The sequence below is a fragment of the Sphingomicrobium lutaoense genome (genome assembly GCF_014195685.1).
In the GTDB taxonomy this organism is placed as follows: domain Bacteria; phylum Pseudomonadota; class Alphaproteobacteria; order Sphingomonadales; family Sphingomonadaceae; genus Sphingomicrobium; species Sphingomicrobium lutaoense.
This window is the reverse complement of record NZ_JACICF010000001.1, coordinates 201,400-427,232: the sequence shown is the minus strand read 5'-3', so window position 1 is coordinate 427,232 and position 225,833 is coordinate 201,400. Positions and strand designations below refer to the sequence as shown.

The window sequence follows — 225,833 nt, the reverse complement described above, 5'->3', positions numbered from 1 at the left end:
GCGGCCAGCTGTTCCTGCGTGCCGAGCACTGCGCGGGCGGTGAAGGCGCCTTCGGGATTGATGAGGTTGCGATGTTCCCAGCTTCCCTCGATGCGAAAGCCCTCACCCGTATTGTAGCCGACCGCGCCCGCGATGGTGCGCGGGGGCGCGGGCTGGAGCGTCACGACGAGATCGATGACCTCGCCATCATCGCTCGCCTCGGGTTCAATATTGACCGAGGCGACGAGCCCCGTCGCGACGAGCGCGCGGCGCAGGTCCTGGACCAGCGAGCGGCGATAGGGATCGCCGGGGTCGAAGCGCGCGATGTCGGCGACATGCGAAGCGGGAAAGGGCGGCCTGCCCTCGACCCGGATCTGGCCGAATTGGGAGGCCGGACCCGGAGTTACCGGAAGCACCAGCGTAGCCGTGCGGCGTTCATGGTCGATGACGACCTGCTGTTCGCCGATGCGGGCGCGAGCGAAGCCTTCTTCGCCAAGCGCAAGGTCGAGCGCGGCGCCTGCGTCTATAACTGCCTGGGCATCGACCGGATCGCCGGCCTTGACCGCAAAGGCCTCGCGGAGCCGTGGTGCTGCCTCGCCTGCCGCTTCGAGGCCCGGCAGCTCGACCGACTGGAAGCGGTAGAGCGCGCCGGGTTCGGCATCGAGAGTGACCGCCAGCGGAGCGCCTTCGCGCGGGCGGATGTCGGGCCGCACCTCAGCATCATAATAGCCCACCGAGCGCAGCAATTCCTGGAGCAATTCGCGGTCAGCGCGCGCACGGCGGTCGACCTGCACGGCATTGACTGCCTCGCCGTCGCCGGCTTCCAGCGCCGACTGCGCCTCGAAAGCGGTTTCGATCTCGTCTTTCCTGCCTTCGGGAAGGCCCGTCAGCCGGACTTCGTAACGGATCTCGTCGGCGACATCGGTGAGGGCGGCAGGCGTGTCCGACAAGGGCGGGTCGCTGTCGAGTTCGGGCCATTCGAGATCGAGGCCCGGCAAGGGATCGAGCGGGCTATCGACGTCGACCGGAGGAAGCGGCGCTTCCTGTTCGTTCCCGGGAGTGGCGCCGTCCTGCGCATATGCGGGCGCGGCCACCGCGACGACGCCGCACGCTGCCAACAGCGCGAGGTGCGCCGGGGTATGGCTCACAACCGATCCCATCGACTATCGGCTGTAGCGTCGCTTGGGATATGAGGCCAACATTTCGTGAGGCGGGAGCGGCCGTCCTGATCCGCCTTATGGCCCGACGCGCCTAATGGACGGTGCCGGAGACGTCCTGCCGCGCGAAAGCGGCGATCATCCGCTCGATCTGCCGCCAGTGGCAGAAGCGGTGGATATTGTCGTTGGAGCGGCTTTTCTCGGCGCGAGCGGCCGCTTCGAGCCCGGCATCGTCGCCATAGGTCTCGATTAACTGGGCCGCGTCGGCAACGGCGGCGGGGCCGGAAATGAATAGACTGTCCATGCCGCCGCTATTAGCGGACGCGCCTTTCCAGAAGGGCCACCAAAGGCGGTCAACGGAACGGTAACCATGTTGGATTCAGTTCCCATCGCGTTCTCGCCCATGGAGTGAAGCGCTGGGATTCATCCCCGCCGCGCCGTCGACGCGCGGGAGGCGGTTCCCGAAGCGAAACCGTTCGCCGCCCAAAATTGGCCGGCGAACGTCAAGAACTCTTCTTGCGACCATTGCGGACACGACGCGCGGATTAATCGCGGTGGGCGGGTCGGGGCCACGATCATGCCCGGCGGATCGATCGAACTGAGGGTCGCGGCTTTGACTCTGGAGGAAGCCTAATCGCGCTCCATCCGTGCCCGTCCCATTGCGGCGGCGAGCCGTTCGCTGGCGTCGGGCAGTTCGACCGGAGTGGGGCGCTCGATCCTTTCTTCGGGGCCTTCGAGATGGCGGTCGATCCGCTCCTTCAATTCTCCGGCGGTGGGCACTTCCTCGGGGGCGAAAAGGCGCACGACCCGTGACGAGGGGGCCATTTCCGCGAGAATGTCGTCGAGGACGAGAGGTTCGTCTTCCGCCGGAATGACAGGCGGAGGCGCGGCTTCGTCGCGTGCATCGCCTGCCCAAGCCTCTTCGTCGAAGGGCAGCGGGGCGATCGGGTGGGGTTTGACCCGGCCAAGCACCAACGGCCGCCCCACCAGCCGCATCACGGCGTGGGTCATGGCGAAGACAAGGAGCGCCGCCCCGCCGGTCGCCGCCAGCCCCAGGTCGGGGAAAAGCATGAGCATCGACCATCCGCCCGCCAGCGCCATCACCAGCGCTGCCGCCACGTCGATCATCGAATCAAGTCGGCCTTGCATGTCGTTCATGGACATGGAGCTTAGGCCGAAAGGGTAAAGATCGCTTTATCAGCGGCTCTTTTCGTCGCCGCAAAGAAGGCGCGAAATCGCGTCGCAGAATGCCGGAACATCCTCGGGCTGGCGGCTGGTGACCATGCGTCCGTCGACGCAAGCGGCTTCGTCGACCAATTCCGCCCCGGCATTGCGCATATCGGTACGGATCGAGGGCCAGCTGGTGGCGCGACGACCCCGCAGCACGTCGGCTTCGACCAGCATCCACGGGCCATGGCAGATCGCGGCGACGACCTTTCCGGCGGCGTCGAACCGACGGACCAGCGCGACCGCCTTTTCATCGCGGCGCAGGCTGTCGGGGTTGATCACCCCGCCGGGCAGGATCAGCGCGTCGAAATCGTCGATATCGACCTCGTCGATCGTCATGTCGGGGTCGACCTTGATCGTGGGCTCGTCATGCACGCGGGCCTGGATCGGGTCCATCGACGGGGCAGCGATCTTCACCGTCGCGCCCGCCCGCGAGAGAAGTTCGCGCGGCCCGGTGAGTTCGCTTTCCTCGAAGCCGTGCGTGGCCATGATGAGGATCGCCTTGCCGCCCAGATCAATCATGCAATCTCTCCCGTTCAGTGGAACCGAAGCTGTCGTTCCGGCCTTGTCGCCTGCGAAAGGACCCGCCAGCCGTGCAGTTGCGCCATTCCAACGACAGCGAACCCGGATATTGCCGCGTCCGGCGCGGCAAGGGCTTCAGCTATCAAGACGAGAATGGCAAGCATATCGATGATCCCGAGATCATCGAACGGCTCAATGCGCTGGCCATCCCGCCTGCCTATGACGATGTCTGGTACTGCAAGGACGCCGACGGCCATATCCAGGCGACGGGCGTGGATGACAAGGGGCGTAAGCAATATCGCTATCATGACGATTATCGCGCCGCCGCCGAAGCCGCCAAGTTCGAGCGCTGCGCGGCGTTCGGCCATGCCCTGCCCCGCATCCGCAAGAAGCTCACCCAGCAGCTTCGCCGCCGCAAGCTGACCCGCGAAACCGTGCTCGCGGCAGCGCTGACGCTCATCGACAATTCGCTCATTCGCATCGGCAACCGAACCTATGCCAAGTCGAACAAGAGCTTCGGCGCGACGACCCTCCGGAGAGGCCATGTCAAACGGCTGAAGACGCGGCTCAAGGTCAATTTCAAGGGCAAGCATGGCACCGAGCGAAATGTGACCATCTCCGAGCCCGCGCTCGTGCGCATCCTCGGCGATTGCCACGACCTGCCGGGCCAGCAGCTATTCCAATATCTCGACGATGATGGCGAAACGCGCGCGATCGACAGTTCGGACGTCAATCAATATCTACAGGAATTGAGCGGCGAGGATTTTACAGCCAAGATGTTCCGAACATGGGGCGCGAGCGCGATGGCGATGGAGAAGATCCACGACGTGCTTGCCTCGGACGATCCCCTGACGCTGAAATCGGTGGTCGAGCCGGTGGCCGAAGCACTGGGTAATACGCCCACGGTCGCGCGCTCTAGCTATATCCATCCGAAGCTCATCGAGGCAATCAAGGAACGGCCCGACGATCCGTTCGACGGACAGCGGCTGCCGCGGCGCAAGCGCAAATATCTGAGCCTTTCGGAAACCCGCTTGCTGGCCTTTCTCGACCCCCATGGAAAGCTGCCTCGCCGGTCGATGCGCGACTACCTGCGTCTCCGGCGCGGTTGAAACTTGGCTCGATCAGCGCCACACAGCCCCCCATGACCAGTCCGACCGAGCAACTCGCCAACGAAGCCATCGAATCCATTTCCGAAGATGCGGAGGCAGTCGAACAGACCGTCGCAAGCATGGAACAGCCCGTGCAGGACACGATCGGCTGGTTCGGGGACAATTGGGATGGACTTCTGCTCGGCGGGCTCGTGGCGCTGGGCCTGGTGGGCATCATGCTCATCCTGCGCGCGATCGGTCGCGGCGTCCTCCACCGCGATCCCGAACGCACCAGTTGGAAAGCGATCATCGCGGGCGTGCTCGCCAAGACCACGATTACCTTCATGGTCGTTACCGCCGCGCATATCGTCGCCGCGCACACCGACATTTCCGAGGACGTGGAGGAAATCTTCCATGTCGCCTTCATCATCGTCCTGGCGATCCAAGCCGCGATCTGGGCGCGCGAGCTGATCCTTGGCGTGGTGGTGTCGAAGGTAGTCGACGATGGCGACCGGGAATCGACGCTTGCCAATGCCTTGAGCCTCATTCGCGTATTGGTGAACATCACCGCCTTCGCGATCGCCTTCATCGTCATTCTCGACAATCTCGGCGTCAACGTCACCACGCTGGTCGCGGGTCTCGGTATCGGTGGTATCGCCATCGGTCTTGCCGCGCAGGGCATCTTCTCCGACCTGTTCGCGGCGCTGGCGATCGTGTTCGACCGGCCTTTCCGCAAGGGCGACACGATCCGCTACGGCACCACCACCGGCACGGTCGAGAAGATCGGCCTCAAGACCACGCGCCTTCGCGCGGTCACCGGCGAACAGGTGATCATGGCGAACACCAAGCTGCTCGACCAGGAAGTGAACAATATTGCCGAAGCGCATAGCCGGCGCATCACCATCCCCTTTGGCGTCATCTACCAGACCGATCCCAAGGTGCTGGCCCAGATGAAGGCAATCGTCACCGAGGCGGTCGAGCCCTACGAGGACATCGACATTGTCCGTATCGTCTGCACGGGCTTTGGCGACAGTTCGATCGATTTCGAACTGGTCTACGACCATCATTCGGAGGACTGGAACGAGATCGTCGGCATCAAGAGCCAGATCTGCATCCGCATCCTCGAGATCTTCAACGGCAAGGGCATCGAGTTCGCCTATCCGACGCAGACGACCTTCACCTCTGCGCCTGATGGCACGATGATCATGCCCTATCCCGAGAACGGCTTCCCGGTCGCGCCGCCGCCGACCGAGAAAAGCTAGGACCGGTGATCAAGGCCATGGAATCGGTTGCAGGAGAAAACGGGCTTGCGTTTACGTAAACGGAAAGCCTATTAGGCTCGCATGCCCGTCACCAGCCTCGATGCCATCCAGGCCGCCGTCGGCACCGAAATCGGTGTCTCGGACTGGATCGCGGTCGAGCAGGAGCGGATCGATCGTTTCGCCGAGGCCACCGACGACCACCAATTCATCCACGTTGAACCCGCGCTGGCGGCGCAGACCCCATTCGGGGGAACCGTCGCGCACGGTTTTCTTACGCTCAGCCTGTTGTCGCGCATGGCGGCCGACGTCATGCTGGTGCCAGACACGCTCAAGATGGCGGTCAATTATGGCCTCGACCGGGTGCGCTTCCTTGCGCCGGTGCCATCGGGCGGGCGCGTGCGGGGCCGTTTCACCATGACCGACGTTCGCGAAAAGGCGCCGGGCCAATGGCTCCTGACCCATTCGGTCGTCGTCGAAATCGAGGGCGAGGAAAAGCCCGCTTTGCTGGCCGACTGGCTCGGCCTGATCATCACCTGAGGAGACCATCTATGTCCCGCGATGCCGTTATCGTCTCGACTGCCCGCACCCCCATCGGAAAGGCCTACAAGGGCGCCTTCAATGCCACGCTTGGCCCCACGCTGGGTAGCCATGCGGTCAAGGAAGCGGTGCGCCGCGCCGGGGTCGATGGCGGCGAGGTCGAGGATTGTCTGATGGGCGCCGCGCTCCAGCAGGGTAGCCAGGCCCCCAATATCGCGCGGCTCGTGGCGCTGCGTGCGGGCCTGCCCGTCTCGGTCCCCGGGATGAGCATCGACCGCCAATGTTCGTCGGGCCTCATGACCATCGCGACCGCCGCCAAGCAGATCATCACCGACCGGCAGGACGTGGTCGTGGCCGGGGGCCTCGAAAGCATTTCGACGGTGCAGACGCCAGAGATGCGCGTGACCCCCGACAAGGAACTCATCGGCATGCACAATGCCACCTACATGTCGATGCTCGAGACCGCCGAAGTGGTCGCCAAGCGCTATGGCATCAGCCGCGAGGCGATGGACGAATATGCGCTCCAGTCGCAGCAGCGTACCGCCGCCGCGCAGGAAGCGGGCAAGTTCGATGACGAAATCGTGCCCGTAAAGACCATGATGATGGTCAAGGACAAGGAAAGCGGCGAGACCTCGATGCAGGAAGTCACCATCGAGAAGGACGAAGGCAATCGCCCCTCGACCACGCTCGAGGGCCTGTCTTCGCTCCAGCCGGTGATGGGGCCGGGCGCGACGATCACCGCGGGCAATGCCTCGCAGCTGTCGGACGGATCCTCCGCAAGCGTGCTGATGGAAGCGGGCGTGGCCGCGAAGAAGGGCCTCACGCCGCTCGGCCGCTATGTCGGCATGGCGGTGGCCGGTGCCGAACCCGACGAAATGGGCATCGGCCCCATCTTCGCCATCCCCGCCCTCCTGAAGAAATTCGACCTCAAGATCGACGACATCGGCCTTTGGGAATTGAACGAAGCCTTTGCGGTGCAGGTCATCTACTGCCGCGACAAGCTGGGCATCGATGACAGCATCCTCAACGTCAATGGCGGCTCGATCTCGATCGGCCACCCCTATGGCATGACGGGTGCGCGCTGCACTGGCCACGCGCTGATCGAAGGCAAGCGTCGCGGCGCCAAATATGTCGTTGTCACCATGTGCGTGGGGGGCGGCATGGGGGCCGCCGGACTGTTCGAGGTTCTCTAGGGATCAAGGCAGGGAGGGAAGGCCGAGCTGCCCTTCCCTCCCCTTGTTCCTAGCTCCACTTGCTTTCATCGTCCCGTTCGGGCTCGCCATAAGGCGTCTTTTCCATCGAGAAGAGGCCCGGACCATTGGCGACGATCAAGAGCATGCCACCCGCGATCGCCGTATTCTTCCAGAAATGCGCCATCTGGCCGATCTGCTCGGCGCCGCTCGCTTCCATGGCAGGCACGAGGTGGAAGAGAATACCCGACAGGAGGCTGAAGCCTGCCAGAAGCAGGGCCGCGGTTCGCGCATGCCAGCCCAACACGACCATCAAGCCCCCGCCCACTTCCGTGAGGATGACCAGTGGCAACAGGAGGCCGGGCACGCCCTGGCTTTCCATATAGGCTGCCGTTGCCTCATATTCCCCGATCTTGGCGAAACCTGAAACGATGAACACGGCCGCCAGAAAAACCCGGGCCAGGGGCGATAGATAATCGCGAATTCCGTTCATAGTGCACCACTCCCTTTTACGTCCGCCAATGCGATCCGAACGGGATTTTTAGCAGAAATGTCGGGAAGGCGCCATTAGCCGCAAGGTCAATTCGCTGCCCGGCCCCGCGCCATCACCCAGTCGACCTCTTCCAGCACCGTCACATCGGCATAAGGGTCGCCGTCGAAGGCGATGATATCGGCGCTGTAGCCAGGTGCTATCCGGCCGATCTCGTTTTCCATTCCCAAGGCCTCGGCAGCGACCAGCGTGGCGCTGGACAGGGCCTGTTGGGGCGTCATGCCGGCATTGACGAGCAAGCGGAACTCCATGGCATTCTCGCCATGGGGAAAGACTCCGGCATCGGTGCCGAAGGCAACCTTGACGCCCATGTCGAGCGCGGGGCGGATCGGCTCTCCGACCTGGTCCATGACCTCGCGGATCTTGGCGTTGACGACGGGAGTGTAGCGGCCTTCCGCCATCCCCTGTCGCACGCCTTCGAAGGCCGCGAGCGTGGGCACGAAATAGGAGCCATTGGCCTTCATCGCGCGCAGCGCACGCTCGTCGGCATAAGTGCCATGGTCGATGGTATCGATGCCTGCCCGCGCCGCGGCCTCGATTCCGCGCGCGCCATGGGCATGGGCGGCGACCTTGAGGCCAAGCGAATGGGCGGTGTCGGCGATCGATTTCATCTCCGCATCGGTGAAATGCGCTTCGAGGCCGCGCCCCTGCTGCGAGAGCACGCCGCCGGTGGCGGTAATCTTGATGACGTCCGAGCCATTCTGGCTGGCCAGCCGCACCTTCTCGGCGCATTCGACTGCGCCGGTGCAGTTGAAGCCATCGTCGAGCAATTCGTTGACGTCGGGGCGGAAGCCGTTGACGTCGCCATGCCCGCCGACGATCGAGATGCTGGGACCCGACGCGATGATGCGCGGTCCCTGCACATAGCCTTCGGCGATGCCGCGCCGGAGGACGAAGGCGCTGTCGCTGCCGCGCGGCCCCAGGTCGCGGACAGTTGTGAAGCCCGCCTTCAGCGTCTTTTCGGCATTCTTCACCCCGACGATCACGCCCCAGCTGTCGGGGGTGGTGGCGGCTTTCCAATAATCGCCCGACGGGTCGCCGGTGATATGGACGTGCATGTCGATGAGGCCCGGCATCACGGTCTTGTCCGACAGGTCATGGACGATGCCATCGGCGGGGCGGTTGATCCCTTTCACGACGCTGACGATGCGACCGTCGTCGACGGTAATCGTCGCGGGGCCGATCGGGCCTTCAGAGGTGTCGGCGATCAGATTTCCGGCTAGAATGGTTTCGGCGGCGATGGCCGGGGATGCCGTGCCCAACAGCGCGGCAAGAATGGCAAGTTTCTTCATCGAGGCTCCCTTTCGGCGGCGATGCTGGCGAGCGTCCATCGCTTTTGCAAGCCTTGCCAAGCGCGAGGCCCGCTGCCAGCTTCGCGACGATGGAAACCACCGAGCTTATCGCGCTTGCCACCTCGACCAGCCTGCTCGCGGGATGGCGGCTTTATCTGGTGACCTTCATCACCGGGGTCGCGATGAAATTCGGCTGGGTGCCCCTGCCCGAAAATCTCCAGATGCTCGACGTTCTGGCGAACAATTGGGTGCTCGCGATCGCGGGCATCGGCACTTTTGCGGAGTTTTTCGCCGACAAGATCGCTTGGGTCGACAGCGCCTGGGATTCGATCCATTCGCTCTTGCGTCCGCTCGGCGGTGCGCTTCTCAGCCTTGCGATTGTCGATGCGGGCGATTCTGCGTTCCAGATTGCCGCCTTCCTCCTGGGTGGGGGCGCGGCCTTCGCTTCGCATGCCGGAAAGGCGAGCGCGCGCGCCGCGGTCAATGTGAGCCCCGAGCCGGTATCGAACGTCATCGTGTCGACCGCCGAGGACGTGACGACGGCGGGGCTGCTCGCGCTCGCCATCCTCAATCCGGTGCTTGCCGCCGTCATCGCGCTTATCCTCGTCGCACTGACGATCTGGCTGATCTTCGCAGCGCGACGATTGGTACGGCGCCTGATGGAAAAGGTCCGGCCCGCCGCACGCGGATAACGGCGGGCGCGGTGCCGCGCGGTCAGGCGTGGGCGGCAATGAAATCCTCGACCACGGGCGCGATCTTCTCACGCCATTTGCCGCCGTTGAAAATGCCGTAATGGCCGACGCCTTCGGCCATGTAATAGCGCTTCCTTCCGGCATCGAGCCGCTCGGCGAGGTCGAGCGCAGCCCTGGTCTGGCCGAGGCCCGAAATGTCGTCGCGTTCGCCCTCGATGGCAAGCAGCGCGGTATCGGTGATCGCCTTGGGGTCGACGATCTCGCCCTTATGCTCATATTCGCCCTTGGGCAGCAGGTGGCGTTGGAACACCACGTCCACCGTCTGGAGGTAGAAGGCGGCGTCCATGTCGGCGACCGAGCGATATTCGTCATAAAATTCGCGGGTGCGGTCAGCGCTTTCCTCGTCGCCCTCGACGAGATGCTTGAACATTTCCCAATGGCTCATGAGGTGCGAGCCGAGGTTCATCGTCATGAAGCCCGCGAGCTGCATGAAGCCCGGATAGACCTTCCGGCCCGCGCCCGGGTAGATATAAGGCACCGTCGCAATCACATTCTGCTGAAACCAGCTGTGCGGCCTCTCGGTCGCCAGCGTGTTGACCGCGGTGGGCGCTTCGCGCGTGTCGATCGGCCCGCCCATCATGGTGAGCGTCTTGGGACGCGCCGGATGATCGTTCTTGTTCATCAGCGCGGTCGCCGCGAAGGCCGGCACCGACGGCTGGCATACCGCGAGCATGTGCGGTCGCTCGCCGCCCGCTTCCTTCGAAATCGCCTCGAGGAACTCGATCAGATAATCGACATAATCGTCGAGATCGAAGCTGCCTTCGGACAGAGGAACGCATTTCGCGTCGCGCCAGTCGGTGATGTACACATCGTGGCGCGGCAGCATCCGTTCGACCGTGCCGCGAAGCAGCGTCGCGAAATGGCCGCTCATCGGAGCGACGATCAGCAGTTTTTCCTGCTTTTCGCCGCCTTTCTTGCGGAAATGCTTGAGCTGGCCGAAGGGTTTGCGGACCAGCACGTCCTCGTCGACCGCGACACTCTTGCCGTCCACGACGGTCTCGTGGATGCCGAATTCGGGCTTGCCGCGCGGGGCCGAGGCATGGGCGAAGACATCGAGGCCCGCGGCCACCACCGGCCCCATCGAGGAATAGGACAAGGGGTTGGCCGGATTGGACATCCAGCCCGCGCCGAGGCCGGCCATCCTGCTTGCCCCTGCCAGCAAGGATTTCTGCACCTCATAGGCGTCGTAAAGCATTCAAATCTCCGGAAGGAATAGGGTTTGTTCACCAACGAAGGTGGCGGTCGTTCGCTCCGCCCGCAACCCCTTATGCACTGCAAAAGCTGCAACGCAGCAATTGAGGCATCGGCGACACACTGCTAGGCGCAAGGCAAGATGAAAGCCGATCCCCCTCCCAAGCGCAGCCTTTCCAACCTCAAGATGGTCTGGCAGCGGCTGATTGCCTATCCCGGACACCTTGTCGGAGCGGGGATCGCGCTGCTGATCGCGGCGGCAGCAACATCGGGCATTCCCTATGCCTTCAAGCTCATCGTCGATCGGGGATTTTCCGATAGCGGCGACATCGACCGCTGGTTCCAATATCTGATGGTCCTGGTGATCGTGCTCGCGTTGGCGACCGCGCTGCGTTTCTATTTCGTGAGCTGGCTGGGCGAGCGGGTGGTCGCCGACATCCGCAAGGACGTCCATCGCAACCTCCTCCGCCTGTCGCCCGGCTATTTCGAGGAAAACCGCCCCGCCGAGATCACCAGCCGCATCACGGTCGATACCACGGTGATCCAGCAGGTCGTCGGCACCTCCATTTCGGTCGCGCTGCGCAATATCGTCGTCGCGGTGGCCTGCACGATCATGCTTTTCCTGCTGGCTCCCAACCTTGCAGTGATGATCCTCATCGGCATTCCTTTCGTGGTCCTGCCGATGACCCTGCTCGGGCGGCGGATCCGTGCGGTTTCGGTATCGAGCCAGGACCGGATTGCCGATGTCGGCACGATCACCGGCGAAGTGTTGGGCGCGATGAAAATCGTGCTGTCCTTCGGCCAGCAGGCGCGCGAAGCCGACCGCTTCGCCGATGCCACCGAGACCGTCTTTACCGTCGCCAAGCGGCGTATCCGCCTGCGCGCCCTGATGACCGCCTTTGCCATCGCGATGATGTTCATCGCGATCACCGGTATCATCTGGTCAGGCGCGCATGATGTCTCGTCGGGCACGATGACGCCTGGCTCGCTCGCCGCTTTCGTGATCTACGGAATGCTCGTCGCAGGTGCATTCGGCGCCTTGAGCGAGACTTATGGCGACCTGTTGCGCGCCGCGGGGGCGTCCGAGCGCCTCGCCCAGCTGATGGCCGAGAAGCCCGCGATCGAAGCACCGGCGCGTCCCCTTCCCCTCCCCGATCCCGGCGAAGGGCGGCTGGCGTTCGAGAATGTCACTTTCCGCTATCCCACGCGGCAGGGTGAAAAGGCGCTGGCCGATTTCAATCTCGAGGTGCGGCCCAACGAGATGCTCGCGGTGGTCGGCCCTTCGGGCGCGGGCAAGACGACCCTGTTCCAGCTCGCCCAGCGTTTCTACGATCCGCAGGAAGGCCGCGTCCTTCTCGACGGTGTCGATGTGCGCGACGCCGATCCCGACGATCTGCGCCGTCATATCGCCATGGTGCCGCAGGAAGTGATGATCTTCGCCGCCTCGGCGCGCGACAATCTGCGCTACGGCCGTTGGGATGCTTCCGAGGAGGAAATCTGGGAAGCCGCTCGCGCCGCCAATGCCGAGGAATTCCTGCGCGCGCTTCCCGAGGGGCTCGACACTTTCCTTGGCGAAGGCGGAGCGCGCCTGTCGGGCGGACAGCGCCAGCGCCTAGCCATCGCCCGTGCGCTCTTGCGGAAGGATGCCCCGCTCCTGCTGCTCGACGAAGCGACCAGCGCGCTCGACGCTGAAAGCGAAGCCAAGGTTCAGTCGGCGCTCGACAATCTGATGGGCCAGCGCACCACCATCGTCATTGCCCACCGCCTTGCCACGGTGCGCGCGGCCGACCGGATTATCGTGCTCGATGACGGGCGGATCGTCGAACAGGGCAGCCATGACGAACTGACTGCGGCGGGCGGGCTTTACGGTCGGCTGGCAGCGCTGCAATTCGACGGCGTGGCCGCCTGACTACCGCCTAAAGGGGGTAGGTTTTCGCGGGAACCCGCGGGGCTTGCGGGGGGTTGACCCTGCATGGCATTCACCCAACTCGACCCGCCGATCCCGATGCATGTCGCCGACCGTGGCAGCGGCTATGCCTTTGCGGTGATCGACTATGGGCAGGAGTTCGATCTGCTCTGGGTCATCGCGCTCGACGATGGCGGCGAGGTTTGGTGCGTGCCCAATCCCAAGGTCCGGGTGCAGGCCAATTGGTCGATGGGCCGGACCAAGGATGTCCCCGAAATGAAGGTCGCTGCGTTGCACGGCCAAGCGAAATGATCGCGACGAACAGGGAAGAGAAGGTCATGTTGCGTAACGACCCCGAGCCCGATCGGCCTATCGTCGATCGGTTCATCGACTTCATCACCGATACGCAGTTCCCCTGCGTCGGTGCCAAGGCCGCCTATAATCGCGGCGGGATGCATTTCATCGTCGCCCGCGACTTTTCCTCGGCCTGGGATGATCTGCGGATCATTCCGGAACTGATCGCGCTGGCGCAGCGCTATCGCGAGGACCCGCAGCTCTTCCAGTCGCTCGTCGTGCTGTTCCGTGAAGGGGCGCCCGAGGATGAGGCCGAATATGAGAAGCTTTTGTGGAAGCGTCTCGAATCCCTGTCGCAGAAGGACGACTGGCTGGGCCAGCGACCCGATCCGCGCGTCGCGCATGATCCCGATGATCCCCATTTCGCCCTGAGTTTCGGCGGCGAGGCTTTTTTCGTGGTAGGCCTGCATCCCAAGGCGAGCCGCCCGGCAAGGCGGTTCGACCATCCGGCGATCGTCTTCAATCTGCACGACCAGTTCGAGAAGCTTCGCGAAGCGGGCAAATATCAGTCGATGCGCGAGACCATCCTCAAGCGCGACGCGAAGATCGCGGGCTCGATCAACCCGATGCTTGCCGAGCATGGGTCGATTTCGGCGGCACGCCAATATAGCGGCCGCGCGGTGAGCGAGGAATGGAAATGCCCCTTCAGCGGGAGGAAAGCCGATGTCCCGGCGTAACGAGATCCCGCCTCGCAGTGGGACGGCCTTTCGATTGAACGAGGGGCAGACCCTCATCGTGACCGATCCCAAGGGCGAGCAGGTGGCCGATCTCCTGGCCTTCAATGCCGGGGACGTGCGCGAAGTGATCTCGGGCGGGCGTTCGCTCGACTATGCTTCGAAGTTGTTCCTCACCACCGGCGACCCCCTTTATTCCAACCGTTCGAACATCATGCTCGACATCATTTCGGATGATTGCGGGCGGCATGATTTCCTTCTCACGCCCTGTTCGAAGGACACTTTCCGGATCATTTATGGCGACGAGGATCCGCACCGCGGTTGTTTCGGCAATCTGGCCGCCGCTCTCGAGCCTTATGGAATCGAAGAGGATATGATCCCGACCGCGTTCAATGTCTTCATGAACGTGCAGGTCAATGGCGATACCGGCGAGTTGCGCGTCGATCCTCCCCTGTCGAAAGCGGGAGACAGCATTGCGCTGAAGGCGCGCATGGACCTCATCATCGGATTGACCGCCTGCTCGGCGCTTCAATCCAATGGCGGCAGCTTCAAGCCGATTGAATGGGAGATCGTCGGGTGAGCCTCGCGGTCACCCCGATGAACGCGGAGATTTGCGACAATGGCGAGACTTGTCCCGCCCGCAACGTCGAAATCCGCGATCTCGCACGTGGTTTATCGGGCGCGCTTTTCGTTTCGTTGCCGCTGCTTTTCACGATGGAAATGTGGGAGATCGCGCGCACTATTCCCGCGCCGGTCCTGCTTGTTTTCCTCGGCGTCTCGCTGTGCTTCAACCGACTGTTCATCGAATTCGCGGGCTATCGTTGCACCGACTGGCAACGGTCCAAATGGTGGGACGCGCTGGTCACAATGGGAATCGGGCTGGTGGCGAGCGTGCTTACTCTCGCGGTCGCGGGTCTCATCTATCCCAATCTTGCCTTCAACAGCATCGTCCGCCTGGTCGCGCTCGAGACCATTCCGACGAGCATGGGCGCCGCGGTGGCAATCAACCAGCTGGGTGGCGGCGATAGCGGCAAGGACAGCGGCGACCTCCCCTTCAGTACCGACATGACGGTCATCCTCGGCACGCTGCTCGGTGGCTTCCTGTTCGCCTTCAACGTCGCGCCGACGATCGAGACCAAGGTCATCACGCTCCAACAGGACTGGTGGCTGATCAGCGCGACCTTCCTTCTCTCGGTGGCGGTCGCCTATGTGACGGTCCATCTCGCGCAATTTGCCGAGCGGGACATGTCCAAGCGCAAGATCATCACCTCGGAACTGCTCGAGACCGCCATTTCCTACATTGCCGCATTCCTGATCAGCATGCTTCTGTTGTGGACGTTCGGCTATGGAACGCCGCTCGATCCCCTCGAAGTATGGCTGCCGCAAACCATTGTGCTTGCCTATGCAACCGCGCTGGGCGGAGCCGCCGGAAGGATCGTCCTATGAGTGATGGTGAAGACCAAGAAAAGCAGCAGTCCTCCGAGAAGGAAGAGCAGAATCGTCCGCCGACGGTCATCGGCTGGGCGGCCCGAATATTCAGCGTGCTGGCCTTTGCCGCGCTGATCGGCGTGCTCATCTACGAGATCCTCCAGCCGACCCGCGAGGTCGCTCTCGAGGTCAAGCCGCGCTTCGAGGAAGTGCGTGCTTCGAACGGCTACCAGCTTCTCCCCCTCGACATCACCAACGTGTCGACCAAGACGATCCGCGAGCTCAAGGTTGAGCTGGACGTAGGGAGGGAAGAACCCGTCGAGGTCGAGATCATGCTGTTCGGGCAGGGCGAGACGATCCAATATGTCGCTTCGGTCGACGAGGTCCCCGACCAGGTCTCGCACCGCATCGTCAGCTACGAAGCGCCCTAGGGGTATTTCCTGCATCAATCGTGACATGGCGGGCCGCCTTAGCCGCGGCCCCGTGAATATGCTGAGCATTCGCTGAGTGCTGCGGGCGGGTCTTGGACGAGGTCATTGCCCTCGAAGCGCTGACAGCCCCCCCTGCCCTGCTTCCGGCGGGCTTGCGTGCAAAGAAAAAGGGCGGCCCGTGAAGGCCGCCCTTGATCTTGTGCTTGAAGCCGGTTCGATCGCTTAGAAAGCGTCGAGATAGGCCTCATTGCCGACGAAACCCATCTTTTCCACGCTCGCGCGCTTGGTGATGGCCAGCACTTCGTCCACCAGCGCATAGCGCGCTTCGGGTTCAGGCTGGAGGTGCAGTTCGGGCACCGGGTTCATCTGCTGCGAAACATCCAGATACTGGCGCAGCTGGAGCTGGTTCACCGGCGTGCCGTTCCACAGGATCGTATTGCCCTGGGTGATCACAATCTTGTTCTTGATCGGATCGACAGGCGGGTTGGACTGATCGCCGCTATCCTGCGGGAGATCCAGTTTCACCGCGTGGCTCTGCACCGGAATGGTGATGATGAACATGATGAGGAGCACGAGCATGACGTCGATCAACGGCGTCGTGTTCATATCCATCATCGGCTCGTCGCCACCGCTACCTACTGATACTGCCATAGGTCGCTATCCTTTCGGTTAGAGGCGCTGCACCGCGGTTCCGGGAGGCGGTTCGGAGATGAAGCCGACCCGCGCGAAACCGGCGCGTTGCATGGTGAAAATCGTGCCCCCGATGCACTTGTACGGCGTATCGACGTCCCCGCGGATATGCGCTTCAGGCATATTTTCCGGAGTGATGTTGTCGACGCCGCCGAGGCGTTCGATTTCGTCTTCCAGCTTGGTCACCGCCATGTTGAGAAGATCTTCGGAATTCACCTTGGTGAGGTTCCAATAGACTTCGCAGGTACCACCCGGACCACCTCTCACGGAGAGGTTGACGTTTTCGGGCTTGGTGTCGGTCGGTTCGAAAGCCACGTCAGGCAGCTTCACGGGGACCGATTCGAGCACGACGGGGATCGCGATGAGGAAGATGATCAGGAGGACCAACATGACGTCCACGAGGGGCGTCGTGTTGATGTCGGACATCGGGATGTCCTCTTCCTCCATTCCTACATTCATAGCCATAAGGCAGTCATTCCTTCGCTTGGGGAAAGGTCCCGGGCGGGCCGGATGCCCGACCCGGGTCGAACCCTTCGCTTAGCTCTTGACGGTCGGCTTGACCGGCGCGCCACCCGTGGTGGTCGCGGCGGGCTTCGCCGTGGCAGCCTTGGTGGCCGGCGCGGTCGCGAGCTGCGGCTTCACCTTGCCGTCGCTCATCAGATAGCCGTGAACGTCGGTGGTGAAGGCGGCCAGATCTTCCATGATCGCCTTGTTGCGACGCTGCAGCCAGTTGAAGGCCATGACGGCCGGAACCGCGACGACGAGACCGAGAGCGGTCATGATCAGCGCTTCACCGACGGGACCGGCGACGGTCGAGATCGAGGCCTGACCGGCAGCACCGATCTTGATCAGCGCGCGGTAGATGCCGACAACGGTACCGAAGAGGCCGATAAACGGCGCGGTCGCACCGGTCGTCGCGAGGAAGGCCAGGCCTTCGCCGAGACGGTTGCCGATGGCGTTCTTCGAACGTTCGAGCGAGCCGTGCATCCAGTCATGCTGGTCGACCGGGTCGGTCAGCTTGCCATGCTGTTCCATCGCGACGACGGCGTCTTCGACGATGGCGCGATAGGCGCTCTTCTTTTCGAGCTTCGAAGCGGCTTCGCGAAGGTTCGCCGAGTTCCAGAAGTTGGCGCGGACCTTGTTGGCCTGGCTCATGATCTTCTGCTGCTGAAGCAGCTTGGTGAAGAAGATGTAGAAGGTGAAGATCGACATGGCGACGAGGATCGAGAAGGTCGCGATGGCGATGATGCCGCCTTCTTCGAGCGCGGCACGGATGCCGTACGGATTTTCGGCAGCGGCTGCCAGGAGATAAGTGACCATGGGTTGTGCTTCCTATTGAGTGTCTTTGAAAGTGCTGTGTTTATTCCGGAATCTGCCAACGGATCGACGGCGTCGTCACCGTACCCACCACCTTGGCGCCCTTATCGTCGGTCGCAGGGGTGAAGCGCGCGCGGCGCTCGAGGATACGGCAAGTCTGGCTGTCGAGAGCCGATGAACCCGACGACCGGGTGATCTGGCAGTCCTGGACGCGGCCATTGGTGCCGACGGTCAGGCGTGCCACCACGGTCCCTTCGTCGCCGTTGCGCAGGGCACGGCTCGGATAGTCGTCGGTGGAGAACAGGCTCCGCAAGTCACCACGCGGCTGCGCCGGTTCGATCCTCGGCGGCGGCGGCGCCGGCGGGGCCGGCGGCGTCACGGGCGCGGTCGGCGTAATAACCGGCGGCGGCGCCACGGGCGTCGAGACGATAGGCGGCGGAGCCACGTTGGTGCGCACGATCGGCGGCGGCGCCACTACGGGCGGCGGCACTTCGACCGGCTGCTGTTCGGGCGGGGGCGGGGGCTCTTCCGGCGGGGGCGGCGGCTCGTCCTCAACGTCAAAGGTCTTCAGATCTTCAACGGTCTTCTTGACCACGTTGTAGGCGAGTCCACTGACCAACGCATAGCCCAGCGTGATCGTAACCAGCGCGACCAAGGCAATAGCCAAGGGCCGGTTACCGCTCATTTGCTTGCGATTGACGTAGGACATTAAGTCGCAACTCTCCTCGTTTTCCGCGGGGCGTTCCGCGGACAGGCTCGGCGGACCGGTTCCGCCATGCCTTGGGGGCTTAAACTGGTGCCGTGCGATAAAGTATCATTCGGCAACAGCGGGTTTCCTTATATCTCCGTAAAGGGCACGGCAAGGTCTTTGTTCCCTAGCCGACAGGCGCACCGTGCCTCGCGCGCGTCCCTTTTCACCGCGCGCGAAGGGCTCAGTCGGAGGAATATTCGATGCCCACTCCGTCGGCATCATCGTAGATATCGGGCTTCATCGAGCGCACGCGCAGCGATTTCACTCCCTTTACCGAGCCGATTCGCTCGAAAATGGAGCGAACCAGCGTTTCCTGCAAGTTGAACCGGCGGCTTTCGACGACGGCCAAGATTTCCTCGCGCACGAAATCATAATTCCAGGCATCTTCCTTCTCGTCGCGCGTGGGGTCGGTGCCTTCGTCGAGCAGGATCTCGACACTGATCAGCAGGCGCTGGGGCGACCCGATCTCGAAATCGTGGAAGCCGATGTCGGCCCGCACCTCGAGATTTTCGAGGAGGATGCGGCGGCGGCGCGGTTCTAGGCGGGGAAGTCCGTCGAGGGTCATTCTTTCTCCAGATATTGGACATCGCGCGGGAGCGCCATGAAGCGCTGCCCCGCATCGAGAATCAGGGTCTGCCCGGTCACGCCGGGAGCGCGGGCGAGATAGAGGACGGCATCAACCAGTTCGTCGGGTTCAACGCCATGGCCGAGCGGATTGAGCGCATGGACGCGCTTGAAATCGTCGGGCCCCTGCCCTGCCGACTGAAGCATCAGCGCGGGCGCGATGCCGTTGACGCGGATGCCCTTCGGGGCCAGCGCGCGCGCCGCGATATCGGCAAGCGCGGCGAGGCCCGACTTGGACAGGGTATAGCTGAGGAAGTCGGGATTGGGTGACGCCAGCTTGGCATCGAGGATGTTGATGATCGCCGCGCGGTGCCCCTCGGGATGGCGCTTCGCCATGGCCTGGGTGAGGAGAGCCGGCGCCTGCAGATTGACCGCCATGTGCGCGGCAAATTCATCCGTCGAGAAAGCATCGAGGCTGTCGGGCGCGAAGCGGGCCGCATTGTTGACGAGGAGGTCAAGCGGCGCGCCCGCGGCATCGAGAAGCTTCTCCCCGATGGCCGGATCGGCGAGATCGCCCGCCACCGCTCTTGCGCCCTCGGCAACCTCGTCGTCCGGGCGGCGGACATGAGCGATCACGTCCCAGCCCTCGGCAATCAGTCTCTCCGACAGGCGGCGCCCGACGCGGCAGCGCGCACCGGTGACCAGGGCTAAGGGCTTGGCATCCGTCGACATCGGCGCCCTGATGCCCCCCGTTGCCGAAAAGCGCAACTGGCACCCGGGCGGCTTCGTCCCTAGATAGGCCAGATGCCCGAGACCAATTGTCCCCCGCTATCGCTTGCCGGCCAGTCGCTCGCCGAGATCGCTGCGGCCATCGAGGAGCGCGGCGCACCACCCGTTGACCAATGGAACCCCGAGCATTGCGGGGACAGCGACATGCGCATCGCGCGCGATGGGACCTGGTATCATCAGGGAAGCCCCATCCGCCGCAAGGCGATGACGCGGCTTTTCTCGACCGTTCTCAGGCGCGAGGAGGACGGCAGCCATGTGCTGGTCACCCCGGTCGAGAAACTCTCGATCGAGGTCGAGCGAACGGCCTTTCGAGCGATCGCGATGACCAGCGAAGGCGAAGGCGAGGAACGCACGCTCGCCTTCGAACTGGATTCGGGCGACCTGGTGATCGCGGGCCCCGATCATCCGCTGTCGATCCGGCAATGCGAGGATGGCCCTTCTCCGCGCCTGGCAGTGCGTCACGGGCTCGAGGCCGAGCTTGACCGACCCGTCTATTACGAACTTGCCGAACTGGCGCTGGAGCATAATCCGCCGGGCGTCTGGTCGAACGGCCAATTCTTCACTTTCGCCTCGTGACCCTCGAAGAACGGTTGCGCGCCGCGATTGCCGCGCCCACGCCAAGCGAACCTTCGCGCGATGACGTGGATCCGCACGAAGAGGGAAACACCACGCCGGCGGCCGTGCTGGTGGGGATCATCGCACGCCGCGAGCCGATGCTCCTTCTCACCGTGCGCGCGGGCGACATGCGCACCCATGCCGGGCAGGTCGCCTTTCCCGGCGGAAAAATCGATGCGGGCGAAACCGCCGAGGAAGCCGCGGTGCGCGAAGCGCAGGAGGAATTGGGTATCTCGGCCGATGCCTTGCGGGTGTTGGGCGCAATCGACGCCTATCGGACCGGGACCGATTTTCATGTCACGCCCGTCGTCGCACTGGTCGATCCGGATATCGAACTGTTTCCCGAACCCGCCGAAGTGGCCGAATGGTTCGAAGCCTCTCTGGCACAACTGATCGATCCCGCGCGCCATCGTCGCGAAAGCGTTGAATGGCGGGGCCGGAGCCGCCATTACTGGAAAATCGACTATGAGGACCGCGAGATTTGGGGGGCCACCGCTGGCATGATCGTCAACCTGTCACACCGGCTGCGCCATGCGCTTTGACCCCGGCCCCTTGAGGGAGCGGCCCGGAATGAAGAAGCTGCTCGCCGCTCTGGGCGAGGAGAAAGGCCATGTCCGCTTCGTCGGCGGGGCAGTGCGCGACATCCTCCTGGGACTGGAAGTCGCCGATGTGGACTGCGCGGTCGTCCATTCGCCCGACACGGTCATCGAGCGTCTCGAACAGGCCGGTATCAAGGCGGTGCCGACGGGCATCGACCATGGGACGGTGACGGCTGTAAGCAATGGGACGGTGGTCGAGGTGACGACGCTCCGCTCGGACGTGTCCACTGACGGGCGCCGCGCCACCGTCGCTTACACGAGCGACTGGAAGGAGGATGCGGCGCGGCGCGACTTCACCTTCAATGCGCTCTATGCCGATCCGCGAACGGGCGAGCTGTTCGACTATTTCGGGGGGCAGGAGGATCTCGAAGCGCGACGCGTGCGCTTCATCGGCGATGCGTGGCGCCGCATCGCGGAAGACCATCTGCGCATCCTGCGTTTCTTCCGTTTCCATGCGCGCTTCGGAGAAGGGCTTCCCGATGCCGAGGGGCTGGATGCCTGCACCAAGCGGGCCAATGACCTGATGGCGCTGTCGCGCGAACGGGTGGCGGACGAGCTTCTCAAGCTGCTCGGGCTGCCCGCGCCCGGCGATACGGTCGAACTGATGGTCGAACGGGGGATTTTCCGTCCCGTCCTGCCCGAAGTGGCGAATGTCACGGCGCTGCGGGAACTGCTCGAATTCGAACGGCGCGCTTCTCTCGCCCCTTCCCCGCTGCGGCGGCTGGCCGCGCTGCTTCCCGCCGATCCGGAGGTCGGGCGCGACATTGCCGCACGCCTCAAATTTTCCCGCCAGCAGCGCCATCATCTTGCGTCGATCCTCGATCCCGCATCGGGCGATGCACGCGCGATGGCCTATCGGGACGGAAAGGAGATCGCGATCGACCGGATTGCGCTCACCCCCGCCTGGTCGGGCGACCGCGAGAAGAGCATAGCGCAAATCAGGGACTGGGATATGCCGCAGCTTCCCATCAAGGGTGGCCAACTGATCGAGCGGGGCGTGCCGAAAGGCCCCGAGGTGGCGACGATCTTGCGCGCTATCGAAAAGGATTGGATCGAAGCCGATTTTCCGGATGGCCCTGCGTTCGAGGCCATCGTCGAAAAGCGGGTCGGTTAATCAGTCGAGCGTTTCGACCGGGCCCGTGAACACCAGCCCGGCTTCGTTGCCGAGCGCCCAGCGCACCTGGCAGGGATAGTCTCCCATACGGCCCACGCGCAGGCGGACATGTTCGCCGATCATCGGCGACCCGTCGGTCTGCACACGGCAGCCTTCGCTGGAAATGTCGATCACGGTGACCTCGCTTTCCACGCCTTCGCTGTCCACCAGCCTGCCCGTGTGGCGAACTGCCACCCGTGGTCCTCTTTTGATCTGTCCCGGTTCACGCATGACTTTTCTCTACTCCGCAAACGGTTAAGGTCTGCTTACCCTGTTTCCCCTTAGCTTGATACAAGTTAAAAAAGTCGTCATGCTTCCTCTATCAGCCTGGGGGACAGCGTGGCCGACGTCTTTTTATCCTACGCCCGCGAGGACCAGCCCGATGCCGAGCGCCTTGCCGGGGCGATCGAGGTCTCGGGCCGGACGGTGTGGTGGGACCGGCATATCGTCGGTGGCTCCGAATTTTCCTCCGAGATCGAAAACCAGCTGAAAGCCGCCCGCAAGATCATCGTTCTCTGGTCGGCGCATTCGGTACGCTCGCGCTGGGTGCGCGACGAGGCCAGCGTGGCGGCCGACAGCGGTCGGCTGGTCTCAGTCAGTCTCGATGGCACCCCGCCCCCGCTCGGCTTTCGCCAGTTCCACTATATCGACCTGGCATCCCGGCCGATTGGCGAAGGCGGGCTGCCGCCCGAAGTGGCGGCGGCGCTCGGCGTCGTTTCCGCAGCGCCGCAGGATGCCGATCCCTCGCTTCCAAGGGGGAGGAAAGGTTTGCCACTTCTCCTCCTGGCGATGATCAGCCTTCTCCTAGTGGCGGGGACGCTCTCGCTATGGCGATCGGATGGGTTGCGCGGCTTCTTCGAGGGCCCTGCCGAACAGAAAGCCACGCTGGCCATCCTGCCTTTCTCGGTGGGCGGCGATGATGAACTTGCGCATCTTGGCAAGGGGCTGGCCATCGCGCTTTCGAACGGCCTCTCGGTACTGCATGGACTGACACTGATTTCGACGACTTCTACACAGGCGGTCGTTGATCGCGAGTTGCCGACCAACGAGATTGGCGATGCGTTGGGTGCGACCCATTTCGTCGAAGGCGATATCCGTATCGACGGGGAGCGAGTGAATGCGACGCTCCGCTTGATCGACGCGCGCACCGAAAGGCAGCTGTGGAGCGAAGCCTTTGCGGGCGAGCGCGGCAATCTGCCCGACCTGGAACGGCGCATCGGGAACCAGCTGGCAGCGGCGGTGAAGGCCCGCCTGGGCCTCAGCGGCGGCGATTTCCGCGGCCATGAGAATATCGACCCCCGCGCCTATGACGCCTATCTTCGGGGCATGGAGCATCTGTCGGTGCGCTTCGACCGGGAAAAGCGAGCCGAATCGCTACGGCAGTTCCGGATTGCCGCCGATATCGAACCCGAATTCGCGGCCGCGCACGCGGGGATTGCCTACGTCCTCTCGCTATCGACTTCGTATCACTTTCCGTTGAGCCTCGATACGATCATGGCGCAGCAGAAAGCTGCAAATGATCGCGCGCTCGAACTCGATCCCGACAATGTCATGGCGATACTTGCCCGGGCCAATGCCGCGCACAATTACCATGGCGATATCGACGCCAGCTTCAAGTTTACCCGACGAGCGCTCGAGCTCGATCCCAATAGCGGTCTCGCACATTATTCGATGGGCTCCTCGCTGTTGATGGCCGGGCGTCCCCAAGAAGCGCTTCTCCATTATGACCGCGCGATTGCTGCGGACCCCTTCAATCTCGTGCAGAAGATTTTCCGAATACTCGCCTATCACGAGCTGCAAGACTATCAGGCGATCAAGGCCGAAGCGTCTCAATGTGTACGGCCCTGCCCTGGGGCAGCGTGGGAATGGTTCGATGCGCTTGCCGGGTATGGAACCCCTTTTGATCTAAAACAGGATCTCGACACCATCATCACTCTGGGGGGAGACGAATTTGATGACAAGATCAGGTCTGAAATGCGTACAGTTGCTAGGTATTTCGTTCTGGGCGAAAAAGGTCATATCTCTGGCGACGATGGCTCGGGGCGTGGCTTTCCCTATGCCATCCTCCTCGCTCACTTTGGCCACATCGACGATGCTTTCAAAGTAATCGATCGCAGCATCGATGACATGCAGGCCGACGAGATTTTGTTACTGACCCGGCCCGGGCGGCTGGTCTTTCCCGAACATGTGCGTTCGGACCCGCGTTATCATGCGATCTTCGAGGTGCCGCGCTTCAAGGCAGTGATCGAATACCGGCGCAAGGCGGGGATAACCAACGGGCTTCCGATCCACCCCGTCCAGGCAGCCCGCTAGCCCGCGAGCCCCTTGCCGCGCCGATTGTCCCAATAGGCCAGCGCATCGTCGGGCGAGAGCGCGCGGGCAAAGTGGAAGCCCTGCCCGGTCGAGCAGCCCAGCGCTGCCAGCGTGGTCGCCAGTTCGAGGCTTTCGATGCCTTCGGCAGTGGTCTTCATGCCAAGCGCATCGGCGAGGCTGAGAATGGCGCGCACGATGGCGATGCTGTCCGCGTCCTGGTGCATGGCGCGCACGAAACTCTGGTCGATCTTGAGGACGTCGATCGGCAGACGCTGCAGATAGGCGAGGCTCGAATAGCCCGTTCCGAAATCATCCATCGCGACGGTGGCCTCGAGGCCTTTCAATGCCTCGAAGACGCGGGTGGCGCGGCCCGGGTCCTGGACGATCGCGCTTTCGGTCAGTTCGAGGATCATCCGGTCGCCGCCGAGGCCACTGCAGCTCAACGCTTCCTGCACCGTATGGGCGATATTGTCGCGCGCCATCTGGATCGCCGACATGTTGACGCCGACCTGCAGCGGAAGTTTCTGCCCCGCCTGCTTGTCCCAGCGGCTGAGCGTTTCCGCTGCCTTGCAGAGCGCCCAGCGCCCCAGTTCGATGATGAGGCCCGATTCCTCGGCGACCGGAATGAATTCGCACGGGTTAATCGGGCCGCGATCCTCATGGTGCCAGCGCGACAGCGCCTCGAAGCCGGTGACCTCGCCGCTGCGCAGGTCGACGAGCGGCTGGAACGCCAGTTCGAGTTCGTCGCGGTCGAGCGCGCGGCGCAATTCGGTCTCGAGCGAGAAGCGGCGGCGCGCGGCGCTTGCCTCGCGCGGTTCGTAGATGTTGGGCCGGCCCTGCTGCTTGGCTTGCTTCACCGCGAACTGGGCGTTGCGGAACAGCTCTTCGGCGTGGCTGTCGGCATCGACGAGGGCGATGCCGATGCCGCAGTCGACCCGGATTTCCAACTCGCTAAGCTTGAAGGGATCGGCAAGCTGCGCCTGGATCCGTTCGGCCGCGCGGAGGGCATCGCTCGCGCCCTGGCGCGCCTTGATGAGCAAGCCGAATTCATTCCCTCCGGTGCGGGCCAGGAGATCCCCGCTGCGAAGCGTGCTCATCAGCCGCCGCGCGAAGGTGATGAGAAGCTCATCGCCCGCGAGGCTGCCAATGCTTTCGTTGATGCGCGAGAAGCGAAGGATGTCGACGACCATCACCGCATAGTCGGTCTTTTCGCCTTCCGCGAGGTCGGCAATCGATTCCGCGAAGCTCAGCCGGTTGGGCAGGCCCGTGAGGCTGTCGCGCAGCCGTTCGGCGCGCAGGTGACGCTCGGCGCGCTTTTCCATCGTTCGATCGACCAGGCTGACGAGGCAGCGCGGCGATCCGTCGGCGGCGGGATCGAGCGGCGCGAGCTTGAAAGTGAAAAAGCGCTGGTTGAGCCCCTCGCCATCGGTGGCCTGGCTTTCGTCCTGCGCATTCATCGGATCCTGGAGATAGGCGTGAAGAAAGTCCCCGAGCGGACCGGCGGCATGGCGCTTGAAGATCTGGAGCTCGCTCTCCTCCGAATTCATCTCCATCAGCGTCTTGCGGAAATGCTCGTTGATGTCGTGCACCCACAGATTGCCTTCGCGCAGGCCGACGATGGCGGCCGCCAGCGGAAGAGCATGAAGGAGGAGGCCGTCATCCCTTGTTTCAGGAATCTTCGCCTCCCTTGCGGGGACATTCGAGATCGGTCGCGCTAGCTGCATCGCCTGGCGGCCCTACGCCCAAAGGAGTTAATTTCACGTTTTCGCGTCAATTAATGTAGATCAATCATCATCCGATTTGACGACGGGCGGAACGAAGCGGTTGTTTTGCGGGAATCCGGTCGGTGCCATGCGCCCCGCGGCGCCGCGCGCGACCTTCCATGGACGCATGTCGCTTTCGGTGCGGTTGCGATTGCCGCCGCCCATCGCCCAGCTGATCCCCTCTTCGAGCTTGAACGCCATCGCGTCCGACAGGCCACCATCGCGATAGCGCTGGAGCTGCACCCCTGCTCCGCGCGCGAGGACGGGCATTTCCTCGGCCATGAAAACGAGCAGCTTGCGGTTCTCGCCCACCACGGCGATCGCGTCGGCATCGTCGGCGACGGGCTTGAGCAGTTGCACTTTCGCGCCCTTGCGGAGGTTCATCAGCTGCTTGCCCTTGCGCGTTTCGGCGAGCACCGCTTCCCCGCTGGTCAGGAAGCCTCGGCCATCGTCGGCGGCAACGAGCAATTTCGTTTCGGCCGCCACGGGCATCGCCGCGACGATTTCGACTTCGCCATCCAAGTCAATCATCAGGCGCACCGGCTCCCCGAAGCCGCGTCCGCCCGGCAGCTTGTCCCCGCCGATGGTGAAGACGCGTCCGTTGGCCGCCATGATGACGATGCGGTCGGTGGTGTAGGCGTGGAAGTGGATGTCAGCTTCGTCGCCTTCGCGGAATTTCATGTCGGCGACGCCGGCCAGATCGACATGGCCCTTCATCCCGCGGATCCAGCCCTTTTTCGACAGGATGACGGTGATCGGCTCCTTCTCGATCATCGCGGTCCAGTCGAGATCCTTGGCGACCTCGGCGACTTCATGGCCGGTGCGGCGCTTGTCGTCGGCATATTCCTTGGCGAGCGCGGCGAGATCCTTTTTGAGCCGCGTCTTTTGCCGCGCGGGCGAGGCGACCAGCTGTTCGAGGCCTTCCTTCTCCTTGATGAGCGCATCGCGCTCCTCGTTCAAAGCCATTTCCTCGAGCTTGCGCAAGCTGCGCAGCCGCATGTTGAGGATCGCCTCGGCCTGGCGGTCGCTGATCTTGAATTCGGCCATCATCACGGCCTTGGGCTCGTCCTCGGTGCGGATGATCTCGATCACCCGGTCGAGGTTGAGGAAGGCGATAATGAAACCTTCCACAAGTTCGAGCCGCGCATCGATCTTGTTGATGCGATGGTTCGAGCGGTTGACCAGCACGTCAATCTGGAAGTCGATCCAGCTGAGCAACGCTTCTTTGAGGCTCATCACCCCCGGCGTGCGCCCGTCCTCGAGGACGTTGAGGTTGAGCGCGAAGCGGCTTTCGAGATCGGTGAGCTTGAACAGGCTTTCGAGAAGCAGGTCGGGATCGACCGTCCGGCTCTTGGGTTCGAGGACGATGCGGATGTCCTCGGCGCTTTCGTCGCGCACGTCGGCAAGGATCGGCAGCTTCTTGTCGGCGATGAGGCCCGCGATCTGTTCGATCAGCTTGCCCTTGGAGACGCCATAGGGAATTTCGCTCACCACCAGGTGCCAGGCCCCGCCCTTTTCCTTCACCTGCTCGATGCGCGAACGGATGCGGAAGGAGCCCCGCCCCGTGACATAGGCCTTGGCAATGATCGCCTCGTCATCGACGAGCAGGCCGCCGGTCGGGAAGTCGGGGCCTTTGACGAATTGCATCAGTTCGCCATCGTCAGCGCGGCGATTGTCGATGAGGTGGACGGTGGCGTCGCACAGTTCGCCGACATTGTGCGGGGGAATGGAGGTTGCCATGCCCACCGCGATCCCCGCCGCGCCATTGGCGAGCAGGTTGGGGAAGAGGCCCGGAAAGACCTCGGGCTCCTCTTCCTCGCCATTATAAGTGGGGCGGAAGGCGACCGTGCCTTCGTCGAGCCCCGCCATCAGGCGCATCGCGGTCTTGGTCAGCCGCGCTTCGGTATAGCGGTAGGCGGCGGCATTATCGCCGTCGATATTGCCGAAATTGCCCTGCCCTTCGACCAGCGGATAGCGCAGCGAGAAATCCTGTGCGAGCCGCACCATCGCGTCATAGACCGACTGGTCGCCATGCGGATGATATTTGCCGATGACATCGCCCACCACGCGAGCCGATTTCTTGTACGCCCCTGCCGGATCAAGCTTCAAAAGCCGCATCGCCCAGAGCAAGCGGCGATGCACCGGCTTCAACCCATCGCGAACGTCCGGAAGAGAACGCGCGGTGATGGTAGACAGGGCATAGACGAGGTAGCGCTCGGAGAGGGCGCTGGAGAAAGGTTCGTCGATGATGGAATCGAGTTCGGTGGTCATGGGAGTGGGTTAGCAAGCGGTGTGTGGGGCGTCATCCCGAACTTGGACAAGGTCTCATTTTCCTCGGCGTCCTTGCGGCGCTCCCACGCGAGGGAACCCCACAACATATAGGCCCGTGGCGCAATTTTGTCGCGCCCAAGCCGAAACTGAATTGTTGAATGCTGTCGCGCAGATAATGCACGATGCGCGGCAAAGCGGCAGCTTCTACGCGCTCGATGCGAAGGCCTAAAGGCTGCTGCCCTCACCAACGTCCACACCGACCAATTTCCAACTCAAGCCGTCGCGGGCGAACTCCAGCCCCGCTTCCTCGCCTTCGGCTCGGGCGGTGAAGCGGTTCAGGCTTTGGCGGTCGATCTCAAGTTCCTTTTCGCCGCCTAGGGCAGGGAGCGGGGCGCCTTGGGCCTGACGGGTGGCATCAAACATTTCGGCCATGGATTCAGGCGTGATCAAGCGATCGACCATCGGGCTGATGATCGACTGGGCGAAGGCCGTGCCTGCCTCGCCCAGCGGGCCGGGATCGGTCTGGGCCTGGCGCGCGATGAGTAGGGACATTTCCTTCTTCATGTCCTCGCGCAGTGCAGGATAGTCTATATGCGCGGACACGGCCTCTGCATCACCCGCCAACCCCGCATCACGCATCGATTTCAGCGTCATCAGCGGACTGGCGTACCACCAGCCGCCCACTGCAATTGCGATAACCAGCAACAAGGCAATCAATTTGCGCATCGACATTCACCCACAGGGATCGTGAAGAAAGCACCCCACCACAACGCGGCGTACCGAGCAAGCGCCTGTCGCCCCCGGGACGCGCGCGGTGTCGGCAATCCCCTTTCCCGCCAGATTCCGTATGTCCGCTCGGCCCCTCGGCTTGGCGTGACCCGCAATTAACCGCTCGGCACCTCGCCGCTAAACCGAACCGAACCGCCATTAATAGCTGAACGGCACATAAACGGCAGGAAACTGGGCCCCATCGGCAGAGGTTCTGAACCCCGCACGGCCATGATTGCCGGCGAAAAAGATGGAGTTACCATGTTTAAGCATCTACCCATTGCACTCGCTCTTGGTGGGCTCGCGACCCTGCCTGCCGCAGCGCAGGTCGTCTCCGGCGTCCCGCAGGCGAAGGTCAATGTCGGCGTTGGCGCCGGGGCCAAGATCAAGACGCCTCCGGCCAATGCTGATGCCAGGGCGCGGGCCAATGCCGACACGCAAGTGGACACGAAGGTCGAAATGCCCGATCCAATGGTGCAACAGCGGGCGACGAGCCAAGGAAAGGCCCACGCCAATGTATGGGGTCTCGCCAATGCATCGGGTAACAGCGCGCTCGCCGCTCTGGGCGTAGACCTGTCCGCGGTGACCACGGGGTCCGCCGTTGTGGATGGCGACGGTGCCGCGATTGGCTCGGTCTCGGATCTCATTGTCAACGAAAAGACCGGCGCTGTCGTCGGCCTCGAAGTCACGCTCGAAAATGGCGATGTGGTAGAGATTCCCGCGTCGAAGCTCGCCATTTCCGGTGAGGTGATCACCACGACCTATCTCGCTGGCGAGTAACCGCTCGCGACAGATCGTGGTGGCCCCGGCATTCTCTCGTCGAGGATGCCGGGGCATCCTTTTGTGCTTGGCTCAAAGCTACGATTGCTTGGTCCGCCGCCCTGCCGTATAGCCCGCGCTCACTCAAGCGATGAAGGACGGCATGGCACGACGTCGGCAGATTTACGAAGGCAAGGCCAAGATCCTCTACGAAGGACCAGAGCCCGGCACGATCATCCAATATTTCAAGGATGATGCGACTGCCTTCAACGCCCAGAAGAAGGGCCAGATCGCGGGCAAGGGCGTGCTCAACAACCGCATTTCCGAGCATATCTTCTCCTCGCTCGCGACGATCGGCGTGCCGACCCATTTCATCCGTCGCCTCAACATGCGCGAGCAGCTCGTCCGCCAGGCCGAGATCATTCCGATCGAGGTCGTGGTGCGCAATGTCGCGGCGGGCACGCTGTGCAAGCGGCTCGGGCTCGAGGAAGGCGTTCAGCTGCCGCGCACCATCATCGAATATTATTACAAGGACGATGCGCTGGGCGATCCCTTGATCGCCGACGAGCATATCGCCTGCTTCGGCTGGGCTAGCCAGGACGAGATGAACGACATTGCCGACATGGCGATCCGCATCAACGATTTCATGTGCGGTATGTTCGCGGGGATCGGCATTAAGCTCGTTGATTTCAAACTCGAGTTCGGGCGCGTCTGGGACGGCGATTTCTCGCGCGTGATCCTCGCCGACGAGATCAGCCCCGACAGCTGCCGCCTGTGGGACGTCAAGACCAACCGCAAGCTCGACAAGGACCGCTTCCGCCAGGATCTTGGCGAAGTGGGCGAAGCCTATCAGGAAGTGGCGCGGCGCCTGGGGCTTCTCAACCCCGAGGATGGCGAGGAAGCGGGCGCGGTTCTCGATCTCGACGAGCATCGCAAGAAGCGCGACAAATAAGAGCAAAGTCTTGCCTGCCTCTCGTCGCTGCCCCACCTTGGCGCGGGTGAGCGGCTTGTTTCCCATTCTTCCGGCAGGAGCCTCCTGATGGCGCTCCCGCGTGTGCGCGTGGTAACCTTGAATGCCGCGCTCGGCCCGCTCGACTATCGCGTGCCGCAGGGCGTGGTGGCGCAACCGGGCGATATCCTGACGGTGCCGCTTGGTCCGCGACAGCTGATCGGGGTGGCGTGGGAGCCCGAACGGCTTCCGACCGAGGAAGTCGGCGACAACCGCTTGCGCCCATTCCTTGCCAAGGAAGACGTCTCGCCGATCGCCGAGCCGCTTCGCCGCCTCGCCGAGTGGACCGCAGACTATTATCTCTCGCCGCTGGCGAGCGTGCTGCGCATGATCCTTCCGGGCGCGGCCTTCGCTTCGCCTCGCCAGCTGACCGAATATCGGCCGACCGGCAGCCTCCCCGACCGCATGACGCCGCAGCGGCGACAGGCAATGGAGAAAATCGAGGGGCGCCAGGGCAGTGTGCGCGAACTGGCGCGGCTGGCCGACGTGTCGGACGGGGTCATTCGCGGGCTGGTCAACCATGGCGCGCTCGAGGCCGTCGCGGTCGAGGCCGATGCGCCCTTCTCTCTTCCCGATCCCGACCATGCCCCCCCGACATTGAGCGCGGAGCAGGGCGCGGCGGCCGATCGGCTACGCTCGGCGCTTGGCAAGGGGTTCGACCCCATCCTGCTCGACGGCGTGACCGGGTCGGGCAAGACCGAAGTCTATTTCGAAGCGATTGCAGAGGCTCTGCGGCAGGATCGGCAAGTGCTCGTCCTCCTGCCGGAAATCGCGCTGACTGAGCCTTTTCTTTCGCGCTTCGAGAAACGGTTCGGATGCGCGCCCGTATCCTGGCACTCGGATCTTCGCGCGTCCGAGCGGCGGCGGGCGTGGCGAGCGATTGCCGACGGGTCGGCCAAGGTGGTGGTGGGCGCGCGGTCGAGCCTTTTCCTTCCCTATCGCGATCTCGGGCTGATCATCGTCGATGAAGCGCATGAAGCGAGTTTCAAGCAGGAGGAAGGCGTCCAATATCATGCCCGCGACGTTGCCGTGATGCGCGGGCATTTCGAAAAATTTCCGGTGATCCTCGCTTCGGCCACGCCGGCAATCGAGACGCGGCACATGGTCGAAATCGGCCGCTATGACGAGGTCTGTCTGCGCGAAAGACATGCAGGCGCGCAGCTGCCCGATATCGAGGCCGTCGACCTCACGCATGACCCTCCGGCGCGAGGCAATTGGCTGGCGCCCCGCCTGGTGCGCGAACTGGAAGCCAATCTGGAGGCGGGCGAGCAATCGCTCCTCTTTCTCAACCGGCGCGGCTTTGCCCCGCTGACCTTGTGCCGCCATTGCGGGCATCGCTTCAATTGCCCCAATTGCACGGCGTGGATGGTCGAACATCGGCTGATGCACCGCCTTGCCTGCCATCATTGCGGCCATGTCATGCCACCACCGCGTCTGTGCCCCGAGTGCGAGGAGGAAGATAGCCTCGTCGCCTGCGGGCCAGGGGTCGAGCGGATCGCCGACGAAGTGCAGCAGCTGTTCCCCGAGGCGCGCACCGCGATCGTCACCTCCGATACGGTATGGAGTCCTGCGCGCGCCGCCGAATTCGTGCGCGCGATGGAAGCAAGCGAGATCGACATCGTGGTGGGAACGCAATTGGTCACCAAGGGCTATCATTTCCCCAACCTCACGCTGGTCGGCGTGGTCGATGCCGACCTTGGCCTGCAGGGCGGCGACCTTCGTGCAGCCGAGCGCACTTTCCAGCAGATCAGCCAGGTCGCGGGGCGCGCCGGACGTGGTGAGCGGCCGGGCCGCGTGCTGGTGCAGACGCATGATCCCGACGCGCCGGTGATCGCGGCGCTGGTGTCGGGCGACGGTCCTGCCTTTTTCGAGGCCGAGACCGAAGCGCGGAGAAGCGCTGCGATGCCGCCATTCGGCCGGCTCGCGGCCATCATCGTCTCGGCCGAGGACCAGACCGATGCAGAGCGCACCGCTGCCGCGATTGGCCATGCGCGCCCGAAGATCGACGGAGTTGCAATTTACGGCCCGGCCCCGGCCCCGCTCGCGATGCTGCGCGGTCGCCATCGGCAAAGATTGCTCGTCCATGCGGAGCGCAAGCTCGACGTGCAGGCAGTAATCCGTGAGTGGCTGTCCGGCGTCGACTGGCCCGCCAAGGTGCGCGTCGCGGTGGATGTCGATCCTTACAGTTTCGTCTGACCCGTTCGTCGAAAGAGGGTGGACCCAAGACCCCCTTTCCAAATGCTCCCCATCCGTTATCCCTTGGTCATTGAACAACTTTTTGGAGAGCGGGTGTGCGGGGTTTGAAGTTGCATTTTCTGGCGGCGACGGTCGCAGCGACCATGGTGCCGGGGGCGGCCATGGCGGACTGGTACGAAGCCAGGACCGATCAGTTCGTGGTCTATTCCGCCGGTTCCAAGTCGCAGGCCGAGCGCTTCGCGGGACTTCTCGAGCGCTACGACCGCTCGATGCGATCGGTGCAGAATATTCCCTTCAAGCCCGCCGACAGCGATGCCCAGCGCGTCACCGTCTTCCATTGGGGCGACGGGCGGGACATCGCCGCGCTGGCAGGGTCACGCGCTTCGGGGGTGCGCGGCTTCTACATTCCACGCGCGGGCGGTTCGGTGGCATTTTCCCCGCTCAGGGGCGATCGGCGCGTCGGCAGCCGCGAAGCGCACAAGAAGCGGGTGAAGCTCGATGTGAACAGCATCCTGCTCCATGAATATGCGCATCATTTCATGTTCCAGCATTTCGCCGCCACCTATCCCGGCTGGTATCGCGAGGGCTTTGCCGAATTTTACGGCCAGATGACCTTCGACGATGACGGCAGTTTCCACCTCGGCAACCCGCCGCAATATCGCGGGGAATTTCTCAAGTCGGGTCCGCCCTATCCGGTGAAGCGCATTTTCGAGACCGAGCGCAAGCTGACCGGCCTCGACCAGGCAAATTGGTACAGCACGGGCTGGCTACTCGTGCATTATCTCACCTTCGCGCCCGAACGGCAGGGGCAGCTGGGCACTTTCCTCAAGCTCATCAACGAAGGCGTCGCCAGCATGGACGCCGCGAAGCAGGCCTTTGGCGATCTCGACAAATTGAACGGCGACGTGCGTTCCTATCTGGGTGATGACCTGCCCGGCTATGACGTGATACCTGCCAATTACAGCGAGCCCGAGGTCGAGCTGCGCAAGCTGACCGACGAGGAAGAGGATATCATCGAATATCGCATGCGCTCGAAGCGCGGCGTGGATCGCGACGAAGCGCGCAGCATCGCCCGTGCGGTGCGCGACAAGGCAAGCCTCCAGACCAATTCGCCGCTGGTCGCCCTGACGCTGGCCGAGGCCGAGTTCGACGCGCGCGAATATGACCGCGCCGAAGCGGCCGCACGGCGCGTCATCGCGCTCGACGACGACATATCGGAGGGCCATCTCTATCTCGCGCGGATCGCCGTCGAACATGCCGAGGACGGCCAGGGCGACTGGCAAACCGCGCGGCGTCACTTCATCGCCGCCGCCGACCGCGATCGGTCCGATGCCCGGCCTTTCTTCGAATATTACATGACCTACCTCGATGAAGGGGTCGAGCCGCCCGAGGACGCGATCATCGCGCTCGAAACCGCCTATCGCCTGTCGCCTTATGACAGCCAGGTACGTTTCATCCTCGTTCGCCAGCTTGCGCGCGAAGGAAAGGCGGAGATTGCCGCGCGCCTTCTCAACCCGCTCGTCTTCGCGCCGCATGGCAATGACGATGTCGAACAGTTGCGCAAGGCGATGGAATTGCTCGCCGAGGGCAAGGCCGAGGAAGGCACCGCGATCATCGACCAGCAATATGCCAAGGCGAAAGTCGAAGCCGAGGAAGCCGAAGAAGGCTGATCGCGGCAGATCGCATCATGGAAATGGGAGGCGGCGGACCGACGGGTTCGCCGCCTTTTTTATGGGCGCATCCGGAGAAAAGGGGCGCCGCGGGAGGTTCTCCTCCTATGACCACCCTCATCCCCCTCCTAGGCGACCAGCTGAGCCACGACCTATCTTCTCTGCCCGAGGCGCCCGAGGATGGCGACCATGTCGTCCTGATGATGGAGGTGTGGGACGAAGCGCGTTACGTCAAACATCACCCCCAGAAGATCGCGCTTATCTTTTCGGCGATGCGCCATTTCGCCGCCGAGCTGGAGGAGAAGGGCTATCGCGTCGATTATGTCCGGCTCGACGATCCCGCCAATTCAGGCAGCCTGACGGGCGAGGTCCAGCGGGCCTGCGAGCGGCACGAAGCGAATGCCATCCGTATCACCGAGGCGGGCGAATATCGCGTGATGGACGCGATCGGCGAATGGGAGGACCGGTTCGGCCTGCCCGTCACGATCCTGCCGGACACGCGCTTCCTCTGCACTCTCGACGAATTCTTTGCCTGGGCGCAGGGGCGCGACGGGCTGCGGATGGAATATTTCTACCGCGAGATGCGCCGCCGCACGGGGCTTCTGATGGACGGCGAGGAGCCCGTCGAAGGCCGGTGGAATTTCGACAAGGAAAACCGGTCGAGCGCCCCCGACGACGCGACCTTTCCCGAGACGCCACGCTTCGAACCCGATAGCTGCACCAAGGAAGTGCTCGCGTTGGTGGAGGAACGCTTTTCCGATCATTTCGGCTCGCTCGAGAAGTTCGCATGGCCCGTCACCGCGAGCGAAGCCGCAGAAGCACTCGACCATTTCATCGCCTGTCGCCTTCCGGGCTTCGGTGCGACGCAGGACGCGATGCTGATCGGCGAGGATTTCCTCAACCATGCATTGCTTTCGACCTCGATCAATCTCGGCCTGCTTGACCCGATGCATTGCTGCCGCTGCGCGGAGCAGGCCTATCGCGACGGGAAGGCCCCCATCGAGGCAGTGGAGGGCTTCATTCGCCAGATCCTCGGATGGCGCGAATATATCCGCGGGGTCTATTGGTGGGAGGGTCGCGGCTATGGCGAGGAGAATTTCCTTGGCGACGACCGCCCCCTCCCCGCCTTCTATTGGACCGGCGAAACCGACATGCTGTGTCTGTCCGAGGCCGTCCGCTCGACCCGCGACCATGCCTATGCGCATCATATCCAGCGCCTGATGGTGCTCGGCAATTTCGCGATGCTGGCGGGCACGCACCCCAAGGCGGTGCAGGACTGGTTCCTCGTCGTCTATGCCGACGCCTATGAATGGGTCGAGATGCCCAATGTCGTGGGCATGGCGCTGTTCGCCGACGGCGGGAAGATGGCATCCAAGCCCTATGCCGCGAGCGGCAATTACATCAACAAAATGAGCGATTACTGCCCGTCCTGCCCCTACAAGGTGTCGAAAAAGGTCGGCGAGGACGCCTGCCCGTTCAATGCGCTCTACTGGCATTTCCTCGACCGCCACCGCGACAAGCTCGGTAACAATCACCGCCTGTCGCGGGTCTATTCGACATGGGACCGGATGCACGAGGCGCGCCGCGAGGAATATCGGCAAAGCGCCGAGAATTTCCTCGCGACGCTCGAACCCGCCGAGGACGGCTGGGCGCGCTAGAGAAGCGTTTTCTCGCTCGCTCCCTCGGCTGCCAGCAGCTTTTCCTTGCGTTCCACCCCGTAAGCATAGCCGCCCAGCCCGCCATCCGAGCGAATGACGCGGTGGCAGGGAATGAGCACCGCGACATTATTGGCGCCGTTGGCGCTGCCCGCGGCACGCACCGCACCGGGCTTCCCGATCGCGGCGGCGATGTCGGCATAGGTGCGGGTTTCGCCCGGCGGAATCTTGCGCAATTCCTGCCAGACCGCTTCCTGGAAAGCGGTGCCTGCCACGTCGAGCGGAAGGTCGGGCATCGTGAGCGGCGCGCGCACCGCTTCGAGCGCGCCTTCGACCCAGGCGGCGATCCTTCCGTCATCCTCGCGGATATCGGCCTTGGGAAAAGCGCGGCGGAGCGTCTCTGCATCCTCGTCGAAGCTCAAGCGGCAGATACCCTCGTCGGTCGCGGCGACCAGCATGGGCCCAAGCGCGCTTTCGACGATCGAATAGCGGATCGTCACGCCCTCGCCTCCCTTGCGCCAAGCCGAAGGTGCCATCCCCATTCTCCTTCCATCGGCATAGAAGCGGCTCGGCGCTTCATATCCCGCGTCATAGATTGCATCGGTGACCGTGTCGGCGTTCGCCAGTGCCCTTTGCCCTTTTTCGGCGCGCCTTGCGCGGGCGTAGGCCGCGGGCGAGACGCCGAGCGCGCGTTTGAAGATGCGCTGCAGATGGCCGGGCGAATAACCCGTCAGCTGCGCCAATTCGTCCAGCGTGGCGGGCCCTTCATCAAGCCTGCGTACGGCAGACGCCACCGCCTGTTCGTCGGGAGCGACCGCATCGGGATGACAACGGCGACAGGGCCGCAATCCGGCTTCGCGCGCTTCGGTCGGCTCGGCGAAGAAACGCACATTGGTCCGCTTGGGGTGGCGCGCGGGACAGGAGGGGCGACAATAGATGCCAGTCGTCAGCACGCCCGTCACGAAGTGCCCGTCGGCCTGCCGGTCACGGGCAAGGACGCTTTGCCAGCATTGTTCGTCATTCATCCGGTTCATCATGGGGTTAGTGTAGCCGGGGGGCGCGCCCTCCGCTTCCCGAATCTTGCGCTCAAAGCGTATCGAGCCATTCGGCGATCAGCGGCGTGGCCGGGCGTGCGATGTCATTATGTCCGGCCCGCTCGACAAGGCGGAGGCGCGTGTCGGGGCGAAGCTGTGCCAGCCGGAGCGAATGTTCGGCGGGGATCATCCGGTCCTCCTTGCCATGAACAATCAAAAGCGGCGCATCGATCGCGGCAATCCGTTCGACCGTGGGATAACGGTCGCGCATCAGCCAGGACACCGGTGCCCAGGGAAAATGGTGCCGTGCCGCGTCCTGCATCGAAGTGAAGGGCGCAACGAGGAACAGGCCCTTGTAGCCGCCTGACGAAGCGACATGACTGGCCACTCCCGTCCCCAGCGAAAAACCGCCGACCACGATGGCACTGCGGTCGATGCCGCGTTCGGAGAGATAGCCTGCGCCGGCTTCGGCATCGGCATAGAGGCCCGCTTCGTCAGGGCTGCCGGGATTGCCGAGATAGCCGCGATAATTGACCAGCAGGGCACCGCGCCCGTCCTGCATCAGCGGGGCGAGCCAATGCGCCGAGGAAAAGGCGCTGTCGCCATTGCCGTGAAAGAAAAGAAGCGTGGGCTGGCCCACCTCGGGCGGCCGGAAAAGCGCCTTGAGCACCAGCCCGTCACGGGTCGCCAGTTCGACGACGTCAAAACGGGCGGGCGGTTGTTGCCAGGGCGATGCATCGCTGCCCGCTCCCGGATAGATCATCTGGCGTTGCATGGCAGTGAGCATGGCGAGCGAGAGTGCAGCAGCAATCAGCGCGGCGATCAACAGCCGCAAGAGGATTCGCGAGGTCCGGCGCATCACCTTCAGGAAGGTGCCGCGATTCGCGCGCGCGGGCAAGCGCGCCCGAAAACAACGGCAGATGGCGGCTCCCGGGCATGGAAAGCACAGCCTTTTTCATCCAAGCCGTCGCACTGCCTTGCATCCTCTCCCACCCCTTGCTAGGGGCGCGCCAACCCATGGGGGGGCGCACGGTTTTCATGCGAGGACCGCCGCGCCCCGTTCACTGCATGGGTCATGTTCTAGTCTGGAGCTTGAGAGACGCGTGGATAATTCCGGCGGCATCCGGGCCAGCTTGGCGGGGCGTTATGCCTCGGCCCTGTTCGGCCTGGCGCGAGACGAAAATCAGATCGACACGGTGGCGGCGAACCTCGATTCGCTGAACGCCGCGCTCGGCGAATCAGAAGAATTGCGCGCGATCATCGCATCGCCCGCGCTGGGCCGCGACGATGCGGTTCGGGCGGTCAAGGCGATTGCCGACCAGTTCAAGCTGGACCGGCTGACGGCCAACTTCCTCGGCGTGCTTGCCGAGAATGGCCGCCTCGACCAGCTCAGCGCTGCGGCCAAGGCCTTCGCGCTGCTGGTCGCCGACCATCGCGGCGAGGCCCGCGCCGAAGTCGTCAGCGCGCACAAGCTTTCCAAGGCGCAGCTCGACGCCCTCCAGAAGAAACTGTCGGCCCGCGTCGGCCGCGACGTGACCGTGGATGCCACGGTCGACCCCGATATTCTCGGCGGCATCAAGGTCCAGATGGGCAGCCAGCTGATCGATGCTTCCGTTCGCACCAAACTCAATACCCTCGCTCAGGCGATGAAAGGCTAATTTCATGGATATCCGCGCCGCAGAAATTTCCCGCGTCATCCGCGACGAAATCAAGAATTTCGACGCCGACGCCCAGGTCACCGAAATCGGCAGCGTGCTGTCGGTCGGCGACGGCATCGCCCGCGTGCATGGCCTCGACAATGTCCAGGCCGGCGAAATGGTCGAGTTCGATGGCGGGGTGAAGGGCATGGCCCTCAACCTCGAGCATGACAATGTCGGTATCGTGATTTTCGGTTCGGACCGCGACGTGGCCGAAGGTTCGACCGTCAAGCGGACCGGCGAAATCGTCGACGTGCCGATCGGCAAGGGTCTTCTCGGCCGCGTTGTCGACGCTCTCGGCAACCCGATCGATGGCAAGGGCCCGATCGAATATAGCGAACGCCGCCGCGTCGAAGTGAAGGCGCCGGGCATCATCCCGCGCAAGTCGGTGCACGAGCCGGTCCAGACCGGCCTCAAGGCGCTCGACGCCCTCGTGCCCGTCGGCCGTGGTCAGCGCGAACTGATCATCGGCGACCGCCAGACCGGCAAGACCGCCGTGGCGATCGATACCTTCATCAACCAGAAGGGCATCAACGAAAGCGGCGACGAGAGCGAGAAGCTCTACTGCATCTATGTCGCGGTGGGCCAGAAGCGCTCGACCGTCGCGCAGATCGTCCGCCAGCTCGAAGAAAACGGCGCGATGGAATATTCGATCGTCGTCGCCGCGACCGCTTCGGAACCGGCACCGCTGCAGTTCCTCGCGCCTTACACGGGCTGCACCATGGGCGAATATTTCCGCGACAACGGCATGCACGCCTGCATCGTCTATGACGATCTTTCCAAGCAGGCGGTGGCCTATCGCCAGATGTCGCTGCTGCTGCGCCGTCCGCCGGGCCGCGAAGCCTATCCGGGCGACGTCTTCTATCTTCACAGTCGCCTTCTCGAGCGCGCCGCGAAGATGAACGAGGACAATGGCGCCGGTTCGCTCACCGCCCTGCCGATCATCGAAACGCAGGCGGGCGACGTGTCGGCCTATATTCCGACCAACGTGATCTCGATCACCGATGGCCAGATCTTCCTCGAAACCGATCTCTTCTACCAGGGCATCCGCCCCGCCATCTCGGTCGGCCTCTCGGTCAGCCGCGTCGGCTCGGCCGCGCAGACCAAGGCGATGAAGAAGGTGTCGGGCTCGATCAAGCTCGAGCTGGCGCAGTATCGCGAAATGGCGGCCTTCGCCCAGTTCGGTTCGGACCTCGATGCCGCGACCCAGAAGCTGCTGGCTCGCGGTGCGCGCCTCACCGAGCTCCTGAAGCAGCCGCAGTTCCAGCCGATGCCGATGGAAGAGCAGGTCGTCTCGATCTTTGCGGGCACCAACGGGTTCATCGACAGCGTCGAGGTTTCCGACGTGACTCGCTATGAAGCCGCGATGCTGAGTTACATGCGCGCCGAGCATGGCGACATTCTCTCGACCATCCGCGAGACCAAGAAGCTCGAGGATGACACCGCCGCGAAACTCAAGGATGCGCTGACCGCATTCGGCAAGCAGTTCGCCTAATCGTCGCTGACGGGAGATAGACTGGCATGGCCAGCCTCAAGGATCTCAAACTCCGGATCAACTCGGTCAAGTCGACCCAGAAGATCACCAAGGCGATGAAGATGGTCGCCGCGGCCAAGCTGCGCCGCGCGACCGAGCGCGCCGAGGCGGGCCGTCCCTATGCGACGCGCCTGCAGAGCGTGGTGTCCTCGCTTGCCAGCCGGATCACGGTCGGGCCGCAGAGCCCCAAGCTGATCGCCGGCACCGGCAAGGACGAGACGCATCTCATCATCGTCGCGACCGCCGACAAGGGCCTCGCGGGGGCGTTCAGCGGCAACATCGTCAAGGCCGCACGCGCCAAGGCGGAAGAACTGATCGCGGACGGCAGGGAAGTCTATTTCTATGTCGTCGGCCGCAAGTCGCGCCCGATCCTGAACCGTTTCTTCCCGGGCAAGATCATCGGCCAGCACGATACCTCGGCGATCAAGAACCCCGCCTATAGCGATGCGCAGGCGATTGCCGACGATATCATCGACCGCTTCGAAAGCGGCCGTTTCGACGTCGCGCACCTCGCCTATGCCGAGTTCAAGTCGACGCTCAGCCAGGTTCCGCAGGTCGACCAGCTGATCCCGGTCGTCCCGGCCGAGGCCGACGAAGGTAAGGGCGCTTCGGCGGCGGTCGAATATGAACCCGGCGAAGAGGAAATCCTCGCGGATCTCCTGCCCAAGAATGTCGCCATCCAGATCTACCGCGCCATGCTGGAAAACCAGGCCGGTTTCTACGGCAGCCAGATGACCGCGATGGACAATGCCACGCGCAACGCCGGCGACATGATCAACAAATTGTCGATCAGATATAACCGGCAGCGCCAGGCTGCCATCACCACCGAACTCGTTGAAATCATTTCGGGCGCCGAAGCGCTCTAACGGAAGGCAAGGAAAAGACCCATGGCCCCCTCCAAGACCGCCACCAAGACCCAGACCGGGCGCATCGCCCAGGTGATCGGCGCTGTCGTCGACGTCGAATTCGACGGCGAACTGCCGCCGATTCTCGCTGCGCTGGAAACCGACAACAACGGCAACCGCCTCGTTCTCGAAGTCGCCCAGCACCTTGGCGAGAACATCGTCCGCACGATCGCGATGGACTCCACCGAGGGCCTGACCCGCGGCCAGGACGTCAAGGCGACCGGTTCGATGATCGAGGTTCCCGTCGGTCCCAAGACCCTCGGCCGCATCATGAACGTGGTGGGCGAACCCATCGACGAGCGCGGCCCGATCGGTGCCGAGCAGAGCGCCCCCATTCACGCCGAGGCTCCGGCCTTCGTCGACCAGTCGACCGATGCCGACATTCTCGTCACGGGCATCAAGGTCATTGACCTTCTCGCGCCTTACGCGAAAGGCGGCAAGATCGGCCTGTTCGGCGGTGCCGGCGTGGGCAAGACCGTGCTCATCCAGGAACTGATCAACAATATCGCCAAGGGCCATGGCGGCACCTCGGTGTTCGCGGGCGTCGGCGAACGTACCCGCGAAGGCAACGATCTCTATCACGAGTTTCTCGACGCCGGCGTCATCGCGAAGAACGACAAGGGCGAAGCCATCTCGGAAGGCTCCAAGGTGGCGCTGGTCTATGGCCAAATGAACGAACCGCCGGGCGCCCGCGCCCGCGTCGCGCTGTCGGGTCTCACCATCGCCGAATATTTCCGCGATGCCGAAGGCCAGGACGTGCTCTTCTTCGTCGACAACATCTTCCGCTTCACCCAGGCGGGTTCGGAAGTGTCGGCGCTGCTCGGCCGTATTCCCTCGGCCGTGGGCTACCAGCCGACCCTGTCGACCGACATGGGCGCGCTGCAGGAGCGCATCACCTCGACCAACAAGGGCTCGATTACCTCGGTCCAGGCCATCTACGTGCCGGCCGACGACCTTACCGACCCTGCACCGGCCACCTCTTTCGCCCACTTGGACGCGACCACGGTTCTCAGCCGTGCGATCTCTGAGCTCGGCATCTATCCTGCGGTGGACCCGCTGGACTCGACCAGCCGCGTCCTCGAGCCGCGTGTCGTTGGCCAAGAGCATTATGAAACCGCTCGTGCGGTTCAGGAAATCCTGCAGAAGTACAAGTCGCTCCAGGACATCATCGCTATTCTCGGCATGGATGAGCTGTCGGAAGAGGACAAGCTGACCGTGGCCCGCGCCCGCAAGATCCAGCGCTTCCTTTCGCAGCCCTTCCACGTCGCCGAGGTGTTCACCGGCATCAAGGGCCAGTTCGTGCAGCTCGAAGACACGATCAAGTCCTTCAAGGCGGTCGTGAATGGCGAATATGACCACCTGCCCGAAGGCGCCTTCTACATGGTCGGCGGCATCGAGGATGCGGTCGCCAAGGCCGAGAAGATGGCGGCCGACGCCTAAATGGCTGGCGGCGATCTTCGTCTCGAAGATTGCCTCAACCGGGTCTGCCCATGGTCGGGCAGACCCGTCCAGGCCGACAGCCTGACCCGCTACAAGGGAAAGACCGTCGGCTTCTGCAATCCCGGGTGCCGGGAAAAATTTGAGAAAGCCGTGAACGCATTCGACGCGGCGATCGAGGGACAGAAATAATGGCGCTACAGTTCGAACTGGTGACCCCCGAAAAGCTCGTCCGCTCGGACGAAGCCCATATGGTCGTGGTGCCGGGCGTCGAGGGCGATTTCGGCGTGATGGAAGGCCATGCGCCCTTCATGACGACGCTGAAGGACGGTGCCATCGAAATCTATGCGAGCGCCGGCAGCGAACCCGAACGCATCGCGGTCTCGGGCGGCTTCGCCGAAGTGGGCGACAAGGGTCTCACGATCCTGGCCGAAAGCATCGAAGGCTGAGCTTCTACCGAGGAGTCTGCTCCTCGTCTCAACGAAAATCTCTGTGATCCTCGCCAGCGGGCGTGACCTGCTGGCGATTTTGCTTATGCTCCGGGCGACACTCCGGGGGACATCGATGACAAGCCAGCGCTTTCAAGCCTGTCACGCATGGCTGCAGGATGGCCTCCGCGACATTTGCCGCATGAAGGGACAGCATGTCACTCGCACCCCTGCCTGAAGCCGCCTCTTCCCGCCAACCGGGCCTCGTCGACCGACTAGCGATGGCGCTTATTGCCGGGATGACCGCTTTCTATGCCTGGGCGACCTGGGACCATGGCGGGTCGCAGGCGCTTTATCCGATGCGCCAGTTCGCTTTTCCCGTGCTTCTGGTCGAAGCGGCGGTGATGGCGTTGGCGATTTTCCGTTTTCGCAGTCTCGGGCCCAGCGTGGCGCGGCTGTCGCGGCCCGTGGGAGCTGCGCTGATCGTGACGATCGCCCTGGCATTGTTCGGCGCCACGCAAGCGCAGCACGCGCCGCTTTACGCCACGGTGAAGACGCTGATCAATCTGTGGCACCTGCTCTTTGCCTTCGCGCTGTGCAGCCTGCTGAGCCGTGACTGGCACGACCATCGCCTTACGTTCCTACGTTTTCTCCTGGTCGGGCTCGGCGTCTATCTCCTCACGGTTATCGCTTTTATCGCGACCGCGCCCGAAGGCTTCCGCTGGCATTTCTTCGGGATGACCGCGCAGAATATCCGTAACCTCGGCAGCCATCTGATGACGGTCGCGGTGTTCGCGCTCGCTTGCGGGATGGTCTTCCGGGGCCGATGGCGCATCGCTGCGGTCGCGATGTTGGTAATTGCCCTTTCGCTTCTGTTCTGGTCGGGATCGCGCGGACCCTTTCTCGGCTTTCTGGCGGCGACCGCGGTCGGCGCGGCCGCGCTCGGACTACGCAAGGGCGCGAGGCTGGTCGCTCTGGCGATGGGCGCGGCGATCCCCGCGGCATTTCTCTCCTTCATCCATGTCGTCCCCAACAGCATGTTTGGTCTTTGGCGAGCGGTCGGTTTCCAGTCGGTCGCGAGAGCTGTGGATAATGCCGATATTAGCTCCGGGAGGCTTGAGGTGTGGCTTAGAACGCTCGACTATGTTTCAGTCATGCCTCTCTGGGGCTATGGCGACGGTCAGTTCTTCCACATCGCGAAGGATTTGCGCCCGCGGCTCGCGTTTCCTCACAATGTCGAACTTCAGCTTCTTTTCCAATGGGGATGGATCGCAGGCAGCTTGGCCATTCTCCTGCTCTTTCTTCTACTTTGGAAGGCTTTTCGATCCACGCGCGCGGCGCCCGAAACGAAACTAGCGGGCCTGCTGATCCTAGTGAGCCTTTTCACGCTCGGTCATCTTGACGGGCCCTTCTACGATACCCTGCCAATGGCCTTCTTCGCGCTTGGCGGCTCGATTGCGCTTGCTTCGCGCCATGATCCCAGCAGCAGGACCATTGTTAACCACGATTAGCTATTTCTTAGGGGTTAGTCCCTTATTCACCATTCCGAACCTCCTATTGAAGGAACGGGACCAAGAGTATGAACGCTTTCGGTAAGCGCGGTGGCATGGGCGGCGGACGCCCCAGTTTCGGTTCGGCCAAGCCCATGAAGGGCAGCGGCGTGCCCAAACCCAAGGACAGCGACGAGGGCGGGAAGCAATTCCCCCCGGTCGAGGATCTGGGCGAGGAAGAAGTGTCGTCTGCAGACCCGTTGGCAAATCCTAGCTCCCCCTCTCCTGCCGCCAGCTTGACCGCCATGGACAAGCTGAACAAACGCATGAACAACCAGGAATCGGACGAAGGCGACGATGGCGACGGTTTCGAGGCCTCGGTTCATAAGATCAAGGAACAGGTCCTCCCGCGCCTCCTCGAGCGTGTCGATCCCGAGGCCGCGGCCACGCTGGGGAAGGACGAGCTTGCCGAGGAATTCCGGCCGATCATTTCGGAGGTCCTCGCCGAACTCAAGATCACCCTCAACCGCCGCGAACAATTCGCGCTGGAAAAGGTGCTGGTCGACGAATTGCTCGGTCTCGGGCCGCTCGAAGAATTGCTGGCCGACCCGGCGGTCTCGGATATCATGGTCAACGGCCCCGACCAGACCTTCGTCGAGCGCAAGGGCAAATTGTCACTTTCGAAGATCCGCTTCCGCGACGAGGAACATCTTTTCCAGATCGCCCAGCGCATCGTGAACAAGGTCGGTCGCCGCGTCGACCAGACCACGCCGCTGGCCGACGCCCGCTTGCAGGACGGCAGCCGCGTCAACGTGATCATCCCGCCCCTGAGCCTCAAGGGCACCGCCATCTCGATTCGTAAATTCTCCGACAAGCCAATCACCATCGACATGATGCGCGGTTTCGGCTCGATGTCCGAGCAGATGGCAACCGTCCTCAAGATCGCGGGCGCAAGCCGGATGAACATCGTCATCTCGGGGGGTACGGGTTCGGGTAAGACCACCATGCTCAACGCCCTGTCGAAGATGATCGACCCGGGCGAGCGCGTGATCACCATCGAAGACGCCGCCGAACTTCGCTTGCAGCAGCCGCACTGGCTGCCGCTCGAAACCCGGCCTGCCAACCTCGAAGGCCAGGGCGCGATTTCCATTCGCGACCTCGTCATCAACGCGCTGCGTATGCGTCCCGACCGCATCATTCTCGGCGAAATCCGTGGCCAGGAATGTTTCGACCTCCTGGCGGCGATGAACACTGGCCATGACGGTTCGATGGCGACGCTGCACTCCAACAGCCCGCGCGAATGTCTCGCCCGTATGGAAAACATGGTGATGATGGGGGACATCAAGATCCCCAAGGAAGCCATTTCGCGCCAGATCGCCGACTCGGTCGACCTCATCGTGCAGGTGAAACGCCTTCGCGACGGTACGCGCCGGACCACCAACATCACCGAGGTGATCGGGATGGAAGGCGAAGTCATCGTCACGCAGGAACTGTTCAAGTTCGAATATCATGACGAGACGCCCGACGGTAAGATCATCGGCGAATATGCTTCGATGGGCCTTCGTCCCTACACGATCGACAAGGCCAAGCAGTTCGGCTTCGACCAGCCTTATCTCGAGGCCTGCCTCTAGGAAGATCGCGTGCAAGGCGCCTGCCCCGGCGGGTGCCTCGCGCTTGCCAAGCCGCGCCGCGAGCCCCATCTGATATGCCAACGCATATCAACAGGGGAATATATTCATGCGGCCGATCGCTTATACCATCGCCCTTCTCGCACTGGGGGGCGCCGCCTGCGCACCCGCCGAACAGACCAACGCCACCGTCAATACCGCCGCGAGCCAGAAGGACGCGCTTGCCGCCGCGATCGCCTCGCCGCACCGCGATCCCGACAATGTCGCGCGGGACCAGTACCGCCATCCGGCCGAAACGCTCGAATTCTTCGGCGTGAAGCCCGATGACATGGTGGTCGAGATATGGCCGGGCGGCGGCTGGTACACCGAGATCCTCGCGCCCTATCTCGCCGAGGAAGGTAGCCTTGCCCTCGTCGCCAGCGAACGCGGCCTGTCGAGCGTGCGCAAGATGATGGAAAAGGATCCCGAAACCTACCGCTCGGTGATCCTGTCGCCCATGGACAGCCCGTCCTCGCCGACCAGCTTCCCGGCGGAAAGCGCCGATGTGGTGCTCACTTTCCGCAACGTCCATAATTGGGAGATGGGCGACAAGCCCTATGGCGCCGAATTCTTCGCCTCGATGTTCCGCATGCTGCGCCCGGGCGGCACCTTGGGGGTGGTCGACCATCGCCTGCCAGAAAATCGCCCTGACGAGATGATGAGGACGTCGGGCTATATGAAGCAGAGCCGGGTAATCGAACTGGCCGAAGCCGCGGGCTTCGAACTGGTGGACACCAGCGAAATCAACGCCAATTCCAAGGACAATGCGAACTACGAGAAAGGCGTCTGGACCCTTCCCCCACGGCTTGCCGAAGGGGACAAGGATCGCGAGAAATATCAGGCGATCGGGGAATCGGATCGCATGACCCTGAAATTCCGCAAGCCCGAATGAGCGAAGAGGCGCGCGAGCGATTGCTGGCGCGCCGCCGCGCGCTTGAGGAGGAGCAGCGCCTCGACGAGGAAGGGCGCAAGCCCGTGACCCTCGACCAGGAAAGCGTCGGGCGCCTTTCGCGCATGGATGCGCTCCAGGTCCAGGCAATGGCGCAGGCGCTCGATCGTCGCCGCGAGCAGGAAAAGCTGCGGATCGATGCCGCGCTTCGCCGGATCGAGGAAGGCGACTATGGCTTCTGCCTCGAATGCGGTGAAGCCATTGCCGAGAAGCGGCTCGAGCATGATCCGGCCGCCACCCACTGCATCGGGTGCGCCCGGTGAGAGGGAACCTTCGCCTTGCCCGAAGATTCACACTACAGACGCCGCAAAAGACGGCCGACAGGGAACTTTAAGTGAACGATAAACGGAGCCATCGCGGGCGGATCCTCCTGGTCGAGGACAGCCCCGTGATTTCGATGGAAGCCGAGGACCGGCTGAAGGAAGCGGATTATTTCGTGGTGGGGCCCGCCTATGACATGGCCGCCGCAATCGACCTTGCGCGCAACGAGCAGATCGACGCCGCGCTGGTCGATCTCAACATCCGCGGCGAGAAGAGCTTCGATATCCTCCAGATCCTCGATGACCGCGACATCCCCTTCGTGATCATCTCGGGCTATGCCGACTGGTCGATGCCCAAGGAATGGGAACCGCGACCCCGGCTGCAGAAGCCGTTCGACCACAAGACCCTTCTCGAAACGATCGAGATGCTCATTTCCGACGACGATTGAGCGCGGACGGTTCGCGCATCGACGGGCGTGGCCCGCCTCCTTCGCGGGGGCGGCGTCTCTGTGTCATTTTTCTTGGAAAATCAGGAGGAAATGGTGGGCGTGGCAAGGATTGAACTTGCGACCCCTACGATGTCAACATAGTGCTCTACCACTGAGCTACACGCCCACATTTCCTATCGGTCCGCCTTACGCGATCCGAGTGGCTGGAAGGGGCCTTTAAGGCCCGAATCACGGCTTGCCAAGGCCTAAAGTCGGCCGTGCTGGTCTTCGGTCTGGAAGATGCGGTCGACTTCGGCGACCAGGTCCTTGAGATGGAAGGGCTTCGAGAGCAGCTTGGCCTCCGGCGCGGTCTTCCCACCCTGCAGCGCGACGGCGGCGAATCCGGTGATGAACATCACGCGAATCTCGCTGTCGAGCGCGCTTGCCTTCTGCGCCAGTTCGATCCCGTCCATCTCGGGCATCACGATGTCGGTCAGGAGAAGATCGTAGCGATCCTTTTCCAGGAGAGGCATAGCTTCGGTGCCGCACCCCACGGCGACCACCTCATATCCGACGCGTTCGAGCGCCCGCGCAAGATATTCGCGCATGGACTGGTCGTCTTCGGCAAGCAGGATCTTGTACATGCCGCCTATATGCGCCCTTACCCGCGCTTTTACCAGATGGCCTGAGGGCAATCGCGATTGATGTTGCATATTGGCACGGTTAATCTGCACCATCTTGCGCGAACCTCCACTCCTCCCCCCCGCCATCCATCCGCCGGCCGATGCGCTGCCGCTGATCCTCTCGGTGCCGCACAGCGGGCGCGAGATCGATCGTGCGTTCGAACGGACGGCAAATGGTGGCCGCAAAGCGATCATGGCTCTTGCCGATCCGCTGGTTGACCGGCTGGTCGATGGATTGGTCGTGCAGGGGCATGGCGCGGTCATCGCGCGCAATCCGCGCGGCATCATCGATTGCAATCGTGCGCCCGACGATCTCGACCCGGCGGTCGTCGCGCGCGCGCCGCCTCCGCCGTCAGGGGCCCGCGCCGCGCATGGACTGGGCCTCATCCCGGCCCGCACCTCCCGCCCCGGCCTCCTGTGGCCGCCGCTTGACGAAAAATCCCTCGCACAGCGCATCCGAACCGGATGGGCGCCCTATCATGACGCCCTCGCCGCAATGATCGACCGTGTGGCGGCCCGGCATGGGGGCGTCGTCCTGCTCGACTGTCATTCGATGCCCCGCCAACGCGGCATGGATGCGCAACTGGTGATCGGCGACCGCCACGGCAGCAGCGCCGCGCCATGGCTATCCGCCCTCGCCGGAGAGCAGGCGCGCAGCATGAAGATGCCCGTCGCCTTCAACCATCCCTTCGCGGGCGGCCATATCGCCAGGGCCCACGGCAATCCCGCCGCCAATATCCATGTTCTGCAGCTGGAATTCTGCCGCTCGGCCTATCTCGACCCGCTGATGCGCGGGCCCGGCCCCGGATTTGCGCGGACGCGCACGCTTATCGAGCGGATTGCCGGCGCGATCGTGGCGGCTTGGCCGCGCCACGGGCTGGCCGCCGCCGAATAGACACGAAAAAGCCCGGCGCACCCCTGAGGTGCACCGGGCCAATTCATCGGACTTAAGACAATCAGGCTTCGGTCGAAGCAGGCGACTGCTGGGCCGCAGCGATGTCCTTCTCGTCCACCGGACCCTTGCCCTGGCGCACCTGGCGCGCGAACAGGTCGCGGATCATCGAGAGCGAGAAAAGGTGCGCGAAGATCAGGGGCAGGATGCCTTCTTGGTTGAGCTTGCGCAGCTTGTCGCCGGGCAGGTCGCGCAGCTTCTTCTCGTCGACCATCTGGAAGCCGCGATAGACGAACGGCTTCTCGAGGCCGGCGGGCTGGATCGCGACTTCGCCGTCCATGATGAGATCATGTTCCTTGAGCGCGTTCATGAAGGTCTGGGTGCGCTGACCGGCGGTTTCGAACTGCTCGCAGAAGTTGAGGATGTTCTTGGTCGCGGCGCTCGGCTCCTTGCCGTCGAACAGCGGCTCGCCTTCGTCGAACTCGCCGATGCCACCCGAGGTCGGATCGACACAGAGCGACAGTTCGTCGCTGTCCGGGCGCAGCTTGGCCAGCATGAAGGGATAGCGGCGCAGATAGGCCGGAAGATAGGTTTCCTGATCGATGAGACCGCCTTCCTCGTCGAGGTAGCAGTTCACGCCTTCGTTGAGGCCCATCAGCACCAGCGGAACCGGATTGTCGCCTGCCGAGAAGATGATCGGGTAGGTCTTCTGCAGCATCGCGAATTCATCGACGGTGGCAGGCACGGCATGCACGGTGGCCGCGTGCGGGACCTTCATCAGCTGGCGGACATTCCAGTCGGCATGCTTGGACGAATTGATGGGTTCGAGCCCCTGGTACAGCGGGGGCAGTTGCGGATTCGGCGCTTGGCTCGCCATGTCGATCATTCTCCCAAAGGATTGGCCGGGCTTCACGCGCCTACGCGCGGCTCATGTGTCCAGCGTGGATTTCGATGGCGCACCCTCTAAGCCCCTCCCCGCTGGCTTGCAAGCATCGTTGTGACGGAGCGCCCCCGAGACGCGCCGACCCTGCCGGCCTTGCGCCCGCAATTCATTTGCGGTTCAACCGTCCGGTGGCACAATCTTTGTGGCATCGTGGAGCATAATCTTTGATCTTTACGCTGGGATATTTCCCGCTTTTGGCATTGAGCAGCCTTGGCCTTGCCCCGGCTCCGCCGACAGCAGAGGCAGAACCGCCGACGGTCCGGCGCGTGATCATCCGTGGCCAGCTCATCGTCCGTGTTCCCGTCCGCCCCCGCAGCCGCACCGTCAGTCCCCAGGCCTTCTTTCTTCGCGACGGGCCGCGCTGCCTGCCTTCGCGCCGCATCGCGGGTGCCCTCATCAGCGGGCCGCGCTCGGTCGATTTCGTACTGGCCAACCGCCAGCGCCTTCGGGTCGAGATGGACAGCGACTGCCCCACCCTCGATTTCTACGGCGGCTTCTACCTCCAGCCGAGCGACGAGCAGCTATGCGCCGACCGCGATGTCATCCGCACCCGCATGGGCGGAAGCTGCAAGATCGAGAAATTCCATCTTCTCGAGCCACGCCGCGGGGGTTGAGCTTTCCTTGACTTTTTCGCGCCTTGGCGGCAGGGCCGCTAACCGTGTGTGAGCGGGCTTCCCCGCGTTCCTTTTTCCGGATTTTTGAATGACTTTTGCCGATCTCGGCCTTTCCGATGAATTGCTCCGCGCCGTTGGCGACGCGGGCTATGACACGCCGACACCTATCCAGAAGGGGGCGATCACGCCGACGCTGATGGGCAAGGACCTGATCGGCATTGCCCAGACCGGCACCGGCAAGACGGCCAGCTTCGTCCTGCCGATGATCGACATCCTCGCCGAGGGCCGCAGCCGCGCACGCATGCCGCGCTCGCTGATCCTTGAGCCGACGCGTGAACTCGCCGCGCAGGTCGCCGAAAATTTCGAGAAATACGGCAAATATCACCCGGGCCTATCGATGGCGCTGTTGATCGGCGGCGTGCAGATGGGCGACCAGATTAAGCAGCTCGAAAAAGGCGTCGACGTACTGATTGCCACGCCGGGCCGCCTGCTCGACCTTTTCGAACGGGGCAAGATCCTCCTCAACGGCTGCGACCTCCTGGTCATCGACGAGGCCGATCGCATGCTCGACATGGGGTTCATTCCCGACATCGAAAGCATCTGCCAGAAGCTGCCGCGCAATCGCCAGACGCTGCTTTTCTCGGCGACCATGCCGCCGCCGATCAAGAAACTGGCCGACCAGTTCCTCACCGATCCCAAGACGGTCGAGGTCGCGCGCGCCGCCAGCACCAACGAGAATATCGAACAGCGTCTCGTCAAGGTATCGCCGCGCGACAAGCGGTCGGCGCTGCGCGAGATCCTTCGCGACGAAAGCACCGAGACCGCGATCGTTTTCTGCAACAAGAAGGTGACGGTTCGCGAACTGGCCACGAGCCTCAAGCGGTCCAAGTTCCGTATCGGCCAGATCCAGGGCGACATGGACCAGTCCAATCGCATTGCCGAACTCGACCGCTTCAAGTCGGGCGAGATCAACATCCTCGTCGCCAGCGACGTTGCCGCGCGCGGTCTCGACATCAAGGGCGTCTCGACCGTCGTGAATTATGACGTGCCGTGGCAGCCCGACGATTATGTCCATCGCATCGGGCGCACCGGCCGCGCGGGCGCGACGGGTGTAGCCTATACACTCGCCACCCCGTCCGATGCCGAAGCGATCGAAGCGATCGAGAAGCTTATCGGTCAGATGATCGGCAAGACCGGGAAGACTCCGGCCGGCGATGCTGCGGACGCCAAGGACAAGCCGGCCAAGCCGAAGAAGACCGACATGGCCGAGAAAAAGCCTGCGGCGAAGCCGAAGAAGACCCGTGCCCAGTCCGAGGAACGGGACGAAAAGCCCCGCCGCTCGAGAGAGGAACCGCCCAAGAAGAAAGACAGCCCGGCTCGCGCTCGCGAAGCCGTTGACGACGATTGGAACGGTCCGGTGCCGTCCTTTCTTTCGATCGGGGTCTAGTCGCTCTTAGCGTCGCCCTTCGCTCGGTAGCGGGCGAGGAAATCCTTCGCGAATGTTCCGAAGCCGCCTTCGGCGATGGCATCGCGCATGCCTGCCATCAGCCGCTGGTAGAAGCTGAGATTATGCTCGGTCATCAGCATCGCGCCCAAGATTTCACCCGATTTGACGAGATGGTGGAGATAGGCCCGCGAATAGTCGCTGCAGCCCGAGCATGAACATTCGGGATCGAGCGGTCGCTCGTCCTCGGCAAAGCGCGCATTGCGGATATTGATCGGCCCATCGGCAGTGAAGGCCTGTCCCGTTCGTCCCGAGCGGGTAGGCAGCACGCAATCGAACATGTCGATCCCCCGGCGAACCGCTTCGACGAGGTCATCGGGCTTGCCCACGCCCATCAGGTAGCGCGGCTTGTCGGAAGGCAGCATCGGCGCGGCGAAATCGAGCGTCGCCATCATCCGGTCATGCCCCTCGCCTACCGCGAGCCCGCCCACCGCATAGCCGTCGAAACCGATGTCGAGCAGTGCATCGGTGGAACGCTTGCGCAAATCCTCGAACATCGAGCCCTGCTGGATGCCGAACAGCGCCGAGCGCTCGGCATGTTCGCCGCCGCTGTCGAACCCATCGCGGCTGCGCCGCGCCCAGCGCATTGACAATTCCATCGACTGTTTTGCGACTTCGTGGGTGGCGGGATAGGGCGTGCATTCATCGAAGGCCATAACGATATCGCTGCCCAGGAGGCGCTGGATCTCCATCGACCGCTCGGGCGTGATCATGTGGCGCGAACCGTCGATATGGCTTTGGAAGCGCACGCCTTCCTCGCTCATTTTCGTGAGCTCACCGAGGCTCATCACCTGGTAACCGCCACTGTCGGTGAGGATTGGCCGGTCCCAGTTCATGAATTTGTGCAAGCCACCGAGCTTTGCCACCCGCTCCGCACCGGGCCGGAGCATCAGGTGGTAGGTATTGCCAAGAAGGATGTCCGCGCCGGTCGCGCGCACGCTTTCGGGCTTCATCGCCTTGACCGTGGCGGCCGTCCCGACCGGCATGAATGCCGGTGTGCGGATCGTTCCGCGCTGCATCTCGATCGTGCCGGTGCGCGCGGCGCCGTCGGTGGCGGCAATCGCGAATTTGAAAAATGAACTGCTCATGCGCCGCGCTCCTAATGGCTCCGCCGCTTCGTGGCTAGCGGCCCGTTCAAATGGTGCCGGGCGCCGCCGGAGCGGGATGAGCGGAGCAACATTGCTTCTCCCTCGCGCGTTCCGGTCGCACCAATCATCAAGGAGCACGCACCATGGGCATTTTCGACATGTTCAAGAAAGACAAGGGCAAGGAATTGTTCGACGAGCAGACCCCCGCCGAGAAAAAGGCCGAAGCCCTTCGCAAGGAAATCGAGAAAGCCGGGATCGGCGGCGACATCAAGGTCCGCGTCGAAGGCAACCGGGTGAAGATCAGCGGCAAGGTGCCCGACCAGGCAAGCAAGGAAAAGCTGATGGTCATTACCGGCAACACCAAGCATATCGACAGCGTCGACGATGACGATCTCCAAGGCGGCGATGGTTCGCCCGGTCGCTTCCACACCGTCGAAAGCGGCGATACGCTCTCGGCAATCGCCAAGAAATATTATGGCAATGCCAACGATTACATGCGCATTTTCGAGGCCAATCGCCCGATGCTGTCGGACCCCGACAAGATCTATCCGGGCCAGGTGCTGCGCATCCCGACCGAGAAGGCCACGGCCTAGAAGTCGTAGACGATTGTCACGCGTGTCAGCGTGTCGGTCTTGACCGCGCCGGCGGGCGGGTCGGTCTCATGTTCGACGACATAGGCCACCCGCCCGATCAGGCTGCCCCCCAGGTCGGCCTCCAAGCCCGTAACCGACTTGAGCGTCGTGCTGCCGCTTTCCAGATAGGCCTCGACGCTTTCCGTTAGCGCCAGCCGGTCGGTAAGCTGATAATCCAGATCTAGTGCGGCCAGTCCCGCCAGATGGTTCTCGGTACCGCCGCCGATCAGCGAGGTACGACGCCATGCCGGCCCGCCCTTAACCGCGACCTGCAATCGTTCGCTGTCGACCAGCTGATAGCCCAGGCCACCGGACAGGGTCGTCCGGGCGGCAAAGCCCTGGAAACGGTCGCGCTCATATTGGGCAAGGCCGAACGCGAACAGCCCATCCTCGATCTTGTAATGCGGCTCATAGGCCGCGAGAAATTGTTCGCGCGTCGTGCTGCCATCGCTGCGGCGATAATCGACGAGCCCCGACAATTTGTGGCGCCAGTCGATGCCTTCACGCTTGAGCTTCAGGCCTGCGGTGACGCCGAGGTCATTGCTATTGCCCGTCGCGCGAAAGGCGCCCAATTCTCCACGCCCCTTCCAACGTTCGAGCATCCCGGCTTCGCGAATTTCCTCCTGCTTGCGCTTCGCTTCGGCCGCGGCCCTCGCCGCCTGCTGCTCGGCAAAGCGGGCCGCGATCGCGTCCAGCTCGGCCCTCTCCTCGGGATTGGTTTGCCGAGCGAGGTCGAGAATGACGCTGACCTTGGCGGGATCGCCGGTCGCGACCGCGGCATCGATCATCTCGCGCACAGGCTCGGGCAAGGCGGCGCCGGCCGGTGCTGCGCCAAGAAGAATGAGGCCAAGGGCGATCGTCCGCGTCACGAATTGCGCTCCGTTTCAATAGGTGGAAGGATGCCGCGCGGCCTACAGGCCGAAGCGGCAGAGATCAACGCGAGGCCGGGAGTAGCAGCGAGCTGTCGCCATAGCTGTAGAAGCGATAACGATGCTCGATCGCATGGGCATAGGCCGCCTTCATCACATCGAGGCCCATCAGCGCCGAGACCAGCATAAAGAGCGTCGATTTGGGCAGGTGGAAATTGGTCATCAGCCCGTCGACCGCGCGGAAGCGATAGCCCGGGGTGATGAAGATGTCGGTGTCGCCTTCAAAGGGATGGATCCTGCCATCCTCGTCAGCGGCGCTTTCGAGGAGGCGAAGCGCGGTGGTGCCCACCGCGATCAGACGCCCGCCGCTCTGCCTCGCGGCGTTGAGGCGGTCGGCCGTCGCCTGGTCGATGCGACCCCATTCGGAATGCATGCGATGGTCTTCGGTGTCGTCGGCTTTCACCGGCAGGAAAGTACCGGCGCCGACGTGGAGAGTGAGCGTTTCGCGGGCGATGCCTGCGTCGTCGATTGCCTTGACGAGGCGATCGGTGAAATGCAGCGAAGCGGTGGGGGCGGCGACTGCACCGTCTTGCTGGGCGAAGATGGTCTGATAGTCGTCGCGGTCCTTCTCGTCGGTGCCGCGCTTGGAGGCGATGTAGGGGGGAAGCGGCATGGTGCCGGCGCGTTCAAGGAGGATCTCGACGGGTTCCTCGCCTTCGAAATCCAACAGGATCGCACCGGCCTCGTCGCGGCGCTCGGCGATCGCGGTGACGCCTTTGCCGAAGTCGATGCGGTCGCCGTCGCGCACGCGCTTGGCGTTGCGCACGAAGGCCCACCAGGAGCGTAGCCCCTTGCGCTTGTGAAGGGTCGCGCCGATGCGGGCTTCCCCTCTTTTTCCTTCGAGCTGGGCGGGGATCACGCGGGTGTCGTTGAAGACGAGCACGTCGCGCGGATCGAGCAGGTCGGGCAGGTCGAGCACGCCCTTGTCGACCATCTCCTCGCCGCGCACGAGCAGCATGCGCGCGGCATCGCGCGGGCGCGCGGGGCGCAGCGCGATGCGTTCGGGCGGCAGGTCGAAGTCGAACAGGTCGACTTTCATTATTCGGCCGGGGCGCTCTCTTCGGCCACCGCCTCTGCCTGCGCGGCAGGGGCAGCGGGAGCGGCGGGCAACGGGCCGCCGAGCGAAGCGCGGACGATCCGCGTCGGGTTGGCGGGCGGTTCGCCGGGCGCGATGGCATCGACCGCCGACATGCCCGACTTCACCCGGCCCAGAACGGTATATTCATGGTCGAGATTGAAGCGCGGATGGAGGACGATGTAGAATTGGCTGTTGGCGCTGTTGCGGTCTTCGGCGCGCGCCATCGCAAAGACCCCGCGAACGTGCGGAAGGCGATTGAACTCGGCCTCGAGATCGGGAAGCGGGCTGCCGCCCTGGCCGGTGCCGGTCGGATCGCCGCCCTGCGCCATGAAGCCCGGAATGACGCGGTGGAAGATGACGCCGTCATAGAAACCCGAGCTGGCGAGCTGCTGGATGCGATAGACATGGCGGGGCGCGGCGTCGGGGCGAAGCTGGATCACCACCGTGCCGCCATTCGACAGTTCCAAGGTCAGCTGGTTCGCCGGATCCTCGGCGATATGCGCCGGAGCGCGATGGGTGAGAACCTCGGCCGAGGCAGGCAGTGCCATGGTCATGGCAGCCCCGCAAAAAGCCAATCGAACCAACGCCTTGAACATATATCCCCTCCACGGAAAGTCTGGATGGTCCGCCTATCAGAGGCATGGACCGCTTGCCACCCCTTTTAGGGGCGCGAGATAAATGGTCGATGGCCGCTAGCTGCCATTTTCCTCGGCGAGGCGGCGGGCGACATCCTTGACCACCTCTGCCGGAACGAACTTGTCGATGGGGCCGCCGTAGCGCGCGATTTCCTTCACCAGCCGCGAGGCAATCGGCTGGAGCGAAACATCGGCCATCAGGAAGACAGTCTCGATCTCGTCGTTGAGCTGCTGGTTCATGCCCGCCATCTGATATTCATATTCGAAATCGGCGACCGCGCGCAGCCCGCGGATGATCATCGCCGCGCCCTGTTCCTGCGCGAAGTCCATGAGCAGCGAGTTGAAGGCCACCACCTCGATCCCCTTGCCCAGCGACGCGGTTTCTCGGCGGACCATCTCGAGCCGTTCCTCGACCGAGAACATCGGCGCCTTGGCGGGATTGGTGGTCACCCCGATGATGAGCTTGTCGACGAGACCCGAGGCGCGCTGGATGATGTCGAGATGTCCCAGCGTGATGGGATCGAAGGTTCCAGGATAGACGCCGATGCGCATTTAACGGTCCCTTTCCACGGCAAAGCGCGCGATGGCGCGCAGGAGATCGGCTTCCTCGCCATGCCCCTTGAGATGTTCGCCGGCCTGCTCGACCAGCATGTTGGCCTGGGCGCGGGCACGTTCCTCGCCCAGGAGCGAGACGAACGTCGCCTTGCCCGCATCGGCATCCTTGCCGACGCGCTTGCCCGCCCTCTCCTCGTCGCCCGAATGATCAATGAGATCGTCGGCAATCTGGAAGGCCAGCCCGACATTGCGGGCATAGCCGCGATAAGGCGTGCGCCGGTCCTCGGGGAGCCGCGCCATGATGCAGGCGGCCTCGACCGAATATTCGATGAGCGCGCCGGTCTTGAGCTGCTGGAGTCGGGTAATCGCGCCGAGATCGAGTGCCTCGCCTTCGGCGGCAAGGTCCATCATCTGCCCGCCCGCCATTCCCGCCGGCCCCGAGGCCTGCGCAAGCGCGGCGATAAGTTCCAATCGCACCGCCGGCCGTTCGTGGGTCGCGGGATCGGAAAGGATTTCGAAGGCGAGGTCGTGAAGGCTGTCGCCCGCGAGCACCGCGGTCGCTTCGTCGAAACGCTTGTGAGTGGCAGGCTTTCCGCGGCGCAGATCGTCATCGTCCATGCAGGGCAGATCGTCATGGATGAGCGAATAGACATGGATCGCCTCGATCGCGGTGCCGACGCGGATTGCCCTTTTCTCGTCGATCCCGAACAGGCGGGCGGCAGCGACGGTGAGCAGGGGGCGCATGCGCTTGCCTCCGCCGATCGCGGCATGGGCCATCGCCTTGAACAGGCGGTCGCGCCGGTCGCCCGGCGGCGTGAGCAGCTTGTCGAACAGTTCGTCGACCCGGGCGGCGACACGGCCAGCCTCTTCGGAAAGGGTCAGGACGGGCTGGTCCAATGGCTCAGCCGGCATCGAAGGGTTCGGCCCCCGCGGGATTGCCATCGGCGTCGAGAGTGATCTTCTCGATCCGTTCGCGCGCGGACTTCAAACGGGTTTCGCAATGTTTCTTGAGCGTCTCGGCGCGCTGGTAGAGCGCGATCGAGCGGTCAAGCGGTTCATCCCCCTGTTCGAGGGTACGCACGATGGTTTCGAGCTCCGCCAGCGCGGTCTCGAAATCCATCTGTTCGACAGGCTGTTCGTTCATGGGCATGACTGTGGCGCGGGGGCGCGCACTTATCAATGCTTGAACGGGTCCTTGATGCCGGGAACGATCTCGTCGCTCTTGTCCTCACCCGCGGCTTCGGCGGCTTCGGCAGCGAGCGCGGCTTCGGCGTCGCGCGCAGCCTGTTCGCGTTCGGCGCGCAGCTGTTCGATGAGCGCTTCGCGATCATGCTCCATCCCGGTGTCGGCAGGCGCCTCTTCCTTGCCCGCGGCCTTGGCGGCCTTGGCCACCGCGGCATCGAGTTCGCGCTGGGTGGTCAGACCCAGGGTGACCGGATCCTTGGGCTGGATGTTGGCCATGTTCCAATGGGTGCGATCGCGAATCGCGCCGATAGTGGTGCGGGTGGTGCCGATGAGCTTGGAAATCTGGCCGTCGGTCACCTCGGGATGGTTCTTGATGATCCAGGCGATGCCGTCGGGCTTGTCCTGCCGTTTGGAAACGGGTGTGTAGCGCGGCCCCTTGGTGCGGGTGACCGCTTCGGGCGCCTTGATCATCTTGAGGCGGTAATCGGGGTCCTTCTGGCCCTTCTCGATTTCCTCATGAGTCAGTTCGCCCGCGCGCAGCGGGTCGCGGCCCGTGAGCTTGGTCGCCGCGGTATCGTCGGCAATGGCCTGCACCTCGAGGATGTGAAGCCCGCAGAATTCGGCGATCTGTTCGAAGCTGAGTGCCGTGTTCTCGACGAGCCAGGCGGCGGTTGCGTGGGGCATCAGGGGCTGGGCCATGAGCAAACTCCAAAAATAGAAAGGGCCGCCCCTTTCCGGAGCGGCCAATGTTGTGAGAGCCGATGTAGGCCTTTGCGGCCCTGAGGGCAATACCTTGGCGCGGTCCGAACGGGCGTCCGGCGCCGCCGCATCAGCCGGTGAGCAGCACGATCTTGCCGATATGCTCGCCCGCCTGCATGCGCGCATGGGCCTTGGCGGCCTCGGCGAGCGGAAAGGCCTCATCCATCACCGGCTTGAGGCGCCCGCCCTCGACATAGGGCCAGACGGTGCCGCGCAGTTCGTCGGCGACCATCGTCTTGAAGGCATTTTCGCGGGGGCGAAGCGTCGATCCGGTGAGCGTCAGGCGGCGGCGCATCATGTCCATGATGTCGAGGGTCGCATCCTTGCCGCGCTGGAAGGCGATCGAGACATGGCGGCCATCCTCGGCGAGACAGGCCAGATTGCGCGGCAGATAATCGCCGCCGACCATGTCGAGCACGACATCGACACCGCGTCCCTCGGTCCACCGTTCGATCGCGTCGACGAAGTCGCTGTCCTTGTAATTGATCGCCAGCGCCGCGCCCAGGTCGAGCGCGGCGGCGCATTTTTCATCGCTTCCGCAGGTCACCGCGACGTCAAGGCCGAAGAGATTGCCGAGCCGGATTGCCATGGTGCCGATGCCGCTTGTCCCGCCATGGACGAGGACGTGGTCGCCCTCGGCCGCGAAGCCCCGTTCGAAAAGGTTGATCCAGACGGTGAAGAGCGTTTCGGGCATCGCCGCCGCCTCGGCGTCGGTGAGGATCTCGGGAACGACGAGGCAGGTGCCGCGATCGGCGATGCAATAGTCGGCATAGCCGCCGCCCGACACGAGGGCGCAGACCCTCTTGCCCATCATAGACTGGGCGAGCTCGCCCGCCGCGACCACTTCGCCGGCGACCTCTAGGCCCGGGATGTCGCTGGCCCCCGGCGGAGGGGGATAGAGGCCCATGCGCTGGAGGATGTCGGGGCGGTTGACGCCTGCCGCCGCCACCTTGATCAGCACCTCTTCCGGGCCCGGCGAGGGCAGCGGCCTCTGTTCGAGCCTGAGCATTTCCGGCCCGCCCAGCTGGGCGATGGCGACGACACGCATGACATCGGGGAGCGGCATAATTTCCTTCGTCCGGTCTTGGGGCGATTCGACTTATTGACTTGGGGGCGATGAGGGTCAACGCTGAGAAGGATGGAAGAGGATGACGATTTTGCCCCCGGCGACCCGATCGTGGAAATCGGCCGGGAAGACCTTGACCCCCTGTCGCTGGACGAACTCGACCAGCGCATTGCCCGGCTGAAGGCCGAAATCGCCCGGGTCGAAAGCCACAAGGCCGGAAAGTCGAGCCATCTGTCCGCCGCTGACCAGCTGTTCAGGAAGAGTTGAGCCAGTGGTGGCCATCCTGCCCTTGAACCCCTCCCCACCCGTTCCGATGTAGCTGGAACAAGGAGAAAAATTCATGCCCAGTTTTGCCCGCGAACTTGAACAGACGCTTCACAATGCGTTGGGCGAGGCAAGCAAGCGGCGTCATGAATATGCGACGCTGGAACATCTGCTCGTCGCGCTGATCGACGACGAACATGCCGCGCAGGTGATGAATGCCTGCGGGGTCGAGCGCGAGGAACTGCGCACCACCGTCAAGAATTATCTCGACACCGAATTGGGGGCGCTGGTGAGCGATGCCGCGACCGACCCCAATCCCACCAGCGGTTTCCAGCGAGTGGTGCAGCGCGCGATCCTTCACGTCCAGTCGTCGGGGCGCGACGAGGTGACCGGCGCCAATCTGCTGGTCGCGCTCTTTTCGGAGCGCGAGAGCTATGCAGTCTATTTCCTCCAGCAGCAGGACATGAGCCGCCTCGATGCGGTGACCTTCATCTCGCATGGCGTGGGCAAGGGCGGCAGCGCCGAGCCGAGCCCGCCCGAAGGTGCCGAGGCGCCCGACGAAAAGGTCGAGGCGAAAGGCGGCGAGAAGAAGGAAAGCGCTCTTCAGCAATTCACCGTCGATCTCAACCGCAAGGCGCGCGAGGGCAAGATCGATCCGCTGATCGGCCGGAGCGACGAGGTTGATCGCACGGTGCAGATCCTGTGCCGCCGGTCCAAGAACAACCCGCTTTATGTCGGCGATCCGGGCGTCGGGAAGACCGCCATCGCCGAGGGCCTGGCGCGCAAGATCGTCGAGGGCGACGTGCCCGACGTGCTGAACGAAGCGGTAATCTATGCGCTCGACATGGGGGCGCTGCTTGCCGGGACGCGCTATCGCGGGGATTTCGAGGAGCGATTGAAGTCGGTCGTCAACGAGCTCGAGAAGCTGCCGCACGCGATTCTCTTCATCGACGAGATCCACACCGTCATCGGTGCGGGGGCGACGAGCGGCGGTGCGATGGATGCCTCGAACCTTCTGAAGCCTGCTCTGTCGTCGGGGTCGATCCGCTGCATCGGCTCGACCACCTACAAGGAATTCCGCAACCATTTCGAGAAGGACCGGGCGCTGTTGCGGCGGTTCCAGAAGATCGACGTGGTCGAACCCTCGGTGGAGGACACGATCAAGATCCTCACCGGGCTGCGGCCCAATTTCGAAGAGCATCACGGAGTCCGCTATCTGCCCGACGCGATCAAGAGCGCGGTCGAGCTTTCGGATCGCTACATCCATGACCGCAAGCTGCCCGACAAGGCAATCGACGTGATCGACGAGGTGGGCGCGATGCAAATGCTCAAGCCGCCCAGCCGCCGCAAGAAGACCATCAGCGTCGCCGAGATCGAGGCGGTGGTGGCGACCATGGCGCGGATTCCGCCGAAGAGCGTGTCGAGCGATGACAAGCGCGTGCTCGAGACGCTCGAGACCGACCTGAAGCGGGTGGTGTTCGGGCAGGATATCGCGATCGAGAAGCTCGCCAGCGCGATCAAGCTGGCACGGGCGGGGCTGCGCGAGCCGAACAAGCCGATCGGCAACTATCTGTTCAGCGGGCCCACCGGGGTGGGCAAGACCGAGGTGGCGCGCCAACTGGCGTCGATCCTCGGAATCGAGCTCAAGCGGTTCGACATGTCCGAATATATGGAGCGCCACTCGGTCAGCCGCCTCATCGGCGCGCCGCCGGGATATGTGGGCTATGACCAGGGCGGGCTCCTGACCGATGCGGTCGACCAGAACCCCCATTCGGTGGTGCTGCTCGACGAGATCGAGAAGGCGCATCCCGACCTGTTCAACATCCTTCTGCAGGTGATGGATAATGGCCAGCTGACCGACCATCACGGCAAGACGGTCGATTTCCGCAACGTCATCCTCATCATGACGACCAATGCGGGGGCGGCGGACATGGCGCGCGAGAGCATCGGGTTCGGCAATGCCACCCGCGAGGATGCGCAGGAAGATGCGGTCAAGAAGATGTTCACGCCCGAATTCCGCAACCGTCTCGATGCGGTGGTGCCGTTCGGTTACCTGCCGCCTGCCGTCGTGCGCCGCGTGGTCGACAAGTTCATCCTGCAGCTCGAACTGCAGCTGGCGGATCGCGACGTGCATATCGAACTGGACGAGGAAGCGCGCGACTGGCTGGTCACCAAGGGCTATGACAAGCTTTATGGGGCGCGGCCGATGGCGCGGCTCGTGCAGGAGAAGATCAAGCAGCCGCTTGCCGAGGAACTGCTCTTTGGCAAGCTGGTAGATGGCGGCGAGGTGAAGGTGCATCTGAAGAACGGCAAGCCTGCCTTCGAGATCGTCCCGACCCCGCCCAAGCCCAAGCGCAAGCCGCCCAAGAAGAAGGCCAAGAAGCCCGCGGCGAGCAAGAAGAAGGCACCGCCCAAGGAGCCGTCCGCGGGCGACAAGAAATAGATTTTTGCACCCAATGATTGGCGTGGCCTCCTGGAAGGCCGCGCCAATCCCATTTTCGGAGAGTTTGATGACACGTTTGCTGACCGCCGCCAGCCTCATCGCGCTGAGCGCCGCCCCTGCCCCTGCCCATGACCCGGTCTTCGATTCGGACAAGCTGTCGACCCATGTCCGCACCCTGTCGGCCGATGCCTTCGAGGGCCGCGCGCCCGACAGCCTCGGCGAAGCCAAGACCGTTGCCTATCTGGCCGGTGCCTTTGCCGCCGCGGGCCTCCAGCCCGGCGGCGAGCCCGACGAGCATGGTCTCAAGAGCTGGACGCAGGACGTGCCGCTGATGAAGTCGAGCATGGTCGACGAGCCGCTGGTCCACCTCACCATGGGCGATGAGCGGATCCAGCTGACCCAGGGCGAGGAAATCGCGGTGCGCGCGCCGATGAACGGCATGGCGCAGGTCCAGATGGCCGACAAGCCGCTGGTTTTCGTGGGCTATGGCGTGACCGCGCCCGAGCGCGGCTGGGACGATTACAAGGACGTGGACGTCAAGGACAAGATCGTCGTCCTGTTCATCAACGATCCCGATTTCGAGGGCGGCGAAGGCGATTTCGGCGGCAAGGAAATGACCTATTACGGCCGCTGGACATACAAATATGAAGAAGCGGCCAAGCGCGGCGCGGCGGGCGTGATGGTGATCCATGAAACCGAGCCCGCCAGCTATGGCTGGGCCACTGTCCGCAATTCGAACAATACCACCTTCGACATCGTCCGCGACGATCCCGCCAAGGCGCACACGGGCCTCGAAAGCTGGATCCAGCGCGACCTTGCGGCAAAGATCTTTGAGGCGAGCGGAATGAGCTTCGAGGAAGCCAAGAACGCCGCCAAGCGCAAGAATTTCCAGCCGGTCACGCTCAACGCCAAGCTGGATGCCACCGTGCTCACCGAATTGCAGAAGGTCGAGGCCAAGAATGTGGTCGGCATCCTGCCGGGCACCACGCGCGCCGACGAATATGTCATCTACACCGCGCATCATGACCACCTGGGCATGGGCGATCCCGACGAACATGGCGACACCATCTTCAACGGCGCGCTCGACAATGCCACCGGGCTGGCCCACCTCATCGAACAGGCGCGCGCCTTTGCTGAGATGGGGCCGCAGGAACGCAGCGTCATTTTCCTTGCGGTGGGTGCCGAGGAACGTGGCCTCTTGGGCAGCAAATATTATGCCGCCAATCCGCTTTACCCGCTGTCGACCACCGCCGCGGTGATCAATACCGACAGCCTCGGCGTGTTCGGCCCGGCGTCTGATTTCTCGATCAGCGGCACCGCGCGGCTCGACCTTCTCGACCTGTTGATCGCCGACGCCAAGGCGATGGGCAAGAGCTTCTCCCCCGACCCGCGCCCCGAGGCCGGCGGCTTTTTCCGGTCGGACCATTTCCCCTTCGCGCAGGCAGGCGTTCCGGCGGTGAGCTTCCGGTCGGGACAGGCGCTGAGCAAGGGCGGTGCCGAGCGGGCCGCCGAGATCGCGCGCGAATATGTCGCCAACCATTATCACCAGCAGGGCGATGAATGGTCGCGCGAGTGGGATTTCAGCGGCATTGCCGAAAATGCCCTCCTGCTTCACCGCGTCGGCGAGAAGCTCGCCAATTCGAGCGAATGGCCCAATTGGGCCGAGGGCAGCGAATTCCGCGCGGTGCGCGACCAGAGCGCCGACCAGCGCGACTAGGCTTGCCAGCCGGACCCACGAGGTCCAGCCTGCCCCTTTTCCGAGCATGGGAAAGGGGCAGGCCATGGCCATCCAATTCTATACCAATCCGCATTCACGTGGTCAGATCGCGCGCTGGGCTCTGCACGAAGCGGGTGCCGACTATGAACAGAAGATCATCGCCTATGGCCCCGAGATGAAGTCCGAGGCCTATCGGGCGATCAACCCGATGGGCAAGGTGCCCGCCATCGTCGATGACGGCCGCGTAGTCACGGAGGTCGCCGCGATCTGCGCCTACCTGGCCGACCGCTTTCCCGAGGCCGGGCTGGGCCCCGACGACGGCAATCGCGCAGACTATTACCGCTGGCTCTTCTTTGCCGCGGGGCCGCTCGAGAGCGCGATCTCCAACCATGCGATGGGCTTCGAGCCCAAGGAAGAGCAGCGGCGGATGGCGGGCTATGGCAGCTATGACGAAGCCGTCGCGGTCCTAGAGCAGCACCTGGGCGGGACCGATTATGTCGCGGGCGAGCGTTTCACCATGGCCGATGTCTATGTGGGCAGCCATGTCAGCTGGGGCATCCAGTTCGGCACGTTGCCCGACCGGCCGGCATTGCGCGCCTATTCGGAGCGGCTCGTCACGAGGCCCGCCTATCGCGAGGCCAAGGCGATCGACGAGAAATTGGGCAAGCAGCAATGAAAAAGGCCCGGCGGTTTCCCGCCGGGCCTTCTTTCATCGACTTGTCAGCCGTTCCTATTCCTGGCTGCCCATGAAGGTCAGGAGGAACTGGAACATGTTGATGAAGTCGAGATAGAGGTTGAGCGCGCCCATGATGACCACCTTGCCCATCATGTCGGTGCCCGCCACGTGGAAATAGATGCTCTTGATCTTCTGCGTGTCATAGGCGGTGAGGCCCGCGAAGATCAGCACGCCGATCGCCGAGATGGCCATCGACATGGCGCCCGACTGGAAGATGAAGGCGTTGAGCAGCAGCGCCACGATCAGGCCAACCACGCCCATGATGAGGAAGGTGCCCCATCCGGACAGGTCCTTCTTGGTGGTGTAGCCCCACAGGCTGAGGCCCGCGAAGGCCGCCGAAACGGCGAAGAAGGTCTGCGCGATCGAGATACCCGTGTAGCGCAGGAAGATGGTCGACATGGACAGGCCCATGAGGGTCGCGAAACCCCAGAACATCATCTGGAGCGTGCCCGTGGACATGCGGTTCATCCCGAAGCTCATCGCGAAGATGATCGCGAGCGGCGACAGGATGATGAGCCAGGGCAGGAAGCCCCCGCCCATGAATACGGTGGCGGCCATGCCCGAGCTGTAGAAGAGCATCGCGACGATGCCCGTCAGCAGGACGCCCGACGTCATGTAATTATAGACCTTCAGCATGTAGCTGCGCAGGCCCGCATCGCGCGCGGCGCGCGGAACGCTGGCCGTTGCGCCCGGCGTGAAGCCGGTCTGCCGGGTCCGTTCGTCAAACTGGTTCTGCATCGTCTCTCCTTCGTCCGAAGACGTCACTTTTTGCCCTCATTGAACGCCAATATCGGGATATCGTGCCCGACTTTCAAGCGAAACCGGATGCGCCGGGGCGCCCGATTGCGCTAGAGCCTCATCCCATGCACCGCCTGTTCGTCGCATTCGTCCCGCCCGAGCCGATGATCGACCGCCTCGTCACCGTGATGGACGGCGAACCCGAGGGGCTGCGCTGGATCAGCGAGGAGCAGTTGCATTGCACCCTGCGCTTCATCGGAGAAGTGGAAAGGCCGGTGGCCGAGGACCTGGCCCATTTGCTGGCCCACGTGCGCGCACCCGCCCTGCAATGCCGGCTGGACGGCGTGGGGGCGTTCGATCGCGAGCGGCGGGGCGCCTTATGGGCGAGGATGGCGCCGCGCGAACCGATCGAGGCCCTGCACCACAAGATCGACCGCGCGGTCACCGCCTGCGGACTGCCGCCCGAACGGCGCGCCTTTCTGCCGCATGTCACGCTGGCACGATGGAGCGGGCGCGTGGTCGAGCATCGTGGCTGGAGCGAGCGGCACGGCGGGCTGTCGAGCCCCGCGATGAGGATCGATCGCTTCACATTGTTCGAAAGCGAGCTGGGCCATGCCGGGCCGCTATACCGCGCAGTCGCGCAATATCCGCTAGGCGCTTGAACGCTGGCGATGGACCCCCATCTGCCAAGCTCGCGTTAGGTAGATGCGCGCCGCACTTGCGCCGCTAGAACAAATATGGAACAAACTGGCAGGCTATGCTGACCAACATTTCGGTGCGCGGGGCGCGCGAACATAATCTCAAGGGCGTGGACATCGATATCCCGCGCGAAAGCCTGACGGTGATCACGGGGCTTTCGGGGTCGGGAAAGTCGAGCCTGGCCTTCGATACCATCTATGCCGAGGGCCAGCGGCGCTATGTCGAGAGCCTGTCGGCCTATGCCCGCCAGTTTCTCGAGATGATGCAGAAGCCAGATGTCGAGCATATCGACGGCCTCTCGCCCGCCATCTCGATCGAGCAGAAGACGACCAGCCGCAACCCGCGCTCCACCGTGGCGACGGTTACCGAGATCTACGATTATATGCGGCTTCTATGGGCGCGCGTGGGCATTCCCTATTCGCCCGCGACGGGCGAACCCATCCAGGCGCAGCAGGTGAGCCAGATGGTCGATCGGGCCATGACGCTTCCCGAAGGATCGCGGCATTATTTGCTGGCACCGGTGGTGCGCGGGCGCAAGGGCGAGTTCAAGAAGGACATTGCCGAGTGGCAGAAGCAAGGCTTCACCCGGCTGCGCGTGAATGGCGAATTCCATGCCATCGAGGAAGCGCCTGCGCTCGACAAGAAATATAAGCATGACATCGAGATCGTCGTCGACCGGATCGTCATCAAGGAAGGGATCGAAGCGCGCCTTGCCGACAGTTTCGAGACCGCGCTGAAGGTCGCCGACGGCCTTGCCTATCTCGACCCCGCCGACCCGCCTGCCGATGATGCGAAGGCCAAGACCAAGGGGATCAAGACCGACAATGCGCCCGCGGGGCGGATCATCTTTTCGCAGAAGTTCGCCTGTCCGGTGTCGGGTTTCACGATCAGCGAAATCGAGCCGCGACTTTTCTCCTTCAACGCGCCGCAGGGAGCTTGTCCGGCGTGCGACGGGCTGGGCGAGAAGATGGAGTTCGATGCCGATCTTGTCGTGCCGAACCAAGGGCTGAGCCTCAAGAAAGGGGCGGTGGTGCCCTGGGCCAAGAGCCAGCCTCCCTCGCCATATTACATGCAGGTGCTTGGCAGCCTCGCGCATGCCTATGGCTTTTCGCTCGAGGAGCGGTGGGCAGACCTGCCGGCCGAGGTGCAGGACGTCATTCTCTACGGGACCAAGGGGAAACCCGTTGTCCTGCGTTTTGTCGACGGCAAGAAGAGCTATGAGGTGAAGAAACCCTTTGAGGGCGTGATCGGCAATCTCGAGCGGCGCATGCGCACCACCGAAAGTGCCTGGATGCGCGAGGAATTGTCGCGCTATCAGGCGGCGCATCCGTGCGACGTCTGCAATGGCGCGCGGCTCAAGCCCGAAGCGCTGGCGGTGAAGATCGCCGGAGAGGACATCAGCCAGTCGGCGCGCCGCTCGGTCGCCGATGCGGTCGAATGGTTCGGGTCGGTAGAAGAGAAGCTGAGCAAGCAGCAACGCGAGATTGCCGGAGCGATCCTCAAGGAAATCAACGAGCGCCTCGGCTTCCTGCACAATGTCGGGCTCGATTATCTCAATCTCGACCGGACGAGCGGGACGCTCTCGGGAGGCGAGAGCCAGCGCATTCGGCTTGCGAGCCAGATCGGCTCGGGTCTGTCGGGCGTCCTCTATGTGCTCGACGAGCCGTCGATCGGACTGCACCAGAAGGATAACGATCGGCTGCTCGAGACGCTCAAGCGCTTGAAGAGCCTTGGGAATACCGTGCTTGTCGTCGAGCATGACGAGGATGCCATTCGCTCTGCCGATCATATCATCGACATGGGGCCGGGAGCGGGCGTCAAGGGCGGAGAGGTCGTATGCGCCGGGACTCTCGACGAAATTCTCGGGTGCGAGGAAAGCCTGACCGCGGACTATCTGTCAGGAAGGCGCGAAATCGCGGTGCCCGAGAAACGCCGCAAGGGGTCGGGAAAGAAGCTCACCGTTCGAGGAGCGCGTGCCAATAATCTGAAAGATGTTACCGCTTCGATCCCCTTGGGGACGTTTACGTGCGTCACCGGGGTGTCGGGATCGGGCAAGTCGAGCTTCACGATCGACACGCTCTATGCCTCGGCTGCGCGAACGCTCAATGGCGCGCGGATGCTGTCCGGAAAGCATGACCGGATCGATGGGCTCGAGCATCTCGACAAGGTCATCGATATCGACCAGTCGCCCATCGGCCGGACGCCGCGCTCCAATCCGGCAACTTATACGGGTGCCTTCACTCAGATCCGCGACTGGTTTGCGGGCCTCCCTGAAAGCCAGGCTCGCGGCTACAAGCCCGGACGGTTCAGCTTCAACGTGAAGGGCGGACGTTGCGAAGCCTGCAAGGGCGACGGCCTCCTCAAGATCGAGATGCATTTCCTGCCCGACGTCTACGTCACCTGCGACGTATGTCACGGAAAGCGCTACAATCGCGAAACGCTGGAGGTGAAGTTCAAGGGGAAGTCGATCGCGGACGTTCTCGACATGACGGTCGATGACGCGGTCGAATTCTTCAAGGCCGTTCCCGGCATCCGCGACAAGATGGAAATGCTTCGGCGCGTGGGCCTTGGCTATATCAAGGTCGGTCAGCAAGCGACGACGCTTTCGGGCGGCGAAGCGCAGCGCGTCAAGCTTGCCAAAGAACTATCGAAGCGCGCCACGGGACGCACTCTCTACATTCTCGATGAACCGACGACCGGTCTGCACTTCGAGGATGTCCGCAAGCTACTCGAAGTACTGCACGCCCTTGTTGAACAGGGGAATACAGTCGTCGTTATCGAGCACAACCTCGACGTCATCAAGACTGCAGACTTCGTCCTCGATCTGGGGCCCGGTGGCGGCGTAAAGGGCGGCACCCTGGTTGCCGCGGGGACTCCCGAAGAAGTCGCCGCATGCGCCGACAGCTTCACGGGTGCCTATCTGGCACCCTTGCTGGAAGTGAAGCAGCCGACGCGTACCAAGACCTTGGCTTAGGCAGGTCGCGCCAGCACGGCACAAGCTACGCGAGCACCGGCATCGCCGGTAGGATCGGTCGAATAATCGTCCGCTCCCTCATGGATAACCAAGGCAGTGCCGTCCGGGTCTTCCAGCATCGGCGAAGGTCCTCCGATGCTGGCGCCAGCGACAAGGAACTGGCTCTTGCCCGAGCCATCGTCGCTAACGACCATGTTCGACAGGTCGCCGAGGTGATATCCTGCGGGATTATCCCGTCCGTGCTGCTTGTTTTCCGGATTCCAATGTCCACCCGCCTGCTTGAACTCGGGCGCGTCGCAAATTCCCGTCTCGTGGAGGTGGACCGCTTTTACGCCGGGAGCCAATCCGGCGACGGACAGGGTGATATTGAGGCCGCTGCTCTCGGAGCGGACTTCGACCGTCCCGACGAGATTGCCCTTCCCGTCGGACAAGGGAACGCTGAACGGTTCTTCCGCAACATTCGCTTCCCGTCCGGACTGCTGCTCCTCTTCGCCGGAAGAACTGCAACCGGCCACCAAGGCCGAAGCGGCCAGGGCCAAGACAATGACTCGCATGAAATACTCCTTCGATAGGCAAGCGTAACGCCGCATAAGACAAGTGGTTCAGTTTCAGCGCGGCTTGAAATGCACTTCCACGCGCCTGTTCTGCGCCTCACGCACGCCATCTTCGGTATGGATGAGAAGCCGGGTTTCTCCCGCCGCGTCGACATGGATAAGCTCTTCCGGCACACCTTCCTTGACGAGCATGTCCTTCACGACCATCGCCCTGCGGCGCGATATGGCAAGATTGACGTTCGCAGGTCCGGATCGGTCGCTATGACCGATCAGCTGAACTGCAACACCGCCATTCTCCCGGTAAGCCTTGAGAACCTCGTCCAGAATAGCTCGCCCGTCGCGACTGATCGTGCGACCGTCCCATTCGAAGAAGATGAGAAACGGCCCCGCCGGGACCTCGCTTGACGGGTCGCCTGTCTGCCCCGTCGCCGGCGCGAGAGGCGCCGCAAAAAGATACGCAGCGAATGCTACCTTGCCGATCTTACGCCAATCCATGCCCGACCTTTCCCCTTGGAGCCTCACTATCGGCAAGGTCCGCCCCCACATCAAGCCCGGATCAGGTGGCAATCAATCCATGCGATCGGAAAGCGGCAAGTACCTTGGCTGAAAGCCGAGCGCGACTCGACATCCACAAAGCTTCCGGCTGTGGGCTAGCCGATAGCCGACTACCGAGACCAAGAATGTGCCTAAATAGCGCGAATATCCCACGCTCATTTCGCCATTTGGCTATTTTAATTGTTCCTTCGGGAGGCTGACGGTGACGGCAAGCCCTTCTTCAGACCAGTCGCGCCGCACCTTGCCGCGTAACTGGCGCTCGATGCTCATTGCGACAAGATCGCTACCAAATCCCTTGCGTTCAGGGGGTGCAACCACGGCTGGCCCGCCCTTTTCCTCCCAATCCAACCTTACCTGCTCTTCGCTGACCGACACGCCAAGATCGACATGACCACCCTCGATGGAAAGCGCGCCATATTTGACCGCATTGGTCGCCAGCTCATGAAATGCCAGCGCGATCGGCGTAACCGCCCGCTCGCCGACATCGAAATCCTCGCCCTCGACCCGGATCCGCGGTCCTTGCTCGCTCGAATAAGGGGCAAAGATATCGCCTAGCAGTCCCTTGATGGGCAAGGCGTGGTTGGCACCCTTGTCGCCCGGCCGGACATAATTGTGCGCGCGGCCCAGCGCCGCGATCCGGTCGGCCAGAATTTGGGAAACGCCCTGCACCTCGGGATAGGAGCGACTGAAGTAATTGACGAGCCCGGCCACCACCGAGAAGATATTCTTGATGCGGTGCGAAAGCTCGCGGCTCAGAAGCTCCTGGCTTTCGAGGAGCAGGCGCGTGCGATGGATATCGGTGGTCGTGCCGAACCATCGGCTGATCCGGCCATTCTCGCCGCGGATGGGAAGCCCGCGACCCAGCACCCAGCGATACTCGCCCTGCTCGTCGCGCAGCCGGAACTCGACATCGAAAGGCTCGCCCTTGGCGATCAATTCGCTCCATTGCCGGGCCAGCGCTTCCTTCTCGTCGGGATGAACGAGCTCGAGCCAGCCAAGACCATAATGCTCCTGTCCTTCGCCGCCCGTGCGCTCGTACCAGCGAAGGTTGTAATAATCGATCAGACCGTCGGCGCTCGCCGACCAGGCAAGGTGCGGAATGGCATCGGCAAGGGTCCGGAAGCGGCGCTCGCCTTCGCCCAGCACATTCTCGACTTCGGCTTGCCGGCGCTCGCGCAGAATGTCGTGCCGATGCATGTTGAGGCGGTTGATCACCGCATGCGACAGCACCCGCAACCCCTCGCGCTGGAAATCGGTGAGCCCCGCGCGGGTCTCGGGCGAAATCACGCACAGCGCCCCCATCGGCGCGCCTTCCTCCGAGGTCAGCGGCGCCCCCGCATAGAAACGGATGTTGGGATCGCCCATCACCAGTTCGGTATGCGCGAAACGCCCGTCCTTGGTGGCGTCGGACACTTCCATCACGTCGCTCTCGATCATCGCATATTGGCAGAAGCTCGCCGATCGGGCGGTCTCGCCCACTTCGACCCCCTGTCGCGACAGGAACCGCTGCCGCGCTTCCTCGACGAGGCTGACGAGCGCGATCGGCGCGTCGCACAGCTTCGCGGCGAAGGACGTGATCTCGTTGAGGATCGGGTCGTCCTCGATCCGGTGCAATTCATGCTGGTCGAGGATCTGAAGACGATGCAGTTCGTCCCCCGGAGACCAGGGGCGCTGCGGCTCAGCCTGCGCGCTTGCGGGAGTGAAGGGGTTTTTTACGGGAGACGCCATTCTAAGGGCAATGTGCCCCATACATAGGTTTCAGATCAATAACCCATTAGCGCAAGCACTTCCTTGCGGCTACGCTCATCTTCACGGAAGGTCCCCATCATCCGGCTCGTGGTCATCATCACGCCCGGCGTATTCACCCCGCGCGCCGTCATGCAGGCATGGCTCGCTTCGACGACCACCGCCACCCCCTGCGGCGACAGATGCTCCCAGATACAGTCGGCAACCTGCGCGGTCAGCCGTTCCTGCACCTGCAGGCGGCGCGCAAATCCGTGCAGCACCCGCGCCAGCTTGCTGATCCCCACCACTCGGTCGCTAGGCAGATAGGCGATCGAGGCCTTGCCGATGATCGGCGCCATGTGATGCTCGCAATGCGACTGGAAGGGAATGTCGCGAAGAAGCACGATCTCGTCATAGCCCCCCACTTCCTCGAAGGTGCGCGACAGGTGCAGCGAGGGATCTTCCTGATAGCCGCGGGCATATTCCTTCCACGCCCGTGCCACCCGCGCCGGCGTGTCGAGCAGGCCTTCGCGATCGGGATCGTCGCCCGCCCAGCGGATCAGCGTGCGGACCGCGTCCTGCACCTCGTCGGGCACCGGAAGGCGCGGCGGGGGCGAAACCAGGTCGCCGTTGGCGGGGCTGTCATTGCTCATGGAAAATCAGATCTCGTAATCATTGAGGAAGCGCGCGTTGCGATGACGGGTCTTAGCGTGCAAATCGTCGACCAACCGGCTCGTCGTGCGCACGAACAGGCCGGGGATGAGCGCATGGACGAGGCAGGCCAGCCCGCCGAGGATCATCGCCACGCCCATCCGCGCCGCCCCGCGACCATGCTCGCCCCAGCTCATGCCGATGCTGCGGGGATGCTCGGTGAACATTTGGCGCAACATGACAAACCCCTTGATAACCCAAGAAAAATTGGTGGCCCCGGCAGGATTCGAACCTGCGGCCTGCGGTTTAGGAAACCGACGCTCTATCCAACTGAGCTACGGAGCCACATGCCCCCAATATGGTGATCGCGCCTTCCAATCAATCGCTGACCGGCCCGATCGCCCGCCGATGGCTCAATGCCGGCACCCTCGCCCGAACTTCGCCAATCCGCTCGAGCGCGATTTCGGCATAGCCCAATCCCGTCCCCTCGCCCATGTCGAGCAGCACTTCGCCCCACGGGTCGACCACGAGGCTGTGCCCAAAGGTCACGCGCCCGTCCTCATGCTCGCCTGACTGGGCGGCCGCGATCACGAAAAGCCCGGCCTCGATCGCGCGCGCCCGCTGGAGCACATGCCAATGCGCCTTGCCGGTCGGCACGGTGAAGGCCGCGGGAACCGCGATGCAATCCGCGCCCGCTTCGGCCAGTGCGGCGAAGAGTGCCGGAAAGCGCAGATCGTAACAGATCGTCAGCCCCAGACGTCCGACGGGCGTACCCTCGACGATCACCGGCTTGTCGCCGCCCGCATAGACCGCGCTTTCGCGCCAGGATTCACCCGTATCGAGATCGACGTCGAACAAATGCATCTTGTCGTAGCGGGCACAGATGCGGCCGCTGCTGTTGATCACGAAAGCCCGGTTGACCCAGCGCCCGTCCTCGCGGTCGAGTGCCAGAGAACCCAGGTGGACCCAGATGCCATGCTTGGCCGCCGCTTCGCACGCGGCTGCCAGGGTCGGGTCGTCCTTCTCGGTCCGGATCGAGCGGGCGGCCCGGTCGCGATTTCCATCAAGCAGGCCGGACATTTCGGGTGTGAACAGCATGTCCGCCCCGCCATCGGCGGCCTGGCCGATGGCATCCGCAATCTCGCGAGCGTTGGCCTGAGGATCGATGCCGGTCCGGGCCTGGTAAAGCGCGATCCGGGCCATCAGGCAGCTTTCAGACGCTCGTCCAGCTTGCCATCCATTTCGAGCGACATCAGCTCGTCACATCCGCCGATATGTTCGTCGTCAATGAAGATCTGCGGCACCGTGGTTCGCCCACCGGCCCGCTGGACCATTTCGGCTTTCTTCTCGCCGCCACCGCTCACTTCATATTCGACATATTCGACACCCTTCATGTCGAGGAGCCGCATGGCGCGAATGCAAAAAGGGCAGGTGGACTTCGTGTAAATCTCAATCTTCGGCATCGGATCTTCCATCATCTGTCTCGCTTTGTCCTACTAACGCATAACGACCCTCGGTCGCTGCACGCGCGCCCACACGATGGCATCGACCCGCCGGACGCCGGCTTTCTCAAGGGCAATGGCGCAGGCGTCAACCGTGCTTCCGCTGGTATAGACATCGTCGACGAGCATCACGGTCTTTCCGGCGATCTCCTCGGGCCGCACCACCCTGAAGGCACCCCGCACGGCCCGCCGCCTCTGGTTGCCGCTCAAACCGCCCAGCGACGGCGTCGCCCGATCGCGCATCAGGATATCGGGCGACCATCGCCATTCCACCCGGCGCGACAATTCGCTGGCCAGCAGGCTTGCCTGGTTGAAGCCGCGCCGCCAGATCCTCCCGCGATGCAGCGGCACCGGAAGGAGAAGCGGTGCTTCCTCCCATTCGCCTTCTTCGAGCCGCCGCGCCATGGCCTTGGCCATCACCCGCGCATAAGCGACCCGCCGACCATGCTTGAGGCGCAGCGCAAGCGTCTTGCTCGCCGCGCCATATTTCGTCGCCGCATGGAGCTTCGCTACGCGCGGCGGATCGGCCAGGCAGGCAGCGCACGTCTCTTCCTCGGTGCCTTCGAGCGGCAGGGAACAGTGCGTACAGACCCGGTCGGTCAGCCAGTCCATCTCGGTCCAGCAAGGCGGGCAGAAGGTTCCCGTCTCGACTACGATCGCTCCACAACCCGCGCAGCGCGGCGGCAGCGCGAAGTCGACGACCGACCGGCCGAAATTCTCGATGAACCCCATGAGCCCCTTGTTGCCCGCGCGAAGCTGTTTCACAAGCCACATCCCATGGCCGACCTCTTCGATCTTGACCTGCGTGACCTGCGCCGCGCCCGCGCCCTGCGATCGGGGCGGGAGACCTTCCTCCACGACCGCGCCTTCGAGGACATCCTGGATCGCCTCGCTCTCATCGAGCGTCCCGTCGCCAGCATCCTCTTGCTCGGCGCCTTCAATCCGGACTGGGTCGATAAGCTCTCGGCCAGCGGGGCGACGGTTCGCGTGATCGATCCGACCGCGGCCCTTGCCGAAGCCGCAGGCGGCGATGCGCACCGTGAAGAGGCGCTTGCAGTCGATCCGCAGAGCTTCGACTGCATCATCGCGATCGGCACGCTCGACACCGTCAATGCGCTGCCCGACACCCTCTTGCGTCTCCGCTTCGCCTTGACCGACGGAGGCTTTCTCCTTGGAGCCATGGCAGGCGGGGACAGCCTTCCCATGCTTCGATCGGCGATGCGCGCGGCCGATCAGGCGCAAGGCGGCGCAAGCCCCCATGTGCATCCACGCATCGACCCGGCTTCGCTCACCAGCCTTCTCACCAATGCGGGCTTCCAGATGCCGGTCGTGGACGTGGATCGCGTCCGCTTGCGCTATCCCTCGCTCGAAAAGCTCGTGGCCGACCTGAGGGCGATGGGCGGGACCAACATCCTACGCCAGAAAGCGCAAGGATCGCTTACCCGTGCGGGGCTGGCAGCAGCGCAGCAATGGATCGACGACCATCGCGAGCCCGATGGAAAGTTCACCGAGCAAGTCGAAATCCTGCATTTCATGGGATGGGCGCCCGAATAGGGGCAAGGCGGCATTAACCCTCCGCCTTGGGCGGCTTGTTAACCTTTCCCCCCTAAACATGGCACTGTGGACCAGACCAGAAGGAGGGTGGCGTGGACGCTATCCGAACAATGCTGCGCAAGCTTCGCGGCGATCAACGCGGCGCGACCGCGATCGAATATGGGCTTATTGCCGCTCTTATCGTCATCGCGATGATGACGGGGCTGCGCGCCATGGGGGGCGGCGCCGGCGGCATGTGGACAAGCATCAATTCCGACATCGCCAACGTGATGTAAAAAGGCCGGCGCCCCGAAAGGCACCGGCCTCATATTTTGCTGCCGATCGAGGGATCAGCGGCGTCCGTACACCACCAGCTTCACCTTCTGGCCCGCCTGCAACGAGGCGTTGGAGGCCAGACCGTTGAGGCTGAGGAACCGTTCCACCTGGAAATTATTGTAGGCCATCCGGCGTGCCAGCGACTGGACGGTATCGCCCCGCTGCACGGTCACGACATCGATCACGCGCGGCCGGACATTGGCGGCTTCCTGCGCGCTGAGGCGCTGGACCGATCCCACCATCGACTGGAAGGGCCCGATGCCCGCACCGGCCTGGGTGATCATCGCGAAATGATAGGCCCGGTCATTGCTGAACTGGTAGGCAAAGACCGACAGGTCGACCGCACCATTCTGCGTATTCACCCGCGTCGTGGTGTAAGCCGCCGGCAGTCCGTTCACCCGCGTCGAGCGCGGCGAAGGAATGTTCACTTGCTGCGCCTGCTGGCCCAGCACGTCGCGCATCGCGGCGACGACATAGCTGTCGAGATTGCCGTTATAGCCGCGCATCGTGAAGATGGCCTGGCCACCCGAACCCTGGATACCGACCTGGCGCGTGCTGTTCTGCATGGTGAACCCGCTCGGCACGGTGAAGCGCAGGCGAAGGTCGGGATGAATGAAATTACGGCCTTCGATCACGCCCTGCGCGGGATCGTCGTCGAAGATCATGCCATCGACCTGCCCGAGGAAGGTATCGCGGTTCACGCGAGTTCCCGCATTGGGCATGTCACGTGCGATCTGGGCCGCACGGGCAACGCGATTCTCGCTCAGCGGGTGGGTGCGCGCCCATTCGGGCGTGGTCCGGTTGTCCCGGCCCTGGATCCGCGCCTCAAGAGCACTGGCCCTGCCGAGCGCTGCCAGCATACCGGCACCGCCGCGCGGATCGTAACCTGCCTGCGTCATATAGCCCAGACCGAGCGAGTCGGATTCATATTCCTGGTCCCGACTGTAGCTCAGCGTATTGAGCTGCGAATATTGCATCGCTCCGCGCGAAAGCAGGTTGCCAAGACCGCTGTCGCCGCCAACAACGCCGCCGATGACGGCGCCAAGCACGCCGAGAATGGTGTTACGTTGGGCGCGCGACTGGCGCAGCTGGGCATGGTCAGCTGCGATGTGACCGACTTCATGGCCGAGGACGAAAGCCAGTTCGGCTTCATTGTCCATCAGGCCCATGAGTTGGCGCGTAATGTAAATGCGCCCGCCGGGCACCGCGAAGGCGTTTTCCACAGCGGAGTTGAGGATTGTGAAATCATAGGCCGACGCCGCGCCGGGCGTGCCCGAATAGACGGCCACGCTATCGCCGACCCGTTCGACATAGGAACCACGGCTACCGCCGACCTCGCCGCCGAATTCGGCGACCACCGCCTGGTGCTGGTCGTTGGCCTTTTGCGCTTCCTGAGGACTGATCGCGGGGTCCGCCGTCGGCGTCATGCACGACGCCAGCGCCAGCGTTGCACTCGCGACCATAAACCGGTGAATCTTCATCATATTTCTCCCGCGACAGACACTCGCCACAAGGCGATCAGTGTCGTGAACGGAAGATGTGCGCGGCTGGTTCCGCGCCTCAGCTAATCGCCAGATATTTGGCGCGCCTCTGGGCAATCAGTTCGTCGCGCGAAAGGCTCGACAGGCCGTCCAGTTCCTCGACGATCGCACTCTTGAGCGTGTCGATCGCCTTGTCCGGCGCGCGGTGCGCACCCCCCAAAGGCTCCTTCACCACCCGGTCGATGACCTTCAATTCCTCCAGATGCCTGGCGGTGATGCGCATTGCCTCGGCAGCATCAGAGGCCTTGTCGGCGGTCCGCCACAGGATCGAGGCGCAGCCTTCGGGCGAAATCACCGAATAGATGGCATGTTCGAACATCAGCACCTTGTTGGCCGCGGCGATCGCCACCGCACCGCCCGAGCCGCCTTCGCCCACGATGGTCGCGACCATCGGCACGCCGAGTTCGAGGCACTTTTCGGTCGCCCGGGCAATCGCCTCGGCCTGACCACGTTCCTCGGCCTGCACGCCAGGGAAAGCACCGGGCGTATCGACGAGCGAGACCACCGGCAACCCGAAGCGGTCCGCCAATTCCATCAGGCGGATGGCCTTTCGATAACCCTCGGGCTTGGCCATGCCGAAATTATGCTTGAGGCGGCTGGCGGTATCATTGCCCTTCTCATGCCCCATCAGCATCACCTTGCGTCCGTCGATGCGCGCCAGGCCGCCGATGATGGCGTGATCGTCGGCAAAGGCCCGGTCCCCCGCCAAGGGCATGAAATCCTCGGCGATCCCGGCGACATATTCCTTGAAATGCGGCCGCTCGGGATGACGGGCGACCTGCGCTTTCTGCCAGGGCGTCAGCTTCGCATAGGTATCGCGAAGCAGCTTGCGCGCCTTGACCTCGAGCCGGTGGACTTCCTGTCCGACATCGATCTTTCCGCCATTGGCGGTCTCACGCAACTCCGCAACGCGGGCTTCCAGTTCGGCAATCGGCCGTTCGAAATCGAGATAGCTCATCATGTCGGGCTTGGCGGTAGTTTGGGCAGGCCGCTTCGTCAATCAGCCGCGCGCAAGCGGGTGCCGCTGATTGACCAGTTCGACCAGTCTTGCGCTGTCGACATGGGTATAGATCTGCGTGGTCGCGATGTCGCTATGCCCAAGAAGCGCCTGCAATGCGCGCAAATCCGCCCCGCCCGACAATAGGTGCGTGGCGAACGCATGGCGAAGCACGTGCGGACTGACCCGGTCGGGCGCTAATCCCGCGTCGGCGGCCAGCGCCTTGACGATCTGGAACAGCCGGACCCGCGAAAGGTGGCTCTTTCCTCCCGGGAACAGCCAGCGCTGCTCGGGGCAGTGCGGCAACCAGCCATCGACCGCCTGCCTTGCACGCTCGCTGACCGGCACCAGCCTTTCCTTGTCGCCTTTCCCCCTCAGGATGAGGAACGGCTGTTTGCGCCGCGCCATCGCCGCCCGTGGCAGGCTGCATAATTCGCTGGCCCGCAGGCCCGACCCGTAGAGCAGTTCGATGAGGGCGAGGTTGCGCAAGGCGCGGCCGCCATGTTCTTCCGCCAGCTCCTCGGCGCGGCGCAGCAGCCGCTCGACCTCGTCGGGCGAAAGGATTTTCGGCAAGGGACGCCGCTGCTGCGGGCGAGGCAAGGCGCTCGACGGATCGTCGTCGCGAAACCCTTCCTCGCTGAGAAAGGCGTAGAAGCGACGGAGCGCCGCTGCCCTGCGCGCCACGGTGGCCGAGGACAGACCCTGCCATTGAAGGGGCAGGGCCTTAAGCGCCTCGCTGTCCGCCGTGGCAAGCGCGCCGCCAAGGCCTTCGCGCGCCGCCTTGAGGTCGGATCGATAGGCAAGCAGGGTGTTGCGCGAGGCCCCGGCCTCCGCCGCCATCATTTCGAGAAAGCGGTCGACCAGCGCGAGGTCGTCGGCGCTCACGCCCGGCTCAGCGCCTCGGCGGCGATCATTCGGGCAATGAAAGGCTGTCCGGCTTCGCGCATCGCCGTCACGGCAGAGCGAAGGAAATGGGGATTGAGCGCATCGACACTGGGCGCCTGGAGGAGGAGCGCCGACAGGATCGACACGCTTCCCATGTCGTTCAGCCTCGATGCGCGCGCCATCAGCCTCGTCGCACTGCTCTCCTTGACCACGCCCAGCGCGTAGGCCTCCTCCAGTTCGGCGGCGAGCCGCGCGTCGATACGCCCCAGTCCCGCCAATCCGGCGACGAGCAGGCGCGAGCGCTGCTTTGCGCGGCTGTCGTCACGGCGGATGAAATCGCGGATGCGGTCCTCGCTGAGATCGAGGCCCGCGACCGACGGCGCACCCAGCGCAACCAGCCCCCAAGCCAGATCGACCTCGTCTTCGTCCATCTCCTCGACGGCCGGCACCCATTGCATGAGCCGGCGATCATAGCCTGCGGTCAGGATCGAGGCGAGAAGGGGCGCGGCATCGCTTTCGCTCACCGAAGCGGGCGAAATCAGCGCGGCTGCCTTGGACGTCGTCACCCAGCCGCCGACCTGTTCGATCTCGGCGCTGCCGGATCCGCTCCAGAATTGCCGCATGGCCGATACCCGCGCCTGGGGGGTCTCGCCCACGAAGGATTGGCGCAAGCGGAAGGCCGGGCTTTCGCCCAGGGCATCGGGATCGGTGTCCGCATAGGCCAGCCCGAACAGATCCAGCATCGCCTGGCCCGAGAATACCCCCGTTCCGGCAGCAATCCGTGCCGATGGCAGGCGCTCCTCGGGAGCGATCAACGGATTGCGCGCATACCATGCATGCACGCGCGGCCGTGCCGGCTCCATGAGGCGCTCGGGGATCGACATTCCGGACGCGGTGGCAAGGCCGTAACGCCAGCTCGTGATCGTATCGACATTGTCCCATTCGATCGTTGCCGAGCGACCCGTTCCCGAGCCCGCTCCGATCAGCTTGTCGGCGAGCGACAGGTCGATACCCGCAAGGCGGCCCCGCCGCCGTTCGCGGCGAAGCGTTTCGGTCGCCAGTTCGGGTTGACCGAGCATGGCGGAACAGAAGGCCTCGACCAAAGCCGCGACCTTGGGCTCATTGTCATCGAGTGCCGGACCGGTCGGGCACATGCTCCCCATGTCGGAAGAAGCAAGCGCCACCTGAAGCCGCACCTGCGCAAGGCGGGCGTTGGAGCGACGGTCGGGTGCCGAGGCCAGCAACAGCCGCGCCGCATCGGCCTCGCCCATCCTGACGAGCAACCATGCGCGTTCGGCGACCCAGTCCGAGGGGCGAATGCCCTTCGGCGGGACCGCTGCCGACAGGATCGCATTGCGAAGCGCGATATGTCCCCAGCGCGAAGCCAGCGGCAGTTCGAGCTTGCGCATCAGGCTCACCGCCATCCGCGCGGGCGAGCGGGCGAATAGATTTTCCTCGAAGCGAAGCGCGCCGCCCGGCGCGGCAACGAGCGACAGGTCGTCGTCATCCGCGTCGACTTCGCTGTTTTCCAAGCCGTCCCGAGCGGCAAGCCCTTCCTCTTCGTCGCCTCCGTCCTCGTCCGCGACAGGCGAAGCCTCTCCCGTCGATGCGGGGGGCGTCACTCGCGGCTGCGGCGCAGGCGGCGGTGCGGGCTCAGGCGAAGGCGGCGGTGGCGGTGGCGGCGGCTCGTCAAAACCGGGCGGAAGCAGCGATTCGGGCCGGTCCTGGCCAATCGCGACCCCGCCGAACAGCAGCGCTGCGAACGCCGAAGCGCACAGCAGTTTCTTCTTATTCCGCATTGACCATGATCTCGGTCTCGACCGGTTCGAGAGGAACCTCGCTGGCACTGCGCGACAGGAAATAGAGCACGCCTGCAACGAGGAGGACGAAGATCAGGAGGTAGATGGGCCCGCGCGGTCTACGGGGCGGGCGGCTAGGCTGGATTCTCATGAGAAGGCTTTTGCCCTAGCCTGCCGCTTCAGTATAGGCCTTTTGCCATGACCCACCCGCTTACGACCCGTCTTGACCGCCCGATCGTTCTCGTCGGCATGATGGGCGCGGGCAAGTCGACGGTCGGCAGGCGCCTCGCGAAGCGTCTCGGCATTCCCTTCATCGACAGCGATTCGGCGATCGAGGACGCTTCGGGCTTCACTCCCGCCGAGGTGTTCGAACGTTTCGGGGAAAAGGATTTCCGGGACGGCGAGCGGCGGCTGGTGGCGCGACTGGTCCGCGAAGGGAAGGTGCAGGTCATCGCGACGGGCGGCGGCGCCTATATCGACAAGAGAACGCGCGATCTGCTCAACCGCAAGACCATCACCGTGTGGCTCGATGCGGACCTGGATACGCTGGCGCAGAGGACCGCCCGTCCCGACACCCGCCCTCTCCTCAACGGACCGGTTGAAGAGCGGCGCGAAAAATTGCAGAAAATCGCGCAGGAACGCGGCGACAGCTACCGCGAGGCACACCTCCACGTGCGCTCAGGGAGCGGGGCTCATGCCAATGTCGTCGAAGCGATCATCAAGGCCCTTACGAGACATCTAGGCAAGCAATGAGCTTCATTGAATTGGATGACGGGATCGGAGGGACCGGCAGGGCCGCGATCGGCCCGCTTTCCGACCATGCCGATCTCCTGGCCAGCGCGGCCGACGGCGCAGCCCTGCCCTGCATCACCGACGAGCATGTCTGGAAGCTGCACGGCCATCTGTTGAAGGACATCATCGCGGTCGATCCGATCTTCGTGCCGCGCGGCGAGGCCGCCAAACAGTGGAATATCCTCATTTCGCTGATTGCCGCACTGGCGGCACGCAGCCACCCTCGGTCGAGACCCTTTCTCGCCCTTGGAGGCGGCAGTGTCGGAGATGTCGCGGGGCTGGCCGCCGCGCTATATATGCGCGGCACTCCGGTCATCCAGATCCCCACTACTCTCCTCGCACAGGTCGACAGCGCGGTCGGCGGCAAGACAGCGATCGATGCCGAGGGGCAGAAAAACCTCGTGGGCACCTTCCACTCGCCCATGCTGGTCCTTGCCGACCCCGCGCTCCTTGCCACGCTCGACCGGCGACAGATGCGCGCGGGTGCGGCCGAGATCGTCAAATATGGGATGATCGCCGACGAAGGCTTTTTCCGCTGGATGGAGGCGCATGGCGAAACGGTCATCGCCGCCGACGCGCATGCCTGCGCAGAGGCCGCGCAACAGTGCATCCGCATGAAGGCCGATGCCGTCGCAGGCGACCTTCGCGATGAGAAAGGCCGCCGCGCTCTGCTCAACTTCGGTCATACCTTCGGCCATGCCTTCGAAAGCGTCGCGGGTCTTGGCACGCTGCTTCATGGCGAAGCGGTCGCCGCCGGCATGGTGCTCGCTTCGCAATTTGCCGCCGCCACCGAATATTGCGCGCCCGATGTGCCCAAACGCCTCGTGCAACTTCTCGACCGATTGGGCCTTCCCACCAATCTTGGCGCACTGGGCCTCGCCGGCAAGGGCACCACGCTTCTTCCTCATATGCTCCGCGACAAGAAAAGCGATGGTCGAACCGCCACCCTGGTCCTGCCCGAACGCATCGGCGAGGCTCGGCTGCTCAGGGCGGTCGATGAACAGCGCCTCCGCGCCTTTCTCGAACTGGCCTAACCTTCCTCGGGCAGCGCCTGGCTCTGGTCCTGGGTGAACATGCGATCCTTGGCGGCGTGCAGGTCGCCCGTCTCGCTCTGCCGTTCGAGCCGCTCGTCATCGCGCAGGCGATATTCCCGCTCCACGCGGTCGGCCTCTTCCTGCGAAAAGCCCAGTTCCTTGAGTGCTTCCTTGCCCATCGCGACCGCACTCTCGAACAATTCACGCTGGATATAAGCGAGGTCCAGCCCGTCCATCTCGAGGAGATGGCGGCGGTCATAGGCACGCACGAAGATCGCGGCTTGGGGGAAGGCTTCGCTCACCGCTTCGATCGCTTCGGGGGTCAATGATTTCTTGTCATTGCAGAAGATGATCTCGCGGGCATTCTCCGCCCCGGCGGTGCGCAGCAGGTCGACCCGGGTGCCGTCGCCATAATAGACCTTGAACCCGAAATCCCCCGACATCTCGATCTGGTCGGCCTTGGAGTCGACGAGCGTCACTCCGACATTCTTGGCCATCAGCATCTGCGCGACGGTCTGGCCGAAACGGCCGTAACCGACCACGATCACCTGTCCCTTCGGCGCCTTCTCGGGCCCGTCGAGGTCGACCTCCTCGCCCACGCCGCGCTTCTCGAGCCAGTCGATGAGGATCATGAGGAAAGGCGTGGTCGCCATCGTCAGGGTGATGACGGCACCGAACAGCGACATGGCTTCGGGCTCGATCAACAGCGCCTCGGTCGCCTGCGCGTGGAGAACGAAGCCGAATTCGCCTGCCTGGCTGAGCAGCAGGCCCAGCCGCAGCGCCGGTCCCACCGCCATCCCGAACAGGCGCGCCAGCCCGAAGATGAAGGCCCCCTTGATGACGATGATCGCGAGCGCCATCGCGACGATCATCATCGGCCGTTCGGCAATCGCGCCAAGATCGAGAAGCATGCCGACCGAAAGGAAGAAGAAGCCGAGCAGGATCGAACGGAACGGCTCGACATCGCTTTCAAGCTCGTGCCGGTAGGGGCTCTCGGCCAGCATCACCCCGGCAATGAAAGCGCCCAGTGCTGTAGACAGGTGCAGGGCATGCATCAACGACGCCGCGGCCACCACTGTAAAGAGCCCCGCCACGACAAACAGTTCGCGCTCGCCAAAACGGCCGATCAGCCGGAACAGCGGGTTCATGATGAAACGTCCGGCAAGGATAAGGCCGATGATCGCCCCCACCGTGTAAAGCGCCATCACACCCCCCGACGGCGCCGACGGGTCGACCGGCGCGCGCGACATGGCGGCGACGATGGTGATTAGCGGGACGATCGAGATATCCTGGAACAGCAGCACCGAAAAAGCCCGCTCGCCATAAGGCTGGTGCAAATCGCCCGTCGAACGCAGCATGGGAAGAACCTGCGCGGTCGAAGACAGGCCCAGCGGCAAACCAATGGCGATGCTCGCTTCGACCGAGAAACCGATGAAATAGTGGATGAGCGCCGCGATCGCGAGCCCGCAGGTCACTACTTGGATAAGACCCAGCCCGAAGATGTCGCGCCGAAGCCGCCATAACCGGCTCGGATGCAGTTCCAGGCCGACAATGAACAGCAGCAGCGCAATCCCGAACTCCGAGATCGCCATGATCGATTCGGCATTTTCGACCAGCCCGAGAAGCTGGGGGCCGATGATTGCACCGCCGACGATATAGCCAAGCGTCGCGCCGAGACCCATCCGCCGGAAAAGAGTCACGAAAAGAAGCGCCGCCCCCAACATGACCGCCCCGTCGATGAGAAGCAGGCCGGCAGTTTCATGGGGCGTTTCGTTCATCGGCTTTCCTCGAACAGCGAAAGTAGCAGCCGGAATGGCAGCATCATGGCTTCGTGCCGCCCGGCCAGGTGCCGCGCGGGGGACAAGCGCTCAAGCTCCGGCCAGCCCTGTGGTTCCGCCGCTTCGCCCTTGAGCCATGCCTCGAGACCCTTAGCCGCCTGCCGGACCATGGCCACATCGCTGCCCAGCGCATGCCTCGCCATCAGGTTCGCCGCCGCCTGACCGAAGGCGCAGGCCTCCACTTCCAGCCCCAATGCGGCCAGCTTGCCTTCCTCGATGCGATATTGCGCCGCCATCCGTGCGCCACAGGTGCGCGAGCGCATCTCGCGGCGACCCTGCGGGTCGGCAATGGGCTCGAGATGAGGAATCGACGCCGCGAGGCGCAGGATATCGCGCGTATAAGGCGTGGGCTTCAGGCCCGCCGCCATGTCGTTCCGTCAGGGCCGTCTTCAAGCAGAATGCCCTGCCCCTCCAATTCGTCGCGAATGCGGTCGGCTTCAGCGAAATCGCGTGCCGCCTTGGCTTCGGCGCGCCGGTCGATCATCGCCTGCACATCGAGCGAGCCTTCGCCGCCTTCTCCCTGGAACCAGACATCGGCGCTGTCCTGCAAAAGCCCCAGCAAGGCCGCGCTCGCTTTCAAACTGGCCGGATCCTTGATCTGGCCAAGCCGCGACAGCGCCAGCGGGGTATTGAGATCGTCAGAGAGCGCCTCGACCACGCCTGCATCGGCAGTGCCACTTTCCGTGTCCCCGATCCGCCGATAAAGGCCATCGAGCGTGGCCTTGGCCTGGTCGAGCAGATTGTCGGTCCAGGGCAGCGGCTGGCGATAATGCGCCATCAGCATCGCCATCCGGATGGTCTCGCCCCGATGGCCCGCCTTGGTGAGCGAATCCACCGTGATCACATTGCCTTCGCTCTTGGCCATCGTCTTGTCGTCGAGCGACAGGAAGCCGTTGTGCATCCAGTAACGTGCCAGCGGCGCGCCGCCATGCGCGCAGCGGCTCTGCGCGGCCTCATTTTCATGATGCGGGAAAACCAGGTCCTGCCCGCCCCCATGAATGTCGATCGTCTCGCCGAGAAGCGAACGGATCATTGCCGAGCATTCGCTATGCCAGCCGGGACGACCGCGTCCCCAGGGCGAAGGCCAGCCGGGCTGCTCCTCGCTGCTCGGTTTCCACAATACGAAGTCGCGGGCATTCTTCTTGTAGGGAGCGACCTCGACCCGCGCTCCCGCGATCATGTCGTCGAGCGGGCGGCGCGACAGCGAACCATATTCGGGATCGCTTTCGACATCGAACAGCACATGCCCGTCGGCGGCATAGGCATGGCCGCGCTCGATCAGTTCTTCCATCAGCGCGATCATCGTCGGCAGATGTTCGGTCGCCCGCGGCGAGATCGGCAGTTTGCGGATGCCCAGCGTCCGCGCATCCTCTTCATACCATTGCTCGGCCTGCGAGGTGATCGCGTCGATGGGCTGGCCGCTCTCGTCGGCCCGCGCCATGATCTTGTCGTCAATGTCGGTGAAATTGCGCGCATGGACCAGTTCGGCATCGGGAAACTCGTGGCGCAAAAGGCGCGCCAGCACGTCGAACACCACTTCGGGCCGGAAATTGCCGATATGTGCGCGGGCATAGACAGTGGGCCCGCACACATACATCGTCAGGCGCTCGGGATCGGCAGGCACGAACTCGCGCTTCTCGCGGGCCTTGGTGTCGTAAAGGCGGATCGTCACAGGATCGCTCCGTCAGTCATTCTTTGCTCCTCGAACCAGCCGGTAATCGCGTCCTGGCTGGCATTCAGAAGGGAGTAGGTGCGGCTCTTGGTCATCCAGTCCGGGCGCGGCGCATCGGCTCCGTAGATCATGTCGGTCGCCAGGTTGGCGAGCAGGAAGACGAGCGTTGCGGCCAGCAATCCCTTGAGCATGCCGAACCCCCCGCCCAGGAGGCGATCGACCGGCCCGACGATCGACTGGCGCGTGCGCTTGCCCAGCCGCTGGGCGACCAGCTTGAAGGCAATATAGGTGGGAAGGAAGAGGATGGCGAACGCCAGCGTCGCCGCCCCCGCGCTCGTCCCGATCGGCTCGACCAGCGAACTCGCCAGCGGCTCGTGGAACATGCGAAGCGCGATGATTGCCGCCACCCAGGCAAAGAGGGTGAGCACTTCATGCACGAAGCCCCGGATGAAGCCGAGCAGCGTTCCGCCGACGAGAAGCAGGATCACGAAAATATCGAGTGCAGTCATGCCGCACCGGCTAGCGGGAAGGTCTCGGCCTGACCAGCCCTAACGCCCCAAAATCCGGTCGGTCAGTCGCGAGAGCTGCTCGAAACTCGCAACCTCGATCCCGTCGGCAGGCTCGGCATTGCGCGGTGTCCAGGCGCGCTCGAAGCCCAGTTTCGCCGCTTCCTTGAGGCGAAGCGCGGTATGCGCGACCGGCCGGACCTCGCCCGACAGTGCGACTTCCCCGAGAATCACCGTGCCCCCGGGGATCGGCCGCTCCGACAGCGCCGAGACAAGCGCGGCCGCGACGGCGAGATCGGCAGCCGGGTCGGACAGCCGATAGCCCCCCGCCACATTGAGATAGACCTCGGTCGAAGCGAAACTGATTCCGCACCGCGCCTCGAGCACGGCAAGCAGCATCGCCAGCCGCGATGAATCCCACCCCACGGCGGACCGCCTGGGGGTCGCACCGCTGGCCAGCCGTACCGTGAGCGCCTGCAATTCGACCAGCACCGGCCGCGTCCCTTCGAGCGCGGGAAAGACCGTGGTGCCGCTGACTTCTTCGGCGCGGTCGGTCAGGAACAGCGCCGACGGGTTCGGAACCTCCTCCAGCCCCTTCCCTTCCATCGCGAAAACGCCGATCTCGTCGGTGCCGCCAAAGCGGTTCTTGACCGCCCGCAGGATGCGATACTGATGGCTGCGCTCGCCTTCGAAGCCGAGCACGGTATCGACCATATGTTCGAGGACGCGCGGCCCCGCGATATTGCCGTCCTTGGTGACATGGCCGACCAGAATGAGCGCGCACCCCTTCTCCTTGGCAAAGCGCACCAGTTCATGCGCCGAAGCGCGGACCTGGCTCACCGTGCCGGGCGCGCCTTCGATCATGTCCGAATGCATCGTCTGGATCGAATCGATTACCAGCAAGGCAGGCGGCGGGCCTTCGCCCAGCGTGGTCAGGATGTCGCGCACCGATGTCGCCGCCGCGAGACGCACCGGCGCACCGCCGAGGCCAAGGCGCAAGGCACGCAGACGCACCTGGTCGGCCGCCTCCTCGCCCGATACATAGATGGCGCCCTGCCCGCTCTGGGCCAACCGTGCCGCCACCTGCAGGAGTAGGGTCGACTTGCCGATCCCCGGATCGCCGCCGATCAGCGTCGCCGAACCCGGCACCAGTCCACCACCGATCGCGCGGTCGAACTCGGCGATCCCCGTCCGCATCCGTTCGGGCAGAGCGACTTCGCTATCGAGCCCGACCAGTTCGACCGTCCGGCCACCGCTCTGCAGATTGTGCTTCTTGGCGAAAGTCGTGACGACCGCGCCGGCATCCTCCACCAAGGTATTCCACTCGGCGCAGTCCGCGCATTGCCCCTGCCAGCGCGTCGCCACCGATCCGCACGCCTGGCAGACATATCTCTTCTTGGGTTTCGCCATTGCGCCACGCTAGCCAGTGCCGAGGCAGCTTGTCGAGCGATGCTTTGGCCGCACGATGGAATTGGCAACCTGCGCGATCTGCTCTAGGCGCATCCCCGATGAGCTGGCTTCCCGAACCCTTGCGGATCCCCAATTTCCGCGCCTACTGGCTGGCACGGCTGGCGGCGACGCTTGCCCAGCTCGCGATGGTCACCGCGATCGAATATCAGGTCTATGCCATCGCCCGCGAAACGATGAGCCCCGCAGCAGCAGCCTTTCGCCTCGGCCTCGTCGGCTTCGTCCAGTTTGTGCCGCTCTTCTTCCTCAGTCCTTTCGCGGGCTGGGCGGCGGACCGCATCGACCGGCGCATCCTTGCCCGCGCATCGATCCTGATCGAGATCGGCTGCGCCGCCAGCCTCGGCTATTTCACCTTCACCGGAACGATCAGCCTGCCGATCATCTATGCGATCGCGGTCTTCGTGGGCGTGGCGCGTGTCCTGATGGGACCATCGATGAGCGCGCTTGCCTCCAATATCGTGCCGCGCTCGATCCTGCCCAATGCCATCGCCTTGTCCTCGATCGCCTGGCAGGCGGGAACGATCATCGGCCCAGCATTGGGGGGCTACCTCCTCGCAGTCTCGATAGAGACGGCCTATTTCACCGCGACCGGCCTGTTCATCCTTTCGCTCTTTGCCCTGTTCATGATCGGCGAAGTTCGCCAGACCGTTGCCGACCGGATGAAAGGCCCGCTCCGCCAGATTGCCGACGGTCTTCGCTATGTGCGCGCCAACCGGCTGGTGCTCGGCGCGATCAGCCTCGATCTCTTTGCCGTGCTCCTCGGAAGCGCGGTCGCGCTCCTGCCGATCTTCGCGGCCGACATCTTCGGCGGCGGGCCCGACCTTTTCGGTCATCTCCGCGCCGCCCCTGCGGTCGGCGCCACACTCGTCGCCATTCTCTTCGCGATCCGCCCGCTCAAGACCGACGTCGGGTCGAAGATGCTTCTGGCCGTCGGCATCTTCGGCCTCGCAACGATCGGTTTCGGCCTGTCGCGCTCGGTGCCGCTCACTTTCCTCTTCCTCATCATCATCGGCGGCGCGGACATGTTCTCGGTCTATGTCCGCCAGTCGCTGATCCAGCTATATACCCCCGACGAGATGCGGGGCCGGGTCGGCGCGGTATCGACTCTCTCCATCTCGGCGTCCAACGAGCTGGGCGATGCCGAAAGTGGCCTGATCGCCAGTCTCGTCGGGCCGACGATGGCGGCGGTGATCGGCGGCGTGGGAGCGGTGACGGTAGTCGTCATCTGGGCCTGGAAATTCCCCGAACTCCGACGCGCCAAGAGCTTCGACCCGCCGGGCCATGACAAGAAGGAGGCATTGCCATGATCGTCGACAACATCCTCGAAACCATCGGCAATACGCCTCACATCCGTATCAATCATCTGTTCGGCGACGCGTCGGTCTGGATCAAGTCGGAGCGCACCAATCCCGGCGGCTCGATCAAGGACCGCATCGCTCTCTCGATGGTCGAGGATGCCGAGCGCACCGGGCGCCTCCGTCCCGGCGGAACGATCGTCGAACCCACCAGCGGCAACACCGGCATTGGCCTTGCCATGGTCGCCGCGGTCAAGGGCTATCGCATCATCCTCGTCATGCCCGACAGCATGTCGGTCGAGCGCCGCCGGTTGATGCTTGCCTATGGTGCCGAATTCGCCCTCACTCCGCGCGAAAAGGGCATGAGAGGCGCGATCGCCCGTGCAGAGGAAATCGTCGCGAACACCGAGGGCGCCTGGATGCCCCAGCAATTCGACAATCCCGCGAATGTCGAAGTGCACGCCCGCACCACCGCGCAGGAAATCCTCGCCGATTTCGCTGACCAGCCGCTCGACGTGCTGATTACGGGCGTGGGCACCGGCGGGCATATCACCGGCACCGCGCGCGTGCTCAAACAGCATTGGCCCCACCTCAAGGCCTTCGCGGTCGAACCCGAACTCTCGCCGGTGATTTCGGGCGGCGATCCTTCACCCCATCCCATTCAGGGCATCGGCGCGGGCTTCATTCCGTCCAACCTCGACAGAAGCGTGATCGACGGAGTTATCACCATCGATGGCGACGATGCCAAGATCATGGCGGTCCGCGCCGCGCGCGAGGAAGGCATGCTGGTCGGCATCTCCTCGGGCGCGACGCTCGCCGCCATCGCCGCCAAGCTGCCCGAACTCGAAAAAGGCGCGCGAATCCTCGGATTCAACTATGACACGGGCGAACGCTATCTCTCGGTGCCGGGCTTCCTTCCCGAGGAATCCTAACGCTCCGTCAACCATAAGTGATAGGCGAGCAGTTAAACCCCTCTGCTAAATCCCTCCAGGAAGGGAATTGCACGTGGGGTCCATGACTAGGGCACGTTTTTCAACGGTTACCAAAGAACGCCGTCGTCGCGCTTCGCTGCGCGATGCATTGCTGTTCGACCTCCACGCGCCGGAGTCGCGCGATGAAGTCATAATTGCCGAGCAGCGTATCGAGCATCTTAACCACATTCCGATCCTGATCGCGCTCGCGCATGCCTTCGCGGCGCTCGCCTTGCTCGTGAATGTCGGGATGAACTGGACGATCCATGCCACGCTGATGGGTGCCATCATCGTCGATCTCGGCGCCTGGCTCCTCATGAAAAAGCGGACGCAGCTGCATATCTCGCCGCACATCATGATGCGCCTTATCACCGTCTATGTGGCGCTTGTCTGGGCGATCTGGGTCTATCTCGGAGCGACCGTCGATGACGGCACCACCGCCGATTCGCACAACCTCCACATTCTGTTCGGCTGCATCGGCGCGATCATGACCGTGACCGCGATCAGTTCGCCCCCCGTTGCGGTGTTCGGCGGACTCGTCGCCATTACCGGCCTCCATGTCTTCATCGACAATCGCGCCCTGACGGCAGGCGCAGCGGTGCTTGCTCTCGGGGCGAGCGGCTATGCGATCGCCAATGCGCGCACCATGATCGCCATTGCCCGCCGCCGCTTCGTCCTCGACGAAAAGGCGCACCAGGCGCTGCGCTTCGTCACCGAATTCGAAAGCACGGGCCGCGGCTGGTTCTGGGAAACCGACGCCGACGGAACGCTCAACTATGTCTCGGGACAGCTCGCCAACGACTTCGGCTGCTCGACCGAGGACCTCCTCGGCCGCCAGTTCACTGACCTTATCTCGGCCGACGACAATGATGACGAACTGCGCGAGGAACGCACCCTTTCCTTCCACCTCAGCGCCAAATTTCCCTTCAGCGACATGGTCGTCAAATCGGCGCTCGAGAATGAGGCCTATTGGTCGATTTCGGGCAACCCTATCTTCGGCGACCGCGGACGTTTCCTCGGCTTCCGAGGCATCGGCAACGACTTGACCGAGCAGCGCCGTTCCGAGCAGGAAATTTCTCGCCTCGCTCGCTTCGACAGCCTCACCAGCCTGCCCAACCGCGCGATGATGCGCCAGACGCTCGACGAAGCGCTGCGCAACGCCGCCCGCCGCCAGAAGGGCTGCGCGCTGTTCCTGATCGACCTTGATCGCTTCAAAAATGTCAACGACACGCTCGGGCATCCGGTGGGCGACTCGCTCCTCCGCCAGGTTGCCGAACGGCTGACATCGGTGATGGGCAATCATGGCCAGGTCGGCCGTCTCGGCGGCGACGAGTTCAAGGCCGTTCTGCCGGGCATCGTAGAGACTGGTCTCCTCGAATCGCTCGCCAAGACGATGATCGAGCAGGTCTCGCGTCCCTATGACGTGGACGGCCACCATGTGACGATCGGCGCATCGATCGGCATCGCTATCGGCGACCCGGGCCGAAGCTGCGGCGACAGCCTCACGCGCAACGCCGACCTCGCGCTCTATGCCGCCAAGGCCGCGGGCCGCGGACAGCATTGCTTCTTCGAACCCTCGATGCACAGCGAGGCCTCGGATCGCCAGATCCTCGAAAACGAATTGCGCGGAGCGATCGATCGCGAGGAATTGTCGATGGTCTATCAGCCCATCGTCCGCGCCGCCGGCGAAGATGTCTGCGGCTTCGAATCGATGATCCGCTGGGAGCATCCCAGCCGGGGCTTCATCTCGCCCGAAAAATTCATACCCATCGCCGAAGAGTGCGGCCTCATCGGCAAGATCGGCGCTTGGGTTCTCGACCAGGCGATCGCCGAAGCGGCGACATGGCCCGACGAAATCCGCATCGCGATCAACCTTTCACCGATCCAGTTCAACGACCCCAAGATCGTCGAAATCGTCGCAGGAACCCTGCAGAAGCATCGCCTCCGCGCCGAACGTCTCGAACTGGAAATCACCGAAGGCGTGTTCCTCGCCGACAGCTCGGCAACCGATGAAACCTTCGCCCGCCTCAAGGCACTCGGGGTCCGGCTCGCGCTCGACGATTTCGGAACGGGCTATTCCTCGCTCGGCTATTTGAAGAAAGCGCCCTTCGACAAGATCAAGATCGACCAGAGCTTCGTGCGCGGGGCCTCGATCACGGGCAGCCGCAACGGCGCAATCATCAAGGCGATCGTGACGCTCGCCGAAAGCCTTGGCATGGATACCACCGCCGAAGGCGTCGAGACCTTCGACGATCTCGCGCTCATCCGCGATCTCGGCTGCAGCCAGATCCAGGGCTATATCTTCGGAAAACCCGCACCCGCCGAAAAGGCGCGCGAACTGGCCGAAAGCGCGACGGTCGAGCCCGATGGCTACAGCTCGCAGCGCGAACCGCGCCAGCGCCTGATGCGCCGCGCGATCATGTCCTCCGGCGGCCAACCGACCGAAGTGCGCCTTCGCAACATTTCGCTGATGGGCGCGCTGGTCGAAGGCGAAGTCGAGGTGCGCCCGGGCCAGTCGGTCACGCTCGACATCGTCGGCGTCGGACCGGTGGTCGGCGAAGTGCGCTGGGCGACGCAGGAACGTTTCGGAATGAAGTTCGACGGCGTCTTCGACATGGCGCGGCTCGCGCCCAAGAAGCAGCGGAACAAGGACGCCATGTCGGTCGCCCCTTCCTGGCACGCCAATTACCAGGCAGAAGTGGCCGAAGGCGAATAGCCCCCGGCCACCGTCATACCCCCGCTCAAAAAGCGTCCACTGCCAATTCCATCACCGTATCGGCACCCGCCTCGACCTTGCGGCGCAGCGCCGAGGCCTCGGGCAGCCAGCGCTCGGCATAATAGCGGGCCGTCACCAGCTTGGCCTGGTGAAAGTCGACATCCTCGCCCGGCTCGGTCTTGAGACCGTCGCTCACCGCCGCCATCTTCATCCACATCCAGCCCAGCGTGACGAGGCCCATAAGGTCCATATAGGCATAGGCGCCCGCCCCGGCATGGTTGGGGTTCTGCGGCGCGTTCTGCGCCAGCCACATGGTCGCGCCCTGCAAATGACCGACCGCTTTTTCGAGCGGCTCGGCAACACCGCCCGGATCGCCTGCCGCCTTGGCAGCAGCAATATCCTCGGCCAGCACCTCGAAGAAAGCCCGCACGGCGCGCCCGCCATTCTGGCCGAGCTTGCGCCCGACAAGATCCATCGCCTGCACGCCATTGGTGCCTTCGTAGATCTGGGCGATGCGCGCATCGCGGACGAACTGCTCCATCCCCCACTCGCGGATATAGCCATGCCCGCCGAATACCTGCTGTGCCTGCACCGCGGTCTCGAATCCCTTGTCGGTCAGATAGCCCTTGATGACGGGAGTCAGCAGCGAAATGAGGTCGTCCGCCTTCTCGCGCTGCGCCTCGTCCTGGGCCTTGCGCGACAGGTCGACCTGCAAGGCACCCCAGAGGATGAGCGCACGCGCCGCCTGGTTGAAGGCGCGCGCATCCATCAACATCCGGCGCACGTCGGGATGGACGAAGAGGGTGTCGGCCTTGGCATCGGAATCGCGCATCGACGGGTCGAGCGCGCGACCCTGACGGCGATCCTTCGCATAGGCGACGGCGTTCTGATAGGCGACCTCACCCTGCGCGAGCCCCTGAAGCCCGACGCCGAGGCGCGCGGCATTCATCATGATGAACATGGCGGCGAGGCCCTTTTCCTTCTCGCCGATGAGATAGCCCGTCGCCCCGTCATAATTCATGACGCAGGTCGAATTGGCATGGATGCCCATCTTTTCCTCGATCGACCCGCAGCTCACGGCATTGCGTTCGCCCAGCGACCCGTCCTCGTTGACAAGGAATTTGGGCACGATGAACAGCGAGATGCCTTTCACATTGTCGGGGCTGTCGGGCATCTTGGCGAGAACGAGATGGATGATGTTCTCCGACAGGTCATGCTCGCCAGAGGAGATGAAGATCTTGGTCCCGCTGATCTTGTAGGTGCCATCATCCTGCGGCACCGCCTTGGTCTTGAGGAGCCCGAGATCGGTCCCGCAATGCGGCTCGGTCAGGTTCATCGTGCCGGTCCAGGTCCCGGCGATCATCTTGGGCAGATAGGTCTGCTTCTGCTCGTCCGATCCCTTGACGATGATCGAGGCGATCGCGCCTGCGGTAAGGCCATGATACATCTCGAAGCTCTGGTTCGCCGACAGCACATATTCGCTGATCGCGGTGGCGAGAATCTGGGGCAGCCCCTGCCCGCCATATTCGACCGGAGCCGACAACGTGGTCCAGCCCCCGTCGCAGAACTGCTTATAGGCTTCCTTGAAACCCTTGGGCGTGGTCACCGAACCATCCTCGTGCCGCGTGCAGCCCTCCTCGTCGCCCGACCGGTTGAGCGGCGCCAGCACTTCGGCCGCGAACTTGCCGCCTTCGGAAAGGATCGCCTCGACGATGTCGGGAGTCGCATTCTCGAACCCCGGCAGGTTGGAATAATTCTGCAGCCCGACGATATGGTCGAGGACATATTTGGTGTCGGTGACGGGCGCTTCGTAAAGAGGCATGACTATTCCTTGTTTTCCTGCTGGAGCAGGCTGACGAAGCCCTCCAGCTCTTCGATGGTCGCGTCGATGTCTAGCCGTTGGCGGCGAAGCGCATCGATCCGTTCCTGGCACTTCTCGAGCGTGACGAGGCGCTGCGTCTGACGCGCATCGCCCAAGTCATAAAGGTCGAGGAGTTCGCCGATTTCCGAGAGGCTGAAGCCCACGCGCTTACCGCGCAGGATCCACGCCACGCGCGCCCGGTCACGCTCCGAATAGAGCCGCTGGGTGCCATTGCGTCGCGGGGTGATGAGATTCTCGTCTTCGTAGAAACGAAGCGCCCGGGCGGTGATGCCGAATTCCTCGCACATCTGCCCGATGGTGTAGCTTTTCGATTCAGCAAGCATGCGCTCGCCTTACTTTACGTTTCCGTAAAGGTCAATCAGTCGGGGCAGATGGGATCGCCGCCGCCGTCCTTGAGAATGGCCCGATTTTCTCCGGCACTGCGTAGCAGCGGGCTCGGCAGGCTCGCGCTGCCCGCGCAATAATAATCGCACGCATCGGCGCCCGATCCGATCACCAGTCCCTCGCCGTCCATGGAGATGGGGACGGTGCAGTTCGCATCACCGCGCGGCCGGAACGACAGCCCCGTCTCGCCTTGCTCGATGGCGCCCTGCGCCATGCAATTGCTGCCATCGGCGGCATGGATCACGTAAGCGGCCTCCTCGCCCGCTTTGCACAGCCCCGACCGCTCATCGGCCATCCACAAGCCATCGGGCAGGCTGGCCGCCGTTTCGGAAGGCTGGGATTGCTCGGTCGCCGAACAGGCAGACAGAAGCAAGGCGAGCATGGGGGCAGCGACTTTCATGGGGCCAGCCTTGCACGAGGCGGCACCCCTTCTCAATTCCCCTTGCGCTCCTAACCGATTGGGGTGGCGAGAGAAGGCCCACGCCACTATAGGGGCCGGGCGCGCCACCGACCCGACAGGATTCGCCATGCTGACGACCCATCCCTTCGACGACGACAAGCTCAAGGAAGAGTGCGGCGTCTTCGGCGTCTGGGGCGCCGAACAGGCCTCGAGCCTCGTTGCGCTCGGCCTGCACGCCCTCCAGCATCGCGGCCAGGAAGCGGCGGGCGTCGTCAGCTTCGACGGGACCAATTATCACCAGTATCGGGCGATGGGCCATGTCGGCGGCACCTTCGACAAGCCCAAGGTGATCCGCAAGCTCGCCGGACCCGCGGGCATCGGCCATGTGCGCTATTCGACCACCGGCGAAACCGCGCTCCGCAACGTCCAGCCGCTCTACGCCGACTTGGCAATGGGCGGCTTCGCACTCGCTCACAATGGCAACCTCTCCAATGCCATGACGCTGCGTAGCGAACTCAACCGCCGTGGCTCGATCTTCCAATCGACCAGCGACACCGAGGTCATTATCCATCTCGTCGCGACCAGCCAGAAGGAAAAGCCGGTCGACCGGCTCACCGATGCGCTCCGCCACGTCGAGGGCGCCTATTCGCTCGTCTGCCTGATGCCCGAAGGACTGGTGGCCTGCCGCGATCCGCTCGGCATCCGCCCGCTCGTGATGGGCAAGCTGGGCGAAGCCACCATCTTCGCCTCCGAAAGCGTAGCCTTCGACGTCATCGGCGCGACTTTCATCCGCGAAGTCGATCCGGGCGAGATGATCGTCGTCAACGACGAGGGGCTACGCAGCTTCCGCCCGTTCGAACCTGCCCGGCCCCGCCCCTGCATTTTCGAACATGTCTATTTCTCGCGCCCCGACAGCATCATCGAGGGCACCTCGGTCTATGAGACCCGCAAGGCGATCGGTGCCGAACTGGCGCGCGAAGCGCCCTGCAATGCTGACTTCGTCGTGCCCATCCCCGATAGCGGCGTGCCCGCCGCCATCGGTTTCAGCCAGGCCGCGCACATCCCCTTCGAACTGGGCATCATCCGCTCTCATTATGTCGGCCGCACCTTCATCCAACCGACGCAGGACGTCCGCCACCTCGGCGTGAAGCTCAAGCATAATGCCAATTCGGCGCTCATCGCGGGCAAGTCGGTCGTGCTGGTGGATGACAGCGTGGTGCGCGGCACCACTTCGCTCCGCCTCGTCCAGATGATGCGCGATGCCGGCGCACGCGAAGTGCATATGCGCATCGCTTCGCCCCCCACCCGCCATAGCTGCTTCTACGGCGTCGATACGCCCAAGCGGTCCAAGCTCATCGCCGCGCAGATGGGGATCGAGGGCATGCGCGACTATATCAAGGCAGACAGCCTCGCCTTCATCACGCTCGACGGCCTCTATCGCGCGCTCGGCGACGAACGCGACAGCCAGGCCCCGCAGCGCTGCGACGCCTGCTTCTCGGGCGACTATCCCACCCATCTGACCGATTTCGAGAATGAGCCGCCCGAGCAGCTCAGCCTCGTCTCCAACACATAGGATTTTCCATGACGACCGATCGTCCTTTCGAGGGCAAGCTGGCGCTTGTTACCGGGGCTAGCCGCGGAATCGGCGCCGCCACCGCCGAAGCATTGGCCGCACGCGGCGCTCATGTCGTCATGGTGGCGCGCACCGCGGGCGAGATGGAATCCGTCGAGGAACGCATCCATGCCGCAGGCGGAAGCGCCACGCTCGCTCCGCTCGACCTTCTCGCCGATGGCGCGATCGGCAAGCTCGCCCATGCGATTTCGCAGCGTTGGGAGGCGCTCGACATCATGGTGCTCAACGCTGCCACGCTCGGCTCGCTTGGCCCTGTCGAACATATCGACGGGAAGGAATTCGCCCGGCTGATCAGCCTCAACCTCCTCGCCAACCAGGCCCTGATCGCTGCCTTCGATCCGATGATGCGCCGGTCCGAACGCGCCGAACTGGTCGGGCTCACTTCCTCGGTGGGGGCCGAACCGCGCGCCTTCTGGGGAGCCTATGGCGCCTCCAAGGCGGCTCTCGACACGCTGCTCGGCGCCTATGCCGACGAACATGCCAATGCCGGCAAGATCCGCGTGCATATCGTCGATCCGGGTGCCACCCGCACCAAGATGCGCGCCCGCGCCTTTCCGGGCGAGAATCCCGACACTCTCAAGGGACCCGAAACGGTGGCTGACGCGATCTGCGAACGCATCCAGTCCGATTGCCCGACCGGCGAACGGATGCGGGTCGAAGGCTAGGCCTTCACCATCGTGACCTGTGCGACATCGATTCCGCCCCCGCGGAATCCGCCTTCGCAATACATCAGATAATATCGCCACAAATCGTGGAAGGCGCTGCTGAACTCCTCGAGCTCGCCGCGCCCGACCGCCGCGTCATAACGCTCGCGCCAGATCGCCAAGGTCCGGGCATAGTCGAGCCCGAAGCCATCGCGATCTTCCCAACTCAAGCCGCGCTCGCGCGCCAGCGCGGAGAAGCGCGGCTCGTCGAGCAGCATGCCGCCCGGGAAGATATAGGCTTGGATGAAATCCGCGCTCTTGCGATAATCCTCGAACAGTCGGTGATCGATCGAGATATATTGAAGCGCCGCACGCCCGCCGGGCCGCAGGTTGGAAGCGATGGCATCGAGATAGGCCGGCCACCACCTTTCCCCGACCGCTTCGACCATTTCGACCGACGCTACGGCGTCGAATTGCTCGGAAATCTCCCGATAATCCTGAAGTCTGATCTCGACCCGATCAGACAATTGCTCTGCGGCAATCTTTTCTTCCGCATAACTTTTCTGCTCTGTAGACAAGGTCAATCCGGTGACCTCTGCCCCCCGTTTCGCGGCCTCGATCGCCAGCGAACCCCAGCCGCAACCCACTTCCAAGAGCCGCGTGCCTGGCCGGATGTCGAGCCGGTCGAGAAGCAGGCCGACCTTGCGACGCTGCGCCTGCTCCAGATCGTCGCCCTCTGCAAAACGGGCCGCCGAATAGCTCATGCTCGGGTCGAGCCAGGCCGAGTAGAAATCATTGCCGAGGTCATAATGCGCCGCGATATTCTCGCGCGCCTGCAAAAGGCCATTGTCGCGCAACCGGTGTGCCGCCGCGTTGATCCAACGCGTGGGGCCCTTGGCGCGCGCGACATCGCCAAGGCTGACCGCGTTGGCCATGAACAGTTCGAACAGCGACACCGGATCGGGCGAGGCCCATTCGCCCGCCGCCCAGGCCTTGTACCAACCCACCGACCCGGTCAGCGCTAGCCGCACCAGCGCGGTCCAGCTCTTGAGATGCACCACAGCCACCGGTCCCGGCGCATTGAAGCCGACGCGGCGGCGGCTCCCGTCGGGAAGCGTCGCATCGATCCCGCCCCGCGCCAGCCGCTGGTCGAGCTGTTTCACGATCCCCGTGAACATGGGCGCAAGCAGCCGTCCCGCGACCGTGCCGCCGGATGCGAAGTGCCGTCCTGCGCGAACCAGATGATCCCCTCTGCTTGCCATCAGCTACTCGACTTCATTTCCCCATAGACCGCCAGCGCACGCTGCCGCGCTTCCTTATGTCCGATCCGCTTTGCGGGATAGCCCTCGGGACAACATCCCGCCGCATGCGGGTCGTGGATGGCACTGTCCGGCAGGTCGGCCAGTTCGGGCACCCATTGCCGGATATAGTCGGCCGCATCGAATTTTTCGGATTGGCCGAGCGGCGCCATGATGCGCGGAAACATGTTGCTGTCCACGCCCGTCCCCGCGACCCATTGCCAGTTGGTGCTGTTCGATCCGTAATCGGCATCGACCAGCGTATCCCAGAACCATTGCTCACCCTCGCGCCAGTCGATCAGCAGGTGCTTGATGAGAAAGCTCGCGACGATCATCCGCACTCGGTTGTGGATCCAGCCGATCGCCCAAAGCTGCCGCATCCCCGCATCGACGATCGGGTATCCGGTCCGCCCCTCCTTCCACGCCTCGAAATCCTCGCGCGCCGAGGACGAGCGGAAGTCGCGCCATTCTAACTGCGCGAACTGGTCGCGATAACCCTTCTCGCCATAGTCCGGGAACTGGCAGATGATGTTCTGCGCAAAATCGCGCCACCCCAATTCCTTGAGGAAGACCGCGACCGAACCGCCCGCGTTCATCACGCGGTGATAGACGGTGGCAGGCGATATCTCTCCGAAATGCAGGTGCGGCGACAGGCTCGACGTGCCTTCCTCGGAAGGAAGATTGCGCTGCCCGTCATAGGCCGAGGCATTGTCCTCGAACGCCGCCAACCGGCGCCGCGCTCCCTCTTCTCCGGGAACCCAATAGCCTTCCATCTCCTTGGCCCAATTGGGGCTGGTAGGAAGCAGCTCCCAATCCGCCAGCACCTCGCTTTCTGGCCAGCTGTCGGGAGCGTCGATCTTTTGCGGCCTTCGCTGCGGTTCGGCAGGCGGCATCCGTTCGCGCAGCGACCGCCAGAAGGGGGTGAAGATCTTGTAAGGATCGCCGCTTCCCGTCGTCACCGCGCCCGGCGGTTCGAGATAATTGCCGTCATGCAGGCAAAGCTCGACCTGCCCGGCCAGCCTTTCCTCGCACTTTTTCCACCAGGGCTCGTAATGATGCAGCGCATGAACCTTGCGCGCGCCCGTTTCCTCGGCCAGCCGCGCGATCACTTCGTCGGCCCGACCGCGCCGCAGAATGAGCCGCGATCCCTTTTCCTCGAGACTGTCCGCAAGGCTCGTCAGGCTGTGATGCAACCACCAACGCGAGGCAGCGCCCATCTTCCGGTCGCCTGGGCTTTCATCGTCCAGGACGTAAATCGGGATGACCGGCCCCTCGCTCACGGCTTCGCGAAGCGCTGCCTGGTCCGACAATCTTAGATCGCGGCGAAACCAGCAGATGATCGGCCTGTCAGCCAGTGGGTGCGTCCTCCAGGGGAACCATGAAACGATCTCCCACCAATGCCCCATTGAACCGCTGGTCGGCAAGATAGGCCCGCCCTTCGCGCTCGATCACGATCGGCATGCGCGACCAGAAAAGATAGGCGCGCACGTCAGGCCGCTCGCGCGCCGCCGCCAGCCGCGGATCGCCCAGCCCCGTATCCTTGGGCTTGCCGACCAGCCGTGGCCCCTTGAACAAGGCATAGCTTCCGCTGCCATAGACGCCGCCCCCGCGCCACAGCATCTTCCGCTCCCAGAATTTGAACGGAACGGGGCTGGCGACGACAAGGCCCGGTTCGACTGCCCATTGGCGCGAAACGATCTTTTTCGCCTGCTGCTCGGCGCTGCCGGTGATCAGTCCGTTGGCGAAGATATAGCCGCAGATCAGGAAGAATGCGGTCCATGCCGGCGCAGTGGCCAGCCGCCGTCCCCGCTTTTGCCAACGCCAGCTCGTGAACACCCCGAGGGCAAGCAGCCCCCAGACCCACAGGTCGATGATGAACAGGGTATCGCCCGCGAACCAGCGGCTCGAAAAGGGCTCGAGAAAGCGGATGCCATAGCTGTTGAGCCAGTCGAGTGCCGGATGGCTCAGCGTGCCGATATAGGCGCAAAGAAGCAGCCAGCCCGCGCGCACCTCGCCCTTGGCGGGTCGCCAGCGGTTCCAGACAAGCATAATGACCGTCAAGATCGCGGGCAGCACCAACATCGCCAGCGGCCCATGGGTAATGCCGCGCCGCACCGCGAGGCTCTCGATCCCGCTCAAGGTCGCAAAGGCGTCGAGGTCGGGAAGGTTCGCCGCAATGATCAGCGTCGGCATCGCCAGCGGGGTCCGCTTGCGCAGGCCCATATGGCCCAACAGGGCGCCTGCCAGGCTATGCGTGAGATTGTCCATAAGGCGGTAGGACGCCTCAGACTTCGCGCGGTTCCTTGGTGACCTGCCAGCTCTGCCCCTTGGCGACCAGCGCCTGGAGGTCGGCATTTTTGCCTTCGGCCACGCTGCGGTTCTGCTCGACAACTGCGGAATCGAAGGTCGGCGCGGGATCTTCGTAGAGAATCCCCAGCGCCACCGGGAAGATGTCCGCAGGCATTTCGGCCAGCATCAGCGCCATCGACCGGTTCTTCGGATCGTGGACCAGCACTTCCTCGCTGTCCCCGCTCACCACCTTGAGCGCGTTGGTCGACGCGTCATAGGCAATGCCCTTCTCCCCGTCGGCAAAGAGCATCTTTTCCCCGGCCTCGAGCCAGAGCTGCTTTTCCGATGCCACCTTGCGATCGGTGAAGGGAGCGAAAACCTCGTCATTATAGACGATGCAGTTCTGGTAGATCTCGATGAAGGCCGCGCCGCGATGGGCATGGCCCGCCTTCAGGACATCGGTGAGCTTCTTGTTCACGTCGATACCGCGCGCGATGAACCGCGCTCCGGCACCCAGCGCGAAGGCCGCGGGCAACGCAGGCCGGTCGACCGAACCGAAAGGCGTCGACGGGCTGCGGGTGCCGATCCGGCTGGTGGGCGAATATTGCCCCTTGGTGAGGCCGTAGATCTCGTTGTTGAACAAGAGCAGTTGGCAATCGAGGTTACGGCGCAAGAGATGCATCGTGTGATTGCCGCCGATGCTCAAGGCATCGCCGTCGCCCGTGATGATCCAGACATCGAGTTCGGGATTGGCCAGCTTTACGCCCGTCGCGATCGCCGCCGCGCGGCCATGGATGGTGTGGAAGCCGTAGGAAGCCATGTAATAGGGAAAGCGGCTCGAACAGCCGATGCCCGAAATGAACACCGTCTTCTCGAGGCTTTCGGCAAGCTCGGGCATGGTCCGCTGAACGGCCTTGAGCACGGCATAGTCGCCGCAGCCCGGACACCAGCGCACTTCCTGGTCGCTGGCCCAGTCCTTCGCGGTCAATTTGGTCACTTCGTTCATGCCATGCCTCCAGCCAGCCACCATATGAGGAAGAGGACGATCGCCAACAAGGCCAAGAGCGGCCAGATGTTCAACTGTTTCATGACAGCGCCTCCACGATCGCCTTTTCAAGCTCGGCGATGCGGAACGGCTGGCCCGACACCTTGTTGAGCGGCTGGGCATCGACGAGGAACTGGTCGCGCAGCATGGTCTTGAGTTGGCCCATGTTCATCTCGGGCACGATGATGCGATCGTAGGACCGCAGGAGATCGCCGAGATTCTTCGGGAAAGGCCAGATGTGGCGGATATGGATATGCGCCACGTCCATGCCCTGCTTGCGCGCGCGGCGAACGGCCTGGTGAATGGGCCCGAAGGTCGAACCCCAGCCGACGATCGCCAGTTTCCCGCCATTTTCACCGAGACACACGTCCTGGTCGGGGATGCTGTCGGCGACATTGGCGATCTTCTCGGCGCGCTGCGCGGTCATCAGCGAATGGGCCTTGGGCGAATAGTCGATGTCGCCCGTTTCGGGCGCCTTCTCGATGCCCCCGATGCGATGCTCGAGGCCGGGCGTCCCGGGCTTGATCCAGGGGCGCGCGCCATCTTCGTTGCGCGCATAGGGCTTCACCGTGAAATCGCCTTCGGGCGCAGTCGCGAACTCGACGGGGAATTCGGCATATTCACCCATGTCCGGCACCTTCCAGGGCTCGGCGGCATTGGCGATATAGCCATCGGTCAGCAGCATCACCGGCGTCATGTAGCGGGTCGCGATCCGGCACGCCTCGATCGCGCAGTCGAAGGCGTCGGCGGGCGAAGCCGCGGCGATCACCGGCAAGGGGGCATCGCCATTGCGGCCATACACCGCCTGGTAAAGATCGGACTGCTCGGTCTTGGTCGGAAGGCCGGTCGACGGCCCGCCGCGCTGCGAATTGACGATCACCAGCGGCAGTTCGGTCATCACCGCCAACCCGATTGCTTCGGTCTTGAGCGCGATCCCCGGCCCCGACGAAGAGGTCACGCCAAGGCTACCCGCATAGCTGGCACCCAGCGCCGCGCAGATCGCCGCGATCTCGTCCTCGGCCTGGAAGGTGGTGATCCCGAATTCCTTGAGCCGCGACAGGTGATGGAGAAGCGGGCTCGCGGGCGTGATCGGATAGCTGCCGAAGAACATCGGAAGCCCCGCCAGCCGCGCCCCCGCGACCAAGCCGACCGCCAGCGATTCCGCGCCGGTGACGGTGCGGTAAAGCCCGGGCTCCGCCGGAGCGGGCGCGATATGCTGCTGCTTCACATGCCCACCGATTTCGGCGGTCTCGCCATAGGCATGGCCTGCGTTGAGGGCCGCGATATTCGCTTCGGCGATCTCGGGCTTCTTGGCGAACTTGGTCTTGAGCCAGTCGATGATCGGCTGGCGGTCGCGGTCGAACATCCACAGGGCAAGGCCCAGCGTCCACATATTCTTCGACCGGAGCGCTTCCTTGTTGGAAAGCCCGAAATCCTTGACCGCCTCGAGCGTGCGCGCCGAGATGTCGAACGCCAGCAATTGCCAGCGCGCCAGGCTCCCGTCCTCGAGCGGATTGACCTCATACCCCGCCTTGGCGAGGTTGCGCTTCGAAAACTCGCCGCTGTCGGCAATGATGAGGCCGCCTTCGCGCAGCGCCTCGACATTCACCTTGAGCGCCGCCGGGTTCATCGCGACGAGCACGTCGGGCTGGTCGCCTGCGGTCTCGATCGCCGCCGACCCGAAATTGATCTGGAAAGCCGACACGCCGAAGGTCGTCCCCTGCGGCGCACGGATTTCGGCCGGAAAGTCGGGGAAAGTCGCCAGGTCGTTCCCGGCCAGCGCGGTCGACAAAGTGAACTGCCCGCCCGTCAGCTGCATCCCGTCACCGGAGTCGCCGGCAAAGCGCACGACCACCGCTTCGCTCTGGGCGAGATCCTCGTCTCCATGCAATGTGTGGGTGGCTGCAACCATCGCGACCATTTCCTTAACTGCTCAATCTTATCTAGTGGCTGCCCTTAGAGCCGTGAAGGGCGCTTCGCTACCCCCGAAAATTACGCTAGGGCGCAGCCATGAACAGCGACAAGCCATATCGTTTCGGTGCGGGCATCATGCTCCTCAACCGCGACCGCCTCGCCTGGGTGGGCCAGCGCATCGATAATCCGGGCCCCGCATGGCAGATGCCGCAGGGCGGAATCGACCCCGGCGAAGACAGCTGGCAGGGCGCTCTGCGCGAACTGGAAGAGGAAACCGGCATCGCTCCCTCGCTCGTCCAGCGCGTCGAGAAAGCCCCCATGCTCGACCTCGTCTACGACATCCCCGAAGGGCTGCGCGAAAACCTCTGGGGCGGCCGTTATGCCGGACAGAGGCAGCACTGGTTCCTCGCCGGATTCGAAGGCCGCGACAGCGATGTGAACATCGCCACCGACCATCCGGAATTTTCGGCCTGGCAATGGGTTTCGCCGCGCCAGCTTCCCGACCTCATCGTCCCCTTCAAGCGCGACATGTACCGCGCGATCATCGAGGGATTCGCGCGCTGGCTTTAGCCGCATTGCCGCGCTAGGAGGCCGGGCCATGGGCGAGATGAACAAGAGGGAACGCGCCGCGGTCGAACGGGCACAGTCCGGCCAGGCCGAGATGCTGGCCAGCGTCGAACGTTGGGCGGCGATCAATTCGGGTTCGCGCAATCTCGACGGGCTCGCCGCGATGGGCAGCGAACTTGCCGACGCCTTCTCGGCGCTGCCGGGCGATGTGCGCATGGTCGATCCCGCGCCCGTCACCGCGGTCGACGAGCAGGGCCGCGAATATGAACTGCCCCATGGAAGGCATCTCCATCTCTCGGTCCGCCCCGACGCGCCGGTGCAGCTCATCTTCACCGGCCATATGGACACGGTCTTTCCCGTCGATCACCCCTTCCAGCAACTGCACTGGATCGATCAGGACAAGGTCCTCGGAGGTCCCGGCGTCGCCGACATGAAAGGCGGCATCGCGGTGATGCTCGCCGCTCTCCGGGCGATCGAGGCCGATCCCGACTGCGCCGCCAACTTCGGATATGACGTTCTCATCAATAGCGACGAGGAGGTCGGCAGCCTGTCGAGCGCCGCTCTCATCGCTTCGCTCGCCAGCGGCAAGAAAGCGGGCCTCACCTACGAACCTTCGGCCCTGCCCGACGGCACGCTGGCGGGAGCGCGCGGCGGAAGCGGCAATTTCAGCTTCACCATCCATGGCAAGTCGGCTCATGCGGGGCGCAATCCGCGCGACGGCCGCAATGCGCTGGTCGCCGCGGCCGATCTTGCGCTGCGCCTCAAGGCCGGGATGGACGACACGCTGTCGGTCAATCCCGCGAAGATCGACGGCGGCAGTCCTAACAATGTCGTCCCTGACCTCGCGATCCTGCGCGTCAACCTGCGCCCCGTATCGACCGAAGACCAGGCACGGGCCGAACGGCTCCTCGAGGAAAGCGCCGCCGCGGTCGCCCGCGAACATGAGGTGCGGATCGAGCGGCATGGCGGCTTTGCCCGGCCGCCCAAGCCGATGACGCCTCCGATGGAGAAGCTGTTCCATCTGGTGCAGGAGGCAGGCCGCGACCTCGGGCAGGAAATCGGCTGGCGCGCCACGGGCGGCGTCTGCGACGGCAACAACATTGCCGCGAAGAATGTGCCGGTCGTCGACACGATGGGCGTGCGCGGCGGCTCGATCCACTCCCCCGACGAATTCATGATCGTCGACAGCCTCGCCGAACGGGCGGCGCTGTCGGCGCTGACCATTTTGAGGATTGTCCATTCATGACCCACCGGATCCGCGCCGCGAGGCCCGACGATCTCGATGCGCTCTACGACCTTGCCAAGCTGACGGGCGGCGGTTTCACCAACCTGCCTGCCGAGCGCGAAACGCTGGCGAAAAAGCTCGAATCCTCCTCGGCGGGCTTCGCGCGCGACGGCGACGAGCAGTCGGGCGATCTCTACATCTTCATGCTCGAGGAATACGCGACGGGCCGAATCCGCGGCACCTGCCAGGTCTTCGGCGAGGTCGGCACCACCCAGCCCTTCTACAGTTATCGCATCACCACGCTCACCCAGCACAGCAAGGAGCTGGAGCGCACCTTCCGCAACCAGCTCCTCAACCTGGTCACCGATCTCGAAGGGTCGAGCGAAGTGGGCGGGCTTTTCCTCCATCCCCACGAACGGGCGGGCGGGCTCGGCCTTCTCCTCGCGCGCTCGCGCTATCTGTTCATCAAGCAGCATCGCGCACGGTTCGGCGATCGCACGCTGGCCGAATTGCGCGGCGTGATGGACGAAGCGGGGCATTCGCCTTTCTGGGATGCGCTGGCGGGCCGCTTCTTCGGCATGTCCTTCCCCGAAGCCGATGAATTCAATGCCGTTCATGGCACCCAGTTCATCGCCGACCTGATGCCCTCGACGCCGATCTACATCAACATGCTGCCCGAAAGCGCCCGCGCGGTGATCGGACAGCCCCATCCCTCGGGCCGCGCCGCGCTGCGCATGCTCGAAAAGGAAGGCTTTGCCTGGGACGGCTATGTCGACATTTTCGATGGCGGCCCCACCGTTATCGCCAAGACCGACCGCATCAAGTCGGTGCGCGATGCGAATGAAATCGCCTTCGCCGGCACGGGCGAAGAAGAGGGCGACGTGGAAATGCTCGTCGCCACCGGCAAACTCGAGGATTTCCGCTGCTGCTATGCCCATGCGCACAAGGATGCCGACGGCGGCCTCCGCCTCGATCCGCAGGCGGCAAAGATGCTCGAGGTGAAGGAAGGCGACATGCTTCTCGCGGTGAACCGCCGATGACCATCCGTGAAATCAATTTCGACGGGCTGATCGGCCCCAGCCACAATTATGCGGGCCTCAGCCTCGGCAATCTGGCTTCCACCCGGCACGCCGGCAACATCTCGCGCCCCCGCGCTGCCGCGCTGCAGGGCATCGAGAAGATGCGCGCCAACATCGGGCTCGGCCTCGTCCAGGGCGTTTTCATGCCGCTGCCCCGTCCAAATAATGACTGGCTCGCAGCGCTCGGCGCCGATTTCCACCTGTGCAACCATGCGCTCGCCGCCAATGCCATGTCGGCTTCCTCGATGTGGGCGGCCAATGCGGCGACCGTGTCGCCCGCGCCCGATACCGGCGATGGCCGCTGCCATCTCACCGTTGCCAATCTCAAGACCATGGCGCACCGCAGCCATGAATGGCCCGATACGCTTCGTCAGCTCAGGCTCGCTTTCGCCGACGGGTCGGCTTTTGCTGTGCATGACCCGGTGCCGCCCGCTTTCGGCGATGAAGGCGCCGCCAACTTCATGCGCCTCACTGAAGAGCATGGGCAATCGGGACTTGAGATTTTCGTCTATGGCGTCTCGGGCGGACCCTATCCCGCTCGCCAGCATATCGAGGCGAGCCGGGCGATTGCCCGCCTCCACGGCCTGTCGCCGGACCGGACGCTCTATATCCAGCAGTCCGAGGAAGCGATCGCCGCCGGCGCCTTCCACAATGACGTGGTCGCCGTTGCAAACGAACGCGTGCTGTTTGCCCATGAAAAGGCCTTCGCCGACCGCGACGGCTCGGTCGAGGCGATCCGCGAACGCTTCCCCTCGCTCGAATATGTCGAGGTGTCGGGTGCCGACGTTCCGCTCGACGACGCGATCCGTTCCTATCTGTTCAACGCGCAATTGGTCACGCCGCCCGACGGCGAAATGACTCTCGTCGTGCCCGAGGAATGCCGCGAGACCGAAAGCGTCTGGACCTGGCTCCAGGCGCATCTCGCCAGCAACGGGCCGATCCGCCGCGTCGAGGTGGTGGACGTGCGCCAGTCGATGGCCAATGGCGGCGGTCCCGCCTGCCTGCGCTTGCGCGTGGCCTGCGACCCCGCCCGGGTCGATCCGCGCTTTCTGGTGGACCCCGACAAGCTCGATCGCATGGCGGAAGTCGTCAAAGCCTATTGGCCCGAGGAAATCGACGGTCGCGAATTGCAGAGCGAGACGCTCGTCCGCGCCGTCAGGGATGCGCGCAACGCGATTCTCGAATTGATGGAATTGGGCGAACTTTCGTCGAATTAATTAACAGTTTACCATTCGCATAAAGACATTTTTGGCGGAACACCGTGCTTGGCACGGCGTTTGCTTAACCAATGTCGATGGTAAAGAAGCTTGCCCGCCTGTTCGTCATCAAGACGCGCTTCGAGGCCTATGCCGTGACCTATGCGATCGCGCTGGGGGCCATTTCGCGCGGGCAAGTCTATCTCCAGCAATATCCCGGATCGGGCGGGCTTCTGCTCTTTGCCTGCTGTCTGGCCCTGCCCTTCATTGCGGGCGCGAAGCTGCTCGACGCGGTGCGTGCCCGGCCTGAAAAGCCTGCCGTGGCTGCCGGCCCCTATTTGCCGCAGACGAGACTGCGCAAGCGGGCGCATCGTCCGCGCCGCCATCGGCGCATCAGCGATATTCGACGTAAGGCGTCCCAGCTGCCAAGCGCAACGTCACGGCGCTGACTTCGCAGAGATTGACCCCCGACCATGTGAGGGCACTGCCATTGGCGCCCGAGGCGCGAATGTCGAAAGCGCAATCGGGATCATTAAAGGCAATGGCCGAACTCGCCCCGACGGTCGGCGCCGCTCCCAACGGACGCCATTCCTCGCTTCCGGTCCGGCGGATCGAGAGGTTGCCCAGCGCCTGCCCCGTTCCGTTGACCAGCGTGAAATCGCTGGCCTGTGCCAGGGCTGGTGAAGGCATTGGCAGGGTCGCAAGGGCAAGAGCGGCAAGAAGCGTTCGCATGATGCCAATCTAATGGCTGGGCGGGGCGAAACAAGACGGGTCCGATTTCTTTACGGTCTCTCAACCATTTGTCGTCAGTCTCCGTCTGTTTTTACGAATCGACAGGTGAGTGAGGACGAGTATGCGAACCGAATCCGATCATCGCTTCTATCTGCGCCGCGCCGCACAGGAACGGCTCATGGCCATCCGGGCCATTACGCCGCAAGCGCGCTCCCGACATGAGGCATTGGCCGCACGCTTCGCGCGGCGGGCCGAACAGGCCCAGGCCGTCTCCATCTGACCCACCAAGGAAAAAGGGCCGCAGCGAACGGATCGCGCGGCCCTTTCCTATTAGTGGCGCGCCCGGAAGGATTCGAACCTCCGACCACCTGATTCGTAGTCAGGTACTCTATCCAGCTGAGCTACGGGCGCTTGGTCTTGCGGGGCATTAGTGGCCTCTTAGGCGCCTTGCAACCCCATAATGTCCGCGATCCGCAAAGTGATTGCCGCAACATCTTGCTGCACCTAGAAGAGTGGCCGTGAAACGCCCTGCCCTTCCCCTCTTTCTGGCTGCCGGTCTTGCGGCCTGTGGCCCCGCGATCGACGCGCCTTCGCTCGACTATCGTCCGGCCGAAGCGATCGATCCACGGCTTCCGGTCGAATCCGAACCCGCGGGCCCCGGCGAAGTCACCCTCGCCCGCGAAATCGAACAGCTCATTGCCCGCGCCCGCGAAGGCGAAGCCGCGTTCGATGCCTTTGCGCCCCAGGCCCGGTCCCTTGTCGCCTCGGCAGGCGCGCCGGGCAGCGAAAGCTGGACCGCAGCACAAAAAATGCTCTCGCGTCTCGATGCCGCCCGTGCACCGACGATCCGGGCGCTCGCCGACCTCGACCAGCTGGCGACCGGGCGGGTGGCGCGCGAAGCATGGGTGGCACCCGCCAACCGCGCCGCCATCGCCGAAGCCGCTGCGCGCGTTGCCGAGATCGATGCCCGCCAATCCGCGCTGATCGACCGTCTTACCGGGCAGCTGACGCCATGACCCGGGGCCGCTCGGCGGCCCACTCGTCCTTGGTGATCACCCACTGCCGCGCCGGACCGTAAAGCGGGCTGTACTTGAGGTCGTGAAAGGCGAGTTCCTCCCGTTCGCGCATGCCAAGGCGCAGCATCAGCCCCCAGCTGCCCTCGTTGCCGCTGACCGTCACCGCGGTGATTTCGTCATAGCCGAAACGGTCGAAGCCCAGGTCGAGGCAGGCGATCGCCGCTTCCTTGGCATAGCCCTTGCCCCAGGCTTCCTCGCGGAAGCGCCAGCCGATCTCGGGCATCCCCATGTTGGGGGCGCCTTCGTAGTTGATTTTCTTCAACCCGCAGAAGCCGAGCAGCATGCCGTCGCTCTGCCGTTCGACCAGCCAGAAGCAATGGCCATAGTCGCGCTGGTAGGTCTGGAGGCGGGCGAAGCCTTCGTGCCAGCTTTCGAAGGGTTGCGGGCCGCCGAGCCATTTCATCACGGCGGGGGTGTTCATCACTTCCCAGAAGCGGCGGCTGTCTTCTTCGCGCCAGGTCTTGAGGAGGAGGCGGTCGGTTACTGCAACGGTTTGCTGGTCGGTCATGATCGGGGGGTCCGGCGGGCGATGAAATATAGGAAAGTTCCTATTGCCACGAAAGCGGCGAGGGCCTGCCATTGGCCGGCGTTGGTCTGGAAGGTCGCCCAGATGCTGAGCGCCAGCGCGATGGGCGCGGCGAGGAGCGTGAGGGCGTCGAACATTGGGAGGCCCGCGGCCTTGCGGAGGCGCGGAAGCGAGAGGATCGAGGCGATATAGGCGATGAGGCGCGCCAGCGTGGAGATGATCGCGAGCGCGAGGAAGCTGCTGTTCAAGGCGAAGAGGATCGCGCCCGCGCCGAAGAAGGCAATCGAATTGGCGGGGGTTCCCCAGCGCGAGACCTGTCCGAACCATGCGGGGAGGAGACCATCGTCGGCGAGCGCGGGGGGCATGCGGCTGGCCGAGGTATGGCCCGCGGTGAGATTGGCGAGCACCGACAAGACGATGGTCGCGGCGATGAGCCATGCCCCGGCATCGCCGCCCAACAGGCCCGCGAGCGTGGTGAGCGGGGCATCGGGGCCGCTGCCCGCGATGGGCGAATGGCTATAGACCCATTGCAGCCCGAAATAGATCATCGTCACCAGCGCCAGCCCGAGGAGCAAAGCGCGCGGCATGGCGCGGCGCGGATCGCGCGTCTCGCCCGCCGGGATGGTGGCATTTTCAAAGCCCACGAAAGCGTAGAGCGCGGCCAGTGCAATGCCTTCCACGGCGCTGAACTGGGGCAGCGCGACGGGACCGGGCGTGCTTGCCGCGGCCAAGCCGAAGAGGATCAGCAGGATGAGCGGCAGCAGCTTCAAGAAGGTCATCGCGCCGAGGATCGTGACCACGCGGCGGATGCCGAAGATGTTGACGAGCGTGAGCCCGCCCAGCACCGCGACGATGAGCGCGGTGCGCGCGACGCCTTCGCCCAGCACGGGCCAGAGAGCCGCCGCATAGGCAGCAAGCACGAGCACGTTGGCGCCCTGGCTGATGAGGCGCGCCGAAAAGAAGAGCCAGCCGATCTGGAAGCCCGCGAAACGGCCATAGGCATCGGTGACGAAGCGTTGCGGCCCGCCCGACCGGTCAGTGAGGCGAGTCAATTGCGCGAAGCAGAGCACGATCGTCATGACGAGCATGCCGCCCAACAGCAGCAGCCAAGGCGCGAAGGCGCCGACCGCGACATGGAGAATCTCGGGAAGCCCGAAGATGCCCGCGCCGATGAGGCCGTTGACGACAAGGAAAAGGACGCCGAGCGTCCCCATGTCGCGGCGATAATGGCCGGGGCTTTTCGTCATCCGAGGCGGCGCGCCATTTCGAGCGCATGATAGGACAATATGCCCGTCGCGCCCGCGCGCTTGAAGGCAGTGAGCGCCTCCATCAGCATGGCATCGCGATCCCCCGCGCCTGCCGCCGCCGCTTCCTCGATCATCGCATATTCGCCGCTGGTCATATAGGCGAAGACCGGAATGTCGAAGGCATCGACCGTCCGTGCGACGACGTCGAGATAGAGAAGGCCGGGTTTGACCATCACGAAGTCGGCGCCTTCGTCCATGTCGAGTTCGACCTCGGCCAGCGCCTCGCCGCCATTGGCGGGATTCATCTGATAGCCCTTCTTATCGCCTTTGAGCCGGTCGCTCGAGCCGACCGCTTCGCGGAAGGGGCCATAGAGCGAAGAAGCATATTTGGCCGAATAGGCCATGATCGCGACATTGGGATGGCCCGCCTCTTCGAGCGCGTCGCGGATCGCGCCGATGCGCCCGTCCATCATGTCCGAAGGCGCGACGATGTCGGCGCCCGCCTCGGCCTGCACCACCGCCTGCCGTGCGAGCAGTTCGACCGTGCGGTCATTGTCGACGCTGCCATCCTCGGCGAGCACGCCGTCATGGCCGTGCGGCGTATAGGGATCGAGCGCGACATCGGTCATCACCCCGATATCCGGCACCTTGTCCTTCACCGCGCGCACCGCTCGGCAGATGAGATTATCGGGGTCGAGCGCCTCTTCCTCATGGCGCTTGTCCTCGGGGGTGTTGGGGAAGAGCGCGATGCAGGGAATGCCCGCTTCTTTGGCTTGGCGCACCTTCTCGACCAGCCGGTCGATCGAATAGCGATGCACCCCGCGCAACGCAGAAATGGGCTGTTCCTCCCCTTCCCCTTCGCAGACGAACAACGGCCAGATGAAATCGGACGGATGGAGGCGGTGCTCGGTGAGCATGGCGCGCATCCAGGACGCGGAACGGCGACGGCGCATGCGCAGGGCGGGATAATGGCTCATGGACCATGCCTTTAGCGCCATACAGGCGCGGAAAGAAAGGCGGGTAAAGGCGTTGGCAGCAAATGACGGCCAACCCTTCCCGTGACGCGATCCTCGTCGTCAATGCCATGAGCCGCCGCGGCGCCGAGCAATATGAGGAAGCACGCCGCCTGCTCGAGGAGGCGGGCGTCCGGCTGATCGAGAGCCATGCGGTCGAGAATGGCGACGACCTGCGGCCCACCGTTCGCAAGGCGGTCAAGAAGGCCGGCATGGTGATCGTCGGCGGCGGGGACGGCACCATCTCGAGCTTCATCGGCGAATTCGAGGGCGAGGACTGCGTGCTGGCGGTGCTGCCGATGGGTACGGCCAACAGCTTTGCCCGCAGCCTCGGCCTGCCGCTCGAGCTGGAGGACGTCGCCAGGGTCATCGCCAAGGGCGAGAGCCGGGCGATCGATATCGGCAGCATCAATGGCGAGACCTTTGCCAATGTCGCCGCGATCGGCCTGTCGCCGCTGATCGCCGATACCATTCCCGATGCATTGAAGCGCTGGCTGGGCATCTTCGGTTATATCGTCTGGGCGATCCGCATCGCCTTTTCCTTTTCCGCCTTCCGCCTGACGATCGAAAGCGAGGGCAGCCGCACCGTCACCCATGCCAGCGAAGTGCGCATCGCCAATGGCAGCTTCCATGGCGGGGTCGAACTGGTCGAGGAAGCCGAGATGGACGATGCGCGGATCACCGTCGATGCGGTCACGGGAAAGAGCATGTGGCGCCTCGCGCTCAATTGGATCCTCGTTCTCCTCCACCTCAAGTCGCAGAAGCGCACGATGATCGAAGTCGAAGCTCCCGAATTCTGGATCGAGACCGATCCGCCGCGCGACATCTCGATCGACGGCGAAATCCGTGCCTCGACCCCCGCCAAGGTCGAGGTGGTGCCGCAAGCGGTCCGGGTAGTGGTTCCCGCCTAGCCCAGCCGGTCAAGCGCGGCGCGCAGCCGCTCGGCCTCGGCGCTGCGTTCGGCATGGTCGGCACGCGCCTTTTCGACCGCTTCGGGCTTGGCCCGTTCGACGAAATTGGGATTGTTCAAACGCCCCGCGAGGCTTTTGACTTCCTTGTCGGCGGCTTCGACCGCCTTCTTGAGGCGTGCGCGTTCGGCATCGAGGTCGATTGCATCGGCGAGCGGCACGGCAAAACCCTGCCCCGCCGCGACGATCTGCGCCGAGCCGGGCGCGGGAGCGTCCACCGGATCGCCGAACCCGGCCTTGGCCATGCGGTCGAGCGATGCGCCGACATCGGGCGCGCTGCCTTCGAGCGGGTGAAGCGTCAAGCGGCTCGACCAGTGGATGTTGAGTTCGGCGCGGAGCGCGCGGACCTCGGACACCATGGCGATCGCACTCTCGATGCTTTTCTTGGCCTCTGCGTCGACCTTCGCCTCGGGCTGGGGCCATTGGGCGGTAATCAGCGGATAATCGTCGCGGCTGCCCGCGCCCATCGCCTGCCACAATTCCTCGGTGAGGAAGGGCATGAAGGGATGAAGCATCACGAGGATCTGGTCGAAGGTCCAGGCCGCGACCGCGCGGGTTTCCTCGTCCATCTCGCCTTTGATGAGTTCGAGATACCAGTCGCAGAAAGTGCCCCAGGTGAAATGGTAGATGGCGTCGGCCATGCCGTCGAAGCGCAGTTCGTCAAATGCCTTTTCGAGGCGCGCGAGCGTTTCGACCACCTCGCCGATGATCCAGCGGTTGACCGCCTTTTCTGCCTTGGGCGCGGCGATGCTGTCCGATGCGCCGATGCCATTGCCCTGCAGGAAGCGCGCGGCATTCCAGATCTTGGTCGCGAAGTTGCGATAGCCCTCGACCCGTTTTTCATCGAGCTTGATGTCGCGGCCCTGGCTTTCCATCGCGGTGAGCGTGAAGCGCAGCGCATCGGCGCCATATCGGTCGATGAGGCCCAGGGGATCGACGGTATTGCCCTTGGACTTGGACATCTTGGCGCCATGCTTGTCGCGCACCAGCCCGTGGAGATAGAGCTTCTTCCACGGTTTCTCGCCCATGAATTCGAAGCCCTGCATCGCCATGCGGGCATCCCAGAAGAAGATTATGTCGAAGCCCGAGACGAGCACGTCATTGGGGTAATGGCGCTCCAGTTCGCGCGTCTGTTCGGGCCAGCCGAGCGTCGCGAAGGGCCAGAGCGCCGAGGAGAACCAGGTATCGAGCACGTCCTCGTCGCGGCGCAGCGTCAAGCCCTCGCCTGCCTTGGCCTGAGCTTCCTCTTCGGTCTCGGCGACATAGGCATTGCCTTCATCGTCATACCATGCGGGGATGCGATGGCCCCACCAGAGCTGGCGCGAGACGCACCAGGGCTGGATATTTTCGAGCCAGTTGTACCAGGTCTTTTTCCAGGTCTCGGGGACCACCGCGATGTCGCCCGAGCGCACCGCTTCGAGCGCGGGCTTGGCGAGCGTGGCGGCATCGACATACCATTGGTCGGTGAGCCAGGGTTCGATCACCACCCCCGAACGGTCGCCATAGGGCGTGGCGATCTGCCGGTCCTCGACGCGGATCAAGGCGCCTTCGGCTTCGAGCATCTCGACCACGCGCTTGCGCGCTTCGAAGCGGTCGAGGCCGATGAGCGCCTCGGGAACGAGGCCGTCGGCGGTCTGGCAGACCTCGGCGCGGGCATTGAGCATGTTGAGCATGTCGGCGGGGGCGATGCCGGCGCGCTTGCCCACCTCGAAATCGTTGAAGTCGTGGCCGGGGGTAATCTTCACCGCGCCCGAGCCCAATTCGGGATCGGCATGTTCGTCTGTGATGATCGGGACTTCGCGCCCGGTGAGCGGCAAGCGCACCATCTTGCCCACCATGTCGCGATAGCGCTCGTCCTCGGGATGGACCGCGACCGCCATGTCGGCGAGCATGGTTTCGGGGCGCGTGGTGGCGACATGGATCTCGCCCGAGCCGTCGGCGAGCGGATAGCGCAGATGCCAGAAATGGCCGGGCATTTCGGCGGTCTCGACCTCGAGGTCGGAAATCGCGCTCTGGAACTTGGGATCCCAGTTCACCAGCCGCTTGTCGCGGTAGAGAAGGCCGCGGTCGTAGAGATCGACGAACACCTTGCGGACCGCGCGCGAGAAGCCCTCGTCCATCGTAAAGCGTTCATTTTCCCAGTCGCAGCTCGCGCCGAGGCGGCGGAGCTGGCGGGTGATGGTGCCGCCGCTTTCCTCTTTCCACTGCCAGACCTTGTCGAGGAAGGCCTCGCGGCCGAGGTCAGTGCGCTTGACGCCTTGCTGGTCGAGCTGGCGTTCGACGACCATCTGGGTGGCGATGCCCGCATGGTCCATGCCGACCACCCAGAGTGCGTCCTTGCCCTCGAGCCGCGCCTTGCGGATGAGGATGTCCTGCAGCGTATTGTCGAGCGCATGGCCGATGTGCAGCGAGCCCGTCACGTTGGGCGGCGGGATGACGATCGTGAAGGGCTCGGCCTCGGGTCGGTCGGGGCGGAAGAGGCCGCCCTTTTCCCAATGCTGATACCATTTGGCCTCGATGGGGCCGGGTTCGAAAGTCTTCGCTAGCTCGGTCATGGAGCGCGCCTACAGGGGGGAAGCGGAGGCTTCAAGCGCGCTATTCATCCTTCGCCGTCCAACGGTCCATCCAGTCGAACACTTCCTGATGCCAGCGGACCGAGTTGCGGCCGTTGAGCACCCAGTGGTTCTCGTCGGGGAAGACGAGGAGCTTGGACGGGATGCCGCGGCGTTGCAGCGCGGTGAAGGCGCCGAGGCCCTGCGAATAGGGAACGCGATAGTCCTTGAGGCCGAGCACGACCATCATCGGGGTCTGCCACTGGTCGACATGGTTGACCGGGTTCCATTTCTCATAGCTCTCGGGATTGAGGAAATAGGGGCCGCCGAAGTCATGCTCGGGGAACCAGAGCTCCTCGGTCGAATAATAGAAGGAGCGCGTGTCGAAGAGGCCGTTGTGGTTGATGAGGCAGTTGAAGCGCTCGGGCCATTTGCCGGCGATCCAGTTCATCATGTAGCCGCCGTAGCTGGCGCCCAGCGCGCAGATACGGTCGCCGGCGAGCTGATCGTCCATCTCGAGGGCGTGGGCGAGGCCGAGCTTCAGGTCTTCGAGGGGCTTGCCGCCCCAGTCCTGGTTGATGCTGTCGGTGAAGTCCTGGCCGTAGCCGGTCGAGCCGTGGAAATCGATCGAGACCACGCCATAGCCGGGGGCGGAGAGCATGCGGCTGTTCCAGCGGCTCGACCAGAGGTTGCCGAAGCTGCCCTGCGGGCCGCCGTGGACGACGAAGGCGACGGGAAGTTTGCCTTCATGGTCGGCGGGCTTGAGGCGGTAGCCCCAGACGGTGTCGCCGTCGGCGCCCTTGAAGGTGAAGGTCTCGACCTCGATCGGGTCGAGCTCGTCGAGGAGCGCCTTGTTGACATGGGTGCGCTGTTCGATGCGGCCGGCGCTGTAGAGGTAGAGGTCGCTCGGCGCTTCGAGGCTGTTCATCGTGAAGAGGATGCGGCCGTCGGGGAGCGCGACGGGGCTGCTGGCATTGCCCTTGCCGGTGAGGCGGGTGCGCTGTCCGGTCGCGACGTCGATGCGGTAGAGCGGATGTTCGAGCGTTTCGCCGACGCCGACGATGAGGGCGCGGCTGTCGGGGGTCCATTCGAGCGAGCCGACGCTGGCGTCCCAGTCGGCGGTCAGCGCGCGGACATTGCCGCTCTTGAGGTCGCGCAGGTGGACGACGAGGCGATCGCTTTCGTAGCCCGGGCGGGCCATCGCGACATAGGCCAGGGTCTGCCCGTCGGGAGAAACCGCGGGAAGATTGTCATGCGCCTTGTTGGTGGCGGTGAGATTGTAGGGTGCCATCGAGCCGTCGATGGGGGCGTAATAGATGTCGAGATTGGTCGAGGTGGGTTCGGTCCGGCCACCCGCGCGCTGGGCGAAGAAGACCGCTTCGCCGCCGGGCGCGATGTCGATTTCCTCGATCCCGCCGAAGGGACGCGAGGGGGTGTTGCCATCGAGGCCGCGATCGAGCGGCTTACCGCCGACCATCTTCCCATTCTCGATGCGATAGCCGAACAGGCGCGATTTCATGCCCGGTTCGACCCAGCTGTCCCAGTGGCGGACGAAGATCTCGTCATATTCCATCACGCCGTCGCCCTTTTCGGGCGCGGGGACGTTGGCGCATTCGAAGTCGGCGCACTTGATGTCACGGGTGGCGACGAGGACCACGCTGGAGACATTGGGCGCCAGCACGAAATCGTCGATCGAGCCGCCTTCCAGTGCCGAGACCTGCACCGCAGGCTCGCCGGGCATCATGCGATAGACCTGGTCGGTTCCCGAATGGGCGCTGACGAACCAGACCGCGCCATCGCCGCCGAAGCGCGCGCCGCGGGGCTTGTAATGGTCTAGTTCGGAAGCCTCGACGGTCGCGCCGGTTTCGAGGCTGTGGAGGAGATGGCTGGTTTCGCGCCCCGCGAGATCTTCCTTGGCCGAGGAGAGGCTGAACAGTGCGACGGCCCCGTCGGGCGAGACCGAGGGCGCGCCCATGCGCTTCATCTTCACCAGATCCTCGGGCGTCATTTCCCGGGCGGCGGCGGGCGATACGAGAAAGGTCGTGGCGGCGAGCGCGGTGAGCGCGATGAGCTTTTTCATGCCCGCTGACTAGCAGGGAGTAAGGGCGTGGAAAAGATTAGAGCTTGCGCCCCGTGATGCGGCTGATTTCGCGGCGGACATGTTCATCGACAATGCCCGGCAATTTCTCGTCGAGCCAGGCTTTGAGCACCGGGCGAAGCATCTCGCGGATCATGTCCTCGAGCGGATTTCCCGCCGCGGCCTCGGGCCGCTCGGCAGCGATGCCCGCGAGTTGATCAAGCCGGGCGCGGCTGGTGCCCGCGGCTTCCTCGGCAAGGAGAACCTCGTCCTCGTCTCCCGCGGCGGGCGGCGGTGCGGACGAGGCTTCGGCCCCCTCAGCTTCGGCTTCGGGGGGCTGTTCCATGCTGCTGTCGAGTTCGAGCACCTCGTCATCCTCACCGGGGCCCGGCGGGGCGGACTGGCGGAACTCCTTTTCCTCGGCGATCACTTTCTTGATCGAGGCGAGGATGTCTTCCATCGAAGGCTGGCCTGGTGCGCTCATGCGCTTTCTATTGCTTATTGATCGCCTTGTGTCACGCCCTGCGTGATGGCGGGCGGAGGCGGCACGGGCTCTTCCTGGGGCTGCACGGTACGAGTCGAATCGATCGGGTGACGCCCCTCGCCCGCCCAGTCGTTCCAGTCATTGGCGATGCGGCGGTAATTGCCGAGCGGGTCGTAGAGCGCGCCGGCATCGAGATTGAGGTCGGCGGCCTCGGCCTGCCCCATCACGTTCAGAAGGCGGAATCCCGCGACATAGGCGTCGCGCTGCGCGGTGACGAGCGCGACGCGGCTGTTGAGAAATTCCTGTTCGGCGTTGAGCACGTCGAGGATCGAGCGGCTGCCGATGCTGTTTTCGAGCCGGGCGCCTTCCAATGCCAGGGCATTGGCCTGCACCGCGACCTCGTTTGCCTCGATCGCCTGCACCGCGGCCTCATAGGCAGCGAAAGCCGAGCGCGTCTCGGCGACGACGAAACGTTCGGTGGCGATGATCTGTTCGAGTGCCTGCCCTTCCAATGCGCGGGCGCGGCGCACCCGTGCCGAGGGCAAGCCGCCCTGGTAGAAGGGCACCCGCGCCGACAGGCCCGCGCTGGTCGCGGTGGCGCTGCGCGGATTGCTTGCCTGCGTGAAGGGATTGAAGCCGACATCGCCCGCGAGCGTGTTGAGATATTGCCCCGAGGCAAAGGCGCTGAGCGTGGGCCAGCGCGAACCGCGCGTCGAACGCACGTCATAGCCCGCCGCCTCGGCCTGGCGGGTCGCGGCGAGAAGATCGGGATTATCGACGAGCGCGATGCGCACGGCTTCGTCGGCGCTGTCGGGGAGCGGGGGAAGCGGCGGCGGCGGGGCAAGATCGTCCGGCATGTCGCCGATCACGCGGCGGTAATTCTCGACCGAGGCGGCAAGGCGGCTCTGGGCGGCGAGCAGGCTCGATTGGGCAAGCTGGAGGCGCGCTTCGGACTGGGCAACGTCGGTGCGCGTCAAATCGCCGATCTCGAACCGGTCGCTGGTCGCCTGCAGATTGGTCGAGAGTACCTCGACCTGGTTGCGGTTAAGTTCGACCGTCGCGCGGTCGCGGATCACGTCCATATAAGCGGCCACCGCTTCGACGAAGAGGTCGCCTTCGACCGCGCGCAGCGTCGCGCGGCCCGCGCGCACCCGCTCCTTGGCGGCCTTGATGTCGTTGCGCACCGTGCCGCCCTGGAAAAGCGGCAGGTTGAGATCGACGCTGCTGTTGAAGAAGGGTCCGAGGCTCTGGCGCGTAAGCGAGCCCGTCTGGCTGAGCGTGCGCGTGAGGCTGGCACTGCCGGTGACGGTGGGACGGCCGCCCGCGCGGGCGATCGCCACGCCCGCGTCGGTGGCCTGCAGCGCCTCGCGCTGGGCATTGAGGGTGGGATTGGTCGCGTAGGTCTTTGCCAGCGCTTCCTGGAGAGTGTCGGCCGAGGCAGGGGTCGCTGCCGCGGCCAGGAGGGCCAGCGCCATCGTCATTCTCGTGGACATGATTCTCCCTCCCGTCACGCGGACATCAAAACACAAATTGCGGTTTTCGAGCGAATTGTTCGATCAACGGCAGTTGTGCGTCTGCGAAATCGTCAAGCTTGACCCGGCCATCGACCCGCCCCCCGGCAGCGAGCCGAGTGACGCCGCGATCGAAGCGGCCGGTGGCAAGGCGACCACCATCGGCAAGCTGGCCGCAGATGGCATCGGTCAGTTCCTCGACCGCGCCGAGAATGAGGATGCGGTCATAGGGACCGGCATCGGCATGCCCCTCGGCAGGGTTGCCGGTCCGGTAGGTGGCGCCTTCGGGAGTGGGGCCGGAAAGCTTCTTTTCGTCGAGCGCGACGACCTTGAGGCCCATGTGCGCGAGCAGCGCGGCGGCATAGGCAGCGCCCGGTCCGATCGCCAGCGCCGACATGCCCGGGCGGGCATCGAGCGACTGGATGAGGCTGGCGAGAGCCGCGGCGGCCGGCATCGAACGGCCATCGCCGAGCGGGACCGAGCGGTCGCGATAGGCCAGCGCGCGGACATTTTCGGGGAGATATTCCTCGCGCGGGACCGAGAGGAAGGCATCGAGCACTCGCCGGTCGGACACGCCCTGCGGGCGCAGCTGGCTGTCGATCATCGCCTTTCGCAATGCCATGGACATGACAATCATTCCCTTTTCTCGTAGCTGTTGTATGACACTAATACAGTTGGCTTTCAACCGTCTCTATCGGCCCTTGGTGGCAAGGCCAAGCGCGGATCACCGCATTTTGTCGAAACAAGTGCGTTGACAAGCGGGGGCGGGCTAGACCAAACGGCCCCATTCCACCTCCGAGGCCCGATGGCGGAGTGGTTACGCAGAGGACTGCAAAGCCGGGCACATCCCCAGATTTCCGCGATAGTTTGCAGTTTTTGCCGTGAGGCTTGGAAATTTCTCTCCAGAGGAAAGAGCTCCAAACTGCTAACTTTTGTGCGTTCCTATGAGCAACGATTGAGGCGTAAGAACATCAGGGTCGCAAGCCCCGTTGCCGATATTTGTACAACAGATTTGTTACTCATCGATTTGCGGTTTTGGATCGCCAGCGGGCCCAAAGGAGCCCCCCATTTTCGCGACCTCAAGCATTTCGTTTTCTAGGTAGATCGGATCGGAGATCGGTAGCATTGGGCGAGGTTCATCATCCTCGCTATACCATGTGCGGGCTTTTCCCCCCGTCTTTCGAGATTGTTTTTCAAATATGTCACGATAGCGATACGGAGAAATGCCAAGAAATGGCAGAAATGATAGCTTATTTTCGCTTAACTTTTCGATCTCAATTTCATGCGAATGAAGCTCTTTAGCACGGCTCTTTGGATAAGGCTCCATGTACACGACACGTTTTATACCCACCGCGAGAATGTGTTTCGTGCAGCCATGGCAAGGAAATGTAGTCACGTAGAGGATCGACCCCTTCAGCGGCTTCCCGAGACGCGCTGCGTCGCAAATTGCAACCATTTCGGCATGCACGACACGGCCATATTCAGTTAGAGCAGTTATCAGAGAATCTTTAAGGCATCCGATATGCTGAGCGTCTTTCTCTACCCGTCCCAATAACTCGTCGACGAAGTCTTCGGACCAAACTGCGTCTTTAATAGCCGCAGAGAGAAGCCCCCCATCTTCTAGCTTTTCAAGAAGGTCCCGGATTACGTCTTTTTTCAAACTGTCGTTGGGATCAAAGCCTAGACGAACATCGCGATAATCAGGCTCTTCGCCATACCAATATGTTCCGCCAAAGGCTTTCGGAACCTCGTTACATCCTTGGCAAATAAGATCCCCATCTTGTGTGAATGCAGCAGCACCCACTTGCCTAGAAAGATCGGTCGAGCGCAGTGATGCTGCTTTAGCCGCATACATACCATATTCCGATTTTGTCGGCCCAACATCAACGCGCCCAAAAAAGGCGTTAAAAAAGCGCTCAATGCCGGTTTTCATCTGATCGCGATTGATGCCGTCTACAAACACGTCCGCATGGTGAAAAGTATCACGGAGATGCTGAGCGTGCTTGCTTAACCCTTCGTCGTGATCGCGTTCAATCAGTGCAGCGGTTTTTCGTTCTAAATCAGGACGCTTGGTTGACACTGGCAATGTCGATCGGCCCTTCTCAAGAACCCGGGCACGACGGTGTTCTTCGCTTCCGTAACCAGACACCAGTACAAAAAGCTTCCCGTATATTTTCCTAAGCAGCTCTACTTCCTGAGGACGTTTCAACTGACGGATAATGTATGCCGTTGAAGGCAGCACCTGCGGGTCTTCTTCCTCAGTGGGCTCACCTTCACCTTGAGTAGCCGAATTTTGACCTTTCGTGGCATTTTGAGCTCTCCGCACCTGGGCAATTCCTTGGACAGCCACGCGCATGAGAAAAGCGGGGTCGTCTGCCACTTCGCAAAGCTTGTTTGCGTAATCCATTTTGTAATTCATTTGCGAAAAATAGTCTTTTTTCGCCTTCTTCACTCCGGGCGCCTCATATTTCTCCATCAATTGAGTTACACGAATGGGATGAGAGTCATATCCAACCGATTTGAGTGCACGAGTGATCTCGTCGGTCATCGCATCAATGTCGATCCCGATCGGACCCGCTATCCCAATTACTAGCTCGGGATGTGTCTTCGCTTTCGGCTCGTTCGCCATTCGAAACTCCTATTAGTCGGCCCGTTGCAAAAGCGCGCGCTTCATGCTTATCGTGACATATCGAAGCAAAAGGGGGACCGTGCTGTGAACAATCACACTGCTGATTCAAATACTTATGAACGCAGGCTAGCCGAGACCGCTGATCGGATGGCTCGTCGTATGGGCGTGTCTTTCCAGAAAAATGAGCGCTGGACTGAAGTCGTACGGAACTCTGATCCGGAGATGCTAAGACTGAAGTAGCTGGAAAGCCGCAGAGTTGATTCTCGGTGAGAATCACTCAAGACTTCGAGAGGAACGGCTTGCAGATGAGAAGGGCGTTTCAAACGCCTCGAATCACGCACCAAACTTGCACCCTCCGCTTACATTAATCGATGACAGTATAGCCGCGCACTAAAAGGGATCAATAAAACCTTTTGGCGCATACCATCGAAAGGTTCTGCCGGGCACTTTGTTGCGGACTTCTTAAATCGCGCAACCTCTTGCGTCGTGAATTTCGCGTCGCTATCAGCCACTCAAATCACAACGAAATACCACTCAAACTGCAAACTCTTATCGAAGAAGACTGCAAACTCGGGTTATGGCATATGCAATGATCCGCAGTTTCCTGCCGATGAGGCCCGATGGCGGAGTGGTTACGCAGAGGACTGCAAATCCTTGCACGCCGGTTCGATTCCGGCTCGGGCCTCCACTCTCCTATCGACATCTGCTTGACGCCCGCACGTCCGCCTTTCACGGTGGCGCGATGTCGCATGTCGAAATCGTCGCGGTCGGGCCGCAGGATGTGGCCGTCCTGGCCGCCATCGGGAGACGGACGTTCATCGAGACGTTCGAAAGCGGGAACGATCCCGAGGATTTTGCCGACTATCTGGAGAAGGCCTTTGCCGAGGCGCAGCTCCTCGGCGAGATCGGGGCGGTGGGGTCGCATTTCTTCTTCGCCCGCGTCGACGGCGAAGTGGCGGGCTATCTCAAGCTGAACATGGACGAGGCGCAGACCGAGAAGGTGGCGGGCCGGACGCTCGAGATCGAGCGGATCTATGTCGATGGCGCCTTCCAGGGCGCGGGCGTGGGCAAGGCGCTGTTCGATTTTGCGCTCGGCATTGCCCGCGACGAGGGGATTGAGGCGATCTGGCTGGGCGTGTGGGAAGATAATCCCAAGGCGATCCGATTTTACGAGCGGCAGGGATTCGAGCCCTTTGGTGTCCACAGCTTCACCATCGGGAAGGATGTGCAGCGGGACATCATGATGCGGCTGGAGTTGGAGAGGCCGTCAGCGCCGCATTGATGCCTGCGTGTGGCTGCGCTAGGCGCGCGGCCATGTTTCGGCTTGCTTCTCTTTACGGTGCCTGCTTCGCGCTTGCGGCCTGTTCGACTGGCGGGGTTGTCGATTGCGAAGCCGCCCGGCCCGTGGCGAGTGAGGGCTGGGCGCGCGAAAGCCTCACCGCGCAGGCGATGGGCGCGGCCTATTTCCGCCTCTCCAACCAAGGCGACTGTCCGGCGGTGCTGACGGGGGCATCCTCTCCCCTCGCCGCATCGGTGGGCCTGCACGAAAGCCGCGAGGAAAATGGCGTGGCGCGGATGCGGCCTGTCGAGCGGGTCGAGATCGCTCCCGGGCGAAACATCGACTTTGCGCCGGGCGGGCTGCACCTCATGCTGTCCGGCCTCGAGCGGTCTCTTGCGGCAGGAGAGCAGCTGCCGGTCATGCTGTCCTTCGAGGACGGGCCGGACCTTGAACTGACCATATCCATCGAAGAAGCGGGAGCCCGTTGATGAGCCTTTCGACCGTTCGCATGATCCTTTGGGCGCTGGTGGCCGCGGTGGCGGTCGGCGCGGGCCTCATGTGGATCAACCAGCCCGAGCCGACCGAAAGCGCGATGGATTTCCAGTCGAGCATCGGCGGGGAATATGAGCTGGTGGCAAGCGATGGCGAGCCGTTCCGCAGCGCTTCGCTCGAGGGGCGGCCGCACGCGGTATTCTTCGGCTTTACCCATTGTCCCGATGTCTGTCCGACGACGCTGGCGCGGCTGGCGAAGCTGCGGCGCGAAGTGGGCGAGGATGCTTTCGACATCCTTTTCATCACGGTCGATCCCGAGCGCGACGGGCCTTCCGAAGTGGGCGAATATGCGAGGCTGTTCGATACGCCGGTGATCGGGCTGACCGGGAGCGAGGCGCAGATCGGGGCGGTCAAGAAGCAGTTCGCGGTGCATAGCGAGAAAGTACCCGACGGCGAAGGCGGCTATAGCGTCGATCATAGCGCGGCGGTGTTCCTGATGGACAGCGAGGGGCGCTTCATCGGGACGCTGACGAGCGAGGAGGGGCGCGAAGCGGCGCTCGCCAAGCTGGAGCGGTTGGCCAGCAGCTGACCAGGCCGAGGGCAAAAAAATCGTCGCCCGGGTGTGGACAAGCGGGAGGGGGATTCCTACCTGCCCCGCCGCTGGCGCATTCCCGCGCCCGATTATCGTAGAGTAAAGGGAATTTTTCCGTGAAAATGATTGTTAGTGCGGCCGCGCTTGCCGCAGCATTTGTTGCGACCCCCGCCGTGGCGCAGGACGCCGCTTCGTTCGAAGGTGCGCGCGTCGGCGCGACGCTCGGCCTCGCCGATGACGACCTCTTCGGCACCGAGGAATTCACCTATGGCGCCGAAGTCGGCTATGACTTCGCCGCGGGCGACAAGGCCATCGTCGGCTTCACCGCCGAACTGCAGAAGAGCGACGATATCGATCGCGAACTGGCGATCTCGGCCCGTGCCGGCGTTCCGGTTGGATCGAGCGCGCTGCTTTACGGCACCGTCGGCTACACCAACCTCGAAGTCCTCGACATCAAGCTCGACGGCGTGAAGTTCGGCGTGGGCGGCGAGATCAAGCTCGGCACCAATGGCTATGCCAAGCTCGAACAGCGCTATGCCGACTATGAACTGGACGTTCATTACTGGCAGACGCTGATCGGTGCGGGCTTCCGCTTCTAAGCGGGATTTCCGATCCGAGAAGGAAAAGGGGCCGCCCTCAAGCGGGCGACCCCTTTTTCATTGGGCGGCACGGACGCGCTTCAGCAGTTCTTCGAGCGCGGCGAGCGATTCGGGTTCATCGAAGCTCGGCGCGTGGCCGACGTCGGGGATGGTCGCGAGCTTCGCCCTGGGCAGTTCCTTCAGCATGCGCTGGGCCATTTCCTCGGTGAAGAGGTCGCTGAGTTCGCCGCGCAGGATCGTCACGGGGATCTCGGCGAGGCCGCCGAGGAGATGCCAGGCATCCATGCTCGCTTCGCTCGATTTCAAAACATTGTCGGCGATGCGGGGGTCATAGTCGAACTGCACCCCGCCCTTTACCTCGCGCATGAGGCGGCGGGCGAAGACTTCCCATTGGGCAAGGTCCCAGCGGGGATAGATGTCGCCGATGCGTTCCTTGAGCGCGGCGGCGGCGACCGCATAGCTTTCGTAGATCGGCTGTTTGCCGACATAGCCGCGGATCCGTTCGATGCCCGGTTCGTGCAGTTCGGGCGCGATGTCGTTGATGAGCGCGCCCGCGATCCGTTCGCCGTCGGTGGCGCTCAAGAGCATGGTGACGATGCCGCCGAGCGAAGTGCCGACGAAGACCGCGTCGGCAAGGCCGAGCTGGTCGAGGAGCTTCAATATGTCGGCGGCATAGGTGGGCGGGTCGTAGCGTTCGGGATCGGGATCCCAGCCCGACAGGCCGCGACCGCGAAACTCCACCGCGATCACGCGCCATTCGCCCGCGAAGCGGTCGGCGACGGGTTCGAAATCGCGGGCGTTGCGCGTCAGGCCGGGCATGCAGATGATCGGCGGGCCGTCCATCGGGCCGGCATAGTCGCGATAATGCAATTTGATCGCGCCGTCGGCGCTGTTCCAATATCGATCCTTATAGTCGGCCACTATCGCTTTCCTCTCGCCTCCCCTATCGCGGGGCGATGGCGCAATCGCAACCCTATCGTCCCGACCCGCGCATCCTGACGCTGGGCGATGCCTTCTACGATCGGGTCGAGGCCGCCGATTTTCCCAAGGTCGAGGAGCGTTTCTTCAACCACCGCCATGCCGCCACGCTGGGCCTTGGTGACCTCTCTGAAGCGGAGCGGGCGGCGCATTTCGGCCGTTTCGCGCCGCTTCCCGACAATCTCCAGACCCCGCTCGCGCTGCGCTATCACGGGCACCAGTTCCGCCATTACAATCCCGATCTCGGCGACGGGCGCGGCTTTCTCTTTGCCCAGCTGCGCGGGCCCGACGGGCGGCTGCTGGACCTTGGCACCAAGGGAAGCGGGCAGACGCCGTGGAGCCGCCGGGGCGACGGGCGGCTGACCCTGAAGGGCGGGGTGCGCGAAATTCTTGCTACCGAGATGCTCGAGGCCCTGGGGGTCAACACCTCCAAGACCTTCGCCCTCTATGAGACGGGGGAGGAATTGTGGCGCGGCGACGAGCCCTCGCCTACCCGGTCGAGCGTTCTGACGCGGTTGTCGCACGGCCATATCCGCATCGGCAATTTCCAGCGGCAGGCCTTTCTGGAGGATCGCGCCGCATTGGAGGCGCTGACCGATTATTGCCTCGAACATCTTTATGGCGAGCCGCCGCAGGGGACGGCGGGCGAGCGGGCCGAGCGACTGTTCGACCTCGTCGCGAGCGCGACCGCGGGGCTGGCCGCGAGCTATATGGCGGCAGGCTTCGTCCATGGCGTTCTCAACAGCGACAATATCGCGATCACCGGCGAGAGTTTCGATTATGGGCCATGGCGTTTCACGCCCACCTGGGACGAGAAATTCACCGCTGCCTATTTCGATGAAACGGGGCTCTACAGTTTCGGTCGCCAGCCCGAGGCCATCCATTGGGACCTTGCGCAACTGGGAGGCTGCCTGTCGCTCATCGCCGAGGCGGCACCGCTCGAAGCGATCCTCGGCGACTGGTCGCGGCGGTTCGACCTGGCGCTGATCGAGGCGATGCTGGGGCGGCTCGGCGTGGCACGAACTACCGAGAAGGAAGACCGCGAGCTGGCGCAGTGGATGGTTGCCGCGCTGGGGCAGAAAAGCGTGACCATCGACCGTTTCTATTTCGACTGGCGCGGCGGCCGCGACCCCGGCTCCGAAGGTGCCTATGGCGACGAGGCCTTTCGCCGGATCGCCGCCTTGCTGGAGGGACGGCAAGGCGAGCGCAGCCATGCCTATTGGTCCGATCCCCAGCCGTGCAGCATGCATATCGAGGAAGTCGAGGCGATCTGGGACGCGATCGCCGAGAGCGACGACTGGTCGCTTCTCGACGCCAAGATCGCGGCGGTGCGACGGATGGGCGAGGCCATGGTAAAAGCGCCTTGACCATGCGGTTCGGAACTGCGAGGCCCACGCTGCGATGACGCTGATTTCAACTGAACCGGCAACGGGCGAGCAAATCTGGACCGGCGAGATCGGCGATGCCGCCGAGGAAGTGGCGATCGCCCGCAAGAGCTGGGCCGAATGGGCCGCCCACAGCTTCACCTATCGCGCCGAGACGCTGCGCCGCTTTGCCAATGTGGTGCGCGCAAAGGAACAGGAATTCGCCGACCTCATCGCGCGCGAGGCGGGCAAGCCTTTCTGGGAAGCCAAGACCGAAGTCGGCGCGGTGGTGGGCAAGGTCGATATCTCGATCAAGGCCTATTCCGAGCGCACTCCCAACCGCACCTCCGAAGCCGCGATGGGGAGCAAGGTGGCAGTGCGCCACAAGCCGCACGGCGTGCTCGCGGTGCTGGGCCCTTACAATTTCCCCGCGCACCTGCCCAACGGCCATATCGTGCCCGCGCTGCTGGCGGGCAATGCGGTGGTGTTCAAGCCATCCGAGAAGACCCCGGCGAGCGGGGCCTTCCTCGTCGACTGTTTCCATGAAGCGGGGGTGCCCGAAGGGGTTCTCCGCCTGCTGATCGGCGGGCCCGACGAAGGCAAGGCGCTGGCATCGCATCCGGGCATCGACGGATTGCTGTTCACCGGTTCGGCCAAGGTCGGCAAGATCCTTCATCGCCAGTTCGCCGACACGCCGCAGAAGCTGCTGGCGATCGAGGCGGGGGGCAACAATCCGCTGGTCGCCTGGGACATGAAGGACATTCATGCCGCCGCCGCGATCATCACCCAGTCGGCCTTCCTGTCGGCGGGACAGCGCTGCACCTGCGCGCGTCGCCTCATCGTTCCCGAGGAAGGGCATGAACAGCTCCTCGAGGAAACGCTCAAACTGGTCGATCGCATCATGGTCGACCATCCCCATGCCGATCCCCAGCCCTTCATGGGGCCGCTGATCGACAATGAGGCGGCCGACATGGTGCAGGATCAATATATGAACCTGATGATGAAGGGCGGCACCCCCATCCGCAGGCTCGACCGTCCTTACGAGGAACGGCCCTATCTCACCCCTGCGATCATCGACGTTACCAATGTAAAGAACCGCCCCGACGAGGAAATCTTCGGGCCGGTGCTGCAGCTGATCCGGGTGCGCGATTTCGACGAAGCGATCGACGAGGCCAATCGCACGCGCTTCGGGCTGGCAGCGAGCGTCCTGACGCGCACGCCCGAATATTATGACAAGTTCTGGGCCAATGTGCGCGCGGGCGTGATCAACTGGAACAAGCCGACCAATGGCGCGCCGTCGACCGCGCCCTTCGGCGGGGTGGGCATTTCGGGCAACCATCGCCCGAGCGCTTTCTATGCCGCCGACTATTGCGCCTATCCGGTGACCAGCGTCGAAAGCGAATTGTGCCGCGCCAATATCGGGCAGGGCCTTCGCGATCCCAACATGCTCGAGGATTGACGGTCGATCACGCTCCGCCGTTCATGAGCAGGACGGCGCATAGCTGTATTCCAAGTCCGATCGCAGGCGCCTGCCACCATTTGCTCGTTTCCATGCCCTTATTGCTGGTCGCAAAATAGGTGGCCACGAATGGCGTCAACATGATGACCCACGCGCCGACATGGACTAGCCACGGAAGGTCCGGGCTACGAAAACCAAAGTAAACGTTGAAAAATATAAGCGCCAGGAAAGCGGTGGCTAAGAGGCCGGCAATTCCAGATAGCCTATGTGCCCATTGCCATTTCCCTAACCTTGGTGCCGCCACTACCCCCGCGGCTCCGGAGCGTAGCTGTCGTCGAGCGGTGCGTCCGAGAAGCGGGTGATGTTGGCGTCGAACTTCATCTTCACCCGGCCGGTCGAGCCGTGGCGCTGTTTGGCGACGATCAGTTCGGCCATCTGGTAGACGCGCTCCATGTCGCGCTGCCATTGTTCATGCGCTTCCCAGACCTTGACGTCGTCGCCTTCGATCGGGCGCTTGGGTTCGCGCGAATTGACGTAATATTCCTCGCGATAGACGAACAGCACGATATCGGCGTCCTGTTCGATCGAGCCGGATTCGCGAAGGTCGGAAAGCATCGGCTTTTTATCTTCGCGCTGCTCGACCGCACGGCTGAGCTGCGAGAGCGCCAGCACCGGCACGTCGAGTTCCTTGGCGAGCTGTTTCAAACCGCGCGAGATTTCGGAGATTTCCTGCACGCGATTGTCGCCCGCCGAGCCCTTGCCCGAGCCCTGGAGCAGCTGGAGATAGTCGACCACGACCATGCCGATGCCCTTCTGCCGCTTGAGGCGGCGGGCGCGAGTGCGGAGCGCGGCGATGGTGAGGCCCGGCGTATCGTCGATATAGAGCGGGAGCGTCGACAATTCCCCGGCGGCGCGGGCGAGGCTCTGGAATTCCTGCTTGGAAATCTTGCCCATGCGGAGATTTTCCGAGCTGATTCCCGACTGTTCGGCGAGGATACGCGTGGCCAGCTGGTCCGCCGACATTTCCAGGCTGAAGAAAGCGACCGGAGCGCCGACGCTTTTCGCCGGATCGATGCCGTCGGCATGGTCCTGCACCCAGCGCTGCGCCGCGTTGAAGGCGAAGTTGGTGGCGAGCGAGGTCTTGCCCATGCCGGGACGCCCCGCGAGGATGGTGAGGTCGGACTTGTGCAAGCCGCCGATCTTGGCGTTGACGCCTTCGATGCCGGTGGTGATGCCCGACAGATGCCCGCCCGAATTGAGGGCGCGTTCGGCCATCTCGACCGCGAGCTTGGTAGCTTCGCCGAAGCTTTTGGCCTTGCCTTCGGCGCCGCCTTCCTCGGCGACGCGATAAAGCGCGCTTTCGGCTTCCTCGACCTGCTGGAGCGGGGAGATGTCCTCGGAGGTGTCGAGCGCGCCTTCGACCATGTCACGGCCGACATCGACCAATGCGCGCAGGAGCGCGAGATCATAGACCTGGTTGGCGAAATCGCGCGCGCCGATGACGCTCGCCCCCGAGCCGGTGAGAGTGGCGAGATAGCCGGTGCCGCCGACTTCCTTCATCGCCTCGTCGGCCTCGAACAGCGGTTTGAGGGTCACCGGATTGGCGACCATGTTGCGATCGTTCATCTTGAGGATCGCGTCGTAGATGCGGCCGTGCAACGGTTCGAAGAAATGTTCGGCGCGCAGCTTCATCTGCACGTCCTCGACCAGGCGGTTGTCGATCATCAGCGCGCCCAGAAGCGCGGCTTCCGCCTCGATATTCTGTGGGAGATGCTGCGTCGCGTCGGGGCCCCCGCCCTCGCCAATCTGAATCACTTCGGCCATGGGACGATCTTCTATAGCAAAAGCGCGGGCCGTGCGTGCCGATTTAAAATTTTTCGTGGACGCGCTGTGGATAAGTCGAAGGATTGCGTGGACAGTTTTTAGGCGGCACACCAAGCGCCATGAGCATTCTTTCCGACAAGTGGATTCGCGAGCAGTCCAAGCAGCACGGCATGATCGAACCGTTCGTCGAGGCGCAGCGGCGCGAAGGCAATATCAGCTACGGCCTGTCGAGCTATGGCTATGACGCGCGGGTCGCAGACGAGTTCAAGATCTTCACCAATATCGATTCCGCGGTGGTCGATCCCAAGAATTTCGCGTCGAACAGCTTTGTCGACAAGCAGACCGATTGCTGCATCATCCCGCCCAACAGCTTTGCGCTGGCTCGGACGGTCGAATATTTCCGCGTGCCCGAGGACGTGCTGGTGATCTGCCTTGGCAAATCGACCTATGCGCGGTGCGGGATCATCGTCAATGTCACGCCGCTCGAACCCGGCTGGGAGGGACATGTGACGCTGGAGTTTTCGAACACCACGCCGCTTCCTGCCAAGATTTACGCCAACGAGGGTGCGTGCCAGTTCCTCTTTCTCAAGGGGAACGAGCGGTGCGAGACGAGCTACAAGGACCGGGCGGGCAAATATATGGGGCAGCGCGGGGTCACGCTGCCAAGGCTCTAGGGCAAAAGAAAAGGCTCCGGAAAACCGGAGCCCAACGCCTTACTTTTCGAGGCTTTTCCCGTCAGCTTTCGTCGACGACTTCGGCGCCCGGGCCGTTCTTTAAGATCGATTCGATCGCATTCTTCGCGCTGGACTTGGAGCTGTAGCCTTCGGTCCAGAAAATCTTCTCGCTGTTATAGTTGAACGAAACGCGGAACTCCCCGCGCTTGTCCTTGCTGATCACGAACTTGTGCGGCATCCATTTCCTCCCCGTTGATGTTGATGGTGGCACCCTGTCAGCCGCATTCCCGACCGTCAACCGGCGGGGCCCACTTCAGCCCTTGCGCTTTGGCCGCTTGCCGGGATGGGGCTTGCGCCCGCCGCGGCGGCGGTCGCCGCGCTTGCGCGGAGCATCCTGGCTGTCGCCGCCATAGCTGCCTTCGGGAAGTTCGAAGCGAAGCGCGCCCGAGGCGGGGTCGGCTTCGACGAGCTTGAGTTCGAGGCGTTGGCCGGCGCGATATTCCTCGCCGCTGTCCTCGCCGATCAGCGCCTGGCGCTTTTCGTCGTATCGGAAATATTCGCGGCCCAACGTCTTGGCGAGGACGAGGCCGTCGCCGCCCAGTTCCTCGACCGTGGCGAAGAAGCCGAAGGGCTGCACGCCGGTGATGCGGGCGCGGACGATCTGGCCGACCTGGTCGGCGAGATAGGCAGCGACATAACGGTCGACGGTCTCGCGCTCGGCCTCCATCGCGCGCCGTTCGAGCATCGAAATCAACTCGCCGATGCGGCCGAATTCCTCGGCTTCGCCCTTGGGCAGTCCGCCTTCGCCCAGCTTGAACACCGTGACGAGCGAGCGGTGGACGAGAAGGTCGGCATAGCGGCGGATGGGCGAAGTGAAATGGGCGTAGGAACCGAGCGCCAGGCCGAAATGGCCGAGCGGTTCGGGGCCGTAGCGGGCCTGCATCTGGCTGCGCAGGATCTGTTCGGTGATCTCGGTGCGATTGTCATGGTCGGGCCCGATCCGTTCGAGGATGCGGTTGAAGGTCTGCGGCTTCACCACCTGGCCAAGCGCGAACTCGACATCGAAAGTCTTGAGATAATCCTTGAGCGTCAGCAGCTTGTCGCGGTCGGGCACTTCGTGGATGCGATACATCACCGGCGCCTTCTTGCGTTCGAGCGCCTTGGCGGCGGCGACGTTGGCGGCGATCATGAAATCCTCGACCAGCCGGTGGGCATCGAGCCGTTCGCGCGGAGCGACCGACATGATGCGGCCCTTTTCGTCGAGTTCGACCCGCCGTTCGGGCAGGTCGAGGTCCAGGGGTTCGCGCGAGTTGCGCGCGGCAAGCAGGACCTTCCAGCATTGCCACAGCGGTTTCAGCGCCTTTTCGACGAGGTCGGGGTCGACGCGGCCTTTCTCGCCGTCGATCGCGGCCTGCGCATCCTCATAGGCAATGTTGGCGGCGATCCGCACCTTGGCGCGGGTAAAGCGCCACGCCTTGATATTGCCGCCGCTGTCGAGGGTGAGATGGGCGACCATCGCGGCACGGTCCTCGCCTTCCTTCAGGGAGCAGATGCCCGCCGAGAGATGCTCGGGAAGCATGGGGACGACCTGGTCGGGGAAATAGACGCTGTTGGCGCGTTTGCGCGCTTCCTTGTCGAGTTCGCTGCCGGGGCGGACATAGTAACTGACATCGGCGATGGCGATGATCGCCTTGTGGCCGCCCGGATTGCCTTCATCCTCGTCGGGTTCGGCCCAGATGGCATCGTCATGGTCGCGCGCATCGACGGGATCGATCGCGACGATCGGCAGATGGGTGAGGTCTTCGCGCTCCGAGCCGAGCGGCTGTTTTGCGACCTTTTCGGCTTCCTTGAGCACGGCCTCGGGAAATTCGTGGCGGATGCCATATTTGTGGATGGCGATCATCGAGAAGCTCTTGGGCGCGAAGGGATCGCCGAGCACCGCATCGACATTGGCGACATTGCGCTTTTCCTTGCCCGCCGGTTCGGCGAGCACCAGGTCCCCGACCTCGGCATCGCCCAGGTCCGACAGTTCGAAATGGGTGCGCTGCTTCTTGTCGATGGGAGCAAGGAAGTGGCGTTTGCCTTCCTTGCGCACCACGCCCATCAGCATCTCGGCCGAGCGGGCGAGCTTCTTCATCACATGAGCGACATGGCCCTTCCCCGCCTCTTCGGTGCGAGCCAGGATGCGGTCGTTGACCGCGAGCGCGCTGCGCTTGCCCTTCTGCTGAACGCGCAGGCGCGGCTTGGGACTTTCGGCCTGCCAGTTTTCGGGTTCGGCCCAGACCTGCCCGTCATCGACCGACACCACTCGAAGCACGGTGACGCGTGGCACGCCGCCCATCTTGTGAAAGGCGCGGCCCGGCGAATGGTCGATCAACCCTTCGTCGGCCATGTCGCGCAGCATCCGTTTCAGGGCGATCTTGTCATTGCCGCGAATGCCGAAGGCGCGCGCGATCTCGCGCTTGCCCGCGGGCTGGTCGCTCGATTCGATGAATTCCAGGATCTGCTTGGGGGTCGGAAGCCCCTTCGATTGGCGTGTCATGTCCTGCCAATGCGGGAGGGGGCGCCATGGTTCAATCGCGGCGCCAAAAATGCCCTCCCCTCAGAACCGCTCAATCGTCCTCTCCGCTTTCCTCGATGGGGCGGAAATCGCCGCCCGGCACTGCCGCGACCACGGGGCTGGCATGATGGCCCTTCGAGACCGCCGCCACCCCGAAGATCCAGTCGTCGACGCGAATGCCGTCGAGGGTCGCCGAGCATTGCCCGTCGGTGCAGGCAGTCGCGGCAATGTGGCCATGCTTTTCCCAATTGGCGGCATCGGTGCGGCGCATCCAGACCTGGTAATGATCGGCCGAAGGGACCGCGTTCCATTTGACCTCGGTATCGGTCGAGACCGCGCCGCTCGCCTTCACGCCCGAGGGCGGGGGCGGCGCGCTGGCCAGCGCGGCGAGCGCGGCGACATTGAGGCGCGTGACCTTGGCGAGATAGGGGAAATCCATCTCGGCCGCGACATCACCGTAGAAAGTGCCGTCCTCGGTGCGCAGGTCCTGGTGCTGATGGTCATAATCCTCGACCGCGACGGTGAAGCGCACCGCCGGAAAGCCCTTTTCGAGCATCCGGATATGGTCGCCTCCCCGCCCCCAGCGGTCGGTGCGCCAGATCTGCCGCACGTCGAGCCCGAGCTGCGGCAGCCGCTCGGCGAGCGCATCGAGATAGCGCGAGAGGTTGCGGCTGGGCGCGTCATTTTCGCCCCCGAGGCGATGCTGCATCGCGCCGAGGCGTTCGTCATAGCCCTGGCGGCGCGGGCCTTCGGAGAAAAGGCGGACAACGTCCGGTTCGCAATGGCCGTCCGAGCCGCAGCTGTTGCCGATGATGTCATTGTTGAGATTGGCAATCACGTTCCAGCCTTCCGCGGCGGCATGGTCGGCAAGGATGCGTCCCCCGAACAGCCCCTGCTCCTCGCCCGACAGCGCGGCATAGACGATGGTCGCGGGAAACTGCCTTTTCGAGAGAATGCGCGCGGCCTCGATCACCGCGACGGTGCCCGAGCCATCGTCATTGGCGCCCGGTGCGTCCGAAGTGAAATCGAGCGGATCGGTGACGCGGCTGTCGATATGGCCGGTGATGATGACCACGTCGTCGGGCCGCTCGGTGCCGCGCTGGATCGCGACCGCGTTGCAGACCCGCGTGGGCGTAGGGATGCGGTCGCCGGTGACGGTGTCGCACACCCTCTCGACTGTGAGGCCGTCATGGCGCATCTCATCCATCGCCCAGCTGACCGCCGCGCCGATACCCCGTTCGGGATCGTCCTGTGATGACAAAGTGTGGCGGGTGCCGAAGGCGACCAGCCGGTCGATGTCGGCGCGCAGCCGCGCTTCGTCCACCTCGAAGGCGGCTTCGAGGAGAGCCTTGTCGCGGGCTTCGTGCATCATCTGGTGGCCGGCTTCCTGCGCCTTCGCGGGCGCATGCTGATGCGCTTCCTGCGGGTGCGCGATAGCGGCGGTGGAAGTGGCAAGGGCGAGAGCGAGAACAGTCAGACGCATGGCAATCTCCTTTGGGCCTGCATCAACTGGCATTTGTGCCAAGCTTTGGCTAGGGCAAGCCGCAAAACCAGTCAGGCACGAGGAAAATCATGCGTAGCATCGACCATTTCATCAACGGCAGTCACGTATCGGCAAGCGGCCGCACCCACCAGGTGTGGAACCCGTCGGAAGGCAAGCAGCAGGCCGAAGTCGGCCTCGGCGACGCCGCGCTTCTCCAGCAGGCGATCGACGCCGCCAAGGCCGCCCAGCCCGAATGGGCCGCGACCAACCCCCAGAAGCGCGCCCGCGTCTTCTTCAAGTTCAAGGAACTGGTCGAAGCCCATATGGACGAACTGGCCGAGATGCTGTCTTCCGAGCATGGCAAGGTGATCGCCGACAGCCGTGGCGACGTGCAGCGCGGCCTCGACGTGATCGAATTCTGCTGCGGCATTCCGCATCTTCTGAAGGGCGAATATACGCAGGGCGCGGGCCCCGGCATCGATGTCTATTCGATGCGCCAGCCGCTTGGCATCGGCGCGGGCATCACCCCGTTCAATTTCCCCGCGATGATCCCGATGTGGATGTTCGGCCCCGCCATCGCGGTCGGCAATGCCTTCATCCTCAAGCCCTCCGAGCGCGATCCCTCGGTTCCGCTGCGACTTGCCGAACTGATGAAGGAAGCGGGTCTTCCCGACGGCATCCTCAACGTCGTGCATGGCGACAAGGAAATGGTCGATGCCATTCTCGACCATGAGGACATCAAGGGCGTGAGCTTCGTCGGCTCCTCCGCGATCGCCGAATATATCTATTCGAAGGGCACCGCCAACGGGAAGCGCGTGCAGGCCTTCGGCGGCGCCAAGAACCATGGCATCGTCCTTCCAGACGCCGATCTCGACCAGGTGGTCAACGATCTCACGGGCGCGGCCTTCGGGTCGGCGGGCGAGCGCTGCATGGCGCTTCCGGTCGTGGTCCCGGTGGGCGAGGACACCGCGGCGCGGCTTCGCGACAAGCTCGTCCCCGCGATCGAAAGCCTCAAGGTCGGCGTCTCGACCGACCCCGACGCCCATTACGGCCCCGTCGTGACCAGCGAGCATAAGGAGAAGGTCGAGGGCTGGATCGCCAAATGCGCCGAGGAAGGCGGCGAGATCGTCGTCGACGGGCGCGGGCTGACGCTGCAGGGCACCGACGGCTGGTTCGTGGGGCCGACCCTCATCGACCATGTGAAGCCCGATTTCGAAAGCTACAAGGAAGAGATTTTCGGCCCCGTCCTCCAGATGGTGCGCGCCGACAGCTTCGATGAAGCGGTGCGCCTGCCGAGCGACCATCAATATGGCAATGGCGTCGCCATCTTCACCCGCAACGGCCACGCCGCCCGTGAATTCGCGGCGCGGGTCAATGTCGGGATGGTCGGGGTCAATGTGCCCATTCCGGTGCCGGTGAGCTATCACACCTTCGGCGGCTGGAAACGCTCGGGCTTTGGCGATGTCAACCAGCATGGCCCGGAGGGCGTGCGCTTCTGGACCAAGATCAAGACGGTGACCCAGCGCTGGCCCGACGGCAGCGCGCAAGGCGATCACAAGGAAGCCTTCGTCATCCCGACGATGGGGTAAGAGGGTGGACGCCCAAGTCATTCTGAAGCGGTTCGAGCGGCCCGACGAGGTGCGCGAATTTCCCAAGGGGCGGTTCGAAATCGTCCGGCTGGGCGGGATGACGATCGGGCGGGCTACCTATGAGCCCGGATGGCATTGGGCCAAGGATGTGGGCAAGGCGATGGGCGAGCCCTTCTGCCGCGTCGAGCATGTCGGGCTGGTGGTGTCGGGCTGCGCGACTGCCGAGATGGAGGGCGGGAAAAGCGTGGAGATGCGCGAAGGCGATCTTTTCCACGTTCCCGCCCATCCGCACGACAGCCGCGTCCTGGGCGAGGAGCCTTATGTCTCGCTCCATTTCCTCGGCGCCGACGATTATGCCGAGAGCGAGGGCTGAATTGGAGCGCACCTCCGGTACCTCGCCTTATGAAGCGCTCTACGGTTTCTCGCGCGCGGTGCGCGTGGGGGACCGGATCCTCGTCGCGGGGACGGGGCCGGTCGAGACGGACGGAAGCTCCACACCGGGCGATGCGGCGGCGCAGGCGCGGCGATGCTTTGCCATCGCGGTGCAGGCGATCGAGGAATTGGGCGGCGCGGCGAGCGATGTGGTACGCACCCGCATGTTCATCACCGATGCCGCCGATGGCGATGCGGTGGGCAAGGTCCATGCCGAGTTTTTCGGCCACGTTCGGCCCGCCGCCACCATGGTCGTCGTGAAGCAGCTATTACGCGACGAATGGCGGGTCGAAATCGAGGCCGAGGCGTTGGTCGGCAATGGTTAGACAGTCCTATCTACTCCCCCTGTTCCTTCTGTTCGGCGCCTGTTCGAGCGAAAGCGAGGTTGCGCCGCCTCCCGTCGATTCGGTCGGGGAAGGGGCGCAGGCCGATGCGGTGATGGCCGACGAGATCCCGCGCGAACTGCGCGGCACCTGGGGCATGACGCCCGGCGATTGTGACGACAGCCGCGGCGATGCCAAGGGCCGGATGGAAGTCGAGGCCGACCGGCTCGTCTTCTACGAATCCACCGCGATGCTCGACGAGATCAGCGAGGCCGAGCCGCATCGCCTCATCGCCATTTTCGAATTCGAGGGCGAGGGGCAGAAGTGGAGCCGCAAGATCGCGCTCGAAGTCGAGGAGGACGGGCAGAGCCTCGTTCGCCGCGATCTCGATGACCAGCAATTGACCGGGTCGCTCAGCTACAATCGCTGCACCGCCTGATGCGGCCCTGGCACCTTGCGGTGATGGCCTTGCTCGTTTCCGCGTGCGAGCGGGAAGAGGCGCAGGCGGTGCCGGGCGAGGCGGTCGAGGCGGCGGCGGCGCATGACCTTTCGGACCGTTCGGCGCTGGCGCGGCATGAAGGGCTTTACGGAGCGAGCCATGCCGATTGCGATCCCGACAATCTCTACATGGACGAATATGTCGAGCTTTTCGACCAGGGCTTTGCCTATCGCGGCGAATTGTCGACGCTGGCCGAAATCATGGGCGGCGGGCGGTTCCGTTTCACCAATTCCGAAGGCGTTTCTGAGGTTGTTGAAGTCGATGGCGAGGAGCTGGTGCGCAGCCCCGATGATCGGGCGCGGCGCACGGTCTATCTGCGCTGCCGCTAACCACCCCCTTCCCCAACCCCGAATTGCGGTGCTAGGGGCCGCGCCATGACCCAGTTCGACCTTACAGACGATCAGCGCCAGATCTTCGAAATGGCGCAGAAATTCACCGCCGACGCGATCACGCCCCATGCCGGCAAATGGGACGAGGAGCATATCTTTCCCAAGGACGTGATCCGGCAGGCCGCCGAGCTCGGCTTCGGCTCCATCTACGTGTCCGAGGAATCGGGCGGGATCGGGCTCGGGCGGCTCGAGGCGGCGCTGATCATGGAAGCGATGGCCTATGGCTGCCCGTCGACCAGCGCCTTCATCTCGATCCACAACATGGCGAGCTGGATGATCGACCGGTTCGGCGACCAGGAGCTGAAGGACAAATATCTGCCCTCGCTGATCACGATGGAGCGGATGGCGAGCTATTGCCTCACCGAGCCTTCGTCGGGGTCGGATGCGGCGGCGCTCAAGACCAAGGCGGTTCGCGACGGCGACCATTATGTCGTGTCGGGGTCCAAGGCCTTCATTTCGGGCGCGGGCGAGAATGAGGTCTATGTGGTAATGACCCGCACCGGCGAGGAGGGTCCCAAGGGGATCAGCGCGCTGGTCATCGAGAAGGACATGGAAGGCGTGAGCTTCGGCGCCAACGAGAAGAAGCTCGGCTGGCATTCGCAGCCCACGCGGCAGGTCAATTTCGATGAGGTGCGGGTTCCGGTCTCTAACCGCATCGGCGGCGAGGGCGAGGGTTTCCGTATCGCGATGATGGGCCTCGATGGCGGTCGTCTCAACATCGGTGCCTGTTCGCTGGGCGGGGCGCAGCGCTGCCTCGACGAAGCGATCGCCTATACCAGGGATCGCAAGCAGTTCGGCAAGTCGATCGCCGATTTCCAGAATACCCAGTTCATGCTGGCCGACATGGAAACCGAATTGCAGGCCGCCCGCGTGCTTCTCTATGCCGCGGCGGTCAAGGTGACCGAGAATGCGCCCGACAAGACCAAGTTCGCGGCGATGGCCAAGCGGCTCGCGACCGACACCGGTTCCTCGGTGGTCGACCGGGCGCTGCAGCTGCACGGCGGCTATGGCTATCTGCAGGACTATCCCATCGAGCGGTTCTGGCGCGACCTTCGCGTCCATTCGATCCTCGAGGGCACCAACCAGATCATGCGGCTGATCGTCAGCCGCGAAATGCTGCGCCAGTAGGGACCGAGATGAGCGAGAATGTGCTGATCCTGCGGGAAGGCCGACTGGGCCGGATCCGCCTCAATCGCCCCAAGGCGATCCATGCCCTCACCCTCGACATGTGCGAAGCGATGAGCGCGGCACTGCTCGAATGGCGGAGCGATCCCGATATCGACGCGGTCATCATCGACCATGCCGAGGGGCGCGGTTTCTGCGCGGGCGGCGATGTCGTTCTCCTTTACAAGTCGGGCAAGGAAGACGGGCGCGCGGCGGCCGAATTCTTCCATGCCGAATATCGGCTCAACCATCTCCTTTTCACCTATCCCAAGCCCGTTGCCGCCTTCATGGACGGCATCACCATGGGCGGGGGCGTGGGCATCTCGCTGCCCTGCACCTATCGGGTCGCCACCGAGAATACGCGGCTGGCGATGCCCGAGACGGGGATCGGGCTTTTCCCCGATGTCGGCGGCGGGCGCTACCTGTCGCGCCTTCCGGGCCATGTCGGCGAATTCATGGCGCTGACGGGTGCGCGGATGGACGGGGCCGAATGCTATGACCTCGGTCTTGCCACCCATTATGTCGAGAGCAGCGAACTCGAAGCGCTCAAGGAGCGGATCGCCTCGGCGCCCGAACGGCTGCAGGGAATGCTGGGCGCGGCATCGGCGACCCCGCCCGAAGCGCGCATCGCCGAAAGCATGCCGCGCATCGCCAAGCATTTCCAGCATGCGACCTTCGAGGACATCATCGCCAGCCTGGAAGCGGGCGAAAGCGACTGGGCCGAGAATGAACTGGCGACGCTTCGCGCCAAGAGCCCGCTATCGTGCAAGGTCTCGCTGCGGCTGGTGCGCGAAGGCGCCGGACGCGAGGATTTCGCCGAGGAAATGCAGGCCGAATATGCGCTGGCGACCAAGGTGGTGCGCACGCATGATTTCATCGAGGGCGTGCGCGCGCTGCTCATCGACAAGGACAATGCGCCGCAATGGGATCCGCCCACGCCCGAAGCGGTCAGCGACGAATTGGTCGATGCACTCTTCGCTCCCCTCACCGCATCCGAACGTTGGACCCCTTTCCCGGAGAGCTAAGCCATGAGCCAGTATGAAACGATCCTCGTCGAGAAACAGTCCGATGGCGTGACGCTGGTCACGCTCAACCGGCCCAAGGCGCTCAATGCCCTCAACAGCCAGGTCCTTGGCGAACTGATCGAGGCCTTTGCCGATTATGACGGCGACGACAGCCAGCGCTGCCTTGTCCTCACCGGTTCGGAAAAGGCCTTTGCCGCAGGCGCCGACATCAAGGAAATGCAGGACCAGGGATTTGCCGACATGTACAAGGCGAATTTCTTCGGCGGCTGGGAAAAGGTCACCGCGACGCGCAAGCCGTGGATCGCGGCGGTGGCGGGCTATGCGCTGGGTGGCGGCTGCGAAGTCGCGATGATGGCCGATTTCATCATCGCCGCCGACAGCGCCAAGTTCGGCCAGCCCGAAATCAAGCTGGGCGTGACGCCCGGAATGGGCGGATCGCAGCGCCTCACCCATGCGGTCGGCAAGGCCAAGGCGATGCACATGTGCCTCACCGGCGAGATGATGGGCGCCGAAGAAGCGCTGTCGAGCGGGCTGGTGGCCAAGGTCGTGCCTGCCGACAAACTGCTCGACGAAGCGATGGCCACCGCGCGGACGATCGCGGGAATGGCGCCGCTGGCAGCGATGGCCAACAAGGAAATGGTCAATGCCGCCTATGAAATGACGCTGGCCGAAGGCATCAAGTTCGAGCGGCGGCTGTTCCACGGCCTGTTCGGCACCGAGGACCAGTCCGAGGGCATGAAGGCCTTTGTCGAGAAGCGGCCGGGGAACTGGAAGGGCAAATGAGCCTCCGCGCGCTCGGTAACCCGCACCTTCCGCCGCGCCCGACGCGGCGGCTGGGGGTCGAGAGCGCGCATGGCTATCGGCTCAAATGCCATTCGATCGAGGCGCCGGGCGAGACATTCGATCCCGGCCGCTTCGCGGGATGGCAGGACGCCATCGCCCCTGCCCTGCCCCAGCCGCCGAGCGATGCGCGCCGCCCGGGCGTCGGCTTCGTCATTTTCCACCAGGCCCCGGTGGGCGACTATCTGGTGTGCGGCCGGTGGGACAATCATAACGAGTTGAAGCTCGTCACCTGGGTTGCGCCCGCAGGGAGCGCGAAGTTCGCGCCTGCCAACGAGCGGCAGTCGATCTGCGTCTGGGACATGGACGTGATCATCGACGAGCGCGACGCCTTCGTCGCCGCGACGGGCGCCGACGGTCTGGACATCGAAGCCTATCTCGGTCAGCCCGCTGGCCAGGAAACATCAGGAGAGTAAGCATGGCGAAGATCGCCTTCATCGGACTTGGGAACATGGGTGGCGGGATGGCCGCCAATCTCGCCAAGGCGGGACATGAGGTCCTGGCCTTCGACCTTTCGGAAGAGGCGATGGCCAAGGCGCGCGACAAGGGCTGCACCCCTGCCAGCGACGCCGCGAGCGCGGTCAAGGGCGCCGAAGCCGTGGTGACCATGCTGCCGGCGGGCAAGCATGTCGCCGCCGTCTACGCCGAGAGCGTCATTCCCCATGCCGACAAGTCGGCGATCCTCATTGACTGTTCGACCATCGACGTCGCCACCGCGCGCGACGTCGAGGCCAAGGCCGCCGAGGCGGGACTGACGATGGTCGATGCGCCCGTTTCGGGCGGGATCGCCGCCGCCGATGCGGGCACGCTGACCTTCATGGTGGGCGGAAGCGAAGACGGCTTCGGGCGCGCCCAGCCCATTCTCGACAAGATGGGCAAGGCGGTCATCCATGCCGGGGGTCCCGGCGCGGGGCAGGCCGCCAAGATCTGCAACAACATGCTGCTCGGCGCGACCATGGTGGCGACCTGCGAAGCCTTTGCGCTGGCCGAGAAACTGGGGCTCGACCTCCAGACCTTCTACGACATTTCCTCCAAGGCCTCGGGGCAGAGCTGGTCGATGACCAGCTATTGCCCGGTGCCGGGCGTCGGTCCCGAAACGCCTGCCGACCGCGACTATGAAGGCGGCTTTGCCGCGGCGCTGATGCTCAAGGACCTGAAGCTCGCGATGGAAGCCGCCGACAATAACGAGGCCTATACCCCGATGGGGGCGCATGCGGAGGAACTCTATAGCCGCTTCGTCGACCGTGGCGGCGCGGGCAAGGATTTCTCGGCGATCATCAAGATGCTTGACGACAGCTGGAAGGCACCGGGCGAGAATGGCGAGGCTTGATCGCCCCGCCATCGACCCCACATCAGGCCCATGCTGATCCAGACCGAAGCCACGCCCAATCCGGCGACCCGCAAATTCCTTCCCGGACGCACGGTGATGGAGGCCGGCGGACGCGATTTTCCGACCCCCGAAAGCGCCGAGGCCAGCCCACTTGCCGAAGCGCTGTTCGCGACGGGCATGGTCGATGGCGTCTATTTCGGGCGCGATTTCGTGTCGGTCAGCGCCGCGCCGACGGTCGAATGGACGCAGCTCGAGCCTGAAGTGCTCCAGATCCTGCTTGACCATTTCGTCACCGAGGCGCCGCTGTTCAAGCCGGGCAGCGCCGCCGATATCCATGTCGCGCCGAGCGAGGAAATGGCCTTCGAGGACGATCCTGCCGATGCCGACATCATCGACCAGATCAAGGACCTCATCGAGACGCGCGTCCGGCCCGCAGTGGCGCAGGATGGCGGCGACATCGTCTATCGCGGCTACAAGGACGGCGTGCTTTATCTTGCCATGCAGGGGGCCTGTTCGGGCTGCCCTTCCTCGACCATCACGCTCAAGCGCGGGATCGAGGGGCTGGTGAAACATTATGTCCCCGAGGTGACGAGCGTCGAAGCGATCTGACAGCCGCCCGAGGCTTGCGCTTTTCCGCCATTTATGTCCCATTGTCGTACGGCCTTCGGAGGGCCTTTAGGGAGTCTCGTCGATGATCCTGGCGATCGACACGTCCACCGCCGCCTGCAGCGTCGCGCTTTTCGGTGCGAACGAGCGGCTGATGGCGCGCGAGCAGGAAGTGATCGGGCGGGGCCATGCCGAGCGGCTGGTGCCGATGATCGAGAAATTGCTCGACGGGAGGCAGCCTGACGCCATCCTGGTCGGCGTGGGGCCCGGGAGCTTCACCGGCATCCGCGTCGGCATTGCCGCAGCGCAGGGCCTTGCGATCGGCTGGAACATCCCCCTGGACGGCATGTCGTCGCTGGCGCTGATTGCCGCGAGTGCGGGCGAGGAGCCCGGCGCACGCGCCGCAGTGGTGCCCGGCGGGCATGGCGAATTGTTCGTGCAGGAATTCGATGGCCCCGACCTTACTCAGCTCGGCCCGCACCGGAGCCTTGCGCCCGAGGCGGCGGCGGAAGAAATCGGCGCGCCGCTGCTGCTCGGCCCGGGGGCGGCGACGCTGATCGCGGCGCGGGGGAGCGGCGAAGCGCGCGAGGGCTGGCCCGATGCGGGCTGCGCGCTCGACCTGCCCGAGGACCTGCGCAAGCTGGCGCCCAAGCCGCTTTACGGGCGCCCGCCCGACGCCAAGCCCAAGGCAGCGGTGTGATGGCGACGGCGCGGCCCCAGGACCATGTCATGCTGCTGCGCGGCGAATTCGACGATCTCGACGATGTCATGGCGGTGATGGACCGCGCCTTCGATCCGCACCATGGCGAGGCCTGGTCGCGCTCGCAATGCGCGGGCATCCTGCCGATGAGCGGGGTGTCGCTGGTGCTTGCCAAGACGGGCGGACGGACGCTCGGCTTCAGCCTGCATCGCACCATCAGCGACGAAGCCGAACTGCTTCTGCTCGCGGTCGATCCCGAGGCGCAGGGCAAGGGCGTGGGGAAGATGCTGCTCGACCAGTTCGAGGATTCCTCTGGCGAGCAGGGTGCGTCGCGCCTTCACCTCGAGGTGCGCGACGGCAACCGGGCGACCGCCTTCTACGAAGCCGCGGGGTTCAAGCTGGCGGGGCGCAGGCGCCGTTACTATCGCGGCAATGAAGGCGAGCGGATCGACGCCCTTACGTATGTAAAAACGATCTAGACTTTCGGACTCATCAAGCCGTTTCACTTGTGCTATTCGGATGGGGGCAGTAATGCGCCGCCAGTGTAGACGCGTTCACTCCAATGCTCGGAAAGATCAAAAATGTCGGACGAACAAGTCATTGATGACACGCTCATCACTTTAACTGCGGACATCGTTGCCGCGCATGTCAGCAACAATATGGTCGCGGTGAATGACTTGCCGCAGCTTATCGACAATGTGCATTCCTCATTGTCGAAACATTATGAGAGCTCGCAGAAGGCCGAAGAAAAGCTCGAGCCCGCGGTGTCGGTGCGCGCGTCGATCAAGCCCGACTATATCGTCTGTCTCGAGGACGGCAAAAAGCTCAAGATGCTCAAGCGCCACCTCATGACCCATTACAATATGACGCCCGACGAATATCGGCAGAAATGGGGGCTTTCCCCCGATTATCCGATGGTCGCTCCCAATTATGCCGAACAGCGCCGGCAATTGGCCAAGAAGATCGGGCTGGGCACCAAGGCCAAGCGTGGCAAGCGCAAGAAATAGCGCCGTGCTTTTTACGAAAATGGCGGCGTGCGGCGGAAAAGCGCGGCGCGCCCCTTTTCAACTTGCCGATGCGTCGATATCTCATTGCCCATGAGCCGTACCATCGATGTCGAAGCCCTGTGCGCCGAGAAGGGCCTGCGAATAACCGAGCAGCGCCGCATCATTGCCAAGGTGCTGGGCGAGAGCGAGGACCATCCCGACGTGGAGGCGCTGCATCGCCGCGCCTCGCGGGTCGACCCCAATATCTCGATCGCCACCGTCTACCGGACGGTGCGCCTGTTCGAGGAAGCGGGGATTCTCGAGCGGCATGAATTCGGCGACGGGCGTTCGCGCTACGAAGCGGCGTCCGATGCGCACCATGACCATCTCATCAATGTCGAAACCGGCGAAGTCGTCGAATTCGTCGACGAGGAGCTGGAGGAATTGCAGCGCAGGATCGCCGAACGGCTGGGCTATCGCCTCGTGGACCACCGCATGGAATTGTATGGCGTCGCGGTGGAACGCGACAGCTAGCTTGCCGCTCCTTGTCCTTCGGGTCATCCTTCTGGCCCTCGCGCTGGCGCTTCTTGCCCTTCCCCACCTGATTGTTCGCACGCTGTTCGGGAGCGGCGCGGTGGCGCGCCTCTTTCTCCATGTCGCGGGGTGGATCATGGGGCTTCGCGTGCGGCGCGTGGGGCCGCTTCCGCCGCGCCGGAGCCTGTTGCTCGCCAATCACCAGTCCTGGCTCGACATATTGGTGCTGGGCAGCGCGACGGGATGCGCTTTCGTGTCCAAGGCCGAAGTGAAGGACCATTGGCTCACCGGCTGGCTCGCCGACCAGCGCGACACGCTTTACATCGAGCGCGACGACCGGCGCGGAGTGGCGCGGCAGGTCCATGCCATCGCCGAGCGGTTCGACCATGACCTTCCGCTCGCCATCTTTCCCGAGGGAACCACCAATGACGGGCTTCACGTCCTGCCCTTTCGCCCCTCGCTGCTTGCCGCCGCCACGCCCTTGCCCGCCGATGCGGTGGTGATGCCCGTCGCGCTCGATTATCGCGAGGACCGGGCGTTCGTGGGATGGACCGCGCCCGAGCGGGGGATCGACAATGCGGTTCGCATCCTGTCGCGCTGGCGCCCCATCCATGTCGACGTGATCATGCTGCCGCCGCTTCCTGCCGCTGACCGCAAGACCATGGCCGGCGAAGGGCGGCAACGGATCGTCGTGGCGCTGGGCGCTTCATCCGAGCGGCAAAGCAGCCTATAGGCGCCCCATGACCGACCCCAAGAACTTTCGAATCAAGAGCTTCGGCTGCCAGATGAACGTCTATGACGGCGAGCGGATGGCCGAGCTCCTGGCTGCCAAGGGCATGAAGCAGGCCGCCGATGGCGAGGATGCGGACCTTGTCGTCCTCAACACCTGCCATATCCGCGAAAAGGCCGCCGAAAAGGCCTATTCGGATATCGGCCGCCTCAAGCGCGAGGATGGCAGCCGGCCGATGGTCGCGCTGGCCGGATGCGTGGCGCAGGCCGAGGGCGAGGTCGCCCAGCAGCGCAGCAAGGCAATCGACATCGTGGTCGGGCCGCAGGCCTATCATCGCCTGCCCGAACTGGTCGGCGAAGCCGCCTCGGGCAAGCGCCCGGTCGATACCGACATGCCCGCCATTTCCAAGTTCGATGCCATGCCCGCGCGCACCCGCGTGGGGCCGTCGGCTTTCCTCACGGTCGCCGAGGGCTGCGACAAATTCTGCACCTATTGCGTCGTTCCCTATACGCGGGGCGCCGAGATCAGCCGCCCCTGGAGCGATATCGTCGCCGAGGCCCAGTCGCTGACCGAGCGGGGCGCACGCGAAATCACGCTTCTGGGGCAGAATGTCTCGGCATGGCGCGGCGAGGACGAGAAGGGCCGCGAGGGCGGCCTCGAACTGCTGATCCGCCGTCTTGCCAGGATCGATGGTCTCGAGCGGATCCGCTACACCACCTCGCATCCCGCCGACATGGACGAGGGTCTCATTGCCGCGCATGGCGAGGTCGAGAAATTGATGCCCTATCTGCATCTTCCGGTGCAGGCAGGCAGCGACCGCATCCTCAAGGCGATGAACCGCCATCACACCGCCGAAAGCTATCTGAAGCTCATCGAGCGGTTCCGCGCGGCGCGTCCCGACCTTGCCATTTCGGGCGATTTCATCGTCGGCTTTCCCGGCGAAACCGATGCCGAGTTCGAAGAAACGCTCGCCATCGTCGATGCGGTCGGTTACGCTTCGGCCTATTCGTTCAAATATTCGCCGCGCCCGGGCACTCCGGCGGCTGAAATGGAGGACCAGGTCTCGACCCACGTCATGGATGAACGGCTCCAGCGCCTGCAGGCGCGTCTTGCCGAACATAGCCTCGCCTTCAACCGGTCAAAGATCGGCCAGATATTCCCCATCCTCATCGATCGGCGGGGCAAGAAGCCCGGCCAGATGATCGGCAAGTCGCCCTGGCTCCAGTCGGTCTTCGTCGAAAGCGATGCCGCGATCGGGGACATGGTCGAGGTGACGATCGAACAGGCCCTTCCCAACAGCCTGGGCGGCCGCTTGAGAGAGATGGTGGACGCCTGATGGCAAAACGCGAAGCGACGATCGAGGATCGCGCCCGGCTGGAGCTGGAATTCGACCAGCCCTATCTTCTTGGACCTTTGTTCGGCGAATTCGACCGCCACCTCGTGATCATCGAGGACCGTCTTCGCGTGAAGGTATCGGCGCGGGGCAACCGCGTTCTCATCCAGGGCGATCCCGATGACACCGCGCGGGCGCGCGAAGTGCTCATCGGCCTCTACAAGCGGCTCGACCAGGGACAGGATGTCGATGCCGAGACCGTCGAGGCGGTGATCGGCATGGCCAACCAGCCGCAACTGGACGGCATCGTCGGCGAGGAAGTCGCCGATCCGCCCAAGGTGATGATCCGCACCCGCAAGAAGACGATCGTCCCCCGTTCGGCGACCCAGACGACCTATATGAAGGCGCTGGCGAAGAAGGACATGATCTTCGCATTGGGTCCGGCCGGGACGGGCAAGACCTATCTGGCGGTCGCGCAGGCGGTGAGCCAGCTGATCACCGGAAGCGTCGAGCGGCTCATCCTGTCGCGTCCCGCGGTCGAGGCGGGCGAGCGGCTGGGCTTCCTGCCGGGCGACATGAAGGAAAAGGTCGATCCCTATCTCAGGCCGCTTTACGACGCGCTCTACGACATGCTGCCCGCCGAACAGGTCGAGCGGCGCATTGCCAGCGGCGAAATCGAGATCGCGCCCATCGCCTTCATGCGCGGACGCACCCTCAATGATGCCTTCATCATCCTCGACGAAGCGCAGAACACCACGCCCGCGCAGATGAAGATGTTCCTCACCCGTTTCGGGATGCGCAGCCGCATGGTCATCTGCGGCGACCCCAAGCAGGTCGACCTTCCCGAGCCCGGCATGTCGGGACTGGCCGATGCGGTCGGCAAGCTGGAGAATGTCGATGGCATCGCCACGGTGCGCTTCACCGCCGCCGATGTCGTGCGGCACCCGCTGGTCGGACGCATCGTCGAAGCCTATGAAGGCAAGCCATGACCATCGAACTGGCGCTCGACACCGACCCGGAATGGGACTCTAGCGGCGGCCCCTGGGCCGATATCGCCCGACGCGCGGTCGTCGCCGCGCTTCGCGAGAGCGAATATGAAGCGATCATCACTTCCCCGCGCGAAGTCGAATTGTCGATCCGCCTGTCGAGCGACGAGGAAGTGCGCGCCTTGAACGCGCAATGGCGGAACAAGGACCGCCCCACCAACGTATTGAGCTTTCCGATGATCGACCGCGAGCAATTGGCCGACGCGGCAGACGAAGGGCCGATGCTGCTCCTTGGAGACATGATCCTGGCTTTCGAGACCTGCAAACGCGAGGCCGCCGAGAAGGGCGTGACCTTTACCGAGCATGCGACCCATTTGATGGTCCATGGAATGCTGCACCTCATGGGCCATGACCATATGGACGAGGAGGAGGCCGCCGACATGGAAGCGCGTGAAGTGAAGGCGCTCGAGCGGCTCGATATTGCCAATCCCTATACGCTGACGGCGGAGGCGCACTGATGGCCAGCCGCCCCGAGGAAGGATCGCGATTGTGGCGCGGGATGCGCGCCCTTTTCTTCGGCGACGATGCCGAGCCCTCGCTGCGTGATCAGATCGAGGAAGCGATCGACGAGGCCGATGCCGAGCCCGCGCGCGTGGGCGACCTCAGCCCGCACGAGCGGCAGATGCTGCGCAACCTTCTCCATTTCGGGGACCGCACCGCGGGCGATATCTGCGTCCCGCGCGGCGAGATCATCGCGGTGTCGCGCGACATGGATTTCGACGCGCTGGTCGAGGCCTTTGCCGAGGCCGAGCACAGCCGCCTTCCGGTGACCGGCGAGGGCCTCGACGATATCGTGGGCATGATCCATATCAAAGACCTGTTTCACGCCAAGGTGAACGACCTTCCCCATGACATCGGCGCGCTGATGCGCTCGCCGCTCTTCATTCCCGAATCGATGGGGGTGATCGACATTCTGGGGCGGATGCGCTCGGAGCGGGTTCATCTTGCCATCGTGGTCGATGAATTCGGCGGCACCGAGGGCGTGGTCACCATCGAGGACGTGGTCGAGGAAATCGTCGGCGAAATCGAGGACGAGCATGACGAAAGCGACGAGCCGCAGCTGATCATGCTTACCGACGGCATGTGGGATGCCGATGCGCGGATCGAGATGGACGAGATCATCGCCAAGGTCAGCCCCGAGCTGGCCTGGGAAGAGGATGATGTCGATACCATCGGCGGACTGGCCTTCCTGCTTGCCGAGCGAATCCTCGCGCCGGGCGAAAGCGTCTGCCACCCGTCGGGCTGGACGCTCGAATGCCTCGAAGCCGAGCCCAAGCGGATGACCCGCCTGCGGCTCCACGCCCCCGAAGTCGTGATGGAAAGCGACGCGGATTGAACCGGTTGGACGCGTGGCTTGACGGCAGGAAGGGCTGGCTGACGGCATTCGTTGCCGGGATCGTTTCGGCCACTGCCTTCGCTCCCATCGGCCTGTGGCCGCTGGGGCCGCTGGCCTTCGTGATCCTCTTGCTCGGGATCGAGCGGGCTTCGGGGTGGAAGCGCGCGATGATCCTTGGCTGGTGGTTCGGGCTGGGACAGTTCCTGCTCGGCCTCAACTGGATCGCGACAGCCTTTACCTATCAGGATGCGATGCCGGCCGGGCTGGGCTGGGTCGGGGTGCTGCTCCTCTCGCTCTACCTTGCGGTCTATCCGGCGCTGGCGGCGCTGGCGGCGCGCTCGATCGGGCGCGAACGGCCCTTCGCGCTGGTGGCGGCGCTGGCGGGAAGCTGGGCGATCGGCGAGATGCTGCGCGGCTTCATGTTCACCGGTTTTGCCTGGAACCCGATGGGGGTGGCGCTGGTCGAGACGCCCTGGCGGATGGCGAGCGCCTGGATCGGGACCTATGGCCTGAGCGCGCTCGCGGTAGTGCTGGGCGGGATCGTCTATCTCTCGATCAAGCGGGAATTTCTGCCGGCCTTCCTGGGCGTGGCTCTCGCGGGCGTGCTGCTCCTGTTGCCGCCGAGTAAGGCCCTCCCCTCGCCCACCGTGCCGATGACGGTGGTGCAGCCCAATATCGACCAGGCCGACAAATGGCGTCCCGGCTTCGATGCGGTGGCGGCGGAACGGCTGCTGGCCTTGTCCAATGCGGGCCGCGACGAGGGGCCGCGCCTCATTCTCTGGCCCGAAGCGGCGGTGGTCGATCCCTTGACCGACGAGCGGCGTTTCGCGGCGGGAGCGACGGCCTATGAACGGTCGCGGGCCGCGCGGGCGCTCGACGAGGACGATATCCTCATCACCGGTGGGCTGGCGGTGCAGTCGCCCGACGGGATAAGCGTGGGCGGAGCGACCAACAGCGTGTTCGTGATCGAACCCGGCGGGAAGGTGAGCGGGCGCTATGACAAGGCGCATCTCGTTCCCTATGGCGAATATCTGCCGATGCGGTCGATTCTCGAGCCGCTGGGGCTGTCGCGGCTCGCGCCCGGAGCGTTCGATTTCTCGGCGGGGCCGGGGCCGCGCAATCTCGAGGTCAAGGGCGTGGGGCCGGTCGGGATGCAGGTCTGCTACGAGATCATCTTTCCGGGCGCCGTGGTCGATCCCGGTGAGCGGCCGCGCTTCATCTTCAACCCGTCGAACGATGCCTGGTTCGGCCGCTTCGGCCCGCCGCAGCATCTCGCGCAGGCGCGGCTTCGTGCCGCCGAGGAAGGCCTGCCGCTGGTGCGCGCGACGCCGACCGGCATCAGCGCGGTGATCGATGCCGATGGCCGGCTGCTCGACAGCCTCGGATGGCGCGAGCAAGGCGTGATCGACGCCAACCTGCCCGCGATGCGGGCGCCGACGCTCTTTTCGCGGTTCGGCAACCTTCTCTCGCTTGCCCTCGCGCTCATTCTGTGCGGTCTAGGCGTTGCCCTCGGGCGGCGGCCCCGTTAGACCCTTTTTCCGAACGCCCCGGTCGGGGCATCCGACATCCGCAAAGGTTCGATCCAACGCCATGCGCAAATCCTATCTTTTCACTTCGGAAAGCGTTTCCGAGGGCCATCCCGACAAGGTTGCCGACCAGATCAGCGACGCGATCGTCGACCTCTTCCTGTCCAAGGATCCCGAAGCGCGCGTTGCCTGTGAAACGCTGGTGACCACGCAAAAAGTCGTGCTGGCCGGGGAAATCCGCGGCAATGGCATCATGGACCGCGACGGCAATTGGGCCGAGGGGGTGCGCGAGGAAATCGAGGCGGCGGTGCGTGCCACCGTCAAGCGGATCGGCTACGAGCAGGATGGCTTTCACTGGCAGACGCTCGATTTCGCCAACCATCTCCATCCCCAGTCGGCGCATATCGCGCAGGGCGTCGATGCGAGCGGCAACAAGGACGAAGGCGCGGGCGACCAGGGCATCATGTTCGGATTTGCCTGCGACGAGACGCCAGACCTCATGCCCGCGGCGATCGATTACAGCCACAAGATCCTCCAGGCGATGGCCGATGACCGCCATGACGGTAACGCGCCTTTCCTCGAGCCCGATGCCAAGAGCCAGGTGACCCTGCGCTTCGAGGACGGACGCCCCGTGGAAGCGACCGCGGTGGTGGTCTCCACCCAGCATGCGCCTGGCTATGACGAAGGCGAGAAGCGCGACGAACTGCATAGCTATGTGAAGTCGGTGGTCGCCAAGGTGCTGCCCGAGGGGATGCTGACCGAAAAGACCGTGTTCCACATCAATCCCACCGGCACCTTCGTGATCGGCGGGCCGGACGGCGATGCCGGCATCACCGGACGCAAGATCATCGTCGACACCTATGGCGGCGCGGCGCCCCATGGTGGCGGGGCCTTTTCGGGCAAGGACCCGACCAAGGTCGACCGTTCGGCGGCCTATATCGCGCGCTATCTTGCCAAGAATATCGTCGCGGCGGGGCTGGCCAAGCGCTGCACCATCCAGTTGGCCTACGCCATCGGCGTATCGCAGCCCCTCTCGCTCTATGTGGATACGCATGGCAGCGGGACGGTGCCCGACGATGCCATCGAGGCCGCGATCTTCTCGATCGAGCGGCTGGGCGGGCTGACGCCGCGCGCGATCCGCACCGTGCTCAACCTCAATCGCCCGATCTACGAGAAAAGCGCGGCCTATGGCCATTTCGGGCGCGAAGCCGAAGGCGATCATTTCCCCTGGGAAAAGACCGACCTTGTCGAGGATCTGCGCGAAGCGCTCGAAGGCTAAGGGCTTTTGCGGTCAGGCGTCGGCGGGTGCAGCAAGCACCCGGTCGCGACCGGCCGCCTTGGCGCGATAGACCGCGCGGTCGGCGGCGCGCATGGTGATTTCCAGATCGTCATCGGGATCATGCTCGCGGAAGCCCACACTCGCGGTGGGCTGATAGTCGTCGAGCGGAGCAGGCAGGCGGATCGAGCGGATCGCGAGGCGTGCGCGCTCGCTCATCAGCGCGAGATTGCCCGCATGTTCCCGGTCGACCAGCAGCAGGAATTCCTCCCCGCCCACTCGGCACACGGTGGCATGATCGCGAAATTCGCGCGAGAGGCACTTGCCCACCGCGCTGAGCAGAAGGTCTCCGCAGGCATGGCCGTAGCGGTCGTTGACCTGTTTGAAATGGTCGAGGTCGATGGCGATCACTCCGCCTACCGGTTTCTTGCCGCGCGCCGAAAATTCCATCGCCAGTTCCATCGCCCGCCGGTTGCCCACGCCCGTCAGTTGGTCGGTGCGCGATTCGATTGCCTTGGAGCTGATCAGATCCTTGCCGACCGCGAGCAGGAGGAGGATTGCGGCGGCGAGGCCAAGTACCGCGCTGCTGACGTGCGAGAGCACGACATATTCGTCGTCGATCAGGCGGTTGCTGAGGCTGGCGAGCGTGATCGGATCGACGATCGGCAGGATCGCGCGGAGAAAATAGACCGCCGCCGAAGCGAAGACGGTGAAATAGATGGCGCGGTCGATCCTGCTTTTCACGCGGCTGGGCCAGAGCGTGCGGAGCGCCAGCCAGATGATGGTGAAGCCCGCGAGATGCACCACCACCGGGCGATAGGAGAAGGAAGGCGTCCAGGGCGAGCCGGGCAGCAGGATCAGCGCTGCCATTCCGGCGACCAGGGGCACGGCGAGCGAGAGGTTGCGGCCGTGACGCACCGCGAAGGCCTGCAGCATGCAGGACAGGCTGGTGAAATGGCAGAGGATGGCGAAATAGCCGAGCGGGACATTGTCCACCGCGCGCAGCATGTCGGAAACCATCGCGACCGAAGCGAAGAGAAAGCCTGCCGATGCCCAGCGCGTTGCCCGGATCGACCGTTCGGTGAAGGCGACGATGGCGAGTGCGATCGCGAAGGCGAGGAATGTCGCCGGCATCGTCAGGAAGACGACCATCGTCGTCATGACGCGATCATATTGACGGGGGCGCCCGACGGGGCGCCCGGATACGCATCACTTGGCATTACTGTACCGCTTTCAATTCGAGAGTGGCGGCATTGCCGACCGCCGCCACGACCTTGTTCCGCCCGTCGGACTTGCCGCGATAGACTGCCCGGTCGGCGGCATTCATTGTTTCGGCGATGCTGTTGCCTTCGTCGCGCCGCTGGAAACCCACGCAGGCCGTCGTCGCCGTTCCTTCGAGCGGGCCACCGAGGCTGATTGAGGCGATGGCCTTGCCCGCGGTGGTCGAGAGCGCCTCGGTAGCGTCGGCATGGGCTTCATCGACGAGCAGGATGAATTCCTCGCCGCCGATGCGGCACAGGCGACCGAAGCGGCCGAGCACGCTGTCGAGGGTCTGCGCGACCTCGATCAGTAAGGTATCGCCCGCGGCATGGCCGAAACGGTCGTTGACTTCCTTGAAGCGGTCGAGGTCGAGCGCGATCACCGCGCCGCAGCGCCATTCGCCCCGTTCGTCGGCTTCGATCGCGCTGGTGAGCGCGCGGCGGTTTCCGATGCCGGTGAGCGCATCGGTCTCGCTTTCGCGAGCTTCGCGCATCAGTGCATCGACGCCCACCGCGACGAGGAGCACGATTCCCACCGAAAAACCGATCACCGCGGTCGTGATGTGGAAGATGATGTCGTAAATATTCTGGAAGAGCGGGGTATATTCGTCGGCTGCCGAAGGTTCGCCCGCGTAGAGGCCCGCGCGGACGAGATAGGAAAGGAAGGAAAAGGCGACCGCGAAATAGATCATCCGGTCGATGGTCGAGGAGCGCGCCCATTGTACCGATTGCGCGAGGAACGGCAGGAGGATGCCGCTCGCGATGACCTGGACCATCACGACGCGCAGTTCGGGCCATTGATCGAGCGGACTGAACGGCGCGTAGATGACCGCTCCACCGAGGGCGACCGCGATCGAAAGACGGGGCAGCCCTGCGCCATGACGTTCGACGAAGGCCTTGAGCATCAGCACCAGCACTAGGAAGTGCGAAACGAGGATGATGTAGCGAAGAAGCGTGTCGTCGGGCGAGCGCAGGGCATCGCCCGTCACCCCGAGCGCCGCCACGAAGAAGGCCGCCGCGCCCCAGCGCGCCGCGACCAGTTCGCGGTCCGCCATGGCAACCGCTGCCAATGCCGCCCCGAACAGGACGAACATCATCGGCACCAGGAAGAAAAAGGCTGCAACCTGTTCCATAGACTACATTAACTCTGAACCCCCTAACCTATATTAATAGCCAAATTGGGGGGGCGAGCAATGAGGAGATGCTTGCAGTGTGCGAGTGCGACTTTTATGCGACGCTGCCATGAACCAGCAGAAACAGGGCGACCCCACGACCTTGAACCGCCTTTATGGCCGTTCGAGCGGACACCGGCTGCGCAAGGCCCAGCAGGAACTGGTCGACCATCTGCTGCCCCAGATCAGCGTTCCCGAGGAAGGCGAGATCAGCGCCGAGCGACTGTTCGGCGAGGATCGGCCGCTACATTTCGAGATCGGTTTCGGCGGGGGCGAGCACCTCGCCTATCGCGCCGACTTGCTTCCCGATCATGGTTTTATCGGGTGCGAACCTTTCCTCAATGGCACCGCGCAGGCGCTGACCCATATCCGCAAGGGGCTGCTTGCCAATGTGCGGTTGCATATGGGCGATGCGCTGGGCGTACTCAAACGGGTGCCCGACGGTGCCTTGAGCTTCGTCTATCTGCTCCACCCCGACCCCTGGCCCAAGAATCGCCATGCCAAGCGGCGGATGATGAATGACGGGCCGCTCGACCTGATCGCGGCCAAGCTCAAGCCCGGGGGCGAATTCCGCATGGCGACTGATCATCCGGTCTATCTCGAATGGGCGCTGATGGTGATGCAGCGCGAGCGCCATCGCGACCATTTCGAATGGCTGATCGAGGGACCCGATGGCTTCCTTGAAAAGCCCGGCGGGTGGATCGACACGCGCTATGCCGCCAAGGCCCGGCGCGAGGGACGGCGGCCCTATTATCTTCGCTATCGGCGGCGCTAGCGGCCCTGCCCGCGCGGCGAGAGGTGCGAATTAATCGCCGGCCGCCCCTTCCGGAGGGGCCGGACAGCCACTATTTGCTCCCCCATGACCATTTGCGACGACGTTCTCGAAGCGATCGGCAATACGCCGCTCATCAAGCTCAAGCGGGCCTCGGAGGAAACCGGCTGCACCATCCTGGGCAAAGCCGAATTCATGAACCCGGGCCAGTCGGTGAAGGACCGGGCGGCCAAATATCTGGTCATGGACGCGATCGCCGAAGGCAAGCTCGAGCGTGGCGGCACGATCGTCGATGGCACGGCGGGCAATACCGGCATCGGCCTGACGATGGTGGGCAATGCCCTGGGGATGGAAACGGTGATCGTCATTCCCGAGACGCAGACGCAGGAAAAGAAGGACACGCTCCGCAACCTTGGCGCGCAGCTGGTCGAAGTGCCCGCGGTGCCGTTCAAGAATCCCAACAATTATGTGAAGATCGCGGGGCGGATCGCCGCGGAACTGGCGCAGACCCGTCCGGGCGGCGCGCTGTTCGCCGACCAGTTCGACAATCGTTCGAACCGGCGCGCCCATGTCGAAACCACCGGTCCCGAGATTTTCGAGCAGACCGGGGGCAAGGTCGACGGCTTCATCTGCGCGGTCGGCACCGGCGGCACGCTGGCAGGGACCGCCGAAGCGCTGCGATCGCGCAGCGACAAGGTGATGATCGGCATCGCCGACCCCTATGGCGCGGCGCTCTACAGCTATTACACGAGCGGCGAACTCGCTTCCGAAGGCAATTCGATCAGCGAAGGCATCGGCCAGGGGCGCATCACGGGCAATCTCGAAGGGCTCGAGGTGGACCTTGCCTATCGCATTCCCGACCAGGAAGCGCTCGACGTCAATTTCCGGCTGCTCGAGGAAGAAGGGCTGAACCTCGGCCTGTCCTCGGGCATCAATGTCGCGGGCGCGATCCGCATGGCGCGCGAGATGGGTCCGGGCCATGTCATCGTCACGATGCTCTGCGATCCCGGCACGCGCTACCAGTCGCGGCTCTTCAACCCCCAATTCCTTCGCGAGAAAGGCCTGGAGGTTCCCGACTTCCTGCTGCGCGAAAGCGAGATTTCCATTCCCTATCTTCCCACTGAATGAAAAGAGGACAGACATGACCTTATCGATCGGATCGACCGCCCCTGATTTCACCGCCGACACGACGCAGGGAAAGATCAATTTCCACGAGTGGATCGGCGATGGCTGGGCCATCCTTTTCTCGCACCCCAAGGCCTTTACGCCGGTGTGCACCACCGAACTTGGCTATATGGCGGGGCTGAAGGACGAGTTCGCCAAGCGCAACACCAAGATCATCGGCCTGTCGGTCGATAGCACCAAGGACAATGCCGACTGGCTGCCCGATATCGAAGAAGTGTCGGGCAACAAGGTCGATTATCCGGTGATCGGCGACAGCGACCTCAATGTCGCCAAGCTCTACAACATGCTGCCCGCCGACGAGTCGGGAACGGCGGAAGGCCGCACCGCGGCGAACAATGCCACCGTGCGCACCGTCTATATCATCGGGCCCGACAAGAAGATCCGCGCCATGCTGCTCTACCCGATGAGCACGGGGCGCAATTTCGACGAGGTGCTTCGCCTTCTCGACAGCGTCCAGCTGACCGAGAACCAGGGCGTTGCGACGCCGGTCAACTGGCAGCAGGGCGATGACTGCATCATCCCGCCGAGCGTTTCGGACGAGGAAGCCAAGGCCAAATATCCGGGCGGCTGGGACACCAAGAAGCCCTATCTGCGGGTCATTCCGCAGCCCGAGACAGCGAACTGATTTTCGCTTTCGAGGAAAGAGTTGAAGGCGGCGTCGGAAGGTCCGGCGCCGCCTTTTTCGTATCAGCGGGCGGGCGTGAGCTTGAGGAGCGTGCCGTCGGAATCGCCGCGCTCGTCCTCGAGGAGGTAGATCGCGCCATCGGGGCCCTGGACGACCTCGCGGATGCGCGCGCCCATATCATAGTCGGTGTGGCCGACGACACGGTCGCCTTCGATGTCGACATGACTGAGCGACTGGCCCGACAGGCCGGGCACGATCGCATCAGCTTTCCACTCTGCGAAGAGATCGCCCGAATAGATGAGCAGGCTCGCCGGGCTGATCGCGGGCACCCAATATTGTTTGGGCGCTTCGAATTCGGGACGGGTATCATGGTCGGGGATCGAGCGGCCGTCATAATGATCGCCTTCCGACACGATCGGCCAGCCATAGTTCTTTCTAGGTTCGATGAGGTTGAGTTCATCGCCGTGGCGCGGGCCCATCTCGATCTGCCAGAGGCGGCCGTCGGGCGCGAAATCGAGGCCGAGAAGGTTGCGATGGCCGATGCTCCAGAACTCCGCGGCGCGCCCGCCGCGGTCGGCCCAGGGATTGCCCGGAGCGGGCTGGCCGTCGAGCGTCAGGCGAAGCACCTTGCCCAGATTGACCGACATGTCCTGCGCGGGATCCAATTTCTGCCGGTCGCCCGAAGTGAGGAAGAGATGATTGCCGTCGGGCGAGAAAGCGATGCGGTGCGAATAATGGCCGCGGCCCGTGACCTTGTCCTGCCGCCAGATGACTTCGAAGCCTTCGAGGCGGCAGCTGTCGGCCTGTTCGCAGACGAGCGTGCCGCGCCCCAGCGCCGCGCCGCGCGTGTCGCCGTCGCCTGCTTCGGCGAAGCTGAGGTAAAGCGTGCCGCCGCTGGTCGCGCCGTCCGGCCAGTCGGGAGCGAAGGCGATGTCGCCAAGGCCGCCCTGCCCGCCATAATCGACCGTGGGAATGCCGCTTTCGACGCTTCCCGTGCGGCCCGTGGCGACATCGATCCATTTGATCGCCCCGCCTTTTTCGGTGACGAACAGCATGCTGGTGCCCGGCATGAATTCGGCGGCCCAGGGTTCGTCGAAGTCGGTCACTTCCTCGACCCTGAAGGGCTTGCCTGCGGCTTCGCTGTCGGTGGCGCTCGCTTCATTGTCGGCCGCTGCCTTGGGGCCGCTGGCGGTGCAGGCGGCCAGTGCCAAGAGGGACGTCATCAGCATCATTCGCATCGCTTTCCTCCACTGTCATTCACATGGCCCAACGAACCGGCGGTGCGATAGTGTCATATCGCCTTGCGCCAATCGGTGTGCGGGACTATATGCCCTCTCGACTCCTCGACATCGTAAAGGTGCTGAGGCCGGTTCCGGGACGGGGGCCGGCACCGATGGGGTTTGGATAATGAAGAGGAACGCTCAACTGGCCGACATTGCCGCCATCACTGCCATCATCGCCCCCATCGTCGAGGACATGGGGTTCAAGCTGGTGCGCGTGAAGATGATCGGCGGCGCGGAAGAGCGGACCTTGCAGATCATGGCCGAGCGGCCCGACACGCGGCAGCTCACCATCGAGGATTGCACCGCGCTCAGCCATGCGATCGATGAGCCTTTGGAAGCTGCCGACCCGATTGCCGAGCCCTACCGGCTCGAGGTTTCGTCGCCCGGCATCGACCGCCCGCTCACCCGGCTTGCCGATTTCAGCGATTGGTCGGGGCATGAAGCGCGCATCACCTTGACCGAGAAGCTCGACGGGCGGCGCAAGTACAAGGGCGTGATCGACGAGGTGGAGGGCGAGACCGTGCTCCTTACCGACGAGCAGGAAAAGTCCCATCGCCTGCCATTTTCGCAAATCGAGGATGCCAAGCTGCTCCTCACCGACCGGTTAATCCAGGAAACGCAGCCGCTCTCCACCGAGGGCGCCGATACGATCAAGGAAGAAGGGTAAGACCATGGCCACCACTCCTTCGGCGGTTACCGCCAACAAGGCCGAACTGCTGGCGATTGCCGACGCCGTTGCGCGTGAGAAGCTGATCGACAAGGCGATCGTCATCGAGGCGATGGAAGACGCGATCCAGCGTGCCGCCCGTGCCCGTTACGGTGCCGAGAACGACATTCGCGCCAAGCTCGACCCCGAAACGGGCGATCTCCGCCTGTGGCGGGTCCTCGAAGTGGTCGAGCAGGTCGACGATCATTTCAAGCAGGTCGACGTCAAGGGCGCGCAGAAGCTGCAGGACGGCGCCAAGGTCGGCGACTTCATCGTCGATCCCCTGCCCCCGATCGAATTCGGGCGCATCGCCGCGCAGGCCGCCAAGCAGGTCATCTTCCAGAAGGTCCGCGACGCCGAGCGCGAGCGCCAGTATGAGGAATTCAAGGACCGCGCGGGCGAAGTCATCACCGGCGTCGTCAAGCGCGTCGAGTTCGGCCATGTCGTGGTCGACCTTGGCCGGGCCGAAGGCGTCATCCGCCGCGACCAGCAGATCCCCCGCGAAATGGTGCGCGTCGGCGACCGCATTCGCTCGCTGATCCTGCGCGTCAGCCGCGAAACCCGCGGCCCGCAGATCTTCCTGTCGCGCGCGCATCCCGATTTCATGCGCAAGCTGTTCGCGCAGGAAGTGCCCGAAATCTACGACGGCATCATCGAGATCAAGGCCGCTGCCCGCGATCCCGGTAGCCGCGCCAAGATCGGCGTCATCTCCTACGACAGCTCGATCGATCCGGTCGGCGCCTGCGTGGGCATGAAGGGCAGCCGCGTGCAGGCCGTCGTGCAGGAATTGCAAGGCGAGAAGATCGACATCATTCCCTGGTCCGAGGACCTTGCGACCTTCGTCGTCAACGCGCTGCAGCCCGCCACGGTGAGCCGCGTGCTCATCGACGAGGAAGAAGGCCGGATCGAGGTCGTGGTTCCCGATGACCAGCTGAGCCTGGCGATCGGCCGTCGCGGCCAGAACGTGCGCCTCGCGAGCCAGCTGACCGACAGCCAGATCGACATCCTCACCGAAGCCGATGCCAGCGAAAAGCGGCAGAAGGAATTCACCGAGCGGACCGAGATGTTCCAGGGCGAACTCGACGTCGACGAGACGCTGTCGCAGCTGCTGGTCGCCGAGGGTTTCACGAGCCTCGAGGAAGTCGCTTATGTCGAGCAGGACGAAATCTCGACCATCGAGGGTCTCGACGAGGAAATCGCCGAGGAACTGCAGAGCCGCGCCAAGGAAGCGCTCGAGCGGCGCGAGGAAGCCGCGCGCGAGAAGCGCCGCGAGCTGGGCGTCGAGGATGCGGTCGCCGAACTGCCGCACATGACCGAAGCCATGGCGGTGACGCTGGGCGAAGCGGGCCTCAAGACGCTCGACGATGTCGCCGACCTCGCCACCGACGAACTCATCCAGAAGAAGCGCGTCGAACCGCGCCGCCGCTCCGACAAGGGCCGCGCCGAGGAAAAGGGCGGCGTCCTGGGCGAATATGGCCTGACCGAAGAGCAGGGCAACGAGATCATCATGGCGGCTCGTGCCCATTGGTTCGAAGACGAGGACGAGGCTCCCGCCCCGGCCGCATCCGAGGAGGACGCTGGCGCGGATGGGGACCAATGAGCATCAACTAGGGAATAGCGAAGGTCCGACCCGGACCTGCGTCCTGACCCGGCAAGTCGCTCCCAAGGAGCGGCTCGTCAGGCTTGCGCTTGGTCCCGATGGGCAAGTGGCCCCCGACGTGCGCGCCAAGGCGCCGGGCCGGGGTGCCTATGTCGGCGTCGGCAAGGCCGCGCTCGAGGCGGCGATCGCCGACGGCAAGCTGAAGGCGGCATTGTCGCGGGCCTACAAGACCGGGCAGGTCCTGATCCCCGAGGATCTGGGCGAGCGGATCGTGGCGGCGCTGCGGCGCAACGCCCTCGACCGGCTCGGCCTCGAGGCGCGGGGCGGCACGCTGGTCAATGGCGGCGAGAAGGTCGAGACCGCCTGCCGGAGCGGCAAGGCGCATCTTCTTCTCCATGCCGCCGATGCCGCCGAGGATGGCCGCAAGAAGCTCGACGCCGCGTGGCGGGTCGGCGGCGGCGAGGCGCATGGCATGGATCGCGGGCTTGTTTTTCCCGAAAATCGCACCACCTTGTCAGGGGCATTGGGGCGGGAGAATGTCGTCCATGTGGCGCTCCTTGACGCCGAGGCAGCGGAACGGGTGCGTCTGGCGCTCGAACGCTGGCAATCTTTTCTTGAACCCGATGCTGGGCTAGACGGCGGCAGTGCCGCCGCGCCCGATGCGTCGATGCACGATGGTAGGAACGAAGGATAGTATGAGCGACGATAAGAAGAAGCTGGGCACGCGTCCGCCGCTGGGTATCAAGCGGACGGTCGAAACCGGCAAGGTGAAGCAAAGCTTCAGCCATGGGCGCTCGAACACCGTCGTGGTCGAGGTCAAGAAGCGGCGCATCCTGAAGCCCGGCGATGCCAAGCCCGAGGCCGAGAAGCAGGAAGAAGCCAAGGCTGCGCCCGAGGAAAAGGCCGCGCCCGCCAAGAAGCCCGCGCCCGAGAAGAAGGCGCCCGCGCGCAAGCTGTCCGAAGCCGAGGAAATCGCGCGCCGCAAGGCCGAGACCGAGCGGATGCAGCGCGAAGCCGAGGAAGAGCGCCTGCGCCTTGCCGAGGAAGCGCGCCGCCGCGAGGAACAGAAGAAAGCCAGCGCGAGCCGCGAGGAAGCCGAGCGCGCCGAAGCCAATCGCCGCGCCGAGGAAGAAGCCGAGCGCAAGGCCAAGGAAGATGCCGAGCGCGCCGCCGAGGAAGCGCGCCGCGAGGCCGAAGAGCAGAAGAAGGCGGCTGCGGCCCCCTCGCCTGCCGCTCCGCGCACTGCCGACGACCGGCGCGCGCCCAAGCCCGCCGCGCCCAAGAAGCCTGACCGCACCAAGGGCCGTCCGGCCCCCGACCGCCGTTCGGGCAAGCTCACCGTCAATCGCGCGCTGCGCGGCGACGAAGGTGGCCGTGCGCGCAGCCTCGCCGCCCTCAAGCGCAAGCGCGAGAAGGAAAAGCGTTCGCAGCAGCATAGCGGCCCGCGCGAGAAGACCGTTCGCGACGTGGTGGTGCCCGACAGCATCACCGTTGCCGAACTGGCCAAGCGCATGGGCGAAAAGGCCGCCGATCTCGTCAAGAGCCTGTTCAACATGGGCATGATGGTGACGGTCAACCAGACCGTCGACCAGGACACCGCCGAACTGCTCGTCAACGAATTCGGCCACAAGGTGCAGCGCGTTTCGGAAAGCGACGTCGATATCGACACCTCCGAGGATGTCGATCCCGAGGACACGCTGAAGTCGCGTCCGCCGGTGGTGACCATCATGGGCCATGTCGATCATGGCAAGACCAGCCTGCTCGACGCCATTCGCGGGGCCGATGTCGCCGCGGGCGAAGCGGGCGGCATCACCCAGCATATCGGCGCCTACCAGGTTACCCCCAAGGGCGGCGATCCGATCACCTTCCTCGACACGCCGGGCCATGAGGCCTTCACCGAGATGCGTGCGCGCGGTGCCAATGTCACCGACATCGTCATCCTGGTGGTGGCGGCCGATGACGGCCTCAAGCCGCAGACGATCGAGGCGATCAACCACACCAAGGCGGCCAATGTCCCGATGATCGTGGCGATCAACAAGATCGACAAGGACGGCGCCAATCCGCAGAAGGTCCGCGAGGAGCTTTTGCAGCATGAAGTCATCGTCGAAGCGATGAGCGGCGACGTGCAGGACGTCGAGGTGTCGGCCAAGAAGAAGACCAACATCGACAAGCTGCTCGAGGCGATCAACCTCCAGGCCGAATTGCTCGAACTGAAGGCCAATCCCGACCGCGCCGCCGATGCGACCGTGGTCGAGGCGAAGCTCGACAAGGGCCGTGGCCCGGTGGCGACCGTGCTGATCCAGCGCGGCACGCTCAAGGTCGGGGACACCTTCGTGGCCGGTCCGGCGGCAGGCAAGGTGCGCGCGCTGGTCGACGACCATGGCCGCCGCGTCAAGGAAGCCGGCCCCTCCTTCCCCGTCGAAGTGCTGGGCCTTTCCGCCCTGCCGAGCGCGGGCGACCCCTTCACCGTGGTCGAGAACGAGGCCCGCGCCCGCGAAGTCGCCGACTATCGCCAGCGCAAGCTCGACGAGCAGCGCACCACGGCCGCTCCGATGAGCCTCGAGAACATGTTCGCCAAGAAGGGCGCGCAGACGATCCAGTTCCCGATGATCATCAAGGCCGACGTGCAAGGCACCGCCGAGGCGATCAATGCCGCGGTGAACAAGATTTCCACCGAGGAAATCGAGGTTCGCGTGCTCCATTCGGGTGTCGGTGCGATCACCGAGAGCGACGTGACGCTGGCGGCTTCGACCGGCGCGCCGATCATCGGCTTCAACGTGCGTCCCAATGCCAAGGCGCGCGAAGTCGCCAATCGCGAGCAGGTCGAGTTCCGCTATTACGACGTCATCTACCACCTCACCGACTGGGTGAAGGAAGCGATGGCGGGCGAACTGGGTCCGGAGATCATCGAGAATGTCCGTGGCCGCGCCGAAGTGAAGCAGGTCTTCCCGGCGGGCAAGAAGGACAAGGCCGCGGGTCTCCTCGTCGTCGAGGGCGTCATCCAGAAGGGCTTCCATGCGCGTCTCACGCGCGACGATGTCATCGTCTCCAAGACGGTGATCGACTCGCTTCGCCGCTTCAAGGACGATGTGAAGGAAGTCGAGGCCGGGACCGAATGCGGTGTCGTCCTTCAGGACACCAACGACATCAAGCCTGGCGACATGCTCGAGGTCTTCGAAGTCGAAGAAAAAGCCCGGACGATCGAATAGACGATGCGCAGCAAGCAACAGGACGGCCCCTCGGTGCGCGTCTTGCGCGTGGGCGAGCAAGTGCGGCACGCGCTGAGCGAGATCCTGTCGCGCGGGGACGTGCATGACGAGACGCTCGCTTCGCACATGGTGTCTGTGACCGAGGTCCGGATGTCGCCGGATCTTCGCCATGCCACTGTCTTCGTCAAGCCGCTGCTCGGCGGGGACGAGGAAGAGGTGCTGAGCGCGCTCAAGCGCAATGTGCGTTACCTGCGCGGCGAAGTGTCGCGGCGGGTGAACACTAAATATGCCGCTGATCTGAAGTTCCGCATCGACGAGAGCTTCGACGAAGGCAGCCATATCGACCAGCTCTTGCGCTCGGCCCATGTCGCGCAGGATTTGGAGCGGGACGAAGAGGAATAGACTCCCGCGCCCCCGCCGCTAGGGTGGCGGGATGGCCAAGCTCTATTTCTATTATGCGGCGATGAATGCCGGCAAATCGACCACGCTGTTGCAGGCGGCGTTCAACTATCGCGAGCGCGGAATGGAGACCATGCTCTGGACCGCCGCGCTCGACGATCGTGTCGGGGCCGGACGCATCGGGTCGCGCATCGGGCTGGAAGCCGAGGCGCATCGCTATCATGACCAATGCGACCTCGAGGCCGCAATCCTTGCCGAGCGCGACAAGCGGGCGCTCGATTGCGTGCTGGTCGACGAAGCGCAATTCCTTTCCGAAGCGCAGGTGCTCCAGCTCGCCGACATTGCCGACAAGGCGCATATCCCGGTGCTGTGCTACGGGCTGCGCACCGATTTCCAGGGCAAATTGTTCCCGGGTTCGGCGGCGCTGCTGGCGCTGGCGGATTCGCTTATCGAGCTGAAGGCCGTGTGCGAATGCGGGCGCAAGGCGACGATGAACCTGCGCGTCGATGGGGATGGGCACGCCGTCGCGGCGGGCGAACAGACCGAAATCGGGGGCAATGACCGCTATATCGCGCTTTGCCGTCGCCATTTCCGCGAGCGGCTGGCCGATGCCGAGGCGCGGCTTGCCCAACCCATGGCCGACGCCCTCGCATCGTGAGCGAGCCCGCGCCGCCGATCAACGGCTGGATCATTCTCGACAAGCCGGTAGGGATCGGCTCGACTGCCTGTGTCGGCAAGGTCAAATGGGCCGCGCGCCAGATGGGCGCGCGCAAGCCCAAGGTGGGGCATGGCGGGACGCTCGACCCGCTGGCGTCCGGAGTGCTGCCGATCGCGCTCGGCGAAGCGACCAAGCTCGCGGGGCGGATGCTCGATGCCACCAAGGAATATGATTTCACTATCCGCTTCGGGAGCGAGACCGATACGCTCGATGCCGAGGGCGAAGTGGTGGCGACCAGCGACGTGCGCCCTTCGCGGCAGGAGATCGAGGACGTGCTGCCGGGCTTCACCGGGACGATCGAGCAGGTGCCGCCCGCTTTCTCCGCGCTCAAGGTCGAGGGGAAGCGCGCCTATGCGCTGGCGCGCGAAGGCAAGCAGGTCGATCTGGCCAGCCGGACGGTGATCATCCATTCGCTGACCATCGGCGATGCGGGCGAGGAGGAAGTCACCTTGTCTGCGACGGTCTCCAAAGGGACCTATATCCGCTCTCTCGCACGGGACATCGCACGCGCCCTTGGAAGCGTCGGCCATGTCACCATGTTGAGGCGGACGCGCGCCGGTCCCTTTTCGCTCAAACAGGCGATTTCACTGGACTTTCTGGAAGAAGCCGCTAAGTCGCGCGCACTGATTGATGAGGTACTCCCGCTTGAAGCGGGGCTGGACGACATCCCGGCCCTCATCGTCACGCCCGAGGAAGCCAGCCTGCTCCGTCATGGACAGCGGCTGACCGGGCACCCCGCACCGCCGGGCCAGCATCTCGCGATCGAAGGGCAACGCCCGGTCGCGCTGGTTTCGGTGGAAGATGGCGAAGTTGCCGTCTTGCGCGGGTTCAACATCTGATTTGAAAGGAATGACACGATGTCGATTACGACTGAACGCAAGGCCGAGATCGTCAAGGAACATGGTCGCGGTGAAGGTGACACGGGTTCGCCCGAAGTCCAGATCGCGATCCTCACCGACCGCATCAACACGCTGACCGAGCATTTCAAGGGCCATGCGAAGGACAATCATTCGCGCCGCGGCCTCCTGATGATGGTCAACAAGCGCCGCAGCCTTCTCGATTATCTGAAGCGCAAGGACCACCAACGCTATAGCGACCTGATCGCGAAGCTGGGTCTGCGCAAGTAACCGAATTCAAAAAGGGCGCCTTACCGGGCGCCCTTTGCTTATCCGACCTCGCGCAATCCGGCGCGAAGGAAAGAAGGGGGCAGGAAATCGCCCCGAACCGCGCGGGCCGGCTAGCCCGCAAACGAAAGAGGCCCCGGCGGCATCCGGCCCCCGGGTGGAAAATATATGTTTGATATCAAGACTGTAGAAATCGATCTGGGCGGCAAGACGCTCAAGCTCGAAACCGGGCGTATTGCCCGCCAGGCCGACGGCGCGGTTCTCGCGACCCTCGGTGAAACCGTGGTTCTGTGCGCCGTCACCGCCGCGAAGAGTGTGAAGGAAGGGCAGGACTTCTTCCCGCTCACCGTCCACTACCAGGAAAAATTCTCGTCGGCCGGACGCATTCCGGGCGGCTTTTTCAAGCGCGAAGGCCGCGCGACCGAAAAGGAAACCCTCGTCAGCCGCCTGATCGACCGTCCGGTCCGTCCGCTGTTCCCCGAAGGTTTCTACAACGAAATCAACGTCATCGCCCAGGTGCTGTCCTATGACGGCGAGAACGAACCCGACATCCTCGCGATGATCGCGGCCTCGGCGGCGCTGACCATCTCGGGCGTTCCCTTCATGGGCCCGATCGGCGCCGCGCGCGTCGGTTATGTCGATGGCGAATATGTCCTCAATCCCAGCCTTTCGACGATCTTCGACGAAGGCCGTCTCGACCTCGTGGTCGCCGCCACCCGCGATGCGGTGATGATGGTCGAATCCGAGGCCAAGGAACTGACCGAGGAAGAAATGCTCGGCGCGGTGAATTTTGCGCACGAAGCAAGCCGCAAGGTCGTCGACGCGATCATCGAGCTGGCCGAACAGGCCGCCAAGGATCCGTGGGAACTCGATGTCGTCGAAGACAAGTCGGGCACGCTCGAGGAACTGCGCGGCCTCATCGGCGATGATCTCGCCAAGGCCTACCAGATCACCGACAAGGGCGAGCGCCAGGCCGCGATCAATGCGGCCCGCGAAAAGGCGCGCGACCATTTCGAATCGATCGAGGATGCCGATCCCGCCGAATATCTCGGCAAGCTCAAGCTGGTGAAGAAGCTGGAAAGCGACATCGTCCGCAAGGCAATCCTCAAGGACGGCAAGCGCATCGACGGCCGCAAGACCGACGAAGTGCGTCCGATCGAAGCGATGGTCGGCCTTCTGCCCCGCACCCATGGTTCGGCGCTGTTCACCCGCGGCGAGACGCAGGCGATCTGCACCACCACGCTGGGCACCAAGGACGCCGAGCAGATGATCGACGGCCTCGAGGGCCTGTCCTACAACCACTTCATGCTGCACTATAACTTCCCGCCCTATTCGGTCGGCGAAGTGGGTCGCTTCGGCTTCACCAGCCGTCGCGAGACGGGGCATGGCAAGCTGGCATGGCGCGCGCTGCACCCGGTGCTGCCGAGCCATGAGGACTTCCCCTACACCATCCGCATCCTGTCCGACATCACCGAGAGCAATGGCTCCTCGTCGATGGCGACCGTGTGCGGCGGCTGTCTGTCGATGATGGATGCCGGCGTTCCCATCGTGCGTCCGGTTTCGGGCATCGCCATGGGCCTCATCCTCGAAGGCAAGGACTTCACCGTTCTGTCCGACATCCTAGGTGATGAAGATCATCTCGGCGACATGGACTTCAAGGTGGCCGGCACCGAAGAGGGCATCACCTCGCTCCAGATGGACATCAAGGTGGCGGGCATCACCGAGGAAATCATGCGCACCGCTCTCGAGCAGGCCAAGAAGGGCCGCGCGCACATCCTCGGCGAGATGACCAAGGCTCTCGACCACAGCCGCAGCGAAGTGTCGCAGCATGCGCCGCGTATCGAGACGATGCAGATCGCCAAGGACAAGATCCGCGACGTGATCGGCACGGGCGGCAAGGTGATCCGCGAGATCGTCGCCGAAACCGGTGCCAAGGTCGACATCGACGATGAAGGGATCATCAAGATTTCCTCGTCCGACCTTTCGCAGATCGAAGCCGCACGCAAGTGGATCGAAGGCATCGTGGTCGAACCCGAAGTCGGCACGATCTACACCGGCAAGGTCGCCAATATCGTCGATTTCGGCGCCTTCGTGACCTTCATGCCGGGCAAGGACGGCCTCGTCCATGTGTCGGAAATCAAGAACGAGCGGGTCGAAAAGGTCAGCGACGTTCTCGAAGAAGGCCAGGAAGTGAAGGTCAAGCTGCTCGAGATCGACCAGCGCGGCAAGGTCCGCCTGTCGATGCGCGTGGTCGACCAGGAAACCGGCGAGGAACTGGAAGACACCCGCCCGCCCCGCGAGAAGGGCCCGCGCCGCGACCGTGGTGACCGTGGTGACCGTGGCGAACGGGGTGATCGTGGCCGTGGCGGCCGCGGCGGTCGTGACGGCGGTGGTCGTGATGGCGGTGGCCGTGGTCGCGGTCCGCGCCGTGACAAGGGTTCGGACGAAGGCGGCAAGGGCGGCGATCCCGAATTCGCTCCCGCCTTCCTGACCGAAGGCCGCGACGACGACTGATCGTCGGGTCATTCCTGAACAAGCGAAGCCTCCGGTCGGTGAGACCGGAGGCTTTTCTTTTTAATTTCAGGAGCTAATGCTTTGGCATGAACGATCCGGCCTCCATTGCTGCGGCACATCAGACGGGCGCGCGCCGCTCGCTTGCCGAACATATCCCCTTGACCAAGGTCCGCTGGCCCATTGCGCTGGGTGCGACGATCCTCCTGTCGCTGTTTGCCTGGTGGCTGCGCCTCGAGATCGACCCGATCCTGCCGACCGGTTTCCAGCTGGTCACCTTCATCCCGGTGGTGATCGCCGTGTCCTTCCTGTTCGGCGCGACTTTCGGAGCGGTGGCGGGACTGCTGTGCGGGGCCATAGCCTGGTACAGTTTCGTGCCGATCCAGAACAGTTTCGCATTCAGCCATGGAGGGCTGGTCGCGCTGCTTTTCTACACTGCCATCGTCACCATCGACGTGGCTCTCATCCACTGGATGCAGCAGTTCAACCGGCAGTTGCGCGAGGAGCGCGCACGATCCGAGCAACTGGCGGTGACGCGCGAACTCCTGTTCCGCGAATTACAGCATCGGGTTTCGAACAATCTCCAGATGATCGCGGCCCTGCTGACCCTGCAGCGGCGGCAGGTGCGCGACAGTGCCGCGCAGGCCTCGTTGGAGGAAGCGGCCAATCGCCTCGCGACGATCGGGAGAGTGAGCCGTCAATTGTACCGGCCCGACGGCGAAGGCCGCGACATGGGCAGCTTCGTCGAGGCATTGGTCGAGGACGTGATCGAGACCAACGGGGGTCTCGAGGTCGATTTCAATGTCGAGGTCGACCATGCCATCGAGATCGATTCCGAAGCGGCCATCCCCGTCGCGCTCATCGTGGCGGAATCGATCGCCAATTCGATGGAGCATGGTTTCAGGGCCCGTGGCCACGGGCGGATCGAGGTGCGCCTCTATCGCGGCGATGAAGGCAATGTGATCGAGATCGAGGACGACGGGGTGGGCCTGCCGGACGATTTCGATATCGAGCAGACCGAAAGTCTCGGCCTTCGCATCGCACTGATGATGGCGCAGCAGGTCAACGCCGAATTCACGCTGCAGGAGCAAGCCGAGGGCGGCACGATCGCCAGGCTACAGTTTCGCCCCGCCTGACGCCCTGCACTCCAGGCATGGGCCCCCGGCGACTTGTTTTCGCCGCATTGGGCCGTCATAGGGCCTGCAACCGTCCGTTCAGCCGGACCTTTTTCAGCATTTCATACGACCCGCTGCCCGCTTCGCGCGGGCGTCGCCAATTAACGGAAACCGATGTTCAATTCTGCCACGATCCGCCGCGAATGGCTGGATAATCCCCGCGCCGACATCCTTGCCGGCATCGTCGTCGCACTGGCGCTCATCCCCGAAGCCATCGGTTTCTCGATCATCGCGGGCGTCGATCCGCGCATCGGGCTCTACGCCAGCTTCTCGATCGCGGTGATCATCGCGCTGGTCGGCGGGCGTCCGGGCATGATCTCGGCGGCGACCGCAGCGGTGGCGGTGCTGGTGGTGCCATTAGTGCGCGATCATGGCGTCGAATATCTGTTCGCCGCGACCATTCTGATGGGCATCCTGCAATTTGCGGGCGGACTGCTGCGGCTCGACCGGCTGATGCAGTTCGTTTCGAAATCGGTGGTGACGGGCTTCGTCAACGCGCTCGCCATCCTCATCTTCATGGCGCAGCTGCCGCAGCTCATCGGGGTCGATATCAATACCTATTGGATGGTCGCGCTGGGGCTGGCGATCATCTATCTTTTTCCGCTGGTCACGCGGGCGATCCCCTCCCCGCTGGTCGCCATCATCATCCTCACGGGCATTGCCCTGTGGCTGAACCTGCCGGTCAACCGGATCGGCGACATGGGCGAGCTGCCTTCCTCGCTCCCCGAATTCCTCATTCCCGACGTGCCCTTCACCTGGGAGACGCTCGAGATCATCCTGCCCTATTCGCTCACCATGGCGGCAGTTGGCCTCTTGGAATCGCTGCTGACGGCGCAGATCGTCGATGATTTGACCGACACCGACAGCAACAAGGCACGCGAGACGCGGGGCCAGGGCATCGCCAATTTCGTCACCGGTTTCTTCGGCGGCATGGGCGGCTGCGCGATGATCGGCCAGTCGGTGATCAACGTGAAGTCGGGGGGCCATACGCGGCTATCGACCATGGTGGCGGGCCTGTTCCTTCTGTTCCTCATCGTCGTGCTGGGCCCCTGGGTCGCGCAGATCCCGATGCCCGCGCTGGTCGCGGTGATGATCATGGTGTCGATCGGCACCTTCTCCTGGTCTTCGATCCGCGACATCCGGCGCCACCCGTGGCACAGCTCGGTCGTCATGCTGGCGACCGTAGTGACCGTGGTGGCGACACATGACCTCGCCAAGGGTGTGCTCGCGGGCGTGCTGCTTTCGGGCATCTTCTTTGCCAGCAAGGTGAAGGCGCTGCTGTCGGTCGATTCGGCTCTGTCGGCGGGCGGACGGACGCGCACCTATCGCCTGCGGGGTGAAATCTTCTTCGCCTCGACCGAGCGCTTCCTTGCGGCCTTCGATTTCCGCGAAGTGATCGAGAAGGTGGTGATCGATGTCAGCCGCGCGCATTTCTGGGACATTTCGGCGGTGGGCGCGCTCGACAAAGTGGTGATCAAGTTCCGCCGCGAAGGCACGCTCGTCGAACTGGTCGGAATGAACGAGGCAAGCGCGACGCTTGTCGAAAATTTCGCGCTTCATGATAAAGCGGGTGCGGACGACGCCGCATCGGCGCATTAGGGTGAACGTCATGAAACTACTCGCCTGTCTCGACCTGTCGGCCTACGCGACGAGCGTCACCGACCATGCCGCCTGGCTTGCCAAGGGCCTCGGTGCCGAGGTCGAGCTTCTCCATGTCATCCAGCGCAGCGACGTGGTCGCCAAGCGCGGGGACTTGTCGGGCGCGCTCGGCCTGGGTGCACGATCGAGCCTGATGGAAGAGCTGGTGGCGATCGAGGAAGCCGAGGCACGGCTGGCGCGCGAGCAGGCCGAAGCGCTGATCGACACCGTGCGGAGCCGGCTCGAGGAACAGGGCGTGGATCAGGTGACCGCGCTGCTTCGGCATGGCGACATCGTGGGCACGGTGATCGAACGCGAAGCCGATGCCGCCCTGGTCGTGATGGGGAAGCGCGGCGCGCATGCCGATTTCGCGCGCGGCCATCTCGGCAGCAAGGTCGAGCGGGTGGTGCGCCAGAGCGACCGGCCCGTGCTGGTGGCGAGCCGGGCTTTCGCGCCGATCCGCACCGCGCTGATCGCCTTCGATGGCGGTGCGACCGCGCGCAAGGCGGTCGAGTTCGCCGCCTCATCGCCCTTGTTCGAGGGCGTTGCCCTGCACCTTGTCATGGTCGCCAAGGGCGATGCCCGGCAACAGGAAGCGATGGACTGGGCGCGCGAGACGCTGGGCGCACGGCTCGAAAAGGCGGAAATGGTCGGCGGCGATGTCGAGGGTGCCATCCGCGCCAAGGCGGAAGCGATCGGCGCGGACCTTCTGGTCATGGGAGCCTATGGCCATTCGCCGCTGCGCAGCATGTTCGTGGGGTCGACCACGACCGCGATGTTGCGGGCGCTGCACAAGCCCGTTTTGCTGTTCCGCTAAAACCTGATCACGCGATAGGGTTCATGTTCGATAGCCTTGCCAGAATAGCTTGGGGCTCGCCGGGCTAAAGCGGCTACCGCCTTACTAAGAGGGCCAATGGTGGCTCATCGGACACGGATCGGGCTCGACACAATCAGCGAGTGAAAAAGCGCTTAATCATGCGAACTTGGGGAGGAGCCGCGCCATTACTTAACCTATGTTCGTTGCAGAACAGCAACAAGTCTCGAACCGTTTTCGGAAAACCGGGCCGGCGCACTGGCGCTCTTGCCGGACTGCTGCCAACCTCCCCCTGTTTTACATAATTTCGGGGGGAAAAATGGCTACTCGCTTCACACGTCGCGCTACGGAAATTCGCACCGCATTGCTATGCGGGATCGTCGGGATGGCCTCAGCCACCCCAGCCCTCGCGCAGGAAAGCGGCACCACCGCCCAGATCGAAGAGAACCAGGCGATCATCATCACTGGGACACGCCAGGCCAACCGGTCGGCCGCCGATACGGTGGCGCCCGTCGATATCGTTTCCTCGGACGAGCTGACCAACCAGGCCGATACCGATGTCAGCAACCTGCTGCGTATCGCGGTTCCCTCCTTCAATGTGAACACTCAGCCGATTTCGGACGCGGCGACGCTGGTGCGGCCCGCCAACCTTCGCGGCCTGTCGCCCGACAACACGCTGGTTCTCGTCAACGGCAAGCGGATGCATCGTGCCGCGGTCATCGCCTTCCTTGGCGGCGGCATCTCGGACGGTTCGCAAGGCCCGGACGTGTCGACGATCCCGACCATCGCGATCAAGCAGCTCGAAGTGCTGCGCGACGGCGCCTCCTCGCAATATGGTTCGGACGCCATCGCGGGCGTGATGAACTTCATCATCAAGGACGATTCCGACGGGGGCATGTTCACCGCCAAATGGGGCTCGACCTATGAAGGGGATGGCGATCTCTACCAGATCGGGGCCAATGTCGGCCTGCCGATCACTGACAACGGCTTCCTCAACCTCAGCGCAGAATATGGCGAGTCCGATGCCACCAGCCGATCGGTCCAGCGCGACGATGCAGCGGCGCTGATCGCGGCGGGCAATACGGCGGTGGCCGACCCGGCGCAGATCTGGGGCCAACCCAACGTCAATGACGACTTCAAGACATTTGCCAATTTCGGGATCGATTTCACCCCGAACCTCACGCTCTACGCCTTCGGCAATTATGCCGAGCGTAATGTCGATGGCGGCTTCTTCTTCCGTAATCCGACCAATCGCGGCGGCGTCTATGCGGGCCCGCTCGTCGATCCGGTGACCGGCTTTGCCGATCCCAATGGCGTCCCTTCGGTCCTTGTCGGCGATATGTCGAACACCACGGCCGGGGATTGCCCCGCAGGCATTCCGCTGACAGGGACCAACGGACTCATTCCCGATCCGACGATCCTTGCAGCAGTGTCAGCCGATCCGAACTGCTTCTCCTTCGTCGAACTATTCCCGGGCGGCTTTACCCCGCGCTTCGGCGGCGACCTCAGGGATTTCTCGGTCGCGACGGGGGTGCGCGGGCAGGTGCTTGGCGGGCTCGATTTCGACCTGAGCTATCGCTACGGCAAGAACCGCGTCGATTTCTTCATCAACAATACGATCAACGCATCGCTTGGCCCCAACACGCCGACCTCGTTCAATCCGGGCGGCTATCGCCAGGCCGAGAATCTCGTGAACCTCAACCTTGGTCATGAAGTCTCGCTGGGCAGCACGGGCAGCATGTATGTCGCCGCCGGTGCCGAATATCGCGACGAGACCTTCACGACGATCGCTGGCGATCCGGAATCCTTCGCGCTGGGACCGCTTGCCCAGCCGACGGCAGCCTTCCCCTTCGGACAGGGCTTCTCGACCAGTTCGAACGGCTTTGGCGGCTTCTCGAACAATGCGGCGGGTTCGGCCACCGAGGATACCAAGGCGGCCTATCTCGATGTGGAGGCCGACCTTGCCGATACGGTGACCCTGCAGGGCGCGCTTCGCTACGAGGACACCAAGACCTTCGGCGACAATCTCAGCTGGAAACTGGGCGGTCTCTACAAGATTTCCGACAGCTTCCGGGTGCGGAGCACCTATTCGACCGGCTTCCATGTGCCGACGGCTGGACAGGCGAACGTCATCAACGTGACGACGCAATTCTCCAACGGCATGTTGCAGGATGAAGGCACCTTCCCGCTGTTCAGCCCGGCGGGCCTGATCGTGGCCGACTATGTCGCGGATTCGACGGCCAATGGTGGCCTCGGTCTAGCCCGGCCCACGCTCGGCCCCGAAGAAGCCGACAGCTTCACCGCGGGTGTCGCGGGCGACTTTGGTGATGTCACTTTCACGCTCGACTATTTCAACATCACGCTAAAAGACCGCATCTCGCGCTCGTCGACGATCAACTTCACCGATGCGCTGCTATACCTAGCAGCACGCGAAGGGGTTCCTGTGACGAGCACGACGACGGCGGGCCTGCTGGCCGAACTGTCGACCGCAGGGGTTATCAATCGGGGTGACTTCACCGGTTTCGAGGATCTCACCTCGTTCGCCTTCTTCAACAATGCGTTCGACACGCGGACCCAGGGCATCGACTTTGTGGCCAATGCCCGCCTTCCCTTCGTGGATGGCGCCACCACCCAGGCGACGCTGGCGATCAACTATACCGACACCAAGGTGAAGGATGCCGATGCCACCATCTCGGCGACGCGCATCCGCCAGCTCGAGGAAAATCTTCCCAACTGGAAGGGCTTCCTAAACCTGACGCATGAACAGGGACGCATGCGCGGCCTGCTGCGCGCCAATTATTTCGGCAGCTTCTACGAAGCCCATCTCGACGATGGCACGCTGCCGATCGATGCGAAAGCGCGTGTGACCGTCGATGCCGAACTTGGCTATGAAGTGATCGACGGACTGGAAATCGCGGCAGGGGCGCAGAACCTGTTCGACACCTATCCGACGCGCAACCCTTGGGCGGGGATCGCGGGTGCGCAATATGCCGTCACTTCGCCTTACGGCTTCAACGGTGGCAGCTATTACATCCGTGCCCGCTTCATGTGGTAAGCGGAACCCATCCGAATGAGACGAGGGGCGGTCCCGTGTGGCCGCCCCTTTTCTATTGGGGCGTGCCAAAAACTGCGCCTGCCGGTGGCATGGCGGCTTCGTCGGATTTTTCTTGGAAAGGACCGGCAGGCTGGTGGAGCTAGGGGTCTATCCCTAACCCAATAGGATCAATTACTTAGATGGTCTAACCTACCCGCTTTTGCCCAAAAAGGCCCCCTCGCGACCCGAAAAAATTGTCTAACCTTTTCGAAGCTCGTGCCGTCCTCGACATTGTTGGCCAATTCGAGACGTTCGATAAACTATCTCTTGCTCACATTCCGGGCTTGGACGCATGCAGGCAATTTTGTTAATGCATGCTAAGTGAGCTGATCATTAGCAGGGGGGGATACTGCAATGCCTTATCCACGCGCGCACTGGTGGGTCCTTTTCGTAATCGGCGTAATTCTGCTCGGCTTCTGGCCGAGTTACTGGCGCCCATTCACCGAGGTGCCGTGGCAGTTCCATGCGCATGGTGTGGCGGCGAGCATCTGGGTGATCTTGGTTTTCACGCAAAGTTGGACCGCGCACAATAAGCGGTTGCCGGTGCACCGGCTTTCCGGGCGAGCAAGCCTGCTGCTGTTCCCCTTCCTCATCGCGGGCCTTTTCGCGATCATCGATTTTTCGGGGAAGAATTACGTGCCGGGCGCGGTTGATGTGCGCAGTATGTTCGCGGCGCCTTTCGTCATCGGTCTGGTGGTCGCGGTCGCGGCATACGTCACGGTTTATTTTCGAGCGCTCAAATATCGCCGGAAGGTGTGGATACACTCGGGCTACATGCTGACGACTCCGATCATCCTATTCGAAAGCCCGTTCGGGCGCGTCCTGAATGGCTTCTTCCCGCCGCTGCAGATCCGCGGACCAGACGATTTTCACTTGGTGATGGACGCGATCCTCACCGGCATGGCGATCGAACTCGCCTTCATCGCCGCCATCTGGTGGCGCTATCGCGAAAAAGCGACGCCGTTCCTCGTGGCGGGCGCCTTCATCATTGCGCAGATGGTCACTATGGGGACGACTAAAGACGTCGGGTGGTTGAAGGGCGTGTTGCTGGAGATAAACGCGATGCCTTCTTGGCTGATCGTTGGCGCAGGCTTCGCGCTGGGTGTGGCAACGAGCTGGGCCGGCTGGATTGCGGGCAAGCGGCCGGTGGCGAAGGTCAGCAGCGGAGCCCAGGCTGCGACAACCTGACGCTTTGCCCTGCGGTTCACTGCGAAAAGTCACTTAGGCGCAGGAAAATGGGTTCTATCTGTGGCACCGGGAAGTTCGCTCCCGCTCCAAGCTTTTCGTGTCCCAGATCAGATAACTCATGCAGCCAATAAAGCCTGCACGGATGGCGATCTGCTGAAACGGAGCGTGCAGCGAGGATTTTGAAAGCGATCGTAAGACTGACGCGCAGAAACTAGTCCTCGGTTATCTGCCCGTCCGATACTGCCGACAAGTCTGCACGCAACGCAAAACGCACACCACTTTCTGCGAAGAGCAACTCTACTTGGCCTCGCGTGCTCGCGCGAAGCGAGCTTTCGATAAGTGTGGAGCCAAATCCTGTCCGCGACGGGGGAGTCGTTGATGGTCCTCCGCTTTCCGTCCATCTTAAGGTCAAGGTCGGAGCGCCCTCTGCGCCGTTTTTAATGCTCCAACGTATATCCACCTCGCCGCTTTCATTGGAAAGTGAACCATACTTAGCAGCGTTTGTGGCCAGCTCGTGCAAAGCCATTCCGATGCTCTGCGCTGCGGACGGTTTGAGACAGACAACTGGGCCATGCACCTTGATTCTGGTGTCAAACAAGTGGTCGAAATGACCAAGTTGCGCATGAACTAGGTCTTTTAGCTTCACGCCTTTGCGAGGGCTGTCTACGAGCAGGTCATAGCTGGCGGACAAGGCTCCGAGGCGATCTTCAAATCGCCCAATGCCATCTTCTGAACCAGGTGTGATGGTTTGTCTGGCAAGCACCTGGATAATGCTGAGTAGATTTTTGGCTCTGTGGTTCACTTCGCGCATGAGTAGTCTCTCGCGCTCCTCAGCCATCTTGCGCTCGGTAATGTCGTCAATTGACGCAAAGAATATGTTGTCAGTGCCACCGAAGTACTGAAGGCGGACGTGAACGTCGTAAAGGGAGCCGTCCTTCCGTTTATGAACTGTTTCGAACTGCAAGTACGGCAGCGCGCCGCTTTTGAGAGGCTCAACGAACTGACGAAATTGTGCCTCGCTATATTCCGGTTTGATGTCCCACGGTGTGAGAGCGTGCAATTCTGGCAGACTGTAGCCGAGATTCTCCCGCGCCCCACGGTTCACTAGCTCAAACCTGTAGGTATCGCCGTCGAATACGTACGCTTCACTGAGAGATCCATCGACTATCCTGCCCAGCCGCTCATTTGCGGATGACGCGTCAATGCGTTCAAGTTCCGAGGCCGCGCGTCCTGCGAACAACGCCAGAATATCCTGAGCGATTTTGACATTTTCAATCGGCGCGTCGCCCAGCGCTGCGAGGAGGCCGATGACCTCGCCTTCCGACGACCGCAAGGGGATGCCCACATAGCTCACCGCACCCATCTGGCTTAGCAGTTCGTCTTCCGGAAAGAGCGATTGTACGTCGGATGGATAGCAACAAGCGCCATCCCCAACGACAACAGCGCATGGAGAACCGGGCAACTCGTACGAAAGGTTTGGTGCAGATCCGTCGTGCCAAACAGCTATCGTATGTGCTTGGGTCGGCGCGTTGTTTGAAGGCCGACTAAGAAAGACCCATTGCATTCCAAGCGACTTCGCTATGCCTTCGACTAACGCTGGAAAAACTGCCTCGCCCAAAAGCTCGGCGCTCGCAGCCAGCATCTCGATTGCCGTGTCCATTGAGACTGGCCCGTGGCGTAGGTCGAGCAGCGATTTGTCCATCTCATCACCCTTCATGATCGGATTTAGGGAAAACGCGGGCCACAAGCAAAGCAAATGAAAACGCTGGGATGGCAGAACGAAAGCCGGCCGCTGCCGCCGCGACTAAAACCGTGACAGATGCGCGAATTTGGCCAAAGCCCCTCGATGCTTGGCAAAGACGAGGGCCGGCTCAGCGTGCCAATCTCCGGCGGTTCGCGGAAAAAGATGCAAGACTGACGCGCAGCGTTTGATGCTGGCGGGGTGGCAGCATTCAGTCGGGGGCTGACTGGCTGCGCGTCAGTTTCTGCGAATAGGTCGGGTTAAAGCCTCCAGTCCTTCGGTCCGTAGTCTCCCTTCGGCGTAATCCGAGCACTGGGACCCATGGTGTCGTGAATGTCCAGGTATGTGCCCTTTGCCGCATAGGGCGTCTCGTAAAGCACCTTGCGATCGTCAGGTGAAAAATGACCGTCGGTTCCGTGAATAAAGGTCTTCAATATTTCACCGGTGTCGATGTTGAGCCTATGAATGTAAACGCCTGTCGTTGACACTCCCGCTGTGAAGAGGACCGTGTTCGATGTCCGGGCAACATCGACCCAGCTGAGATCGGTATTGGACGTCCACAAAAGGTTTCCTGCGCTCTCCACACAGTCCAGGCGGCACAACTTGTACGGCACCGAGGAAGGCGAGGCCTCAAACAGCACATAGATAAAGTTGCTGCCGTCGTGGAGCCACCGGGCATGATCAAGGATTGGATTGGACACGGTTTCCATCACCGTCTGGTACCCGGTCCCATCACGCCGAACGGTGCTGATTTTCGAGCCATCAACGCAGCTCTCCGTAACGAGTAGGAGTGGGTCGCTGCTGATCGGCTGATAGTCGACCTTGGTCGCTACGCAGGATGTCGGAATCACTCTTGGCGATCCGATTAGCGATCCGTTGTCATTGTAGCTGAGCAGTTTAAGCGAGATAACGCTCCCAGCTCTCTCGACAATTGCGACCTCTCCACCCCCAGGCTTAAGATCCAGCGCTCCGATACTGGCCTTTCGAGGGGTGGTGTACAGCCTGACAGTGCCGCTTCCGTTGGGGTTCGTCAGGTAAATGGACATCGAGGATCCATCTACCTTGGTGTAAGCTATCGGAGGTCCGCCCGATTGTGCGTTGGCAGGATTAACGAGAAATGCCGCGAGAGCGGCGCAACCGAGCAACCGAAACATATGACGCCTCCACGGACGATGTTTCAAAAACCCGAAGAACCCGACTCCTTGCGGAGTCGATGAGGTTTATACACCCAGATTGTTGACCAAAATAGCAGAATCGTAATTGCGCGTGCGGGCAGGTGTGAGCTCGATTGGTAGTGATCATAGCCAAGCTTTAGCTGTCCGTCGGGACCGAGACGGCACCCAATTCACGCAATGACATCGGGACATTGGCCCTAGTCAGGCACTTTCTACGGACAACGCAATCTAGATGACTGGCCTCAAATGAATAGCGCTACGAAAGATCCGAGCTTTCAACAATTTCGGTTGCTCCACCAATTGCCGTTGCTCATCGGCTGCCCCCTGCTTTCCTAGAGCCTTTTCGAATCGTCTTGTACGCAGAAACTGCAGAATCAAGAAGCGGGTATCTCCTGCGCGCTGCCGCTCAAACGGTTTGCTAAGCTCTGCCAATCCTACTCGCGGGCATTTTTACCGCCTTGGAGGCGCTGCCTAATCGCGTTTTGGTCCAGGCCAAAGCCTTCCAATACCTTAGCCGCGAGCTGGAGACTTGCTTCGACGGTCTCTTGGACGGCTGCCGTTGCCCCCGCACGGATCAGCACCTCCGCCTGAGCCTCGTCACGCGCGCGTACGAACAGAGGAACGTGGGGCGCAACTTCCCGCATTCGGGCAGTTAGGGTCTCGGTTTGTTCCTGCTGGTCGAGTGTAATGACCAGTGCGCTTGCCCGCTTAATGTGTGCGCTGTGCAATACCTCTAGGCGAGATGCGTCTCCAAAGCGCACGGGCAGACCAGCAGATCGTCCCTCAGCCGCCACGGTAGGATCTTTGTCAATAGCCAGGCAGGCGAGACCTTCTCGTGCGAGAATGGACGCGATCATTTGCCCCACTCTTCCAAAGCCTGCAATCACGATGTGATCTTCAAGGTGCTCGGCGTGATCAGTCGTGTCTACTTGGCTTGACCAACTGCTTCCCTTGATCCTCTGGCTCAGTGTACGCGCTATAGCTGCTATGCTGGGTGTCAGGATCATGGAAAGGCTAGCGACAATCAGCATAAATTGCCCGGTTGAATCCGGGATCAGAGCGAGCGTCATTGCCAACCCCACGACAATGAACGCGAACTCGCCTGCTTGAGCGAGAAGCAGTCCGCCCTCCACTGCACGGTTTGTGGGTATACGCCAAAGCAGGAATAGCCCAATGTTTATTGCAGCCTTGATCGCTATCAAGCCAATGACCGATGCGGCAATCAAGACTGGGGAGTCTCCTAGGACTCGCCAGTCGATGCCCATCCCGACCGACATGAAGAAAAGTCCGAGCATCAGTCCTTTAAATGGCTCAATGTCGACTTCGACCTGGTGTCGATATTCGGTCTCGGCGATTAGCAAACCCGCTAAAAATGCTCCGAGCGCCATTGATAGGCCGACCATGCCCGTAGTTGCCGCTGTACCTAATGCCGTTAAGAGGATCATAGCCATGAACGCCTCGCGGCTGCCAGTCAGGGCGACGGTGCGATAAATGGGCCGAAGGATTACCCTTCCTACAAGATAGATTATCACTACCGTCAACGCGGCTTCCGATAACGCTACAACCAAGCCTCCCAGGACGCTTTGGCCCACTGATACAGTGCCGAGGACACCGACGACAAAAAGGATTGGAACAACCGCTAGATCCTGCAGTAGTAGAACTGAGAAAACCGACCGTCCGAGGGGGGTTGTCAGCCTGCCCTTTTCGATCAGCAACTGTGTGACAATAGCAGTCGAGGATAGTGCAAGACAGGAGCCCAAAACGAGTGCTGCTGAACCGGAATTCCCCCAAGCGTAGGCTACGCCTGCGATAAGTATACTCGTTGATATAACTTGCGCGCTTCCAAGGCCGAACACGAGCCTTCGCAAGGACCATAGCCGGTCGAGCGACAATTCAAGGCCAATTGCGAATAGCAGAAAGACGACGCCGATCTCGGCCAGCGCCCGAACCCCCTCCGGGTCGTCGATGACCACAACGGAGACGAGGGGAAACTTGTCGGCAAACAAACCTAGTCCAAACGGACCGATCAATCCACCGATGAGCAGATAGCCGAGTACCGCACTAAACCGCCTCTGGAGAAGAGGCACAACAAACCCGGCAATTATCAGGAAGACAATGACCTCTCGGAGGTAAGGGATATGCAATTGCGATTCCATTGCCTTGAGCATCCGAGATACCGTGTAGCTTGTCGATAGCTGCGCCTGAGGAAAATTGTGCGACAAGACCTCAGATGTTAAGTTTGGTTATTGTAGCTGGCGAACGCGGAGCGAGAATTGGCCACTAACGGAAAGATTGTCGTTGGTACCGATTTTCGCGCGGAGGCTGATCGGGCAATCGATCGAGCAGTGAAGTTAGGCGAGAAGTGGAACGCAGAAGTCGTGCTTGTGCACGCCCTTGGTCATGCGGTCACGGAGCCGCCTCCGCAAAATATTCTTGATGAGCGCATGCGTTCGGTGCTTCCCCAGCAAAATAATGGTATTAGGTTTAGATATCCACGTCAGTGTGCCGCCGATGGCGTCATCAGCGTTGCTCAGGAAGAAGACGCCCGTCTAATTGTCTTGGGCTTGGCACGGTCTCGCGGGGTGAAAGAGTTCTTGTTAGGAACCGTGGTAGAGCATGTCATCTGCCGCTCACCCGTCCCCGTGCTTGTGGCAAAAAACAGGGCAACACGATGTTACGCGAACGTCGCGTGCGCGACGGACTTTCACCCTCCTTCGCTCGAAGCGTTTAAAAAGGCCATGGGTCTGTTTGACGACGCGGATTTTCAATTAATTCACGCCTTCGAGGTGCCGTTCGAACGATGGCAAAACAGGGAAACTGCACGACATGGCGCCGCAAAATTTTACAAAGGATTGTTCGAAAAAATTCTGAATGAGCTTAGCTCAGATGCGCGAAAGCGTGTAACTACACAATTGGTGTACGGTGGCGCGGGGACGGTTCTACAAAATGATATTCTGAACAGTGGGGCTGACTTATTAGTGCTTGGCAACCAGGGAGAATCCCGACTTCGGCGGGCTATAATCGGAAGCACGGCTAACTCCTTGCTGCGAGCGTTGCCCATTGACATGCTGGTAATAGGCGAGCCGAATTGAGGTGGCGCCCTGCGACCGACCAGACGGGGATCGCTTCAATCCCTGGAATTCTGACGAATACCTTCGTGTCGAGTTTTACGCGATTAACGAGCGAGACTCGGCAACCAAACTCGCTAACATCCAACACTTTAAGGCTTTGAGGACGCGCTCCGGGTTCGCGAACCTCTGCAGTCGGCATAAATGGGCGTCTTGGCACTCTTCGATCGAGGTTCATGCAACCCAGTTTTCGTGATCAGACAGGGGGAATGTCGGATGGAGTATGGCGTTTTCCAACCTCGGAATTCGGTAAATCTGGTCGACCGCTCATTCCCACTAAGTTCATCAACAGCGACGGAACGAGCCGCCCTCCTAAGTGGGCTCGCTTCATTTATTCAGGCTCGTGGATAAGGCTACCGTCAGTCTAATGCGAACAATCCGGTGAATCGGAGCCACCCTTCATGATCAAATCTTTCAAGCGCTTTGGCGCGTGCTGGAGAAGCCGTCTTTTCTTGCCTCGACGTCTTTCAATGAGATCGGTTCATGAAACTCGACCCCGGCGCGTCCATCTCCCACCCACCGGACTTTAGCTTCAGATAACTTATGTTGGAGCAGGTCGAGTAGGACCGTGACGCCCAACATCTCCGTTGTATCGCCAACTTGATCGAGCAGCGCCCCGGTTTCCGAAATATTCCTAACCACTACCGGCTTTCGGTCTTGGTTTAAGGTCATCATTGTGCTGCGAACGAGGCTCATCCGAGGGCTGCGGCTTCGTTTTGGACCGATTGCGGGCATCTTCCTAGAGCCGGTTCTTAACTTCGGGATGATGTCAGTTATGTCCATGGCGGGCCCATAAACATATCCTTGGATGTGGCTACATCCGAGCTTTCGGATCAGTTCAATCTCATCCTGATGTTCCACGCCCTCAGCGGTTGTCTCCATATTCAGTGCCTTCGATAGCGCGACGATCGATTCAATGATCGCAGAGTTCCTGCTCCTAGGATCCACTGCACCTCTAACGAAGCTTTGGTCGATCTTGATTTTGTCGAAGGGGGTATCCTGCAAATAGGACAAACTCGAATAACCTGTCCCAAAATCGTCGAGAGCAAGCCTCACACCCAAATCTTTCAGCGCACGGAAAGTTTTTTCGGATCTGCCTTCGTTGTCGACAAAGACGCTTTCGGTGATCTCCAGCTCAAGCCGTGAAGGGTCGATCTGACTCTCGGCGATTGCGTTAGCCAGCGTAGAAAGCAATGTTGGATTCGAGAACTGAATTGCCGAGACATTTACGGCCACGCGGAGGTCTTCCGGTAACTCTGCGATAATGCGGGTCGCGCTCCTAATGACCCAATCACCGATCTGCTGGATCAGGCCGCAGTCTTCAGCAACAGGTATGAACTCGCTTGGGGCAATGTCTCCCTCGGTAGGGTGCGTCCACCGCAACAAAGCCTCAAAGCCAGTCAGCTCTTCTGATTGCGTTGCTACTATGGGCTGATACATCAGCTTGAACTGATCCGAGCTGAGAGCGGTTCTTAGGTCGTCTTCCAGCTTCTTTCGGCGCTGGGCGTTAGCCAGCATTTCGTCCTCGAAAAAGAAACAGGTTGCTCTTCCGCTAGCCTTGGCAGCGTAAAGGGCAATATCTGCGTTTCTCACAAGTGTTTCAGGGTTGCTATCCGCGTCAGCGAGAGAGATTCCGATGGAACAGCTAATGGTGATCGAATATCCGTCCACAGAGTAGGGCGCTGAAATCTCATCGATTATCTTAAATCCAAGCCGCGACAGACTTTCTCTGCTGCGGTCCTCCAGGACAAGGATTTGAAATTCGTCTCCCCCCAAGCGGCCGACAATTCCCACTTCCGCGACTGCAGAAGATAGCCTTTCGGCCACTTGGATAAGAAGTGAGTCACCCACAGGATGACCTAATGTGTCGTTCACTCCCTTGAAGCCGTCGAGATCGAGCATCATCAGAGCGCATAGAGGTTTCGTGCGTAGAGACCCGTTGAGCAACCCTGACAGGTTGTCTTGCATCTGCTGCCGGTTCGCCAGCCCTGTCAGGCTATCCGTTAACGCCAAACGCCTGATGGTCGCTTCTTGTTTGCGCGTTTTGGTTAGGTCCGTGCCGGAACCTACAAAGCCTTTAAGCTCGCCGTCGTTGTCGAACCACGGCCTCCCCGACATTGACCACCAGCTTTCGCTCAGTCCCCTAACCCCACGAACGGGGTAATTTGAGAAGGATGTGCGCGACACGATGTGGAAATTTAGGGAGCGAGAATGTTGAGCGTCGCCCTGGTCGAGACGAAAGACGCTTGCTAGTGGCTCTCCGATTGTTTTGATGCCGAACATCTCAATTTGTTCAGCAACATTCTTAGAGAGATAGGTGAGGCGCCCTTCAGCGTCTGTTTCCCAGAACCACCGATCCTCAAATTCTTCGGCATAGCTCATCAGTCGATGAGCCCGCTCGACCTCCAGAGTAGGAGTGTCAGAGAGCTTTTTCGTCCAAAATCCGGTGCGGGTACGCTGGAACTTCACGGCGACCTCTTAGTAAGCAACTTTTTACCGGATCGTTAAAGGCACTCGAAGAATGGACAGGCCAAACTAGCCTCTGATTTGCGGACTACCGTAAACGTGGGCGCGTCTACGCATATGTCATATTGGAATCTTAATCCCGCCCCCCCGCGCCTCGATTAAACACTTACCCAAAGTAGAGTGCTGGTGTGATCAGTGCTCTTCGTCTAAGTTTGGCCTCTCCGGTCTTCGATGTTCATCAACACGGCAATTGGCCTTGGAGCGATACTGAAGGCGCGCGCTCGAGATCTCGTGGGGAAATATCAGAGCACAACGTGAAATCGGCTGTGGTCACGGCGACGTCCTTTGAAGAGATCAGGACTTGGGACAAGATCGGAGACAATATCCTGGTGGGGGTTAAGCGGCCTTGCCCAAAAAATGCTCCCGCGCCACTCTTCCATTTCTTCCCTGAAGCCGAAGTCTGGCCAGACCTCAAGCAACTACAGGCGAAAATCCTAGCAGCGCTCAGGCAGGCGAATTTGCGTTCATTGTCTTGGGGTTGGCAATGGAGATTTAACTGAATATGGACGCCAGCCTTCAGCCTGCTGGCGTCCACTTCGAGCGTGGAAAGCGGACGTTTGAGGTGCCGCGGTTCTCAGCATCCAAGGCAAGCCCTGCACCAGGGGCGTGCGAGAGGCCGAGCTTTCACACTCTAGCAAGCGGGCTTGAGACGATAAACGTCGCCTTTCATTTTTTCGATCAGCACTTTGGGTTCGCCGTCTACTTGTTCTATCCAAGTAGGGTGCCTCCCCGCACTACTTCGGTAGACGTATCCGTCATCTGGCAAATTATTTGAGTTGAAATCGCATATGTAGCTGCCTTGGCTGGCTTCGTAGGCGATAACGGTGCCTTCCAATAGAGTTTCGCCTGCTCTCCACTCGCTGATTAATGGAACCGCAGTAGAGTCTCGACGGTCAGTCCAGCTTAGCAGAAAAGACTGACCATCACGCGCGACCTCCACCTCGTCCAGATCCAGCCCTTCATCCTTGACCGTAAGCAACAAGGTCTGTGCGCCAGTAGCCACATCTATCGTAACCAGCTCAAAGCCCTCGGCGCCTGGAAGATTCTTGATAGCGGCGAGCCTCGAACCATCACCAAAATAGTCGCAGGAGTCTATTACGCCGACATTATAATAAGTGAGGTTCTCGCCAGAAGCTGTCTTGATCTTCAATTCCCCGCCTGTCGTAGAATTTAGCGAGTATGCTCTAGCACCGTTAGCAGCTGTCGCGATGCAATGGACTCTGGCCGCACTATTTTCCCCGTCATGCAGCAAAGTCCGGTCAATAACGGTAATCGCACCGTCCTCGGCCATCGTATATCGGGTTTCCCACAGAGCTCTGTGCTCTTCGGTAAGCGTGCGACCTTCGTCTGGTGCATGATCCAACCCTCTGGACCGAGCGTCGCTCACGACACTTATGGTGCCTGTGGCACTAAAATCTCGATTGGCGAGAACGAGGGTCGGAGGTCTTCCCGAACGTGTGTGGACGTAAGCAGGCTCAAATGCTTCAGCCGGATCATCACCGCCTTTGCCTTTACCTCCACCACCGCCACGATCTGGGGGAGGCGCCGCCGCGACTGCGGTTGAAATCAACACGCTGGCTGCAAGAAGCGAGAACGCATACCTAGGAGTGCTTATCATGACCTGCTCCTATGTTTTCACATTCCATCCTTAGATGTTTATCGAGCGGCACTTAGTTAACAGAAATTAATGACGCCGTTAAGGACCACGTTGATGGCGAAAGGCTAATTTCGCTCTTTCCCACCCTGCAACCCACGTCCGCAATAGGCTCGTTGGCGGACATTTTGGGATAGCGCCGGCCGAATGGACATTGATGCCCAGCGCTGCAAGTGGACGGCCAGTTATCAGCCCAGTTTACAACAGGGCGCGACGGGCGCTTTGGGATTGAAGAAGTCAATCGGGCGAAAGATTGTCTAACCACTACCGGGCGAGTTAGACATCCAGCCAAACTAATCGCGGATTTCCATCGAAAATACCGGCAGGCTGGTGGAGCTAGGGGGATTCGAACCCCCGACCTCTGCAGTGCGATTGCAGCGCTCTCCCAACTGAGCTACAGCCCCGAGCCTGCCGGTGAGCGGGCTCTTTAACTCTCCTTCGGGCCGGTTGCAACGGCTTAGCGAATTTGAGCCCCGACTGGGCTTTTCCGCCCGGGATTCGCGGAACGACACTCTCCTGAAAATCGTTTCATTTCCGACGCTTGCAGGCACGGGGCCGCAAGCTTTCAGTGAGCGAGTAACAAGGAGAGACAGATCATGGCACATGACCGTTACGAACAGGATCGATCGAGGCGCGGGCAGGTTTATGGCCGGCGCGGCGAGCAATCGGCGTGGAGCCGTGAAGATGAGCGTGGCCAGTGGCGCGACCGCGACTTCGATCGCGGTTCGATGCGTCCTTCCGGCTATGATCGCGACGAGCGCGACTTCTTCGACCGCGCGTCGGACGAAGTGCGCAGCTGGTTCGGCGACGAACGCGCCCAGCAGCGCCGCGAATATGACGAGCGCATGGACCGCGAACGTGGCGAATATGGCTGGGGTCGCGATTACGACCGCGGAGCACGCGACATGGACGAAGGATATCGCCGCCCCTACACCGGCCGGCGCCAGGTCCAGCCGCCGCATGGCCGCTGGGGACGCGATGACGATCGGGCCGAGCGCTACGATTATGATCGCGGCTACACCCAGAACCGTTTCGGCCGTCCGATGACCGAGCGCGAATATACGCATCAGGACAGCGACTATTCGAACTGGCGTCGCCGCCAGATCGACGAGCTGGATCGCGACTATGCCGAGTGGCGCAGTGAAAACCGCAAGCGGTTCGACGATGAATTCACCTCGTGGCGCGAAGAGCGTCGCACCAAGCGGCAGATGCTCCGCGAGATTCCCGACCATGCCGAAGTGGTGGGCAGCGATGGCGAGCATGTCGGCACCGTCGACAAGGTGCGCGGCGACCGCATCATCATGACCCGCGACGATAGCGAAGATGGCCATCATCATTCGCTGACCTGTTCGCGGCTCGACTGCATCGAGGATGGCAAGGTGAAGCTCAACCTCACTGCCGAGGAAGCCAAGTCGATGTGGCGCGATGAAGAGCGCGACCGGGCACTGGGCGAAAGGTCGGACCAGGGCGAAGATGGTCCCCACATGCTCGAACGCAGCTTTTCCAACACCTATTGATCGGAAAACCTGATCCGCTGCCGCAAGACGGCAGCAACGAGGGCCCGGCCCGCCGCACCATGGCGGGCCGGGCCTTTCCTTTTGTCGGCCGCACCCCTAGGCCCGTAGCAAATCAAAACGGGAGAATGACGATGGCCAAGGCATGGCACCTGATGCAGCGCCCCAAGGGGCTTCCGACCCATGACGATGTCGCGCTGAAGGAAGTCGCGCTTCCCGAGCTCACCGATGGGATGATCCATGTCCGCAACCGCTGGCTGTCGGTCGATCCCTATATGCGTGCCCGGATGGACGAGAGCGAAAGCTATTTCGAATCCTTCCAGCTCGACCGACCGATGGATGGCGGCGCGGTGGGCGAAGTGGTGGCATCGAAGGCCGACGGCTTTGCTCCCGGCGACATGGTGCTGCATTTCGCAGGGTGGCGCGACGAGGCGATCATCCCCGCGCAGGGCGTGCACAAATTGCCCGAACTGGGCGTCGAGCCCTTCCATTTCCTCGCCAACCTCGGACTGACCGGCGGGACCGCTTATTTCGGGCTGATGGACGTCGCCTCGGCAAAGGAAGGCGATGTCGTGTTCGTGTCAGCCGCCGCGGGAGCGGTGGGTTCGGCGGTAGTGCAACTCGCCAAGGCCAAGGGCATGACCGTCATCGGATCGGCGGGCGGCCCCGAGAAATGCGAATTCGTGCGCTCGCTCAACGCCGATGCCTGCGTCGATTACAAGGCTGGCCCGGTGCTCAATTCGCTCAAGTCGGCGCTGAAAGAGGTCGGAACGAAGGGCATCGATGTCTATTTCGACAATGTCGGGCGCGACCATCTCGACGCGGCATTCGCGGTCGCGAAGCAGGAAGCGCGATTTGCCGAATGCGGGATGATCGACGGCTATAACCACGAAGATCCCTATGCCTATCGCTACATCATGTACATCATCGGCAAGCGGCTCCGGCTCAAGGGCTTCATCTTCACCGATTACCAGGAGCGGATGGGCGAATTCTATGCCGCGATGGCGCCGCTCATCCAGTCCGGCCAGGTGAAGAGCCGCGAGACAGTGATGGACGGGCTGGACCAGGCCTTCGATGCATTCCTCGGCCTCTTTTCGGGCGCCAATACGGGCAAGATGCTCGTCCGGCTCTAGGCCTGCTTGTCAGCCTGCATAGTTGCAGGCGGCGGGATTACCCGTCGACAGGCCGCGGCGAAGCGCTTCCATGCGCTGGGCGGCCGAACCGTGCGTGAAGCTTTCGGGGACCACGCGGCCCTGCGACTGGCGCTGGAGCGTGTCGTCGCCGATCGCTTCGGCGGCGCGCATGCCTTCTTCGAGGTCGCCGGGTTCCATCGCGCCCGTCTGCGCGGCCCAGACGCCCGCATAGCAATCGGCCTGCAGTTCGACGCCGACCTGGAGCTGGTTGCCACGGCTCTGGCTGACGCGCTGCTGCTGGCGCTGGACGTTGCCAAGCGTGCCTTCGAGATTCTGGACATGATGGCCGACTTCATGTGCGATCACGTAGCGCGCGGCAAAATCGCCGGGAGCGCCGAAGCGGGTCGAAAGCTGCTGGAAGAATTCGGGGTCGATGTAGATCGACTGGTCGCCCGGGCAGTAGAAGGGTCCCATCACGGCCTGGCCATAGCCGCAGGCGGTCTGAGTGCCGCTGGTATAGGCGATGAGCTTGGGCTCGCGATATTGCGCGCCGGCCTGCGAGAAGAGATCGCCCCAGATGTCGTCGGTGGATTCAAGCGTACCGCGCAGCAGGGCAAGTTCCTCGGCGCTTAGGGTGGATTCGCTGGCGCTCGAGGCCGACTGGCTGGTCGAGCCGCCCGTCAGCCCGCCGAGGCCGCCCGAAAGCATGCAATAGCCGAGCCCGAGAATGAGGACGCCGACGATCCCGAACTTGTTGAAGATGAAGCGGGCGAGAAGCGCGAAGAGCCCCGCCGACATGCCGCCGCCCAAACCGCCGCCGCGCTGACCCGTCCGGTCGATGAAATTGCCGCTGTTCCGATCTCCGAGGCGCATGCCGATCTCCAATGTTGCTGTCGCCACAATGCACCGGAGAGGCGAACGGTTGCAATCGGGCCAAGGCCGCGCAACAGATCGGGGCAAAGGAGACAGGGATGAAATTGCAGGGCAAGACCGCATTGGTCACCGGATCGACATCGGGGATCGGGCTGGCGATCGCCCGCGTCTTTGCCGCCGAGGGCGCCGCGATCATGATCAACGGTTTCGGCGATGCCGACGAAATCGAGGAGACCCGCCGCTCGCTTGCCGAGGCATCGGGAGCACAAGCGGTGCATGACGGTGCCGACCTGTCGGATCCCGAGGCGATCGAGGCGATGGTCGAGCGGTGCCGCGAAACGCTGGGGGCGCCCGACATTCTCGTCAACAATGCGGGCATCCAGCATGTCGCGCCCGTCGACGATTTTCCGGTCGAGAAATGGGATGCGATCATGGCGATTAACCTCAGCGCCGTCTTCCACACCAGCCGCCTCGTCATCCCCGCGATGAAGGAGCGCGGATGGGGGCGGATCATCAATACCGCCTCGGCGCACAGCCTCGTCGCCAGTCCCAACAAATCGGCCTATGTCGCGGCCAAGCATGGCGTGGCAGGCTTCACCAAGACCGTTGCGCTGGAAACCGCCGAAAAGGGCATCACGGTCAATTGCATTTCGCCCGGCTATGTCTGGACGCCGCTGGTCGAGAAGCAGATTCCCGACACGATGAAGGCGCGCGGGATGAGCCGCGAAGAGGTAATGAACGAGGTGCTGTTGAAGGCCCAGCCCACCAAGCGCTTCGTCACCGTCGAGGAAGTCGCGGCGCTGGCGCTGTTCCTTGCCGGCGAGGAAGCGGCGTCGATTACCGGAGCCAATCTGAGCATGGACGGCGGCTGGACCGCGCAATGAGGCTTGCGGGCGCGAACGATGCGCCTAAGCTGCGGGCTATGCGTATCCTGCTTCCGCTCTGTGCCCTTCTCCTGCTCACGGGCTGCAACAGCCTGCCGGGCAAGACCTTTGTCGACACGTTGGAAACGCGCGACTGGCGGCAGGTCGCCACCGCCGACGACCGCGAGCGCTTGCGCGGATGGCGGGCGACCTTCGAACAGGCGCTTCGCGAGGCGCGCGAGGCGGGTCATGGTGGGCAATTGCAGGCATTGGGGGCGCTGGCCGATCCCGATGCGGCGCTCCCCTTCACTGCAGCACCCAACGGGCGCTACCGCTGCCGGATCGTCAAACTCGGAAGCCCGCGCGGCGGTCTTGCCTATGTCGATTATCCGGCCTTCGAATGCCGCATTCGCGCCGAACGTGACCTGCAGGGGCTGGCCAAGCTGACCGGGTCGCAGCGTCCGATCGGGCTGCTCTTTCCCGACGACGATCTTCGCCAGGTCTTCCTGGGCACGCTGGTGCTCGGCGATGAAACCCGGGCGATGCGTTATGGCGCCGATCCGCAGCGCGACATGATCGGCGCCCTTCAGCAGCATGCGCCGGGACGCTGGCGGCTGGTTCTTCCGCGCCCCCATTTCGAATCCACCCTCGACCTTATCGAACTCGTCCCAGTGGGAGACTGACCTGATGCGTATTGCGACACTGGCGCTGGCCGCCGCACTTCTTGCCTCGCCGGTCCAGGCGCAGGACGTCCGCGAAGCGGTGCAGGGCGACATGCCCGGGCTTCTCGAGCTTTATCGCGACCTTCATGCGCATCCCGAGCTTTCGGGACGGGAATATGAGACCGCCAAGAAGCTGGCCGCCCGGGCGCGGGCGCTGGGCTTCGAGGTGACCGAGGGTGTCGGCGGGACGGGCGTGGTCGCGGTGCTCGAGAACGGGCCGGGTCCGGTGCTGATGATCCGGGCCGACATGGACGGCTTGCCGGTGGTCGAGCAGACGGGGCTGGAATATGCCTCCAAGGTGGTCACCACGGCCCCTGCGTCCGGGGTCGAAACGGGCGTCATGCATGCCTGCGGTCACGACACCCACATGACGAGCTGGGTCGGCACCGCGACGCAGCTGGTCGAGCGCAGGAACGACTGGTCGGGCACGCTGGTGATGATCCTCCAGCCCGCCGAGGAAACCGGAGAAGGCGCCAAGGCGATGCTCGACGACGGGCTGTACGAGCGCTTTCCCAAGCCCACCCATGCGATCGCCTTTCATGATGCCGCGACGGGTCCGGCGGGGATGATCGGCATTTCGCCCGGCTATGCGCTGGCCAATGTCGATAGCGTCGACATCATCGTGAAGGGGCTGGGCGGGCATGGCGCCTATCCGCACACCACCAAGGACCCGATCGTCATCGCAAGCCGGATCGTCACCACCCTGCAGACCGTGGTGGCGCGCGAAATCGACCCGCAATCGCCCGCGGTGATCACCGTCGGCAGCTTTCATGCGGGCGCGAAGCATAATATCGTTCCCGACGAAGCACAGCTTCTCCTAACGGTGCGCAGCTATACGCCCGAGGTTCGCCAGCATCTTCTCGCCGCCATCCGCCGCATCACCAATGCCGAGGCGATGGCCGCGGGGGTTCCCGAGGACCGGATGCCCGAAATCATCATCCGCGACGATGAATTCACGCCCTCGACCTACAACACCCCTGCCCTGTCGAACCGCGCATTGACGCTGTTCCGCGAACGGTTCGGCGAGGACCGGGTGCGCGAGGCGCGTCCGGTCATGGGAGGCGAGGATTTCTCGCGCTACTGGCTGGCCGACAAGGACATCGAGAGCCTCATCTTCTGGGTCGGCGGCCAGCCGCTCGACAAATGGGCCGAGGCCAATGGCGATGCGAGCAAGCTGCCGTCGCTGCACAGTCCCTTCTGGGCGCCCGACGCCAATGCGGTGATCGGCACCGCGACCGAGGCGATGACGCTGCTGGCGCTCGACATTTTGGACAGGAAATAGGGGCGGCTATCTGCGCGCCAGTTCGGCGGCGCGCTGCGTCAGCGAAAGTTCGCGCAGCATCGCATCCACTTGCTCGCCCAGTTCGGGGAGGAAGGAAATCTGGTGGCGCGCGCCGCGATAGGATTCGACCATCAGGATCGCCTCGATCAGGATCGGGACGACATAATCCTCGGCATCCTCGATCTCCGCGAGCCCCTGCAGGCGCTCAAGCACCTTTTGCCTCGCGCCTTCGGGGTCGTTCATGATCGACGCCCTGCCCAATAACCAACCCATGGCCAAACTCCCGCCCTCGATAGGAAGCCAGTCTAGCCGCCCCTGCCCCCCAAGCGGAATATCGGCAGGACGCGGCCACTGCCCGCTTGGCCGTAACCCGGCCGTTAACCATGATAGCGCGCCACCAAATTAATGGGCTGTCCTAGCGCGGCGTTCACTTTTCCTTTGTAAAGTTTTGCGACACGAGGCCCATGTCGGACGATTTTACAGTGAGGCCGTAAAGCCATGGGCGATTTCGCCATCGCTTTCTGGAGCCATGCGTTGGCCGCCACCCTGTTCGTGGGGCTGGCGGGCTGGCAGCTGACGCGCGGAGTTCGCAGCCGCGGACAACAGCTGCTTCTCGCCGCCTTCGCGATGACCGCGCTTTGGGCATGGCTCGAGGCGGTGTTGCCGATGGCGCATCTGACCGCGACCGCCGAAACTGCGCGCAACCTCGTCTGGGTGATGCTGCTCTACAATCTCGCATTGGGTGCGGACGAGCGGGAGCGGCAGCATGGGGTGCGCCTCGTCTTTGCGTCGGTCGCAGCGGTGCTGGGGCTCCAGATGGTCGTCAACATCCTGCCGCTGGTCACCGGAAATGGCGGCGAAGCCGTGACGGTCACGCTGACCGGGACACTGCTGCACATGACCGCGGCGGCGGGCGCGCTCATCCTCGTGCACAATGTCTATGGACAGGCCGCCCCTGCCAGCCGTCCCGCGATCCGATATCTGGTCGCGGCGTTGGCGGCGGTATGGGCCTATGACCTCAACCTCTACACCATGGCCTATTTCGAGCGCGAGATCGCGGCGGGCCTCTCGGATTGGCGCGGGGTTGCCATTTCGCTGACGGTTCCGCTGTTCGCGTCGAGCGCGCGGCCCGGCGACCAATGGCGGATCCGCCTGTCGCGCGCGGCGACCTTCCAGTCGCTCTCGCTTATCGGCATCAGCGCCTATCTGGCCTCGATGGCGATCCTTGCCACCGCGCTTCGCGAAAATGCCCAGTCGGACTGGCTCGGCAAGGTGTCGGTTGCCTTGCTTGCAGCGCTGACCATGATCGCGGTCTTCATGCTCGCCACGCCGCGCTTCCGAGCCTGGGCCAAGGTCAAGATCGCCAAGCATTTCTTCGAGCATCGCTACGACTATCGTTCCGAATGGCTGCGTTTCACCGCGACGCTGGGCGCCGAGGGCGCATCGCCCATGGGCGAGCGGGTCATCAAGGCCTTTGCCGACATGACCGACAGCCCCGGCGGCTTGTTGCTGGCGCTCGACGAGCAGGACCAATTGTCGCGCGTCTCGGCGTGGAACTGGCCGGGCGCCCTGCTCCCGCCCGCCGAAGCCGAAAGCAAGACGGGAAGCGATTTCTGGAATTCCATCGCGGTCGAGGGGCGCATTCTCGAACTCGACGGCCTGCGGCGCGGCTGGGGACAACCGGCCGACCTTGCCCTGCCGGTTCCGCATTGGCTGCTCCGACAGGACGAGGCATGGATCGGCATTCCCTTGCAGCATAACGGACTGCTCGTCGGCCTCGTCATCCTTGCCGCGCCAGATTACCGGCGCGCGCTCGACTGGGAGGATTTCGACCTGATGAAGACCGCCGGTCGGCAGGCGGCGTCGAACCTTGCCGAGGCGCTGGGGCAGGAAGCGCTCGCCAAGGCGCAGCGGTTCGAGGAGTTCAACCGCCGCTTCGCCTTCATCATGCACGACATCAAGAATCTGGTGAGCCAATTGTCGCTTCTCTCGCGCAATGCCGAGAAACATGCCGACAATCCGGATTTCCGCGCCGACATGGTGGCGACGCTGAAAAGCTCGGTGGGCAAGATGAACGACCTTCTTTCCCGTCTCAGCCCGCAGACCGCGTCGCGCGAAGGCCGGGCCGAGGCGACGCCGCTGCGGGACATCATCGCCTTCGCGATCGCTTCGAAGCGGCGCGACCATGACGTGCGGCTCGTGGGCGATGCGAGCCTGTGGGCAATCGCCGATCCCGCAGGGCTCGAGCAGGCAGTGGGCCATCTGCTCCAGAACGCCATCGATGCCAGCCCCGCCGACAAGCCCGTTTCGGTGCATGTCGGACAGGACGGTCGGGGCGTGCGCATCGTCATTGCCGACGAAGGCCATGGCATGGACGCCGATTTCGTGCGGTCGCGCCTGTTCGAGCCTTTCGCCTCCACCAAGGACGGCGGGTTCGGCATCGGGGCCTTCGAGGCCCGTTCGCTGATCGCCGCGATGGGCGGAAGGCTGTCGGTCGACAGCGCGCCTGGCTGCGGCACCCGTTTCACCATCCATCTCGCTGGCGCCGATACGGCGGAAAAAAGGAAGATCGCATGAGCAAGAACGACCTGCGCCCCCTGCTCGTCGTCGAGGATGACGAAGGCCTGCAGCGCCAGCTCAAATGGGCCTATGAAGGCTATGAGGTGGTGGTCGCCGGGACGCGCAAGGAGGCCATCGACCTGTTGCGCCTGCACGAGCCCGCGGTGGTGACGCTCGACCTCGGCCTGCCGCCCGATCCCGACGGGACCAGCGAGGGTTTTGCCACCCTGCAGGAAATCCTCGCCCTCAAGCCCGATACCAAGGTGATCGTCGCTTCGGGCCATGGCGCCCGGGAAAGCGCGCTCAAGGCGATCGCGTTGGGTGCCTATGACTTCTATCGCAAGCCCGTCGATATCGACGATCTCGGCCTGATCGTCGACCGCGCCTTCCACCTTCATGACATCGAAGCCGAGAACCGCCGCCTCGAACAGGAAGCGGGCGACAGCCAGACGGTGCTGGGCTCGATCGTGTCGGCCAGCCCCGAGATGATGAAGGTCGCGCATACGATCGAGCGGGTGGCCTCGGCCGATGTCTCGGTGATGCTGCTGGGGGCCAGCGGAACCGGCAAGGAATTGCTGGCACGCGCGGTGCACGGCCAGAGCCCGCGCAAGGACGGGGCATTCGTCGCGATCAACTGCGCCGCCATTCCCGAGAACCTGCTCGAGGCCGAACTATTCGGTTACGAGCGGGGTGCCTTTACCGGCGCGGTCAAGACCACCGAAGGCAAGATCGAGATGGCGCAGGGCGGGACGCTGTTCCTCGATGAAGTGGGCGACATTCCCCTGCCCTTGCAGGTCAAGCTGTTGCGTTTTCTCCAGGAGCGGGTGATCGAGCGGATCGGGGGAAGAAAGCCGATCAACGTCGATACGCGGATCGTCTGCGCGACTCACCAGGACCTCGACAGCATGACTGCCGACGGCTCGTTCCGCGAAGATCTCTACTACCGCCTTGCCGAGATCGTCGTTCCCATTCCGCCCCTGGCGCAGCGGACCGGCGATGCGGTGCTGCTCGCACGCTATTTCGTGACCAAATATGCCAAGGACCTCGGACGCAGCGTAAGCGGGCTCGCCCCCGACGCGGTCGAGGCAATCGACGAATATGGCTGGCCCGGCAATGTGCGCGAACTCGAAAACCGGGTGAAGCGCGCAGTCATCATGGCCGATCGCAAGCTGGTCACCGCCGCCGACCTCGACCTCCAGGCGGGGGCCGACAGCGAGGGTGCGTCACCGATCAACCTGCGCGCCGCGCGCGAAATCGCCGACCGCAAGGCAATCCGCCAGGCGTTGAGCCGCACCGAGAACAATATCTCGGGCGCGGCCAAGCTGCTCGGCATCTCGCGTCCGACGCTCTACGACCTGTTGAAGCAGTATAAGCTGAGCGCCTGATCAGCCCAGCGCTTCAGCCATTTCTGCGACTTCGAGCCAGCGTTCCTCTGCGGCTTCCTTTTCGGCCCGCTTGTCTTCGAGCGCCTTGGTGAGCGCAGCGAAGCGGTCGGGGTCGCTGGTGAAGAGGTCGGGATCGGCCAGTTCGGTCTCGGCGCTGGCGATCTCCTCTTCGAGCCGTGCGATCTCGGCGGGGAGGCGATCCAGATCGCGCTGGTCCTTGTAGCTGAGCTTGCGGGGCGCGGTGCTGGGCGCTTCTTCCTTTTTCGTTTGCGGCCTGGCCTTCTTGGCCGTGGCCGAGCGGTCCTTGCGGCGGCTCGCCCAATCCTCATAGCCGCCGGCCACGATATCGACCGTTCCCGACCCGTCGAGGCCGAGCGTCACCGTCACCGTGCGGTCGAGAAAATCGCGGTCGTGGCTGACGAGCAGCACCGTGCCTTCATAGTCGGCGATGACTTCCTGGAGGAGATCGAGCGTCTCCATGTCGAGATCATTGGTGGGCTCGTCTAGAACGAGTAGATTGCTTTCGCGCGCGAATTCGCGGGCCAGCAGCAGGCGGTGCCGTTCGCCGCCCGACAAGGTGCCAATCAGCGCGTCCGACAGGCCCGGATCGAACAGGAATTCCTTGAGATAGCCCTTGATATGCTTCTTCGCGCCGCGGACCTCGATCCATTCGCCGCCTTCGGCGAGGACGTCGCGGACCTTCTTCTTCGGATCGAGCAGCTTTCGCTGCTGGTCGATGACGATGCCCGAGAGCGTTTTCGCACGGATGATCGTGCCTTCATCGGGTTCGAGTTCGCCCGTCAGCAATCGAAGCAAAGTGGTCTTGCCCGCACCATTGGCCCCGACGATGCCGATGCGGTCGCCGCGCTGCACGCGCAGGGTAAAATCTCTGATGATCGTGCGGTCGCCATAGGATTTGCCTACTCCTTCGGCGTCGATCACCGTCTTGGTCTTCACATCGTCCTTGGCGAGACCGAGTGAGGCCTTTCCCACCGCGCCGATCATCGCGGCGCGCTGTTGGCGCAATTCCTCGAGCTTGCGCAGGCGGCCCTGGTTGCGCTTGCGCCGCGCGGTCACGCCGCGGTGGAGCCAGTGCAGTTCCTGCTTGAGCTTTGCATCGAGCTTTTCGGCGGCGCGCTCTTCTTCGGCGAGCACGTCCTCGGTCCATTTGTCGAAGCCGCCGAAGCCGATTTCGGCGCGGCGCAGCGTCTTGCGGTCGATCCACAGGCAGCTTCGGGTCAGTCGCTTGAGGAAGGTCCGGTCGTGGCTGATGGTGATGAAGGCGCCCTTGTAGCGGCCCAGCCATTCCTCGAGCCAGTCGATCGCCGCGAGATCGAGATGGTTGGTGGGTTCGTCGAGAAGCAGCAGATCGGCATCGCTGGCCAGCGCCCTGGCGAGCGCGGCGCGGCGACGCTCCCCCCCGCTGGCGGTAGCGGTGCAGGTTTCAAGGTCGATGCCCATCTGGTCGGCGATCGCCTCGATCGCATGGAGCGGTGGGGCCTTTTCCCCATGCGCCGCCCACTGCCCGAGCGTCGCAAAACCCTTCATGTCGGGATCCTGCTCGAGCGTGACGATATTGATGCCGGGCATCACGGTGCGCCGGCCCTTGTCCAGCTCCAGTTCACCCTGGAGCATGCGAAAGAGCGTGGTTTTTCCCGCGCCGTTGCGGCCGATGAGCGCGAGACGGTCGCGCGGGCCGATATGAAGGTCGAGGCCCTCGAAGAGCCAGCCGTCGCCATGATGGAGGCTGACGTCCTCCAGGGAGAGAATGGGTGGTGCCATGGGGCTGGCCCCTAGCCAATCGTTGCCCATTCGTCACGCCTTGCTGAACAAGCGGCGACATGGTCATTCACGGCCTGTTCAATGCCGGAGGCCTAGGGCATGGTTTGAAAGTTGAACCGATGCGTATGATGAAAACTCTCTCGATGGCCCTCGGGGCCGCCATGTTGCTGGCTGCGCCCGCGCCTGCCCTGCAGGCGCCGCCGCAGACCGACCAGGACCGTGCCTATTCCTCGTTGCAGGAAGGCCGTTCCATGCCCCTGCCCGAGATCGAGCGCCGCATCATTCCGCGCATGCGCGGCTATCAATATCTGGGTCCCGACTTCCGTGGCTCCTCCTACCGGCTGAAGTTCATGAAGGAAGGCCGGGTGGTGTGGATCGATGTCGATGCCCGCTCGGGCCGGATTATAGGCCGTTCGGGCCGCTGATTTTCCCCATTTGCGCGAACCGCCGCCTTCGTTAAGCTTCGGCAACCGCCGGGCCGCCTCGTGCGTTGCCCGGCCAACATCGAATAGCGGAGAGGCCTGATGCGCGTCCTGATTGTTGAAGACGAACCCAATCTCGGGCGCCAGTTGCGTTCGACCCTCGAGGGGGCGGGCTATGCAGTCGACCTGGCGACCGATGGCGAGGATGGCCATTTTCTCGGCGCGACCGAAAGCTATGACGCGATCGTCCTCGATCTCGGCCTGCCCGAGATCGACGGGCTGACCGTGCTCGACCGCTGGCGCAAGGAAGGTCATGACATGCCCGTCCTCGTGCTCACCGCGCGCGACAGCTGGTCCGACAAGGTGGCCGGGCTCGACGCGGGCGCAGACGATTATCTCGCCAAGCCCTTCCAGACCGAGGAACTGATCGCGAGGCTGCGCGCGCTGATCCGCCGCGCGTCGGGCAATGCTTCTTCCGAACTTACCGCGGGCGACATCCGGCTCGACACCCGTTCAGGCAAGGTGTCCAAGGCCGGCGAACCGGTGAAGCTCACGGCGCAGGAATATAAGCTTCTCAGCTATCTGATGCACCACAAGGGCAAGGTGGTGAGCCGCACCGAACTGATCGAGCATATCTATGACCAGGATTTCGATCGCGATTCGAACACGATTGAGGTTTTCGTCACGCGCATCCGCAAGAAATTGGGCGCGGACACGATCACCACCATCCGTGGCCTCGGCTACAGCCTCGAGGATCCCGAGGACCGTGATGCCTGAAGGCCATGACCGTCACGGCTGAGGACCCTCACGCTTCCCTGGCCCGCCGGGAATCGCTGACCCGGCGAATGATCGGCATCGCCGCGCTGTGGATCGCGATCCTGCTTCTCCTGGGCGGGTTCGCGCTCGACCGGGTGCTGACGCGCACGGTGATCGAGAATTTCGACAGCCAGCTCGAATTCGTCCTCAACGCGATGATCGCAGCCTCGGAAATCGGCCCCGATGGCGAAGTGCGCTTCACGCGCCCGCCCGCCGACCAGCGCTTCCTCGAACCCTATTCGGGGCTGTATTTCCAGGTCACCGGCGAAGGCGCGGAGACTTTCCCTTCCCGCTCGTTGTGGGACCGGCGGCTCGATGCCTCGGCCGATCATCACGATACCGAGCTTCACACCCGCAATACCGACGAATTCGAGGGCGAGCCGCTGCGCATCCTCGAACGCGATGTGATCCTGCCCGACAGCGACATTCGCTGGCGTTTCCAGGTGGCCGAAAGCCGCGAATCGCTCGACGAGCAGATCCGCGAGTTGCGGCGGACACTTTTCTACAGTTTTGCGGTTCTCGGCCTCGGGCTGATTGCAATGGCAGCGCTGCAGACGCTTTACGGCCTATGGCCGCTTCGGCGAGTGCGGCGCGAAGTGGTGGCGATCCGGTCGGGCGCGCAGACGCGCATCGATCCCGATTTTCCGCGCGAAATCGTCCCGCTGACCGACGAGATCAACGAGCTTCTCGCGCATAATGAGGCACGAGCCGACGAGGCGCGCCGCCATGCGGGCAATCTGGCCCATGCGCTCAAGACCCCGCTGACAGTCATCACCAATGCCGCGACCGCCAATGACGCCAATCTCAACGACATCGTGTGCCGCGAGGCCACGGTGATGCGCCGCCAGGTCGACCATCACCTCGCCCGCGCCCGTGCCATCGGGCGACGCGCCTCGGCGCATGCCCGCGCCAATGTCGCCGAGAGCGTCGCCACGATCGAACGGGCGGTGAGCCGGCTTTACGATGGCAGCACGGTCGACATGACCGGCGACCGCGACGCCTGCGTCCGCGTCGAGCGGCAGGATCTCGACGAAATGCTCGGCAATCTCATCGAGAATGCCGCCAAATATGGCGGCGGGCGGGTATTCGTGACGATCGAGCGGTCGGCCCCGATGGTCGACATCATCATCGAGGATGACGGCAAGGGCATCGCCGAGGAACAGCGCGCCCTGCTGTTCAGCCGTGGAGCGCGGCTCGACACCGACAAGCCGGGCACCGGGCTGGGCCTTGCGATCGTCAAGGATGTGGCGGAAATCTACGGCGGCACGGTCAGCCTGGGCACCAGCGAGGACCTGGGTGGGCTGATGGTCACTCTGTCCCTTCCCGCGACCCAGGAAACTGACTAAGGGGGCAAGCGCGATGAGTGTCACCCCGATCCGCGAAGGCCAGCCCCCTTCCCTGCAGCCCATGATGAGCCTCGTGGCCGAGGACATGAATGCCGTGAATGCGGTGATCCTCGACCGGATGCAGTCGAAGGTCGCGCTCATTCCCGAACTGGCAGGACATCTGATCGCGGGCGGGGGCAAGCGTCTTCGCCCGATGCTGACGCTCGCGAGTGCGGCATTGCTCGACTATCCCGGCACGCGCCACCACAAGCTCGCCGCCGCGGTCGAGTTCATCCATACCGCAACGCTTCTCCATGACGATGTAGTCGATGGTTCGGCGATGCGGCGCGGCAAGAAGGCCGCCAATCTGATCTGGGGCAATCCCGCGACCGTGCTGGTCGGCGATTTCCTCTTCAGCCGCGCCTTCGAACTGATGGTCGAGGACGGCAGCCTCAAGGTTCTCAAGATTCTCAGCCATGCCAGCGCGGTGATCGCGGAGGGCGAAGTCGACCAGTTGACTGCCCAGCGCCGCATCGAGACGAGCGAAGAGGAATATCTGGCGATCATCGGCGCCAAGACCGCTGCCCTGTTTGCCGCCGCCTGCCGCGTTTCGCCGATCGTCGCCGAGGCGAGCGAGGAAGCCGAACTGGCGCTCGAGGCCTATGGACGCAACCTCGGGGTGGCATTCCAGCTGGTCGACGATGCCATCGACTATACCTCGGACGAGGATGTGATGGGCAAGGGGCTGGGAGACGATTTCCGCGACGGCAAGATGACCCTGCCCGTCATCCTTGCCCATTCGCGCGGATCGGACGGCGACCGGACCTTCTGGAAGGACGCGATGCAGGGCAAGCGCGTGAGCGATGACGACCTTGCCCATGCCGTGTCGCTGATGCGCTCGACCGATGCCCTGGCCGACACGCTCGAAGCCGCGCGCAGCTATGCCCGGCGCGCCATCGACGCCTTGTCGATCTTCCCCGATTCCACCGCGCGCAAGGCCATGGCCGAAGCCGCCCAGTTCGCCGTCGCTCGAGCTTATTGAGGCGGCGGTGCCGCTTCCCGTCACGCAAATCCTTCCCGAGCTTCGCGACGCGCTGCGCGAACATGGCCGTGCCCTGCTCATCGCGCCGCCGGGGGCGGGCAAGACCACGGCCATCGCCCCGGCCCTGCTGGACGAGCAATGGTGCACGGGCGAAATCCTGCTTTTGGTCCCGCGCCGTCTCGCGGCGCGCGCGGCGGCCGATTATATGGCGGCGCAGCGGAACGAGCGCAGCGGCGCGACGATCGGCTATGCCACCCGCCTCGACAGCCGCCCGGGCAAGCGCATCACGGTGATGACCCACGGGGTCTACCAGACCCGCATCGAGGCCGATCCCGAATTGACCGGCGTGAGCGCGGTGATCTTCGACGAAGTGCATGAGCGCAGCCTTGGAAACGATGTCGCGCTCGCGCTCACACTCGACGTGGCCGAAAGCCTCCGCCCCGACCTCAAGCTGCTCGCAATGTCGGCGACGCTCGACAGCCAGGGCTTCGCGAGGCTGCTTGGCGATCCCCCGCTGATCGAGAGCGCGGGCAAATCCTATTCGCTCACCATCCGGCATGTGGGACGCGACGCCGCGCGACCCATCGAGAAGCAAATGGCGGCCGCCTGCAAGCGCGCGCTGGACGAACATGAGGGGTCATTGCTCGCATTCCTTCCGGGTGTCGGCGAAATCGAGCGCACTGCGGAGGCATTGGGGAGCCTGCCTGCCGATGTCGAACTGCATCGCCTGCATGGCCGCATCGACCCCGCGGCGCAGCGGGCGGCGCTGGCCAAGCCCGCGCCGGGCACGCGCAAGCTGGTGCTCGCCAGTTCGATTGCCGAGACCAGCCTCACGCTCGAGGATGTACGCATCGTGGTTGATAGCGGGCGGGCACGGCGACCTCGCCATGACGCGGTGGCGGGCTTCACGAGGCTGGTGACCGAGCGAGCGAGCCAGGCAGCGGCGACCCAGCGTGCGGGGCGCGCCGCGCGCCAGGCGCCGGGCGTGGCAATCCGCCTGTGGGAGGAAACCGCGACGCAGGCGCTTCCGCCCCATGACCCGCCCGAGATGCTGGCGGCCGACCTTTCCCCCCTGCTTCTCACCTTGCAGTTGTGGGGCGCGGAGCCCGGCGCATTGCGCTGGATCGATCCGCCGCCCGAGGCATCGCTGGCCATCGCCGAGCGGCAGTTGAAAGCCATCGAGGCGCTGGGCGAGGACGGGCGCATCACGCCATTCGGTCGCAAGCTGGCGGCAATGCCGATGACGCCCCTGCACGCCGCCGCGCTTCTGCATGGGGCGGCGATGGGCGAAGCCGAAACGGCTGCGCAATTCGTCATGCTGGTGCAGGAACGCGGACTGGGCGGGCCAAGCGAGGATCTTGCCATCCGACTGTCCAACTGGCGCGCCGACCGGGGAAAGCGGGCCAGCGCGGCGCGCAAGCTGGCGGCAAGTTGGGCGAAGAAAGCGATGGCGCTGCACGACGCGAAGCCGAAGCGAGGGCCCGATGCGGCGATCGCGCTGGCGCGCGCCTTGCCCGACAATCTGGCGCGGCCCCGCGATGGGAGTGGCGAGCGCTGGGTCTCGGCCGGCGGGCGCGGCTTCTTTCTCGATCCGGCCTCCCCGCTCGCCACCGCGTCATGGCTGCTCATCGCCGATGCGACGGGCCGGGCACGCGAAGCGCGTATCACCGCAGGCCTCGCGCTCGATGCCGCACAGGTCGAGCAGGCCTTTGCCGAGCGGGTTGAGCGGCGCAAGCTGGTGCGCTGGAAGGATGGGCGGGTCGAGGCGGTGGTGGAGAAGCGGCTGGGCGCCATCCGCCTGTCGAGCGGCCCCGACCCCGATCCCGACACGCAGGCGGTGACGGCGCTCCTCCTCGACAAGGCCAGGGAACGGTTGCCCGACCTGCTGCCCACCGACCTGATCGCGCGTGGCCGTTATGCGGGGATCGAAAAGTTGCATCCCGATCATCTTGCCGAGCAGGCCGAGCTGTGGCTCGCCCCCCTGCTGGCGGGGAAGCGCAGGCTCGACCTGTCGCCGCAGCAATGGATCGAGGGGGCCTTGTCGCTGCTCGACTGGGACGAGCGGCAATTGCTTGACCGGCGGGCGCCGCGCCATTTCGAAAGCCCGGCGGGATCGACCCATGCGATCGACTATTCGGGCGACGATGCGCCATCGGTCGAAGTGCGCGCGCAGGCGCTGTTCGGACTGACGCGCCATCCGATGATCGGCGACACCCCGCTTCTCATCAAGCTCACCAGCCCGGCGGGAAGGCCGATCCAGTCGACCCGCGACCTGCCCGCCTTCTGGTCGGGAAGCTGGCATGAGGTCGCCAAGGAAATGCGCGGTCGGTATCCCAAGCATGCCTGGCCCGACGATCCCGCCAGCGCCCCGCCCACCTTGCGCACAAAGCGCGCATCGCGCTCTTGACGCTAAGCGAAAGCCGCGCCACATCGCACGCCATGGCAGACGTCCGTATCATCGAAGAGCAGCGCAAGACCACGCAGTCCGGAAAGGCCCAGGCGGGCCGTTGGCTGCTGGAATATGAGCGTTCCGAAAAACAGCTTCCCGACCCGCTGACGGGCTGGGCGGGCTCGGGCGACACGCGCACGCAGGTGAAGCTCCATTTCGCCACCCTCGAGGAAGCGATCGCCTATTGCGACAAATATGGGCTGACCTATCACGTGGTGAAGGCGCCGCCGGTCAAGCTGAAGATTCAGGCCTACGCCGATAATTTCCGCTAAGGATCAGTCGGGACTTTTGAGCCGGTCCGGCACCGTCTTGATATAGACGTCGCGCTGCGGGAACGGGATCTCGATGTCATTGTCCTTGAAGGACTTCCAGACATTCTTGAGGATTTCCGAACGGACGTTCCCGACGCCGCTTTCGGGATCCTTGATCCACGCCTTGATCTCGAAATTGACGCTATTGTCGCCGAACTCGGCCATCCAGATATTGGGCTTGGGGTTCTTGAGGACGCGCTCGCACTTGGTGACCGCTTCGATGAGCAGCCGTTCGACCTGGTCCATGTCGCTCGAATAGGACACGCCCACCGGGATCGCGACGCGCACGTTGCGGCTCGAATAGGACCAATTCTCCACCGGCTCGGTCATCAGCAATTCGTTCGGGATGAGATGCTCTTTCCCGTCGCGCGTCACCACCGAGACCGCGCGGGTGCCGATCTTGCTGATCTCGCCGAAGGTATCGCCGACCACGATCACGTCGCCTGGCTTGACCGAGCGGTCCATCAGGAGAATGAGGCCCGCGATGAGGTTGCCGAAGGTCTTCTGGAGGCCGAAACCGACGGCCAGGCCGACCGCGCCCGAGAAGACCGCCAGTGCCGAAAGGTCGAGGCCAACCAGGTCGATGCCGACGAGGAAGGCGACCGCGACGATGATGATGGTCGCGATCTTCTCGGCGAGGAGGCCCTGCGTGGCGTCGAGCCGCTTGGACCGCCGGATGGTCTTCTTGACGAGGAAGAGAACCAGCCGGACACTGACATAGAGAAGGATGGCGGCGACGAGGATCGTCCCCACGTCGAGCACCGAAAGTCGGAAATCGCCGATCGCGAAGGCGATGTCGTCCAGATCCTCGAACAGGCGCACCGTCGTATCGACCGTGCCTTCGACCAGCTTTTCAGCGCTTACTTCTGCCATTTCCCAGCCCTAACGGCCTCGTCCGGCCCTGTCTAACCCCCAAAGCGGTCAGAGAAGATAGCGCAGCCGGACATGCTGCTCGCTCGAACCCGCAGGAAGGTCGAAGCGCACTTCGCGGGGCTTGGGCGGGCCCATGCGAAGCTTGGGATTGCCCGAAAAGCCGAAGCCTTCGCGGGGGATGCCGAGCGTCTTGTCGAGCTTGCCATTGCCATTCTCGTCATGGAGCACGAGCAGGCTCCAGCTTCCCGGGGAAAGCCGTTCGAGCTTGACCGAGCGGGCGGCACTGGCGGGCAGTTGCCGCGTGACGCGCCCGTCATGTTCGGCGCAGTCGAGAAACTCCTGCGTCTTGCGCGTCAGGCAGAGATGCACTTCCCCCTTGTCGTTACGCAGCCCTTCCAGCGTCACGGTCAGCGCCGCGCTGGAGAGTGGCGGGGGAAGCGCCGGAGCCAAGAGCGGAATCGCGAGAAGCGCGGGAAGCAGCCGACGTGGCGAACTCACCCAACCCCCGGTCGGTCCCGCACAATCGGTCCCACAGCCTGAAATATAATCCATAATTGCACCGATATTTCTGGTGATGAAGTTCGTGATGGCTGGCCGTGATCAGCCATTTGCCGAGCGGCCCGTGAACAAGCCGCCTCGGAAAGACCTCCCAGCCCATGTGATTGGTCACGCCCATCACCGTCATGACGAGAAGCGTGAGGCCCAGCACCGCGACATGGACCGGGATGACGAAGACCAGCAGGGGTACGACGATCGCGCCGGTGACTGCTTCATAGGGGTGGAAGCTCATCGCCGCCCAGGCAGTGGGCGGGCGGCTGGCATGGTGGACCGCGTGGATGCGCTTGAAGAGCGGAGGCCAGTGCATCGCGCGGTGGGTCCAGTAGAACCAGGCGTCATGCGCGAGAAGCATCAGGAGGAAGGAAAGCGGCAACCACCAGAGCGGATAAGCATCCCATTCCATGTAGATCCGGGTCCAGCCATGTTCGCGCCAGCCCCAGGCGACGATCCCTGCGGGCACCCCGTAAATGGCAGCCGAATAGAGGCTGTAGCGGATTTCCATCACCACCTGGCGCGCCTGTCCGGCCATGCGGTCGGGGAAGCGCCGAGCGGTCCAGGCCGCGAACAAGCCGCTGGAGAGAAAATAGCGCAGGGCGACGATCAGCGTCATCGCCGCCGCCGAGAGGAGGATCGCGGCCAGCATGGATCGAGACTAGGCGGCACGGCGCGGCGGGGCTAGGACAAAGTGATGATGGCCGACCAACCCGATCTCATCATACTCGGCGGCGGCCTCGCGGGAGGGTTGTGCGCCCTCGCGCTCAAGTCGCACCGGCCCGATCTCGACGTTCGCATCGTCGAGAAGGAGGAGAGGCTCGGCGGCAACCATGTCTGGTCCTTTTTCGACAGCGACCTGCCGCCCGGAACGCGCGACTTCGTCGAACCGCTGATCGTGCGCCATTGGGACGAACATGAAGTGCGCTTTCCCGCGCACCAGCGGCGGCTCGACATCGGCTACAACAGCATCACCAGCGAGCGTTTCGACCGGGTCGTTCGCGAGCGGCTGGGTGAATCAGCGATCATCCGCGGCGAGGCCTGTGAAGTGGGTCCAGGCGAGGTCCGATTGCAGGGCGGGCAGCGGATCGAGGCAGGAGCGGTCCTGGATGCCCGCGGCCTTTCGGCGCGTCCCCAAGGCCTGTGCTGCGGCTGGCAGAAATTTCTTGGCCGGATGTTCCATGTCGAAAATGGCCATGGACTGGAATATCCGGTCATCATGGATGCCACGGTCGACCAGTCCGAGGGCTATCGCTTCGTCTATTGCCTGCCCTTCGGCGAGCGGGACATCTTCATCGAGGATACCTATTATCGCGAGGACCCGGACCTCGACCGCGACAGGCTGGCCGAGCGGATCGCCCGGTTCGCCGATGACCAGGGGTGGACCGAGCGCACGCTCGTGCACGAGGAAGAGGGCGTGCTTCCCGTGGTGACGCGCGGCGCGTTCAAGGCGATCTGGCCGGTGGGCAGTCCGGTTGCGCGGGCGGGGGTTCGCGGGGGATTTTTCCATCCGCTCACCAGCTATTCCTTCCCGATGGCGGTCCGCTTTGCCCACTGGCTGGCGACGCGTGCGCCATTGCAGGGCGAGGCGCTGGCGCATGCGGCGCGGCGGCGGGCACGGCAGGCGTGGCGGCTTGGCTGGTTCGACCGCATGCTCGCGCGGATGCTCTTCCGCGCGGCAGCACCCGAGGAGCGCTACCGCATGCTCGAACATTTCTACCGGCTTCCGGCCGGGTTGATCAGCCGCTTCTATGCGGGCAGGTCTTCGGCTGCGGACCGCCTACGCATTCTCTGGGGGCGGCCGCCGGTACCGGTCATCCGTGCGCTGCGCGCCATCATGGAGAAAGCTTGAAACAGGCCATCGTCATCGGATCAGGTTTCGGCGGCCTCGCGCTGGCCATCCGGCTGCAGTCGGCGGGCGTGCGGACGACCATCGTCGAGGCACGGGACAAGCCGGGCGGCCGGGCCTATCATTGGGAGCGCGAAGGGCATGTCTTCGATGGCGGACCCACGGTCATCACCGATCCCGACTGCCTCAAGTCGCTATGGCGACTGTCGGGGCAGGACATTTCGCGCGACGTCGAACTGGTCCCGGTCGATCCTTTCTATGCGCTCGACTGGCCCGACGGGACGCGCTTCGATTACAGCAATGACGAACAGAAGCTGATGCAGGCGATCGCCGCGCTCAATCCCGCCGATGTGGAGGGCTACAAGCGCTTTCTCGACTATTCGGCCGGGGTCTATCGCGAAGGCTATGAGAAGCTGGGTTCGAAGGCCTTCCTGTCGATCGGGGACATGATCAAGGCGGCCCCCGCGCTGGCGCGGTACCAGGCATGGCGGTCGGTCTATTCGATCGTGTCGCAATTCATCGAGGAAGAGCATCTGCGCCAGGCCTTCAGCTTCCACACGCTGCTGGTCGGCGGCAATCCGATGACTTGTTCGGCCATCTATGCGCTCATCCACAAGCTCGAGCGCGATGGCGGCGTGTGGTTCGCAAAGGGAGGCACCAACCGGCTGGTCGCGGGGATGGTAGCGCTGTTCGAGCGGCTGGGGGGCGAATTGCGGCTCGGCGATCCGGTGGTCGAGATCATGACCAGCGGCGACCGCGTTACGGGTGTCCGCACGAAAAGCGGCTGGCAAGCCGATGCCGACGCGGTCGCAAGCAATGGCGACGTGGTCCATAGCTACGGGCTGGTGCGGGACCATCCGCGCGGGCAAAGGAAGGCACGCAGCCTTGCGCGCAAACGCTTCTCGCCCTCACTCTTCGTGCTGCATTTCGGGCTGGAAGGAAAAGCGCCCGACATTCCGCATCACATGATCCTGTTCGGCCCGCGCTATCGCGGCCTCCTGGGCGACATCTACAAGCGCGGGCGGCTGGCCGAGGACCCCGCGCTTTACCTCCACCATCCCACTGCGACCGATCCCTCGATGGCTCCCGAGGGGTGCAGCACTTTCTATGCGCTCGCCCCCGTCCCGCACATGGGCAAGGCCGACGTCGACTGGGAGGAAGTGGGCCCCGCCTATGCCGAAACGATCATCGACACGCTCGAGGAACGGCTGATCCCCGACATCCGTAGCCGGATCCGCACGCGTTTCCATTACAGTCCCGCCGATTTCCGAACCGACCTTTTCGCCCATCTGGGCTCGGCCTTCAGCCTTGAACCCATTCTCACCCAATCGGCCTGGTTCAGGACGCACAATCAGGATGACCGTCTTTCCAATCTCTATTTCGTCGGGGCGGGCACCCATCCGGGCGCAGGCATTCCGGGCGTGGTGGCAAGCGCCGAAGCCACGGCTGGACTGATGCTGGCATGAGCGAGCTGGCGGCCTCCCCTTCCGATCGGGCGCGCATCGTCGAAGCGGCGGGCGGGATCATCGCCGAGGGGTCCAAGAGTTTCCGCTTCGCCAGCCAGCTTTTCAGCGAGGATGTGCGCGAGAAAAGCTGGCTGCTCTATGCCTGGTGCCGGGCCTGCGATGACATCACCGACGGACAGACGCTGGGCCATGATGCCGAACGGCCGATGGATCCCCATGCGCGCATCCAGTTCGTCCGCGACCGCACCCGCGCCGCTCTGGCCGGCGAGGAAAGCGGGCTGGTTCCCTTCGATGCGCTGGCCATCGTGGCGGCGGAAACGGGGCTTCCCCATGCCCTGACCGACGACCATCTGGCAGGGTTCGAGCGCGATGCGGTCGAATGGCGTCCGGAAAGCGAGGAGGACCTGCTTTCCTATTGTTACCAGGTCGCGGGCGCGGTGGGCGTGATGATGGCGCATGTGATGGGCGTGGGTGCCGAGGATCGCGACACGCTAAATCGGGCCGCCGATCTCGGCATCGCCTTCCAGCTGGCCAATATCGCGCGCGACATCGTCGAGGATGCTCATGTGGGCCGCACCTATGTGCCGCGCCAATGGCTCGCCGAATTGGGTATTTCGCCGGGCGAAATCGCCGACCCTCGCCACCGCAGCGCGCTGGCGGAGGTGGGAAAGCGGCTTGCCGACCTTGCCGACCGTTATCGCGAAAGCGCGCGCGTGGGCGCAGGCCGACTGCCGTTTCGCAGCCGCTGGGCGGTGCATTCGGCGGCGCGCATCTATGGCGCGATTGCCGAAAAGGCGCGCGCATTGGGCGAGCGGGCGTGGGACCGGCGCATCCGCATCGGCAAGGCGGAGAAATTGCGATTGGTGGTGGCGGCCCTGTGGGACAGCCTGCGTCCCGCCCCCGCGACGGAGCGAAGCGAGCTGTGGACCCGTCCTATTCCTGTTCGGCGAGAAAGCGCATCAACTGGGCCAGGGTCGATTCCATCTGGTCCTGCATCTGGCTGATCAATTCATTCTCGCGCATGCCTTCATGGTCGAGCGGCTTGGAATAGCTGTCCGAAAAGGCCTGCAGATCTTCCTGGTTGAACACTCCGCGCGCGACCAGCCGGGCAAGGATGACCAGAAGGCCGTTGGTATTGGCGATATTGCCCGCGACCAGCGCCTCGTCGACCATGGTGAGGCGGGCGTCCTCGCCCTGCGCTTCTTCGCCGTCGTGGCGGCTGCTTTCGTCGGTTTGCGTGTCGCTGTCGTCCATGGCTTCAGTGTGAAGCCTCGGCCACGGGATGCAAGCCCCAAATGGCTTCGCCTTCAACCATGCTTGCCGCCTTGGACCGCGGGGCGCTATGGCGCTGGGTCATGGACGCTTCGGACCTCAGAATTGCGCTGATTTCTGGCAATTACAATTATGTGCGGGATGGAGCGAACCAATCGCTCAACCGGCTGGTCGGCTATCTGCTCAGGCAGGGGGCCAAGGTGCGCGTCTATGCGCCGACGGTGGAGAATCCCGCCTTCGAACCGACCGGCGACCTGGTGTCGCTTCCCTCGGTGCCCATTCCGGGGCGCGGCGAATATCGCTTTCCGCTCGGCCTGCCGCGCAAAGTGCGCAAGGACCTCGAAGAGTTCGCTCCCAATGTCGTGCATATCGCCAGCCCCGACATTTCGTCGCATCGCGCGGTGACTTGGGCGAGAAAGCGCGGCATTCCGGCAATCGCCTCGGTCCATACGCGGTTCGAGACCTATCTCGAATATTATCACCTGCAGATGTTCGAGCCTTACATGCGCGCGGCATTGCGGCGGCTTTACCGGCGTTGCGATGCGCTGATCGCGCCGGCCCAGTCGACCGTGGCGGTACTCGAAGCGCAGCGCATGAACGATGAAATCCACATCTGGAGCCGCGGGGTCGATCGTGAACAGTTCAATCCCGAAAGGCGCGACATGGAATGGCGCCGTTCGCTGGGCATCCGGGACGAGGAATTTCTCGTCGCCTTCCTTGGCCGGATCGTCATCGAGAAAGGGCTCGACGTCTTTGCCGATGTCATCGCGCGCTTGAAGAAGACGACGCCCGACGCGCGCGTCCTCGTGATCGGCAAGGGTCCGGCCAAGCCATGGTTCGAACAGCATCTGCCGGACGATGCGGTCTTCATCGGCCAGGTTACCGGCGCGGAACTGGCGCGCGCGGTCGCGTCGAGCGACGTGCTGCTCAACCCCTCGGTGACCGAAGCGTTCGGCAATGTCACGCTGGAGGCGATGGCCTGCGGCCTGCCGGTGGTGGCGACCGCGGCGACCGGCACTAACAGCCTTGTCGAGAATGGCGAGAATGGCTTTCTGTCGTCCCCGGGAGACAATCAGGGTCTGGCCGACAGCCTTGCCCGATATGCAGCCGATCCCGAATTGGCGGCACGGCATGGGCAAGAGGGGCTTCGCCGTGCGCGTACGCGCGACTGGGACCGCATCAACAGCGCGGTGGTCGATGTCTATTGCCGCGTGATCGAGCGGCGGCGGAGCCAGGACTAGAGCTTTTCGATCCGCCGCGCGGCATCGTCGAGAATGTCGGCGATTTCCTGGAGCCGCGCATCGCTGGCATCCTCTGCGGCGACCTTGTGCCACAAGGCCGTCATCACATTGGCGATGGCCTTGCGGATCGGCGCGCGGCCGGCGCGTTCATGATGCTCACCATGGCGTTCGAGCCGCGCCATCAGCCGTTCCACTTCCTCAGCGCGCTCGTCGAGATAGGCTTCACCGTCGGCGGTAATGCCGAACAGCCGCTTGGCGCCCTTGGCAGCCTTTTCCTCGATCAGCCCCATGTCCTCGAGCAGGGTGAGCGTGGGATAGACGGTGCCCGGGCTCGGCGAATATCCGCCGCCCGTCATTTCCTCGAGCGCGCGGATGAGGTCATAACCGTGGCGCGGTTCTTCGGAGATCAGCTTCAGGAGCACGAGGCGCAGCTGGCCGCTGTCGAACATTCGGCGCCGCCTGCCCTTCGAGCCGCGCCCGCCACCGCCGCCCGGGCCCCAGCTGAAGGTGAAGCCGCCGGGACCGAAATCCCAGCCGCGACCTCCGCCCATCGCCATGAAAGCCGGTCCGAACCGCTTCCTGCCATCGCCATGCCAGTGCATCCTGCGCATCATTCGTCTCCACCCAAAGATACATCTTTTACTAGATATATCTTTTGTGTTGGTTCGGCAAGGCTTGGCCATTGGGGGGTTCTGCCCCCATATGCGTGAGCATGGCCGACCTGTTTGCCCCAGACCCCGACGAACGCGAGAGCGGAGCGCCCGCTGCGGCCAATGCTCCGCTTGCCGAGCGCCTGCGCCCGCGCAGCCTCGAAGAGGTCATCGGGCAGGACCATCTGGCCGGCGCCGAAGGTGCGATCGGCCGGATGGTGGCGGCAGGCAAATTGTCCTCGATGATCCTCTGGGGCCCTCCCGGGACCGGCAAGACCAGTATCGCCCGCCTGCTGGCTGATGCGGTGGGCCTGCGCTTCGTCGCGCTTTCGGCCGTCTTTTCGGGGGTCGCCGACCTCAAGAAGGTCTTTGCCGCGGCGCGCGAAATGGCGAAGGCAGGAAAACGCACCCTCCTCTTCGTGGATGAAATCCACCGTTTCAACCGGTCGCAGCAGGATGGATTCCTGCCCTATGTCGAGGATGGCACCATCATCCTCGTCGGCGCGACTACCGAAAATCCCAGCTTCGCGCTCAATGCCGCGCTTCTGTCGCGGGCGCAGGTCCTCATCCTCCACCGTCTCGACGATAAGGCCCTGGAAGGGCTGTTGTCGCGCGCCGAGGAGGAAACGGGCAAGTCGCTGCCGCTTACCGGTGACGCGCGATCCGCGCTCATTGCCTCCGCCGATGGCGACGGGCGCTTTTTGCTCAACCAGGCCGAGACGCTGTTCGATCTCGACATTGCGGAACCGCTCGGTCCCGCCGCGCTGGCCCAGCTGCTGCACCGGCGGATGGCAGTCTATGACAAGGATCGCGACGGCCATTACAATCTCATCAGCGCGCTGCACAAAAGCCTGCGAGGATCCGATCCGCAGGCAGCGCTCTATTATCTCGCGCGGATGCTGGTCGCGGGCGAGGAGCCGCTCTACGTGCTGCGGCGTCTGGTGCGCTTTGCCTCCGAGGATGTCGGGCTGGCCGATCCGCAGGCGCTGGTCCAGTGCCTCGCGGCCAAGGATGCCTATGAATTCCTGGGCTCGCCCGAAGGGGAGTTGGCGATCGTCCAAGCCTGCCTCTATCTTGCCACCGCGCCCAAGTCGAACGCGGCCTACCAGGCGCAGAAAGCCTCCTTTTCCAGCGCGCGCGAGACCGGGTCGCTGATGCCGCCCGCCAATATCCTCAATGCCCCGACCAAGCTGATGAAGGACATCGGATATGGCCAGGGCTATCAATATGACCATGACGCGCCGGACGGTTTTTCGGGCGACGATTATTGGCCCGAAGAGATGGAGCCGCGCCGCTTCTACGAGCCCTCGGGTCGGGGCTTCGAGGACAAGATCGCGCAGCGCCTCGCCTATTGGGAAGAGCGGCGCGCCGAATTGACAAAGGCCAAGACAAACCGCTGATCTTGGGGCATGATGCGCCCAAATCCGGAAACAAGGGGGGTTTGACCATGTATTCCACCGAAACGCCTGCTGCCTATTGGCAGGAGCAGTTGATCGTCTGGGGTCCCAAGATCCTGATCGCGATCGTCATCCTCATCGTCACCCATTTCATCGCCAAGGCGGTGCAATGGGGAATCGCGAAGCTGGTCGACCGCATCCCCGTTCTCAAGCGCGATCCCGATATCGGCGGCGACAGCGTCGGCAAGGAACTGGGACGGCTCGGCTATTGGCTGGTCTGGCTCGTCGGCCTGATCGTCGCGCTCCAGCCGCTGGGGCTGTCGGGCGTGCTCACGCCGGTCACCAACCTCACCAACGAGGTGTTCGCCTTCCTGCCCAAGCTGTTCGGTGCGGGTCTCTTCTTCTTCGCCGGCCTGATCCTCGCTAGGATCGTGCGGCATATCGTCGAAGCCGCGCTGGGCGCGATCAATCTCGAACGGCTTGCCAGCCGAGCGGGCATTTCGGTTGGCGAAGCGCCGGTCAAGGTGGACAGCGTCGGCGAGGCCACCGAAGGCGAAGCGCCGGTGCGCAGTTCGATCGCGCGAGCGGTCGGGGCGACCGTGTCGGCGCTCATCATCATCACCGTGTCGATCGGCGCGCTGCAGATCCTCGAAATCTCGGCGATTTCGGACCCGGCGAGCGCGATGCTCAACACCATTCTCGATGCCATTCCCAATGTCATCGCCGCGGTCATCTGGCTGGCGATCGCCTATATCATCGGCAAATGGGTCAAGTCGCTCATCGAGACGGTGCTTCCCAGCCTCAATTTCGATGACAGCGTGCGCGCGCTGGGCATCCTCCCCGCGGGGTCGAGCCCGTCGCGCATCGTCGGCACCATCGCCTTCACCGCCGTCCTCCTGTTCGCCGCGATCGAAGCGGCGCGCCAGCTTGGCGGTGACAGTATCGCAGCAATCCTGTTCCAGGTCACTGAACTGGGCGGCAAGGTCATTTTCGGCACCGTCGTGATCGTGGTCGGCCTGTTCCTTGCCCGGCTGTTGTCGAACCTCGTCGGCACCTCGACGGGTGAAGGCGCCTATGCCCAGACGATCGTCAAATATGCGATCATTGCGCTGTTCACCGCGATCGGCCTCACCTTCATGGGTCTGGCCGACCAGATCGTCATGCTGGCCTTCGGCCTCATCCTCGGTTCGGCGGCGGTCGCCACTGCTCTCGCCTTCGGTCTTGGCGGTCGCGATGCGGCGGCGCGGATGCTCGAGGAATGGCAGAATGCCAATCCCGGCCAGCCGATGCGTCCGCCCGAGCCCAAGCGCCTCAAGAAGGCTCCGCCGGAGGACGACAGTCAACCGCCACTGGTGTGACACGACGGTTCGAGCGATTTGCGGTCATTGACTGGTCGGGCGCCAAGGTCGCGCGCCCGCCCGGTCTGGCCGTCGCCTTCGCAGGGGAAGGCGATGCCGCTCCCCAATTGCTCGGCGACCGCAATTGGTCACGGGGCCGCATCCTCGACTGGCTGAAGCGGCTGGCGCGCAGGAAGGCCCCGGTGCTGATCGGGCTCGACCTGTCCCCGTCTCTACCTTTCGTGGACCGGGGCGCTTTCTTTCCCGGATGGGATGAGTCCCCGCCCGATGCCAAGGCGCTCTGGGCGATGGTGGATGAGCTGTCGGCGGGGGACGAACATCTGTCGGTGTCTTCCTTTCTCCAGCACCGCCAAGCCAAGCGCTATTTCCGGCTGCAGAATGACTGCGGCGACCTCTTCGGCGAGGGACGCGGAAGGCTGCGGCTGTGCGAGGAGCGCCAGAAGGCCGCGGGGCTCCAGCCTTATAGCTGCATGAACCTGGTGGGCGCCGCGCAGGTCGGAAAATCGAGCCTGACGGGGATGCGGGTGTTGCACCGGCTGGCGGGTGAAGTGCCAATCTGGCCTTTCGACCCGATCCCCGAGGAAGGCCCGCTGATCGTCGAGATCTATACCAGCCTTGCGGCGCGACTGGCAGGAGTGCCCAAGGGGCGCAGCAAGACCGTCGATCCCGACGATCTCGACCGGCGGCTCGCACATTTCGACAGCGCTCCGCACCGCCGGCTGGCGCGCTATACCGACCATGCCACCGATGCCATCCTGACGAGCGCATGGCTGCGCCGCGCCGCCGAAGAGGAGAGACTGTGGAAGCCCCCGCTCCTCGATGGCGAGGTCGCCCGCACCGAAGGCTGGACCTTCGGCGTTCTTTAGGACAAAGGGGGCCGGTGGATGGGCCGGCTTAGCTCAGCTGGTAGAGCAGCGGTTTTGTAAACCGAAGGTCGCGGGTTCGATTCCTGCAGCCGGCACCAGGGCCCCCTGTCTCCCGATCAGAAGCTCAAGCGCGCGCTCAAGCGGATGTCGCGCCCGCCCAAGGGCACGAAGTCCTTGGTGAAGCTGGCGTGGCGGCGCGCATCGACGTCGAAGATATTGTTCGCCGCGAGGATGATCGTGGTTTCATTATCCTTGCCGAGCGGCTTCCAAGCAAGCGATGCGCCGACCAGCGTGTGGCCATCGGTGCGCGTTTCGAGCGGAGCGGTGCGATCCTGGTCGTCGACCCATTCGAGTTCGATCCGCCCGGTCCAGACGTCATATTCCGCTTCCAGCCCGCCGCCGATACGCAGCGGGGGAATGCGCGGCACATTGGTGCCGTCGGCCAGCTCGGCACGGACATAATCGGCCACCAAGTCGCCCGAGAGCTTGAAGTCGCCGGAGCTGTAGAGCGGAGCGCGGGCTTCGAGTTCGATGCCCCAATAGTCGGCATCCTGCTGGCGATAGGCGAAGACCGGCAGACCATCCTCTTCTTCGCCGGTCGCGGCCTGGTAGATGAAATTGTCGAACCGGTTGGTCCAGAGCGTCGCCGAACCCGCGAAGGAGGGGCCGTCGTGACGCAGGAAGATTTCCCCGCCCCAGCTGGTCTCGATCGTAAGGTCGGGATTGCCTTCCTCGAACGACTGGCTGGCGATGTGGGGGCCGCCCGCGAACAATTCTTCCGCCGAGGGCGCGCGTTCGGCGCGCGAGACGTTGATGCCGACCGTGGTGTCCTCGCCCAGCTCATAATTGGCGCCAAGCGCGCCGCTGATCGCCGTGAAGTCACGCTTCAGGCCAAGCGGGTCCGAACGGACATCGGTGAATTCGGCGCGCAGCGCGCCTTCGATGCCGAGGCGGGACGGTTGATATTCCTGCACCGTGAAAATGCCCCACTGGCTGGTTTCGTTGGGCGGCACGAAGGCTTCGGCACCGACCGCGTCGAAATCGCGCGAATAATATTGGATGCCGCTGGCGCCGTGCCAGCCGTCGGTGTCGCGCTGCTTCAGCTCGAGCCGGCCTTCGACGCCATCGGACAGATAGGTCGTGCCGACTTCGCCATTTTCCAGCTCGACATGCTCATAGTCGGCGGTGGCAAGGCGCAGCAGCGCATGTTCGAAAAAGCCCTCGAGATAGAGCTTGGCGCGGCCGTCGAGGCGCTTCTGGCGAAGGTCGATGGCGATGCTTTCCTCGCCTTCCTCTTCCTCGCCGCCATGACCCTCTTCGGCATATTCCGCGCCGGGACGCAGCGGAACGCCGTAGAAGGTGTCGAAAATCGAATAGGAAGCGCCGACTTCGAAACGGTCGCCGATGTAGGAAAGCCCGGCAGCGGCGGTCCATTGTTCGACGCCGCTATTTTCGAGCCGGCCCTTGCGGTTCGCCAGTTCCTCCAGTTCGTCGGCCTCTTGGAATTCGCCTTCGGCCCGTTCTTCAGCGGCAGTCGCGAGCACTTCCTCGCGGAGCGGGCGAGCGAGGACATAGCTGCCGACCTTGAGATCGTCGCTGTCCTGCCAGCTGGCATCGGCGTGGAAGACGAAATTGCTGCCGAGGTCGAGATCGACCGCTCCGCCGACCGACACTCCGTCATTGACCGAGCTATATTGGCCGATCGCGTCGACATGATAGCCGCCCTGCGGAATGTTGCGCGGAATGCGGCGGTCGATCACGTTGACCGCCCCGCCCACGGCTTGGCTGCCGTAGATCAGCACGGCGGGACCGCGAAGAACTTCGATCCGCTCGGAGGTCAAAGGATCGATGGTGGTGGCATGGTCGGCAGAGGTGTTGGACACGTCGATCGCGCCCAGACCGTCGTTGAGAACGCGGATGCGTTCGCCCTGGAAGCCGCGCAGAACGGGTCGCGACGCGCCGGGCGAAAAGCTGGTCGCCGAAACGCCGGGGACCGAGGCGAGCACGTCGCCCACCTGCATCTCGAGATTGCGCTGCAATGCAACGCCTTCGACAACCGAACTGCCCGCGAGAAGATCGAGCCCCTCGATCAGATGGCCGGTGATCACGATTTCCTCGCGCTCGGGGCGCGGTTCGCGTTCGGTCGGTTCGGGCGGGGTCGCCGGCTGGAGGCCGAGCGCGGAAACGGATGCAAGAAGGGTGAGCATGACTGTCACTTGATCTCTTCGATGATGATTTCGGGGGGACTTATGCGAGATAATGTATCATCACAAGCTTTCGTCGCGATGAACGGTGCCCTGCGGGAGGCGGATCAACAAGCGAACGGCCCGGCCTCCCGCGTGGGGAAGCCGGGCCGCGGCGGGGGCGCCCGTGGGATCGGGCGCCGGGGGGCCTTGATGTCCTAGGGGTCGATCCCCGCGGCAATGGCTTCGAGCTTGCGGATCCGTTCCTTGAGATCGGCGATCTCGATGAGGTCGGCCGCATTGGAATATTCCGGATCGCTGCCGAGGCTGGCGAGTTCGAGCCGCTTGAAGTCGATCCAGCCGCGAAAGGCCTTCAGTCCGGCGTAGGCAGCCAGTCCGAGCGATGCCAGGACGGTGACGCCGATGAGGGCGATACTGAGGGGCTCCATCATCATTTTTCCTCCTTGAGCGCTTCGATTTCGCGCGCCAGCGCATCGCTGTCGGCATTGTGGAGATGGTGGTCGATCGCCATCATGCGCCGGTCCTTTTCGTCGAGCTTGGTGCGGGCATCATGGACCGAGCCGCGCACCGGGCGCTGGAGCCGGTCATACTCGCTCATCGACATTTCCTTCTTGCGCTGGAGCGAGAAGAAGATGCCCGCGGCGACATAAGCGATGAGCAGGACTTCCCAGCTGATGAACAAGAAGCTGGCGACGAAGCCGATGCGCAGGAAAGTGGGATCCACCCCGAAGCGTTTGCCCATATGGGCGAAGACCCCGGCAACTTTCTTGTCCTTGCTGGCGAGTGCGTAGCGATAGGTCTTGGACATCCCCTTTGTCCCTTTCTAATTCTGTTTCTTGGCGGCCTGGGCCGCTTTCATGGCCGCCAGTTCGGCTTCGATCTTGTCGGAGGCGCGCAGTTCGGCGATTTCGTCTTCGAGCGACTTGGGACCGGTGAGGCCCAACGCTTCGGCATGGCCCTCGGCAAGGTCTGCGCGGCGCTCGAGCATCTCGAAGCGCGAGAAGGCATCTTCGGTGCGGCTGCCATAGACCATTTCGCGGGCACGGGCGCGGGTCATCGCGCTCTCGATGCGGCTGGCGATCGAATTCTGGCGCGCGCGGGCTTCGGCGAGCTTGGCCTGCAGCTTGGCAATGTCGGCTTCATAGCCTTTCAAGACGGTCTCGATCTGCTCCATCTCCTGATGCAGTCCGTCGATGGTGTCGCCAAGCTTGGCCTTTTCGAGAAGCGCCTGTTTGGCAAGATCGTCGCGACCTTTCGACAGGGCGAGTTCGGCACGCTCGGTCCATTCATCGCGAAGCGTTTCGAGACGGGCGTTGGCGCGGCGCATTTCCTTCAGATCGGCGATCGAGCGCGCGGCGGTGGCACGCACCTCGACCAGAACTTCTTCCATCTCGGCAATGATCATGCGGATCATCCGGGCCGGGTCTTCGGCGCGGTCGAGCATCTCGGTGACGTTGGCGGCGATGATGTCGCGGGCCCGGGTGAAGATCGGACCGTTGAGGATCGCGCCCAGCGGAGCGAAGGCTCCGCCGCCGTCGCCGGCCTGGCGGTCGCTGTCGGCCACACGCTCGGGGCGCACCGGCCGGGCGATCCGGACCTTGGGAACTGCCTTGATGGGTTCGAGATCAGGCATAGGTTGCGACCTGGATCGGGCTGGCGGCGATAGCATCGCTCGGCGCGATGGTGGTGCCGACGACGAGGCTGCTCATCACGACCGAAGCGATCGCGGCGATCAGATGGCGCTGGAACTTGGAACCGGACATTTTCTATCTCCCTTTTGGCCGCCGGAACCTTGGGTTTTGGCGGTCGCCCTACACCTTGCATGGGGCGTGCCAATCGCGGTTTTCCGCCAAATGTCGTGGAGCCGACACGGGAAAGCGAGGGGATTGGTGGAAATTCCCACCAGCAGTTGGGAAAGTGTCCCGACCCATCGGCGATGGATCCAGAAACCGCTTTCGCCCGTTGATGAGGAAAGCATTTCAGGAGACAAGGAACATGCTACGCAGCCTCATTACCGCCGTCGCGGGCCGCAAGGTCGCCCAGAATCTCGGTGGAGGTGCCATCGGGACCGCCGCTGCCACGGCCCTGCCCTTCGTCGCCAAGCGCGGCCTCGGCCCGCTCGGCGTTGCTCTGACCGCCGGATGGGCCGCCAAGAAATATATGGATTACCGGCGCAGCAAGAAGATGCAGGCCTATCCGCCCTCGGCGACGCCTACGCCGCCGCCCGCGGCCTGAAGCCGGTCAATCAACCCCAAGCGATCGCCCTGCCCTATTCGGCGGGGCGATCTTCTTCGAGGAAGGGTTCGACCTTGCCCTTGAGCTTGATCGTCATCGGGTTGCCGTAGCGATCGCGCGACTTTCCGGCGGCGATGCGGATCCAGCCTTCGGACATGCAATATTCCTCGACATTCACCTTCTCGACCCCGTTGAACAGGATGCCGACACCGCGCTCGAGAAGCTCGGCATCGAAATATTCGCTGCGGGGGTCCATCGACAGGCGGTCGGGAAGCGCATTCTTTTTCTCGGTCATGGCGGCCCGTTAAGCGGCCTTTCGCGCGCTCGTCAATCGCCGTTCATCGAAGCTCCGATTGCAATGCGACAAGGAGGCGTCCCATAAGCCCCTCCGCACATCACACCGAGGGGACCATCATGAAGACTGCGCGAATCACCTTGCTGGCTGCGGCCGCGACCATGGCCATCCAGCCCGCATGGGCGCAGGAACCGGCGGCCCCCGAAGGCGAAGCGAAATCCGCCGAGGCCGAGAAGAAGGATCCGCTGGGCAAGGATTGGGATGTCACGCTGCACCGCGGCCCCGGCAAATCGGTGCCGATCGATACCGAC

Annotated in this window: 221 protein-coding genes and 6 tRNA genes (2 of these 227 only partly in view); 129 read left to right on the top strand and 98 right to left on the bottom strand. The window is 63.5% G+C overall.

The genetic code is table 11. The features are described from left to right. The 4 genes from FHS50_RS02100 to FHS50_RS02085 form a co-directional block, all read right to left on the bottom strand. Positions 1-1,127 carry the 5' portion of an autotransporter assembly complex protein TamA gene (locus FHS50_RS02100; protein WP_265568887.1) on the bottom strand. Its footprint begins 865 nt before the window's first position, so only the first 1,127 of its 1,992 coding nucleotides appear in the window; the start codon lies at positions 1,125-1,127; its stop codon lies off the left edge, out of view. A gap of 103 nt (positions 1,128-1,230) precedes the next feature. Next, positions 1,231-1,440, bottom strand: coding sequence for a hypothetical protein (locus tag FHS50_RS02095; protein ID WP_183932740.1), 210 nt, complete (start codon positions 1,438-1,440; stop codon positions 1,231-1,233). Positions 1,441-1,766: 326 nt separating this feature from the next. Beyond that, entirely contained in the window at positions 1,767-2,294 is a 528-nt protein-coding gene (locus FHS50_RS02090; RefSeq protein ID WP_183932739.1) for a hypothetical protein, read from the bottom strand. Between the two features lie 39 nt (positions 2,295-2,333). Then, positions 2,334-2,885, bottom strand: coding sequence for a type 1 glutamine amidotransferase domain-containing protein (locus tag FHS50_RS02085; RefSeq protein ID WP_183932738.1), 552 nt, complete (start codon positions 2,883-2,885; stop codon positions 2,334-2,336). Positions 2,886-2,956: 71 nt separating this feature from the next. Between FHS50_RS02085 and FHS50_RS02080 the strand changes: the two genes are divergently transcribed. The 4 genes from FHS50_RS02080 to FHS50_RS02065 all read left to right on the top strand — a co-directional run bounded on the left by FHS50_RS02080 (position 2,957) and on the right by FHS50_RS02065 (position 6,965). Further along, complete coding sequence (locus FHS50_RS02080; RefSeq protein ID WP_265568886.1) at positions 2,957-3,994, top strand: DNA topoisomerase IB; 1,038 nt, start codon at positions 2,957-2,959, stop codon at positions 3,992-3,994. Positions 3,995-4,026: 32 nt separating this feature from the next. Beyond that, positions 4,027-5,235 carry a mechanosensitive ion channel family protein gene (locus FHS50_RS02075; protein WP_183932737.1) on the top strand — a complete coding sequence of 403 codons (1,209 nt, stop codon included), beginning with the start codon at positions 4,027-4,029 and terminating at the stop codon, positions 5,233-5,235. 81 nt (positions 5,236-5,316) lie between these two features. Continuing rightward, the gene (locus FHS50_RS02070; RefSeq protein ID WP_183932736.1) at positions 5,317-5,772 is read left to right on the top strand and encodes a MaoC family dehydratase; all 456 of its coding nucleotides are present in this window, start codon (positions 5,317-5,319) and stop codon (positions 5,770-5,772) included. 11 nt (positions 5,773-5,783) lie between these two features. Beyond that, complete coding sequence (locus tag FHS50_RS02065; RefSeq protein ID WP_183932735.1) at positions 5,784-6,965, top strand: acetyl-CoA C-acyltransferase; 1,182 nt, start codon at positions 5,784-5,786, stop codon at positions 6,963-6,965. Between the two features lie 49 nt (positions 6,966-7,014). Here FHS50_RS02065 and FHS50_RS02060 read toward each other — a convergent pair whose 3' ends face one another. Then, positions 7,015-7,455 (bottom strand): DoxX family protein, encoded by a 441-nt coding sequence (locus FHS50_RS02060; RefSeq protein ID WP_183932734.1) that lies wholly within the window; start codon positions 7,453-7,455, stop codon positions 7,015-7,017. A gap of 86 nt (positions 7,456-7,541) precedes the next feature. Beyond that, a complete protein-coding gene (locus FHS50_RS02055; protein WP_183932733.1) occupies positions 7,542-8,804 on the bottom strand; it encodes a metal-dependent hydrolase family protein in 1,263 nt (420 codons plus the stop codon). A gap of 89 nt (positions 8,805-8,893) precedes the next feature. Here FHS50_RS02055 and FHS50_RS02050 point away from each other — a divergent pair, with 89 nt between their 5' ends. After that, positions 8,894-9,496 (top strand): DUF4126 domain-containing protein, encoded by a 603-nt coding sequence (locus FHS50_RS02050; protein ID WP_183932732.1) that lies wholly within the window; start codon positions 8,894-8,896, stop codon positions 9,494-9,496. 22 nt (positions 9,497-9,518) lie between these two features. On the opposite strand, the gene FHS50_RS02045 is transcribed toward FHS50_RS02050, so the two are convergent. After that, on the bottom strand, positions 9,519-10,751 hold the full coding sequence (locus FHS50_RS02045; protein ID WP_183932731.1) for a polyhydroxyalkanoate depolymerase: 1,233 nt from the start codon (positions 10,749-10,751) through the stop codon (positions 9,519-9,521). 138 nt (positions 10,752-10,889) lie between these two features. Between FHS50_RS02045 and FHS50_RS02040 the strand changes: the two genes are divergently transcribed. From FHS50_RS02040 to FHS50_RS02015, 6 genes are all read left to right on the top strand, one after another. Continuing rightward, entirely contained in the window at positions 10,890-12,656 is a 1,767-nt protein-coding gene (locus tag FHS50_RS02040; protein WP_183932730.1) for an ABC transporter transmembrane domain-containing protein, read from the top strand. A 63-nt stretch (positions 12,657-12,719) separates the two neighbouring features. Then, positions 12,720-12,965 (top strand): hypothetical protein, encoded by a 246-nt coding sequence (locus FHS50_RS02035; protein WP_183932729.1) that lies wholly within the window; start codon positions 12,720-12,722, stop codon positions 12,963-12,965. Positions 12,966-12,991: 26 nt separating this feature from the next. Continuing rightward, the gene (gntA, locus tag FHS50_RS02030; protein ID WP_183932728.1) at positions 12,992-13,684 is read left to right on the top strand and encodes a guanitoxin biosynthesis heme-dependent pre-guanitoxin N-hydroxylase GntA; all 693 of its coding nucleotides are present in this window, start codon (positions 12,992-12,994) and stop codon (positions 13,682-13,684) included. Continuing rightward, the gene (locus tag FHS50_RS02025; protein ID WP_183932727.1) at positions 13,671-14,261 is read left to right on the top strand and encodes a DUF1989 domain-containing protein; all 591 of its coding nucleotides are present in this window, start codon (positions 13,671-13,673) and stop codon (positions 14,259-14,261) included. Before gntA ends, FHS50_RS02025 begins: the two co-directional genes overlap by 14 nt. Then, positions 14,243-15,127 carry a DUF2391 family protein gene (locus FHS50_RS02020; protein ID WP_183932726.1) on the top strand — a complete coding sequence of 295 codons (885 nt, stop codon included), beginning with the start codon at positions 14,243-14,245 and terminating at the stop codon, positions 15,125-15,127. Before FHS50_RS02025 ends, FHS50_RS02020 begins: the two co-directional genes overlap by 19 nt. Beyond that, positions 15,124-15,540 carry a hypothetical protein gene (locus tag FHS50_RS02015; protein WP_183932725.1) on the top strand — a complete coding sequence of 139 codons (417 nt, stop codon included), beginning with the start codon at positions 15,124-15,126 and terminating at the stop codon, positions 15,538-15,540. Before FHS50_RS02020 ends, FHS50_RS02015 begins: the two co-directional genes overlap by 4 nt. 222 nt (positions 15,541-15,762) lie before the next feature. Here FHS50_RS02015 and FHS50_RS02010 read toward each other — a convergent pair whose 3' ends face one another. The 6 genes from FHS50_RS02010 to FHS50_RS01985 form a co-directional block, all read right to left on the bottom strand. Next, entirely contained in the window at positions 15,763-16,191 is a 429-nt protein-coding gene (locus tag FHS50_RS02010; protein ID WP_183932724.1) for an ExbD/TolR family protein, read from the bottom strand. Between the two features lie 18 nt (positions 16,192-16,209). Then, a complete protein-coding gene (locus tag FHS50_RS02005; protein WP_183932723.1) occupies positions 16,210-16,695 on the bottom strand; it encodes an ExbD/TolR family protein in 486 nt (161 codons plus the stop codon). A gap of 72 nt (positions 16,696-16,767) precedes the next feature. Beyond that, positions 16,768-17,550, bottom strand: coding sequence for a MotA/TolQ/ExbB proton channel family protein (locus FHS50_RS02000; RefSeq protein ID WP_183932722.1), 783 nt, complete (start codon positions 17,548-17,550; stop codon positions 16,768-16,770). A 40-nt stretch (positions 17,551-17,590) separates the two neighbouring features. Then, complete coding sequence (locus FHS50_RS01995) at positions 17,591-18,256, bottom strand: energy transducer TonB (protein ID WP_183932721.1); 666 nt, start codon at positions 18,254-18,256, stop codon at positions 17,591-17,593. 223 nt (positions 18,257-18,479) lie between these two features. Continuing rightward, entirely contained in the window at positions 18,480-18,863 is a 384-nt protein-coding gene (locus tag FHS50_RS01990) for a dihydroneopterin aldolase (RefSeq protein ID WP_183932720.1), read from the bottom strand. Beyond that, the gene (locus tag FHS50_RS01985) at positions 18,860-19,594 is read right to left on the bottom strand and encodes an SDR family oxidoreductase (RefSeq protein WP_183932719.1); all 735 of its coding nucleotides are present in this window, start codon (positions 19,592-19,594) and stop codon (positions 18,860-18,862) included. The genes FHS50_RS01990 and FHS50_RS01985 overlap by 4 nt, the downstream gene beginning before the upstream one ends. Before the next feature lie 72 nt (positions 19,595-19,666). Here FHS50_RS01985 and FHS50_RS01980 point away from each other — a divergent pair, with 72 nt between their 5' ends. The 3 genes from FHS50_RS01980 to FHS50_RS01970 are packed head-to-tail and all read left to right on the top strand — an operon-like array spanning position 19,667 to position 21,979. Next, positions 19,667-20,227 carry a DUF1285 domain-containing protein gene (locus tag FHS50_RS01980; protein WP_183932718.1) on the top strand — a complete coding sequence of 187 codons (561 nt, stop codon included), beginning with the start codon at positions 19,667-19,669 and terminating at the stop codon, positions 20,225-20,227. Then, a complete protein-coding gene (locus FHS50_RS01975; protein ID WP_183932717.1) occupies positions 20,224-20,808 on the top strand; it encodes a CoA pyrophosphatase in 585 nt (194 codons plus the stop codon). Before FHS50_RS01980 ends, FHS50_RS01975 begins: the two co-directional genes overlap by 4 nt. A 28-nt stretch (positions 20,809-20,836) precedes the next feature. Continuing rightward, positions 20,837-21,979, top strand: a complete 1,143-nt coding sequence (locus FHS50_RS01970; protein WP_246332919.1) for a CCA tRNA nucleotidyltransferase — start codon at positions 20,837-20,839, stop codon at positions 21,977-21,979. Here the strand turns inward: FHS50_RS01970 and FHS50_RS01965 are convergent, their stop codons facing one another. Next, a complete protein-coding gene (locus FHS50_RS01965) occupies positions 21,980-22,213 on the bottom strand; it encodes a PilZ domain-containing protein (RefSeq protein ID WP_183932715.1) in 234 nt (77 codons plus the stop codon). Positions 22,214-22,357: 144 nt separating this feature from the next. Here FHS50_RS01965 and FHS50_RS01960 point away from each other — a divergent pair, with 144 nt between their 5' ends. Beyond that, positions 22,358-24,331, top strand: a complete 1,974-nt coding sequence (locus FHS50_RS01960) for a TIR domain-containing protein (RefSeq protein ID WP_183932714.1) — start codon at positions 22,358-22,360, stop codon at positions 24,329-24,331. Here the strand turns inward: FHS50_RS01960 and FHS50_RS01955 are convergent. From FHS50_RS01955 to FHS50_RS01945, 3 genes are all read right to left on the bottom strand, one after another. Beyond that, the gene (locus tag FHS50_RS01955) at positions 24,328-26,055 is read right to left on the bottom strand and encodes a putative bifunctional diguanylate cyclase/phosphodiesterase (protein ID WP_183932713.1); all 1,728 of its coding nucleotides are present in this window, start codon (positions 26,053-26,055) and stop codon (positions 24,328-24,330) included. The two genes, FHS50_RS01960 and FHS50_RS01955, sit on opposite strands and share 4 nt — an antisense overlap. A gap of 60 nt (positions 26,056-26,115) precedes the next feature. Then, positions 26,116-28,365, bottom strand: a complete 2,250-nt coding sequence (parC, locus tag FHS50_RS01950; protein ID WP_183932712.1) for a DNA topoisomerase IV subunit A — start codon at positions 28,363-28,365, stop codon at positions 26,116-26,118. Positions 28,366-28,590: 225 nt separating this feature from the next. Further along, the gene (locus FHS50_RS01945; protein WP_183932711.1) at positions 28,591-29,091 is read right to left on the bottom strand and encodes a DUF2939 domain-containing protein; all 501 of its coding nucleotides are present in this window, start codon (positions 29,089-29,091) and stop codon (positions 28,591-28,593) included. A gap of 273 nt (positions 29,092-29,364) precedes the next feature. On the opposite strand from FHS50_RS01945, the gene FHS50_RS01940 reads away from it, so the two are divergent. From FHS50_RS01940 to FHS50_RS01920, 5 genes are all read left to right on the top strand, one after another. Further along, entirely contained in the window at positions 29,365-29,913 is a 549-nt protein-coding gene (locus FHS50_RS01940) for a PRC-barrel domain-containing protein (protein ID WP_183932710.1), read from the top strand. Between the two features lie 142 nt (positions 29,914-30,055). Next, entirely contained in the window at positions 30,056-30,844 is a 789-nt protein-coding gene (gene purC / locus FHS50_RS01935; protein WP_183932709.1) for a phosphoribosylaminoimidazolesuccinocarboxamide synthase, read from the top strand. An 87-nt stretch (positions 30,845-30,931) separates the two neighbouring features. Then, complete coding sequence (locus FHS50_RS01930) at positions 30,932-33,097, top strand: primosomal protein N' (protein WP_183932708.1); 2,166 nt, start codon at positions 30,932-30,934, stop codon at positions 33,095-33,097. A 95-nt stretch (positions 33,098-33,192) separates the two neighbouring features. Further along, on the top strand, positions 33,193-34,767 hold the full coding sequence (locus FHS50_RS01925) for a tetratricopeptide repeat protein (RefSeq protein ID WP_183932707.1): 1,575 nt from the start codon (positions 33,193-33,195) through the stop codon (positions 34,765-34,767). Between the two features lie 107 nt (positions 34,768-34,874). Continuing rightward, complete coding sequence (locus tag FHS50_RS01920; RefSeq protein ID WP_183932706.1) at positions 34,875-36,425, top strand: cryptochrome/photolyase family protein; 1,551 nt, start codon at positions 34,875-34,877, stop codon at positions 36,423-36,425. Here FHS50_RS01920 and ada read toward each other — a convergent pair. Together ada and FHS50_RS01910 are read right to left on the bottom strand one after the other, a co-directional pair. Beyond that, a complete protein-coding gene (gene ada / locus FHS50_RS01915) occupies positions 36,422-37,459 on the bottom strand; it encodes a bifunctional DNA-binding transcriptional regulator/O6-methylguanine-DNA methyltransferase Ada (protein ID WP_246332917.1) in 1,038 nt (345 codons plus the stop codon). The genes FHS50_RS01920 and ada overlap by 4 nt on opposite strands. Positions 37,460-37,508: 49 nt before the next feature. Next, positions 37,509-38,354: an alpha/beta hydrolase gene (locus FHS50_RS01910; RefSeq protein ID WP_183932705.1), complete on the bottom strand. Its 846-nt coding sequence runs from the start codon at positions 38,352-38,354 to the stop codon at positions 37,509-37,511. 205 nt (positions 38,355-38,559) lie between these two features. Between FHS50_RS01910 and FHS50_RS01905 the strand changes: the two genes are divergently transcribed. From FHS50_RS01905 to FHS50_RS01855, 11 genes are all read left to right on the top strand, one after another. Beyond that, positions 38,560-39,114, top strand: a complete 555-nt coding sequence (locus tag FHS50_RS01905) for a F0F1 ATP synthase subunit delta (RefSeq protein ID WP_183932704.1) — start codon at positions 38,560-38,562, stop codon at positions 39,112-39,114. A 4-nt stretch (positions 39,115-39,118) separates the two neighbouring features. Then, positions 39,119-40,648, top strand: a complete 1,530-nt coding sequence (gene atpA / locus FHS50_RS01900) for a F0F1 ATP synthase subunit alpha (RefSeq protein ID WP_183932703.1) — start codon at positions 39,119-39,121, stop codon at positions 40,646-40,648. A gap of 26 nt (positions 40,649-40,674) precedes the next feature. Then, positions 40,675-41,553, top strand: coding sequence for a F0F1 ATP synthase subunit gamma (locus FHS50_RS01895; RefSeq protein ID WP_183932702.1), 879 nt, complete (start codon positions 40,675-40,677; stop codon positions 41,551-41,553). Positions 41,554-41,574: 21 nt separating this feature from the next. Beyond that, positions 41,575-43,032: a F0F1 ATP synthase subunit beta gene (atpD, locus tag FHS50_RS01890; RefSeq protein ID WP_183932701.1), complete on the top strand. Its 1,458-nt coding sequence runs from the start codon at positions 41,575-41,577 to the stop codon at positions 43,030-43,032. Beyond that, positions 43,033-43,221: a glutathione S-transferase gene (locus tag FHS50_RS01885; protein ID WP_183932700.1), complete on the top strand. Its 189-nt coding sequence runs from the start codon at positions 43,033-43,035 to the stop codon at positions 43,219-43,221. Next, on the top strand, positions 43,221-43,478 hold the full coding sequence (locus FHS50_RS01880; RefSeq protein WP_183932699.1) for an ATP synthase F1 subunit epsilon: 258 nt from the start codon (positions 43,221-43,223) through the stop codon (positions 43,476-43,478). The genes FHS50_RS01885 and FHS50_RS01880 overlap by 1 nt, the downstream gene beginning before the upstream one ends. Positions 43,479-43,672: 194 nt before the next feature. After that, the gene (locus tag FHS50_RS01875) at positions 43,673-44,968 is read left to right on the top strand and encodes an O-antigen ligase family protein (RefSeq protein ID WP_183932698.1); all 1,296 of its coding nucleotides are present in this window, start codon (positions 43,673-43,675) and stop codon (positions 44,966-44,968) included. A gap of 68 nt (positions 44,969-45,036) precedes the next feature. After that, positions 45,037-46,578 (top strand): TadA family conjugal transfer-associated ATPase, encoded by a 1,542-nt coding sequence (locus FHS50_RS01870; protein ID WP_183932697.1) that lies wholly within the window; start codon positions 45,037-45,039, stop codon positions 46,576-46,578. A gap of 106 nt (positions 46,579-46,684) precedes the next feature. Next, entirely contained in the window at positions 46,685-47,506 is an 822-nt protein-coding gene (locus FHS50_RS01865; protein ID WP_183932696.1) for a class I SAM-dependent methyltransferase, read from the top strand. Beyond that, positions 47,503-47,826, top strand: a complete 324-nt coding sequence (locus tag FHS50_RS01860; RefSeq protein WP_183932694.1) for a TraR/DksA family transcriptional regulator — start codon at positions 47,503-47,505, stop codon at positions 47,824-47,826. Before FHS50_RS01865 ends, FHS50_RS01860 begins: the two co-directional genes overlap by 4 nt. Positions 47,827-47,897: 71 nt before the next feature. Continuing rightward, the gene (locus FHS50_RS01855; protein ID WP_183932692.1) at positions 47,898-48,272 is read left to right on the top strand and encodes a response regulator; all 375 of its coding nucleotides are present in this window, start codon (positions 47,898-47,900) and stop codon (positions 48,270-48,272) included. 91 nt (positions 48,273-48,363) lie between these two features. On the opposite strand, the gene FHS50_RS01850 is transcribed toward FHS50_RS01855, so the two are convergent. After that, positions 48,364-48,438 (bottom strand) — tRNA-Val (locus FHS50_RS01850). Between the two features lie 79 nt (positions 48,439-48,517). Continuing rightward, positions 48,518-48,895, bottom strand: coding sequence for a cell cycle two-component system response regulator CpdR (gene cpdR, locus FHS50_RS01845; protein ID WP_183932691.1), 378 nt, complete (start codon positions 48,893-48,895; stop codon positions 48,518-48,520). 94 nt (positions 48,896-48,989) lie between these two features. Between cpdR and FHS50_RS01840 the strand changes: the two genes are divergently transcribed. Next, on the top strand, positions 48,990-49,829 hold the full coding sequence (locus tag FHS50_RS01840) for an N-formylglutamate amidohydrolase (protein WP_183932689.1): 840 nt from the start codon (positions 48,990-48,992) through the stop codon (positions 49,827-49,829). 61 nt (positions 49,830-49,890) lie between these two features. On the opposite strand, the gene FHS50_RS01835 is transcribed toward FHS50_RS01840, so the two are convergent. Further along, positions 49,891-50,703 carry a SapC family protein gene (locus FHS50_RS01835; protein ID WP_183933849.1) on the bottom strand — a complete coding sequence of 271 codons (813 nt, stop codon included), beginning with the start codon at positions 50,701-50,703 and terminating at the stop codon, positions 49,891-49,893. A 332-nt stretch (positions 50,704-51,035) separates the two neighbouring features. Between FHS50_RS01835 and FHS50_RS01830 the strand changes: the two genes are divergently transcribed. Both FHS50_RS01830 and FHS50_RS01825 read left to right on the top strand, forming a co-directional pair. Continuing rightward, positions 51,036-51,383 carry a hypothetical protein gene (locus FHS50_RS01830; protein WP_183932687.1) on the top strand — a complete coding sequence of 116 codons (348 nt, stop codon included), beginning with the start codon at positions 51,036-51,038 and terminating at the stop codon, positions 51,381-51,383. 88 nt (positions 51,384-51,471) lie between these two features. Further along, positions 51,472-52,830, top strand: a complete 1,359-nt coding sequence (locus tag FHS50_RS01825; RefSeq protein WP_183932685.1) for a DEAD/DEAH box helicase — start codon at positions 51,472-51,474, stop codon at positions 52,828-52,830. On the opposite strand, the gene tgt is transcribed toward FHS50_RS01825, so the two are convergent. After that, positions 52,827-53,975, bottom strand: coding sequence for a tRNA guanosine(34) transglycosylase Tgt (gene tgt / locus FHS50_RS01820; protein WP_183932683.1), 1,149 nt, complete (start codon positions 53,973-53,975; stop codon positions 52,827-52,829). The two genes, FHS50_RS01825 and tgt, sit on opposite strands and share 4 nt — an antisense overlap. A 143-nt stretch (positions 53,976-54,118) precedes the next feature. Between tgt and lysM the strand changes: the two genes are divergently transcribed. Then, a complete protein-coding gene (gene lysM, locus FHS50_RS01815; protein ID WP_183932682.1) occupies positions 54,119-54,568 on the top strand; it encodes a peptidoglycan-binding protein LysM in 450 nt (149 codons plus the stop codon). On the opposite strand, the gene FHS50_RS01810 is transcribed toward lysM, so the two are convergent. The 8 genes from FHS50_RS01810 to FHS50_RS01775 form a co-directional block, all read right to left on the bottom strand. Beyond that, positions 54,565-55,476 (bottom strand): DUF481 domain-containing protein, encoded by a 912-nt coding sequence (locus FHS50_RS01810; protein WP_265568885.1) that lies wholly within the window; start codon positions 55,474-55,476, stop codon positions 54,565-54,567. The two genes, lysM and FHS50_RS01810, sit on opposite strands and share 4 nt — an antisense overlap. Positions 55,477-55,540: 64 nt before the next feature. Beyond that, positions 55,541-56,575, bottom strand: a complete 1,035-nt coding sequence (gene queA, locus FHS50_RS01805) for a tRNA preQ1(34) S-adenosylmethionine ribosyltransferase-isomerase QueA (RefSeq protein ID WP_183932680.1) — start codon at positions 56,573-56,575, stop codon at positions 55,541-55,543. After that, on the bottom strand, positions 56,575-57,162 hold the full coding sequence (locus FHS50_RS01800) for a peptidylprolyl isomerase (protein WP_246333022.1): 588 nt from the start codon (positions 57,160-57,162) through the stop codon (positions 56,575-56,577). Before FHS50_RS01800 ends, queA begins: the two co-directional genes overlap by 1 nt. Before the next feature lie 144 nt (positions 57,163-57,306). Then, positions 57,307-57,801: a pantetheine-phosphate adenylyltransferase gene (coaD, locus tag FHS50_RS01795; protein ID WP_183932677.1), complete on the bottom strand. Its 495-nt coding sequence runs from the start codon at positions 57,799-57,801 to the stop codon at positions 57,307-57,309. Beyond that, positions 57,802-58,716 (bottom strand): polyprenyl synthetase family protein, encoded by a 915-nt coding sequence (locus FHS50_RS01790; RefSeq protein WP_183932675.1) that lies wholly within the window; start codon positions 58,714-58,716, stop codon positions 57,802-57,804. Next, complete coding sequence (locus FHS50_RS01785) at positions 58,706-58,948, bottom strand: exodeoxyribonuclease VII small subunit (protein ID WP_183932673.1); 243 nt, start codon at positions 58,946-58,948, stop codon at positions 58,706-58,708. Before FHS50_RS01785 ends, FHS50_RS01790 begins: the two co-directional genes overlap by 11 nt. Positions 58,949-58,980: 32 nt before the next feature. Beyond that, positions 58,981-59,688, bottom strand: coding sequence for a DUF1013 domain-containing protein (locus tag FHS50_RS01780; protein WP_183932671.1), 708 nt, complete (start codon positions 59,686-59,688; stop codon positions 58,981-58,983). Between the two features lie 130 nt (positions 59,689-59,818). Then, the gene (locus FHS50_RS01775; RefSeq protein ID WP_183932669.1) at positions 59,819-60,814 is read right to left on the bottom strand and encodes an NAD(P)H-quinone oxidoreductase; all 996 of its coding nucleotides are present in this window, start codon (positions 60,812-60,814) and stop codon (positions 59,819-59,821) included. A 72-nt stretch (positions 60,815-60,886) separates the two neighbouring features. Between FHS50_RS01775 and FHS50_RS01770 the strand changes: the two genes are divergently transcribed. From FHS50_RS01770 to FHS50_RS01755, 4 genes are all read left to right on the top strand, one after another. Next, positions 60,887-61,081 (top strand): DUF1192 domain-containing protein, encoded by a 195-nt coding sequence (locus FHS50_RS01770; protein WP_183932667.1) that lies wholly within the window; start codon positions 60,887-60,889, stop codon positions 61,079-61,081. 73 nt (positions 61,082-61,154) lie between these two features. After that, positions 61,155-63,521 carry an ATP-dependent Clp protease ATP-binding subunit ClpA gene (gene clpA, locus FHS50_RS01765; protein ID WP_183932665.1) on the top strand — a complete coding sequence of 789 codons (2,367 nt, stop codon included), beginning with the start codon at positions 61,155-61,157 and terminating at the stop codon, positions 63,519-63,521. Between the two features lie 67 nt (positions 63,522-63,588). After that, positions 63,589-65,238, top strand: coding sequence for a M28 family peptidase (locus FHS50_RS01760; RefSeq protein ID WP_183932664.1), 1,650 nt, complete (start codon positions 63,589-63,591; stop codon positions 65,236-65,238). Positions 65,239-65,302: 64 nt separating this feature from the next. Further along, on the top strand, positions 65,303-65,914 hold the full coding sequence (locus tag FHS50_RS01755) for a glutathione S-transferase family protein (protein WP_183932662.1): 612 nt from the start codon (positions 65,303-65,305) through the stop codon (positions 65,912-65,914). Positions 65,915-65,968: 54 nt separating this feature from the next. Here the strand turns inward: FHS50_RS01755 and FHS50_RS01750 are convergent, their stop codons facing one another. Further along, entirely contained in the window at positions 65,969-66,712 is a 744-nt protein-coding gene (locus FHS50_RS01750) for a Bax inhibitor-1/YccA family protein (RefSeq protein WP_183932660.1), read from the bottom strand. 125 nt (positions 66,713-66,837) lie between these two features. Here FHS50_RS01750 and thpR point away from each other — a divergent pair, with 125 nt between their 5' ends. After that, positions 66,838-67,374, top strand: a complete 537-nt coding sequence (thpR, locus tag FHS50_RS01745) for an RNA 2',3'-cyclic phosphodiesterase (RefSeq protein WP_183932658.1) — start codon at positions 66,838-66,840, stop codon at positions 67,372-67,374. A gap of 95 nt (positions 67,375-67,469) precedes the next feature. Beyond that, positions 67,470-70,385, top strand: coding sequence for an excinuclease ABC subunit UvrA (gene uvrA / locus FHS50_RS01740; protein WP_183932657.1), 2,916 nt, complete (start codon positions 67,470-67,472; stop codon positions 70,383-70,385). On the opposite strand, the gene FHS50_RS01735 is transcribed toward uvrA, so the two are convergent. The 9 genes from FHS50_RS01735 to FHS50_RS01695 all read right to left on the bottom strand — a co-directional run bounded on the left by FHS50_RS01735 (position 70,382) and on the right by FHS50_RS01695 (position 76,137). Then, positions 70,382-70,939 (bottom strand): superoxide dismutase family protein, encoded by a 558-nt coding sequence (locus tag FHS50_RS01735; protein ID WP_183932655.1) that lies wholly within the window; start codon positions 70,937-70,939, stop codon positions 70,382-70,384. The genes uvrA and FHS50_RS01735 overlap by 4 nt on opposite strands. Before the next feature lie 54 nt (positions 70,940-70,993). Next, the gene (locus FHS50_RS01730; protein ID WP_183932653.1) at positions 70,994-71,434 is read right to left on the bottom strand and encodes an OmpA family protein; all 441 of its coding nucleotides are present in this window, start codon (positions 71,432-71,434) and stop codon (positions 70,994-70,996) included. A gap of 231 nt (positions 71,435-71,665) precedes the next feature. After that, positions 71,666-73,222: a PAS domain-containing protein gene (locus FHS50_RS01725; protein ID WP_183932651.1), complete on the bottom strand. Its 1,557-nt coding sequence runs from the start codon at positions 73,220-73,222 to the stop codon at positions 71,666-71,668. A gap of 35 nt (positions 73,223-73,257) precedes the next feature. Then, positions 73,258-73,872 (bottom strand): GTP cyclohydrolase I FolE, encoded by a 615-nt coding sequence (gene folE / locus FHS50_RS01720; RefSeq protein WP_183932649.1) that lies wholly within the window; start codon positions 73,870-73,872, stop codon positions 73,258-73,260. Positions 73,873-73,878: 6 nt separating this feature from the next. Next, positions 73,879-74,109 carry a DUF6356 family protein gene (locus FHS50_RS01715; RefSeq protein WP_183932647.1) on the bottom strand — a complete coding sequence of 77 codons (231 nt, stop codon included), beginning with the start codon at positions 74,107-74,109 and terminating at the stop codon, positions 73,879-73,881. Between the two features lie 29 nt (positions 74,110-74,138). Next, positions 74,139-74,215: transfer RNA gene (locus FHS50_RS01710), tRNA-Arg, on the bottom strand. A 33-nt stretch (positions 74,216-74,248) separates the two neighbouring features. Beyond that, the gene (locus FHS50_RS01705; RefSeq protein ID WP_183932645.1) at positions 74,249-75,073 is read right to left on the bottom strand and encodes a carbon-nitrogen hydrolase family protein; all 825 of its coding nucleotides are present in this window, start codon (positions 75,071-75,073) and stop codon (positions 74,249-74,251) included. Further along, positions 75,073-75,333 (bottom strand): glutaredoxin 3, encoded by a 261-nt coding sequence (gene grxC, locus FHS50_RS01700; protein WP_183933847.1) that lies wholly within the window; start codon positions 75,331-75,333, stop codon positions 75,073-75,075. Before grxC ends, FHS50_RS01705 begins: the two co-directional genes overlap by 1 nt. 33 nt (positions 75,334-75,366) lie before the next feature. Beyond that, positions 75,367-76,137 (bottom strand): ComF family protein, encoded by a 771-nt coding sequence (locus FHS50_RS01695; protein ID WP_183932643.1) that lies wholly within the window; start codon positions 76,135-76,137, stop codon positions 75,367-75,369. A 12-nt stretch (positions 76,138-76,149) separates the two neighbouring features. Between FHS50_RS01695 and FHS50_RS01690 the strand changes: the two genes are divergently transcribed. After that, positions 76,150-76,926 (top strand): methyltransferase domain-containing protein, encoded by a 777-nt coding sequence (locus FHS50_RS01690; RefSeq protein ID WP_183932642.1) that lies wholly within the window; start codon positions 76,150-76,152, stop codon positions 76,924-76,926. 92 nt (positions 76,927-77,018) lie between these two features. Beyond that, positions 77,019-77,201, top strand: a complete 183-nt coding sequence (locus tag FHS50_RS01685) for a Flp family type IVb pilin (protein ID WP_265568884.1) — start codon at positions 77,019-77,021, stop codon at positions 77,199-77,201. 54 nt (positions 77,202-77,255) lie between these two features. On the opposite strand, the gene FHS50_RS01680 is transcribed toward FHS50_RS01685, so the two are convergent. The 5 genes from FHS50_RS01680 to FHS50_RS01660 form a co-directional block, all read right to left on the bottom strand. Beyond that, the gene (locus FHS50_RS01680; protein ID WP_246332914.1) at positions 77,256-78,668 is read right to left on the bottom strand and encodes a M48 family metalloprotease; all 1,413 of its coding nucleotides are present in this window, start codon (positions 78,666-78,668) and stop codon (positions 77,256-77,258) included. Positions 78,669-78,801: 133 nt separating this feature from the next. Next, positions 78,802-79,743: an acetyl-CoA carboxylase carboxyltransferase subunit alpha gene (locus FHS50_RS01675; protein WP_183933844.1), complete on the bottom strand. Its 942-nt coding sequence runs from the start codon at positions 79,741-79,743 to the stop codon at positions 78,802-78,804. Between the two features lie 39 nt (positions 79,744-79,782). Then, a complete protein-coding gene (locus FHS50_RS01670; RefSeq protein WP_221184859.1) occupies positions 79,783-80,622 on the bottom strand; it encodes a tyrosine recombinase in 840 nt (279 codons plus the stop codon). A gap of 38 nt (positions 80,623-80,660) precedes the next feature. Continuing rightward, positions 80,661-82,463, bottom strand: a complete 1,803-nt coding sequence (locus FHS50_RS01665; RefSeq protein WP_183932639.1) for a hypothetical protein — start codon at positions 82,461-82,463, stop codon at positions 80,661-80,663. Further along, positions 82,453-82,614 carry a hypothetical protein gene (locus FHS50_RS01660; RefSeq protein ID WP_183932637.1) on the bottom strand — a complete coding sequence of 54 codons (162 nt, stop codon included), beginning with the start codon at positions 82,612-82,614 and terminating at the stop codon, positions 82,453-82,455. The genes FHS50_RS01665 and FHS50_RS01660 overlap by 11 nt, the downstream gene beginning before the upstream one ends. A 47-nt stretch (positions 82,615-82,661) precedes the next feature. Here FHS50_RS01660 and FHS50_RS01655 point away from each other — a divergent pair, with 47 nt between their 5' ends. After that, positions 82,662-83,216: a shikimate kinase gene (locus FHS50_RS01655; RefSeq protein WP_183932635.1), complete on the top strand. Its 555-nt coding sequence runs from the start codon at positions 82,662-82,664 to the stop codon at positions 83,214-83,216. Then, positions 83,213-84,289 carry a 3-dehydroquinate synthase gene (gene aroB, locus FHS50_RS01650; protein WP_183932634.1) on the top strand — a complete coding sequence of 359 codons (1,077 nt, stop codon included), beginning with the start codon at positions 83,213-83,215 and terminating at the stop codon, positions 84,287-84,289. The genes FHS50_RS01655 and aroB overlap by 4 nt, the downstream gene beginning before the upstream one ends. Here aroB and FHS50_RS01645 read toward each other — a convergent pair. From FHS50_RS01645 to radA, 5 genes are read right to left on the bottom strand one after another with little or no spacing between them, the layout of a single operon-like run. Further along, positions 84,286-86,067: a cation:proton antiporter domain-containing protein gene (locus FHS50_RS01645; protein WP_183932632.1), complete on the bottom strand. Its 1,782-nt coding sequence runs from the start codon at positions 86,065-86,067 to the stop codon at positions 84,286-84,288. The genes aroB and FHS50_RS01645 overlap by 4 nt on opposite strands. Next, positions 86,064-86,495 (bottom strand): iron-sulfur cluster assembly scaffold protein, encoded by a 432-nt coding sequence (locus FHS50_RS01640; RefSeq protein WP_183932630.1) that lies wholly within the window; start codon positions 86,493-86,495, stop codon positions 86,064-86,066. Before FHS50_RS01640 ends, FHS50_RS01645 begins: the two co-directional genes overlap by 4 nt. Further along, on the bottom strand, positions 86,480-87,799 hold the full coding sequence (gene cysS, locus FHS50_RS01635) for a cysteine--tRNA ligase (RefSeq protein ID WP_183932628.1): 1,320 nt from the start codon (positions 87,797-87,799) through the stop codon (positions 86,480-86,482). Before cysS ends, FHS50_RS01640 begins: the two co-directional genes overlap by 16 nt. Next, the gene (locus FHS50_RS01630) at positions 87,796-88,308 is read right to left on the bottom strand and encodes a CvpA family protein (RefSeq protein WP_183932627.1); all 513 of its coding nucleotides are present in this window, start codon (positions 88,306-88,308) and stop codon (positions 87,796-87,798) included. The genes cysS and FHS50_RS01630 overlap by 4 nt, the downstream gene beginning before the upstream one ends. Before the next feature lie 39 nt (positions 88,309-88,347). Next, positions 88,348-89,715, bottom strand: a complete 1,368-nt coding sequence (gene radA, locus FHS50_RS01625; protein WP_183932625.1) for a DNA repair protein RadA — start codon at positions 89,713-89,715, stop codon at positions 88,348-88,350. Positions 89,716-89,813: 98 nt separating this feature from the next. Here radA and FHS50_RS01620 point away from each other — a divergent pair, with 98 nt between their 5' ends. From FHS50_RS01620 to FHS50_RS01610, 3 genes are all read left to right on the top strand, one after another. Then, on the top strand, positions 89,814-91,079 hold the full coding sequence (locus tag FHS50_RS01620; protein WP_183932623.1) for an MFS transporter: 1,266 nt from the start codon (positions 89,814-89,816) through the stop codon (positions 91,077-91,079). Then, positions 91,076-91,999, top strand: coding sequence for a cysteine synthase A (gene cysK / locus FHS50_RS01615; RefSeq protein WP_183932621.1), 924 nt, complete (start codon positions 91,076-91,078; stop codon positions 91,997-91,999). The genes FHS50_RS01620 and cysK overlap by 4 nt, the downstream gene beginning before the upstream one ends. A gap of 82 nt (positions 92,000-92,081) precedes the next feature. After that, complete coding sequence (locus FHS50_RS01610) at positions 92,082-94,754, top strand: putative bifunctional diguanylate cyclase/phosphodiesterase (RefSeq protein ID WP_183932620.1); 2,673 nt, start codon at positions 92,082-92,084, stop codon at positions 94,752-94,754. Positions 94,755-94,779: 25 nt separating this feature from the next. Here the strand turns inward: FHS50_RS01610 and FHS50_RS01605 are convergent, their stop codons facing one another. The 3 genes from FHS50_RS01605 to FHS50_RS01595 are packed head-to-tail and all read right to left on the bottom strand — an operon-like array spanning position 94,780 to position 97,420. Next, entirely contained in the window at positions 94,780-96,576 is a 1,797-nt protein-coding gene (locus tag FHS50_RS01605; RefSeq protein ID WP_183932618.1) for an acyl-CoA dehydrogenase C-terminal domain-containing protein, read from the bottom strand. A 2-nt stretch (positions 96,577-96,578) separates the two neighbouring features. Then, the gene (locus FHS50_RS01600; protein ID WP_183932616.1) at positions 96,579-96,959 is read right to left on the bottom strand and encodes a MerR family transcriptional regulator; all 381 of its coding nucleotides are present in this window, start codon (positions 96,957-96,959) and stop codon (positions 96,579-96,581) included. Positions 96,960-96,994: 35 nt separating this feature from the next. Beyond that, on the bottom strand, positions 96,995-97,420 hold the full coding sequence (locus FHS50_RS01595) for a hypothetical protein (protein ID WP_183932615.1): 426 nt from the start codon (positions 97,418-97,420) through the stop codon (positions 96,995-96,997). 127 nt (positions 97,421-97,547) lie between these two features. On the opposite strand from FHS50_RS01595, the gene purF reads away from it, so the two are divergent. Both purF and FHS50_RS01585 read left to right on the top strand, forming a co-directional pair. Further along, positions 97,548-98,993, top strand: coding sequence for an amidophosphoribosyltransferase (gene purF, locus FHS50_RS01590; RefSeq protein WP_183932613.1), 1,446 nt, complete (start codon positions 97,548-97,550; stop codon positions 98,991-98,993). Positions 98,994-99,001: 8 nt separating this feature from the next. Beyond that, on the top strand, positions 99,002-99,718 hold the full coding sequence (locus FHS50_RS01585; protein ID WP_183932611.1) for an SDR family NAD(P)-dependent oxidoreductase: 717 nt from the start codon (positions 99,002-99,004) through the stop codon (positions 99,716-99,718). Here FHS50_RS01585 and FHS50_RS01580 read toward each other — a convergent pair. From FHS50_RS01580 to FHS50_RS01560, 5 genes are all read right to left on the bottom strand, one after another. Next, positions 99,715-100,959: an SAM-dependent methyltransferase gene (locus FHS50_RS01580; protein WP_183932610.1), complete on the bottom strand. Its 1,245-nt coding sequence runs from the start codon at positions 100,957-100,959 to the stop codon at positions 99,715-99,717. The two genes, FHS50_RS01585 and FHS50_RS01580, sit on opposite strands and share 4 nt — an antisense overlap. Continuing rightward, positions 100,959-102,401, bottom strand: a complete 1,443-nt coding sequence (locus FHS50_RS01575) for a cryptochrome/photolyase family protein (RefSeq protein ID WP_183932608.1) — start codon at positions 102,399-102,401, stop codon at positions 100,959-100,961. Before FHS50_RS01575 ends, FHS50_RS01580 begins: the two co-directional genes overlap by 1 nt. Then, on the bottom strand, positions 102,343-103,263 hold the full coding sequence (locus FHS50_RS01570; protein WP_183932606.1) for a metal-dependent hydrolase: 921 nt from the start codon (positions 103,261-103,263) through the stop codon (positions 102,343-102,345). The genes FHS50_RS01575 and FHS50_RS01570 overlap by 59 nt, the downstream gene beginning before the upstream one ends. Positions 103,264-103,279: 16 nt before the next feature. Beyond that, positions 103,280-104,290: a 2-oxoacid:ferredoxin oxidoreductase subunit beta gene (locus FHS50_RS01565; RefSeq protein ID WP_183932604.1), complete on the bottom strand. Its 1,011-nt coding sequence runs from the start codon at positions 104,288-104,290 to the stop codon at positions 103,280-103,282. 79 nt (positions 104,291-104,369) lie between these two features. Beyond that, positions 104,370-106,241 (bottom strand): 2-oxoacid:acceptor oxidoreductase subunit alpha, encoded by a 1,872-nt coding sequence (locus tag FHS50_RS01560; protein ID WP_183932602.1) that lies wholly within the window; start codon positions 106,239-106,241, stop codon positions 104,370-104,372. A gap of 98 nt (positions 106,242-106,339) precedes the next feature. On the opposite strand from FHS50_RS01560, the gene FHS50_RS01555 reads away from it, so the two are divergent. From FHS50_RS01555 to FHS50_RS10815, 5 genes are all read left to right on the top strand, one after another. Then, a complete protein-coding gene (locus tag FHS50_RS01555) occupies positions 106,340-106,813 on the top strand; it encodes an RNA pyrophosphohydrolase (RefSeq protein ID WP_183932601.1) in 474 nt (157 codons plus the stop codon). A gap of 37 nt (positions 106,814-106,850) precedes the next feature. Continuing rightward, positions 106,851-108,056 (top strand): hydrolase, encoded by a 1,206-nt coding sequence (locus tag FHS50_RS01550; protein WP_407696059.1) that lies wholly within the window; start codon positions 106,851-106,853, stop codon positions 108,054-108,056. Continuing rightward, complete coding sequence (locus FHS50_RS01545; RefSeq protein ID WP_183932597.1) at positions 108,053-109,075, top strand: arginine N-succinyltransferase; 1,023 nt, start codon at positions 108,053-108,055, stop codon at positions 109,073-109,075. The genes FHS50_RS01550 and FHS50_RS01545 overlap by 4 nt, the downstream gene beginning before the upstream one ends. After that, complete coding sequence (locus FHS50_RS01540) at positions 109,072-110,331, top strand: N-succinylarginine dihydrolase (RefSeq protein ID WP_183932595.1); 1,260 nt, start codon at positions 109,072-109,074, stop codon at positions 110,329-110,331. The genes FHS50_RS01545 and FHS50_RS01540 overlap by 4 nt, the downstream gene beginning before the upstream one ends. A 77-nt stretch (positions 110,332-110,408) precedes the next feature. Beyond that, positions 110,409-110,759, top strand: a complete 351-nt coding sequence (locus FHS50_RS10815) for a hypothetical protein (RefSeq protein ID WP_343050573.1) — start codon at positions 110,409-110,411, stop codon at positions 110,757-110,759. Here FHS50_RS10815 and FHS50_RS01530 read toward each other — a convergent pair. Continuing rightward, positions 110,704-111,000, bottom strand: coding sequence for a hypothetical protein (locus tag FHS50_RS01530; protein WP_183932594.1), 297 nt, complete (start codon positions 110,998-111,000; stop codon positions 110,704-110,706). The genes FHS50_RS10815 and FHS50_RS01530 overlap by 56 nt on opposite strands. Before the next feature lie 163 nt (positions 111,001-111,163). Between FHS50_RS01530 and FHS50_RS01525 the strand changes: the two genes are divergently transcribed. After that, positions 111,164-111,322 (top strand): hypothetical protein, encoded by a 159-nt coding sequence (locus FHS50_RS01525; protein WP_183932593.1) that lies wholly within the window; start codon positions 111,164-111,166, stop codon positions 111,320-111,322. A gap of 54 nt (positions 111,323-111,376) precedes the next feature. On the opposite strand, the gene FHS50_RS01520 is transcribed toward FHS50_RS01525, so the two are convergent. Beyond that, positions 111,377-111,453, bottom strand: a tRNA-Arg gene (locus FHS50_RS01520). 107 nt (positions 111,454-111,560) lie between these two features. Here FHS50_RS01520 and FHS50_RS01515 point away from each other — a divergent pair. Next, a complete protein-coding gene (locus FHS50_RS01515; RefSeq protein WP_183932591.1) occupies positions 111,561-112,058 on the top strand; it encodes a hypothetical protein in 498 nt (165 codons plus the stop codon). On the opposite strand, the gene FHS50_RS01510 is transcribed toward FHS50_RS01515, so the two are convergent. The 3 genes from FHS50_RS01510 to hemB are packed head-to-tail and all read right to left on the bottom strand — an operon-like array spanning position 112,036 to position 114,868. Further along, a complete protein-coding gene (locus tag FHS50_RS01510; RefSeq protein ID WP_183932590.1) occupies positions 112,036-112,626 on the bottom strand; it encodes a GNAT family N-acetyltransferase in 591 nt (196 codons plus the stop codon). The genes FHS50_RS01515 and FHS50_RS01510 overlap by 23 nt on opposite strands. Continuing rightward, positions 112,623-113,891 (bottom strand): APC family permease, encoded by a 1,269-nt coding sequence (locus FHS50_RS01505; protein WP_221184814.1) that lies wholly within the window; start codon positions 113,889-113,891, stop codon positions 112,623-112,625. The genes FHS50_RS01510 and FHS50_RS01505 overlap by 4 nt, the downstream gene beginning before the upstream one ends. After that, the gene (gene hemB, locus FHS50_RS01500; RefSeq protein WP_183932589.1) at positions 113,888-114,868 is read right to left on the bottom strand and encodes a porphobilinogen synthase; all 981 of its coding nucleotides are present in this window, start codon (positions 114,866-114,868) and stop codon (positions 113,888-113,890) included. Before hemB ends, FHS50_RS01505 begins: the two co-directional genes overlap by 4 nt. A gap of 62 nt (positions 114,869-114,930) precedes the next feature. Between hemB and FHS50_RS01495 the strand changes: the two genes are divergently transcribed. Then, complete coding sequence (locus FHS50_RS01495; protein WP_183932587.1) at positions 114,931-115,815, top strand: YegS/Rv2252/BmrU family lipid kinase; 885 nt, start codon at positions 114,931-114,933, stop codon at positions 115,813-115,815. On the opposite strand, the gene FHS50_RS01490 is transcribed toward FHS50_RS01495, so the two are convergent. From FHS50_RS01490 to FHS50_RS01465, 6 genes are all read right to left on the bottom strand, one after another. Then, positions 115,812-118,427, bottom strand: a complete 2,616-nt coding sequence (locus tag FHS50_RS01490) for a valine--tRNA ligase (protein ID WP_183932586.1) — start codon at positions 118,425-118,427, stop codon at positions 115,812-115,814. The genes FHS50_RS01495 and FHS50_RS01490 overlap by 4 nt on opposite strands. Positions 118,428-118,467: 40 nt before the next feature. Beyond that, on the bottom strand, positions 118,468-120,504 hold the full coding sequence (locus FHS50_RS01485) for an alpha/beta hydrolase family protein (protein ID WP_183932584.1): 2,037 nt from the start codon (positions 120,502-120,504) through the stop codon (positions 118,468-118,470). A 37-nt stretch (positions 120,505-120,541) separates the two neighbouring features. After that, positions 120,542-120,985, bottom strand: a complete 444-nt coding sequence (locus FHS50_RS01480) for a DUF2497 domain-containing protein (RefSeq protein ID WP_183932583.1) — start codon at positions 120,983-120,985, stop codon at positions 120,542-120,544. 14 nt (positions 120,986-120,999) lie between these two features. Further along, positions 121,000-122,478 (bottom strand): TolC family outer membrane protein, encoded by a 1,479-nt coding sequence (locus FHS50_RS01475; RefSeq protein ID WP_183932582.1) that lies wholly within the window; start codon positions 122,476-122,478, stop codon positions 121,000-121,002. Between the two features lie 25 nt (positions 122,479-122,503). Continuing rightward, entirely contained in the window at positions 122,504-123,124 is a 621-nt protein-coding gene (locus tag FHS50_RS01470; protein WP_183932580.1) for a protein-L-isoaspartate O-methyltransferase family protein, read from the bottom strand. Between the two features lie 387 nt (positions 123,125-123,511). After that, on the bottom strand, positions 123,512-125,125 hold the full coding sequence (locus FHS50_RS01465) for an anti-phage dCTP deaminase (RefSeq protein WP_183932579.1): 1,614 nt from the start codon (positions 125,123-125,125) through the stop codon (positions 123,512-123,514). A gap of 614 nt (positions 125,126-125,739) precedes the next feature. Here FHS50_RS01465 and FHS50_RS01460 point away from each other — a divergent pair. The 5 genes from FHS50_RS01460 to FHS50_RS01440 all read left to right on the top strand — a co-directional run bounded on the left by FHS50_RS01460 (position 125,740) and on the right by FHS50_RS01440 (position 128,087). Next, positions 125,740-125,813 (top strand) — tRNA-Cys (locus FHS50_RS01460). A gap of 54 nt (positions 125,814-125,867) precedes the next feature. Then, positions 125,868-126,407: a GNAT family N-acetyltransferase gene (locus FHS50_RS01455; RefSeq protein ID WP_183932577.1), complete on the top strand. Its 540-nt coding sequence runs from the start codon at positions 125,868-125,870 to the stop codon at positions 126,405-126,407. Positions 126,408-126,439: 32 nt separating this feature from the next. Next, the gene (locus FHS50_RS01450) at positions 126,440-126,892 is read left to right on the top strand and encodes a copper chaperone PCu(A)C (RefSeq protein ID WP_183932575.1); all 453 of its coding nucleotides are present in this window, start codon (positions 126,440-126,442) and stop codon (positions 126,890-126,892) included. After that, a complete protein-coding gene (locus FHS50_RS01445; protein WP_183932573.1) occupies positions 126,892-127,485 on the top strand; it encodes an SCO family protein in 594 nt (197 codons plus the stop codon). Before FHS50_RS01450 ends, FHS50_RS01445 begins: the two co-directional genes overlap by 1 nt. Before the next feature lie 125 nt (positions 127,486-127,610). Next, positions 127,611-128,087, top strand: coding sequence for an outer membrane beta-barrel protein (locus FHS50_RS01440; protein WP_246333018.1), 477 nt, complete (start codon positions 127,611-127,613; stop codon positions 128,085-128,087). A 57-nt stretch (positions 128,088-128,144) separates the two neighbouring features. Here FHS50_RS01440 and FHS50_RS01435 read toward each other — a convergent pair whose 3' ends face one another. Further along, positions 128,145-129,008, bottom strand: coding sequence for an alpha/beta fold hydrolase (locus tag FHS50_RS01435; protein WP_183932570.1), 864 nt, complete (start codon positions 129,006-129,008; stop codon positions 128,145-128,147). Positions 129,009-129,043: 35 nt separating this feature from the next. Between FHS50_RS01435 and FHS50_RS01430 the strand changes: the two genes are divergently transcribed. Continuing rightward, positions 129,044-130,432, top strand: coding sequence for a protein adenylyltransferase SelO family protein (locus tag FHS50_RS01430; protein WP_183932569.1), 1,389 nt, complete (start codon positions 129,044-129,046; stop codon positions 130,430-130,432). Positions 130,433-130,466: 34 nt separating this feature from the next. Continuing rightward, entirely contained in the window at positions 130,467-131,888 is a 1,422-nt protein-coding gene (gene astD, locus FHS50_RS01425; RefSeq protein ID WP_183932567.1) for a succinylglutamate-semialdehyde dehydrogenase, read from the top strand. Positions 131,889-132,191: 303 nt separating this feature from the next. On the opposite strand, the gene FHS50_RS01420 is transcribed toward astD, so the two are convergent. Beyond that, positions 132,192-133,712 (bottom strand): replicative DNA helicase, encoded by a 1,521-nt coding sequence (locus tag FHS50_RS01420; protein WP_183932565.1) that lies wholly within the window; start codon positions 133,710-133,712, stop codon positions 132,192-132,194. A 119-nt stretch (positions 133,713-133,831) separates the two neighbouring features. Between FHS50_RS01420 and dcd the strand changes: the two genes are divergently transcribed. Then, complete coding sequence (dcd, locus tag FHS50_RS01415) at positions 133,832-134,386, top strand: dCTP deaminase (RefSeq protein WP_183932563.1); 555 nt, start codon at positions 133,832-133,834, stop codon at positions 134,384-134,386. 61 nt (positions 134,387-134,447) lie between these two features. On the opposite strand, the gene FHS50_RS01410 is transcribed toward dcd, so the two are convergent. The 3 genes from FHS50_RS01410 to FHS50_RS01400 all read right to left on the bottom strand — a co-directional run bounded on the left by FHS50_RS01410 (position 134,448) and on the right by FHS50_RS01400 (position 138,318). Then, positions 134,448-134,624, bottom strand: a complete 177-nt coding sequence (locus FHS50_RS01410; protein WP_183932562.1) for a YegP family protein — start codon at positions 134,622-134,624, stop codon at positions 134,448-134,450. 75 nt (positions 134,625-134,699) lie between these two features. Then, positions 134,700-136,928 (bottom strand): ribonuclease R, encoded by a 2,229-nt coding sequence (gene rnr, locus FHS50_RS01405; RefSeq protein ID WP_183932561.1) that lies wholly within the window; start codon positions 136,926-136,928, stop codon positions 134,700-134,702. Positions 136,929-136,998: 70 nt separating this feature from the next. Then, the gene (locus FHS50_RS01400; RefSeq protein WP_221184857.1) at positions 136,999-138,318 is read right to left on the bottom strand and encodes a M28 family peptidase; all 1,320 of its coding nucleotides are present in this window, start codon (positions 138,316-138,318) and stop codon (positions 136,999-137,001) included. Between the two features lie 200 nt (positions 138,319-138,518). On the opposite strand from FHS50_RS01400, the gene FHS50_RS01395 reads away from it, so the two are divergent. The 22 genes from FHS50_RS01395 to metK all read left to right on the top strand — a co-directional run bounded on the left by FHS50_RS01395 (position 138,519) and on the right by metK (position 156,096). Then, the gene (locus tag FHS50_RS01395) at positions 138,519-140,018 is read left to right on the top strand and encodes a CoA-acylating methylmalonate-semialdehyde dehydrogenase (protein WP_183932559.1); all 1,500 of its coding nucleotides are present in this window, start codon (positions 138,519-138,521) and stop codon (positions 140,016-140,018) included. A gap of 4 nt (positions 140,019-140,022) precedes the next feature. Beyond that, positions 140,023-140,391, top strand: a complete 369-nt coding sequence (locus tag FHS50_RS01390) for a cupin domain-containing protein (protein ID WP_183932558.1) — start codon at positions 140,023-140,025, stop codon at positions 140,389-140,391. 1 nt (position 140,392) lies between these two features. Beyond that, positions 140,393-140,776 (top strand): RidA family protein, encoded by a 384-nt coding sequence (locus tag FHS50_RS01385; RefSeq protein WP_246332910.1) that lies wholly within the window; start codon positions 140,393-140,395, stop codon positions 140,774-140,776. Continuing rightward, positions 140,769-141,212, top strand: a complete 444-nt coding sequence (locus tag FHS50_RS01380; protein ID WP_221184813.1) for a hypothetical protein — start codon at positions 140,769-140,771, stop codon at positions 141,210-141,212. The genes FHS50_RS01385 and FHS50_RS01380 overlap by 8 nt, the downstream gene beginning before the upstream one ends. Continuing rightward, positions 141,212-141,601, top strand: a complete 390-nt coding sequence (locus tag FHS50_RS01375; protein ID WP_183932556.1) for a hypothetical protein — start codon at positions 141,212-141,214, stop codon at positions 141,599-141,601. Before FHS50_RS01380 ends, FHS50_RS01375 begins: the two co-directional genes overlap by 1 nt. A 45-nt stretch (positions 141,602-141,646) precedes the next feature. Next, the gene (locus tag FHS50_RS01370) at positions 141,647-142,789 is read left to right on the top strand and encodes an acyl-CoA dehydrogenase family protein (protein ID WP_183932555.1); all 1,143 of its coding nucleotides are present in this window, start codon (positions 141,647-141,649) and stop codon (positions 142,787-142,789) included. Positions 142,790-142,797: 8 nt separating this feature from the next. Then, positions 142,798-143,850 carry an enoyl-CoA hydratase/isomerase family protein gene (locus FHS50_RS01365; protein WP_183932554.1) on the top strand — a complete coding sequence of 351 codons (1,053 nt, stop codon included), beginning with the start codon at positions 142,798-142,800 and terminating at the stop codon, positions 143,848-143,850. Positions 143,851-143,853: 3 nt separating this feature from the next. Continuing rightward, the gene (locus tag FHS50_RS01360) at positions 143,854-144,633 is read left to right on the top strand and encodes an enoyl-CoA hydratase (RefSeq protein ID WP_183932553.1); all 780 of its coding nucleotides are present in this window, start codon (positions 143,854-143,856) and stop codon (positions 144,631-144,633) included. Continuing rightward, positions 144,630-145,106 carry a hypothetical protein gene (locus FHS50_RS10810; protein ID WP_265568882.1) on the top strand — a complete coding sequence of 159 codons (477 nt, stop codon included), beginning with the start codon at positions 144,630-144,632 and terminating at the stop codon, positions 145,104-145,106. Before FHS50_RS01360 ends, FHS50_RS10810 begins: the two co-directional genes overlap by 4 nt. Beyond that, positions 145,094-146,020 carry a 3-hydroxyisobutyrate dehydrogenase gene (mmsB, locus tag FHS50_RS01355; RefSeq protein ID WP_265569276.1) on the top strand — a complete coding sequence of 309 codons (927 nt, stop codon included), beginning with the start codon at positions 145,094-145,096 and terminating at the stop codon, positions 146,018-146,020. Before FHS50_RS10810 ends, mmsB begins: the two co-directional genes overlap by 13 nt. Before the next feature lie 30 nt (positions 146,021-146,050). Continuing rightward, complete coding sequence (locus FHS50_RS01350; RefSeq protein WP_183932552.1) at positions 146,051-146,629, top strand: NifU family protein; 579 nt, start codon at positions 146,051-146,053, stop codon at positions 146,627-146,629. A gap of 82 nt (positions 146,630-146,711) precedes the next feature. Next, entirely contained in the window at positions 146,712-147,326 is a 615-nt protein-coding gene (tsaB, locus tag FHS50_RS01345) for a tRNA (adenosine(37)-N6)-threonylcarbamoyltransferase complex dimerization subunit type 1 TsaB (protein WP_183932551.1), read from the top strand. Beyond that, the gene (gene rimI, locus FHS50_RS01340) at positions 147,326-147,805 is read left to right on the top strand and encodes a ribosomal protein S18-alanine N-acetyltransferase (RefSeq protein WP_183932550.1); all 480 of its coding nucleotides are present in this window, start codon (positions 147,326-147,328) and stop codon (positions 147,803-147,805) included. Before tsaB ends, rimI begins: the two co-directional genes overlap by 1 nt. Positions 147,806-147,907: 102 nt before the next feature. Beyond that, positions 147,908-148,333, top strand: coding sequence for a Ros/MucR family transcriptional regulator (locus FHS50_RS01335; protein WP_183932549.1), 426 nt, complete (start codon positions 147,908-147,910; stop codon positions 148,331-148,333). Between the two features lie 90 nt (positions 148,334-148,423). Further along, positions 148,424-148,846, top strand: a complete 423-nt coding sequence (locus tag FHS50_RS01330; RefSeq protein WP_183932548.1) for a Fur family transcriptional regulator — start codon at positions 148,424-148,426, stop codon at positions 148,844-148,846. A 1-nt stretch (position 148,847) separates the two neighbouring features. Continuing rightward, positions 148,848-149,579 carry a lysophospholipid acyltransferase family protein gene (locus FHS50_RS01325; RefSeq protein ID WP_183932547.1) on the top strand — a complete coding sequence of 244 codons (732 nt, stop codon included), beginning with the start codon at positions 148,848-148,850 and terminating at the stop codon, positions 149,577-149,579. A 7-nt stretch (positions 149,580-149,586) separates the two neighbouring features. Next, positions 149,587-150,912, top strand: coding sequence for a tRNA (N6-isopentenyl adenosine(37)-C2)-methylthiotransferase MiaB (gene miaB, locus FHS50_RS01320; protein WP_183932546.1), 1,326 nt, complete (start codon positions 149,587-149,589; stop codon positions 150,910-150,912). Then, a complete protein-coding gene (locus FHS50_RS01315) occupies positions 150,912-151,898 on the top strand; it encodes a PhoH family protein (protein ID WP_183932545.1) in 987 nt (328 codons plus the stop codon). The genes miaB and FHS50_RS01315 overlap by 1 nt, the downstream gene beginning before the upstream one ends. Then, positions 151,895-152,413 (top strand): rRNA maturation RNase YbeY, encoded by a 519-nt coding sequence (gene ybeY, locus FHS50_RS01310; protein WP_183932544.1) that lies wholly within the window; start codon positions 151,895-151,897, stop codon positions 152,411-152,413. Before FHS50_RS01315 ends, ybeY begins: the two co-directional genes overlap by 4 nt. Next, a complete protein-coding gene (locus FHS50_RS01305; protein ID WP_183932543.1) occupies positions 152,413-153,291 on the top strand; it encodes a hemolysin family protein in 879 nt (292 codons plus the stop codon). The genes ybeY and FHS50_RS01305 overlap by 1 nt, the downstream gene beginning before the upstream one ends. Then, the gene (lnt, locus tag FHS50_RS01300) at positions 153,288-154,820 is read left to right on the top strand and encodes an apolipoprotein N-acyltransferase (RefSeq protein ID WP_246332909.1); all 1,533 of its coding nucleotides are present in this window, start codon (positions 153,288-153,290) and stop codon (positions 154,818-154,820) included. The genes FHS50_RS01305 and lnt overlap by 4 nt, the downstream gene beginning before the upstream one ends. A gap of 61 nt (positions 154,821-154,881) precedes the next feature. Next, entirely contained in the window at positions 154,882-156,096 is a 1,215-nt protein-coding gene (gene metK, locus FHS50_RS01295; protein WP_183932541.1) for a methionine adenosyltransferase, read from the top strand. 12 nt (positions 156,097-156,108) lie between these two features. On the opposite strand, the gene FHS50_RS01290 is transcribed toward metK, so the two are convergent. Together FHS50_RS01290 and FHS50_RS01285 are read right to left on the bottom strand one after the other, a co-directional pair. Continuing rightward, positions 156,109-157,254, bottom strand: a complete 1,146-nt coding sequence (locus FHS50_RS01290; protein ID WP_183932540.1) for a GGDEF domain-containing protein — start codon at positions 157,252-157,254, stop codon at positions 156,109-156,111. Between the two features lie 58 nt (positions 157,255-157,312). Then, a complete protein-coding gene (locus FHS50_RS01285) occupies positions 157,313-158,485 on the bottom strand; it encodes a GGDEF domain-containing protein (protein WP_183932539.1) in 1,173 nt (390 codons plus the stop codon). A gap of 109 nt (positions 158,486-158,594) precedes the next feature. Here FHS50_RS01285 and trmB point away from each other — a divergent pair, with 109 nt between their 5' ends. The 3 genes from trmB to FHS50_RS01270 all read left to right on the top strand — a co-directional run bounded on the left by trmB (position 158,595) and on the right by FHS50_RS01270 (position 161,106). Beyond that, positions 158,595-159,299 carry a tRNA (guanine(46)-N(7))-methyltransferase TrmB gene (gene trmB, locus FHS50_RS01280; protein WP_183932538.1) on the top strand — a complete coding sequence of 235 codons (705 nt, stop codon included), beginning with the start codon at positions 158,595-158,597 and terminating at the stop codon, positions 159,297-159,299. 84 nt (positions 159,300-159,383) lie between these two features. Further along, positions 159,384-160,424, top strand: coding sequence for a cysteine synthase A (locus FHS50_RS01275; RefSeq protein ID WP_183932537.1), 1,041 nt, complete (start codon positions 159,384-159,386; stop codon positions 160,422-160,424). Between the two features lie 13 nt (positions 160,425-160,437). Continuing rightward, on the top strand, positions 160,438-161,106 hold the full coding sequence (locus FHS50_RS01270; protein ID WP_183932536.1) for a peroxiredoxin: 669 nt from the start codon (positions 160,438-160,440) through the stop codon (positions 161,104-161,106). A 62-nt stretch (positions 161,107-161,168) separates the two neighbouring features. Here FHS50_RS01270 and FHS50_RS01265 read toward each other — a convergent pair whose 3' ends face one another. Next, complete coding sequence (locus tag FHS50_RS01265; RefSeq protein ID WP_246332908.1) at positions 161,169-162,338, bottom strand: PQQ-dependent sugar dehydrogenase; 1,170 nt, start codon at positions 162,336-162,338, stop codon at positions 161,169-161,171. A 193-nt stretch (positions 162,339-162,531) separates the two neighbouring features. Here FHS50_RS01265 and rimP point away from each other — a divergent pair, with 193 nt between their 5' ends. The 14 genes from rimP to FHS50_RS01195 all read left to right on the top strand — a co-directional run bounded on the left by rimP (position 162,532) and on the right by FHS50_RS01195 (position 180,565). Continuing rightward, positions 162,532-163,056: a ribosome maturation protein RimP gene (gene rimP / locus FHS50_RS01260; RefSeq protein ID WP_183933839.1), complete on the top strand. Its 525-nt coding sequence runs from the start codon at positions 162,532-162,534 to the stop codon at positions 163,054-163,056. 4 nt (positions 163,057-163,060) lie between these two features. Beyond that, complete coding sequence (nusA, locus tag FHS50_RS01255; protein ID WP_183932535.1) at positions 163,061-164,695, top strand: transcription termination factor NusA; 1,635 nt, start codon at positions 163,061-163,063, stop codon at positions 164,693-164,695. Next, the gene (locus FHS50_RS01250; protein WP_183932534.1) at positions 164,682-165,389 is read left to right on the top strand and encodes a DUF448 domain-containing protein; all 708 of its coding nucleotides are present in this window, start codon (positions 164,682-164,684) and stop codon (positions 165,387-165,389) included. The genes nusA and FHS50_RS01250 overlap by 14 nt, the downstream gene beginning before the upstream one ends. Before the next feature lies 1 nt (position 165,390). Further along, a complete protein-coding gene (gene infB / locus FHS50_RS01245) occupies positions 165,391-167,904 on the top strand; it encodes a translation initiation factor IF-2 (RefSeq protein ID WP_183932533.1) in 2,514 nt (837 codons plus the stop codon). Positions 167,905-167,907: 3 nt separating this feature from the next. After that, positions 167,908-168,306, top strand: coding sequence for a 30S ribosome-binding factor RbfA (gene rbfA / locus FHS50_RS01240; protein WP_183932532.1), 399 nt, complete (start codon positions 167,908-167,910; stop codon positions 168,304-168,306). A 31-nt stretch (positions 168,307-168,337) separates the two neighbouring features. Next, the gene (locus FHS50_RS01235) at positions 168,338-168,961 is read left to right on the top strand and encodes a thymidine kinase (RefSeq protein ID WP_183932531.1); all 624 of its coding nucleotides are present in this window, start codon (positions 168,338-168,340) and stop codon (positions 168,959-168,961) included. Then, positions 168,958-169,860, top strand: coding sequence for a tRNA pseudouridine(55) synthase TruB (gene truB / locus FHS50_RS01230; RefSeq protein WP_265568881.1), 903 nt, complete (start codon positions 168,958-168,960; stop codon positions 169,858-169,860). Before FHS50_RS01235 ends, truB begins: the two co-directional genes overlap by 4 nt. Positions 169,861-169,878: 18 nt before the next feature. After that, the gene (gene rpsO, locus FHS50_RS01225; RefSeq protein ID WP_183932530.1) at positions 169,879-170,148 is read left to right on the top strand and encodes a 30S ribosomal protein S15; all 270 of its coding nucleotides are present in this window, start codon (positions 169,879-169,881) and stop codon (positions 170,146-170,148) included. A gap of 165 nt (positions 170,149-170,313) precedes the next feature. Next, positions 170,314-172,659, top strand: coding sequence for a polyribonucleotide nucleotidyltransferase (pnp, locus tag FHS50_RS01220; RefSeq protein WP_183932529.1), 2,346 nt, complete (start codon positions 170,314-170,316; stop codon positions 172,657-172,659). Between the two features lie 86 nt (positions 172,660-172,745). Further along, positions 172,746-173,792 carry a sensor histidine kinase gene (locus FHS50_RS01215; RefSeq protein WP_183932528.1) on the top strand — a complete coding sequence of 349 codons (1,047 nt, stop codon included), beginning with the start codon at positions 172,746-172,748 and terminating at the stop codon, positions 173,790-173,792. A gap of 153 nt (positions 173,793-173,945) precedes the next feature. Next, positions 173,946-175,430: a SulP family inorganic anion transporter gene (locus tag FHS50_RS01210; protein WP_183932527.1), complete on the top strand. Its 1,485-nt coding sequence runs from the start codon at positions 173,946-173,948 to the stop codon at positions 175,428-175,430. 10 nt (positions 175,431-175,440) lie between these two features. Continuing rightward, positions 175,441-176,286 carry a universal stress protein gene (locus tag FHS50_RS01205; protein ID WP_246332907.1) on the top strand — a complete coding sequence of 282 codons (846 nt, stop codon included), beginning with the start codon at positions 175,441-175,443 and terminating at the stop codon, positions 176,284-176,286. 382 nt (positions 176,287-176,668) lie between these two features. Continuing rightward, complete coding sequence (locus tag FHS50_RS01200; protein WP_183932525.1) at positions 176,669-179,338, top strand: TonB-dependent receptor plug domain-containing protein; 2,670 nt, start codon at positions 176,669-176,671, stop codon at positions 179,336-179,338. Positions 179,339-179,731: 393 nt separating this feature from the next. Next, entirely contained in the window at positions 179,732-180,565 is an 834-nt protein-coding gene (locus FHS50_RS01195; protein ID WP_183932524.1) for a hypothetical protein, read from the top strand. A 211-nt stretch (positions 180,566-180,776) separates the two neighbouring features. Here FHS50_RS01195 and FHS50_RS01190 read toward each other — a convergent pair whose 3' ends face one another. From FHS50_RS01190 to FHS50_RS01180, 3 genes are all read right to left on the bottom strand, one after another. Beyond that, positions 180,777-182,267 (bottom strand): HWE histidine kinase domain-containing protein, encoded by a 1,491-nt coding sequence (locus tag FHS50_RS01190; protein WP_183932523.1) that lies wholly within the window; start codon positions 182,265-182,267, stop codon positions 180,777-180,779. Positions 182,268-182,566: 299 nt separating this feature from the next. Beyond that, positions 182,567-183,352, bottom strand: a complete 786-nt coding sequence (locus FHS50_RS01185) for a hypothetical protein (RefSeq protein WP_183932522.1) — start codon at positions 183,350-183,352, stop codon at positions 182,567-182,569. A 563-nt stretch (positions 183,353-183,915) separates the two neighbouring features. Next, positions 183,916-185,649 carry a cation:proton antiporter domain-containing protein gene (locus FHS50_RS01180; RefSeq protein WP_183932521.1) on the bottom strand — a complete coding sequence of 578 codons (1,734 nt, stop codon included), beginning with the start codon at positions 185,647-185,649 and terminating at the stop codon, positions 183,916-183,918. A 105-nt stretch (positions 185,650-185,754) separates the two neighbouring features. Here FHS50_RS01180 and FHS50_RS01175 point away from each other — a divergent pair, with 105 nt between their 5' ends. Continuing rightward, complete coding sequence (locus FHS50_RS01175) at positions 185,755-186,573, top strand: universal stress protein (protein ID WP_183932520.1); 819 nt, start codon at positions 185,755-185,757, stop codon at positions 186,571-186,573. A gap of 450 nt (positions 186,574-187,023) precedes the next feature. Here FHS50_RS01175 and FHS50_RS01170 read toward each other — a convergent pair whose 3' ends face one another. The 3 genes from FHS50_RS01170 to FHS50_RS01160 all read right to left on the bottom strand — a co-directional run bounded on the left by FHS50_RS01170 (position 187,024) and on the right by FHS50_RS01160 (position 191,193). Beyond that, on the bottom strand, positions 187,024-189,078 hold the full coding sequence (locus FHS50_RS01170; RefSeq protein ID WP_183932519.1) for a putative bifunctional diguanylate cyclase/phosphodiesterase: 2,055 nt from the start codon (positions 189,076-189,078) through the stop codon (positions 187,024-187,026). A gap of 688 nt (positions 189,079-189,766) precedes the next feature. Then, positions 189,767-190,426 (bottom strand): hypothetical protein, encoded by a 660-nt coding sequence (locus FHS50_RS01165; RefSeq protein ID WP_183932518.1) that lies wholly within the window; start codon positions 190,424-190,426, stop codon positions 189,767-189,769. 691 nt (positions 190,427-191,117) lie between these two features. Further along, positions 191,118-191,193: transfer RNA gene (locus tag FHS50_RS01160), tRNA-Ala, on the bottom strand. A gap of 192 nt (positions 191,194-191,385) precedes the next feature. On the opposite strand from FHS50_RS01160, the gene FHS50_RS01155 reads away from it, so the two are divergent. Then, on the top strand, positions 191,386-192,306 hold the full coding sequence (locus FHS50_RS01155) for a DUF2171 domain-containing protein (protein WP_183932517.1): 921 nt from the start codon (positions 191,386-191,388) through the stop codon (positions 192,304-192,306). A 131-nt stretch (positions 192,307-192,437) separates the two neighbouring features. Continuing rightward, on the top strand, positions 192,438-193,436 hold the full coding sequence (locus FHS50_RS01150) for an NADP-dependent oxidoreductase (RefSeq protein ID WP_183933837.1): 999 nt from the start codon (positions 192,438-192,440) through the stop codon (positions 193,434-193,436). A gap of 9 nt (positions 193,437-193,445) precedes the next feature. On the opposite strand, the gene ypfJ is transcribed toward FHS50_RS01150, so the two are convergent. After that, the gene (ypfJ, locus tag FHS50_RS01145) at positions 193,446-194,309 is read right to left on the bottom strand and encodes a KPN_02809 family neutral zinc metallopeptidase (RefSeq protein ID WP_183932516.1); all 864 of its coding nucleotides are present in this window, start codon (positions 194,307-194,309) and stop codon (positions 193,446-193,448) included. A 98-nt stretch (positions 194,310-194,407) separates the two neighbouring features. Here ypfJ and FHS50_RS01140 point away from each other — a divergent pair, with 98 nt between their 5' ends. From FHS50_RS01140 to FHS50_RS01130, 3 genes are read left to right on the top strand one after another with little or no spacing between them, the layout of a single operon-like run. Next, positions 194,408-195,193 carry a 3-hydroxybutyrate dehydrogenase gene (locus FHS50_RS01140; protein WP_183932515.1) on the top strand — a complete coding sequence of 262 codons (786 nt, stop codon included), beginning with the start codon at positions 194,408-194,410 and terminating at the stop codon, positions 195,191-195,193. Between the two features lie 38 nt (positions 195,194-195,231). Further along, positions 195,232-195,855 carry a DUF4893 domain-containing protein gene (locus FHS50_RS01135; RefSeq protein ID WP_183932514.1) on the top strand — a complete coding sequence of 208 codons (624 nt, stop codon included), beginning with the start codon at positions 195,232-195,234 and terminating at the stop codon, positions 195,853-195,855. A gap of 4 nt (positions 195,856-195,859) precedes the next feature. After that, positions 195,860-197,176, top strand: a complete 1,317-nt coding sequence (locus tag FHS50_RS01130) for an amidohydrolase (protein ID WP_183932513.1) — start codon at positions 195,860-195,862, stop codon at positions 197,174-197,176. Positions 197,177-197,182: 6 nt separating this feature from the next. On the opposite strand, the gene FHS50_RS01125 is transcribed toward FHS50_RS01130, so the two are convergent. Next, the gene (locus FHS50_RS01125) at positions 197,183-197,419 is read right to left on the bottom strand and encodes a hypothetical protein (RefSeq protein ID WP_183932512.1); all 237 of its coding nucleotides are present in this window, start codon (positions 197,417-197,419) and stop codon (positions 197,183-197,185) included. A gap of 255 nt (positions 197,420-197,674) precedes the next feature. On the opposite strand from FHS50_RS01125, the gene prsK reads away from it, so the two are divergent. Further along, positions 197,675-199,753, top strand: a complete 2,079-nt coding sequence (prsK, locus tag FHS50_RS01120) for an XrtA/PEP-CTERM system histidine kinase PrsK (protein WP_183932511.1) — start codon at positions 197,675-197,677, stop codon at positions 199,751-199,753. Beyond that, the gene (prsR, locus tag FHS50_RS01115) at positions 199,750-201,120 is read left to right on the top strand and encodes a PEP-CTERM-box response regulator transcription factor (protein ID WP_183932510.1); all 1,371 of its coding nucleotides are present in this window, start codon (positions 199,750-199,752) and stop codon (positions 201,118-201,120) included. The genes prsK and prsR overlap by 4 nt, the downstream gene beginning before the upstream one ends. Here prsR and FHS50_RS01110 read toward each other — a convergent pair whose 3' ends face one another. Further along, positions 201,121-202,902 carry an ATP-binding cassette domain-containing protein gene (locus FHS50_RS01110; RefSeq protein WP_183932509.1) on the bottom strand — a complete coding sequence of 594 codons (1,782 nt, stop codon included), beginning with the start codon at positions 202,900-202,902 and terminating at the stop codon, positions 201,121-201,123. A gap of 119 nt (positions 202,903-203,021) precedes the next feature. Between FHS50_RS01110 and FHS50_RS01105 the strand changes: the two genes are divergently transcribed. From FHS50_RS01105 to FHS50_RS01080, 6 genes are all read left to right on the top strand, one after another. Then, positions 203,022-203,327: a hypothetical protein gene (locus FHS50_RS01105; RefSeq protein ID WP_246332906.1), complete on the top strand. Its 306-nt coding sequence runs from the start codon at positions 203,022-203,024 to the stop codon at positions 203,325-203,327. Between the two features lie 99 nt (positions 203,328-203,426). Continuing rightward, positions 203,427-204,101, top strand: coding sequence for a response regulator (locus tag FHS50_RS01100; protein WP_183932508.1), 675 nt, complete (start codon positions 203,427-203,429; stop codon positions 204,099-204,101). A gap of 68 nt (positions 204,102-204,169) precedes the next feature. Continuing rightward, complete coding sequence (locus FHS50_RS01095) at positions 204,170-205,486, top strand: sensor histidine kinase (protein WP_183932507.1); 1,317 nt, start codon at positions 204,170-204,172, stop codon at positions 205,484-205,486. 13 nt (positions 205,487-205,499) lie between these two features. Beyond that, complete coding sequence (locus FHS50_RS01090; protein ID WP_183932506.1) at positions 205,500-206,507, top strand: polyprenyl synthetase family protein; 1,008 nt, start codon at positions 205,500-205,502, stop codon at positions 206,505-206,507. Between the two features lie 7 nt (positions 206,508-206,514). Then, a complete protein-coding gene (gene hrpB / locus FHS50_RS01085) occupies positions 206,515-208,914 on the top strand; it encodes an ATP-dependent helicase HrpB (RefSeq protein WP_265568879.1) in 2,400 nt (799 codons plus the stop codon). A 32-nt stretch (positions 208,915-208,946) separates the two neighbouring features. Then, the gene (locus tag FHS50_RS01080) at positions 208,947-209,228 is read left to right on the top strand and encodes an NADH dehydrogenase ubiquinone Fe-S protein 4 (protein WP_183932504.1); all 282 of its coding nucleotides are present in this window, start codon (positions 208,947-208,949) and stop codon (positions 209,226-209,228) included. A gap of 3 nt (positions 209,229-209,231) precedes the next feature. On the opposite strand, the gene FHS50_RS01075 is transcribed toward FHS50_RS01080, so the two are convergent. The 3 genes from FHS50_RS01075 to FHS50_RS01065 are packed head-to-tail and all read right to left on the bottom strand — an operon-like array spanning position 209,232 to position 211,341. Next, positions 209,232-210,140 (bottom strand): mechanosensitive ion channel family protein, encoded by a 909-nt coding sequence (locus tag FHS50_RS01075; protein WP_183932503.1) that lies wholly within the window; start codon positions 210,138-210,140, stop codon positions 209,232-209,234. A gap of 48 nt (positions 210,141-210,188) precedes the next feature. Next, positions 210,189-210,545: a DUF2141 domain-containing protein gene (locus tag FHS50_RS01070; protein WP_183932502.1), complete on the bottom strand. Its 357-nt coding sequence runs from the start codon at positions 210,543-210,545 to the stop codon at positions 210,189-210,191. Further along, positions 210,523-211,341 carry a sterol desaturase family protein gene (locus FHS50_RS01065; protein WP_183932501.1) on the bottom strand — a complete coding sequence of 273 codons (819 nt, stop codon included), beginning with the start codon at positions 211,339-211,341 and terminating at the stop codon, positions 210,523-210,525. The genes FHS50_RS01070 and FHS50_RS01065 overlap by 23 nt, the downstream gene beginning before the upstream one ends. A 48-nt stretch (positions 211,342-211,389) precedes the next feature. Between FHS50_RS01065 and crtY the strand changes: the two genes are divergently transcribed. The 3 genes from crtY to FHS50_RS01050 are packed head-to-tail and all read left to right on the top strand — an operon-like array spanning position 211,390 to position 215,008. Next, on the top strand, positions 211,390-212,541 hold the full coding sequence (crtY, locus tag FHS50_RS01060) for a lycopene beta-cyclase CrtY (RefSeq protein WP_183933835.1): 1,152 nt from the start codon (positions 211,390-211,392) through the stop codon (positions 212,539-212,541). Further along, the gene (locus tag FHS50_RS01055; RefSeq protein WP_183932500.1) at positions 212,538-214,004 is read left to right on the top strand and encodes a phytoene desaturase; all 1,467 of its coding nucleotides are present in this window, start codon (positions 212,538-212,540) and stop codon (positions 214,002-214,004) included. The genes crtY and FHS50_RS01055 overlap by 4 nt, the downstream gene beginning before the upstream one ends. After that, the gene (locus tag FHS50_RS01050) at positions 214,001-215,008 is read left to right on the top strand and encodes a phytoene/squalene synthase family protein (protein WP_183932499.1); all 1,008 of its coding nucleotides are present in this window, start codon (positions 214,001-214,003) and stop codon (positions 215,006-215,008) included. Before FHS50_RS01055 ends, FHS50_RS01050 begins: the two co-directional genes overlap by 4 nt. Here FHS50_RS01050 and FHS50_RS01045 read toward each other — a convergent pair. Further along, complete coding sequence (locus FHS50_RS01045; protein WP_183932498.1) at positions 214,938-215,258, bottom strand: hypothetical protein; 321 nt, start codon at positions 215,256-215,258, stop codon at positions 214,938-214,940. The two genes, FHS50_RS01050 and FHS50_RS01045, sit on opposite strands and share 71 nt — an antisense overlap. 101 nt (positions 215,259-215,359) lie before the next feature. Here FHS50_RS01045 and FHS50_RS01040 point away from each other — a divergent pair, with 101 nt between their 5' ends. Further along, positions 215,360-216,517 (top strand): glycosyltransferase family 4 protein, encoded by a 1,158-nt coding sequence (locus FHS50_RS01040; protein WP_183932497.1) that lies wholly within the window; start codon positions 215,360-215,362, stop codon positions 216,515-216,517. On the opposite strand, the gene FHS50_RS01035 is transcribed toward FHS50_RS01040, so the two are convergent. Continuing rightward, positions 216,514-217,131, bottom strand: a complete 618-nt coding sequence (locus tag FHS50_RS01035; RefSeq protein ID WP_246332905.1) for a PadR family transcriptional regulator — start codon at positions 217,129-217,131, stop codon at positions 216,514-216,516. The two genes, FHS50_RS01040 and FHS50_RS01035, sit on opposite strands and share 4 nt — an antisense overlap. Positions 217,132-217,229: 98 nt before the next feature. Here FHS50_RS01035 and FHS50_RS01030 point away from each other — a divergent pair, with 98 nt between their 5' ends. The 4 genes from FHS50_RS01030 to FHS50_RS01015 all read left to right on the top strand — a co-directional run bounded on the left by FHS50_RS01030 (position 217,230) and on the right by FHS50_RS01015 (position 220,886). Next, complete coding sequence (locus FHS50_RS01030) at positions 217,230-218,567, top strand: replication-associated recombination protein A (protein ID WP_183932496.1); 1,338 nt, start codon at positions 217,230-217,232, stop codon at positions 218,565-218,567. 47 nt (positions 218,568-218,614) lie between these two features. Further along, positions 218,615-219,922, top strand: coding sequence for a mechanosensitive ion channel (locus FHS50_RS01025; RefSeq protein ID WP_183932495.1), 1,308 nt, complete (start codon positions 218,615-218,617; stop codon positions 219,920-219,922). After that, positions 219,919-220,788 carry a hypothetical protein gene (locus tag FHS50_RS01020; RefSeq protein WP_183932494.1) on the top strand — a complete coding sequence of 290 codons (870 nt, stop codon included), beginning with the start codon at positions 219,919-219,921 and terminating at the stop codon, positions 220,786-220,788. The genes FHS50_RS01025 and FHS50_RS01020 overlap by 4 nt, the downstream gene beginning before the upstream one ends. A gap of 22 nt (positions 220,789-220,810) precedes the next feature. Next, positions 220,811-220,886 (top strand) — tRNA-Thr (locus FHS50_RS01015). 18 nt (positions 220,887-220,904) lie between these two features. Here FHS50_RS01015 and FHS50_RS01010 read toward each other — a convergent pair. The 5 genes from FHS50_RS01010 to FHS50_RS00990 all read right to left on the bottom strand — a co-directional run bounded on the left by FHS50_RS01010 (position 220,905) and on the right by FHS50_RS00990 (position 224,755). After that, positions 220,905-222,995 (bottom strand): TonB-dependent receptor, encoded by a 2,091-nt coding sequence (locus tag FHS50_RS01010; RefSeq protein WP_183932493.1) that lies wholly within the window; start codon positions 222,993-222,995, stop codon positions 220,905-220,907. Between the two features lie 194 nt (positions 222,996-223,189). Further along, the gene (locus FHS50_RS01005; protein WP_246332904.1) at positions 223,190-223,426 is read right to left on the bottom strand and encodes a hypothetical protein; all 237 of its coding nucleotides are present in this window, start codon (positions 223,424-223,426) and stop codon (positions 223,190-223,192) included. Then, on the bottom strand, positions 223,423-223,800 hold the full coding sequence (locus tag FHS50_RS01000; protein WP_183932492.1) for a PspC domain-containing protein: 378 nt from the start codon (positions 223,798-223,800) through the stop codon (positions 223,423-223,425). Before FHS50_RS01000 ends, FHS50_RS01005 begins: the two co-directional genes overlap by 4 nt. Before the next feature lie 15 nt (positions 223,801-223,815). After that, positions 223,816-224,436, bottom strand: a complete 621-nt coding sequence (locus FHS50_RS00995) for a PspA/IM30 family protein (RefSeq protein ID WP_246333012.1) — start codon at positions 224,434-224,436, stop codon at positions 223,816-223,818. A 181-nt stretch (positions 224,437-224,617) separates the two neighbouring features. After that, the gene (locus tag FHS50_RS00990; RefSeq protein ID WP_183932490.1) at positions 224,618-224,755 is read right to left on the bottom strand and encodes a hypothetical protein; all 138 of its coding nucleotides are present in this window, start codon (positions 224,753-224,755) and stop codon (positions 224,618-224,620) included. A 232-nt stretch (positions 224,756-224,987) separates the two neighbouring features. Here FHS50_RS00990 and FHS50_RS00985 point away from each other — a divergent pair, with 232 nt between their 5' ends. Continuing rightward, complete coding sequence (locus FHS50_RS00985; RefSeq protein ID WP_183932489.1) at positions 224,988-225,227, top strand: hypothetical protein; 240 nt, start codon at positions 224,988-224,990, stop codon at positions 225,225-225,227. A 34-nt stretch (positions 225,228-225,261) separates the two neighbouring features. Here FHS50_RS00985 and FHS50_RS00980 read toward each other — a convergent pair whose 3' ends face one another. Continuing rightward, on the bottom strand, positions 225,262-225,522 hold the full coding sequence (locus tag FHS50_RS00980) for a DUF3297 family protein (RefSeq protein WP_183932488.1): 261 nt from the start codon (positions 225,520-225,522) through the stop codon (positions 225,262-225,264). A 119-nt stretch (positions 225,523-225,641) separates the two neighbouring features. On the opposite strand from FHS50_RS00980, the gene FHS50_RS00975 reads away from it, so the two are divergent. Further along, positions 225,642-225,833, top strand: the 5' end (the start) of a protein-coding gene (locus FHS50_RS00975) for an amidohydrolase family protein (RefSeq protein ID WP_183932487.1). Its footprint extends 3,096 nt past the window's final position; the window shows 192 of its 3,288 coding nt (coding positions 1-192); the start codon lies at positions 225,642-225,644; the stop codon falls past the right edge of the window.

Coding starts and splice junctions, on each gene's coding strand:
- FHS50_RS01800 (WP_246333022.1), bottom strand. CDS start 57,162: ATGGCACTGCCTGCCTCGGCCGAGGTTCTCACCCATCGCGCTCCGGCG.
- FHS50_RS01290 (WP_183932540.1), bottom strand. CDS start 157,254: ATGACGACGATGGTCGTCTTCCTGACGATGCCGGCGACATTCCTCGCC.
- FHS50_RS01125 (WP_183932512.1), bottom strand. CDS start 197,419: ATGAACGACCCCGAAGGCGCGAGGCAAAAGGTGCTTGAGCGCCTGCAG.
- FHS50_RS01870 (WP_183932697.1), top strand. CDS start 45,037: ATGAACGCTTTCGGTAAGCGCGGTGGCATGGGCGGCGGACGCCCCAGT.
- FHS50_RS01285 (WP_183932539.1), bottom strand. CDS start 158,485: ATGGAACAGGTTGCAGCCTTTTTCTTCCTGGTGCCGATGATGTTCGTC.
- purC (WP_183932709.1), top strand. CDS start 30,056: ATGGCACGACGTCGGCAGATTTACGAAGGCAAGGCCAAGATCCTCTAC.
- FHS50_RS01550 (WP_407696059.1), top strand. CDS start 106,851: ATGAACAAGAGGGAACGCGCCGCGGTCGAACGGGCACAGTCCGGCCAG.
- FHS50_RS01570 (WP_183932606.1), bottom strand. CDS start 103,263: ATGGACAATCTCACGCATAGCCTGGCAGGCGCCCTGTTGGGCCATATG.
- FHS50_RS01010 (WP_183932493.1), bottom strand. CDS start 222,995: ATGCTCACCCTTCTTGCATCCGTTTCCGCGCTCGGCCTCCAGCCGGCG.
- FHS50_RS01660 (WP_183932637.1), bottom strand. CDS start 82,614: ATGAGAATCCAGCCTAGCCGCCCGCCCCGTAGACCGCGCGGGCCCATC.
- ypfJ (WP_183932516.1), bottom strand. CDS start 194,309: ATGCGCCTCGGAGATCGGAACAGCGGCAATTTCATCGACCGGACGGGT.
- FHS50_RS01530 (WP_183932594.1), bottom strand. CDS start 111,000: ATGCCTTCACCAGCCCTGGCACAGGCCAGCGATTTCACGCTGGTCAAC.
- FHS50_RS01305 (WP_183932543.1), top strand. CDS start 152,413: ATGGCCAGCCGCCCCGAGGAAGGATCGCGATTGTGGCGCGGGATGCGC.
- FHS50_RS01045 (WP_183932498.1), bottom strand. CDS start 215,258: ATGGACGACAGCGACACGCAAACCGACGAAAGCAGCCGCCACGACGGC.
- FHS50_RS00990 (WP_183932490.1), bottom strand. CDS start 224,755: ATGTCCGGTTCCAAGTTCCAGCGCCATCTGATCGCCGCGATCGCTTCG.
- FHS50_RS00985 (WP_183932489.1), top strand. CDS start 224,988: ATGCTACGCAGCCTCATTACCGCCGTCGCGGGCCGCAAGGTCGCCCAG.
- FHS50_RS01140 (WP_183932515.1), top strand. CDS start 194,408: ATGAAATTGCAGGGCAAGACCGCATTGGTCACCGGATCGACATCGGGG.
- FHS50_RS01410 (WP_183932562.1), bottom strand. CDS start 134,624: ATGCCGCACAAGTTCGTGATCAGCAAGGACAAGCGCGGGGAGTTCCGC.
- FHS50_RS01200 (WP_183932525.1), top strand. CDS start 176,669: ATGGCCTCAGCCACCCCAGCCCTCGCGCAGGAAAGCGGCACCACCGCC.
- radA (WP_183932625.1), bottom strand. CDS start 89,715: ATGGCGAAACCCAAGAAGAGATATGTCTGCCAGGCGTGCGGATCGGTG.
- metK (WP_183932541.1), top strand. CDS start 154,882: ATGCGCAAATCCTATCTTTTCACTTCGGAAAGCGTTTCCGAGGGCCAT.
- FHS50_RS01730 (WP_183932653.1), bottom strand. CDS start 71,434: ATGGATTGGCGTAAGATCGGCAAGGTAGCATTCGCTGCGTATCTTTTT.
- FHS50_RS01330 (WP_183932548.1), top strand. CDS start 148,424: ATGAGCCGTACCATCGATGTCGAAGCCCTGTGCGCCGAGAAGGGCCTG.
- FHS50_RS02055 (WP_183932733.1), bottom strand. CDS start 8,804: ATGAAGAAACTTGCCATTCTTGCCGCGCTGTTGGGCACGGCATCCCCG.
- trmB (WP_183932538.1), top strand. CDS start 158,595: ATGAACCAGCAGAAACAGGGCGACCCCACGACCTTGAACCGCCTTTAT.
- FHS50_RS01050 (WP_183932499.1), top strand. CDS start 214,001: ATGAGCGAGCTGGCGGCCTCCCCTTCCGATCGGGCGCGCATCGTCGAA.
- FHS50_RS01190 (WP_183932523.1), bottom strand. CDS start 182,267: ATGGACAAATCGCTGCTCGACCTACGCCACGGGCCAGTCTCAATGGAC.
- FHS50_RS01835 (WP_183933849.1), bottom strand. CDS start 50,703: ATGGCGAGCCAAGCGCCGAATCCGCAACTGCCCCCGCTGTACCAGGGG.
- FHS50_RS01380 (WP_221184813.1), top strand. CDS start 140,769: ATGGTTAGACAGTCCTATCTACTCCCCCTGTTCCTTCTGTTCGGCGCC.
- tsaB (WP_183932551.1), top strand. CDS start 146,712: ATGATCCTGGCGATCGACACGTCCACCGCCGCCTGCAGCGTCGCGCTT.
- FHS50_RS02085 (WP_183932738.1), bottom strand. CDS start 2,885: ATGATTGATCTGGGCGGCAAGGCGATCCTCATCATGGCCACGCACGGC.
- FHS50_RS01760 (WP_183932664.1), top strand. CDS start 63,589: ATGACACGTTTGCTGACCGCCGCCAGCCTCATCGCGCTGAGCGCCGCC.
- FHS50_RS02025 (WP_183932727.1), top strand. CDS start 13,671: ATGTCCCGGCGTAACGAGATCCCGCCTCGCAGTGGGACGGCCTTTCGA.
- FHS50_RS01370 (WP_183932555.1), top strand. CDS start 141,647: ATGACCCAGTTCGACCTTACAGACGATCAGCGCCAGATCTTCGAAATG.
- FHS50_RS01490 (WP_183932586.1), bottom strand. CDS start 118,427: ATGACCGAGCTAGCGAAGACTTTCGAACCCGGCCCCATCGAGGCCAAA.
- cpdR (WP_183932691.1), bottom strand. CDS start 48,895: ATGTACAAGATCCTGCTTGCCGAAGACGACCAGTCCATGCGCGAATAT.
- FHS50_RS01000 (WP_183932492.1), bottom strand. CDS start 223,800: ATGTCCAAGACCTATCGCTACGCACTCGCCAGCAAGGACAAGAAAGTT.
- FHS50_RS00980 (WP_183932488.1), bottom strand. CDS start 225,522: ATGACCGAGAAAAAGAATGCGCTTCCCGACCGCCTGTCGATGGACCCC.
- nusA (WP_183932535.1), top strand. CDS start 163,061: ATGGCCACCACTCCTTCGGCGGTTACCGCCAACAAGGCCGAACTGCTG.
- crtY (WP_183933835.1), top strand. CDS start 211,390: ATGGCCGACCAACCCGATCTCATCATACTCGGCGGCGGCCTCGCGGGA.
- FHS50_RS01275 (WP_183932537.1), top strand. CDS start 159,384: ATGACCATTTGCGACGACGTTCTCGAAGCGATCGGCAATACGCCGCTC.
- FHS50_RS01400 (WP_221184857.1), bottom strand. CDS start 138,318: ATGATGCACGAAGCCCGCGACAAGGCTCTCCTCGAAGCCGCCTTCGAG.
- FHS50_RS02090 (WP_183932739.1), bottom strand. CDS start 2,294: ATGAACGACATGCAAGGCCGACTTGATTCGATGATCGACGTGGCGGCA.
- prsK (WP_183932511.1), top strand. CDS start 197,675: ATGGGCGATTTCGCCATCGCTTTCTGGAGCCATGCGTTGGCCGCCACC.
- FHS50_RS02000 (WP_183932722.1), bottom strand. CDS start 17,550: ATGGTCACTTATCTCCTGGCAGCCGCTGCCGAAAATCCGTACGGCATC.
- FHS50_RS01360 (WP_183932553.1), top strand. CDS start 143,854: ATGAGCCAGTATGAAACGATCCTCGTCGAGAAACAGTCCGATGGCGTG.
- FHS50_RS01265 (WP_246332908.1), bottom strand. CDS start 162,338: ATGATGCTGATGACGTCCCTCTTGGCACTGGCCGCCTGCACCGCCAGC.
- clpA (WP_183932665.1), top strand. CDS start 61,155: ATGCCCAGTTTTGCCCGCGAACTTGAACAGACGCTTCACAATGCGTTG.
- rimI (WP_183932550.1), top strand. CDS start 147,326: ATGGCGACGGCGCGGCCCCAGGACCATGTCATGCTGCTGCGCGGCGAA.
- FHS50_RS00995 (WP_246333012.1), bottom strand. CDS start 224,436: ATGCTCGACCGCGCCGAAGACCCGGCCCGGATGATCCGCATGATCATT.
- FHS50_RS01715 (WP_183932647.1), bottom strand. CDS start 74,109: ATGTTGCGCCAAATGTTCACCGAGCATCCCCGCAGCATCGGCATGAGC.
- FHS50_RS01610 (WP_183932620.1), top strand. CDS start 92,082: ATGACTAGGGCACGTTTTTCAACGGTTACCAAAGAACGCCGTCGTCGC.
- FHS50_RS01510 (WP_183932590.1), bottom strand. CDS start 112,626: ATGACCGACCAGCAAACCGTTGCAGTAACCGACCGCCTCCTCCTCAAG.
- coaD (WP_183932677.1), bottom strand. CDS start 57,801: ATGCGCATCGGCGTCTATCCTGGAACCTTCGATCCCATCACGCTGGGA.
- FHS50_RS01645 (WP_183932632.1), bottom strand. CDS start 86,067: ATGAACGAAACGCCCCATGAAACTGCCGGCCTGCTTCTCATCGACGGG.
- atpD (WP_183932701.1), top strand. CDS start 41,575: ATGGCCCCCTCCAAGACCGCCACCAAGACCCAGACCGGGCGCATCGCC.
- FHS50_RS01885 (WP_183932700.1), top strand. CDS start 43,033: ATGGCTGGCGGCGATCTTCGTCTCGAAGATTGCCTCAACCGGGTCTGC.
- FHS50_RS01940 (WP_183932710.1), top strand. CDS start 29,365: ATGATTGCCGGCGAAAAAGATGGAGTTACCATGTTTAAGCATCTACCC.
- FHS50_RS01680 (WP_246332914.1), bottom strand. CDS start 78,668: ATGACGCCGACGGCGGACCCCGCGATCAGTCCTCAGGAAGCGCAAAAG.
- FHS50_RS01865 (WP_183932696.1), top strand. CDS start 46,685: ATGCGGCCGATCGCTTATACCATCGCCCTTCTCGCACTGGGGGGCGCC.
- cysK (WP_183932621.1), top strand. CDS start 91,076: ATGATCGTCGACAACATCCTCGAAACCATCGGCAATACGCCTCACATC.
- FHS50_RS01095 (WP_183932507.1), top strand. CDS start 204,170: ATGATCGGCATCGCCGCGCTGTGGATCGCGATCCTGCTTCTCCTGGGC.
- FHS50_RS02045 (WP_183932731.1), bottom strand. CDS start 10,751: ATGCTTTACGACGCCTATGAGGTGCAGAAATCCTTGCTGGCAGGGGCA.
- FHS50_RS01375 (WP_183932556.1), top strand. CDS start 141,212: ATGCGGCCCTGGCACCTTGCGGTGATGGCCTTGCTCGTTTCCGCGTGC.
- FHS50_RS01130 (WP_183932513.1), top strand. CDS start 195,860: ATGCGTATTGCGACACTGGCGCTGGCCGCCGCACTTCTTGCCTCGCCG.
- FHS50_RS01655 (WP_183932635.1), top strand. CDS start 82,662: ATGACCCACCCGCTTACGACCCGTCTTGACCGCCCGATCGTTCTCGTC.
- FHS50_RS01985 (WP_183932719.1), bottom strand. CDS start 19,594: ATGTCGACGGATGCCAAGCCCTTAGCCCTGGTCACCGGTGCGCGCTGC.
- FHS50_RS01990 (WP_183932720.1), bottom strand. CDS start 18,863: ATGACCCTCGACGGACTTCCCCGCCTAGAACCGCGCCGCCGCCGCATC.
- grxC (WP_183933847.1), bottom strand. CDS start 75,333: ATGCCGAAGATTGAGATTTACACGAAGTCCACCTGCCCTTTTTGCATT.
- ybeY (WP_183932544.1), top strand. CDS start 151,895: ATGACCATCGAACTGGCGCTCGACACCGACCCGGAATGGGACTCTAGC.
- miaB (WP_183932546.1), top strand. CDS start 149,587: ATGACCGACCCCAAGAACTTTCGAATCAAGAGCTTCGGCTGCCAGATG.
- FHS50_RS02035 (WP_183932729.1), top strand. CDS start 12,720: ATGGCATTCACCCAACTCGACCCGCCGATCCCGATGCATGTCGCCGAC.
- FHS50_RS01580 (WP_183932610.1), bottom strand. CDS start 100,959: ATGGCAAGCAGAGGGGATCATCTGGTTCGCGCAGGACGGCACTTCGCA.
- uvrA (WP_183932657.1), top strand. CDS start 67,470: ATGCTGACCAACATTTCGGTGCGCGGGGCGCGCGAACATAATCTCAAG.
- FHS50_RS01270 (WP_183932536.1), top strand. CDS start 160,438: ATGACCTTATCGATCGGATCGACCGCCCCTGATTTCACCGCCGACACG.
- FHS50_RS01770 (WP_183932667.1), top strand. CDS start 60,887: ATGGAAGAGGATGACGATTTTGCCCCCGGCGACCCGATCGTGGAAATC.
- FHS50_RS01100 (WP_183932508.1), top strand. CDS start 203,427: ATGCGCGTCCTGATTGTTGAAGACGAACCCAATCTCGGGCGCCAGTTG.
- FHS50_RS01250 (WP_183932534.1), top strand. CDS start 164,682: ATGGGGACCAATGAGCATCAACTAGGGAATAGCGAAGGTCCGACCCGG.
- FHS50_RS01315 (WP_183932545.1), top strand. CDS start 150,912: ATGGCAAAACGCGAAGCGACGATCGAGGATCGCGCCCGGCTGGAGCTG.
- FHS50_RS01525 (WP_183932593.1), top strand. CDS start 111,164: ATGCGAACCGAATCCGATCATCGCTTCTATCTGCGCCGCGCCGCACAG.
- FHS50_RS01235 (WP_183932531.1), top strand. CDS start 168,338: ATGGCCAAGCTCTATTTCTATTATGCGGCGATGAATGCCGGCAAATCG.
- dcd (WP_183932563.1), top strand. CDS start 133,832: ATGAGCATTCTTTCCGACAAGTGGATTCGCGAGCAGTCCAAGCAGCAC.
- rpsO (WP_183932530.1), top strand. CDS start 169,879: ATGTCGATTACGACTGAACGCAAGGCCGAGATCGTCAAGGAACATGGT.
- FHS50_RS01335 (WP_183932549.1), top strand. CDS start 147,908: ATGTCGGACGAACAAGTCATTGATGACACGCTCATCACTTTAACTGCG.
- FHS50_RS02015 (WP_183932725.1), top strand. CDS start 15,124: ATGAGTGATGGTGAAGACCAAGAAAAGCAGCAGTCCTCCGAGAAGGAA.
- FHS50_RS01560 (WP_183932602.1), bottom strand. CDS start 106,241: ATGGTTGCAGCCACCCACACATTGCATGGAGACGAGGATCTCGCCCAG.
- FHS50_RS01735 (WP_183932655.1), bottom strand. CDS start 70,939: ATGCGAGTCATTGTCTTGGCCCTGGCCGCTTCGGCCTTGGTGGCCGGT.
- FHS50_RS01485 (WP_183932584.1), bottom strand. CDS start 120,504: ATGAAAAAGCTCATCGCGCTCACCGCGCTCGCCGCCACGACCTTTCTC.
- FHS50_RS01575 (WP_183932608.1), bottom strand. CDS start 102,401: ATGGGGCATTGGTGGGAGATCGTTTCATGGTTCCCCTGGAGGACGCAC.
- FHS50_RS01540 (WP_183932595.1), top strand. CDS start 109,072: ATGACCATCCGTGAAATCAATTTCGACGGGCTGATCGGCCCCAGCCAC.
- FHS50_RS01780 (WP_183932671.1), bottom strand. CDS start 59,688: ATGGCCCAGCCCCTGATGCCCCACGCAACCGCCGCCTGGCTCGTCGAG.
- FHS50_RS01790 (WP_183932675.1), bottom strand. CDS start 58,716: ATGCCGGCTGAGCCATTGGACCAGCCCGTCCTGACCCTTTCCGAAGAG.
- FHS50_RS01505 (WP_221184814.1), bottom strand. CDS start 113,891: ATGACGAAAAGCCCCGGCCATTATCGCCGCGACATGGGGACGCTCGGC.
- FHS50_RS01215 (WP_183932528.1), top strand. CDS start 172,746: ATGAACGATCCGGCCTCCATTGCTGCGGCACATCAGACGGGCGCGCGC.
- FHS50_RS01930 (WP_183932708.1), top strand. CDS start 30,932: ATGGCGCTCCCGCGTGTGCGCGTGGTAACCTTGAATGCCGCGCTCGGC.
- rbfA (WP_183932532.1), top strand. CDS start 167,908: ATGCGCAGCAAGCAACAGGACGGCCCCTCGGTGCGCGTCTTGCGCGTG.
- FHS50_RS01065 (WP_183932501.1), bottom strand. CDS start 211,341: ATGCTGGCCGCGATCCTCCTCTCGGCGGCGGCGATGACGCTGATCGTC.
- pnp (WP_183932529.1), top strand. CDS start 170,314: ATGTTTGATATCAAGACTGTAGAAATCGATCTGGGCGGCAAGACGCTC.
- parC (WP_183932712.1), bottom strand. CDS start 28,365: ATGACCACCGAACTCGATTCCATCATCGACGAACCTTTCTCCAGCGCC.
- FHS50_RS01585 (WP_183932611.1), top strand. CDS start 99,002: ATGACGACCGATCGTCCTTTCGAGGGCAAGCTGGCGCTTGTTACCGGG.
- FHS50_RS01205 (WP_246332907.1), top strand. CDS start 175,441: ATGAAACTACTCGCCTGTCTCGACCTGTCGGCCTACGCGACGAGCGTC.
- FHS50_RS01755 (WP_183932662.1), top strand. CDS start 65,303: ATGGCCATCCAATTCTATACCAATCCGCATTCACGTGGTCAGATCGCG.
- FHS50_RS01605 (WP_183932618.1), bottom strand. CDS start 96,576: ATGCCTCTTTACGAAGCGCCCGTCACCGACACCAAATATGTCCTCGAC.
- FHS50_RS01545 (WP_183932597.1), top strand. CDS start 108,053: ATGACCCACCGGATCCGCGCCGCGAGGCCCGACGATCTCGATGCGCTC.
- FHS50_RS01750 (WP_183932660.1), bottom strand. CDS start 66,712: ATGCAGAACCAGTTTGACGAACGGACCCGGCAGACCGGCTTCACGCCG.
- FHS50_RS01180 (WP_183932521.1), bottom strand. CDS start 185,649: ATGCTCAAGGCAATGGAATCGCAATTGCATATCCCTTACCTCCGAGAG.
- FHS50_RS01430 (WP_183932569.1), top strand. CDS start 129,044: ATGGCGCAATCGCAACCCTATCGTCCCGACCCGCGCATCCTGACGCTG.
- FHS50_RS01040 (WP_183932497.1), top strand. CDS start 215,360: ATGGACGCTTCGGACCTCAGAATTGCGCTGATTTCTGGCAATTACAAT.
- rnr (WP_183932561.1), bottom strand. CDS start 136,928: ATGACACGCCAATCGAAGGGGCTTCCGACCCCCAAGCAGATCCTGGAA.
- FHS50_RS02050 (WP_183932732.1), top strand. CDS start 8,894: ATGGAAACCACCGAGCTTATCGCGCTTGCCACCTCGACCAGCCTGCTC.
- FHS50_RS01090 (WP_183932506.1), top strand. CDS start 205,500: ATGAGTGTCACCCCGATCCGCGAAGGCCAGCCCCCTTCCCTGCAGCCC.
- lysM (WP_183932682.1), top strand. CDS start 54,119: ATGGGCATTTTCGACATGTTCAAGAAAGACAAGGGCAAGGAATTGTTC.
- ada (WP_246332917.1), bottom strand. CDS start 37,459: ATGATGAACCGGATGAATGACGAACAATGCTGGCAAAGCGTCCTTGCC.
- FHS50_RS01860 (WP_183932694.1), top strand. CDS start 47,503: ATGAGCGAAGAGGCGCGCGAGCGATTGCTGGCGCGCCGCCGCGCGCTT.
- FHS50_RS02060 (WP_183932734.1), bottom strand. CDS start 7,455: ATGAACGGAATTCGCGATTATCTATCGCCCCTGGCCCGGGTTTTTCTG.
- FHS50_RS01030 (WP_183932496.1), top strand. CDS start 217,230: ATGGCCGACCTGTTTGCCCCAGACCCCGACGAACGCGAGAGCGGAGCG.
- FHS50_RS01665 (WP_183932639.1), bottom strand. CDS start 82,463: ATGCGGAATAAGAAGAAACTGCTGTGCGCTTCGGCGTTCGCAGCGCTG.
- FHS50_RS01880 (WP_183932699.1), top strand. CDS start 43,221: ATGGCGCTACAGTTCGAACTGGTGACCCCCGAAAAGCTCGTCCGCTCG.
- FHS50_RS01690 (WP_183932642.1), top strand. CDS start 76,150: ATGGCCGACCTCTTCGATCTTGACCTGCGTGACCTGCGCCGCGCCCGC.
- FHS50_RS02095 (WP_183932740.1), bottom strand. CDS start 1,440: ATGGACAGTCTATTCATTTCCGGCCCCGCCGCCGTTGCCGACGCGGCC.
- FHS50_RS01420 (WP_183932565.1), bottom strand. CDS start 133,712: ATGGCCGAAGTGATTCAGATTGGCGAGGGCGGGGGCCCCGACGCGACG.
- FHS50_RS01195 (WP_183932524.1), top strand. CDS start 179,732: ATGCCTTATCCACGCGCGCACTGGTGGGTCCTTTTCGTAATCGGCGTA.
- FHS50_RS01725 (WP_183932651.1), bottom strand. CDS start 73,222: ATGGCGTCTCCCGTAAAAAACCCCTTCACTCCCGCAAGCGCGCAGGCT.
- FHS50_RS01350 (WP_183932552.1), top strand. CDS start 146,051: ATGCTGATCCAGACCGAAGCCACGCCCAATCCGGCGACCCGCAAATTC.
- FHS50_RS10815 (WP_343050573.1), top strand. CDS start 110,409: ATGGTAAAGAAGCTTGCCCGCCTGTTCGTCATCAAGACGCGCTTCGAG.
- FHS50_RS01980 (WP_183932718.1), top strand. CDS start 19,667: ATGCCCGAGACCAATTGTCCCCCGCTATCGCTTGCCGGCCAGTCGCTC.
- aroB (WP_183932634.1), top strand. CDS start 83,213: ATGAGCTTCATTGAATTGGATGACGGGATCGGAGGGACCGGCAGGGCC.
- FHS50_RS01155 (WP_183932517.1), top strand. CDS start 191,386: ATGGCACATGACCGTTACGAACAGGATCGATCGAGGCGCGGGCAGGTT.
- FHS50_RS01675 (WP_183933844.1), bottom strand. CDS start 79,743: ATGATGAGCTATCTCGATTTCGAACGGCCGATTGCCGAACTGGAAGCC.
- FHS50_RS01565 (WP_183932604.1), bottom strand. CDS start 104,290: ATGAACGAAGTGACCAAATTGACCGCGAAGGACTGGGCCAGCGACCAG.
- FHS50_RS01150 (WP_183933837.1), top strand. CDS start 192,438: ATGGCCAAGGCATGGCACCTGATGCAGCGCCCCAAGGGGCTTCCGACC.
- infB (WP_183932533.1), top strand. CDS start 165,391: ATGAGCGACGATAAGAAGAAGCTGGGCACGCGTCCGCCGCTGGGTATC.
- hemB (WP_183932589.1), bottom strand. CDS start 114,868: ATGAGCCATTATCCCGCCCTGCGCATGCGCCGTCGCCGTTCCGCGTCC.
- thpR (WP_183932658.1), top strand. CDS start 66,838: ATGCACCGCCTGTTCGTCGCATTCGTCCCGCCCGAGCCGATGATCGAC.
- FHS50_RS01210 (WP_183932527.1), top strand. CDS start 173,946: ATGTTCAATTCTGCCACGATCCGCCGCGAATGGCTGGATAATCCCCGC.
- FHS50_RS01825 (WP_183932685.1), top strand. CDS start 51,472: ATGACTTTTGCCGATCTCGGCCTTTCCGATGAATTGCTCCGCGCCGTT.
- FHS50_RS01875 (WP_183932698.1), top strand. CDS start 43,673: ATGTCACTCGCACCCCTGCCTGAAGCCGCCTCTTCCCGCCAACCGGGC.
- FHS50_RS01945 (WP_183932711.1), bottom strand. CDS start 29,091: ATGCGCAAATTGATTGCCTTGTTGCTGGTTATCGCAATTGCAGTGGGC.
- FHS50_RS01185 (WP_183932522.1), bottom strand. CDS start 183,352: ATGTCCATTTACCTGACGAACCCCAACGGAAGCGGCACTGTCAGGCTG.
- FHS50_RS02065 (WP_183932735.1), top strand. CDS start 5,784: ATGTCCCGCGATGCCGTTATCGTCTCGACTGCCCGCACCCCCATCGGA.
- FHS50_RS01075 (WP_183932503.1), bottom strand. CDS start 210,140: ATGGCAGAAGTAAGCGCTGAAAAGCTGGTCGAAGGCACGGTCGATACG.
- FHS50_RS10810 (WP_265568882.1), top strand. CDS start 144,630: ATGAGCCTCCGCGCGCTCGGTAACCCGCACCTTCCGCCGCGCCCGACG.
- FHS50_RS01640 (WP_183932630.1), bottom strand. CDS start 86,495: ATGGCGGCGGGCCTGAAGCCCACGCCTTATACGCGCGATATCCTGCGC.
- FHS50_RS01595 (WP_183932615.1), bottom strand. CDS start 97,420: ATGAAAGTCGCTGCCCCCATGCTCGCCTTGCTTCTGTCTGCCTGTTCG.
- astD (WP_183932567.1), top strand. CDS start 130,467: ATGACGCTGATTTCAACTGAACCGGCAACGGGCGAGCAAATCTGGACC.
- FHS50_RS01105 (WP_246332906.1), top strand. CDS start 203,022: ATGCGTATGATGAAAACTCTCTCGATGGCCCTCGGGGCCGCCATGTTG.
- FHS50_RS01480 (WP_183932583.1), bottom strand. CDS start 120,985: ATGAGCGCACCAGGCCAGCCTTCGATGGAAGACATCCTCGCCTCGATC.
- FHS50_RS01670 (WP_221184859.1), bottom strand. CDS start 80,622: ATGATGGCGGCGGAGGCCGGGGCCTCGCGCAACACCCTGCTTGCCTAT.
- FHS50_RS01630 (WP_183932627.1), bottom strand. CDS start 88,308: ATGACTGCACTCGATATTTTCGTGATCCTGCTTCTCGTCGGCGGAACG.
- FHS50_RS02005 (WP_183932723.1), bottom strand. CDS start 16,695: ATGGCTATGAATGTAGGAATGGAGGAAGAGGACATCCCGATGTCCGAC.
- FHS50_RS01620 (WP_183932623.1), top strand. CDS start 89,814: ATGAGCTGGCTTCCCGAACCCTTGCGGATCCCCAATTTCCGCGCCTAC.
- FHS50_RS01555 (WP_183932601.1), top strand. CDS start 106,340: ATGAACAGCGACAAGCCATATCGTTTCGGTGCGGGCATCATGCTCCTC.
- FHS50_RS01920 (WP_183932706.1), top strand. CDS start 34,875: ATGACCACCCTCATCCCCCTCCTAGGCGACCAGCTGAGCCACGACCTA.
- FHS50_RS01495 (WP_183932587.1), top strand. CDS start 114,931: ATGACGGCCAACCCTTCCCGTGACGCGATCCTCGTCGTCAATGCCATG.
- queA (WP_183932680.1), bottom strand. CDS start 56,575: ATGAAAGTCGACCTGTTCGACTTCGACCTGCCGCCCGAACGCATCGCG.
- FHS50_RS01465 (WP_183932579.1), bottom strand. CDS start 125,125: ATGGCGAACGAGCCGAAAGCGAAGACACATCCCGAGCTAGTAATTGGG.
- FHS50_RS01005 (WP_246332904.1), bottom strand. CDS start 223,426: ATGATGATGGAGCCCCTCAGTATCGCCCTCATCGGCGTCACCGTCCTG.
- FHS50_RS01475 (WP_183932582.1), bottom strand. CDS start 122,478: ATGTCCACGAGAATGACGATGGCGCTGGCCCTCCTGGCCGCGGCAGCG.
- FHS50_RS01035 (WP_246332905.1), bottom strand. CDS start 217,131: ATGATGCGCAGGATGCACTGGCATGGCGATGGCAGGAAGCGGTTCGGA.
- FHS50_RS01600 (WP_183932616.1), bottom strand. CDS start 96,959: ATGCTTGCTGAATCGAAAAGCTACACCATCGGGCAGATGTGCGAGGAA.
- FHS50_RS01440 (WP_246333018.1), top strand. CDS start 127,611: ATGATTGTTAGTGCGGCCGCGCTTGCCGCAGCATTTGTTGCGACCCCC.
- FHS50_RS01775 (WP_183932669.1), bottom strand. CDS start 60,814: ATGCCGCTCCCCGATGTCATGCGTGTCGTCGCCATCGCCCAGCTGGGC.
- FHS50_RS02010 (WP_183932724.1), bottom strand. CDS start 16,191: ATGGCAGTATCAGTAGGTAGCGGTGGCGACGAGCCGATGATGGATATG.
- FHS50_RS02020 (WP_183932726.1), top strand. CDS start 14,243: ATGGGAGATCGTCGGGTGAGCCTCGCGGTCACCCCGATGAACGCGGAG.
- FHS50_RS01705 (WP_183932645.1), bottom strand. CDS start 75,073: ATGGCCCGGATCGCGCTTTACCAGGCCCGGACCGGCATCGATCCTCAG.
- FHS50_RS01470 (WP_183932580.1), bottom strand. CDS start 123,124: ATGTCCATGGCATTGCGAAAGGCGATGATCGACAGCCAGCTGCGCCCG.
- FHS50_RS01135 (WP_183932514.1), top strand. CDS start 195,232: ATGCGTATCCTGCTTCCGCTCTGTGCCCTTCTCCTGCTCACGGGCTGC.
- atpA (WP_183932703.1), top strand. CDS start 39,119: ATGGATATCCGCGCCGCAGAAATTTCCCGCGTCATCCGCGACGAAATC.
- FHS50_RS01395 (WP_183932559.1), top strand. CDS start 138,519: ATGCGTAGCATCGACCATTTCATCAACGGCAGTCACGTATCGGCAAGC.
- FHS50_RS01785 (WP_183932673.1), bottom strand. CDS start 58,948: ATGAACGAACAGCCTGTCGAACAGATGGATTTCGAGACCGCGCTGGCG.
- tgt (WP_183932683.1), bottom strand. CDS start 53,975: ATGAGCAGTTCATTTTTCAAATTCGCGATTGCCGCCACCGACGGCGCC.
- FHS50_RS01895 (WP_183932702.1), top strand. CDS start 40,675: ATGGCCAGCCTCAAGGATCTCAAACTCCGGATCAACTCGGTCAAGTCG.
- FHS50_RS01955 (WP_183932713.1), bottom strand. CDS start 26,055: ATGCAGCTAGCGCGACCGATCTCGAATGTCCCCGCAAGGGAGGCGAAG.
- folE (WP_183932649.1), bottom strand. CDS start 73,872: ATGAGCAATGACAGCCCCGCCAACGGCGACCTGGTTTCGCCCCCGCCG.
- FHS50_RS02070 (WP_183932736.1), top strand. CDS start 5,317: ATGCCCGTCACCAGCCTCGATGCCATCCAGGCCGCCGTCGGCACCGAA.
- prsR (WP_183932510.1), top strand. CDS start 199,750: ATGAGCAAGAACGACCTGCGCCCCCTGCTCGTCGTCGAGGATGACGAA.
- FHS50_RS01165 (WP_183932518.1), bottom strand. CDS start 190,426: ATGGCCGAGGACGGTGCGATTACCGTTATTGACCGGACTTTGCTGCAT.
- gntA (WP_183932728.1), top strand. CDS start 12,992: ATGTTGCGTAACGACCCCGAGCCCGATCGGCCTATCGTCGATCGGTTC.
- FHS50_RS01365 (WP_183932554.1), top strand. CDS start 142,798: ATGAGCGAGAATGTGCTGATCCTGCGGGAAGGCCGACTGGGCCGGATC.
- FHS50_RS01455 (WP_183932577.1), top strand. CDS start 125,868: ATGTCGCATGTCGAAATCGTCGCGGTCGGGCCGCAGGATGTGGCCGTC.
- FHS50_RS01450 (WP_183932575.1), top strand. CDS start 126,440: ATGTTTCGGCTTGCTTCTCTTTACGGTGCCTGCTTCGCGCTTGCGGCC.
- FHS50_RS02075 (WP_183932737.1), top strand. CDS start 4,027: ATGACCAGTCCGACCGAGCAACTCGCCAACGAAGCCATCGAATCCATT.
- FHS50_RS01025 (WP_183932495.1), top strand. CDS start 218,615: ATGTATTCCACCGAAACGCCTGCTGCCTATTGGCAGGAGCAGTTGATC.
- FHS50_RS01080 (WP_183932504.1), top strand. CDS start 208,947: ATGGCAGACGTCCGTATCATCGAAGAGCAGCGCAAGACCACGCAGTCC.
- purF (WP_183932613.1), top strand. CDS start 97,548: ATGCTGACGACCCATCCCTTCGACGACGACAAGCTCAAGGAAGAGTGC.
- FHS50_RS02040 (WP_183932730.1), top strand. CDS start 10,890: ATGAAAGCCGATCCCCCTCCCAAGCGCAGCCTTTCCAACCTCAAGATG.
- FHS50_RS01995 (WP_183932721.1), bottom strand. CDS start 18,256: ATGTCCTACGTCAATCGCAAGCAAATGAGCGGTAACCGGCCCTTGGCT.
- FHS50_RS01970 (WP_246332919.1), top strand. CDS start 20,837: ATGAAGAAGCTGCTCGCCGCTCTGGGCGAGGAGAAAGGCCATGTCCGC.
- FHS50_RS01445 (WP_183932573.1), top strand. CDS start 126,892: ATGAGCCTTTCGACCGTTCGCATGATCCTTTGGGCGCTGGTGGCCGCG.
- FHS50_RS01110 (WP_183932509.1), bottom strand. CDS start 202,902: ATGGCACCACCCATTCTCTCCCTGGAGGACGTCAGCCTCCATCATGGC.